The following is a 227,515-nucleotide window of genomic DNA, read 5'->3' on the forward strand; positions in this document are numbered from 1 at the left end:
ACCCGTCGTTCACAGCGTCCTCGCTGTGTTACTGCCTACCGCCACCGAAGTGAACCAGTAGGACTTTTCAAAGGAACCACCAACCTGCACCAAGTACAGGCCGGGGTATCAACATATCTGGCGTTGACTTTTGGCACGCTGTTGAGTTCTCAAGGAACGGACGCTTCCTTCGGTCCCGTATCACCGGGACCCTCCGGGCGCTTCCCTTCGTTCTTGCGTTTCCGACTCTATCAGACTCTTTACGTGTCTGATTCCCGGCCGAAGCGGGTTCTGCTTTTCACTTCCAGGTAATTCGCTTTCGCGCTTTTCCCTTTCGGCGAGTCCGACTCTATCAGGCCTTTTCCGTCTCCTTGACCACGTCCCTCGGGCATGCCGAAGAAAGGTGTCAGGGTTAGGATCTGGGTTTGAAAGTCGCCGCCGACCCCCGGCTCAAAGTCGCGTTGGGGTCAGGCAGGAGTACGACAGTACAGGTCGCCGGGGACCGAGGCAAATCGCTTGCGGTGTACCCCTAGGCCTGTCAACCGGGCGGTCTCGGGCGGAACTGGGACTTCATATGACTTACTCTGCTGAGCAGTACGCCGTCCCCACATCAGCCGCGGCGGCGACACCTGAATCTCCACCCCCTGGGAGGCTCCCCATGACCAACGTGACGTCCCCTCTTGCTGGACGCGCCATCGGACTCACCGCGGTTCCCGACCCGGTCTTCTCCGGCGCGATGGTCGGTCCCGGCACCGCCATCGACCCCGTACGTGAGCCCTCCGAGGCCGTATCCCCGGTAGACGGCATCGTCGTCTCCCTGCATCCCCACGCGTTCGTCGTCGTCGACGCCGACGGGCACGGGGTTCTGACGCACCTCGGTATCGACACCGTCCAGCTCAACGGCGAAGGCTTCGAGCTTCTCGTCAACAAGGGGGACACGGTGACCCGGGGCCAGAGCATCGTGCGTTGGGACCCGGCCGGCGTCGAGGCGGCCGGCAAGTCACCCATCTGCCCGATCGTGGCCCTGGAGGCCACCGCCGAGTCGCTCTCCGATGTCCGTGAGGACGGGGATGTGAAGGTCGGCGACACGCTGTTCGGCTGGCAGTAGCGCCTCGGGCGCAGTGACCGGCCAGTTGCACAACCACCGCGGTGACACGCTCACCGCACAACCGGAGACGGGTGAAATGGAGACAACGCTGCGAGGCGTCGGCGTGAGCCACGGTGTGGCCATCGGCGAGGTTCGGCACATGGGTACGGCGGTGCTGGAGCCGCCCGCCAAATCGATTCCCACCGAGGAGGCCGGGCGCGAACAGGGGCGTGCCCGGCAGGCGGTGGAGGCCGTGGCCGCCGATCTGATCGCGCGCGGCAATCTGGCGGGCGGCGAGGCACAGCATGTGCTCGAGGCGCAGGCCATGATGGCTCAGGACCCCGAGCTGATGTCCGATGTCGAGCGGCGGATCGCCGTGGGCAGCACCGCCGAGCGCGCGGTGTACGACGCGTTCGCCGCGTACCGGGCGCTCCTCGCCAACGCCGGTGAGTACCTCGCCGGGCGGGTCGCCGACCTCGACGACGTACGGAATCGGATCGTGGCGCGGCTGCTCGGGGTTCCGATGCCGGGGGTGCCGGACAGCGACGAGCCGTACGTGCTGATCGCGCGTGACCTGGCTCCGGCCGACACCGCGCTGCTCGACCCGACGCTGGTGCTCGGTTTCGTGACCGAGGAGGGCGGGCCGACCAGTCACAGCGCGATTCTGGCGCGGGCGCTCGGTGTTCCGGCCGTGGTGGCTCTGCCCGGCGCCGGTGAACTGGCCGAGGGCACGGTCGTGGCGGTGGACGGCAGCACCGGTGAGATCTTCGTCGACCCGAGTGAGGAGAAGCGGTCCGAGATGGAGGCCGCCGCTGCCGCTCGTAAGGCCGCGCTGTCCTCTGCGACCGGTCCCGGTGCCACGTCGGACGGGCACAAGGTGCCGTTGCTCGCCAATGTCGGCGGTCCGGGCGATGTGCCCGCGGCGGTCGAGGCGGGGGCCGAGGGGGTGGGGCTGTTCCGTACCGAGTTCCTCTTCCTGGACGACAGCAAGCAGGCTCCTTCCGAGGAGAAGCAGGTTGCTGCCTACCGTGCGGTGCTGGAGGCGTTCCCCGAGGGGCGTGTCGTCGTCCGCGTACTGGACGCCGGTGCCGACAAGCCGCTGGATTTCCTGACGCCGACCGACGAGCCGAACCCGGCCCTCGGTGTGCGGGGGCTGCGGAGCCTGCTGGACCACCCGGAGGTGCTGCGTACCCAGCTGACCGCGCTGGCGAAGGCGGCCGAGGGTCTGCCGGTGTACCTGGAGGTCATGGCGCCCATGGTGGCCGACCGCACCGACGCCAAGGCGTTCGCGGACGCGTGCCGTGAGGCGGGGCTGCAGGCGAAGTTCGGTGCGATGGTGGAGATTCCGTCCGCCGCTCTGCGGGCGCGGTCGATCCTCCAGGAGGTCGAGTTCCTGTCGCTGGGCACCAACGACCTGGCGCAGTACACCTTCGCCGCCGACCGTCAGGTGGGGGCCGTGTCACGACTCCAGGACCCGTGGCAGCCGGCGCTGCTGGATCTGGTGGCGCTGTCCGCCGAGGCCGCTCGTGCCGAGGGCAAGAGCTGTGGTGTCTGCGGGGAGGCCGCCGCGGATCCGCTGCTGGCCTGTGTGCTGACCGGTCTGGGGGTCACCTCGCTCTCGATGGGTGCCGCGTCCATTCCTTACGTGCGCGCCACGCTGGCCAAGTACACGCTGGCCCAGTGCGAGCGTGCGGCCAACGCCGCCCGTTCGGCCGACTCCGCCGACGAGGCGCGCAGCGCCGCTCAGGCTGTGCTGTCCGGCGAGTAGGCAGAGCGGGATCGCAGGTTCAGGAGGGGCTTCCCGCCGTGTGGCGGGGAGCCCCTCCTGCTGCGTGTGCGTCAGCGGTGCGGTTCTGCCGGGTCGGCTCCGATGTCGAATCCCGCGCAGTACTCCACGCCGGATTCCGGGGAGACGGGCTCTCCGGTCTCGGCGTCCGTGCAGTAGGCGTTGAAGACCTCGCCCGCGGTGAGCGGGGCAAGGGCGCCGTACGCCAGTCGCCAGCCGTGGACGCGGTCCGGGCTGTCGGGGGCGCTGGTCCGGAGCACGACTCCCCCGGGTGCCTCCAAGGCGACGGCCACGGCGAGCACGGTGGCGAACTCCGCGCCTTCCGAGGTGTCGAGGCGGGCCGGGCCGGTGGTGTCGCGGTGGGTGTGGAGCACCGCCAGGAGCTGGTCGTTCTCCGTCGGGGTGGAGCAGACCAGGTGGTGGGTGCCCGGTCCGGCCGTCTCCAGCAGACGGGTCAGGAGGTGGGAGGCCCGGTCGAAGGCGGCCCGTCCGATGTCCTGGCCGCAGTCCGCGCAGGCTCCGAGGTCGGCGAGGAGGAGAGTGGCGTACTCCCAGGTGGCCTGGCGGACCGCGCGGGCGACGAGGAGCGGGATGAGGTCGGTGAGGCGTTGGCCGGTGTAGGCGATGGTGGCTCCGGCGGCGGCGATCTCGGCGGTGAAGCGGCTGCGGCTGGCGCCGGTGTCCGCGTCGAGTCCGGACTCCGCGCAGAAATCGGCGTAGTCCTCCGGGTCGAAGAGGGCGACCGTGATGTGCATGCCTTGGGCGGCCAGGGACTTGAGCAGGCCTTCGACCTGGTGCAGGTAGCCGGCGTGGTCGTCGAACGGGAAGGTTCGGTAGCGCCGCATGGCCGCGAAGTCCTGCGTGTCGACCAGGAGGCCGACGGTGCTCGGGGCTTCGCGGCGCAGTGTTCGGCGGAGGGTGGTGTCCTGCTTGGTGCCGTGTTTGCTGCTGGGGTTGATGCGGTGTTTCGCGTTGTGTGCGGAGCTGTGCTTGGTGTTGTCCTGCTGCGCCATGTGTCCCCCTGTGCGCGGTGAATCATTGCTCACTCAGAGTAATCAGGGGGACTGACAATCGGTCAGCGGCAGCGGCTCGCGGCCAGTTCGGCGTAGAAGTGGAGCAGGTCGAGGTTGTCGACCGAGCCCGGGTTGACCGCCTTGGAGAGTTCGGTGCCCTGGAGCAGGCGCTTGACCGGGACCTCGATGCGCTTGCCGGTGAGGGTGTGCGGGATGGCGGGGACCGCGATGACCTCGTCCGGTACGTGGCGCGGGGAGAGGTTCTCGCGGATGGTCGCCTTGATGGCCGCGCGGAGGTCGTCGTCGAGGGTGGCGCCTTCGGCGAGGTGGACGAAGAGCGGCATCCAGTAGCCGCCGTCGGGCTCTTCGAGGCCGATGACGAGGGACTCGCGGATCTCGGGGAGCCGTTCGACGGCCTCGTAGATGTCGGCGGAGCCCATGCGGACGCCCTGGCGGTTCAGGGTGGAGTCGGAGCGGCCGTGGATGATCACCGAGCCGTGGTCGGTGATGGTGATCCAGTCGCCGTGGCGCCAGACGCCGGGGTACATGTCGAAGTAGCTGTCGTGGTAGCGGCTGCCGTCGGGGTCGTTCCAGAAGCGGATCGGCATGGACGGGAGGGGGTTGGTGACGACCAGTTCGCCGACCTCGTTGATGAGGGGCTTGCCCGACGGGTCCCAGGACTGGAGGTCGGTGCCGAGGCACGGGGCCTGGAGTTCGCCGATGTGGACCGGGAGCGTGGGGACGGCTCCGGCGAAGCAGGAACAGACGTCGGTGCCGCCGCTGACCGAGGCGATCCAGAGGTCCTCGGCCACCTCGTCGTGGAGCCAGCGGAAGCCGTCGGGCGGGAGGGGCGAGCCGGTGGTGGCGACGCACTGGATGCGGGAGAGGTCGAAGTCGCGGCCCGGGTGGATGCCGGCCTTGCGGCAGGCCATGACGTACGCGGCGGAGGTGCCGTAGAGGGTGGCGCCGGTCTGTTCGGCGATCCGCCACTGGGCGCTGACGTCGGGGTGGCCGGGGCTGCCGTCGTACAGGACGACGGTGGTGCCGGTGAGGAGGCCGGAGACGAGGAAGTTCCACATCATCCAGCCGGTGGAGGTGTACCAGAAGAAGCGGTCCTCGGGGCCGAGGTCGCAGTGCAGGCCGAGCTGCTTGAAGTGTTCGAGCAGGATGCCGCCCTGGGACTGGACGATGGCCTTGGGCAGGCCGGTGGTGCCGGAGGAGTAGAGGACCCAGAGCGGGTGGTCGAAGGGGACCTGTTCGAAGACCGGCTCGGTGTCGGCGGAGGTGAGGGCCGCCCAGGCGAGGGCGCCTTCGGGGGCGTCGGTGCCGAGCAGCGGGATGTGGACGACGGCGCGCAGGGTGGGCAGTTCGCGGCGGAGTTCGGCGACGGTCTCCGTACGGTCGTGCTCCTTGCCGCCGTAGCGGTAGCCGTCGACCGTGAAGAGGACGACGGGTTCGATCTGCTGGAACCGGTCGAGGACGCTGCGGGCGCCGAAGTCGGGTGCGCAGGAGGTCCAGACGCCGCCGACGGCCGCGGTGGCGAGGAAGGCGACGACGGCCTGCGGGATGTTGGGGAGGTAGCCGCTGACGCGGTCGCCGGGGGTGACGCCGAGGGCGCGGAGTTCGGCGGCGAGTGCGCCGACCTGGCGGCGGAGGTCGGACCAGCTGATGGGGACCTGGGTGTGGGTCTCGTCGACGTACAGGAGCGCGGGGCTGTCGGCGCGGGCCGGGTCCTCTGCGGTGCGCAGCGCGTGTTCGGCGTAGTTGAGGGTGGCGCCCGGGAACCAGGTGGCGCCGGGCATGGTGCGGTCGCCGATGACGCTCTCGTACGGGGTGGAGAAGCGGATGTCGAACCACTCGGCGACGGCCTGCCAGAAGGTGTCGAGCTCGTCGACGGACCAGCGGTGCAGGGCCTCGTACCCGCCGTCGGCCGGAGCTCCGAAGCGGCTCGCGGCCCAGCTCTGGAAGCGGGTCACGGCCGCGGCCTCGATGCGCTCGGGGCTGGGCTGCCAGAGGGGGGCGTCGGGCGTGGCTGCGGTCATGGGGCGGCTCCCTGGCTGGGCGGGTACGCGGGTGGCGTGTCGGCGCGCACGGGCTGGGGTGTGCGCGTGAGCGGCTGACACGGACGATGCCATGTGATCGTCTTCGGCACCAGGGTGGCCCCGCGTGATGCGGGCTGCGATTCCTCGCCGAGGACGGGTGAACGGCAGTTGAACGGGGGGTTCTGCGGTCCTGGCGGGTGGCAGGGTGTGCGCCATGGACGGTCGTGACCTGGTGCGTCGGGTGAGGTTGGTCGGTTCGGTACGGGGGCTGCGGACGGTGCGCGCGGCCTGGCGGCGCCGGTCGGCGGACGCGCGTGCGCTGCCTCCGCGCGGTGCGGAGCGGGCCCGGGTGCCCGGTGCTCTGGTGGGGGCGGAGCCGGAGCCCGGCGGGGGTGTGGTGCGGTTCGCCCGTTCGGAGCTGCGGGTCCGGGTGACGGTGGGCGGTGCGGTGTTCTGGGCGTGGGACGGGGCGGATCCGCTGCCGTCGTACGCCCTGGCGGGTGAGGTGCCGGGGCCGGATCCGCGGGCGGTGCTGGAGCCGGGCCAGGACGGTGGCTGGCAGGTGGTCTCGGAGCGGCTGACGGTGATCGTGTCGCGGACGGGGGCGGTGGAGCTGCGGACGCCGGGCGGGGTGCTGTTGCGGCGGGAGCTGCCGCCGCGCTGGTGGGAGCCGGTGGGCGGCGGTGCGGTCCGGTGGGTGCAGCGGTCGGAGGTGCCTGCGGACGCGCGGTTCTTCGGTCTCGGCGGGCGGGCGTCGGGGCCCCGGCTGCGGGACGGGACCTACGGGCTGTGGAACACCGATCCGGGCGGGCGGTTCGGTCCGGGGGACGATCCGCTGTATCTGACCATGCCGGTGCAGGTGGTGGTGTCGGACGCGGGCACGCATCTGGCGTTCCACGACAACACCTGGTCGGGCCGGGTGGTGGTGCGTGAGGGCGAGGAGGGCGCGGGCTCGGGGCATGACCGGCCGGGGACCTGTGAGGTGCGGATGGAGGGCGGTCCGCTGCGGTGCTGGGTGGTGACGGGGACGCCGGCCCGGGTGCTGCGGGGGTGGACGGCGTTGACGGGTGCGCCGGCGGTGCCGCCGTCGTGGGCGCTGGGGCCGCAGCACGCGCGGTGGGGGTTCGGCAGTGAGCGGGAGGTGCGGCGGGTGGTGGCCGGGTACCGGGAGCGCGGGCTTCCGCTCTCCGTGCTGCATCTGGACATCGACCACTACGACGCGCACCGGGTGTTCACGGTCGACCGGGAGCGGTTCCCCGCACTGCCCGAGCTGGCGGAGGAGCTGCGTGACCAGGGCGTACGGCTGGTGTCGATCGTGGATCCGGCGGTGAAGGCGGCCCCGGGTGACGCGGTGTTCGACGCGGGTGTGGCGCTCGGGGAGCGTGGGGCATACGTGCGGGACGCGCGGGGGCGGGTGGTGGTGGGTGAGGTGTGGCCCGGCGCCTGTGTCTATCCGGATTTCACTGATCCGGTTGTGCGGGAATGGTGGGGATCTCTGTATGAGGAGCGGCTTGCGCAGGGCTTCTCGGGGGTCTGGCACGACATGAACGAGCCGGTCTCGTTCACCGCGTTCGGCGACCCGTCGCTGCCGCGTTCGGCCCGGCACGTCCTGGAGGGTGCGGGCGGCGACCATCGCGAGGCGCACAACGTGTACGGGCTCGCGATGGCCCGTGCGGGGTACGAGGGGCTGCTCCGGCTGCGTCCCGAGGAGCGGCCGTTCCTGTTCTCGCGGTCGGGGTGGGCGGGGATGCAGAGGTACGGGGGCACCTGGTCCGGTGATGTGTCGACCGGGTGGCCGGGGCTGCGGGCCTCGCTCTCGCTGGTGCTGGGTCTCGGGCTGTGCGGGGTGCCGTACTCGGGGCCGGATGTGGGCGGATTCGACGGGTTCCCGTCGCCGGAGCTGTATCTGCGGTGGTTCCAGCTGGGCGCGTACCTGCCGCTGTTCCGGACCCATGCGGCGATCGACGCGGGGCGGCGGGAGCCGTGGGAGTTCGGGCCGGAGGTGCTGGAGCACGCGCGGGCGGCGCTGGTGGAGCGGGAGCGGCTGCACCCGTACTTCGTGACGCTCTCGCACGTGGCGCGGCTGTCGGGGGCGCCCTATGTGCGGCCGGTGTGGTGGGCGGCGCCGGGTGACCGGGCGTTGCGGGGGTGCGAGGACGCCTTTCTGCTGGGTGATGCGCTGCTGGTGGCGCCGGTGATGGAGGCCGGTGCGGACCGGCGGGTGGTGCGGCTGCCCCGGGGGCGCTGGTACGACACGGTGACCGGGCGGGCGTACGAGGGGCCGGGGCCGGTGGTGGTGGACGCGCCGCTCTCCCGCATTCCGGTGCTGGCGCGGGCGGGGGCCGTGATTCCGGTGCGGGATGCGGACGGGGAGCTGGAGCTGGAGGTGTGGGCGCCGGCTCCGGGGCGTACCGGAGGCGGTCTCGTGGTCCGGGACCCGGGTGACGGGTGGGCCGAGGCCGAGGTCGAGCGGTATGTGTCGCGGTGGGAGGGGGAGCGCGTGGTGGTGGAGCGGGACGGTGGGGCGGGAGGCTCGGTGGGGCTTCCGGTGCGGGTTCGGGGGGACTAGGGAGCGCCCGGCGAGGGGCGCGGGCTCAGCTGTAGCGGCCCGCGAACCAGGCGTTCGCCGCCTCCGTGTGCAGGGGGAACGTCAAGGGGCGGGGCGCGTACAGGATCTCGTAACCCGAGGTCTCGTCGGTGGGGACGGAGGGCGGCAGGCTGGTCAGGGGGCGTGGCGGGAGGAGGCCGAAGACCAGGAGGTGGCCGGCGGTGTCGCTGAGGACATCGGCCAGGCGGACGTCCTCTGCTGCGGCCTCGATCCCTGTCTCCTCGTGGAGTTCGCGCACGACCGCCTGGCGCCAGTCCTCGGCGTGGTCGACGAAGCCGCCGGGCAGCGCCGTGCCGCCCTTGCGCGGCTCGATGGTGCGGGTGATGACGACGAGTCCGGTGGCGCTGGGGCCGGTCACCGGGAGCAGGGCCACGGCGACCGGGAGCGGGTTGCGGTAGGCGGTGGCGCCGCAGCGCGGGCAGGTTCGGGGCCAGGTGCCGGGGGCGGTGAGGGCGGTGTACGGAGCTCCGCAGGTGGAGCAGTGGGAGTCCTTGACGTACGGGGTCGGCTGCCGGCCGGTCGTCGGGGCGGGGCTGCTGGTGGGCTCGGACACGGGCGGACTGTATCCGATCGTCCTTCCGCCGGGGGCGGGAAGCTGATAGACGATGTGGCCATGACAGGAATGCGTACCGCTCTCCGTGCCCTGGCCACCGCTGGAGCCGCTCTGCTGGCCGTCACGGCCGCCGCCCCGGCACAGGCCCGGTCCGGATCCGCTTCGACGCAGGCCCGTCCCGAACCCAGGGCGCCCGATGGGTTCGTGGCGTTGCGGTCGGTGGATCCGACGATCATTCAGGAGATGCGCTACACCACGGCCCACACCTTCCTCGGCGAGCGTGTCGACGGCTACCGGCAGCCCCTCTGCATCCTCACCCGGCCCGCCGCCCGCGCTCTGCATCAGGCGCAGAAGCGGCTGCTGCGGCAGGGCTATTCACTGAAGGTGTACGACTGTTACCGGCCGCAGCGGGCGGTCGACCATTTCGTGCGGTGGGCGAAGGATCTCGACGACCAGTCCATGAAGGCGGAGTTCTATCCGCTGGTCGACAAGTCCCGTCTCTTCGAGGACGGTTACATCGCGGAGAAGTCCGGGCACAGCAGGGGCAGCACGGTGGACCTGACCCTGGTCCGGCTGCCGGCTCTGCCGACCCGGCCGTACCGACCGGGCGAACGGCTGACGCCCTGCTTCGCACCGCAGGACGAGCGGTTCCCCGACAACTCGATCGACATGGGCACCGGTTATGACTGTTTCGACACTCTGTCGCACACCGATGATCCCCGGATCCAGGGGAAGCAACGGGCCAACCGGCATTTCCTGAAAGGGGCGTTGACCGAGGTGGGGTTCGTCAACCTGCCCGAGGAGTGGTGGCACTTCACCTACCAGCCCGAGCTGTTCCCGGACACCTACTTCGACTTTCCGGTGGACCGCGGGTCGGTGGGCAGGCGCTGAAAGGAACGGGCGACCGGGACCACCCCCGTGGGCTCCGGCCGCCCGTTCTTCCTTTCGGACGCGAAAGGGGCGTGTTCGGTTGCCGGTCGGGCCGCTACGGTGCCCCTATGTCACAGCAGACGTTCGATTCGTACGAGGAATTCTGGCCCTACTACGTCGCGATGCACTCCCGTGCCGCCACCCGCTGGGTCCATCTGACCGGCACGCTCACCGGTCTCGCGATCACGGCTTACGGGCTGGCGCGGGGGCGGAAGCGATACCTGGCGGCGCTGCCGCTGATCGGGTACGGCACCGCCTGGCCCGCGCACTTCCTGATCGAGAAGAACAACCCGGCGACGTTCGGGCATCCGGCGTGGTCGCTGCGCGGGGACGCGCAGATGATCGGGATGATGCTGGCCGGCCGGGACGCCGAGCTGGCCGAGACCGCGGCCAAGTGGCTGGCCGAGAACGGCTGAGCCGCGCGCGGAGTCACTCTCGTGGCCGCGTACGGAGCGGCCCCCGGGGCCGCTCCTCTCGCCGGGGGCGGTCGCCCGTGGCACACTTCTGACGTTCCGTCAGATCCAGTGCCGGGGAGGGGCTTTGCCGCGTACGCGCATACCCGTGGTGGCCGGTTGGTTCACCGAGGACACCGTTGAGGAGGAGTTCCGGCTGCTGGGCACCCGGTGCTCGGGCTGCCGGTCGGTCCACTTCCCCCGTGAGGACGGCCACTGCCGCAACCCGAGCTGCCCAGGCGGGGTGTTGGAGGAGGTGCCGCTGTCGAAGCGGGGCACGGTGTGGTCCTGCACCGACGGGCGCTACCGGCCCCCTCCGCCGTACGTCAGCGATCCCGCGGTGCCCTGGGTGCCGTACACGCTGGTCGCCGTGGAGCTGGCGGCCGAGCGCATGGTGGTGCTGGGACAGGCCGCGCCCGGAGTGGGCGTGGACGATCTGCCCGTCGGGTCGGCGGTGGAGGTGGTGCCGGGCGTCCTCGACGAGGATCCGGTGACCGGCACCGTACACACGACGTGGAACTGGCGGCCCGTGGCGGCAAAGGCTCTGTCGTGAGCGGCGATGTGGCCGTGCTCGGGGCCGGGATGCACCCGTGGGGCAAGTGGGGGCGCGGCTTCGTCACGTACGGGCGTGCCGCCGCGCGCGCCGCTCTCGACGACGCGGGCATCGGGTGGCCCGAGGTGGGGTCGGTGGTCGGCGCGCAGACGGTCCGGGGCGGGTACCCGGGGTATGTGGCCGGGGCGACGTTCGCGCGGGCGCTGGGGTGGCAGGGGGCGCGGGTGGCGTCCGTGTACGCCGCGTGTGCGTCCGGGGCGCAGGCGATCGACACCGCGCGGGCCCAGATCCTGGCCGGGATGGCGGACGTGGTCCTGGTGGTGGGGGCGGACGCGGCGCCCAAGGGGTTCTTCGCCCCGGCGGGCGGGGAGCGGCCGGACGATCCGGACTGGCTGCGCTTCCGGGTGCTCGGAGCGACGAACCCGGCGTACTTCGGACTCTACGCGAGGCGCCGGATGGCCCTGTACGGGGACACCTTGGAGGACTTCGCGCTGGTCAAGGTCAAGAACGCGGCGGCGGGGGCGGTGAACGAGTACGCCCGCTACCGAACTCCGGTGACAGCGGAGGAAGTTGCCGCCTCGGCCGTCGTCGCCGATCCGCTGCGGCTGCTGGACATCTGCGCCACCTCCGACGGGGCCGCCGCGCTGGTGCTGTGCAGCCTTGCGTTCGCGCGGCGGCGCGGAGTGGCCGATCCGGTGCGGATCCGGGCCGTCTCCACCGTGACGCCGACCTTCCCGCGGACCGTCCTCGACCTGCCGGACATCGGCACCGACTCGGCGGTCGCCGTGGAGCCGTCGCCGGAGAGCTTCCGGCGCTCGATCGCCCGGGCCGCGTACGAGGAGGCGGGGATCGGGCCGGAGGATCTGTCGCTGGCGGAGGTCTACGACCTTTCCACCGCACTGGAGTTGGAGTGGTACGAGGACATCGGGCTCTGCGGTCCGGGTGAGGGCGCGAAGCTCGTACGGGAGGGGGTCACCGCACCGGGCGGCCGGATCCCGGTCAACATGAGCGGTGGGCTGGCCTCGTTCGGCGAGGCGGTGCCGGCGCAGGCGATCGCCCAGGTGTGTGAGCTCAACCGGCAGTTGCGCGGCCGGGCCGGGCGGCGTCAGGTGCCCGGCGCAAGGGTGGGCATCACGGCGAACCAAGGGTTGTTCGGACACGGTTCGGCGGTGGTTGCCGTTCGGTGAGGCCGCTGCGAACACCTTTTGCCTGGACATGACTTGACGGCTCGTCATCGCCGCAGAACACTCACAGCCCGGTCCGCCGGACGGTGCGCGGCCCGCACCCCTGTCGGCGGGGGTGCGGGCCGTACGCGTACGGCCGTGGAACCGCAGGACCCGTCAGGTGGCGATGGGCGCGCGGTCCCGGGCCGCGCGCTCCAAGGCGTGCTCGACGACCGCGATGAGGACGTCACGTACCGAGGCACGGTCCCGAGCGTCGCACAGCAGCACCGGTACCTCGGGGTCGAGATCGAGAGCGGCCCGCACGGTCTCGGCGGGGAACTGCCCCGCCCCGTCGAAGCAGTTGACGGCCACGGTGAACGGGATCCGGCGGCGCTCGAAGTAGTCGACCGCGGCGAAGCAGTCCTCCAGACGGCGGGTGTCGGCGAGGACGACCGCGCCGAGAGCGCCTTGGGCCAGCTCGTCCCAGAGGAACCAGAAGCGGTCCTGGCCCGGCGTGCCGAAGAGGTAGAGGACCAGGTCCTCGCGGACCGTGATCCGGCCGAAGTCCATCGCGACCGTGGTGGTGGTCTTGGCCTCCACTCCCGCCAGGTCGTCCACCGGGCGTCCCGCCTCGCTCAGCCGCTCCTCCGTGCGCAGCGGTCTGATCTCGCTGACCGCGCCGACCGCGGTCGTCTTGCCGACGCCGAACCCTCCCGCCACCAGGATCTTGAGGGTGACGGGCTCGACGGGCCGCTGCTTGACGCGGCTAGAGCGCCCGAAGGCCATTGATTACCTCGCGAAGAATGTTCACGTCCGGCAGTTCGGCCGGCGGAACGGGTCGGGTGACGTGCACCAGTTCGTCCTCGACGAGATCGCCGACCAGGACCCGTACCACCCCTACCGGGAGGTCGAGTTCGGCGGCGAGCTCGGCGATCGACTGGGGCGCGTCGCTGCAGAGTTCGACGATCGTGACGTGTTCGGGCGCGAGCGTCTGGTCCCGGCCGGGGTCCTCTGCGGCCGGTTCGGGCACGACGAGGGCGATCAGGTCGAGCCGGTGCCGGGAGGCGCTGCTGGTGCGCCCCCGGGTCATGGCGTACGGCCGGACCACCGGCCCGGCCTCCGCGTCGTACCACCGCGAGGACTGAGGGTCGGTGGTGATCGCGTCCGGGGATCCGGGGCCGGTGGATCCGGGGCCCCGGGGATCCGAGCCGGTGGGCTCGGGGGCCGTGGGGCCGGGATCCGTGGAACCGGAATCCGTGGAGCCGGGGTTCGCGCCCCGGGGGGAGTCAGCGCTCATGCCCGGCCCTCACCCTCCGGCGGGCAGACCGGTCGTCCGTGGGGCGTTGGCCAGGTGGGCCCCCACGCGCTTGACCATCAGCGTCATCTCGTACGCCACCTGGCCCACGTCGGAGTCCGCTTCGGCCAGGACGGCGAGACAGCTGCCGTCGCCCGCCGCGGTCACGAAGAGGAACGCCTCGTCCAGCTCGACGACGGTCTGGCGCACCCGGCCCGCGTCGAAATGGTGTCCCACACCCTTGGCGAGGCTGTGGAACCCGGAGGCGACGGCGGCGAGATGCTCACTGTCCTCGCGGGTCAGATCGGCCGAGGCGCCGGTGGCCAGGCCGTCGCTGGAGAGCACCAGCGCCTTGCGGATGCTGGCGACGCGCTGGACGAGTTCGTCGAGCAGCCAGTTCAGTTCGCCCGAGCCTTGGCGTGCGGGGTTGGATGCTGCGGCGTTCGGTGCGGTCATCGACCGTCTCCTCCCGGAGTGGTTCCTGGTGCTGTTCCCTCGGAGCCGGCAGCGTCCTGTGCGTCCTCGGCGTTCTGCCGACGACCGCGCTGCCAGCCACGCTGGAGTGAAGCCATGCGGTTGCGTACCTCGTCCGCGTCACGGTCGTAGTCGTCGGCCGTGTCCACGGGCGCCCGGTGCGGAGTCCGGTCCGTGGACTCCGCACGGAGCTGGGGGGCGAGGCTGGCCTGGCGGACCCGCCGGGGCAGGCCGCCCACGGTGTCGGGGGCGGTGTCGCGGCCGGCCTCGGTGGAGCGGGGTGGTGCGGGGGTGGCGGGTGGTTCTGAGGTGTGCGGTGGTTCTGGTGTGGTGAGCGGTGCCGGTGTGCGCTGTGCGGCGCGGGCGGCCCACGAGGTGGTGTGCGCTACCGGGCCGGTCGGGGTGCGGGGTGCGGTCGTGGACGGCTCGGCGGAGGTGGCGGTGTCGGTGGCCTCCGCGGCCTGGTCGTCCACGCGGCGGCCGCGGTCGGTGACCAGGGTCGGCGGGGTGCGGCGCGGCAGCGGTACGGGGCCGGCGGGACGCATCGGGCGGACCTCGGCGGTGGGGCCTTCGCCGTGGTCGCGGGCCTGCTGGTGCTGGTCGCGGTCGGTGGCCCGGCGGGCGCCATCGGCGTCACCGCGGCGGAACCTGTCGGTGCCGGCGTCCTCGCGGCGCGAGGTCGGGCCGTCGTCGCGGCGCGGGTCCCGGCCGTCCTCGCGGCGCAGGTCGCGGGCGCGGAAGATGCCGCCGCGCTCGCTCTCGGTGTCCTCCAGGTCGGAGACGCCGTCCAGCACCGGCCCGAGAGCCGGATCGAGGGCAGGGTCCGAGGCGCGGTCCAGCGGGTCGCCGGCCAGGTCCAGGGGCCCGACCGGGCCTTCGAGTTCTACGGGGCCGTCGAGCACCGCCGGTCCGGTGAGGCCGGTCGGGACGGGCGAGAGGACGGCGGAGCGGCCGTTCGCCCTGCGGTCGCCGCCCGGTGCGGTGGAGGCGGCTGACGAGGCGTCGCCGTTGGTACGGCCGCTGCCGATCGCCCGCTCGGCCCGGCGGTCGAGGCGGAAGCCGGTGCCGTGGGTGTCGGGGGCCTCGGTGAGGAGGGCGGCCGGGATGAACACGACCGCGGTGGTGCCTCCGTACGGCGATTTCTGCAGGGAGACCCGGACGTTCTGGCGCTGGGCGAGGCGGCTGACCACGAAGAGGCCGAGGCGGTCGGTGTCGGAGAGCTCGAAGTCGGGGGTCTCGGCGAGCCGGAGGTTGGCGTCGAGGAGGACTTCGGGGGGCATGCCGAGGCCGCGGTCGTGGATTTCGAGGGTGAAGCCGTTGGAGACGCGCTCGCCGTGCACCTGGACCGCGGTGTGCGGCGGCGAGAAGACGGTGGCGTTCTCCAGGAGTTCGGCGATGAGGTGGGTGAGGTCGGCGACGGCGGGGCCGCCCACGCCGATCCGGGGCAGCCTCCGGACCTCGATGCGTTCGTAGTCCTCGACCTCGGCGACGGCGGCCCGCACCACGTCCATGAGCTGGATGGGCTTGCGCCACTGGCGTGAGGGAGCGGCGCCGGAGAGGATCACGAGCCCTTCGGCGTGACGGCGCATGCGGGTGGTGAGGTGGTCCAGGCGGAACAGGTCCGCCAGTTCGTCGCTGTTCTCCGTGCGGCGCTCCATGGTGTCCAGCAGGGTCAGCTGGCGGTGGAGGAGGACCTGGTTGCGGCGGGCGAGGTTGACGAAGACCTCGGAGACCCCGCGGCGCATGTCCGCCTGCTTGACCGCGGCCTCGACGGCGGCGCGCTGGAGGGTGTTGAGCGCCTGGCCGACCTGGCCGATCTCGTCGCGCTCGTAGGTGAGGTGCGGGGCCTCGGTCTCGACGTCGACCTGTTCGCCGGCGGCCAGTCGGCGCATGACGCTCGGCAGGCGTACGCCGGAGACCTCGTGGGCGTCCTTGCGGAGCCGGGAGAGGTCGCGGACGAGCTCGCGGCCGATCCGTACGGAGACGAAGATCGAGACGATCAGGGCCAGGAAGCCGAGGACTCCGGCGATTCCGGCCTGGGCGAGGACCCGGTATCCGGCCGGTTCCGCGCGGTCCTGGAAGCGGTCGCCCATCTCCGTGGAGTCGTCGGCCAGCCGCTCCAGGACGGGCGGCGCCGCCTGCTGCCACCGGTCGGTGTCGACAGCGCCCTGGCGCTTGGTGGGCCCGGCGGCGATCAGTGCGTCCTCGGCGGTGCGCAGCGGTTCGGCGTCCGGGCTGCTCCAGAACTGCTCGACGCGGCGGCGCTCGGCGGCGGGGAGGTTTTCGAGACTGACCTCGTAGAGCAGCTCGCGCTGGGCCACGAGGCCGGATATCTGTCGCAGTTCGGCGGTGGTGAAGCGGCCCGCGACGAGACTGGAGGCGACCAGCGCGTCCTCGCGCGACAGCATCTCGCGGGCCCGGGATATCCCGACCAGCGCCCGCATCTGCCTGTCCAGCGACCCGTTCTCCGTGGTGTGGAGGCCATTGAGGAAACGGTACGCCGGGTCGACGAGGCCGTTGTAGAAGTCCAGCGCCTTCGCCCGGCCGATGGTGCGCTTCTCGACCGATTCGCGCAGCGAGTCCAGGCCGTCGACGGCGCTGAGGATCGCGTCGAGCCGGGTGCGGGCCTCGGCGTCGAGCGCCTCGCGGACGTCGCTCTGCCGGGCGCTGTTCCTGACCTCGGCCACGACCCGGTCGGTGTCGGCGCGCTGGCTCAGCAGGAGCGGCAGGGCGTCGGAGGCGCGCGGGTCGGCCAGGAAGACCAGGGTCTGCCGTCGTTCGGCCTGCACGACCCGGACCGCTTCCTCCAGCGGCCCGGCGACCTTGTCGACGGAGGTGCTGACGCTCATCAGCTCGGTCGCCTGGCGGCCGGTGACGTAGGTCGCGAGGACCCAGAGGCCCGTGAGGGAGACGAGCGGCACCAGCAGCAACGCCACGATCTTCCTGCGGATGGACTTCCCGCGAAAGCGCATGGCCTCCCCCAGATCGGCCCCGCACCGCGGGGGTGGTCTTCTCCCGGTCGTCCCTCGACCCTGCACCGACTTTCGCCGTGCGTACACCGGCGCGCATCGGTCCGACGCGGGCGAGGTTCGTCCTGCGTCAATAAACGGCGCGAGCCTACTACTGACACAGAGACAACTCGAAGGCACGTCCGGATGATTTTCAGCCGTCCGATCAGGATTTGATCATGAGTTGTCCTGGTATTCCCGGAGATGAAATTCGCGAAAGCGACAGAGGATCCCCACCGATCCCCTGAGGACGGGCCCGGATCAGTTGGCTGGAATTATTCGTTCCGTAGCCTTCTGTGACCCTGCGGTGGCTTTCAGCGGGAATCTTCGGAGCGGGTGGTTCGTCCATACGTACGGGGTAGACGCAGGGCGGGAGCGCGCGCGGCGGTACGGAGCCCATCCGCCCGCGTAGAACCGGCGCGAGCCGGGCAGCCACCCTGAAGTCGGACAGTGGTGGGGAGTTGAAGGACCTTGAGCACGCAGGAGCGCGGACGCGCCGGAGCACCGATGACACCGGTCGGCACCGCGAGGACGGACGCCGCGGAAGGGCCGCGGATTCCGCGGCAGTTGACGGACGGCGGGGACGGGGCGCGGATTCCGCGGCAGTTGTGGGTGGAGGAGCCGGCCAGGAAGCGGCGGATGCCGGATGCGGTGAGGACGGCGGCGGTGCGCGCCGTCCTCATCATGGCGCTGACGATCATCCAGGCGGTGATCGCCTTCCTGTGCACGCTGGCCGGTTCCTGGCTGGCCTTCCCGATGGTGCTCAGCAGTGTGGCGAGCACGGTGGTCGCCACCTGGGCGGTGCTGGACGTCTGGGTCACCCGGCAGGTGTGGAACCAGCGGCACGGCGTGGTGTCGGAGCCGAGCAGCACCGCCCGGCAGATGCGCCGGGAGCGGCGGCGGGCCCAGCGGGCGGCGCGGGCGGCCGAGCGGGACGAGGCGGGCGGCAGGATATCCGGCCGCCGGAGCGCCGGCGACCTCTCCCGGGCGTGACACCGGCCCGCGGGACCGGTCTCTCACCGGGCCCGCGAGGGCCGGAGGTTATGCCTCCGGCCGGGCCTGAACCTGCGACTGCTCAGCCGGCTGCGGCTGCGGGGCCGACGGTGAGGTCTGCTGGGCGCTCCGCTTGAACATGCGGGTCGCCGTGATCTCGCCGTGGACCGTCTCGCCGTCCGGGTCCTGCTGCGGCAGTCCGGGGCGCAGGTGCTCCTCGACGCTGATGTATTTCAGCCCGGCCCTCAGGTCGGCGTCGTTGCGCAAGCGGATGACGAGCGGGAATTCGGCGAGCGCGGTCGTGTCGAAGAGGCCGGTCGTGTAGAGCAGCTGCACGCCGAGCGCATCGGAGACCGCGCGCTGGAGCTCCAGCAGATATGTGGCGTTGGCGCGGCCGATCGGGTTGTCCAGGAACAACGTGCCCGCGTGCCGGTGGCGGTCGCGGCCCCGGTCGTTGCTGCGCAGTGCCGCCATCGTGCAGTAGAGGGCGATGGCGGCGGTGAGGAGCTGGCCGCCGGAGAAGACGTCGCCCATCTGCCCGACGGGCACGCGTTCGGCGCGGAGCACGGCGTCCGGCTTGAGGATCTCCACCGCGATGCCCTTGGGCCGCAGCGCCGCCTCGACGCCGCGCAGCAGCAGGGACATGCCGTCCCGGCGCAGGTCGGAGTTCTTCTTGAGGGCGGCGTGCGTCGCCTCGTCGATGACCTCGCCGAGGCGCTCGGTGAGAGTGGCCTGATCAGGCTCCTCGAAGCGGATCCGGAGGAACTCCTGCCCCGACCACTCCCCCAGCCCTTCGGGGAGCTGGGAGAGCCGCTGGGCGGAGCGGAGCGTGGCGAGGGCGGACTCGACCAGGCCGCGCAGCCGGTCGACGATGGAGTCGCGGTTGCGCTCCAGCTGGACCAGCTCGTCGGTCAGGACGCGCAGCCGGGGCGCGAAGGCGTCGGCCCACTTCTGCGCGTGCTCCGGCAGCGCGGAGGCGGGCAGTTCGCGGATCTGCTGGCGGGCCGGGGTGCGGACCTGCTCGTAGCGGGTGGAGTTGGCGTGCCGTACGAGGATGTCGCTCGCTTCCCGTACGGCGCTCTCGGCGGCCGAGAGGTCGGTGGAGCAGCCGCGCAGGGAGCGGCGGGCCTCGGCGGCGGAGTGCCGGGCCTCCTCCAGCGTGCCGGGATACGGGTCGGGGCCTTCGGCGCCGTCCTCCGTACCGTGGTCGCGGAGCAGGTCGCGCAGGAGGGCCGCCGTCTCGTCGAAGCCGCCCGCCGAGTCCTCGGCGGTGCGGTGGGCGTGGAGCAGCTCGCTGTGGGCGGCGCGGGCGGTGTCCAGGGCGGCGGTGGCGGAGGCCAGTTCGCCGGTGGCCGTACGCAGAAGGGTCTGGGCCTGCTCGGCGTCGGCCGGGACCAGCTCGTCGGGCAGCTCGGTATGGTGCGGCCGCTCGTCGTCGGGGGCGAGCCGCTCGGCCTCGCCTCGGTACCGGCCGAGCTGCTCGCTGGCGGTGGAGGCCCGGGTCTCCAGGAGCTGTACGTGGGATTCGGCGCGGGCCGCCGCGGCCTGGCGGGAGGGGCCGTCGGCTCCGTCGGTGCCTTCGAGGAGCTGTGCGGCGCGGGTGCGGACCTTGTTGGTGAGGCGGTCCAGCTCGGCGAGGGCGGCGCTCTCGTCGCTCTCGGCGCGGGCCTGTTCGGCGCGCAGGTCGGCGCCGACGCCGACCTTCTCGTACAGCTGGGAGGCGGCCCGGTAGGCCTCGCGGAGGGTGGGCAGCGCGGTGCGGGGCTTGGTCGCGTCGGGCTCCGGGAGGTTCTCCGGGGCTCCGGCGATCTCGGCGCGCTCGGCCCGCAGGGCGCGGGCGGTGCGGTGGGCGTCGTCGCCGGCGCGCTGGGCGGCCCGGCGGTCCTCGTCGGCGGAGCGGGCCAGGTCCAGGCAGACGGCGGCGCGGGCCTCGGACTCGGCGGCTTCGTCGACCAGTTCACGGAGCCGGACCTGCCAGCGGGCCCGCTCCCGCAGCCGGTGGGCGAGTCCGGCCAGTGCGTCGGCGACCCGGCGGGCGCGCTGGGCGGCCTCCTGGCGCTCCTCGCGGACCCGGGCGGTGTCGGCGGCGGCCTCGTCGGCCTCGGCGCGGGCGGTGCGGGCCTCGGCGAGGACGGCTTCGGCGCTCTCGGCGGCCGTACGGGCGGTGGCGGCGGCCTCGGCCAGCTCGGCGAGCATGCCGGGCGGGCAGTCGGCGCGCCAGGAACCGATGCGCGAGGAGAGGGCCCGGTCGGCCGAGAGGCGGGCGGCGAGCGTGCGGATGTCCTCGTCACGGGCGGCCGCGCGGGAGCGCAGGGCGTGGCGCTCCTCGTCGGCGGCGTGCTCGTCGTGCATGGCCGGGTTCGGCGGGACGAGGAAGACGCCGTCGTGCTGCGCGTCGGAGCCGGTGCCGGGGTGCGGAACGGGCGCCAGGAGAGCGGCGGTGGTGCCGACGGCGACGGCGGAGCGGGGCAGCAGAGCGGCGGAGCCGAGGACTTCGCGGGCTCGGGTGTGGGCGTCGGGGTCGGTGATGACGACACCGTCGACCAGCTCCGGGCGGGCGGCGAGGACGGCGGCGTGGTCGGCCGGGTCGACGGCCTGGGCGAGGTAGCGCCAGCCGGGCAGGGCCGGGATGCCGTGCTCACCCAGGTACTCGACGGTGGCGAGGACGTCGGGACCCGGCGGCAGCAGCCCGCCTTCGCCGAGCGCGCCGAGGATGCGGGCGTCGTCGGCGGCGGCGGTGCGCAGGTCGAAGAGGCGGCGCTCGGCGGCGGTGACGGACTGGTCGAGGAGCTCGCGCAGTTCGTCGGCGCCGCGGTCGAACTCCTGGGCGGTGAGTGGCTGGTGGGCGGGGACGGGCTGGTCGGCCAGGGCGACCGCAGCGTCCGGGGCGGCGTCGGTGGGGCTCACGCCGGTGGCAGTGCCGTCGCTCGGAGCGCCGGTGTGTACGGCTTCGCGCTGCGCCCCGCCCGACGGCTCCTCGCCCGCTCCCCTGCGCGGGTGCGGGACGCCCGTGCTTGTGGGCAGGCCGAGCAGGTCCGCGAGGCGCGGGTCGGCGGCGATGGATTCGGCAGCCCTGAGCTCGTCCTCGTAACTCTGCTCCGCCGCCTTGGCTCCATCGGCGGCGCGGGCGGCGGTCAGCTCGGCGCGGCTCTCGGCGGCTGCCGCCTCGCGAGCCTGGTCGGCGGCGGTGCGGGCGGCTTCGCGGGCGGTGTCCCAGGCGGCGACGGCGGACTGTTCGGCGTCGCTGGCGGCCAGGGCGGCGCGGGCCGGGTCGGCGTCGGGCGCGGTGTTGTCGAGCCAGCCTGCCTGGACTGCTTCCGAGGTCTCCTGCTCGACCTCCGCGAGGCGCTGGCGCAGGTGGCCGGCCTCGCTGCGGGCGCGCTGGGCCTCGGTGGCGGCGACCGTGGCGTCGCGGTGGGCGCGCTCGCCGGTGGCCTGGAGGGTCTCGGAGCGCTCCTCCTGCTCGTTGGCGACGCGCTCGCCGTCCTCTGCGGCGGTGTGCAGCGCCCGTACGAGGTCGGCGGCGGCGGTGGCGCGGGCGGCGAGCGCCGGGGCCGCGTCGCGCTCGGCCTCGCGGATGGCGGCGGCGACCCTGGCGGAACGGTCGGCGGCGGCACGGTGGCGCAGGACGGCCTCGGCGGCCTGCCAGGCGGCGTGCAGCGTACGGGCCTCGGCCAGCTCCTTGCGTCCGGCGGCGGCGCTCTTCTCGGCGCCGGCCAGGGCCAGGGAGGCGTGGCGGTAGGCGAGTTCGGCGGCGATGAGGGAGCGGTGGCCCCGGGTGGACTCGGCCTCGGTGACGGTGTGCGCGGCGGCGGTGACCCGCTCGGCCAGCTCGGCGGTGCGGCCGCGCTCCTCTGCGGCGCGGGCGCTCAGACGGCGGGCGAGCGTACGGGTGCGGCGCTCGGCGGCGGCGTGGATGTCGCGGCTGCGGGCGCGGGTCTCGGTCGCTTCGACGATCCGGTTGAGCAGGTCGACGGAGCCCGCGGTGAAGTCGCGTTCGGCGGTCAGCTCGGCGCGGCGGCCGAGCTTGTTGCCGAAGCCGCTGACCAGGTCGGCGAGGCCGTCGGTGTCGCGGGTGTCGGTGACGGCGCGGAGCAGCAGGTCGGTGAAGTCGGAGTCCTTCTTGACCGCGAAGAGTCCGGCGGCCTCACCTTCGTCGGCGTTCATCTCGCGCTGGTAGCGGAAGAGTTCGGGGTCGAGTCCGAGGTCGCCGAGGTGCTCGTTCCAGCGGTCGTGGATCTCTTCCCAGTGCACATCGAGGTGCTGGTAGAACTTGCCGGCGTCCACCAGCGCGTCGCGGAACCCCTTCATGGTGCGGCGCCTGCCCCGCGCCCCGGAGACCCCTTCGGCGGGCCGTCCGACGGCGGTGGCCTCCGCGACGGGCAGGCTGTCCAGGCTGAGCCCGGGACCGGGCCGGAAGGAGTACCAGGCCTCCGCGAACTTCCTGGGGTCGTTGGAGACCTGCCGCCCCCGCCACTCGCTGACCTTGCCCACGACGACGCACTCACCGGTCAGGGTGTGCTGCCATTCCAGGGCCACATGGCCGCAGTCGTCGGCGAGCAGGAACTTGCGGAGCACGCCGGAGCTGGCGCCGCCGAGGGTGTTGCGGTGGCCGGGGAGCATCACCGAGAAGATCAGCTTCAGCAGGACGGACTTGCCGCCGCCGTTCTCCAGGAAGAGCACGCCCGCCGGAGCGGGCCGGCGCGGCGGGCCGACCGGCTCGTCCTCGAAGAACTCCGCCTGCGCCGGGGCCGGGTTGGGGACGGGTTCACCGACGCCGCGCAGGTCGAGGACGGTGTCGGCGTAGCGCGCACCGGCAGGCCCGATGGAGTAGAGGCGGACCCGGGACAACTCGTACATGGCGGCGGACTCTCGTCGTTCGGAGAAGCGGTGGCGGAGCTGGGCGGTGCGGGCGGGATCAGGAGGAGTGGAAGGGCAGGCCCGCGTCGGCCGCCAGCTCCAGGTCGTCGGGGTCGGACGGCGGCAGCAGGGTGGCGGAGCCGTCGGTGACGGGCACGACGCCGAGCTCCAGCAGCTCGGCCATGGCGGCGCTGCCCGCCATGTCGCGGACCTGGAGCTGGTAGCGGGCGGTGGTGCGGTAGGCGCCGCCCGCGTCGTCGCCGGTGCGCTGGAGGAAGCCGGAGTCGGTGAGGAAGGCGACGGCCTTGCCGATGATGCCGGTGGTGGATCCCGCGAGGCGACGGGCGTCCTTGGTGGCGCCGGTGGAGCTGCGGCGGGCGTAGACGCGCCAGCCGGATTCGAGGCCGGGGGTGTCGGTGGCGGGATCGGTGTTGTCGCCCTGCTCCTCGGCGCGCTTCTCAAGGCGCTTGCAGGCCTGGCGTACGAAGGCGTCGACGCCGTTGACCGTGATGCGGCCGATGTACGCGTCGTCGGCGAGGTCCTCCGGGCGCGGGAAGGCGAGGGCGGCCACGGCGAGGTGGGCGAGGCCGTGGAGGAAGCGGTCGGCGGCGTCGGAGGAGGCGCGGCGGGCGTAGTCGCCCATGCGGACGGCGAAGACGGAGTCCTCGCCTGCCGTGACGGCCATGCCTGCGCGCGGGGAGACCTCCAGGACGATGAGGCCGAGCCCGGTGGCGACGGCGTCGGCGAGCCGCGCGAAGGCGCCCTCCTCCCGGTACCGGCGGAGCAGGTCGGCGTATTCGGCGTCGCGGGCGGGCAGCAGCTTGGGCTGGAGCCCGAAGGAGACCAGGCGGGCGGCGTCGGCGGCGTCGGCCGGGGTGACGGGCCCCTGGCCGGTGCCGCTGGGCTCGGCGGTGTGCGGGTGAGCGGAGTCGCCCGCGTACGTCGTGGATGAGGCCGCGTACGTCGTCGAGGAGGCGGCGTACGCGGTGGGCTCGGTCCACGCGTCGGGGTGCTCGGCGTCGTGGTCGCTCACGGCTGGGACTCCTCGGTACGGAAAAGGTGGGGGCGCGCGTCGGTACGGGACAGGTGGGGGCGCACAGGACGTACGGGGCCGGTCATGAGGCCTCCTGGCGGTCCGCGGCCATTCCGGCGGCGTCCAGCAGGGCGGTGCCCACGATCAGGTCGGCGCCGCCGAACTCCGGGTCCTCCAGCTGCGTACCGTCGTCCACCGCGAAGAGCAGGCGCCGCTCGCCCTGGCGGTAGGCGGTGCCGACGGGCGGGCTGGCGGCGTGGACGGCGAGCAGCGCGACCAGGTACGGCAGGTCGGGGTCGCTGCGGCGGGCCTCGGCGAGCAGTCCGGAGAGTCTGCGGGGCGCGTCGTGCTCCAGGTCGAGCAGGGCCATGGCGCTGCTCAGCTGGGCGTCGCTGAACCGGCTGTCGTCGGGCGTCGCGATCAGGTCGGGCTCGGGCATCTCCATGCCGAGGTGCTCGCGCTCCAGCGGCGGGGTCAGGAGCATCTCGACCAGGTCGCCGACGCGGACGGAGGTGGGCGTGCGCAGCCCGGTGCCGTGCGCGAAGAAGGCGTCGGTGGCCCGCAGGGACTGCTCGACGGGGAGCGGGAGGAGCGGGGCGAGGAGCTGCCCGTACAGATCGAGGCCCGCGTGGGCGGCCGGGGTGGCGAACGCCTGCCGGTCCTGCTCGGCGCGGAAGAGCGGCCCGGCCTCCAGGAGGCGCGACTGCAGCTGGGTGTGGCGGCGGATGCAGTCCTTGACGATGTCGACCAGCTCGGCGGCCCGGCGCTTGTGCTCGGGGTCCTCGGCCTCGTCGCGCGCCTTGCGGATGTTGGTGAGGATCGCGTTCTCGTGGCGGTAGCGGTCGGCCACGTGGTCCAGGGCCTCGGCGATCATGTCCGGGACGGTGCTGAGCCAGTCGACCGCGCGGACGTTGCGCCGGGTCGCTTCCAGCGTGCGGCGCAGCGTCTCGGCGTACTGCACGGTGCGATAGCGGGCCTGTTCGGCGGCGAGCTGGGCGTCGGCGAGGCGGCCCCGGCTGATCAGGACCTCCAGCTTGACCTCCGCGGCGATCTGAGCGCTGGTGACATCGGTGTCCAGGGCGCCGACGAGGACGTTGACCGCCTCGTCGGTGGCGCGGAGGTAGACCGTGCCGCCGTAGCCCGGGACCTCCTCGATCAGCTTGAAGTCGTAGTCCCGGCGGACGTAGACGCCGTCGGGTCCGAAGGTGCCGTAGACCGCGCGGAAGCCCCGGTCGACGCTGCCGACGTTGATCAGGTTCTCCAGGACCCAGCGCGCGACCCGTTCGTGCTCGGCGACGGGGCGGTCCGGGGCCTGGGCGCCGACGCGCGGCAGCAGCCTGGCCACTATCTGGTCGTGGTCGGCACCGGTGTCGAAGTCCATGTTGAGCGTGACGTGGTCGATGGCCGCGAGGGCGACCTCCGCCATGGCGTACACCGTGTACTCACCGGCCAGATTCGCCTTGCGCACGTCGAGGTCGTGCAGTGGCGCCGTGCACGCGAGCGCGCGCAGCCGACGCGAGAGCCCCTCGTCGGCGGCAGGGCCCGGGGCAGGCCTCGGCCCCGCGCTGAGCTGCGGCGCAGCGTTTTCCGTGTCGGCAGGCGAAGTCACGAGGGACAGATTAGGTCCTCGCACTGACAACGGTCGAAACGGCGTTTATGCGACCGGCGGCAGGCGGCCGCGCCACGGCTCCCGGGCGGCCCCGCGCGCCCCCGGTCACGCCCCCGACGGCCCGTATCCCCCGCCGCCCGGCGTCCGCACCACCAGTACGTCACCGGCCTCCAGTTCGGCGGTGTCGCACCCCTCCAGCCGTTCCACGCCACCGCCCGCCCGCTCGATGTGCTGCTCCCCGAGCGCCCCGGGCTCCCCGCCCTCCGCCCCGTACGGCGGAATCCGGCGGTGCCCGGAGAGCAGCGCCACCGTGACCGGCTCCAGGAAGCGGATCCGGCGCTCCACGCCTCCGCCGCCGTGCCACCGCCCCTCGCCTCCGCTGCCTTCCCGCACCGCGAAGCTCTCCAGGAGTACGGGCAGCCGCCACTCCAGGATCTCGGGGTCGGTGAGCCGGGAGTTGGTCATATGGGTCTGCACGGCGTCGGTGCCGTCGAAGCCGTCGCCCGCCCCGGAGCCGCTGGCGACCGTCTCGTAGTACTGGACGCGGTCGTTGCCGAAGGTGAGGTTGTTCATGGTGCCGGATCCCTCCGCCTGGCCGCCGAGTGCTCCGTACAGGGCTCCGGTGACGGCCTGCGAGGTCTCCACATTGCCCGCGACGGTCGCCGCCGGGTAGGCCGGGTCGAGCATCGAACCAGCCGGAATCCGCACGTCCAGCGGCTTCAGACAGCCGCTGTTGAGCGGGACGTCCTCCCCCACGAGGGTACGGAAGACGTACAGGACGGCGGCCATCACCACCGAACGGGGTGCGTTGGTGTTGCCGGGCCGCTGCTCGGAGGTGCCGGTGAAGTCGATCACCGCGCTCCGGGTCTCCCGGTCGACGGTGAGCGCCACCTGGATCACGGCCCCGGCGTCGGTCTCGTAGCGGAAGCCGCCGTCCTGGAGCCCGGCCACGATCCGCCGTACGGACTCCTCCGCGTTGTCCTGGACGTGCCCCATATAGGCCGCCACGACATCCGTCCCGAACTGGGCCGTCATGCGGCGGAGTTCCGCGATGCCCTTCTCGTTGGCGGCGATCTGCGCACGGAGGTCGGCGAGGTTGGTGTCCGGGGAGCGGGAGGGGTACGGGGCGGAGGCGAGCAGGTCGCGGGTCTCGGCCTCGCGGAGGTGGCCGTCGCGGACCAGGAGCCAGTTGTCGAAGAGCACGCCCTCCTCCTGGATCGTCCGGCTGAAGGCGGGCATGGAGCCGGGTGTGGTGCCGCCGATCTCGGCGTGGTGGCCGCGCGAGGCGACCAGGAACCGCAGCTCGTCCTCGTCGAACACGGGGGTCACCACGGTGACGTCGGGCAGGTGCGTGCCGCCGTGGTACGGGTCGTTGATGGCGTACACGTCGCCGGGGCGCAGAGTGCCCTCGTTGCGCCGGAGCACCTCCTTGATGGACTCGCCCATGGAGCCCAGGTGCACCGGGATGTGCGGGGCGTTGGCGATCAGGTTGCCGTCGGCGTCGAAGAGGGCGCAGGAGAAGTCGAGGCGCTCCTTGATGTTGACGGAGTGGGCGGTGTTCTCCAGGCGGACGCCCATCTGCTCGGCGATCGACATGAAGAGGCTGTTGAAGACCTCCAGCATCACCGGGTCCACCCGGGTGCCGACGGCCGTCCTGCCCGGCCGGGGCCGGGCCCGGGTGAGCACCAGGTGGCCGGTGGTGCTGCCCGTCGCCTGCCAGCCGGGGTCGACGACGGTGGTGGCGTCGTCCTCCGCGACGACGGCGGGTCCGGTGACGGTGTCGGTGGGGCGGAGGTCCTCGCGGCGGTACAAGGGCGTCTGCTGTTCCCTGCCCTCGGCGTGCATCAGGACGGTGTCGCGCGGTTCGAGTGCGCCTTCTCGGGGTGCGGGGTCAGGAGTGCGGGAGCCTTCGCCCCCGGTCGTCCCCGTGGCCTCGACGGAGGCGGTCTCGACCACGATCGGCTTGTCCATGGTGAAGCCGAACCGGGTGCGGTGGGCGGCGGTGAACTCCTCGGCCATGGCCCCTGCCGTGTCCAGGGCCACGGCGAGCGCCGCGTCCGTCCCCGCGTACCGGAGCAGGATCCGGGCCCGCGTGCCGATGGCGGAATCGGGCACGCCGTCGGCGCGCAGATCGTCCCGCGTACGGTCGGCCAGTTCCGCGCAGAGCCGCTCGACCCGTTCCCGTACGGACTCGTCCAGCTCCGCCTCCACCGACCGCTCGCGCATGGCGGTCGCGTCGGCCAGGCCGATGCCGTAGGCGGAGAGCACTCCGGCGAGCGGTGGTACGAGGACGGTGTCGATGGACAGCGCGTCGGCGACGGCGCAGACGTGCTGGCCGCCCGCGCCGCCGAAGCCGGTGAGGGCGTAGCGGGTGATGTCGTGGCCGCGCTGCACGGAGATCTTCTTCACGGCGTTGGCCATGTTGAGGACGGCGATCTCCAGGAAGCCCGCCGCCACGTCGGCCTCGGCCGGCCGGTTTCCGGTGGCGCGGCCGATCTCGTCGGCGAGCTCCGCGAACCGTTCCCGTACGAGGCCCGCGTCGAGCGGCTGGTCGCCGTCGGGGCCGAAGACGGCGGGGAAGTGGGCGGGCTGGATGCGGCCGAGCATGACGTTGGCGTCGGTGACGGTGAGCGGGCCGCCCCGGCGGTAGCAGGCGGGTCCGGGTTCGGCGCCCGCCGAGTCGGGGCCGACCCGGTAGCGGCGGCCGTCGAAGTGGAGCAGGGAGCCGCCGCCGGCCGCCACCGTGTGGATGCTCATCATCGGAGCGCGCATCCGCACCCCGGCGACCTGGGTGCCCGGTTCCCGTTCGAACTCTCCGGCGTAGTGGGACACGTCGGTGGAGGTGCCGCCCATGTCGAAGCCGATGACCCGTTCGTGTCCGGCCTGCCACGACGTACGGACCATGCCGACGACGCCTCCGGCCGGGCCGGAGAGGACGGCGTCCTTGCCCCGGAACGCGGCGGCCTCGCGCAGCCCGCCGTTGGACTGCATGAACAGGAGCCGGATGCCTTCGAGGCGGGCGGCGACCTCGTCGACGTACCGGCGCAGTACCGGTGAGAGGTAGGCGTCGACGACGGTGGTGTCGCCGCGCGGGACGAGCCTGATCAACGGGCTGACCTCGTGGGAGGTGCTGACCTGGGTGAATCCGGCCTCGCGGGCCGCCTCGGCGACGGCCCGTTCGTGGTCGGGGTGGCGGTGGCCGTGCATCAGGACGACGGCGGCGCTGCGCAGCCCGCCGGCGTGGGCGGCGCGCAACTGCTCGCGTACGGCGTCGAGTTCCAGCGCTCGTACGGTGTGCCCTTCGGCGTCGATACGTTCGGGGACCTCGATCACGTGCTCGTGGACGGCCTTCGGGAGGACGATGTGGCGGTCGAAGAGGCGGGGGCGGTTCTGGTACGCGATCCGCAGCGCGTCCCGGAAGCCTTCGGTGATGAGGAGGACGGTCGGCTCGCCGCGCCGCTCGAGCAGGGCGTTGGTGGCCACGGTGGTGCCCATGCGGACGGCGGCGACCCGGTCGGCGGGCACGGGCTCACCGTCGCGGAGGCCGAGGAGCAGGCGGATTCCGGCCACGGCCGCGTCGTCGTAGCGTCCGGGGTCGTGCGAGAGGAGCTTGCGGGTCACCAGCCGGCCGTCGGGGCGGCGGCCCACCACGTCGGTGAAGGTGCCGCCCCGGTCGATCCAGAACTCCCAGCGTCCGGTCATGGCGCCATTCTGTTCCGGCGCGTGCCGACCCGCAGAGGCAGAAGACTTCACCGCAGGGACGGAAGGCCGCACCGCAGGGCCGGCAGAGCGCACCGGTGGGGCGGAAAGCTCGCGTTCAGTCCAGGAAGAGCGCCGCCAGCCGTGGCAGGTGGCGACGGGCGAGGTCGGCGTCCTCTGCGTCCCAGTGCTGGCCGGCCGGCTCCCCGGTCCGTATGCGACCCCGGTCGGCCGCCTCGACGGCAGCGTAGAAGCCGTCGGCCGCGCCTCCGGCCCGCTCGTACGCCGCCTTCACCGGCCCGGTCAGCGACTCGTAGCCGATCCAGCCGCTCTCCTCGCGGCTCATCCGGACCACGACGGGCAGCCCGGCCAGCGAGTCGGGGTCGGCCACCGCCCGGGTAAAGACCTCGCGCCCGAGCAGGACGAGCCCGTCGCGGAAGTCCATGAACCCGTCGTCACCGCAGCCGCCTTCGATGAGGTACGCCGCGTTCCACAAGGGCCACCGGTAGGCCGAGCCGGTCACCTCGTACGCCGTCACGGCGAAGTCGACGATCCGCGCGGGCTCCAGGGCCGCGAGCACGTCGGTCAACGCGCCGGGCAGCGGGTCGTCGGGCGGGTCCCGGTCGTCCGCCCGGTCCCCGGCCGCCTCACGTGCCCGTCCGACGAGCCCCCACCACGTGTCGATGTCCATGGTGAGAAGCGTAGGAGGAGGGTCTGACAACGCCCCCTCCTACGCCCGTCGCGCGGTCAGAGCGCCGGTGCGTCCGGGCCGATCCGGCTGCGGACCGCCGTCTGCACCTCGGCCTCCTCGGCCGGGTCGGCGGCGAGGCGGCGCAGCCGTTCGGCGACGCGGATGTCTCCGGTCTCGGCGTGCAGCGCGGCCACCTCGCGGGTGGTCTCCTCGCAGTCCCAGAGGCACTCCACCGCGAAGCCGGTGGCGAAGGTGGGGTCGGTGGCGGCGAGGGCCCGGGCGGCCCGGCCGCGCAGATGCGAGGAGGAGGTCTCGCGGTAGACGTGGCGCAGTACGGGTGCGGCGCAGGCGATGCCGAGGCGGCCGGCGCCGTCGACCAGAGTCCAGAGCCGTGGTGCGTCGGGGCCGTCGCCGCGTACGGCCTCCCGCAGCGCGCCGAGGACTTGGGGAGCGTCCTGGGCGGTACCGCGGCAGGCGAGGATCCCGGCGGCGGAGGCGCCGAGGGCGTCGGGGCGCCTGGCCCAGCGGCGGGCGCGTTCGACGGCGTCGTCGCCGGCCATCCGCTCGAAGGCGGCGACGGCGGCGTCGGCGACCGTGCGGGCGGGGCTGAGGGCGGCGGTCTCGATCAGGTCGAGGACGGCGGGGTCGGCCGCCTCGGCCAGGTAGTGCAGGGCGGCGCAGCGGGCGCCTTCGGAGCCGTCGCGGGCGGCTTCGAGGATCTGGGGATAGTCCTCGGGTCCGGCGACGGCGGAGAGGCAGCGGGCTGCGGGGACGTGCAGTTCGCTGCCGCGCTCCAGGGCCTGCTGGGCCCAGTCGAAGACGGCCTGGACGCTCCAGCCGGGGCGTGGGCCGCCGGGGCGCATCTGGCGCTGCCAGCGGTCGAACGAGCCTTGTTCGGTGGCGGCCCGCACCCGGGCGCCGACCGCTTCGCGCGGGTCGTCGGCCCAGAGCCGCCAGGGCCGCGGCTCGAAGGAGTCGCGTACGGCGGCGGCCAGCTCGGCGGTGCCTTCCTCGGTGGCCGGAAAGCGGCCCAGGACGGGCAGGGCGAGTGAACGCAGGCCCGCGTCGTCGTCGCGCAGGGCGAGCTCGTCCAGGGCCCAGGCCCAGTTGGCGCCGGTGGCCGCGTAGCGGCGGAGCAGCGCAAGGGCGTCGTCGCGTCCGTAGGAGGCGAGGTGGCCGAGGACGGAGAGCGCGAGTCCGGTACGGGAGTCGTCGGTGTCCGTGTGGTCGTCGGGGTTACCGAGGTGGCGCTCGATCTCTTCGATGCCGCCGTCGAGATCCAGGTACAGGCGGGCGTAGTAGAGGGAGCGGTTCTCCACCTGCCAGTCGTGACGGGGGTCGCTCACGACGCAGTGGTTGAGGGCCGCGAGGGCCTCGGGGCGCGGCGCGGCGAGCGCGTGGAGCGTGCCGTCGCCGCGGCCCCTCTGCAGCAGGCCGAGCAGGGTGCCGCTCGGCGCTATGAACGGATCGAACATGGGAGAAAGCCTCACATCAAGCTGTCGACACAACCGGGTTTGTGTGCAGTGCTCCGTACCCCATGGGCACGGCGGGATGTCCAGCGGACATCCCTACGCCGCGCAGCGACATGATCGGCCGATCGCCGTCCGGTGCTTGGTGTAGACCATCTTCCTCTGCCTCTCGTCGGTGGCCCGAAATGGACCCGCGACGTCATGATGACCCAGCCATTTCGCCACCGCGACCACATTTACGACGGACCGGTCAGCGGACCCATCGGCGGACACGTCCGCCGCCCCCTCAACGGTCACCGAAGCGTTCCAGCAGGTCGGCCTTGCCGAACATCTGCGCCGTGTCCCGCGCGGACGGTGTTCCGGCGGCGGGGTCGGCACCCGCGCCGAGCAGGGCGTCGATGACGGCGTCCTCACCCTTGAAAACGGCTCCGGCCAGTGGCGTCTGGCCGCGGTCGTTGGCCCGGTCCGGGTCGGCGCCGCGGGCGACGAGCGCGGTGACCGCCTCGGCGTGCCCGTGGTAGGCGGCGAGCATCAGCAGCGAATCGCCGCGGTCGTTGGTGAGGTTGGCGGGGACGCCGGCGTCGACGTACGCGGCGAGCGCCTCGGTCTCGCCGGTGCGGGCCAGGTCGAAGACCTTGGTCGCCAGCTCGACCACCTCGGGATCGGGAGTCTCGCTCATCGCGCGGGCCGCCTTCCTTGACCGCGCGGCGGCTCTCGCCGCCGCGGTTGACCGGGTGGTGTACGGCACGGGGCCGTACGAGTGAATCGACAGGGTACTGCTCGGGGACGGACATGACCGGGCCCGGATACGGCAAAAGATCAGCTCGGGCGACTCCTGCCCGGCACGGACTCCACATCGCCGCGCGCGGGCCACGGGTTCACCTCCGCCAGTCAAGTGAAAATGCGTTTTATTCACTCGATTGCACCTTTTATCGTATAGATACTTCGCGTGATCCTGGAAGGACTCATGGTGACTGTCCCCTCAACCAGGAGATCCGCTCATGATCCTTTCCATCTCGGGCGTGGTACTGCTCGCCATCGTCGTCTTCCTGTTCTTCAAGAAGGACGGGCTCAAGGCGTCCCACGCCATCGTCTGCGCGCTGTTCGGCTTCTACCTGGCCGGCACCGCGATCGCGCCGAGCATCACGGCAGGCGGGGCGAGCCTCGCCGGTCTGCTGGGCGGGATCAAGTTCTGACGCTCCGCAACCGCTCCCACCCCTTCAGGAGACAGCTGTGGCCCGGCGACCACTCCCCCGCATTCTGAGCAGCGGCAGCGCTTCGATCACTCGCAGCAGAGAGATCGCGCGCACGGCCGCCGACAGTGCCACCGATGTGCTCCATCCGCTGATCACGATCCTGCGTGGTCTGCGGCTGCTGGCCGTCTCCGGCCGGCAGAAGTGGGCCGCGACACCCAAGGAACGGCGTGGTCCCAAGCTGTTCCTGGCCGCGGCCTGCGTGCTCGCCGTGGCGCTCGTGCCGTACGGGCCGATCCTGGCCCTGATCACGGTGATGGGCGCCGCCGCGTGGAAGGGGCGGGAGCGGACCCCCGTGAAGACCGGCCCGGACGAGGCGGAGTCCACCCGTCTGCGCGCCCTCTACGAGGCGCTCGTGCCGTACTTCTCGGTGTCCGAGGACCCCGACCCGCTCTTCGCCCACGGCGGCGACTGGGAGAAGACGTTCACGGAGTACGCCTTCGACGGCGACGGGCGCCTCACGCGCCTCCAGGTCTCCTATCCGGCGTACTTCACCGACGGCGAGGCCGCCGCGCGCTCCCGGATCGAGCAGCTGCTGCACACCAAGTCGGGCCGCGGCCGCGAGTACCACTTCGCCTGGAACGAGGAGGCCAACCGCCTCGTCATGACCGTGCTCGACCCGCTGCCGACCTCGATCGCCGCCCAGCGCTTCGTCACCGCGCCCGGCGAGACGGTCCTCGGCTTCACCGACCCCGACGCCGTACGCCGTACGGTGCCGGTGCGCGACGGTGACACGACCGCGGATGCCTGGCCGGTCGTCTGGCGGACCGGCAACCGCTCCACCGAACCCCATCTGCTGGCAATCGGCCAGCCCGGCAGCGGCACCACCACCCTGGTCCGCTCCATCGCGCTCCAGGCCCTCCAGCAGGGCGACGTCCTCGTCGTCGACGGCAGCGGGACGGGTGAGTACGGCGCCCTCATCGGCCGCGCCGGCGTCCTCGCCGTGGAGTCCGGCCTGAGCGGGGCGCTGGCCACTCTGGAGTGGGCCGCGCACGAGACGGAGCGCCGGCTGATCTTCGCCAACCGGGCACGCCAAGGAGGCCACCCGGTCCCCGAGGACATCAAGCGGCCGCTCTGGATCCTGCTGGACCGTCCCGGCGTGCTCGGCCACCTCGCCGCCGCCGACGGCAGGCCCGACCCGCAGGAGCTGCTCCAGGTGCCGCTGCGGCACGGGCGCGCGGCCGGGGTCACCGTCGTCCTGGCCGACCAGTTCGACGCCGTGGAGATCCTCACCGAGACCGTACGGACCCACACCCGGGCCCGCGTCGTCCTCGGGCCCGCCTCCCGCGAGCAGATCGCCGCCGTGCTGGGCGCCGAGCCGAACACGACCCCGCCGCCGGAGGTTCCGGCCGGACGGGGTTACGCGCGCCTGGGCACCGGGCCGGTGCTGCGCCTCCAGGTCCCGGCGACGCCGGACCCGTACGACGACGCCACCAGCGAGGCCCACCGGCAGGCGGTGCTCGACGCGCTGCCGCAGCTGCCGGGCGCCGCTCCGCAGGAGCCGCGGCAGGAGCCGGCCGCCGTGTCCGAGGCACCGGTCGAGGACACCGCGGAGGTGCCGGTGGCCGTGGAGGCCGTACCGACCGGGCAGTTGGCCAAGGCGCAGGCGGCGATCGCCGAGGGGTGAGCGGCGGAGGGGCGCCCCTCAGGCCACGAAGCTCCGCGGCGCGTCCGCCCCGGCGCCCGCTCCGGAGCGCACCAGCTCCACGGCCGCCGCGAGCCGCACCGCCGCCTCCTCCGCGACCGGGCCGCCCACCGTGAACGGCAGCCGCACATAGCCCTCGAACGCCCCGTCCACCCCGAACCGGGGCCCCGAAGGCACGCGTACGCCGACGCGCTCACCCGCCACCGCCAGCCGCGAGCCGGAGAGGCCGCCCGTGCGCACCCAGAGGGTCAGCCCGCCGCGCGGCACCGCGAACTCCCAGTCCGGCAGCTCCCGGCGCACCGCCGCCACCAGCTGGTCGCGGTTCTCGCGCGCCTGGTCCCGCCGGATCTCCACCGCCTGCTCCCAGCCGCCCGTGCCCATCAGCCAGTTGACGGCGAGCTGTTCCAGGACCGGGGTGCCCATGTCGGCGTAGGCACGGGCCGAGACCAGCGAGCGGATGACGTCCGGGGCCGCCCGGACCCAGCCGATCCGCATCCCGGCCCAGAACGCCTTGCTGGCCGAGCCGACGGTCAGCACCGTGCTGCCGGCCGGGTCGAAGGCGCAGACCCGGCGGGGCATGGAGATGTCGGCGTCCAGCCGGAGTTCGGTCATCGTCTCGTCGACGACCAGGACCGTGCCGGCGGAGCGGGCCGCGTCGACGAGGTCCCGCCGCTGCTGCTCGTCGGCGAGCGCGCCGGTCGGGTTGTGGAAGTCGGCCACCACATAGGCGAGCCGGGGCGCCGAGTCCCGCAGCACCTGGCGCCACCGGTTCATGTCCCAGCCGCCGATGCCCTCCTCCATCGCGACCGGGACGAGCCGGGCGCCCGCCTCGCGCATCAGCTGGAGGATGTTGGCGTACGAAGGGGACTCGACCGCGATCCGTTCGCCGCGGCCCGCGAAGAGGTGGCAGATGGCGTCGATGGCGCCCATCGCACCGGTGGTGACCATGATCTGTTCGGGCATGGTCGGGATGGAGAGCGCGGTGTAGCGGTCGGCGATCATCTGCCGCAGGGCGGGGAGCCCGGCCGGGTAGTCGCCGTGAGTGTGGGCGTACGGAGGCAGCTCCTCCACCGCACCCTGGAAGGCCCGGGTCAGCCACGGCTCGGGGGCGGGCAGGGAGGCGCAGCCCAGGTCGATCATGGAGCCCAGCGACTCCGGAGGCAGCGGTTCCAGCCCCCGGGCCGGCAGCGGGTTCCCGGCCGGGACGGCGGTCCAGCTTCCGGCCCCGCGCCGCGACTCCAGGAACCCTTCCGCGCGCAGCGCCTCGTAGGCGGCGGCGACGGTGGTGCGGCTGACGGCGAGGGCGAGGGCCAGTTCGCGTTCTGCGGGCAGCCGGGCGGCGACCGGAACGCGGCCCTCCAGCACGAGGAGCCGCACGCCGTCGGCGAGCGCGCGGTAGGCGGGCGGCTTCCGTCCGGCGGAGCCGGTGGGCCGGGGCTGCTGGGCCTGGAGCTGCCGGGCGAGCTGGGCCGCCCCGACGGTCGAAGTCCACTGCGCCATGAAAATCAGTCCACCTTCCTCGGATTGGCCATGTCTGGTGACCGATCCCCTGCCACAGAGTGACACGCAGCAGTCCACTACCACCACACCAGGGGGCAACACGTGTCCAGCACCACCGCCCGTGGCACCACCCACCTCACCCGGCGACTGGTCCAGCTGTACGTGGGTCTGACGCTCTACGGGGCGAGTTCGGCGCTCCTGGTCCGCGCCGAACTCGGTCTGGAGCCGTGGGGCGTCCTGCACCAGGGCCTCACAGAGCTGACCGGCATCTCGATCGGCGTCGTCTCGATCATCGTCGGCGCGATCGTGCTGCTGCTCTGGATCCCGCTCCGGCAGCGTCCGGGGCTCGGCACGGTCTCCAACGTCTTCGTGGTGGGCCTGGCGATGGACGGCACGCTCGCCCTGGTCGGCGACCTCGACGGTATCTGGGCCAGGATCCCGGTGATGGTCCTGGCCATCACGCTGAACGGCGTGGCGACCGGGCTGTACATAGCGGCCCGCTTCGGCCCGGGTCCGCGGGACGGGCTGATGACCGGGCTGAACCGGGCCACGGGCCGCTCCATCCGGCTGGTCCGTACGGCGATCGAGGTGGCCGTCGTCGTCACCGGCTTCCTGCTCGGCGGCTCGCTCGGGGCCGGTACGGTCCTGTACGCGCTGGCGATCGGCCCGCTCGCCCAGCTCTTCCTGCGGCTCTTCGAACTCCCCGCACCCGCTACGCCGACGGTCACCGGCGCGCCTCCCGCCGGCCCCGGCCCCGTTGCCACCCCTCCATCCGGGCAGGCCATACTGCCGCAGTGAAACCGAGCCGCCATCCCTATCTTGATCACGCGACACCCCTTGCCTTCGCCCACCGCGGCGGGGCGGCGGACGGTGTGGAGAACACCGCGGCCGCCTTCCGCCGGGCGGCCGAAGCGGGCTACCGCTACTTCGAGACCGACGTCCACACCACGGCGGACGGCCGCCTCGTCGCCTTCCACGACGCCACGCTCGACCGGGTCACCGACGCGCGGGGCAGGATCTCCGCGCTGCCCTGGAGCGAGGTGCGCCGGGCCAGGGTCGGCGGCACCGAACCCCTTCCGCTCTTCGAGGAGCTGCTGGAGGAGTTCCCGCAGGCCCGCTGGAACGTGGACATCAAGGCGGAACCGGCCCTCGGGCCGCTCCTGGAGCTGATCCGCAGGACCGACGCCTGGGACCGGGTCTGCGTCGGCTCCTTCTCCGAGGCCCGGGTGGCCCGGGCGCACCGCCTGGCCGGCCCGCGCCTGGCCACCTCGTACGGCGTGCGCGGCGTCCTGGGACTGCGGCTGCGCTCGTACGGGATCCCGGCGCCGCTTCGCACCGGCGCGGTCTGCGCCCAGGTTCCCGAGCGGCAGGGCGGCATCCCGGTGGTGGACGCCCGTTTCGTCCGCACCGCGCACGCGCTGGGTCTCCAGGTGCACGTCTGGACGGTCAACGAGCCCGAGCGGATGGCGGCCCTCCTGGAGCTCGGGGTCGATGGCATCATGACCGATCACATCGAGACGCTGCGCACGGTGCTGAGCGAGCGGGGGGCCTGGTCCTGACGCCGGGCCCGTCCGCGTCCGTACGCGAGAACCGAGGGGGCGCGGGTTGAGCACCGGAACCGCAGGAACGACAGATCCGGCCGGAAAGCCGCCGGGCGACGGGTCGGCGGCCGCGCGCAGACGTGAGCAGCACGGCTGGTACTTCTACGACTTCGCCTGTTCCGTCTACTCCACCAGCGTGCTGACCGTCTTCCTCGGTCCGTACCTGACGTCGATCGCCAAGGCCGCCGCCGATCCCGACGGTTTCGTGCATCCACTGGGCATACCCGTGCGCGCGGGCTCGCTGTTCGCGTACTCCGTATCGGCCTCCATCGTCGTGGCCGTGATCCTGATGCCGATCGTGGGCGCGGCGGCGGACCGCACGGGACGTAAGAAGCCGCTGCTGGCGGCGGCGGCCTATACGGGGGCCGCGGCGACGGCGGGGATGTTCTTCCTGGACGGCCACCGCTATCTGCTGGGCGCGTTCCTGCTGATCGTGGCGAACGCGTCGATCTCCGTGTCGATGGTCCTGTACAACGCCTATCTGCCGCAGATCGCCACCTCCGAGGAGCGCGACGCGGTCTCCTCGCGCGGCTGGGCCTTCGGCTACACCTCGGGCGCGCTGGTGCTCGTCCTCAACCTGATCCTGTACACGGGCCACGAGTCCTTCGGCCTCGCGGAGTCCGACGCGGTACGGATCTGCCTCGCGTCGGCGGGTGTGTGGTGGGGCGCGTTCACCCTCGTACCGCTGCGGCGGCTGCGCGACCGGCGGGTGGCGCCGGACGGCGAGGGAGCGGTCGGATCGGGCTGGAAGCAGCTGATGGCGACCCTGAAGGACATGCGGCGCCATCCGCTGACGCTGTCGTTCCTGCTCGCCTACCTCGTCTACAACGACGGCATCCAGACAGTGATCTCCCAGGCCTCGCTGTACGGCTCCGAGGAGCTGGGCCTCGACCAGACGACCCTGATCGTCGCCGTGCTGCTGGTGCAGATCCTGGCGGTGGCCGGGGCGCTCGGGATGGGCCGGCTGGCCCGGGTGTACGGCGCCAAGCGCACGATCCTGGGCTCACTGGTCGTATGGACCGCGATCCTGATCGCCGCCTACCTGCTGCCCGCCGACGCGCCCGTCTTCTTCTTCGTTCTCGCGGCGGCCATCGGGCTGGTGCTGGGCGGCAGCCAGGCGCTGTCCCGTTCGCTCTTCTCCCACCTGGTGCCGCGCGGCAAGGAGGCGGAGTACTTCTCGGCGTACGAGATGAGCGACCGGGGTCTGAGCTGGCTGGGGCCCCTGGTGTTCGGTCTGGCCTACCAGCTGACCGGCAGCTACCGGGAGGCGATCATCTCGCTGATCGTGTTCTTCGCCCTGGGCGCGGTGCTGCTCGCGCGGGTGCCGGTACGGCGGGCGATCACGGCCGCGGGCAACCCCGTACCGGAACGGATTTAGACGTTGAAGTCAAAGGCCGGTAGTATACGTCTTTGGCCTGCCCGGAGGACCGTTACTGCGAGTAGAAACGGCCCAACCGTTGGGTGACAACGCCCATCAGAGGTGACAAACCGGGCAAGGGTGGGTACTCGACCCAAGACAAGCAGCGGCACGAACGGGCGACGCATGACCGGCGACGGGAATCTTTGCCAGCGACCGTACGTTGACCGGATGACGACGACAGCGACATTTTGTCCTGTGGGCGACAAGCCCGGGAGGCACGATTCATGAGTGAGCGAGCTCTTCGCGGCACGCGACTTGTGGTTACCAGCTACGAGACGGACCGCGGCATCGATCTGGCCCCGCGCCAGGCGGTGGAGTACGCATGCCAGAACGGACATCGGTTCGAGATGCCGTTCTCGGTGGAGGCGGAGATTCCGCCGGAGTGGGAGTGCAAGGCGTGCGGCGCCCAGGCACTCCTGGTGGACGGGGATGGCCCCGAGGAGAAGAAGGGCAAGCCTGCGCGTACGCACTGGGACATGCTCATGGAACGGCGCACGCGTGAGGAGCTCGAAGAGGTGCTGGCCGAGAGGCTGGCGGTTCTGCGCTCCGGAGCCATGAACATCGCCGTGCACCCGCGGGACAGCAGGAAGTCTGCCTGACCCCGTAGAGCACCGCCGCACTCCGCGTACCTATCGCACCGAGCGCGACAACAGCACAGCACAAGAGCCGCGGGGGGGGGGCCCCGACGGGGGGGGGGGGCCCCGCCGCGCGCCCAGTGCCGCCCCGGGGCGGCCGGCGGCCCCCCCCCCCCCCCCGGGGGGGGCCCCCCCCCCCGGGGGGCCCCCCCCCCCCCGCGGCTCTCGCCATGTCCGGCGCCGGCCCGGCCGGCGTCAGCCCGACCGGAGCCGGTCGACCGGCCTCAGGGGGTGAGCGGCGGACGCGGGCCGCGAGGGTCGTCGTCGGGGCCGGTGGGGCGGGAAGGGGGCTGTGTGCCGTCCTCGCGGATGACCTCACCCTGGACGACCTTTCCGTCCGGCCGGTGCATACGGGCCTGCTGGAAGGCGTCGGAGAGGCTGCCGGGGGACGCGGCCCGCATCCGGCGCTCCAGGGACCGCTCCGCCCGGCGGCTGATCAGGGTGCGGACCGGCGGCACCAGCAGGAGCAGACCGGCCGCGTCCGAGATGAGGCCCGGGATCAGGAGCAGCAGTCCGGCGAGCATCAGCAGCCCGTTGCCCCGGGAGGTCTTGCCGCCGGTGACCTGCGGGGCCTCGGTGGCGCCGGGCTGCCCCGGCGTCTGCTGGAGGGTCTCGGTGAGGTTCTTGAAGGCACGGCGTCCGGCGCGCTTGATCACCACGGTGCCGAGCACCGCTCCGGCGACCAGGAGCAGCAGGACGGTGAGACCGCCCGCGGCCGAGGCGACCACGGTCAGCAGCCAGATCTCCAGGACCAGCCAGGCGGCGAGGGCCAGGGGCACGAATCTACGGGCGCGTGAGCGCCGGGGACGGGTCGGGGGCGGAGTGCCGGTCGTCATGCCACCAGTGTGCCCGTACGGAGGTGGAAGCGGCGTAAGAGGGTGATCATGGACCGGCCGGTACGCGCCGGAGGGTCAGGGTTTCCTGCGGCCCAGGACCTTGTTGGCGCGGGAGGTGATGCCCCAGCCGGTGACCCGCCAGAGCGCTTCGACGAGGATGTCCCGGCTCATCTTGGAGTCGCCGACCTCGCGGTCCACGAAGGTGATGGGGACCTCGACGACGTGGTAGCCGGCCTCGACCGAGCGGCGGGCCAGATCGACCTGGAAGCAGTAGCCCTGGGAGGCGACCTCGTCGAGTCCGAGGCCCTGGAGGGTCTCGGTGCGGAAGGCGCGGTAGCCGCCGGTGACGTCGCGGACGGAGAGGCCGAGGGCGAGGCGGGAGTAGAGGCTGCCGCCACGGGAGATGACCTCGCGGCTCTTGGGCCAGTTGACGACCCGGCCGCCGGGCACCCAGCGGGAGCCGAGGACGAGGTCGGCGCCCTTGAGTGCGGTGAGCAGGCGGGGCAGCTCCTCGGGCTGGTGGGAGCCGTCGGCGTCCATCTCGACGAGGACGCCGTAACCGTGCTCGGTGCCCCAGGTGAAGCCCGCGAGGTAGGCGGCGCCGAGCCCTTCCTTGCCCTTGCGGTGCAGGACGTGGACCTGGTCGTCGGCGGCCGCGATCTCGTCGGCCGCCTTACCCGTGCCGTCGGGGCTGTTGTCGTCGGCCACCAGGATGTCCGCGTCCGGCACGGCGGTGCGCACCCGGTCGACGATCGGCCTGATGTTCTCGACCTCGTTGTAGGTCGGAATGATCACGAGGACCTTGCCGAGCGGGCCGAACTGCCTCTGACCGCCGTCGTTCACTACTGCCCCTTAAAGTCCGTACACAGAGGGACACCATATCCAGCACACCGCCGCCCGGGTCCTACGCGGTCGTACGGGCGCGTGGCACAGGCCGGGCAGATGGACGGAACTGCGGACAGAAGCACGGACGGAACCGCGGCCTCCGGCAGGACGGAGCTGCGGATCGGGGCCCGGCGCCCTTCGGGCCGACCTGGGACCCGCTGGCTGCGGGTCGACCGAAAGCCGTTGTCTACTGAACGTCCGGGCCCCACCCGGGTCGCACCCTCCGTCCGGCTGAAACCTTCCCTCGCCCCCGAGGCGCGGGCGCTGAACCTGGCTGTCAGTGGCGGTGCGCCGGTGCGGCACACCACCCCATGACCCAGCGGCGTTCGACGACTGCGTGGAGGTTTCACCGGTCGGACGTCCTGTGGTGGACCCGGCCGAACCTACCGGCCCGTGGGCGCGTTCTGTCAACACCCGTGCGACCTGCGGCTTTTGCCCAAATTGCCTGGTCAGTGCCCGAGATCCGCAGGTCGTGAACGCGTGCCCGAGCCATCGATCGGCGGTACGGAACCCGCCGACGTCACTCGTTCGGTCGCACGTGGACCGTCTGTCCGGAGACCACCGTCCGCAGGCAGACCGGAAGTTCGGCGCCGGGGGTCAGATCCGGCAGGCCGGGCGTGCCGGAGCGGGGGTCGGTGGACCAGCGGGCGACCCGGTCGTCGGGGGCCTGGACCAGGAGTTCGGCGGTCCGCCAGACGGCGTAGTCGGCCGGTGCGCCCGGGACAAGGAGCCCCGCGTCGTCCCGGCCGATGGCCCGCCAGCCGCCCCGGGTGTGGGCGGTGAAGCCGGCCCGGACGGAGATGCGGTGCTCGGGGGTGCGGTGGTGGGCGGCGGCCCGCACGGTGCCCCACGGATCGAGCGGCGTGACCGGGCTGTCGGAGCCGAAGGCGAGCGGGACTCCGGCCCGCAGGAGTGCGGCGTACGGGTTCAGGCCGGCGGCACGCTCCGCGCCGAGGCGCTGGGCGTACATGCCGTCCGGGCCGCCCCAGGCGGCGTCGAAGGCGGGCTGGACGGAGGCGGTGAGGCCGAGTTCGGCGAAGGCGGCGATCGTCTCCGGGGTGAGCATCTCGGCGTGCTCGACGCGGTGGCGGGCGGCGCGGATCCTGGCGAGGCCGAGCGTCTCGGCGGCGGCCCGCACGCCCTCCACGACGGCGCTGACGGCCGCGTCGCCGATGGCGTGGAAGCCCGCCTGGAGGCCCGCCTCGGTGCAGGCGGTGACATGGGCGGCGATCGCGGCGGCGTCCAGGTGGGCGGTGCCGGTCTGCGGGTCGTCGGCGTAGGGCTCGTGCAGGCAGGCGGTGTGCGAGCCGAGGGAGCCGTCGATGAAGAGGTCGCCGGCCGCGCCGATCGCGCCGAGCTCCCGGATGCGGCGGGCGCCCTTCTCGTCGGCGATCTCCTCGGCCCAGAGCCCGAAGACCCGGGGGCCCGGACGTTCGGCGGCGAGGGCCAGGAGCGAGGTGAAGTCCTCCTCGTCGGAGATCTCGGGCCCGCCGCACTCGTGGAGGGTGCCGATGCCGAGGGATGCGGCGTGGTCGAGCGCGGCGCGCTGGGCGGCGGTGCGCTGGGCCGTGGTGAGGGCGTTGTGCGCGGCGGCGCGTACGGCGTGGTGGGCGTCGCCGGTCAGCGGGGTGTCCGGGTGGTAGCCGGTCATCGCGGTGACGCCCGGGACGAGGTCCAGCAGGGCGGTGGTGACGACGGCGGAGTGCACGTCGATCCGCGGCAGGTAGAGGGCCCGGCCGCCGGCCGCCTCGTCGAGCTCGGCGCGCGAGGGGTGGCGCTGTTCGGGCCACCGCGCGGCGTCCCAGCCGTGGCCGAGCAGGACGTCGGTGGCGCCGCGCCGGTTCGCGAACGCGCGGACGAGGCCGAGGGCCTCGGGGAGGGTACGGGCGCCGGAGAGGTCCAGCCCGGTGAGGGCCAGGCCGGTGGCGGTGGTGTGCACATGGGCGTCGGTGAACGCCGGGGTGACCAGGGCGCCCTCCAGGTCGACGACTTCGTCGACGCCGCTCGCGAAGGCGTCGGCGGCCCCTTCGGATCCCACCCAGGCGACATGTCCGCGCTCCACGACCATCGCGGTGGCGAACGGGTCGGCCGGGCTGTGGACGTCTCCACCGCGCAGCAGCAGGGTGCGGTGGTCGGGGGCGCTCTGAGGGGCGGTGCTCTCGGTCATGGGACCAGTCTCGCGCCTGCCGCGGACCGTGGAGTCCGCACCCCCCTCAGACGCGCGGCGGCCGGGCCTCGTACGGGGTGGAGAGGACGACGGTCGTACGGGTCGAGACGCCGGCCAGCGTGCGGATCCGGGTCAGCAGGTGTTCCAGCTCCAGCGGGGTCGCCACGCGCACCTTGAGGATGTAGTTCTCGTCCCCGGCGACGCTGTGGCAGGCCTCCAGCTCCGGCACGCCCGCCAGCCGCTCGGCGATGTCGTCGGGCGCGCTGGGGTCGAACGGCTTCACCGAGATGAACGCGGTGAGGGGCAGCCCGACGGCCTCGGGGTCGACGACGGCGGCATAGCCGCGGATCACCCCGCGCTGCTCCAGCCTGCGGACGCGCTGATGAACGGCCGAGGTGGACAGGCCCGTGGCCTTGCCCAGGTCGGTGTAGCTCATCCGCCCGTCCTTGACGAGCAACTCCACGATCTGACGGTCCAGCTCCTCCATGCGGATCAACCTATGGCCCCGGACGCCTGTCGGCACAGTCGCACAAGGTCACGGAACGGCACCTGCGGGCGGCATGTGACGAACACCACAGACCTACGGGTCGGTAGCGGGTCCCCTCGCGGTTATCGGCCGCGAGCGGAGGGAAGTGCTTGCTGTGGTCGTGGCCGTGGCGCTGTGCCGGCCCACCCGAGGGGGGAAGATCCCATGCAGAGCATCAAGCTCACCGGACGTACCGAACCGGAGCCCGTCGATCCCGACGAGGACGACGGCGCCGATGTGGACGGCGCCGATGTGTACGACATGTTCGAGATGTTCCGGGTGGTCTGCCCGGACTGCGCCCAGCCGATCGCCCTGCTGGCCGACGAGGACGTCCTGCCGGAGCACGCCCGGTGCTCCACCCCGTGGAACCCGTTCGTCCTCACCGTCTGCTCCGGCACCGGCCGCGCGGCGGCGGAGGCCCGGCCCGCCGACGAGACGCTGGAGCCCCAGGAGCAGGAGGCGGCGCTGCTGCTGACGCTCCCCCAGGGCCTCGACTGGCGGATGCAGCCCTTCTCCCACGCGGGCGGGCCGGGCTCCCGGCCGCTGCGGATTCCCCGGATGCGGCGCGAGGCGGCCTGAGCCGCCGTCAGCGGCCGTAGGGGCACGTAGGGGCACGTTCCCGGGCGGGTGCTCGCGGGCACCCGCCGAACTGGCACTCGGTTCGGGTCGGCAGTGACCGGGCCGGTCCCGGCGCGTTGACCCCCGTATGACGACGCTGCATTCACCAGTCGGCTCGGGGCGCCGCCGGCTCGCTCCCCCGGCGCTCGAAGAATCGGTTCCGCAGCCGCGGCCGCTGCCCCGGTCGACGGGGAACTCGCCGATGGCCTCCCCCGTCGACCCGCCCATCTACAGCGCTCTGCTGCTCCACTGGCGCAGCAGCGGCCGGACCGTGCCCGGCCGCCGCGACCCGGAGTGGACCCGGGCCGCCGCGCTTCCGGCCTGGTCGGACCGGCCGCCGGGGAGTGTCTGAACCGTTCCGCCCGCGCGGGACGTTCGGACACCCCCTGCGGGTCAGCGGGTCTCCGGACCCGCCAGGTGGCGGGCGATGACCATGCGCTGGATCTGATTGGTGCCTTCCACGATCTGGAGCACCTTGGCCTCGCGCATGAGCCGCTCGACCGGGAAGTCCAGCGTGTAGCCGTAGCCGCCGAGCACCTGGACGGCGTCGGTGGTCACGCGCATGGCCGCGTCCGTGCAGAAGAGCTTCGCCATGGCGGCCTGGCGGGAGAAGGGCTCTCCCGCGTCGCGCAGCCGTGCCGCCTCCAGGTAGAGCGCCCGGCCTGCCTCGATCTGGGTGGCCATGTCGGCGAGCATGAAGCGCAGCCCCTGGAAGTCCGCGATGGGGCGGCCGAACTGGCGCCGGTCGGTGGCGTACCGCACGGCCTCGTCCAGAGCCGCCTGGGCGACCCCGACGGCGCAGGCGGCGATGCCGAGGCGACCGGAGTCGAGCGCGGAGAGCGCGATGGCGAAGCCCTGGCCCTCCTCACCGATGCGGCGGTCGTCACCGACCCGTACGCCGTCGAAGTTGAGCTGGGCCGTGGGCGAGCCCTTCATCCCCATCTTCTTCTCGGGGAGCGCGGCGTTCAGGCCTTCGGCGTCGCCGGGGACGAGGAAGGCCGTGATACCGCGGGGGCCCTCGACGCCGGTGCGGGCGAGCACGGTGTAGAAGTCGGCGACGCCGCCGTGGGTGATCCACGCCTTGGTGCCGGTGATGACCCAGTCGTCGCCGTCGCGTACGGCCTTGGTGCGCAGGGACGCGGCGTCGGAGCCGGAGGCGGGCTCGGAGAGGCAGTAGGCGCCCAACAGGCCGCCGGAGAGCATCGCCGGGAGGTGCGCGGCCTGCTGCTCCCCGGTGCCGTAACCGGCGAGCGCGTGGCAGGCCAGGGAGTGGACGCTGACGCCGAGGCCGACGGTGAGGCGGGCCGCGGCCAGCTCCTCCAGCACCTGGAGGTAGACCTCGTAGGGCTGGTCGCCGCCGCCGTGGGCGGAGCCGTAGGGAAGTCCGAGGAGCCCGGATTCGGAGAGGAGGGTGAAGACCTCGCGCGGAAAGTGGCCGGCTTCCTCCTCCTCGGCCGCCCGGGAGGCGATCTCCTTGGACACGATGTCGCGGACGAGCGCGACGAGCTGCCGGGACTCCTCGGTGGGCAGACGGCGTTCCACCGGCTGCGGGGCACGGTCGGACATGACGGCGCTCTCCTCCCTGTCGGGCGTTGCGACGGTCGCGCGCTCGGGGTGTGAGAGGCGCCGCCGGGTGATCTCCCGGAACGGAGCCGGGAAAAAGCAGACTGCCCAGCCGATCCTGCCCGCCCGGGTCTCGGGGGGTGCGGGTCAGCGGCTGTGGCGGGTTGAGTATGCCCGATCGGATGCCTTCCGTCACGGGTGAAGAGCTGGTCAAAGGGGCTGGAGAGCCTCGCGAAGATCCGTGAATTGGTCCGAACCATTGACCCAACTGGTCTAGTCCTTCTACGGTTCCCCCCACGAACGCCCTACCGTGTTCATGCCAAACCGGGCACGTACGGCCCGGAGTCCGGCCCGCACTCCCCACGAGTTCGACCCACACCCCCCACGCACCAGCCCTCCCCCACGAGGAGCCACGATGCTCACACCGCACCGTCCCCGCGCCCGGCTCCGGGCGCTCGCCGCGGCCGTCTGTACGGCGGCGCTCGGCGCCACCCTGCTCGGCGTCGCGGGCATGTCCCCGGCCGGCGCCGCCCCCGCCGCCCAGCCGGCCACCGCCCCCGCCGAGGCCGCCCCCACAGCGGCCGGCGACAAGGTGATCGGATACTTCACCAACTGGGGCACGTACGACCGGAACTACCACGTCAAGAACATCGTGACGTCGGGTTCCGCGGAGAAGCTCACCCACATCAACTACGCCTTCGGCAACGTGCAGAACGGCAAGTGCACCATCGGCGACTCCTACGCCGACTACGAGAAGGCCTACACCGCCGAGGAGTCCGTCGACGGGGTCGCCGACACCTGGGACCAGGAACTGCGCGGCAACTTCAACCAGTTGCGCAAGCTGAAGGAGCTCCACCCGGACATCAAGATCCTCTGGTCCTTCGGCGGCTGGAGCTGGTCCGGAGGGTTCGGAGAGGCCGCGCAGAACCCGGCCGCGTTCGCCAAGTCCTGCTACGACCTGGTGGAGGACCCGCGGTGGGCCGATGTCTTCGACGGCATCGACATCGACTGGGAGTACCCGAACGCCTGCGGTCTGACCTGCGACACGAGCGGCCGGGACGCCTACGGCGAGCTGCTGGGCGAGCTGCGCAAGTCCTTCGGGAGCGACAACCTGATCACTTCGGCGATCACCGCGGACGGCTCCGACGGCGGCAAGATCGACGCGGTGGACTACGCGGGCGCGGCGAAGCACCTCGACTGGTACCTGCCGATGACGTACGACTTCTTCGGCGCGTTCGCGGCGCAGGGCCCCACGGCCCCGCACTCCCCGCTGACCTCCTACCCGGGCATCCCGACGGAGGGCTTCAACTCCGACGCCGCGATCTCCAAGCTGAAGTCGCTCGGCATCCCGTCGGAGAAGCTGTTGCTCGGCATCGGCTTCTACGGCCGCGGCTGGACCGGCGTCACCCAGACCGAGCCGGGCGGCAGCGCGACCGGCGCGGCGAAGGGCACGTACGAGGACGGCATCGAGGACTACAAGGTCCTCAAGGGCAGCTGCCCCGTGTCGGGCACGGTGGCCGGTACGGCGTACGCGCACTGCGGGAACGACTGGTGGAGCTACGACACCCCGGAGACCATCGGCACCAAGATGGACTACAAGAACGAACAAGGCCTGGGAGGCACGTTCTTCTGGGAGCTGAGCGGTGACACCACGAACGGCGAGCTGATCAAGGCGATCGACTAGCCGGCCACGGACCTACGCGGACCGTGGGGGTGGGGTGCCGGCCGGGCATCCCACCCCTTTCGCGGCTCCGGGGCCGGGGCGGGTCACATCAGTCCGGCCTGGGTGACGAACATGGCGAGCACGACCACGAGTGCCCACCCCGCGAGGTGCTCCAGCAGCCCGGGGCCGTCGTCGTCCGGGCCGCCGGTGCGGGCGCGGCGGGCGTGGTGGGCGTTCTGTGCGGCGGTGGTCGCGGTCATGGCGTCTCGCTGTTCGTCGAACTCCGGCTGAGGCCCCCCGGCCCGACCACAGTGCCAGCCAGGAGCGCGGCGCGAAACGAGATCCGGGTCACCGCTGGGTCGGCCCGTGGCAGCTCGGTCCCCTGATACGGCAAGGGTTCCGGGGTCCGTGGCGCCGGGGCGGGAGGGGCTGCTGTGGGCGACGCCACAGGGCGGCAGAGAGAAACTTCGTACGGGCTTCCGTATGGGAAGTCGTACGGGAACTCGTACGGGAACTTTTTCGGCCATCTGGCCGACTACTGGCCCATGGGAAGAGACCGCGTGGCAAGAGACGGCGCCGGAGACCCCCGGGGCGGAGCATGCGCGGCGGCTGGCTACCTTGTGTCCATGCGTGCAGGGGGCGGCTGGCCGACGCGAGCGGCCAGGGGCCTGCTCTGCGGTTCGGCCTGCCTGTTTCTCGGTGCCGTGAGCCATGTCGCGGCGGGCGGGCGGCTGCCCGGCGCGGGCGTGCTCGCCCTGCTGTTCCTGGTCCTGAGTGCGCAAGGGGCGCTGCTCTTCGGCGGCCGGCGACGGCGCTTCGAGGTCGTGACGCTGGTGCTGGGCGGCACGCAGTTCGCGCTGCACGGTGCCTTCCACTTCCTGCCCGTGTCCGGCGGAGGCGCACGTTCCGCGCTGCCGGCCGGGCACGAGCACCGCATGACCGGGCCGGGCGGCGGCCACGGTGGCGAGCACGCCATGGACACCGGGATGACCCTGGCCCATGCGGCGGCCACCCTCGGAACGGCTCTCTGTGTGATCCACGGGGAGCGGGTGCTGCGGCGCCTCGCGGCCCTGTTTCTCCCCCGCGTCGCCCTCCAGGCCACTCCGTCGCTCCCCTGCCTCCCCCGCCTGCGCCCGGCTCCGCCGGTGGTCGCGCGGATCCGGTTCGGGGCGCTCCTCGCCCGGACCCGCCACCGGCGTGGGCCGCCGGTGGCGGTCGTGGCCTGACGGCCTCCGCACCCAGCCGCGCGCACCGGAGCTGATCCGGTGGAGTGCGGCCCCGCGTGCGGGGGCCGTCCGGCCGCGAACGCCACCGCTTCCCATCGCCCGGGCAGAACCCGGTCCCCACCGGCAGGTCCGCGGAGTCCTCCTCCGGCCTGCCCTCCGAGGAGCACCCATGTCTCGCAGAACCGAAGAAATACCGCAGAACGACCACAACCCCACCGGCGCCGCGACGAGCGAGCCGGACAGCGACAGACCGGACACCCTCACGAAACCGGCCGCCACCGACACGACGGACGGTCCCGGCACCCTCGCCGAACCCGCCGGCGGCCCCGGCCCGACCCGCTCCTGGGACGCCGTACGCCACCTCCTCGTCCGGCTGCACTTCTACGCCGGTGTCCTCGTCGCCCCCTTCCTGCTGGTGGCCGCCCTGACCGGGCTCGCCTACACGCTCACGCCCCAGCTCGACCAGCTCGTCTACGGTGACCAGTTGCGGGTCGAGCGGGTCGGGGACGCGCCCCGGCCGCTGGCCGAGCAGATCGCCGCCGCGCGGGCGGCCCACCCCGAAGGCACCACGGCGTCGGTGATCACCCCGTCGGGTCCCGAGGACACCACGCGGGTGGTGCTCGCGGTGCCGGAGCTGGGCGAGAACCAGCGCACGGTCTTCGTCGACCCGTACACCGCCGAGGTACGGGGTGAGCTGACGACCTGGTTCGGGTCGACGCCGCTCACCACCTGGCTCGACGACCTCCACCGCAACCTCCACCTCGGCGAGTTCGGCCGCCTGTACTCCGAGGTCGCCGCGAGCTGGCTCTGGGTGGCCGTCGCGGGCGGGCTCGTCCTGTGGATCGGGCGCAGCCGCGGCCGGCGTGCGAAGTCGGCGCGGGGCGTGCTGGTTCCGGAGCGCGGAGCGCGCGGGGTGCGCCGGACGCGCAGCTGGCACGCGGCCACCGGGGTGTGGCTGGCGCTGGGGCTGCTGTTCCTGAGCGCCACCGGTCTGACCTGGTCGAACTACGCCGGTGAGCGGTTCGGCCGGCTGCTGGACGCGGCCGGCGGCAACGCCCCGGCCCTCGACACCGCGCTCCCGGGCGCGGAGGCTCCCGCCGAGGACCACTCGGACCACGCCGGCCACGGCGGCTCCGGCGAAGCGACGGCCGACGCCGACCCGGCCGGCTTCGACACGGCCCTCGCGGCGGCCCGGAACGCGGGGCTCGGCGGCACGGTGGTGGTCACGCCCGCGGCGGACGCGGCCAGCGCGTGGACCGTGGCGCAGAACGACAACGTCTGGCCGGTGCACTACGACCGGGTCGCCGTGGACGTGGCCGGCGGCGAGGTCACCGCGCGCACCTACTGGGCCGACCACCCGGCCCTGTCCAAGCTCAGCAAGCTGGGCGTGCAGGGGCACATGGGCGTGCTGTTCGGGGTCGTCAACCAGATCATCCTGGCGGTGATCGCGCTGGGTCTGACGGCGGTGATCGTCTGGGGCTACCGCATGTGGTGGCAGCGGCGGCCCACCCGCGACGACCGCCGCGTGCCCGTCGGCCGGGCCCCGGAGCGCGGCGCCTGGCGGCGGCTGCCGCTGCCGGTCCTGATCCTGGGCGTCCCGGCGGTCATCGCCCTGGGCTGGGCGCTGCCGGTCCTCGGCGTGACGCTGGCCGCGTTCCTGGTGGTCGACGTGGTGGTGGGGGCGGTACAGCGACAGCGGCGTACCGCCTGAGCGTCCGGTAGGAGGCGCCCGGCCGGGACCACCCGGCCGGGCGCCTCGATCTGTTGACCTCGCCACTCGCAACGTCCGCCGAACACGTCCGGGCACGCCCCGGACGCGCTCACACCAGCCCGAGCGACCGCAGCACGCGGCGCTGCCCCGGCGTCGGCCCCGACGGCCAGTACACGTAACAGACCCCGCCTGTACCGCTGCGGACCTGGCCGTTCGCGTTGTAGCGCTTGGTGCGGAGCCAGATGTTCTCCCAGTCGCGCCGCGGGTAGACGCGGCGGACCGCCTCGTTGTCCGGTGAAGCGGGATCATTGGCGATCACGTCACCCTCACGGGTGAAGCCGACCACCGTCATCAGGTGGCCCGCCGTCCCGTAACCCGCTCCGGGCAGCTCCTCCTGGAGGAAGGACTGTGAGGTGATGACGGGGATTCCGGCGTGGACCAGCCGCTCCAGGTCGGTGAGCGAGCCGAGGCGGGTGACGACCGCGTTCAGGTCGCGGTAGGTGGCGGCGTAGGCGGCGTTGAAGGGCCAGTTGCCGCAGCCGCCGTACTGATAGTCGTACGTGTAGCGGGCGGCGTGGCAGACCTGCGGGTCGGGCAGGCCGGGCCTCACCCAGGCGAGGTCCTCGGCGGTGGGCTTGCGGCCCCAGTACTCGACGATCATCTGCGAGGAGGTCGGGCTGCACCACGCCTCGCCGCCGTTGTCGTACTCCGGGTACTGGCCGATGTGGACGTTCTGCGAGTAGCGCGGGACCCGCAGTTCGCGGGCGTGGGCCGGAGTGGTCGCCGGGACGGTGAAGCGGTCGGGGATGTCGGAGGCCATCGCGCCGACGCGCCAGACCGTGGGGGTCAGGCGGCTGCCCGGGGTGCGGTACAGGGTGAGGCGGAGGCGGTACGAGACGAAACGTACGCCGCTCGCCGCGTCGTCCACCGAGAGCGTGTCGGTCCAGACCGAGCTGTGCGGGTCGCCCTGGCCGTCCACCGAGGTGCGGCGGATGTCGCCGTCGCCGGAGGCCCAGCGTCCCATCACGAACCACGGGGTGGTGGTGGAGTCGGCGTAGGTGGCGCTCAGCTCGACGGCGATCCAGGTGCCCGCGGGCGTACGGGCGTTCCAGGAGGTGATCAGTTCGGTGGCGGGGACGGCGGTGCGGTGGAGCGGCGAGGTCCAGGTGGCGTACTCCCAGGCGGCCGTCCGGCCCGTGTGCGGGTCGGTGTAGTCGGTACGGCCCGTGGCGGTGGCGATGGTCAGGCCGGGGCGGACGCCGGCGAGGACGCGGGTGCCGTCGCCGGAGCCCCAGCGCCAGTCGGTGTACGTGTGCCAGAAACGGTTGTCCACGAGAGGTGCGGCTGCCTGGGGTGCGGAGGGTGTCGACGCGGAAGCGGCGGATGCGGGTCCGGTGGATGCGGCGGTGCCCGCTCCGGCCGCTGCTGCCGCGAGTGCGGCGGTCAGGACGGTCCTGCGTGAGGTCGGACTGGTCATGGGCGAAACCCCCGGGTCATGGGTGGGAGTGGGGCTGCGGATGCCGATCGGTGCGCCAACTATCCCGGCTCCGGACGTGGTCGGGCCAGCTTTTCGGCCTGCGCCGCGCCACCAATATGGGTCTGGACCACTGGCGTGACCTGCGGCGCGCCGGGCCCGTCGGCCTCCGGCCCGTACGCTGGACGCATGAACGACCTGGCCCGCCACGCCGATGACCTGCGCTCGCTGCCCGCCTCGTGCGGGCCGGTCCGGCTCGTCGCGGTGGACGGGCACGCGGGGTCCGGCAAGAGCACGTTCGCCGGGCGGCTGGCGGAGGCACTGAGGGGTGCGCCGGTGCTCCGTCTGGACGATCTCGCCACCCACGAGGAGCTGTTCGGCTGGGTCGGGCGGCTGCGGGACCAGGTGCTGCTGCCCCTCGCGCGCGGCGAGGCCGCCCGGTACGCGCCGTACGACTGGACCGATCGGCGCTTCGGCCCGGCGCGGATGCTGGAGCCGGCCCCGGTGGTCCTGGTCGAAGGTGTCGGCGCGGGCCGCCGGGAGGTGCGGCCGTGGCTGGCGGCGCTGTGCTGGATGGAGCTGGAGCGGGAGACCTCCTGGGCGCGCGGGAGGGCGCGGGACGGCGCGGGGCTCACGGAGTTCTGGAACGGGTGGACCGCCGCCGAGACGGCGCACTTCGCCGAGGACCCTTCACGTCCGTACGCCGATCTGCTGGTACGTCAGGTGCCGGAGGGATACACGTGCCAGGAGGGGCCCGACGCGACAGCGGGAGCGAACCGTTTCGTCACCGACGGTAAGCAGCGCACACCTCCGTACTGAGCAGTCGGAAATCAGCCGGGAAGTGCCCCAACTCGGCTTGACCGGGGGGCCTTACTGGTCTTACGTTCTCATTGTGCGGCTTTTCGGAGCCCCCACAGACGCGAAGCCCCCGGTTGTTCCCCCGTGATCGGGGGCTTCGTCCTGTGCCCGCCCCGCCGCCCGGCGACCACGCAGAGCGATCCGCTCACCCTCGGTCACCACCCGCCCGGTCCGTCGCTGACCGGCCCACTCCCCCTTGCGCAGGTACGATGCACCCCGGTGCGGTCAATTCCCTTCCTCCGCGCAGTGATTCGGCACGCTCAGGTGGGCATGCTGTGCGGGCGGGACATCCTGGGGGAACGGTTGGCGTGGGGGACCTGATGGACATCGGCACACCGGGCGCACACGCCCCCGCCGACCTCGCCTGGCTGCGCGGCATGGACGCCTACACGATGGGCGCCTATCCGCAGGCCGAGGAGGAGTTCAGAGCTGCGGTACGGATCGATCCCGGCATGGCGGACGGCTGGCTCGGCCTCCACGCGCTGCGCATCGACACCGCCACCGCGCTGTTACGCATGTACCGGCACCGCGACCGCTTCGGCGAACAGCGGGCCCGGCACCGGCGGCCGCTCAACTCCTGGTACTGGCTCGGCTGGTGGGTGCAGCCGCTGCTGGAGAGCCCGCGCGATCTGCTGCTCGCCCACGCCTCGCACTGGCTGGACGGACGCCATGTGCCGGAGCTGGACCGGGCGTTGGCGGGGCTGCCGCCGGTGGACACGGACCCGCAGGTGCGGTTCCTGCACGCCTGCCGCTCCTATCTGGTCAAGGACTGGGAGCAGCTGGTCCGTTACACCGAACAGCTCGTCGACGATCCGATGCTCGGCATCGAGGCGGGGCTCTTCGGCGGTATGGCCCGGGTCCGGCTGGAGATGTACGGGCAGGCCGAACCGCTGCTCTCCGCCGCCCTGATGCGCTGCCGCAGCGAACAGCCGCAGCGCAAGGAGCTGCGCTACTGGCTGGCGCGGGCCCACGAGGGGACCGGGCGCAGCGCGGCGGCGCTGCCGCTGTACCGGGCGGTGCACCGGGTCGACCCGGCGTTCATGGACACCTCGGCCCGCCTCGCGGCGATCTCGGAGGGCGACGGGTACGACGAGTCCGCCGACCTGGCCGCCGTGATGCTGACCGGCTTCGGAGCGGGAGGTGCGGGGGGCACGGGCGCGGAGGCGCTGGTGGACGGCGACGCGGCGCTGGGGACGGACCTGGTGGACGGCCGCGAGCCGTGGCCGATCAGTGACGCCGGGCTGCTCGGCGACGGTGACGGAGGCGGGGACGGCCCGGCGCCTTCTCCGACCGGCCCCGTCGAAGGCGCACGGCGGACGAAGACGCGGAAGCCGCCGCCCTTCCCCGCCGGGCCGAGCGATCCGGTGCTGCTGGCCCAGGCGCTGGCCCAGCTGGAGCGCATGGTCGGCCTGGAGCCGGTGAAGCGGCAGGTGAAGGCGCTCTCCGCGCAGCTCAACATGGCCCGGCTGCGGGCCGAGCAGGGGCTCCCGGTCCAGCCGCCGAAGCGCCACTTCGTCTTCTCCGGCCCTTCCGGCACCGGCAAGACCACGGTGGCCCGCATCCTCGGCCGGGTCTTCTACGCGCTGGGGCTGCTCGGCGGCGACCATCTGATCGAGGCCCAACGCGCCGACCTGGTAGGCGAGTTCCTGGGCCAGACGGCGGTGAAGGCCAACGAGCTGATCGACTCGGCGCTCGGCGGGGTGCTCTTCGTCGATGAGGCGTACAGCCTGGCCAACTCCGGTTACAGCAAGGGCGACGCGTACGGCGACGAGGCCCTCCAGGTCCTCCTGAAGCGGGCCGAGGACAACCGGGACCACCTCGTCGTCATCCTCGCGGGCTACCCGGAGGGCATGGACCGCCTCCTCGCCACCAACCCCGGCCTCTCCTCCCGGTTCACCAGCCGGGTCGACTTCCCCAGCTACCGGCCGCTCGAACTCACCGCGATCGGCAGCGTGCTGGCCGCCGAGAACGACGACGGGTGGGACGAGGAGGCGGTCGACGAGCTGCGCTCCATCAGCGGCCATGTGGTGGACCAGGGCTGGATCGACGAACTGGGCAACGGCCGCTTCCTGCGCACGCTGTACGAGAAGAGCTGCGCCTACCGCGATCTGCGGCTCTCCGGCTATCCGGGGACGCTGAGCCGGGAGGACCTGTCCACGCTCCGGCTGCCGGACCTGATGCAGGCCTACGGCGAGGTGCTGTCCGGCCGCGGACCGGTGGGCCGGGGCAAGCAGGAGCCGGGCGGGGTGTGAGGCCTCAGGGCCGGCTGGTACGGGGGCGGGCCGGCCCGAAGATCTCGGGCGGCCCGCCCCCGTATCCCTCAGGACACCAGCGCCCGGTCCTCCGTGCCCGCCGCGTCCACCGTGCGCAGCGGCACCGGGACCACCCGGTGGGCAGGGTCGCGGACCTCGCCCACCAGCGTCTCCAGGACGTCCTCCATCGCCACCAGGCCGAGGACGCGGCCCGAGCCGTCCGCGACCTGGGCCAGGTGCGTCGCGGCGCGGCGCATCACCGTCAGGGCGTCGTCGAGCGGGAGTTCGGCCCGTACGGTGGTCATCGGGCGCCAGAGCCGCCGCGGGACCGCACGGTCGGCGTCCTCCAGGTCCAGGACGTCCTTGACGTGCAGGTAGCCCATGAACGGGCCTTCCCCGCCCTCAGCGCAGACGGGGAAGCGGGAGAAGCCGGTCCGCACCGTCAGCTCCTCGATCCGGCGCGGCGTCACCGACGGGTCGACGGTCACCAGGCCGCCGCGCTCCAGCAGGACGTCGGTCACCGGCCGGCTGCCGAGGACCAGCGCGTCCTCCAGCCGCTCCTGCGCCTCCGGGCCCAGCAGCCCGGCCTGGCCGGAGTCCTCGACCAGGCGGTTGAGCTGCTCGCTGGTGAAGACGGCCTCCACCTCGTCCTTGGGTTCGACCCCGAAGCCGCGCAGCACCGCGCCGGCGCAGGCGCCCAGCGCGGTGGTGACCGGACGGCACAGCCGGGCGAAGGCGACCAGGCCGGGGCTGAGCCGGAGCGCGGTGCGCTCCGGGGCCGCCATCGCGAGGTTCTTCGGGACCATCTCGCCGATCACCAGGTGCAGGGCGACGACGAGCGCGAGTGCCAGCGCGAAGCCGAGCGGGTGGATGAGCCGTTCGGGCAGGTGGGCCGCGTGGAAGACCGGCTCCAGGAGGCGGGCCACGGTCGGCTCGGCCACGGCTCCGAGGGTGAGGGAGCAGACGGTGATGCCGCACTGGGCGGCGGCCATCATGCGCGGCAGGTTCTCCAGTCCGTGGAGGACTGTGCGGGCGCGGCTCGATCCCTGGGCGGCCAGCGGTTCGATCTGGCTGCGGCGGACGGAGACGAGGGCGAACTCGGCGCCGACGAAGAAGCCGTTCGCCAGCACGAGGAAGGCGGCGAAGAGGAGTTGGAGCAGGCTCATCGCACGGCCTCCAGCAGGGCGGGGGCGGCTGTGTCCGGCGCGCCGTGTGCCGATGCCTGCAGCCGGGCTCGTACGGGCTCCTGCGGCTGCGGGCCGGGGACCTGGCTGAAGCGGACCCGCTCCGCGCGGTTGTGGCCGACCCGGCGGACGGTGATCCGCCAGCCGGGAAGTGCGACCCGGTCGCCCGGCGCGGGGATGCGGCCCAGCAGGTCGGCGACGAGCCCGGCGACGGTCTCGTACGGCCCCTCCGGCGGCTCCAGACCGGCCCGGCGCAAGGTGTGGACCCGGCAGCTGCCTTCGGCGTCCCAGACCGGGTGACCGTCCTCGGCGGTGGCGGCGGTGAGTTCGGGGCGGTCGGAGTCCTCCGCGTCGTGCTCGTCGCGGACCTCGCCGACGAGCTCCTCGATGATGTCCTCCAGGGTGACGACCCCGGCAGTACCGCCGTACTCGTCGACCACGACGGCTATCGGCTGCTCGTGGCGCAGCCGCCGCAGCAGCCGCTCGACGGGCAGGGTGCCGGGCACCCGGAGCGGGGCGACCGCGATCCGGCCGGCCGGGGTGCGCAGGCGGTCGTGGGCGGGGACGGCGAGGGCGTCCTTGAGGTGGACCATGCCGATGACCTCGTCGATGCGGTCCCGGTAGACCGGGAAGCGGGAGAGGCCGGTGGCGCGGGTGAGGTTGAGGACGTCCGCGGCGGTGGCGGAGGAGTGCAGGGCGTTCACCCTCACGCGGGGGGTCATGACGTGCTGGGCGGTGAGCCCGGCGAGTGACAGGGTCCGTACGAAGAGGTCGGCGGTGTCCTGTTCCAGGGCGCCGGCCTCGGCGGAGTGTCGGGCCAGGGAGACCAGTTCGCCGGGGGTGCGGGCGGAGGCCAGCTCGTCGGTGGGCTCGACTCCGAAGAGCCTCACGAGCCGGTTGGCCAGCGTGTTCAGCGTGGTGATGACGGGCCGCAGCAGGGTGGCGAAGCGGGCCTGCGGTCCGGCGACGAAGCGGGCGACCTGGAGCGGCCGGGAGACCGCCCAGTTCTTCGGGACGAGTTCGCCGACGACCATCTGGACGGCGGAGGCGAGGAGCATCCCGATGACGATGCCGACGCCGGGGACCGCGCCGGCGGGCAGTCCGGTGGCGGTGAGGGGTCCGGCGAGCAGCTGGGCGAGGGCCGGTTCGGCGAGCATGCCGACGACCAGGGAGGTGATGGTGATGCCGAGCTGGGTGCCGGAGAGCTGGAAGGAGAGTTCGCGCAGGGCGTGGACGACGGTACGGGCCCGTCGGTCGCCTTCGGCTGCCGCCCGTTCGGCGTCGGGCCGGTCAACGGTGACGAGCCCGAACTCGGCCGCCACGAAGAATCCGTTGGCGAGGATGAGGAGGAAGGCCGCCGCGAGGAGCAGCAGAGGGGTGGTCATGAGGCCGCCGCCTCCGGTGAAGGGGCGGCGCAGGTACTACCGGACGATCCGTCCATTGCTGGAGGGAGTCACTCCTTGGGTCGCAGGAAGGCCCCGCGGGCCCCGGGCAGGGGGCCGTGGATCGGGCGGGGTGGGGCGGCACGGAGCGCCGCCGCCCACCACACAACAGGGCCCGGCGCGGCGCGGGGGCTCCGCCGGTCAGGGGGTGTCGTCGCCGGTGGTCGAGCGGGACTCGGCCAGCGCGCGCAAAGCGCGGGCGTCGCGGATGGCCTGCTGCTTGGCGATGCCGGGCTGGATGCCGAGGGCGGGCATGCTGGTGCCGTCGCTGAGGTCGAGGAAGACCCAGGGGTCGCCGGAGCGCAGGTTGACGCGGAGGATCTCCTCCCACGCCAGCCTGCGGGTCCGGGTGAGGTTGACGACGGTGACGCCGGTGTCGTCGGCGGTGACCCGGGGCCTGCTGAGCAGGGCCAGGACGCCGAAGAAGAGCGCGGCGACGAAGACGAAGGTGATCCGCTCCCCCGGGTTGAGCCGCTCCAGCATCAGGGCGATGACCGTGATGACGAGGAACATCGCCAGGCCCACGCTCAGCAGGACCACCCGGGTGCGGGTGGGCCGGAAGGTGACCGGGAGGGCGGGGGCTTCGGGCCGTGGCGCGGACATCGGGGTCTTCTCTCGCGAGGGTGTGCGGTGGCCGGAGGGCGCCCCGGGCGGGGCGCCCGGGGCGCTCAGAGGCGGCAGGCGTGGATGGCCGTGGTGAGGATGGCGCGGGCGCCGAGCTCGTACAGGTCGTCCATGATCCGCTGCGCCTCCTTGGCGGCGACCATGGAGCGGACGGCGACCCAGCCCTCGTGGTGCAGCGGCGAGATGGTCGGCGACTCCAGGCCCGGGGTGAGGGCGACGGCGCGCTCCAGGTGCTCGACGCGGCAGTCGTAGTCCATCATCACGTAGGACCGGGCGACCAGGACGCCCTGGAGGCGGCGGAGGAACTGCTGCACCTTGGGGTCGTCGGTCGGGGCGCCGTTGCGGCGGATGACGACGGCCTCGGAGGTCATGATCGGGTCGCCGATCACTTCGAGTCCGGCGTTGCGCATGCTGGTGCCGGTCTCGACGACGTCCGCGATGATCTGGGCGACGCCCAGCTCGATGGCGGTCTCGACCGCGCCGTCGAGGTGGACGATGGACGCCTTGACGCCGGACTCCTTGAGGTGGGCGTCGACGATGCCCTCGTACGAGGTGGCGATCGTCATGCCGTCGAAGTCCTGCGGGCCCGTGGCGGTGCCGGGCTTGGTGGCGTAGCGGAAGGTCGAGCGGGCGAAGCCGAGCTGGAGGATCTCCTCGGCGTCGGCGCCCGAGTCCAGGAGCAGGTCGCGGCCGGTGATGCCGATGTCGAGCTTGCCGGAGCTGACGTAGATCGCGATGTCGCGCGGGCGGAGGTAGAAGAACTCGACCTCGTTCACCGGGTCGACCAGGACCAGTTCCTTGGACTCCTTGCGCTGCTGGTAGCCCGCCTCATGGAGCATCGCCATCGCAGAGCCGGAGAGTGCACCCTTGTTGGGGACGGCGATGCGCAGCATGAGGTCAGGTTCCTTTGTGCGGAGGGAGAACGGGAGGGAAGTGCGGTGCTCGGGCCGGGCTCAGAGATGGGCGTAGACGTCGTCGAGCGAGATACCGCGGGCGACCATCATCACCTGGACGTGGTACAGCAGCTGGGAGATCTCCTCGGCAGCGGCTTCCTTGCCCTCGTACTCGGCGGCCATCCAGACCTCGGCGGCCTCCTCGACGACCTTCTTGCCGATGGCATGGACGCCCTTGTCCACCAGTTCGGCGGTGCGCGAGGTGGAGGGGTCGCCTTCGGCGGCCTTGAGCTGGAGCTCGGCGAAGAGCTCTTCGAAGGTTTTGTGTCCCATGATGGTCCTCAGAATACGGGGTCGCCGGGCCGCACTCAGCGCCAGGGTTCGCTGACGGTCCGCAGCGTGGCCGCGGTGGCCACGGCGGCGGTGACCGCTTCGTGCCCCTTGTCCTCGTTGGACCCTTCGATGCCCGCCCGGTCGAGCGCCTGCTCCTCGGTGTCGCACGTCAGTACGCCGAAGCCGACGGGGACACCGGTGTCGACGGTGACCTGGGTGAGGCCCATGGTGACGCCCTGGGACACGTACTCGAAGTGCGGGGTGCCGCCACGGATGATCACGCCGAGGGCCACGATCGCGTCGTAACCGCGGCCGGCGAGCACCTTGGCGACGACGGGCAGCTCGAACGAGCCGGGGACGCGGAGCAGCGTCGGCTCGTCGATGCCGAGCTCGTGCAGGGCGCGCAGGGCGCCGTCGACGAGGCCGTCCATGACCTTCTCGTGCCACTGGGCCGCGATGACGGCCACCCGGAGGTCGGCGCAGTTGCGTACGGACAGTTCGGGGGCACCCTTGCCGCTCATGGTTCTCCTGGAGTTCGTGACGAGGTGTTCGGTGGTTACTGGTTGGCGCAGGGCGACGCCGGGGCGCCGTCCAGCCAGGGCAGGTCGTGGCCCATGCGGTCGCGCTTGGTGCGCAGATACCGCAGATTGTGCTCGCCGGCCTGGACGGGCATGGGCTCCCGGCCGGTGACGGCGAGTCCGTGGCGCAGGACGGCGTCGGTCTTGTCCGGGTTGTTGGTCATCAGCCGGAGGCTGCGTACGCCGAGGTCCTTGAGGATCTGCGCGCCGGCCGCGTAGTCGCGGGCGTCGGCGGGCAGGCCGAGCTCCAGGTTGGCGTCGAGGGTGTCCACGCCGCGCTCCTGGAGTTCGTACGCGCGGAGCTTGGAGAGCAGGCCGATGCCGCGCCCCTCGTGGCCCCGGAGGTAGACGACGACGCCCCGGCCCTCCTCCGTGATGCGCTGCATGGAGGCGTGCAGCTGGGGGCCGCAGTCGCAGCGCTGGGACTGGAAGATGTCGCCGGTCAGGCACTCGGAGTGGATCCGGACGAGGATGTCCTCGCCGCCGCCTTCCGTGACATCGCCGTGGACGAGGGCGACGTGCTCGACGCCGTCGACGGTGGAGCGGTAGCCGTACGCGGTGAAGTCGCCGAACTGCGTCGGCAGCCGGGTCCGCGCCTCGCGGCGGACGGTCGGCTCGGCGCTGCGGCGATAGGCGATCAGGTCCTCGATGGAGATGATCGTGAGGCCGTGTTTGCGGGCGAAGGGAACCAGCTCGGGCAGGCGCAGCATGGTGCCGTCCTCCCCCGCGATCTCCACGATCGCCCCGGCCGGACGGAGTCCGGCGAGCCTGGCGAGGTCGACGGCGGCCTCGGTGTGGCCGTTGCGGACGAGGACGCCGCCGGAGCGGGCGCGCAGCGGGAAGATGTGGCCGGGCCGGACGAAGTCGCCGGGGCCTGCGGTGCCGCCCGCGAGCATCCGCAGCGTGGTGGCGCGGTCGGCGGCGGAGATGCCGGTGGTGACGCCGTGGGCGGCGGAGGCGTCGACGGAGACGGTGAAGGCGGTCTGCATCGACTCGGTGTTGTCGGCGACCATCTGCGGGAGTTCGAGCCGCTCCAGCTCGTCGCTCTCCATCGGTGCGCAGATCAGGCCCCGGCACTCGCTCATCATGAAGGCGACGATCTCCGGGGTCGCCATCTCGGCGGCGATGACGAGGTCGCCCTCGTTCTCGCGGTCCTCGTCGTCGACGACCACGACGGGCCGGCCGGCGGCGATGTCACGGATGGCCTGCTCGACGGGGTCCAGGGAGAGGTTCTCGCCGAGCAGGTCGTGGCCGGGGTGCAGCCAGGTGGGCTGAGCAGTCATGCCGTGGCTCCTTCCAGAGCGGGTGTCCGCGTACGCAGCCACCAGTCGCGCATGCCCCACAGGACGAGGGCGCCGTAGATGATGTAGACGAAGCCGGAGAAGGCGAAGCCGTTGGCGAAGTTCAGGGGGACGCCGACGAGGTCGACCAGGAGCCAGGCGAACCAGAACTCGACCATGCCCTTGGCCTGGGCGTACATCGCGACGATCGTGCCGACGAAGATGTACGCGTCCGGCCACGGGTCCCAGGAGAGCGACGGGAACAGGGTGAACAGGCCGCCGACGGCGAGGGTGCCGAGGGCCGCCCCGCCGATCAGCACCCCGCGCTCGCGCCAGGTGGCGAAGCGGACGGCGAGGGAGCCGTCCTGGGCCTGCCGCTTGCCGCGCTGCCAGGCCTGCCAGCCCCACAGGGCGACGGCGATGACGACGAGCTGCTTGCCCGCGCTGCCGGAGAGGTGGGCGGAGGCGAAGGCGGTGAAGAGGATGGCGCCGGCGAGCAGCTGGGCGGGCCAGGTCCAGATGGAGCGCCGCCAGCCGAGGGCCAGGGCGGTCAGGCCGATCAGGTTGCCGATCATGTCGGCCCACTTGATGTGCTGGCCGAAGAGGGTGAAGGCCTCGGAGTTGAGCCAGGAGACGGCGTTCATCGCGGGTCCTGCCCGGCGGCCTGGTCGCTTCCCGGCAGCGGGTCCTGCCCGGCGGCCAGGTCGCTCAGCGGGCCCCGCGCGGAGCCGGACCGGTCGCCGAGCAGCCGCTCGACGTACTTGGCGATCACGTCCACCTCCAGGTTGACCGGGTCGCCGGGCTGCTTGTGGCCGAGCGTGGTCAGGGCGAGGGTGGTGGGGATGAGGCTGATGGTGAAGAAGTCGGCCGCCGCCTCGACGACGGTGAGGCTGACGCCGTCGACCGTGATGGAGCCCTTCTCGACGACGTACCGGGTCAGCTCGGGCGGCAGGGAGACCTTGACGATCTCCCAGTGCTCGGAGGGAGTGCGCTCGACGATGGTGCCGGTGCCGTCCACGTGCCCCTGGACGATGTGCCCGCCGAGCCGGCCGCCGAGCGCCATCGGGCGCTCCAGGTTGACGCGGGAGCCGGTGGTGAGTGCGCCGAGGCTGGAGCGCTTGAGGGTCTCGGCCATCACGTCGGCGGTGAACTCGCCGTCGCCGGTCTCCACGACGGTGAGGCAGACGCCGTTCACCGCGATGGAGTCGCCGTGCTTGGCGCCGTCGGTGACGACGGGGCCGCGCAGCCGGAAGCGGGAGGCGTCGGCGAGGGGCTCGACGGCGGTGACCTCACCCAGTTCTTCGACAATTCCGGTGAACACTCAGTTTCCCTTCCGAGCAGGGGCGGGGGCGGCGGTGACGCGCAGATCGGGACCGATGCGGACCGTCTCGGTCACATCGAGGCGCAACGCGCGGGAGATGGTGGTGATTCCGGCGTCGCCGAGGGCCGCAGGGCCCGCGCCGAGGAGGACCGGGGCGAGATAGCCGACGACCTTGTCGACCTTTCCCGCGGCGACGAAGGCACCGGCGAGGGTGGGGCCGCCTTCGAGGAGTACGGAGCGGACGCCGCGGTCGTGGAGTGCGGCGAGGAGAACGTCGAGGTCCAGGCCGGGGCCGGTGGCGGCGCGGGGCAGCCGCAGGACGACGCCCTCGGGGAGGTGGTCGGCCGGGGCGTCGGCGGCGACGGCGACCAGGGTGGGCGCGGTGGAGTCCAGGACCCGGGCGCCGGGCTTCACGGCGGTCGCGTCGGTGTCGACGACGACGCGCAGGGGCTGGGTGGCGCCGCCGATGCCCCGGACGCCGAGCTGGGGGTCGTCGGCGCGGGCGGTGCCGGAGCCCACGATCACCGCATCGGCCTCGGCGCGGAGCCGGTGGACGTCGGCGCGGGCCTCGGGCGAGGTGATCCAGCGGCTGGTGGTGTCGGCGGCGGCGATGCGGCCGTCCAGGGTGGCGGCGTACTTCCACAGGACGTACGGGCGGCCCAGGCGCACCGAGGTGAGCCAGGCGGCGTTCCCGGCCTCCGCCTCGTCGGCGAGGAGGCCCTGCCCGACCTGGACGCCGGCCGCGCGCAGGGTGTCGGCACCCCCGGTGGCCTGCGGGTTCGGGTCGCCGACCGCGTACACGACCCGGCTGATCCCGGCGTCCAGCAGGGCCTGGGCGCAGGGGCCGGTGCGGCCGGTGTGGTTGCAGGGCTCGAGGGTGACGTAGGCGGTGCCGCCCCTGGCCCGCGCACCGGCCGCGCGCAGGGCGTGGATCTCGGCGTGCGGCCCTCCGGCGCGCTGGTGGAAGCCTTCACCGGCCATGGCTCCGGAGGCGTCGGTGATGACACATCCGACGACCGGATTGGGGCTGGTGGAGCCGAGACCGCGGGCGGCGAGCGCGACGGCTCGGCCCATGGCGGTGATGTCGGCTGCGGTGGCCACCGGGTCCTCCTGCCTCTTCGGGCACGGACTCCGGGGCCTGTCGACGACGACAGATAGAGCGGGCTCATCAGGGGAAACGCCGAAAAACCCGAGAAGGGACGCAAGGATCCGGACCATCCCGGCCATGCGTCCGCCTACGGCGGCGTACCCGATGACGAAACCGCCGCGCACTGCCTCCCATCCGGACTTTAACCGTCGGTCCAGGAATCCCACCTGGTCAACCGGCCGCTGGCTGCGGACGGGTCGCGGACTATAACCGCCGGTTCGGAATTGCACCGACCCCGGAGTGCGCTGCTACTGGTACGGAACCAGTCTGCCACGGACGCTCCTCGGCCATGCGGGTGAGCGCTGTGGGCTGGGTCACAGGACACCCGGCGCAAACCCACCCAGAGGAAATCCGACATCTCGGTGACAACGTAGTCATTCAGAAAGTTGAGCGCTAAAGGTCCAGACCTATTGACGCACTGGTCTAGTCCTCTTAATCTCTGCGTCACCTCCGAGGTTCGGTCCCACGGTGTGCGCACACCGGGACCCCGACACGACCCACCCCTTTAGCCAGTTGTGTTCTGCCGACCTCCCCAGGAGGAACGTCCACATGCTGTCCCCCACCCGAGCGAGAGCCACGCTGCTCGCCGCCGGCGCCGCTGTCGCCGGCCTGCTGATGACCTCCCTCGCCGCCACCCCGTCGGCCGCAGCCGTCGACCACGAGACCTGTCGTCCCGACGGGCTGTACAAGACCCCCGGCGCCGACACCCCGTACTGCACCGTCTACGACGGTGAAGGACGCGAGAAGATGGGCGCCGACCACAAGCGCCGCGTCATCGGCTACTTCACCAACTGGCGTACCGGCAAGGACGGCAAGGACGCCTACCTGGTCCCCAACATCCCCTGGGACAAGGTCACGCACCTCAACTACGCCTTCGCGCACGTCGACAGCGCCAACAAGCTCTCGGTCGGCCCCGACAGCGCCGACAACGCCTCCACCGGGATGACCTGGCCCGGTGTCGCAGGCGCCGAGATGGACCCGGCACTCCCCTACAAGGGCCACTTCAACCTGCTGACGAAGTACAAGAAGCTGCACCCGGACGTGAAGACCCTGGTGTCCGTCGGCGGCTGGGCCGAGACCGGCGGCTACTTCGGCCCGGACGGCAAGCGCGTCAACTCCGGCGGCTTCTACTCGATGGCGACCAACGCCGACGGCTCGGTCAACCAGACCGGCATCAACACCTTCGCCGACTCGGCCGTCGCCTTCATCAAGAAGTACAACTTCAACGGCGTCGACATCGACTACGAGTACGCGACGTCCATGAAGGACGCCGGCAACCCGATGGACCACGCGCTGGCCAACGGCCGCCGCGCGGGCCTGGTCAAGGGCTACGACGCCCTGATGAAGACCCTGCGCGAGAAGCTCGACCGCGCGGGCGCCGCCGACGGCAAGCACTACCTGCTCACCGTCGCCGCCCCGTCCTCCGGCTACCTGCTGCGGGGCATGGAGACGTACCAGATGCAGAAGTACCTGGACTACGTCAACATCATGTCCTACGACCTGCACGGCGCCTGGAACGAGTACGTCGGCCCGAACGCCCAGCTGTTCGACGACGGCAAGGACAACGAGCTGGCGCAGGCCGGTGTGTACACCACCTCGCAGTACGGCGGGGTCGGCTACCTCAACACCGACTGGGCCTACCACTACTTCCGCGGCTCGATGCCGGCCGGCCGGATCAACATCGGTCTGCCGTACTACACCCGCGGCTTCAAGAACGTCCAGGGCGGCACCGACGGCCTCTGGGGCAAGGCGGCCACCACCACCTGCCCGGCGGGCGCGGGTCTGACCAAGTGCGGTGACGGCGCGGTCGGCATCGACAACCTGTGGCACGACAAGGACGACAACGGCAAGGAATCGCCGGCCGGTTCCAACCCGATGTGGCACGCGAAGAACCTGGAGAAGGGCATCGCCGGCGACTACCTCGCCAGCTACGGCTTCCCCGCCAACACCCAGCTGACCGGCACCTACGTCCGCAAGTACGACTCCACGCTGGTCGCCCCGTGGCTGTGGAACGCCCAGAAGAAGGTCTTCCTCTCCACCGAGGACGAGCAGTCGGTGCAGCGCAAGGCCCAGTACGTGGTCGACAAGGGCATCGGCGGCACGATGATCTGGGAGCTGGCGGGCGACTACCGGTGGAACGCCGCGAAGGGCCAGTACGAGACCGGCAACACGCTGACCACCGCGATGTACGACGCCTTCAAGTCGGCGGCCCCGTACGGCGCGAAGCGCTCCACGGTCACCCTGCCGACCGACGCCGTCAACATCGACGTCTCCTTCAACCAGTTCGCGCTCGGTGACTCCAACTACCCGATCAGCCCCAAGCTGAAGATCACCAACCGCACCCAGGCCACGCTGCCCGGCGGCACGGAGTTCCAGTTCGACTACTCCACCTCCGCCCCGGCCAACGCCAAGGACCAGTCCGGCTTCGGTACGTCGATCATCCGCAGCGACCACACGGCCGCCAACAACATCGGCGGGCTCAAGGGCCCCTACAACCGGGTCTCCCTGAAGCTCCCGGCCTGGCAGACGGTGGCGCCCGGCGCCTCGGTGGAGCTGGACTTCGTCTACTACCTGCCGACCTCCACCCCGTCCAACTGGACCGTGACCTTCGGCGGCAAGTCCTACGCCCTCGCCGGTGACCTGGCCCGCGGCACCACGCTGGTCGAGCCCGGCACCGGCACCAACCCGACGCCGACCCCGACGCCGACCGGCCCCACGCCGACGCCGACCCCGACCCCGACGCAGCCGGGCGGCACCTGCACGGCCCCGGCGTGGAACGCGGCCACCGAGTACGGCGGCGGCTCCCTCGTCAGCCAGGACGGCCGCACGTGGAAGGCCTCGTGGTGGACGAAGGGCGAGAAGCCCGGCACCACCGGCGAGTGGGGCGTCTGGAAGGACCAGGGCGCCTGCTAGCTCCGGTACGGGGCTGAGCCCCCGGCCCCGGTGAACTCCCCGCACCACACGTGAAGCCCCGGCGTCCACCGCCGGGGCTTCACGCGCTTCCGCCGCTGTGCCGCGCCTCTGGCAGGCTGGCCGCATGACGACGATTCTGGTAACCGGCGCCACCGGAACGCTCGGCCGTCAGGTCGCGGACCGGCTGCGCACGGAAGGGGCCGATGTCCGCGGACTCAGCCGCCGCTCGCCCTCGTACGCCGTCGATCTGCGCGACGGCGAGGGGCTGGACGCGGCGGTGGACGGGGTGGACGCGATCGTGCACTGCGCGAGCTCCCCGCGCGGCGGCGACGACCGGGCCGCGGGCTTCCTGATCGAGGCGGCGAAGCGGGCCGGCGTCCCCCATCTGGTCTACATCTCGATCGTGGGCGTGGACCGGGTGCCGCTCGGCTACTACACGATCAAGCGCCGGGTCGAGCGGATGATCGAGGACTCCGGGATCGGGGCGACGATCCAGCGGACCACGCAGTTCCACGACCTGGTCCTGTCCGTCGTCTCCGGCGCGGCGAAGCTCCCCGTCGTCATGCCGGTGCCCGCCGGGGTGTCGGTCCAGCCCGTCGACAGCGGCGAGGTCGCGGACCGCTTGGCCGCACTCGCGCTCGGCGCTCCGGCAGGCCGGGTGCCGGATCTGGGCGGGCCCGAGGTCCGGGAGCTGACCGCCCTGGCCGCCGCCTACCTCCGTACGACGGGACGCAGGCGGCGGGTGGTGCCGGTGCGGCTGGCGGGGAAGGCGTACGCGGGATACCGGAGCGGCGGCCATCTGAGCCCGGAGCACGCGGTGGGGACGGTGACGTTCGAGGAGTTCCTGGCCCGGCGGTACCGGCGGGCGGGCTGAGCGCGGGAGGCTGAACGGGGTCAGCCGTACGGTTCCACAGCCGCACCTTCGACCGGCCGTACGGCGCTCAGCCCCCCGGCGCGAACAGCGCGTCCTGGGCCGCGTCCCGGGCCGTGAGCAGCGCCCCGCGCAACACCGCCCCGTCCCCCAGCGAACCGGCCCGGACCTCGGTGCGCAGGGGCGACATCAGGGCGAGCCGCTCCTCGACCCGGGCGGCGAGCGCGGGCCCGCCGGCCTCCCCGACCGCGCCCGCCAGGAGGACGCAGCCGGGGTCCAGGACCGAGGCGACGGCCGCGGCCCCGAGGGCGAGGCGGTCGGCCAGTTCGTCCAGGAACGGCTCCCCGCGCTCGCCCGCCTCCAGCGCCGTGCGTACGACGGCCACGGCGGCGGCCTCCGTAACCCCTTCGCCCGCGATGCCGTGCCGGGCGGCGAGTTCGCAGACGGCCGCCGAACCGGCCAGCGAGAAGAAGCCGCCTTCGCAGTCGACGGCCGAGGGCAGTCCGGCCGCGCCGGGCACCGGCAGGAAGCCGATCTCGCCCGCGCCGCCGGAGGCGCCCTGCCGCAGCTTGCCGTCCAGCATCACGGCGGCGCCGATGCCCTGGCCCAGCCAGATCAGGACGAAGGTCTCGCGGTCGAGAGCGGCACCGGCGCGGTGTTCGGCGACGGCGGCGAGGTTGGTCTCGTTCTCGACGAGGACGGCTGCCGGGAGCCGCTGCTGGAGGACCCGGACCAGGCCACGGTGCCAGGCGGGCAGCCCGGTGCTGTCGCGGAGTTCGCCGGTGGCCGGGTCGATCAGGCCCGGGGCTCCGATGCCGACGCTGTGCAGCGGTACGGACCCCGCCTCGCGGGCCGTGCGCTCCAGGAGGGCGACGGCCTGCTCGACGGCGGGCCCGGTGCCGGTGTCGTCGGCGATGGGCAGGGTGGCCTCGGCGAGGGTGGCCCCGAGCAGGTCGGCGACGACCACGGTGACGCTGCCGGTGCGGACGTCGAGGGCGGCGAGGTGGGCCCGGTCGGCGACGATCCCGTACAGCTTGGCGTTGGGGCCCCGGCGGACGGCGCCGGACTCGCCGACGACGTGGATCAGCCCTGCGTCCTGGAGCCGTTCCACCAGGTCGGCGACGGTGGGGCGGGAGAGTCCGGTCAGGGTCTTGAGCTGTGCGGCCGTCAACGGTCCGTCCTGCTGGAGCAGTTGCAGGGCGAGCCGGTCGTTGATGGCCCGAGCCGTGCTCGGTGATGCGGGCATACCGGGATCCTTCCAGACCACTGCGGAGCCTCCTTGCCGGGGCGGCGGGGAAGAGCTGCCGGAAAGAGCTATTTATCAGGCAGGGTTCCTGATAGTTTACGCGGCGCAGTCAGGATGTCCCGGACGCCGTCCGGATCTCTCAGGGGAGGGCACCGCCCGTATGACGAAGGAACCGACCGCCACCGCGGTCCACAGCTTGGAGCAGGTGAAGCGGGCGCGGATCGCCGTCGCCACCGTCTTCGCGGTGCACGGGGCGGTGACCGGCAGCTTCGCGACCCGGGTGCCCTGGATCCAGGACCACGCCGGGGTCAGCGCGGGCCAGCTCGGCCTGGCGCTGGCCTTCCCGGCGATCGGCGCCTCGATCGCGATGCCGCTGGCGGGCCGGATCAGCCACCGGTTCGGCGCGCGGACCGCCCTGCGGGGACTGCTCGCCCTGTGGACGATGGCCCTGGTCCTGCCCGCCCTGGCGCCGAACCTGCTGACGCTCTGCGCCGTCCTGTTCGTCTACGGGGCCACGGCCGGGATGTCCGACGTGGCGATGAACGCGCTGGGCGTGGAGGTGGAGAACCGGCTCGACAAGTCGATCATGTCGGGGCTGCACGGGATGTGGAGCGTCGGCGCGCTGATCGGTTCGGCGGCGGGCACGGTCGCCGCGCACATCGGCGCCGACGCCCGGCTGCACCACACGATCGCCGCGCTGGTGCTGACGGCGCTGGGGCTGCTCGCCTGCCGGAACGTGCTGGACCTGCGCAGCGAGCCGGACGAGGAGCCGCCGCCGCGCTTCACCCTGCCGCCGAAGTCGGCGCTGATCATCGGGGCCGTCGGGTTCTGCGCGGTCTTCGCGGAGGGCGCCAGCCTGGACTGGTCCGCGGTCTACCTGCGGGACGTCCTGGGCGGCTCGGACGGGGTCGCGGCCGCCTCCACCACGGCGTTCGCCCTGACGATGGCGGTGGCGCGGCTCGCCGGGGACCGGATCGTGGACCGGTTCGGCGCGGTGCGGACCGTACGCGTGGGCGGCGTGCTGGCCACCGCGGGCGGACTGCTCGTGGTGTTCTCGCCCTCCCCGGCGGCGGCGATGGGCGGCTTCGGGCTGCTGGGTCTCGGCGTGGCGGTCGTGGTGCCGCTGGCGTTCGCGGCGGCCGGGCGGAGCGGGCCGAACCCGAGCCAGGCCATCGCGGGCGTCGCCACCATCACGTACACCTCCAGCCTGATCGCCCCCTCCGCGATCGGCGCGCTGGCGGAGACGACCTCGCTGGTGGTGTCCTTCGGTGTGGTGACCGCGCTGGCGTTCGGGCTGGTGCTGGGCGCCGGGGTGCTGCGGGCGGGCGACCGGAAGGTCACCGGCTCCGGAGCCTCGCTGGGTGGCGCGGCGGCGAAGAGTCCGGCCGGGAGCTGAGGACGCCCCGACGGCGAGGATCCGTCGCCGGAAGCTGAGCACGCCCCGACGGCGAGGATCCGCGCCGCACCACTACCATGGCGCTGATCTTTTCCGCAGGTGAACACCGAAGTCCGGGCAGCAGGCCGGCCGGCACACCGAGCAGACCTTCAGGGAGCAACCATGAGCCTCGGCGTGCGCTGGACCTTGCACGGCGACGGGAAGACCCCCGCGCCCGGAGCGGTGGTCCGCCCCGACGAACGGCTCTCCTGGCCCCGTACGTTCGGTCTCGGCGCCCAGCATGTGGTGGCGATGTTCGGGGCGTCGTTCGTCGCCCCGGTCCTGATGGGGCTCGACCCGAACCTCGCGATCATGATGTCCGGCGTCGCGACCGCGATCTTCCTGCTGGCCACCAAGGGCCGGGTGCCGAGCTACCTCGGCTGCTCGCTCTCCTTCGTCGGCGTCGCGGCCACGATCCGGGCGAGCGGCGGTGACAGCGCCACCATCACGGGTGCGGTGCTGGTGGTCGCCGCCGTCCTGTTCCTGGTGGGCCTCGCGGTGCAGCGGTTCGGCGCGCGGATCATCCACACGGCGATGCCGCCGGTGGTGACCGGTGCGGTGGTGATGCTGATCGGCTTCAACCTGGCGCCGGTGACCGCGTCCACGTACTGGCCGCAGGACCAGTGGACGGCGCTGGCGGTGATGCTCGCCACCGGCCTCGCCGTGGTCTGCCTGCGCGGCTTCCTCTCCCGGATCGCGATCTTCCTCGGCCTGGTCTTCGGCTACCTGCTCTCCTGGGTCCTGGACCTGGTCTTCGGCAAGATCCACTCCCCGGCGGGCGGCGCGGAGGCCGTCGACCACTGGCGCCTGGACCTGTCGGGCGTGGGCGCGGCGGACTGGATCGGGCTGCCGTCCTTCCACGCCCCGGCCTTCGAGTGGTCCGCGATCCTGGTGGCCCTGCCCGTGGTGATCGCGCTGGTGGCGGAGAACGCGGGCCATGTGAAGGCCGTCGGCGAGATGACCGGCGACTCGCTGGACGACAAGCTCGGCACCGCCATCGCGGCGGACGGCGCGGCGTCGATGCTCTCCACCGCCGTGGGCGGCCCGCCCAACACCACGTACTCCGAGAACATCGGCGTGATGGCCGCGACCCGGGTCTACTCCACGGCCGCCTACTGGGCTGCGGCCTGCTTCGCGCTGCTCTTCGGCCTCTGCCCCAAGTTCGGCGCGGTCGTCGCGGCGATCCCGGGCGGGGTGCTCGGCGGGATCACCGTGATCCTGTACGGGATGATCGGCCTGCTCGGCGCGCAGATCTGGCTCAACGGCCGGGTGGACCTGCGCAATCCGCTCAACCTGGTCCCGGCCGCCGCGGGCATCATCATCGGCGTCGGCGGGGTCAGCCTGAAGATCACCGACAACTTCGAACTGGGCGGCATCGCGCTCGGCACCCTCGTCGTGATCACCGGCTACCACGTCCTGCGTGCCTTCGCCCCGGCCCATCTGAAGACCGGGGAACCGCTGCTGGACGCGGGGACGTCGGCGTACGACGAGGGGTCGGGGAACGGCTCGGGAGACGGCGAGCCGGGGCCCCGGAAAGCCTGAAACCCAGCCCGTGGCGCTGTCACGGCCGCCGTTCCCGGCGAGATCGCTCACCGTGGGAACCGGCAACGTCCACCTGACGCCCACCGACGACGTCGGGCTCGGTCCGGCCCCTGGCCGGCAGCAGGTACTCCGCCCAGCGGCGGAACATCTCCGGTCCGAGGTGGGGATGCCGAGCGGTTCGGCGACCACCACCACCGGAAGAGTGATGCGGTGTCGCACGCGTAGGCCCGGTTGCCCTCGAACCCCTTTCCCGGCACCGCCGTTCGTCCGTTCCGATGAACCTTCGGCCGGTCGGTGCCGTGCCGGGCCCGGGGCTGCCACGCTCCGCACATGGCGCAGATCGAACAGTTCGCGGAACCGGCAGTGCTCGCCCGCCCTCATCGGTGGCCGCCCGGAGACGGGATCGGGGTCTTCCACGACGTACGGCTGGCGGTGGCGCCGGAGGCCGTACCCGCCGGCACCCTCGAAGCGCGTCTCGCCGAGCGCTACCTTTCGGCCCTCGGCGTGGCCGACGCGGGTGGGCGGGCGCCGGAGTGCAGGCGGCCGCTGGTCCAGTACCGGTGCCACACCGGCGTACGCCCGGTGCAGTTCGCACTGGCCGGGCTCCATGCGCACGTCGCGCACGATCTGGTCCTGGCCGTGGAGGACACCTGCCGTGCGCGCGACTGCGAACCCGCCGCGCTGGAAGGGGAGTTCGAGCGGGTGGGTGATCTCCTCGGGTTGCTGGAGGAGCGGATCCACGACGAGCTGATGCCGGGGCCCGATCTGCTCCGGATCGCGGATCCGCTGACCCACCTGGTGAGTACGTGGAGCCTGGAGCGGGCCCGTGAGGCTGCCTGGTCGGCGGCCCTGGTGCTCTGGCAACTGCGCGAACTGCCCGCACTGGCAGAGGAGTTCACACAGCGGAACGACGCGGGCGCCGGGCTCGTGGTGCGCTTCCTGCTCACCCCGTGCCGCTGACGCCCGCGTACGTACGACAGCCTCCGGATCAGTCCTCCGGAAGCTCCACCGGTGCGATCTCGTCGTAGACGTCGCCGGGGCCCGGGTTGGTCGGGTCGGTCGCCCCGCCGAACTGGTGCATCACGCCCCACACCGCGTTCAGAGCGGTCTGCACGGCGCCCTCGGCCCAGCCGGCCGTCCAGGAGATGTCGTCGCCCGCGAGGAAGAGGCCGCGCTTGTCGGCGGGCAGCTTGTCCTGCATGAAGTGGGTGAACAGCCGCCGCTGGTAACGGTAGTGGCCGGGCAGGTTCGCCTTGAACGCGCCCATGAAGTACGGCTCGTTCTCCCAGGAGACGGTGACCGGGTTGCCGATGATGTGGCTGCGGATGTCGACGTTCGGGTAGATCTCGCCGAGCGACTTCAGCATCACCTCCATGCGCTCCTTCGGCGAGAGCGGCAGCCACTTCAGGCTGTCGTCGCACCACGTGTAGGAGAGGCAGATGACGGCGGGCTTGTCCGGGCCGTCGTCCAGGAGGTACGTCCCCCGGGTCATCCGGTCGGTGAGCGTCATCGACATGGTGTCGCGGCCGGTGAGCTCGTCCTTGTCCAGCCAGAACGGCCGGTCCACCGGGACGAACAGCTTGGACGACTCCATGTAGTGGGTGCGCTCCATCGCCGTCCAGTGGTCGATCGGGAAGAGCGCGTCATCGCAGTCGATCTTGGAGAGCAGCAGCCAGGACTGGCCGGTGAAGACGGCGGCCCGGAAGGTGCGGATGTCGCCGGTGGCGTCGGTGACCGTGATGCGGTTGCCCGCCGTACGGGTCAGCCGGGTGACCGCGCCGCGCGGTTCGCCGCCGTGCAGGGAGGCCAGCGAGGTGCCGAGCGGCCAGTGGACGATCTTCTGCGGCTCGCGGTCCCAAAGGCGCAGCGGGAGCTGTTGGCTGCCGCCGACGATGCCCCGGTGGTGGTCGTCGGCCTCGGTGTAGACGACGCGCAGGATCTCCAGGATGGAGTTGGGGAAGTCGGTGTCCCAGCCGCCGGTGCCGAAGCCGACCTGGCCGAAGATCTCGCGGTGGCGGAAGGACTTGAAGGCCTCGGATTCGCAGAGGAAGCCGTAGAAGGTCTGGTTGTCGAGCCGCTCGACGAGCTGCGACCAGATCTCCCGGATGCGCGGGACGTCGCGCTCGCGCAGCGCCCGGTTCATGTCGGAGAAGTCGGCGCCCTCCTCGAGGCAGGCGTTCCAGGCGCTCGCCACGTCGCGGTAGACCTGCGGCAGGTCGTCGATGGTCTCGGCGTAGTGGGACTCGCCCTTGAGGTCCACGACGGTGGAGGGCGTGGCCGGGGAGAGCGGGTTGGGGAACGCGCGGGTCTCCAGGCCGACCAGGTCGATGTAGTGCTGGAGCGCCGTGGAGGACGGCGGGAAGCGCATCGCGCCCATCTCGGCGGTGAGCGAGGGGTCGCAGCCGTCGAAGCCGACGGTGCGCAGGCGGCCGCCGATCCGGTCGGCCTCGTAGACGACGGGCTTGAGGCCCATCTTCATCAGCTCGTAGGCGGCGATGATGCCGGACAGCCCGCCGCCGATGACGGCGACCTCCTGGCCGTGCTCGGTCGCCGGTATCTGGCCGAGGCCGGCCGGGTGGGCGAGGAAGTCGTCGTACGCGTACGGGAAGTCCGGCCCGAACATGGTGATCGGCGGGGCGGCGGCGTCGGTGTGCTGGACGGCGTTGGGCACCGTGGACGTCATGGGGTACGGACTCCTTGCGCGGTACGGAAGTTCGGGGAGGAGGCGGGCTCAGGCTAGGGAGCCGTAGAGGCCGGGGCGGCGGTCGCGCAGATACGGGTTGGCGGTGCGCGAGGCGGCCAGGAACTCCGGGTCCACCTCGCCGATCACCAGTTCCTCGCCGCGGCCGGCGCGGGTGCGCACGGTGCCGTCGGGGCCGGCCAGGCAGCTCAGCCCGACGAACTCGAACTCGCCTTCCGGGCCGGTGCGGTTGACGTACGCCACGTACATCTGGCTCTCGAAGGCCCGTACGGGGATGACGGACTCGGCGACGAACTGGAACGGGTGCATCTGCGCGGTCGGCACCAGCAGCAGGTCGGTGCCGGCCAGGGCGTGCGCCCGGACGTTCTCCGGGAACTCGACGTCGTAGCAGATCAGCAGGCCGATCCGGAGGCCGTCCAGGTCGGCCTGGACCACGGTCCGCTCGCCGGGGGTGAACCACTCCTGCTCGAAGCAGCCGAAGAGGTGGGTCTTACGGTAGTTGGCCAGCGACGCGCCGTCGGGGCCGATGAGCTGGGACGCGTTGAAGATGCGGTCGCCGTCGCGCTCCGGGTAGCCGTAGAGGACGGCGAGGCCGTGGCGTACGGCGATCTCGGCGACGGCCCGGGCGCCGGGGCCGTCGGCGGGCTCGGCCAGCTCGGGGACGGCGTCGCCGATGGCGTACCCGGTCAGGAACAGCTCGGGGGCGACCAGCAGCCGGGCCCCCGCTCCGGCGGCACGCGCGGCGGCCTCGTCCAGCGCCTTCAGGTTCTCGGCGACGGCACCGGGCCGGCCGGAGCTCTGGAGCAGGGCGGTACGCAACGGCGGCATGGCTGACCTCGGGCGGTGCGGGCGGGGTGGGGAGACGTATCGAAGGTACGTGGCCCCGATCGGCCCGGACAAGGCGCGAGTGTTGCGCATGGACCGTCGATTCGTTGCGCGGGGAAGACCCCTGGCGGCGAAACGTTGCGTACGGCATCACCGCAGGTCAGCGGGGTGATGTGCGCCACCTGTTTCCGGCCGGGGCAGGCCTCGAAAGGCCTCAGGCCGACGGGGCCTCCGCCGAGTACCGGCGCAGCAGCGGTGAGAGCACCAGGACCGACTTCGTACGTTCCACGTACGGCTCCCCCGCGATCCGCTCCAGCACCTGCTCGAAGTGGCGCATGTCGGCGGCGAAGACCTGGACCACGGCGTCGGCCTCGCCGGTCACCGTGGAGGCCGAGGCGATCTCCGGATAGCGGGCGAGGCCCTGCTTGATGGCGTCCGGAGAGGTGTTGCGGCTGCAGTAGATCTCGATGAACCCCTCGGTCTCCCAGCCGAGCGCGGCCGGGTCGACGCGCACGGTGAAGCCGGTGATCGCGCCCTCGGCGCGGAGCCGGTCGACGCGGCGTTTCACGGCGGGGGCGGAGAGGCCGACGATCGCGCCGATGTCGGCGTAGGAGCGCCGGGCGTCTTCGGCGAGGGCGTGGACGATGCGTTCGTCGAGGTCGTTCAGGCGCACGTCGGGCGGTTCACTTCTCTGCGGTGGGTCTGGCCGGCGGGAGGCGGCGGGTGCCGCCTCCCGCAGTAGACCATGAGCCGCCGTCGCGGGCGTGCCCGGCGCAGGATCGGTGGGTGGCCCGGGGATCAGAACGGGAACTGCGAGCGGCCGTGCTGGACCGAGATCCACTTCTGGGTGGTGAAGGCCTCCACCATCGACTCGCCGTTCAGCCGGCCGAGGCCCGAGCCCTTCTCGCCGCCGAAGGGGACGATCGGCTCGTCGTGGACGGTGCCGTCGTTGATGTGGATCATGCCGGTGTGGATGCGCTGCCCGACCCGAACGCCACGCTCGATGTTGCCGGTGTGAACGGCGCCGCTGAGGCCGTACGGAGTGTCGTTGGCGATGCGGACGGCCTCGTCCTCGCCGTCGAACGGGACGATCAGGGCGACCGGGCCGAAGATCTCCTGCTGGAGGACGGGCGAGTCGGCGGGCAGGCCGGTGAGGACGGAGGGGCTGACCAGGTTGCCGTCGGCGCGGCCGTGGAGCAGCGCGGTGGCGCCGGACTCGACGGTCTCGTCGACGAGCCGGGAGATGGACTCGGCCTGCGACGAGTTGATCAGCGGGCCGATCTGGGTGGCCGGGTCCGCGGGGTCGCCGACGGTGAGCGAGGCGACCTTGGCGACGAACTTCTCGGTGAACTCCGCCTCGACCGCCCGGTCGACCAGGATGCGGTTGGCCGCCATGCAGACCTGGCCCTGGTGGACGTACCGGCTGAAGACCGCCGCGTCGACCGCGTACTCCACATCGGCGTCGTCCAGCACGATCAGGGCGCTGTTGCCGCCGAGTTCGAGGACGGCGCGCTTGAGGTTGGCGGCGCAGACGGTGGCCACGTGCCGGCCGACCTTGTCGGAGCCGGTGAAGGAGATGACCTGCGGTACGGGGTGCTCCAGCAGGGTGTCGCCGATCTCGGCGATGTCGGTGACGACGACGTTGAGCAGGCCGGCGGGCAGCCCGGCGTCCTCGAAGACCTTGGCCAGCAGGGTGCCGCCGCAGATCGGGGTGTTCTGGTGCGGCTTGAGGACGACCGCGTTGCCGAGGGCGAGGGCGGGGGCGACGGACTTGAGGGAGAGCAGGAAGGGGAAGTTGAAGGGGCTGATGACCCCGACGACCCCGACGGGCACCCGGTAGACGCGGTTCTCCTTGCCGTCGGTCGGCGAGGGGAGGATCTGGCCGGCCGGGCGCAGGGCGAGCTGGATGGCCTCGCGCAGGAACTCCTTGGCCAATTGCAGCTCGAAGCCGGCCTTCAGACGGGTGCCGCCGAGCTCGGCGACGATCGCCTCGGCGATCTCCGGCTCGCGCTCCTCGACGATCCGCAGCGCCTTCTCCAGGACCGTGCGGCGGGCGTACGGGTTGGTGTCGGCCCACGCCTGCTGGGCGCGCTCGGCGGCGCGGTAGGCCTGGTCGACCTCGTCGGCGGTGGCGACGGGGATCGAGGCGAGCTTCTCACCGTTGAAGGGGTTGAAGTCGATGATGTCCCAGGACCCCTTCCCCGGCCTCCACTCGCCGTCGATGTACTGATGGGCCAGGTCAGTGAAGAAGGACATGAGATCCCTTACCGCAGAGAGGGAGGCAGCTGATTGCGCTTCATATTACTTATGTTTCAACAGAGTTGAAGCGGTATCCGGGCCACCTCGGAAGCCCTTATACGACACCGCCCCTCCCGGCAGGAATCACCGGAAGGGGCAGGGACGTCACGGAATTCGCGGGATCAACTCCAGCTGGCGTGGAGCGGCTTGCCCTCGGCGTATCCGGCGGCACTCTGGACGCCGACGACCGCCTTCTCGGCGAACTCCTCCAGGGAGGCGGCGCCCGCGTAGGTGCAGGAAGAGCGGACGCCCGCGATGATCGAGTCGATCAGGTCCTCGACGCCCGGGCGGGTCGGGTCCAGGAACATCCGCGAGGTGGAGATGCCCTCCTCGAAGAGCGCCTTGCGGGCCCGGTCGTACGCGGACTCGTCCGAGGTGCGGTTCTTGACCGCGCGCGCGGAGGCCATCCCGAAGGACTCCTTGTAGTACCGGCCGTCGGCGGACTGCTGGAGGTCGCCGGGCGACTCGTACGTCCCCGCGAACCAGGAGCCGATCATGACGTTGGACGCGCCGGCGGCGAGCGCCATGGCGACGTCGCGCGGGTGGCGGACGCCTCCGTCGGCCCAGACGTGCTTGCCGTGCTTCTTCGCCTCGGCGGCGCACTCCAGGACGGCGGAGAACTGCGGCCGGCCGACGCCGGTCATCATCCGGGTGGTGCACATGGCGCCGGGGCCGACGCCGACCTTGATGATGTCGGCGCCCGCCTCGATCAGGTCGCGCACGCCCTCGGCGGCGACGATGTTGCCCGCGACGATCGGGACCTGCGGGTCCAGGGCGCGTACGGCCTTCACCGCGGCGATCATGGATTCCTGGTGGCCGTGGGCGGTGTCCACGACGAGCGTGTCGACGCCCGCGTCGAGGAGCTGCTTGGCCTTGCCCGCCACATCGCCGTTGATGCCGACGGCGGCCGCGATGCGCAGCCGCCCCTGGTCGTCGGTGGCGGGGGTGTAGAGGGTGGCGCGCAGGGCGGCCTTGCGGGTGAGGATGCCGACGAGCCGGCCGTCCTGGTCCACGGCGGGCGCGAGCTTGCGGTTGGCGCCGTCGAGCTTGTTGAAGGCGTCGCGCGGGTCGATGTCCGCGTCCAGGACCACCAGGTCCTTGGACATGACCTCGGAGAGCTGGGTGAAGCGGTCGACGCCGGTCAGGTCGTGGTCGGTGACGACACCGACCGGGCGGCGGTCCTCGTCGACGACGACGCCCGCGCCGTGCGCCCGCTTGGGCAGCAGGGAGAGCGCGTCGGCGACGGTCTGGCCGGGGGCCAGCTCGATCGGGGTGTCCAGGACGAGGTGGCGCGTCTTGACCCAGGTGATGACGTCGGTGACGACCTCGATCGGGATGTCCTGGGGGATGACGACGAGACCGCCGCGGCGGGCGATGGTTTCGGCCATCCGGCGGCCCGCGATGGCGGTCATGTTGGCGACCACGAGCGGGATCGTCGTCCCTGTGCCGTCGGGCGAGGAGAGGTCCACGGCCTGGCGGGATCCGACGGCGGAGCGGCCCGGGACCATGAAGACGTCGTCGTACGTGAGGTCGTACGGAACCACGGAGGAGTCTGTGTAGCGACCGGTGCCCGGCTCAAGAAAGCGCATAACACTCATTTTTTCATACGAAACGGTGCAGGTCGTTTCCACGAAGACACAGCAAAAGACCCCCGCGTTCGTCTGTTCCTCCAAAAGACGCTTGGAGGCCTCCGGGGAGGTGGTCGGGGGGTCCCGGGCAAGTGGAACCTGCCTTACCCACGGACTCTACCCGAACAGGATTCGATTCATTCGTGATCACCATCTCTGGACCCGGTGACAAGGGGTCAGGTAGCTTCAAAGCCGCAGGTCTCGGGGGTGTCCGAGGTGCCGCTCGGGCACATCGACGGCCTCGGCACACCGTTTGACCGGAGAGGATCCAGATCCGCCTGTGGACAGCGAACTGCCGGACATCTACTGCCCGTTCCCCCAGCGGACCAACCCGCACGTCGGGCACACACGCGGTCACCTGGCCAGCTGGATCAGACAGACGGGTCTGGTGCACCGCGAGTCCGCGATGAACCGCTTCGAACAAGCCGATTTCGGCGCGTTCGTCGGCATGGTCTACCCGACGGCAGGTCCGGAACACCTCGATCTGGTGGCCGACTGGTTCGTGTGGCTCTTCCTCGTCGACGACCAGCTCGACGACGGCCACCTCGGCCGCTCCCCCGAGCTGGTGCGCGCCGTGGTGGAGCGGATGCGCGCCGTCGTGGACGGCACCGCCCCGGCGCCGCTGCCGGGCGAGGAGCTGCCGGCCGCCGTGACAGCGCTGATGGACCTGTGGGAACGTACGACGCCGAGCGCGGCGCCCCACTGGCGGACCCGGTTCGCCTGGCATCTGATCACCTACCTCAGGACGGCCACCACCTGGGAGGCGGGAAACCGCGCCGACGACGTGGTGCCGTCCGAGGAGACGTACATCGCCAAGCGGCGGCACACCGGGGCCATCCACGTCTGCATGGACCTCATAGAGATCGTCACCGGCATCGAGGCGCCGGAGTCGCTCCACAACGACCCCCGGTTCATCACCGCGCTGGAGGCCTCCTGCAACCATGTGTGCTGGGCCAACGACGTCTACTCCTTCGAGAAGGAGCAGGTGCTCGGCGAGATCCACAACCTGGTCCACCTGGTCCGCCACCACCGCGGTCTCGGCGAGCAGCAGGCGCTGGACCATGTCGCGGAGCGGCTGGCGCTGGAGACGGAGCGGTTCCTCACCGCCGAGGACGAGCTGCTGGAGCTGTATCCGGAGCTGACCGGCCTGCTGGTGCCGTACCTCGAAGGGATGCGCAGCTGGATGCGCGGCAACCTGGACTGGTCGCGCCAGACGCCGCGCTACAACCCGGCCGATGTGGGGCAGTACGAGGAGCCGCAGGAGTATCTGGAGGAGACCGTGCTGGGCATAGCGCCGGACCACGCGGAGGCGGCGGCGCCGTGTGCGGCGGAGGTTCCGCGCCAGGGCTGAGGCGTTGAGCGGGTGAAAGCCGAGGCGTTACGTGAGGAGGCCGGGCACCCCCGACGCGGGGTGCCCGGCCTCCTCACGACAACGCTCTTCATTCCCCGTCCGGGTCCGCCCGCTCCAGCGCAGGGCGGACTCCGGCCGCCGACTCCGTGAGCAGGTAGTCGGCCGCGGCGGTGTCCGTCACCAGGCTGGTGACCAGCCCGGACCGCAGTACGGCCCCGATCGCGGCCGCCTTGCGCAGACCGCCCGCGATCGCCACGACCTCGGGGATCCGGCGCAGCCGGTCCGCCTCCACGGTGATACAGCGCTCGCCGAGATCGCGGCCGACTCTGCGGCCGTCGGAGTCGAAGAGGTGGGCGGACATCTCGGCGGCGACGCCGAGCGAGGCGTAGTGGGCGCGCTCCTCGTCGGAGAGCATGTCGTGGACCGTGGAGATGCCCGGCTCCCAGGAGCCGATGGAGACCGCGGCGACCGTCACCTTGTCGAAGTACTCGAAGGCGCGGGCGATGCCGGTCTGCTCGCGCAGCGCTGCGGCCGTGGCCGGGTCGGGCAGCAGCATCGGGGCGTAGATGGGGTGGGCCTCGCCGCCGGACACCTGGGCGGCGCGGCGGACCGCCTCGACGGAGCCGCGCTCGGCGGTGCCCGCGTCGTAGACGCCGGTCAGCTGGACGACCGTGCAGGGCGGGAGCCGGTCGAGCGCCGCCGCCATGTGGATGGTGGAGCGGCCCCAGGCCAGGCCGAGCACATCGCCCTCGGCCACCAGCTCACCGAGGAGGTCGGCCGCCACCTCGCCCAGGTTCTCCGGGTCGGGGGCGTCGTCCTGTTCGTCGGCCGGGGACTCGACGACGACCGCGTGGCGCAGCCCGTAGCGGGCCCGGAGCGCGTCGGAGCGTTCGGCGTCCAGCTCGGCCGGTACCCGGATCTCGATCCGTACGAGATCACGCTCCAGGGCCGTCTCCAGGACCCGGGCCACCTTGAAGCGGCTGACGCCGAACTCCTCGGCGATCTGGATCTTGGACTTGCCCTCCAGGTAGAAACGACGGGCCATGGCCGCCGCCTGCACCAGCTCCGCGGGTCCCATCCGCATGGCTGACCGACCCGCCGAGATGCCAGACACCGCGATCTCCTCACTGCTGTTCACACACCCGATACGCCGTCATCCTGTCAGATCCGGCGATCCTTGATCGGCCCCGTCGGGCCGCGTTCATCTGCCCTTTGTCTCAGTGGCCGCATGCCCAGGGCGCGGCGGCCGTGACCGCCTCCGCCTGCGCCCGCAGACCCCGCACCGCAGCCGCCGGGTCCTTCGCCCCGTACACCGCCGAACCCGCGACGAACACATCCGCGCCCGCCTCGGCGCACCGCTCGATCGTGGCGGCGGAGACCCCGCCGTCGACCTGGAGCCAGAGGTCGAGGCCGTGCTTGCCGATCAGCTCCCGGGTGCGGCGGATCTTCGGCAGCATGATGTCCAGGAAGGCCTGGCCGCCGAAGCCCGGCTCGACCGTCATGATCAGCAGCATGTCGAGCTCGGGGAGCAGGTCCTCGTACGGCTCGATCGGCGTCGCGGGCTTGAGCGCCATCGACGCCCGCGCCCCCTTCGCCCGGATCTCCCGCGCCAGGCGCACCGGCGCCGCCGCCGCCTCCACGTGGAAGGTGACCGAGCCGGCGCCCGCCTCCGCGTACTGCGGAGCCCAGCGGTCCGGGTCCTCGATCATGAGGTGGCAGTCCAGCGGGGTGTCCGTGGCCTTCCCGAGCGCCTCGACGATCGGCACGCCGAGCGTCAGATTGGGCACGAAGTGGTTGTCCATCACGTCGGCATGGAGCCAGTCCGCGCCTTCGACGGCCTTCGCCTCATCGGCGAGACGCGCGAAATCGGCGGACAGGATGCTGGGGTTGATCTGCGCCATGACCCAAGCCTGCCACGTTCCGCGCCGGTTCCCCGCCTCGGCGGTCGCCGAAGCCTCACCGGGCCATCACAGTTCGCACATTCTGCGCATTTTGCCTGCGCTTTACTGTTCCTTTGCCATACGGGAGGGCCCGCTGACGGGCGATATTCAGCCGGTCCTGCGCAGCAGAGCGAGATACATGGCGTCCGTGCCGTGCAGATGCGGCCAGAGCTGGACGTCGGGCCCGTCGCCGAGCGCGGGCACGCCCGGCATCAGCAGACGGGCGTCGACCCACTCGGCCTTCACCGGCTCGCCGCCGCGCCCCTTCAGCACGTCCTCGACGACGACCCGGGTCTCGGCGAGATGCGGCGAGCAGGTAGCGTAGCCGACGACGCCTCCGACCCGTACGGCCTTCAACGCCTCGCGCAGCAGCCCGCGTTGGAGCGGCGCGAAGCTCTCCAGGTCCTCGGCGCGGCGCCGCCAGCGGGCCTCGGGACGGCGGCGCAGCGCGCCCAGGCCGGAGCACGGCACGTCCATCAGGATGCGGTCGAAGGTGCCGGGCAGCCACGGCGGGCGGGTGCCGTCGGTGGTGATCACCTGGTACGGACCCGGGTTGCCGGCGAGCGCCCGCTCGACCAGCCGGGCGCGGTGCGGCTGCTTCTCGGCGGCGAGCAGGGTCGCGCCCCGGTCGGCGGCGAGCGCGGCCAGCAGAGCGGCCTTCCCGCCGGGGCCGGCGCAGCCGTCCAGCCAGCGGGTGTCGCGGCCCTCCACGGGGGCGGCGGCGAGCGCGGCGGCCACCAGCTGGCTGCCCTCGTCCTGGACGCCCGCCCGGCCCTCCTGGACCGCCGTGAGCGCACCGGGCTCGCCGCCCTCGGCCATCCGTACGGCGTACGGGGACCAGCGGCCCGGCAGCGCGTTCTCCTCGCCGAGCGCCTTGACCAGCTCGTCGGTGGTGGAGCGGCCGGGACGGGCCACCAGGGTCACCTCGGGCCGCTCGTTGTCGGCCTCCAGCAGGTCCTCGATCCCGGCACGGCCGCCGCCGAGCGCGTCCCAGAGCGCCGAGACGACCCAGCGCGGGTGCGAGTGGACGACGGCGAGGTGGTCCTCCGCGTCCTCGTCGTACGAGGGCGCGACCTTCTCCACCCAGCCGTCCAGGTCGTGCGCGGTCACCTTGCGCAGCACCGCGTTGACGAACTTCGCCCGCCCCTCGCCCAGCACCACCCGGGCCAGCTCCACACTGGCGGAGACGGCCGCGTGGGTGGGGATGCGGGTGCCGAGCAGCTGGTGGACGCCCATGTTCAGGACGTCCAGGACCGGCGGGTCGACCTCGCGCAGCGGCCGGTCGATGCAGGCCGCCACGATCGCGTCGTACGTGCCCTGGCGGCGCAGCGTCCCGTAGACCAGCTCGGTCGCCAGCGCCGCGTCCCGGGCGTCGAAGTCGCCCTTGGCGCGGGCCTTCTTCAGCAGCGGGGGCAGCACGAGGTTGGCGTACGCGTCCCGCTCGTCGACGGCCCGCAGCGCCTCGAAGGCGAGGAAGCGGACGGGGTCCTTCTGCGGGCGGCGGTGGGGCTTGGCGGGACGGCGACGCGGCTGGTCGTTCACGTGAAAGGTGCTCCGCTGAGGGTGAGGGGGCCGAACCCTCCCAGCGTACGTCGCCGTTCCCGGCCCCTCGTACGGGAGGTTCTCCGGGCGAAAGGCGCTACAGCCCCAGCAGCTCGCCGTGGGCGATGCGGACACCGCGCGCCCAGTCGGCGGCCTTCATCGGCTTCTTGCCCTGCGGCTGGACCCAGAGCAGCTCGACGGCGTGCGAGCCGGTGCCCACGTACACGTTGTTCTTCGCCGCCGCCAGCTCGCCGGGCGCCAGGTCGGTGCGGTCCAGGACGGGCGTGGCCTGGATGAGCTTGAGCCGCTCGCCACGGAACAGGGTCCAGGCGCCGGGCGCGGGGGTGCAGCCGCGAACCACGCGGTCGACGCGCAGGGCGGGGGCCGACCAGTCGATCCGGGCATCCTCCACGGTGATCTTCGGGGCCAGGGTGACGCCTTCGGGAGGCTGCGGCACGGCGTGCAGGGTGCCGTCCTCGATACCGTCCATGGTGGCCGCCAGCAGTCCGGCACCGGCGAAGGCGAGCCGGGTGAGGAGGTCGCCGCTGGTGTCGGTGGGCCGGATCTCCTCGGTGAGGACCCCGTAGACCGGGCCGGAGTCGAGCCCCTCCTCGATCAGGAAGGTGGAGGCGCCGGTCACCTCGTCCCCGGCCATCAGGGAGTGCTGCACGGGCGCGGCGCCGCGCCAGGCGGGCAGCAGCGAGAAGTGCAGGTTGACCCAGCCCCGGGCGGGCACGTCCAGGGCCACCTTGGGCAGCAGGGCCCCGTAGGCGACGACCGGGCAGCAGTCCGGAGCGATCTCCCGCAGCCGGGCCAGGAACTCCTCGTCCCGGGGCTTCGCCGGCTTGAGCACCTCGATCCCGGCCTCCACCGCCCGTTCGGCCACCGGGCTGGCCACCAGCCGGCGGCCGCGCCCGGCGGGGGCGTCGGGCCGGGTCACAACGGCGGCCACCTCGTGGCGGTCGGAGGCGATCAGGGCGTCCAGGGCGGGGACGGCGACCTCGGGGGTTCCGGCGAAGACGAGCTTCATGGGTGGCTGACTGCCTCTCGGGCCAAGACGTACGGTGACGAGCAGCACACCAGTCTAGAGTCTCGGGGCGGACAGGGCCCGGCCGCTCCCTCGCGCGAGGCGGCGGCCCCTCGCGCGGGGGGGCGGCGAACAGGGGGCGCACGCGCGCCGCGCACGCCCTGTGCATATGCACATACGCCCCGATAGCGTGACCACATACCCGGCTCGGGCGTTGGTCAAAGGAGATTGACCGAAGCGGGCCGCCCCGATGCGGCCCGATCCCTTTCAACGCCGGTTCGAGAGGCTTCTTCATGGCCGACCACGCAACCCACGACGCCCAAGCGCGGGCCAGCCTGCACCTCCTGGTGCGGGACATCGAGCGGGTCCGGCGGCAGGTGGACGCGCTGCGCACACTCACCGCCCAGCTGGGCAACGTCTACCGCCCGCGCCGCTCCGGCCCCTCCGCGGGCTTCGTCGTCTACGGCAGGGCCCCGGCCCCCACCGTCCGCCTCGCCCAGGAACTGCGGGACAGCGTCGAGACCCTGGTCACCGCGGCGGTGGACTTCGACCGCTCGCTCGGCTTCTCCTGGGACGCGGTGGGCTCGGCGCTGGGGGTCACCAAGCAGGCGGTACACCGCCGTTACGGTACGCGCCGGGCCACGGCCCAGTCCCCGACGGCCGAGACGGGCACCGACACCACGACGACGGCCCGCCCGGTCTCGGTAGGTCCCGGCCTGCCGGGACCGTCCTCCGGCGGCGCCATCTCCCAGGGGCCCTCGGTGCCCGCGGCCCGCTCGATGCCGCCGCAGCCCTCGGCGGGCCAGCAGCCGGTCCGTGAGGAGCTGCGCCCCGGAGCCTTCCCGGGCCCGCGCAACGGCTGACCACGGGGCCGTACGTACGTCACCGGAGCGGCGGTCTCCCCGGCCCGCCGCCCCTCTCCCGCGCGACGCACTCACCCGATGTCCGGCGGATCGATCCTGATCCGCACCTGCTCTCCCCCTCCCCCGCCCTTGGCGGTACGGGCCGCCTGTGCCGTCTTCAGCGCGCCCGCGAGCGCCGCCCCGCGTCCCGGCACCACGCGGACCAGAACGCGCTCCCAGCTCTCGCCCGGCGGCGCGTCCGACGGTCTGCGCGGGCGGCCCGGTTCGGCCGGCGGGACCGGCACCGGGCCCAGGATCTCGGCCTCCGGCGGCAGGTCGGCAGCGGCGAGGAAGGACGCCAGGGCCTCCGCGGGGCCGGTCACCGAGGCCATCCGGGAGACCGGCGGGAAGCGCAGCTCGGCCCGGTCAGCCAGCTCACGGCGGGCGAAGCCGGCCGGGTCCCAGCGGACCAGCGCCTGCACCGGGCGCAGCGTCGGCTCGGCGACGATCACCACCGTGCCGCCCTCGTCCTGCCCGCGCACCAGCGCGCCCGCCGCCGTCCACCGGCGCAGCGCCTCCTCCCCCGCCCGCAGGTCGGGCCTGCCGAGCATGGCCCAGCCGTCCAGGAGCAGCGCCGCCGCGTATCCGCCCTCGGCGACCGGCTCCGCGCCGGGCGTGGAGACCACCAGCGCGGGGGCGGCCGGGACCGCGTCGAGGATGTGGTCGCGCCCCGACGTACGGACGGGCACGGCCGGGAAGGCGCGGCCCAGCTCCTCCGCGGTGCGGCGGGCGCCGACGATCTGGGCGCGCAGCCGGTTGGAGCCGCACTCCGCGCAGTGCCAGGCACGCTCGGCCTGCCCGCACCAGGCGCAGTTCAGGTCCTGCTGGTCGGGCGCCTCCAGGGGCCCGGCGCAGTGGCGGCAGCGGGCGGGCGTGCGGCAGCGCTCGCAGGCGAGGCGGGGCGCGTAACCCCGGCGGGGCACCTGGACCAGGACCGGACCGGTGCGCAGGCCGTCGCGCACGGTCTGCCAGGCGAGGCTCGGCAGCCGGGCGGAGCGGGCGGCGCCGTCCCGGGCCAGCTCGCCGTCCCCGACCGTACGGATGAGGGGCGCGGCCCTCCGCAGCTGCTCCCGGTCCGCGATCAGGGGCAGCGCCCAGCCGCTCTCCACGAGCTGGGCGGCCTCGACCGTGCAGCTGGTACCGCCGAGCAGGAAGGCGCACCGGCCCTGGGCGGCCCGTAGCTCCAGGACCTCGCGGACGTGCGGGAAAGGTGCGTTGGTGTCGCTGTAGCTGGAGTCCCCGTCGTCCCAGACGGCGACGAGGCCGAGGTCCCGGACCGGGGCGAACATGGCGGCGCGGGTCCCGACGACCGCCCGCACCGAGCCCCGCCGCACCGCGAGCCACTGGCGGTAGCGCTTCTCGGGGCCGGAGTCGGCGGTGAGCAGCGCGTGGCGGCCCACGCCGAGAACCTCGGTCAGGGCGGCGTCCACGCGCCCCGCGACCCGGCCGTCCGGGACCACGACGAGCGCGCCGCGCCCGGAGGAGAGCGCGGCCGCGACGGCCCGGGCGATCTCGGCGGGCCAGTGCGGTCCCGGCAGGGCCGTCCAGACGGCTCGGGGCGCGCCGCCCTCGGCCAGGGCGCGGAGGAAGGCGGGGCCCTGGCCGTACCGCTCCCAGGTGCCCGGTTCCGGGGCCGGGGGCGGCGGCAGGGGCTCCGGGGACGGCTTGGACTCGGCGCGGCCGTTGCGCGGTGGCACGGCGAGCTGGAGGACGTCGGCGAGGCTGCCCGCGTACCGGTCGGCCACCGCCCGCGAGAGCGCCAGCAGCTCGGGCCCGAGGACCGGCTCCGGGGAGACGACATAGGCGAGGGCGGCCAGCGTGCCCTGGTAGTCGGACTCGGCGCGGCGCTCGACGATGAACCCGTCGATCAGGCCGCCGCCCTCGCGCCGCCCGCCCTGCACGTTGTGGCGCCCGGCGCCGAACCGCACCCGTACGCGCACGCCGGGCTGGGCGTCGGCGTCCAACTCCTCGGGGACCGCGTAGTCGAAGAACTGGTCGAGGTGGAGCACGCCCTTGTTGACCAGCACCCGGGCCACGGGCAGCTCCTTGGCGAGCGGGGCGCCGCGCCAGGTGCGCGGCTTGGCGCGCGGCACCTTCGCCCGGCGCACGGTCTCCCGGATCAGCGCGAGCTGCTCCGGCGCCCCGGCCCCGGGCTCGGCCGCCCCGGCTCCCGGTTCGGCGGACTGCTCGTTCTCGCTGCTCACAGCCAAATTCCTACCAGACGGCACTGACAGCGGCGGCCCGCGCAGAGACACAGAGCACGAGAACGGCAGAGCAGCGGGGCCCGGCCACCACGTTCGGTGTCCGGGCCCCGCTGTCGTGCACTGTTCTGCTAGAGGCCGGCGGCCGCGCGCAGCGCGTCCACGCGGTCGGTGCGCTCCCAGGTGAAGTCCGGGAGCTCGCGGCCGAAGTGCCCGTACGCGGCGGTCTGGGCGTAGATCGGGCGGAGCAGGTCGAGGTCACGGATGATCGCGGCCGGGCGGAGGTCGAAGACTTCACCGATCGCGTGCTCGATCTTCTCCGTGTCGACGGCGGCGGTGCCGAAGGTCTCGACGAAGAGGCCGACCGGCTCGGCCTTGCCGATCGCGTAGGCGACCTGGACCTCGCAGCGGGTGGCGAGCCCGGCGGCCACCACGTTCTTCGCCACCCAGCGCATCGCGTACGCCGCCGAGCGGTCGACCTTGGACGGGTCCTTGCCGGAGAAGGCGCCGCCACCGTGGCGGGCCATGCCGCCGTAGGTGTCGATGATGATCTTGCGGCCGGTGAGGCCGGCGTCGCCCATCGGGCCGCCGATCTCGAAGCGGCCGGTCGGGTTCACCAGGAGGCGGTAGCCCTCGGTGTCCAGCTTGATGCCGTCCTCGACGAGCTGCGCGAGCACGTGCTCGACGACGAACTCGCGGATGTCGGGCGCGAGCAGCGAGTCCAGGTCGATGTCGCTGGCGTGCTGCGAGGAGACGACCACGGTGTCCAGGCGGACCGCCTTGTCGCCGTCGTACTCGATGGTGACCTGGGTCTTGCCGTCGGGGCGGAGGTAGGGGATGGTCCCGTTCTTCCGCACCTCGGACAGGCGCCGCGAGAGGCGGTGCGCGATGTGGATCGGGAGCGGCATGAGCTCGGGGGTCTCGTCGCAGGCGTACCCGAACATCAGGCCCTGGTCGCCGGCGCCCTGCTTGTCGAGCTCGTCCTCGTCACCCTCGACCCGCTTCTCGTACGCGGTGTCGACGCCCTGCGCGATGTCCGGCGACTGCGCGCCGATGGAGACCGAGACGCCGCAGGAGGCACCGTCGAAGCCCTTTTTGGAGGAGTCGTAGCCGATCTCCAGCACCTTGTTGCGCACAAGGTTGGGGATGTCGGCGTAGGCCTTGGTCGTGACCTCGCCCGCGACATGCACCAGACCGGTGGTGATCAAGGTCTCGACGGCGACGCGCGAAGCGGGGTCGTCGCGCAGGAGCGCGTCGAGGATCGTGTCGCTGATCTGGTCAGCGATCTTGTCGGGGTGACCCTCGGTGACAGATTCCGAGGTGAAGAGACGGCGGGACACATCGCTCCCTGGGGTTGCAGCGGCTGCTGGCTGATCATGGGTGGCACGGCCGAGAGCTGCGCTCGGTACGTACCGTCGACCAGTTTATCGGTCACGCCCGGCGGACGGGGCATGCGTCTCGCCCTTTGGAGCGCGACAGCCCGTGACACGGCGGACACCTGAAGGATAATCCACCCTTCCGGGCGGTGGTTACATCCCGTTATGAACCACTCTGGCTCGGCCGGAGGGTTGATTGTCACATCTGCTGGAACCTTCCCGAAACCAGATCCCAGACCGTGTCGGCGAGCGCTTCCTTGGGTCCGTGCGGCACCGGGGTCTCCGTTCCGTCGGCGGCGAGGACGACCGCCTCGTTCTCCTCTGAGCCGAAGGTCTTGCGCTCCCCCACCTCGTTGACCACGAGCAGATCGCACCCCTTGCGGCGGAGCTTGGCCCGGCCGTTGACGAGGACGTCGTCGGTCTCGGCGGCGAAACCCACCACGAGCTGACCGGGCCGGGCCCGGTCGGCGGCGATCTCGGCGAGGATGTCGGGGTTGCGGACGAGCGGGACGACGGGCGCCTCCTCGCCGTCCTTCTTCTTGATCTTGCCGGTGGCGTAGGCGGCGGGACGGAAGTCGGCCACGGCCGCCGCCATCACCACGACGTCCGCGTCGGCGGCCGCCTCCAGGACCGCCTCCCGCAGCTGGACCGCCGTGCCGACCCGTACGACATCGGCCCCGGCCGGGTCGGGCAGGCCGGTGTCGGCCTCGATCAGGGTGACGCGGGCACCCCGGGCCACGGCGGTGCGCGCCAGCGCGTAGCCCTGCTTGCCGGAGGACCGGTTGCCGAGGTAGCGCACCGGGTCCAGGGGCTCGCGGGTGCCGCCGGCGCTGATCACCACATGGCGGCCCGCGAGATCGGGTTCGGTGACCCCGCGCGCCAGCACCCGGCGGCAGACCTCGAAGATCTCGCCCGGGTCCGGCAGCCGGCCCTTGCCGGTGTCGACGCCGGTGAGCCGCCCCACGGCGGGCTCGATGACGACGGCGCCCCGGCGGCGCAAGGCGGCGACGTTCTCCTGGGTGGCCGGGTGCTCCCACATCTCGGTGTGCATCGCCGGGGCGAAGACCACCGGACAGCGGGCGGTCAGGAGCGTGTTGGTGAGCAGGTCGTCGGCGAGCCCGTGGGCGGCCTTGGCCAGCATGTCGGCGGTGGCCGGGGCGACGACGACGAGGTCGGCGCCCTGTCCGATCCGTACGTGGGGCACCTCGTGGACGTCGTCCCAGACCTGGTCGGAGACAGGGTGGCCGGAGAGCGCGGACCAGGTGGCGGCGCCGACGAAGTGCAGCGACGAGGCGGTCGGGACGACCCGTACATCGTGCCCGGACTCGGTCAGCCGGCGCAGCAGCTCGCACGCCTTGTAGGCGGCGATGCCCCCGCTGACCCCCAGGACGACCTTCGGCTTGTCCACTGCGTCTCCCCGCACTCGGCAACGTAGGTAGGTAAGTAAGCAACTAAGTGGCGTGGTTCCCATGCTGCCTCACCGCACCGGGCGTGTTCACCCGGCCCCGGACACACCTCAGGCCCGGCGGACGGGCCGCCGGGCCTGAGGTGGGAAGGAAGCTTACTGAGCGGGGCCCTCGATGGGCTCGGAGGTCAGCAGGCCCGCGTTGATCTCGCGGAGCGCGATCGACAGCGGCTTCTCGTGCACGTGGGTGTCGACGAGCGGACCGACGTACTCAAGGAGACCTTCGCCGAGCTGCGAGTAGTACGCGTTGATCTGACGCGCGCGCTTGGCGGCGTAGATCACCAGGCTGTACTTCGAGTCGGTGGCCTCGAGGAGCTCATCAATCGGCGGGTTGATGATGCCCTCGGGCGTGGTGATGGAAGAGGACACTCTCTGCCTTCCGAAGGGGGTGTAGATCAGAGATCCGGGAGATCTGGACGATCACGGGGATCTAGGCCTGAAGCATCAAGGCTAGCAGCTCGCGCGCGACATCCTCGACGGAGGTGTTGACGAGCGTCGTATCGAACTCGGCCTCGGCGGCCAGCTCGACCTTCGCGGCGGCGAGCCTGCGCTCGATCACCTCGGGCGCCTCGGTGCCCCGGCCGGTGAGCCGGCGCACCAGCTCCTCCCAGCTCGGCGGAGCCAGGAAGACCAGGCGCGCGTCGTCCATCGACTGGCGGACCAGCCGCGCCCCCTGGAGGTCGATCTCCAGCAGCACCGGCTCACCCGCCTCCAGGCGGTCGAGCACGGCACGGCGCGGTGTGCCGTAGCGGTTGCCCGCGAACTCGGCCCACTCCAGCAGCTCACCGTTGGCGACGAGCTTGTCGAACTCCTCGTCGTTCACGAAGAAGTAGTGGACACCGTTGCGCTCCCCGGGGCGCGGCTTGCGGGTCGTCGCCGACACGGAGAGCCAGACCTCGGGGTGCACGGAGCGCATATGAGCGACGACCGTGCTCTTGCCGACCCCGGAGGGGCCGGAGAGCACGGTCAGCCGCGGACGTACGTCCGGGGGTACGGGGGACGTCCCCCGGGATGTTGCAGCCATGGAGCGATTATCCAGGTTCCCAGGAGTGCCTGAGAACGCCGGACGGATCGGCGGCCGGGAGGTCAGGCGGGGCTGCCGCCGAACTCCCGCTCCAGGGATGCGATCTGGTTGGAGCCGAGACCCCGGACCCGGCGGCTTTCGGAGATGCCGAGACGCTCCATGATCTGCTTGGCGCGGACCTTGCCGACGCCCGGCAGGGACTCCAGGAGGGCGGAGACCTTCATCTTCCCGATGACGTCGTTCTCCTGGCCCTGCTTGATGACCTCGTGGAGGGAGGCGCCGGAGTGCTTGAGTCGATTCTTGACCTCGGCCCGCTCCCGGCGAGCCGCGGCGGCCTTTTCGAGCGCGGCTGCGCGCTGTTCAGGGGTAAGGGGCGGAAGAGCCACGCCTACGTCACCTCGGATGTCGATCTGTCGGATACGGACCGGTGGGGAAGCTGGACGCCCTCCACCAGGTGAGCGACGAACACGGTGTGCTCGGCTGCTCTCGACGGAGACTAGCGGCCAAGGCCGCTGTAGTCAGCGAGAACAGACGAAAAGTCCTGGTCAGCCTTGGCCGACCAGGACATTTAACGCATAACCACCGGGTTTCCGGTCAGTAACTCGTCAGCGGCCCGCAAACGTGCCAGGGTCAACTGCCGGAGACGGCAGCGCGGACCTCGTCCGCGAACCGCTCGGCCGCTTCGCGCAGCCCTGACGCGTCCGGACCGTGGCGCAGCACGCCCCGGCTCACGCTCGGCACGACGTTGCCGACCGCGTCGCCGAACACCGCCGGGAGATCCGCCGGGGTCGCGCCCTGGGCGCCGATGCCGGGCGCGAGGAGCGGTCCGTTGATCGCCAGGTTCACGCCCGCGTCGCCGAGCGTCGCCCCGACCACCGCACCGACCGAGCCGAGCGGGGCCGCGCCCGCGTTCTCCGCCGCCATGTGGTCGAGCATCAGCTGCGCCAGCGAGCGGCCGTCGGCGGCGGTGGCGCGCTGGACCTCCGCACCCTCCGGGTTGGAGGTGAGGGCCAGGACGAAGACGCCCGCGCCGGAGACGGCGGCCGCGTCGAGGGCCGGGCGCAGCGAGCCGAACCCGAGGTACGGCGAGAGCGTGACCGCGTCGGAGAAGAGCGGGGAGTCCTGGTCCAGGTAGGTCGCCGCGTAGGCGCCCATGGTGGAGCCGATGTCACCGCGCTTGGCGTCCATGAGGACGAGCGCTCCGGCGGACCGTGCCTCGGCGACGGCCTTCTCCAGTACGGCGATGCCGCGCGAGCCGAACCGCTCGAAGAACGCCGACTGCGGCTTGAGGACGGCGACCCGGTCGGCCAGGGCCTCCACGGTGGTCCGGGTGAAGCGCTCGAGGCCCGCGATGTCGTCGTCGAGCCCCCATGAGGTGAGCAGGGAGGCGTGCGGATCGATGCCGACGCAGAGCGGCCCGCGGGTGTCCATGGCGTGGCGCAGGCGCGCGCCGAAGGGTTCGGGGGTCACAGGGCGGCCTTCTTCCGGGTCTCCGCGCCGACGGCCTCGGCGAGGGTGGCGTACGGGGATGCGGCGAGGCGGGCGGCGAGGCCCTTGTGGATCGCGCGGGCGTAGAAGGGGCCCTCGTAGACGAAGGCGCTGTAGCCCTGTACGAGGGTGGCCCCGGCCAGGATCCGCTGCCAGGCGTCCTCGGCGCTCTCCACGCCCCCGACGCCCACCAGGGTGATCCGGGTCCCGACGCGGGCGTACAGGCGGCTCAGGACGGCCAGGGAGCGCTCCTTGAGGGGTGCGCCGGAGAGTCCGCCGGTCTCGGCCACCAGTTCGGGGACGGACGTCAGGCCGAGCCCTTCGCGGGCGATGGTGGTGTTGGTGGCGATGATCCCGTCGAGACCCAGCTCCACGGCGAGGTCGGCGACCGCGTCCACGTCCTCGTCCGCGAGGTCCGGGGCGATCTTGACGAGCAGCGGGACGCGGCGGTCGGTGACGGTACGGTCGGCGGCCTCGCGGACGGCGGTGAGCAGCGGCCGCAGCGACTCGGTGGCCTGGAGGTTGCGCAGGCCCGGGGTGTTGGGCGAGGAGACGTTGACGACGAGGTAGTCCGCGTGGGCGGCGAGGGCCTCGGTGGACTTCACGTAGTCGGCGGCGGCCTCGGCCTCCGGCACGACCTTGGTCTTGCCGATGTTGACGCCGACGGTGGTGCGGAAGACCGGGTTACGGGAGGCGAGACGGGCGGCGACGGCGGCGGAGCCCTCGTTGTTGAAGCCCATGCGGTTGATCAGCGCGCGGTCCGCGACGAGGCGGAAGAGCCGCCGCTTGGGGTTGCCGGGCTGCGGTTCACCGGTGACGGTGCCGATCTCGATGTGGTCGAAGCCGAGCATCGCCATGCCGTCGATCGCGACCGCGTTCTTGTCGAAGCCGGCGGCCAGCCCGAAAGGACCGTGCATACGGAGGCCGAGCGCCTCGGTGCGCAGCTCCTTGTGGCGGGGTGCGAGAGCGGCGGCGAGGAAGGTGCGTAGGACGGGGATGCGGGCGGCGAGGCGGATCCAGCGGAAGGCGGCGTAGTGGGCCTGTTCTGGGTCCATCCGCTTGAAGACCAGCCGGAAGAAGAACTTGTACATGGAGTGATGTCCTAGGTGCTCGGTGTGCTCGACGGGGCTCGCGAAGAGGGGGACACCGTTTCCGGTGTCCCCCTTCCTCTCAGGCGGCTAGTCGCGCGCCGCGGTCAAGTGCTCGGCGTGTTCCTGGAGGGAGCGGACGCCGACGTCGCCGCCGTTGAGGGCGTCGATGCCCTGAACCGCTGCGGCCAGTGCCTGGACGGTGGTCAGGCAGGGCACGGAGCGGGCCACGGCAGCCGTACGGATCTCGTAGCCGTCGAGGCGGCCGCCGGTGCCGTAGGGCGTGTTGACGATGAGGTCGACCTCGCCGTCGTGGATGTGCTGGACGATCGTCTTCTCACCGCCTGGGCCGGTGCCTTCGGACTGCTTGCGCACGATCGTGGCGTTGATGCCGTTGCGCTTGAGGACCTCGGCCGTGCCGGAGGTGGCCATCAGCTCGAAGCCGTGCGCGACGAGCTCACGGGCCGGGAAGATCATCGAGCGCTTGTCCCGGTTGGCGACCGAGATGAACGCCCGCCCGGACGTCGGCAGCGGCCCGTACGCCCCGGCCTGCGACTTGGCGTACGCCGTACCGAAGACCGAGTCGATGCCCATGACCTCGCCGGTGGAGCGCATCTCCGGCCCCAGGACCGTGTCGACACCGCGCCCGTGGATGTCGCGGAACCGCGACCACGGCATGACGGCCTCCTTGACGGAGATCGGCGCGTCCAGCGGCAGCGTGCCGCCGTCACCGGTCTTCGGCAGGAGGCCCTCGGTGCGCAGCTCGGCGATGGTCGCGCCGAGCGAGATGCGGGCGGCGGCCTTGGCGAGCGGGACGGCGGTGGCCTTGGAGGTGAAGGGAACCGTGCGGGATGCGCGGGGATTGGCTTCCAGCACGTAGAGGATGTCCCCGGACAGCGCGAACTGGATGTTGATCAGCCCGCGCACGCCGACACCCTTGGCGATGGCCTCGGTCGAGGCGCGCAGCCGCTTGATGTCGAACCCGCCCAGCGTGATCGGCGGCAGCGCACAGGCGGAGTCACCGGAGTGGATACCGGCCTCCTCGATGTGCTCCATGACGCCGCCGAGGTACAGCTCGGTGCCGTCGTACAGCGCGTCGACGTCGATCTCGATCGCGTCGTCCAGGAACCGGTCCACCAGGACCGGCCGGGTCGGGCTGATCTCGGTGGACTCCGCGATGTACGACTCCAGGCGCGCCTCGTCGTACACGATCTCCATGCCGCGTCCGCCGAGCACGTAGGACGGCCGTACGAGGACGGGGTAGCCGATCTCGTCGGCGATGGCCTTGGCGCCGGCGAAGGTGGTGGCGGTGCCGTGCTTGGGGGCCGGGAGCCCGGCTTCGGCGAGGACCTGGCCGAAGGCGCCGCGGTCCTCGGCGGCGTGGATCGCCTCCGGAGACGTGCCGACGACGGGGACGCCGTTGTCCTTCAGCGCCTGCGAGAGGCCCAGCGGGGTCTGGCCGCCGAGCTGCACGATGACGCCGGCGATCGGACCGGCCAGCGACTCGGCGTGGACGATCTCCAGGACGTCCTCCAGCGTGAGCGGCTCGAAGTAGAGCCGGTCGGAGGTGTCGTAGTCCGTGGAGACGGTCTCCGGGTTGCAGTTGACCATCACGGTCTCGTACCCGGCGTCGCTCAGCGCGAAGGAGGCGTGGACGCAGGAGTAGTCGAACTCGATGCCCTGGCCGATGCGGTTCGGCCCGGAGCCGAGGATGATCACGGCGGGCTTCGTCCGCTGGGCGACCTCGGACTCCTCGTCGTAGGAGGAGTAGAAGTACGGCGTCTTCGCCGCGAACTCGGCCGCGCACGTGTCAACCGTCTTGTACACCGGGCGGATGCCGAGCGCGTGGCGGACCTCGCGGACGACGTCCTCGCGCAGGCTGCGGATCTCGCCGATCTGCACGTCGGAGAAGCCGTGCCGCTTGGCCTCCGCGAGCAGCTCAGGACCGAGCTTGTCGGCGGCGGCCAGCTCGTCGGCGATCTCCTTGATCAGGAAGAGCTGGTCGACGAACCACGGGTCGATCTTCGTCGCGTCGAAGACCTCCTCCTGGGTGGCTCCGGCGCGGATGGCCTGCATGACGGTGTTGATGCGGCCGTCGGTCGGGCGGACCGCTTCCGCGAGGAGCTCGGCCTTGTCGCCGACCGGGCCGGTGAAGGCGAACTGCGAGCCCTTCTTCTCCAGCGAGCGCAGCGCCTTCTGGAGGGCCTCGGTGAAGTTCCGGCCGATCGCCATGGCCTCGCCCACCGACTTCATGGTGGTGGTGAGGGTCGAGTCGGCGGAAGGGAACTTCTCGAAGGCGAACCGCGGTGCCTTGACGACGACGTAGTCGAGCGTCGGCTCGAAGGAGGCCGGCGTCTTCTCGGTGATGTCGTTCGGGATCTCGTCCAGCGTGTAGCCGACGGCCAGCTTCGCGGCGATCTTGGCGATCGGGAAGCCGGTCGCCTTCGACGCCAGCGCCGAGGAGCGGGAGACGCGCGGGTTCATCTCAATGACGATGACCCGGCCGTCGGCGGGGTCGATCGCGAACTGGATGTTGCAGCCGCCGGTGTCGACGCCGACCTCGCGGATGATCGCGATGCCGACATCGCGCAGCCGCTGGTACTCGCGGTCGGTGAGCGTCATCGCCGGGGCGACGGTGATGGAGTCGCCGGTGTGGACGCCCATCGGGTCGAAGTTCTCGATGGAGCAGACGACCACGACGTTGTCGTTCCGGTCGCGCATCAGCTCCAGCTCGTACTCCTTCCAGCCGAGGATGGACTCCTCCAGAAGCACCTCGGTGGTCGGCGAGAGCGTGAGGCCCTGGCCGGCGATGCGGCGCAGCTCCTCCTCGTCGTGGGCGAAGCCGGAGCCGGCGCCGCCCATGGTGAAGGACGGGCGCACGACGACCGGGTAGCCGCCGAGGGTGTCGACGCCGGCGATGACGTCGTCCATGGAGTGGCAGATCACGGACCGGGCGGACTCGCCGTAGCCGATCTTCGCCTTCACGGCCTCGACGACGCCCTTGAAGAGGTCGCGGTCCTCTCCCTTGTTGATCGCCTCGACGTTGGCGCCGATGAGCTCGACGCCGTACTTCTCCAGCACGCCCTGCTCGTGCATGGAGATCGCCGTGTTCAGCGCGGTCTGGCCGCCGAGGGTCGGCAGGAGCGCGTCGGGGCGCTCCTTCGCGATGATCTTCTCGACGAACTCCGGAGTGATCGGCTCGACGTAGGTGGCGTCGGCGATCTCCGGGTCGGTCATGATCGTGGCGGGGTTGGAGTTGACCAGGATGACCCGCAGGCCTTCGGCCTTGAGGACGCGGCAGGCCTGGGTGCCGGAGTAGTCGAACTCGGCGGCCTGGCCGATGACGATCGGACCCGAGCCGATGACCAGGACGGACTGGATATCGGAGCGCTTAGGCACGCTGGCCCTCCATCAGAGAGACGAAACGGTCGAACAGGTAGGCGGCGTCGTGCGGGCCGGCCGCCGCCTCGGGGTGGTACTGGACGCTGAAGGCGGGCCGGTCCAGGAGCTGGAGGCCCTCGACCACCTGGTCGTTCAGGCAGACGTGGCTGACCTCGGCGCGGCCGAACTCCGTGTCGGAGACCTTGTCCAGCGGGGCGTCGACGGCGAAGCCGTGGTTGTGCGCGGTGACCTCGACCTTGCCGGTGGTGCGGTCCTGCACCGGCTGGTTGATGCCCCGGTGGCCGTACTTCAGCTTGTACGTGCCGAAGCCCAGTGCCCGGCCGAGGATCTGGTTGCCGAAGCAGATGCCGAACAGCGGAGTCGACCGCTCCAGGACGCCCCGCATCAGCGCCACCGGGTGGTCGGCGGTGGACGGGTCGCCGGGGCCGTTGGAGAAGAAGACGCCGTCGGGCTCGACCGCGTACACCTCCTCCAGCGTCGCGGTGGCGGGCAGCACGTGCACCTCGATGCCGCGCTCGGCCATCCGGTGCGGTGTCATGCCCTTGATGCCCAGGTCCACCGCGGCGACCGTGAACTTCTTCGTGCCGATCGCGGGGACGACGTACGCCTCCTTGGTGGCGACCTCGGCCGACAGGTCCGCGCCCGTCATCTCCGGCGCCTGGCGCACCTTCGCCAGCAGCGTGCCCTCGTCGGCGATCGCGTTGCCGGAGAAGATTCCGACCCGCATCGCACCGCGCTCGCGCAGGTGGCGGGTGAGGGCGCGGGTGTCGACGCCGCTGATGCCGACGACGCCCTGCGCCGCCAGCTCCTCGTCCAGCGAGCGCTGCGAGCGCCAGTTGGACGCCTTGCGGGCGGGGTCGCGGACGACGTAACCGGAGACCCAGATACGGCCCGACTCCGGGTCCTCGTCGTTGACGCCCGTGTTTCCGACGTGCGGGGCCGTCATGACGACGACCTGGCGGTGGTACGAGGGGTCGGTCAGCGTCTCCTGGTAGCCGGTCATGCCGGTGGAGAACACCGCTTCGCCGAAGGTCTCCCCCACGGCCCCGTAGGCACGGCCGCGGAAGGCGCGGCCGTCCTCCAGGACGAGTACGGCGGGGGTCAGGGCCCCCCGGGTGGAGATCGTCATCGTGCGGTGCCTTCCGTAGTGGTGCTGGTGAGTTCCGTGGCGGCCGGTGCGCCGGCCAGCCGGTTGACGGCGTCGACCCACGCCTGGTGCTCGGCCGCGCGGTCGGAGCGGAAGCCGGAGTCGATCAGGGTCTCGCCGTGCGCCCAGGTGATGATCAGCAGGCCGCCCTCGGGGAGGACCTTGCCGGCGAGCGCCTTGTCGAGACGGGCCTCGCGCAGGGCCTTCGCCGGGATGAAGAAGTCGCTCGCGCCGGGGCGTACGACGTCCAGACCGCGGGCGGTCAGCGTCAGCTCGGTGCGGCTGCGGGTGCCGAGGCCGTGCGCGACGATCCGGTCGAGCCACTGCCCGGCGGTGGTGGAGGCGTGGTAGCGCCCCTCCAGCGTCAGCAGCGCCTCGTCGTCGGCGAAGCCCTCGGGCGTGGCCGCCAGCTCGGGCAGGTCGGACTGGAGCCGTCCGCGCCATTTCCATCCCTCGCGCATCAGCCAGTAGACGAGGGCGATGAAGACCAGCAGGCCGATCACCCAGGCGATGCGGGCGGACCAGTCCGTCACTTCCGCCGACTTCTGCTCGGCGGCCAGGAGGTACAGGGGGGTAAGAGTTGTCACGCGAGCTTCCCGTCGACGACCGTGGCACGGCCCCGCAGGAAGGTATGGGTGACGCGGCCCGGCAGCTCACGCCCCTCGTACGGGGTGTTCCGGCTGCGGGACGCGAAGCCCGCGGGGTCCACGGCTCCACGGTATGCCGGATCGACCAGCGTGAGGTTGGCGGGCTCACCCGCCGAGACGGGACGGCCGTGTCCTTCGAGACGGCCGATGGCCGCGGGACGGAACGACATGCGGTCCGCGACGCCCGCCCAGTCGATCAGGCCGGTGTCCACCATCGTCTGCTGGACGACGGAGAGCGCGGTCTCCAGGCCCACCATGCCCATGGCCGCCGCCGCCCACTCGCAGTCCTTGTCCTCGTGCGGGTGCGGGGCGTGGTCGGTGGCGACGCAGTCGATCGTGCCGTCGGCGAGGGCCTCGCGCAGGGCCAGGACGTCGGCCTCGGTGCGCAGCGGCGGGTTCACCTTGTAGACCGGGTTGTAGGAGCGGACCAGCTCGTCGGTGAGGAGGAGGTGGTGCGGGGTGACCTCCGCCGTGACGTTCCAGCCCTTGGACTTGGCCCAGCGGACGATCTCCACGGAGCCGGCGGTGGAGAGGTGGCAGATGTGCACGCGGGAGCCGACGTGGGCGGCGAGGAGGACGTCGCGGGCGATGATCGACTCCTCGGCGACGGCGGGCCAGCCGCCGAGGCCGAGTTCGGCGGAGACGACGCCTTCGTTCATCTGGGCGCCCTCGGTCAGGCGGGGCTCCTGGGCGTGCTGGGCGACGACGCCGTCGAAGGCCTTCACGTACTCCAGGGCGCGGCGCATGATCACCGCGTCGTCGACGCACTTGCCGTCGTCGGAGAAGACCACCACTCCGGCGGCCGAGTCGTGCATCGCGCCGAGCTCGGCGAGCTTCTTGCCCTCCAGGCCGACGGTGACGGCGCCGACGGGCTGGACGTCGCAGTAGCCGGACTCCTTGCCGAGGCGCCAGACCTGCTCGACGACGCCGGCGGTGTCGGCGACGGGGAAGGTATTGGCCATGGCGTGGACGGCGGTGAAGCCGCCCGCCGCCGCTGCCCGGGTGCCGGTGAGGACGGTCTCGGAGTCCTCGCGGCCGGGCTCGCGCAGGTGGGTGTGGAGGTCGACGAGGCCGGGCAGCAGGATCTGGCCGGCCGCCTCGACGACGGTGGCGCCGTCGGGGGCGTCGATGGCGGTGGCCACCTCGGCGACGGTCTCGCCGTCGATCAGCACGTCCTGCGGCTCGCCGCCGAGGATCCGCGCGCCGCGGATAAGGATCTTGCTCATGGTTACTTGGTCTCCTCGGTACGGGCGGGGCTCTCGGGGCGGGCAGCGCCCTCGGGACGGGCAGGAGCCGACAGGGCGGTGTCGGAGCCGCCGAGCAGCAGGTAGAGGACGGCCATCCGGACGGAGACGCCGTTGGCGACCTGCTCGACGGCCGTGCAGCGGTCGGAGTCGGCGACCTCGGCGGTGATCTCCATGCCGCGGACCATCGGGCCGGGGTGCATGACGATGGCGTGCTCGGGCATCTTCGCCATGCGCAGGCCGTCCAGGCCGTAGCGGCGGGAGTACTCGCGCTCGGTCGGGAAGTAGGCGGCGTTCATCCGTTCGCGCTGCACACGCAGCATCATCACCGCGTCGGACTTCGCCAGCACGTCGTCCAGGCTGTAGCTGACCTCGCAGGGCCACTGCTCGACGCCGACCGGCACCAGCGTGGGCGGGGCCACCAGGGTGACGTGCGCGCCGAGCGTGGTGAGCAGGTGGACGTTGGAGCGGGCGACGCGGCTGTGCAGGATGTCGCCGACGATGGTGATCCGGCGGCCGTCCAGGTCGCGGCCGAGGCCGGTGTCGGCGCCGACGAGGCGGCGCCGCATGGTGAGGGCGTCCAGCAGGGCCTGGGTGGGGTGCTCGTGGGTGCCGTCGCCGGCGTTGACCACGGCTCCGTCGATCCAGCCGGAGGTGGCGAGCCGGTAGGGCGCGCCGGAGGAGCCGTGCCGGATGACGACGGCGTCGGCGCCCATCGCCTCCAGGGTCAGTGCGGTGTCCTTCAGGGACTCGCCCTTGGAGACCGAGGAGCCCTTGGCGGAGAAGTTGATGACGTCGGCGGAGAGCCGCTTGGCGGCGGCCTCGAAGGAGATACGGGTCCGGGTCGAGTCCTCGAAGAAGAGGTTGACGACGGTACGGCCGCGCAAGGTCGGGAGCTTCTTGATCGGCCGGTCCGCGACCCGGGCCATCTCCTCGGCGGTGTCGAGGATCAGGACGGCGTCGTCGCGGGTGAGGTCGGCGGCCGAGATGAGGTGGCGCTTCATCTGGGGTTCTCCGGTGGCTGGAGGAGGGTGTGCGGGCATGCGGGCGCGCAGGAGCACCTCGTACGTCCCCCGGAAGGGCGTACGGGAGGGCTCGGGCCTACTGCGCGTCCGCGGGCTCGGTCCGCTGGACGCCGAGCAGGACGGCGTCGCGGCCGTCCTCCTCGGCGAGCTGGACCTTGACCGTCTCCCGCAGCGACGTGGGGAGGTTCTTGCCGACGTAGTCGGCGCGGATCGGGAGTTCGCGGTGGCCGCGGTCGACGAGGACCGCGAGCTGCACGGCCCGCGGGCGGCCGATGTCGCCGAGCGCGTCGAGCGCGGCGCGGATCGTGCGGCCGGAGAAGAGCACGTCGTCGACGAGGACGACCAGCTTCCCCTCGATGCCCTCGCCAGGGATGTCCGTACGGGCCAGGGCACGCGCCGGGCGCAGCCTCAGGTCGTCGCGGTACATGGTGATGTCGAGGGAGCCGACAGGCATTTTCCGGCCGGTGATCTCTTCGAGTTTGTCGGCCAGCCGGCGGGCGAGGAAGACGCCCCGCGTCGGGATGCCGAGCAGCACCACGTCGTCGGCGCCCTTGGCGCGTTCGACGATCTCGTGGGCGATTCGGGTCAGAACACGGGCGATGTCGGGGGCCTCGAGAACGGGGCGCGCCGCGTTGCCTGTGCCGTCGTGCTGTGCGTCCATAAGAAACGGACCTCCTTCTCCGCCTCACGGGACGGACCTTAAAGGACGTCGAAATTACGTCACTCACGTTACCAGGGCTTGCATGAGGCCCTGGCCCCGCCCCCTGGAGGTGCCGGTCCGGACCATTCGGCTTGACGCATCCAAGTAACGCTGCGTAACCTCACAGTGAGTTACCAGCCACGCGGCGGAGCCGCACACTGTTCCAGCGTCCGGGGAGCCATATGTCCAGCGAATACGCAAAACAGCTCGGGGCCAAACTCCGTGCCATCCGCACCCAGCAGGGCCTCTCCCTCCACGGCGTGGAGGAGAAGTCACAGGGCCGCTGGAAGGCCGTCGTGGTCGGTTCGTACGAGCGCGGTGACCGTGCCGTGACCGTGCAGCGCCTCGCCGAGCTGGCCGATTTCTACGGGGTCCCGGTGCAGGAGCTGCTGCCCGGTACGACTCCGGGCGGGGCCGCAGAGCCGCCGCCCAAGCTCGTCCTGGACCTGGAGCGCCTCGCCCACGTCCCGCCGGAGAAGGCCGGTCCGCTGCAGCGCTACGCGGCGACCATCCAGAGCCAGCGCGGTGACTACAACGGCAAGGTGCTCTCGATCCGCCAGGACGACCTGCGCACCCTCGCCGTCATCTACGACCAGTCGCCTTCCGTCCTGACGGAGCAGCTCATCAGCTGGGGCGTGCTGGACGCGGACGCGCGCCGCGCGGTCTCCCACGACGAGAGCTGAGGCCTGCCGGGATCCGGGCCCACCGCCGCGGACCCCACAGCAGAAACGTGCCGCCGGGCCGGCGGGAACCTTCGGGTTCCCGCCGGCCCGGCGGTTTTTCGTCCGCGGCCGGTGGCACGGATGCCGAAGGGCCCACGGTCGGCTGACCGTGGGCCCTTCGTGGCGTACGCGGCGGAGCGGCCCCGCACCGGGCCCTACTGCTCCCGGCGGAGATTCGGCTTGAGGTCCTTGAAGCGGGCCAGCAGGCCGTTCACGAACGCCGGGGAGTCGTCGGTGGAGAACTCCTTGGCGAGCTGGACCGCCTCGTCGATCACCACGGCGTCCGGGGTCTCGTCCATCCAGATCAGCTCGTACGCGCCGAGCCGGATGATGTTGCGGTCGACGACCGGCATGCGGTCGATCTCCCAGTCCACGGCATAGGTGACGATGAGGTCGTCGATCCGGTCCGCGTACTCGGCGTACCCCTCGACCAGCTCCATCGTGAACTCGCCGACCGGCGGCTGACGGTCGTCGGTCCGCGAGTGCCGGACCCAGTCCGCGAGCACGCTCTGCACGGACTCGCCGCGCTGGTCGGCCTCGAAGAGGATCTGGAAGGCGCGCTTGCGTGCCTTGTTCCGGGCAGCCACGGTTAGCTGTTCACCCGGCCGAGGTAGTCGCCCGAGCGGGTGTCGACCTTGATCTTCTCGCCGGTGGAGATGAAGAGCGGCACGCCGATCTCGTAACCGGTCTCCAGGGTGGCGGGCTTCGTGCCACCGGTGGAGCGGTCGCCCTGGACGCCCGGGTCCGTGTGCTGGATGGTCAGCTCGACGGCGGCGGGCAGCTCGACGTAGAGCACCTCGCCCTCGTGCTGGGCGACCGAGGCGGTGAAGCCCTCGATCAGGAAGTTGGCGGCGTTGCCGACGGCCTTGCGGTCGACCATGAGCTGGTCGTACGTGTCCATGTCCATGAAGACGAAGTACTCGCCGTCCATGTACGAGAACTGCATGTCGCGGCGGTCGATGGTGGCCGTGTCGACCTTCACGCCGGCGTTGAACGTCTTGTCGACGACCTTGCCGGAGAGCACGTTCTTGAGCTTGGTGCGCACGAAGGCGGGGCCCTTGCCGGGCTTGACGTGCTGGAACTCGACGACGGACCAGAGCTGGCCTCCGTCGAGCTTGAGCACCAGGCCGTTCTTGAGGTCGTTCGTGGAAGCCACGGTTGCGGAATCTCCTGGACTGAAGCTGGTGGAACGACCGGGGTTGCGCGCTAGAGCGCGAGCAGTTCCTTGGTCGTCATGGTGAGTAGCTCGGGTCCGCCGTCCGCCTCGGGGCGCACGACGAGCGTGTCATCGATCCGGACACCGCCCCGGCCCGGGAGGTGGACCCCCGGTCCGACGGTGACCGGCACACAAGCGTCCAGTTTACCCATGGCCGTCGGTGCCAATTGCGGGTCCTCCTCGATTTCGAGCCCCACACCGTGCCCGGTCCACGGCTGGAGGCCCTCACCGTGCCCCGCCGTCTCCAGGAGGTGCCGGGCCGCACGGTCCACGTCCCGGTAGGCGGCGCCCGGCGCCAACGCCTCCCTGCCGCCTCGCTGAGCGGCGAAAACGAGGTCGTACAGCTCGATCTGCCACTGGGCCGGGGCGGTACCGATGACGAAGGTCCGGCCGATCTCGCAGCGGTAGCCGTGGTAGCTCGCACCGAGGCGTACGGAGAGGAAATCGCCCTCCTCCACCCGGCGGTCGGAAGGCCGGTGGCGGCTCTGGCCGGAGTTGGGGCCGGTGGCGACGGAGGTGGCGAAGGCGGGGCCGTCCGCGCCGTGGTCGACCAGGCGGCGCTCCAGCTCCAGCGCGAGGTGGCGCTCGGTGCGGCCGACGAGGATCGATTCGAGGAGTTCGCCGAGGGCCTGGTCGGTGATCTCCGAGGCGATGCGCAGACAGCCGATCTCCTCCTCGTCCTTGACGATCCGCTGCTGTTCGACGGTGAAGCCCAGATCGGCCAGCTTCAGGCCCGGAGCGGCCTTCGCCATGGCGCGGTGGCGGGACACGGTCAGATCGTGCTCCTCCACGGCGAGCGAGTCCGCGCCCGAGGCGGCGGCCAGCCCCGCGGCCTCCACCACCGGGTCTCCGTCCGGTACGGGCAGGACGTCGACCCGGAGCGCCTCGTCGGGACGTCCGTGGCCGGGCTCGCCGCTCGGGGCGCGCGGGCAGAGCAGAACGTCCTCGCCGGGGCCGAGCAGCAGCACGGCGCCGGGCGGCGCTCCGCCCGCGAGGTAGCGGACGTTGGCGGGGCGGGAGACCAGGGCCGCCGCGGACCCCGCGGCGGCGCAGCGGTCGCGGAGCAGCCCGCGTCGGACGGCGTGCACCTCAGACATGCTCCGAGCGTACGAACGAATCCCGCTCGCCGCCCGGCCAGCGCATCCGACCGGGGCCGCTCACCAGCCGCTCACCAGGTGGGCGGGGAGGCGATGGAGCGGGCGAGGACGTCGTCCAGGACCCGGGCGGTGGTCTCCACGTCGTACGTCGAGTTGTCGATGATCGGGAGGCCGGAGCCGTACCAGCCGGCCATCCGGCCGTGGATGCGGGCGACCTCCTCGTCGGAGAGCCTGCGGTTGCCGCTGCGGGCGGCGTTGCGCTCCAGGACGATCTCCAGTCCCGGCAGCAGTACGACGGGCAGCAGGCCGGGGCCCACGTGGCGTTTCCAGCCGCCGAGGCCGACGACCGGGCGGTCGGGGAAGACGGCGTCGTCGAGGATGCAGGAGATGCCGTTGGCGAGGAAGTTGCGGGCGGCGAAGCCGCAGGTGCGGCGGGCGAGGCGGTACTGGGCCTCGGAGTGGTCGTTCCAGCCGGCCTGCGGGTCGGCGAAACCGGAGCAGACCCACTCGCGGACGTCATCCAGGGAGACATGGGCGGTGGGCACCCGGCGGCGGGCCGCCCAGAGCCGCGCCGCGGTGGTCTTGCCGGCGCCGGCCGGGCCGATCAGCAGCACGGCGAGCGTGGCGCCGCCTGTGCCGGGCTCGGCGGGGGGTGCGGGCAGCGCCACGGGGCCGCCCGGGGGAAGCGGGACGTGTCCGGTGGGCTGGCCGCCGGAGGGCGGCGGCGTGGGGCCGGTGCCGCTCCAGCCGTACTGCGGGGCCTGGGGCCGCGGGGCCTGGCCGTGCGTCTGGGGTTGCGGAGGGCGGCCGGGGGCGGGCGGCGGGGCATGGCCGGGTGCCGGAGTCTGGCCAGGGGCCTGGGGCGGCGGAGGCATCGGGGGCGGGCCCACGGGTCCGGGGTGGCCGGGGTGCTGGGCCTGGTGCGACCAGCCCGCCGGCCCGTTGCCGGGTCCTTCGGGCGGCGGCAGCGGGGCCCCCACTGGGTGCTGCATCCGGTGGCCACTCCGTCTCGTAACTGCGGCTGACGCTGATGGGACGGCTACCGTACCCTCCCGGGCCGTCTCAGGGTGAACGGCCCGGGAGGACGCGGAGTGCCCGTGGGCACCGGAGACTGTCAGTCCGTCAGTTCGTCGGCCAGGGCCCGCAGCGCGAGCCGGTAGGAGCCGATACCGAACCCGGCGACGGTGCCGGTGGCCACCGGCGCGACCACCGAGGTGTGGCGGAACTCCTCGCGGGCGTACGGGTTGGAGATGTGCACCTCGATCAGCGGCGCGGTGCGCTGGGCCGCCGCGTCCCGCATCCCGTACGAGTAGTGCGTGAAGGCGCCCGGGTTGAGGACGACCGGAATCGAACCGTCCGCCGCCTCGTGGAGCCAGCGGATCAGTTCGCCCTCGTCGTTGGTCTCGCGTACGCCGACGTCGAAGCCGAGCTCCTTGCCGAGCGCGGTGCAGGTCTCGACGAGTCCGGCGTAGGAGGTGGCGCCGTAGACGTCGGGTTCGCGGGAGCCGAGCCGGCCGAGGTTGGGGCCGTTGAGGACGAGGACTCTGCGGGTCACGCGGAGACCTCCCCGTAGGCGGCTAGCAGCACGGCCGGGTCGGGGCCCTCCAGGACGGTGGGCTTGCCGAGGGCGTCCAGGACGATGAAGCGCAGCAGGTCGCCGCGGGACTTCTTGTCGACCTTCATGTTCTCCAGCAGCTTGGGCCACTGGTCGCCCCGGTAGGTGAGCGGCAGGCCCACCGACTCCAGGACGGTGCGGTGCCGGTCGGCGGTGGCGTCGTCGAGGCGCCCGGCGAGCCGGCCCAGCTCGGCGGCGAAGACCATGCCGATGGAGACGGCCGCGCCGTGGCGCCACTTGTACCGCTCGTTCTTCTCGATGGCGTGGCCGAGCGTGTGGCCGTAATTGAGGATCTCGCGGAGGCCGGACTCCTTGAGGTCGCTGGAGACGACCTCGGCCTTGACCCGGATGGAGCGCTCGATCAGCTCGGCGGTGTGCGGTCCGGCGGGCGTACGGGCGGCCTCCGGGTCGGCCTCGATCAGGTCGAGGATGACCGGGTCGGCGATGAAGCCGGCCTTGATGATCTCGGCCATGCCGGAGACGTAGTCGTTGACCGGCAGCGATTCCAGGGCCGCGAGGTCGCAGAGGACCCCGGCGGGCGGGTGGAAGGCGCCGACGAGGTTCTTGCCCTCGGCGGTGTTGATGCCGGTCTTGCCGCCGACGGCCGCGTCGACCATGCCGAGGACGGTGGTGGGGACCGCGATCCAGCGCACCCCGCGCAGCCAGCTGGCCGCGACGAACCCGGCGACGTCCGTGGTGGCGCCGCCGCCGATGCCGACGATGACGTCGGTGCGGGTGAAGCCGGTCTGGCCGAGCGCCTTCCAGCAGTAGGCGGCGACCTCGACGGTCTTGGCCTCCTCCGCGTTCGGCAGCTGGATCGCGATGGCCTCGTACCCCTGGTCCGCGAGGTCCTGGCGGACCGCCTCACCGGTCTCGGCGAGCGCCTCGGGGTGCAGGACGGCGACCCGCTTCGCGCGGTCGCCGATGAGCTGGGGCAGCTCGCCGAGGAGCTGATGGCCGACGAGGACCTCGTACGGGTCGGAGCCCGCCGAGCCTGCGACCTGGATGCGGGTGGGGCCCTGCTGCGTCATGCCGGTGTTCTCCACGCCGGGGGCGGCTTGGCCCTCCGGCAGTTCCAGTGCGTCGATGATCGCCTGGGCGACCTCTTCCGGGGTGTTCTCGTCGGTGGCGACGACCGTACGGGCCACCTCTTCGTACAGGTGGCGGCGCGCGTCCATCAGCTCGCGCCACTGCCGGCGCGGGTTGACCGCGAGCAGCGGGCGGGCGGTGTTGAGGCCGACGCGGCGGACGGCCTCGTCCACGTCCATGGAGAGGTAGACGACCGGGCGGCCCACCAGCAGCTCCCTGGTCGCCTCGTCCAGGACGGCTCCGCCGCCGAGGGAGAGGACGCCCGCGTGTCCGGCGACGGCCGCTTCGACGGCCTGGCGCTCCAGGGCGCGGAAGTGGTCCTCGCCCTCGTCGTAGAAGATCTCCGCGATCGGCTTGCCCGCCTCGGCGACGACGTCCGCGTCGGTGTCCCGGTAGGTGGTGCCGAGCCGGGCGGCGAGCAGTTCGCCGACGGTGGACTTGCCGACGCCCATGGGGCCGACGAGGACGACCAGGGGGCCGCTCATCGGATCTGGAGGTGGTCGAGGTACGACTGGACGTTGCGGTGGGTCTCGGCCACGCTGTCGCCGCCGAACTTCTCCGCGACCGCGTCGGCCAGGACCAGGGCGACCATCGCCTCCGCGACGATGCCCGCGGCCGGGACGGCGCAGACGTCGGAGCGCTGGTGGTGGGCCTTGGCGGCTTCGCCGGTGACGACGTCCACGGTGGCCAGGGCGCGCGGCACGGTCGCGATGGGCTTCATCGCGGCGCGGACCCGCAGCAGCTCGCCGGTGGTCAGCCCGCCCTCGGTGCCGCCGGAGCGGCCGGAGGTGCGGCGGATGCCCTCGTCGGTGGCGACGATCTCGTCGTGCGCCTTCGAGCCGGGGACCCGGGCCAGCTCGAAGCCGTCGCCGACCTCGACGCCCTTGATGGCCTGGATGCCCATGAGCGCGGCGGCGAGCCGGGCGTCCAGGCGCCGGTCCCAGTGCACGTGCGAGCCGAGCCCGACGGGCACGCCGTACGCCAGCACCTCGACGACCCCGCCGAGGGTGTCGCCGTCCTTGTGGGCCTGGTCGATCTCGGCCACCATCGCCTTGGACGCGTCGGCGTCCAGGCAGCGGACCGGGTCGGCGTCCAGCTTCTCCACGTCGGCGGGGAGCGGGTAGACGCCGTACGGCGCCTTCGCGGCGGCCAGCTCCACGACATGGCTGACGATCTCGATGCCCGCGGTCTCCTTGAGGTAGGAGCGGGCGACGGCCCCGAGGGCGACGCGTGCGGCGGTCTCCCGGGCGCTGGCGCGCTCCAGGACCGGCCGGGCCTCGTCGAAGCCGTACTTCTGCATCCCCGCCAGATCGGCGTGGCCCGGGCGCGGACGGGTCAGCGGGGCGTTACGGGCCGACTCGGCCAGCACGGCGGGGTCGACCGGGTCCGCCGACATGACCTGCTCCCACTTGGGCCACTCGGTGTTGCCGACCATGACGGCGACCGGCGAGCCCATCGTGAGCCCGTGGCGTACGCCGCCGAGGAAGGTGACCTCGTCCTGCTCGAACTTCATCCGGGCACCGCGCCCGTACCCCAGGCGCCGCCGGGCGAGCGCCTCGGCGACCATCTCCGTCGTGACCGGGACACCGGCGGGAAGACCCTCCAGCGTCGCCACCAGTGCGGGGCCGTGCGACTCGCCCGCGGTCAGCCAGCGCAACCTGCTCAAAGGTGCTCCTCATGCTCGCGCCTGAAAATCCGACGGCGCGACCAGGTGCGCGGCCCCGGCCCGCCGTCGTCGATCCTCCCACGACTGTGGGCGGTGTCCGGCCGCCGGTCCAGCAACCGGACGCCACTTCATCAGGTCGAACGTGTCAGCGGGCCGCGAGCGCCGCTTCCCCGGCCCGCCGCATGGCCGCCAGCGGCGCGGGGCGCCTCCCGGTCATCTGCTCCACCTGAAGGGCAGCCTGGTGCACGAGGAGGTCGAGCCCGCCGACGACAGCACCACCGCGCGCGGACCAGGCCGAGGCCAGCGCCGTCGGCCACGGCTCGTACAGCACGTCGAAGAGGATGCCCGGGTTCTGCGGTACGTCGGCGGCCACGGCGTCCGTCGTGCCCGCCGGAGTCGTGGCGATGACCAGCGGCGCGTCGAGCGCCCGCGGCCCCTCCGCCCAGTCGGCCACCCGGACGTCCACGCCGAGGCGCCGGCCCCAGCCGCGCATCTCGTCGCCGCGTTCCCGGCTGCGTACGTAGGCGGTGACCGGTCCCGCGCAGATCACCGCGAGCGCGGCGAGGGCGGAGGAGGCGGTGGCGCCGGCGCCGAGGACGGCTGCCGACTCGACCTTCTCGACCCCGCGCTCCCGCAGGGCGGCGATCATTCCGGGGATGTCCGTGTTGTCGCCGACCCGTCGGCCGTCCTCGGTGAACACGACCGTGTTGACGGCCTCCACCGAGGCGGCGGTCGGGCTGATCTCGTCCAGCAGCGGGATGACCGCCCGTTTGAGCGGCATGGTCAGCGACAGCCCCGCCCAGAAGGAGTCCAGCCCCTCGATGAACCCGGGCAGCGCCGCCTCGTCGACCTCGAACCGGTCGTAGGACCGGTCGACGAGGCCGAGCTCGGCATAGGCGGCGCGGTGCAGCGCCGGGGAGAGCGAGTGGGCGATGGGCGAGCCGAGGACGGCGGCCCGGTGCGTGTCAGCCGAGGGCATCGAACTTCCTCTTGAGCTTGAGGTGCTCGTCGTACGTCTTGGCGAACTCGGTCTTGTGCATGCCGTCGGTCGCCACGAAGTACAACCAGCCGTCCGCGGTGGGGTTCAGGGCCGCGCCCAGCGCATCGGCGCCGGGGTTGCTGATGGGCCCGGGAGTGAGCCCCTTCTGCGTGTACGTGTTGTACGGGTCCTTGTTGCTGAGGATCTCGGACTCGCTGATCTTGATGTTGCTCTGCTTCTTGAGGTAGTTGAACGCCGAGTCGAACTGAAGCAGTTGGTTCGTCTCGGTATTGGTGGGCTTGAGGCGGTTGTAGACGACCTCGGCCATCTTCCGGAAGTCGTCGTGGGTCTTGCCCTCCACCTGCACCAGGCTCGCCACCGTGACCACCTGCCACGGCCCGTCGAGCTGGTGCTTCCTGGCGACGGCCTCCAGGTCGAGCTTCTTGTACTCCTTGTCGGCCCGCGCGACCATCCGCTTCAACGTGTCCTCGGGCTTCGACCCCTTGGCGACCGGGTAGGCCGCCGGATACAGGAAGCCCTCCAGCGGATCCTTCACGTCCGGGTTGTCGTCGGCCCAGTCGGGCAGCCCCAGCGACTCCGCCTTGGTCCTGGCGATCTTCGCCGTGGTGCCCTCTGCCAGCTTGAGCCGCTCGTCGATCTTCGCGTAGACCGCGGCATTGCGGGTGCCCTCGGGGATCACGAGCGCGTTCTGGCTCTTCGGGTCGAGCATCAGCGTGATCGCGCTGGCCGCCGACATCTCCTTGTTCAGGAGGTACACACCGGCCTGGAGCGACTTGCCTTTGGGGTTGTCGTTCTGTGCCGCGACGAAGGCGTCGGACGACTTGATGACGCCCTTCTTGCGCAGGATGTTCGCGATGTCGTAGCCGTAGGAGCCCTCGGGGATCTCGACCTCGACCTGCTCGCCGGTGCCCGAACCCGCGTAGTCGGCCGGGGCACCGAACTGCTTCTTCCAGTACGTGTACCCCACGTACGACGCTCCCCCGAGGCCGCCGACCAGGACGACGGCGACGACCAGGCAGGCGCAGCCGTTGCGGCTTTTCTTCTTCTTGCCCTTGCCGCCCCGGCGCTCGCCGTCGCCGCGGTCACGGCGTGCGGAGCGCGAGGAGTCGTCGTCCGGGTCGTCGTCGCCGTCGCGGGGCTCCCGGGGGGCCGGGTCGTCGGCGCCGGTGAAGAAAGGATGTGTCTCTTCCTGCGGCTGGTCCGGGTCCCAGCCCGCCGACGGCCCCTGCTGCTGCTCGGGCTGAGGAGGCTGCTGCGGCTCGGCTTCACGACGGCCCGGCGGCTGCGGCGGAGGGTAGGCCTCCGGCGTGCCGTAGTAGTCGTGCGATTCGCCGTAGCCGGGTTGCTGCTGCGCGTAGTACGGGTCCTGGGGATCGGTCCCGTACGGCATGGCGGGCTGCTGACCGGAGTCCCAGCCACCGTCGTACTGCGGCTGGGCGGGAGGCTGCTGACCGTACGGGTCCTGATGCTGCGCACCGTACTGCTGGTGCTGGTACTGCTGCGCGTACTGCTGGCTCTGGTCGTACTGCTGGTGCGGGTACTGCTGGTGGTTCTGGTGCTGGTGGTTCTGGTCCTGCTGGGCGTACGGGTCCTGCGGATAGGGCTGCTGCTGGTCGCCGTACTGGCCCTGGCCGTGGGCGGCCTGACGGCCTCCCCATCCCTGGTCCCCGTACAAGGGGTCCTCGGGATGCCACGGTTCGGAGCCGGGGCCCCGGCCATACTCAGTCATCGATCCCCTAGAGCCGCGAGACGCCGTTCCGTCTCTTCGCTTCGCTGTGCGGTGTTTGTTCGAACCACCGACGCATCGCGCGGAACGTTACCGTATCGCGATCAGACAACCACTTCGACGCCCTCTCCCGGGGGATTGCCTGACGCCCGTTCGGACTCCAGAGCGTTCTGAAGGATCACCACAGCGGCAGCCTGGTCGATGACAGACCGGCCCTTCTTGGACTTCACGCCCGAGGCGCGCAGCCCCTGAGTGGCCGTCACTGTGGTCATCCTCTCGTCCACCAACCGCACCGGAACGGGGGCGATCGAACGGGCGACCACCTGGGCGAAGGCGCGGACCTTGGCTGCCGCGGGGCCCTCGCCGCCGCCGAGGGAGCGGGGCAGGCCGAGGATGACCTCGATCGGCTCGTACTCCTCGACGATGGCCACCAGCCGCCGGTGGGCGGCCGGGACATCGCGTCCCGGCACGGTCTCCACCGGCGTGGCCAGGATCCCGTCGGGGTCGCACGAGGCGACCCCGATCCGGGCGTCCCCGACGTCGACGGCGAGCCGGCGTCCGCGGCGCATCCGCGTCATCCCGTCGGTCACGCGGTCTCGGTGACGAGGCGTTCGACAGCGGCGACGGCGTCGCCGATGGCGGCCGGGTTCGTGCCGCCGCCCTGGGCGACGTCCGGCTTGCCGCCGCCACCGCCGCCGAGCGTCTTGGCGGCCGTACGGACGAGGTCACCGGCCTTGAGGCCGCGTTCGCGGGCGGCCTCGTTGGTGGCGATGACGGTGAGCGGGCGGCCGTTGGCCGTGGTGAACAGGGCCACGACGGCCGGGCGGCCGCCCTGGATGCGGCCGCGCACGTCCAAAACCAGCTTGCGCAGGTCGTCGGCGGAGGTGCCGTCGGGCACCTGGCCGGTGACCAGGGCCACGCCGCGTACGTCCTTGGCGGAGTCGACCAGTCCGGCGGCGGCCGCGAGGACCTTCTCCGCGCGGAACTTCTCGATCTCCTTCTCGGCATCCTTCAGCTTGCCGAGCATGCCCGCGATCTTCTCCGGGAGCTCCTCCGGACGGCCCTTGACCAGTTCCTGGAGCTGGGCGACGACCGTGTGCTCCCGGGCGAGGAAGTTGTACGCGTCCACGCCGACGAGTGCCTCGATACGGCGCACGCCGGAGCCGATGGACGACTCGCCGAGCAGCTTGACCAGGCCGAGCTGGGCGGTGTTGTGGACGTGGGTGCCGCCGCACAGCTCCTTGGAGAAGTCGCCGATGGTGACGACCCGGACCCGCTCGCCGTACTTCTCGCCGAACTCGGCGATGGCGCCCTGCTTCTTGGCCTCGTCGATCGACATGACCTCGGCCTGGACGTCGAGTTCGCGCGAGAGGACCTCGTTGATCTTCTGCTCGACGTCGGTGAGGACCGTGCCGGGAACGGCGGCGGGCGAACCGAAGTCGAAGCGGAAGCGGCCCGGGGAGTTCTCGGAGCCGGCCTGGGCGGCCGTCGGGCCGAGCGCGTCGCGCAGCGCCTGGTGGGTGAGGTGCGTGGCGCTGTGGGCGCGGGCGATGGCCCGGCGGCGGGTGGAGTCGATGGAGGCGAAGACCGGGGCCCCCACCGTCACCTCGCCGACCTGGACGACACCCTTGTGGACGTGGACGCCGGGAACCGGCTTCTGGACGTCGCGGATCTCGATGACGGCACCGGTGTCGAGCCGGATCCGGCCGGTGTCGGCGAGCTGGCCGCCGCCCTCGGCGTAGAAGGGGGTGCGGTCGAGGACGACCTCGACCTCGTCGCCCTCGGTGGCGGCGGGCGAGGGCACCCCGTCGACCAGCAGGCCGACGATGGTGGACTCGCCGGCGGTGGCGGTGTAGCCGGTGAACTCCGTGGCGCCGGAGGTGTCGGCCACCTCGCGGTAGGCGGAGAGGTCGGCGTGACCGGTCTTCTTGGCGCGGGCGTCGGCCTTGGCCTTGTCGCGCTGCTCCTGCATGAGGCGGCGGAAGCCGTCCTCGTCCACCGAGAGGCCCTGCTCGGCGGCCATCTCCAGGGTCAGGTCGATCGGGAAGCCCCAGGTGTCGTGGAGCAGGAACGCCTTGTCACCGGCGATGACCTGGCCGCCGGCGGCCTTGGTCTCGGTGACGGCGGTCTCCAGGATGTTGGTGCCGCCCTTGAGGGCCTTGAGGAAGGCGGCCTCCTCGGCCAGCGCGACCGTCTCGATGCGCTTGCGGTCGGTGACCAGCTCCGGGTACTGCAGTCCCATCGTGTCGATCACGACGTCGACCAGGTCCTTGACGACCGAGCCGGTGGCACCCATCAGCCGCATGTTGCGGATGGCGCGGCGCATGATGCGGCGCAGCACATAGCCGCGGCCCTCGTTGCCGGGGGTGACGCCGTCGCCGATGAGCATCACCGACGTACGGATGTGGTCGGCGACGACGCGGAGCGAGACGTCCGTGCCGTTCTCCGCGCCGTACCGGACGCCGGTCAGCTCGGTGGCCTTGTCCATGACGACGCGCAGGGTGTCGGTCTCGTACATGTTCTGTACGCCCTGGAGGATCATCGCGAGGCGTTCCAGGCCGAGACCGGTGTCGATGTTCTGCGACGGCAGGTCCCCGAGGATCGGGAAGTCCTCCTTGCCGTCACCGGCACCGCGCTCGTACTGCATGAAGACCAGGTTCCAGATCTCCACGTAGCGCTCGTCGTTGACGGCGGGGCCGCCCTCGACGCCGAACTCGGGGCCGCGGTCGTAGTTGATCTCCGAGCACGGGCCGCAGGGTCCGGGGACGCCCATGGACCAGAAGTTGTCCTTCTTGCCCAGGCGCTGGATGCGCTCGGCGGGGACGCCGATCTTGTCGCGCCAGATCTGCTCGGCCTCGTCGTCGTCGAGATAGACGGTGATCCAGAGCTTCTCGGGCTCCAGGCCGAAGCCGCCGTCCTCGACGGAGTTGGTCAGTGCCTCCCAGGCGAGCTGGATGGCGCCTTCCTTGAAGTAGTCGCCGAAGGAGAAGTTCCCGCACATCTGGAAGAAGGTGCCGTGGCGGGTGGTCTTGCCGACCTCTTCGATGTCCGGCGTACGCACGCACTTCTGCACGCTGGTGACGCGGGGGGCGGGCGGCTTGACCTCACCGAGGAAGTACGGCTTGAAGGGGACCATGCCCGCGGGGACCAGCAGCAGAGTCGGGTCGTCCGCGATGAGCGACGCCGAAGGCACGACGGTGTGACCGCGCTCCTCGAAGAAGCTCAGCCAGCGGCGGCGGATTTCAGCCGACTCCATTAGTGGTCCTCATTCCGGTTGTTCGAGTTGTAGGGGAGCTTGCGGTACGTGTTCGGGTGGGCGGGCTCGGCCGCCTCGACGGCGTGGTGCCGCTGTACGGGGAGGTCGGGGTCGACCGGTGCCTCCAGGCCCAGCGCGCCGCCCAGTTCGGCTTCGCGCCGGACCATGTTGTCGCGGACGTCGAGGGCGAAGTCCTTGAGCTTGTGGCCGGTCTCGATCGCCTTGTCGGCGGCCTGCGCGGCGAGGCTCTCGGGCGTCAGCTGCTTGATCTTGCGGTTGACCTTGGTGGTGGCCCACACACCGGCGGCTGCGCCGGCGGTGAACCAGAACGTGCGGCGGAACATCGCTGGATCAGTCCTTCTGTCCGCGGGGGTTTCGGCGTTCGCGCTTGCGTCCGCGCGCCGAGGGGACGGTCCGGCCGACGATCACCGTGCGGCGGACGGAGGAGCGGCCACGCGCCGGTTCCGGTTCGGGCTCGGGGGCGGTGCGGCGGCCCAGCGCCTGCCGGACGCCGTAGCCGAAGGCGGCCACCTTGACGAGCGGTCCGCCGAAGGTGGAGGCGACGGTGGTGGAGAGCGCGGAGGCGTTGGAGGTGACCTCCTGGACGTCGCTCGCGATGGCGTCGACCTTGTCCAGCTGGGTCTGCGCGGACCGGACCGTCGCCGAGGCGTCGGCCAGCAGCGGAACGGCCTGTTCGGTCACGTCCGCCACCAGCTTGGTGGTCGCCCTCAGCGTCTGGGCGAGCCTCACCAGCACCACGGCGAGGAACGAGACCAGGATCGCCCAGAAGACGGCCACGAGGATCCCGGCCACCTCTCCACCGGACACAGTGCACCGCTTCCTGCTCGTCGCTTGTCTGCTTGTCGCTCGGCCCCCTGCGGGGGCTCGTCTCCGCCGGTGCGGCCGGCTCCCGCCCGCACGCCCGATCGTCGTCCCACGAGCCTATCGCGCCGCGCATCTCCTCCCCTACCGCATTCCCGGCGGGCCCCGGCGCATTCTCCGCGGGCGGGACCGGAGTTCGACGGCGCGATTGTACGGAGAGCATGCGGGCCAGTACCCTGCGTGTTTCATGCGACGCCTGCAGCACCCTGCCATGAACCCGGATGATCCGGACTCCCCTTCCTCGGCCCCCATCGGCAATGTCCCGGCGGAGCTGAACCGGTTCGTGGGCCGCGCGGCGGAACTGGCGGCGCTGGGCGGGCTGCTGGAGGAGTCCCGCCTGGTCACTGTCGCCGGAGTGGCGGGCGTGGGCAAGAGCCGGTGTGTCAGCAGGGTCGCCGCGCTGCTGGAGAAACGGTACTGCGACGGCGTCTGGCTCGCCGAGCTGTCCCCCGTCCACGACCCCGGCCTGCTGGAACACGCCGTGGCCGATGCGCTGGGGCTGACCGACCACACCGGCCGCGCTCCGCGCACGGTCCTCGTCGAACACCTCCGGGAGCGGCAGGTGCTGCTGGTGCTGGACGGCTTCGAGCACCTGGTGGACGCCTGCGCCGGTCTCGTACGGGAGTTGCTGCGCCGGGCGCCGGGGCTCCGGGTGCTCGCGGCCGGGCGCCGGCCGCTCCTGGTGGACGGCGAAGTGACGTTCACCCTCGCGCCCATGTGCGAAGAGGACGCGCTGGAGCTCTTCTCGGAGCGGGCCCGCTCGGTGCGGCCGGAGTGGGAGCCGACGGGTGCGGAGCGGGCTGCCGTGCTGGAGCTCTGCCACCGCCTCGACGGGATTCCGCTGGCGCTGGAGCTGGCCGCCGGGCGGCTGCGCGCGCTCTCGGTCGACCAGGTGCTGCTGCGCCTGGACGACCGGTTCCGGCTGCTGACCGGCGGCAGCCGCGGCGCTCCGCTCCGCCACCGGGCGCTGCGTACGGCGATCGGCTGGAGCCATGAGCTGTGCACGCCCGAGCAGCGGCTGCTGTGGGCGCGGCTCTCGGTCTTCGCCGGGCAGTTCGACCTGGAGGCCGCCGAGTACATCTGCGGCGGCGCCGGCCTGCCGGCCGACTCGGTGCTCGATGTGCTGGAGGAGCTGCTGGCCCAGTCGGTGGTGGAGCGTGAGGACGGTGCGGCCGGCACGCGCTACCGGCTGCTGGAGTCGGTCCGTGAGTACGGTGCCGAGTGGCTGGCGGCGACCGGCGACACCCGGCGGATGCGGCGGCGCCACCGGGACTGGTTCCTGGGTCTCGCGACCTGGTGCGAGCTGGACTGGTTCTCGCCCCGCCAGGCGGAGGTGGCGGCCCGGATCGGCAGCGAGCTGCCGAACCTCAGGCGGGCGATGGAGTGCTCCATGGAGAGCCCCGAGGAGGTCCATCTGGCACACCATCTGGCGGGTTCGCTCTGGTTCTACTGGGCCGGGTGCGGGCGGCTGTCGGAGGGGCGGTACTGGCTGGAGCACGTATTGGAGGAGCCGACCCCGTACGACGCCTCGCGGCTCAAGGTGCTGTGGGTGCTCGGGTATGTGGCGGTGCTCCAGGGCGACGCGGTGGGTGCGGTCTCGGCGCTCCAGGAGTGCCGGGAGGAGGCCGAGCGGTCCGGGGACGCCACGGCGATGGCGTACGCGGTGCACCGCACCGGCTGTCTGGCGATCGTCACGGACGATCCGGCGCGCGCCGAGGAGCTGTTGCGGGACGCGCTCGGCCGCTACCGGGAGATCGGCGAGCTGAACAGCAATGTGGTGATGGCGCAGGTGGAGCTGGCCATGGCGGTGGCGTTCCAGGGGGATCTGGACGCGGCGGCGGACATCTGCGAGGAGGTCCGGGAGGTCTGCGAGGACCACGGGGAGCGGTGGGCGCAGGCGTACGCGCTCTATGTGCTGGCGTACGCGGCGCTGCGGCGGGGCAGGCCGGAGCGGGCGCGGCGGATGCTCGGGGAGTGCCTGACGATCGGCCGGGCCTTCGACGACCTGCTGGCCACCGCGCTCTCGCTGGAGCTGCTGGCGCTGGTGACGGCGGTGGAAGGAGATGCCGGGGAGGCCGCGGTGCTGCAGGGGGCGGCGGAGCGGATCTGGCCGTCGGTGGGGCCGCCGCTGTTCGGCTCGGTGCACTTCGGGCGGCCGCGCGTGGAGTGCGAGGAGCAGGTGCGGCGGGAGCTGGGGGACGCGGCGTACGAGACGGGACTGCGGGCCGGGCGGCGGCTGGACCGGGCCGCCGTGGTGGAGCGGGCGCTGAGGGGAGGGGGTGGCCGGGAGCGCCGCGACACACCCGGGGCGGACGGTGGTCCCGCTGCCGGGGGAACGCGAAGGCCCGCCGCCTCCCGGATGACCGGGAGGGGCGGGCCGGAGCGCTGGTGAGAGCGGCTACGCCTGGATCAGCGGGCGTAGTACTCGACGACGAGCTGCTCGTCGCAGATCACCGGGATCTCCTTGCGGTTCGGGTCCCGGTCCAGGCGGAAGGCCAGGGCCTTCAGGTTCACCTGGAGGTAGCGCGGGGTCTCACCGTCGGTGTCGTAACCGCCCTCGCGGGCCACCTGGAAGGGGACCTTGGTGCGGCTGCGCTCGCGGACCTGGACGACGTCGTCGGGGCGCACGCGGAAGGACGGCTTGTCGACCTTGCCACCGTTGACCTCGATGTGGCCGTGGACGACCATCTGACGGGCCTGGTAGATGGTGCGGGCGATGCCCGAACGCAGGACCAGGGCGTCGAGACGGCGCTCGAGCTCGACGACCAGCGCCTCGCCCGTCTTGCCTTCGGCCTTCTTGGCGCGGTCGTAGGCGCGCGCCATCTGGCGCTCGCTGATGTCGTACTGCGCACGCAGGCGCTGCTTCTCCAGCAGACGGACCTTGTAGTCCGAGTTCTGCTTGCGGCCACGGCCGTGCTCGCCCGGCGGGTACGGACGCGCTTCGAAGTACTTGACAGCCTTGGGCGTCAGAGCGATGCCGAGGGCACGCGACTTCTTGACCTTGGGACGCGACTGGTTAGGCACGTTCTCCAGACCTCCGTTGTAGGTTAGGTTAGGCTTACCTTACTCAAGGAGATCGCATGTCTCGCCCTGGGAACACCACTCACGTCACGGACAGCACAGACAGCGGCAGCACCTCTTCAGAGGGTGCTGCTACGACGGAAGGCCGATCTGATCGTGGTCAGCCGCGTCCCAGCGGGCTTGATACCACTCGGATGCCGTCAGCAGCCGAGCGCACACGAACTCTCGTACAGAGTACCTGCTCCGCACTGCTGGTCGTACCGGGGCTCGATCTGGCCCGCGCCGAACCGCTGATCCCGGACAGCAGGAGCGTCGGTCCCGAGGGCGACCTGTTCCTCGAATTCCCCGCGGACTCCCCGGCGGTCCGGGCCGCGACGCACGCGCAGGGCGACGAGCTGACAGCCGTGCTGGAGATCACGGACGTCGCTCCGGTCTCCGTACCGCACCGCATCCGCGGCCGCGCCTGGGTCTCCGGCTGGCTCACCTCCGTTCCCGGTATCGCGGAGCCCGGCCGGATGATGCTGCGCCTGGAGTTCGGCGAGGCGTACGTGGACGACCTCTGGGGCGCCGAGGACATCGAGGCGGAGGACTTCCGGGACGCCGCACCCGATCCGCTCGCCGGCCACGAGGCGGAGCTGCTCCAGCACCTGCACTCCGCCCACGACGACCAGATGCGCACGCTGTGCGGGCTGCTCGGCGAGCGCACCGCGCGGGTCTGCTCCTCGCACCGGCCCACCGCCGTGCCGGTGGCGCTGGACCGCTTCGGACTGCGGGTGCGCTTCGTGGCGGACAAGGGGTCGTGCTTCGACGCCCGCTTCGAGTTCCCGGAGCCGGTACGGGACGTCACCGAGCTGCGGCGGGCGATGCACACACTCTTCGAGGCGGCCGCGTCCTGACCGCGCCCCGGGGGGTCCGGGACGCGGCCGCTGCGCCGGTACGCGTACGTCAGGACGGGTCCGCGCCTTGGGGAGTACGGCCCAGGCGCTCGCGGACCCGCTCGACCACGTCCGCGTACCTCGCCTCGGCGCCGTGCCGGGTCGGGGTGTAGTACTGCCGGTCGCGGACCGCGTCCGGGGCGTACTGCTGGGCGGCGATGCCGCCCTGGACGTCGTGCGGATAGACATAGCCCTGGGCGTGGCCGAGCTTGGCGGCGCCCTTGTAGTGGCCGTCGCGCAGATGCGCCGGGACCGGGCCGGCCAGCCCTTTGCGTACGTCCTCCTGCGCGGCGAAGATCGCGAGCGTCGCCGCGTTGGACTTGGGCGCGAGCGCCAGGGCGATCGTGGCGTGGCTGAGAGTGAGCGCGGCCTCCGGGAAACCGATCATCGCGACGGCCTGTGCGGCCGCCACGGCCGTCGGCAGCGCGGTGGGGTCGGCGAGGCCGATGTCCTCGCTGGCGGAGATCATCAGCCGCCTGGCGATGAACCGGGGGTCCTCCCCCGCCTCGATCATCCGGGCCAGGTAGTGCAGGGCGGCGTCCACGTCGGAGCCGCGGATGGACTTGATGAGCGCGCTGGCCACGTCGTAGTGCTGGTCGCCGTCGCGGTCGTACTTCACGGCGGCCCGGTCGACGGTCGCCTCGACCGTCTCCAGCGTGATCTCCGCCTCGTGCGTGGCGAGCGCCGCACCGGCGGCCGCCTCCAGGGCGGTGAGCGCCCGGCGCGCGTCGCCGCCCGCGATCCGCAGGAGATGTGCCTCCGCGTCCGCGGGCAGCGTGACCGCTCCGCCGAGCCCGCGCTCGTCGGTCAGCGCCCGGCGCAGCAGATCACGCAGGTCGTCGTCGGTGAGCGGCTCCAGGGTGAGGAGCAGGGAGCGCGAGAGCAGCGGCGAGATGATCGAGAAGTACGGATTCTCCGTGGTGGCGGCGATCAGCGTCACCCAGCGGTTCTCCACGGCGGGGAGCAGGGAGTCCTGCTGGGCCTTGGAGAAGCGGTGGATCTCGTCCAGGAAGAGGACGGTCTCCTTGCCGAAGCCACCGGTGGCGCGGCGCGCGCTCTCGATGACGGCCCGGACCTCCTTGACGCCCGCGGTGATCGCGGACAGCTCCACGAAGCGCTTGTTGGTGGCCTTGCTGACCACGTACGCCAGGGTCGTCTTCCCGGTGCCGGGCGGACCCCACAGGATCACCGACGAGGCCCCGGCCGGACCGCCGCTCCCCTCGACGAGCCGGCGCAGCGGCGACCCCGGCTTGAGCAGATGCTGCTGGCCGACGACCTCGTCCAGGACGCGCGGACGCATCCGGACAGCGAGGGGGCTGCTGGACGGGTCCTTCTCCTGGCGGTCTTCGGCGGCTGCGGTAAAGAGGTCGGGCTCCACGCCATGAAGCCTATGCGACCCCACTGACAGTGCCCCGTGCGGCCGCCTCCGGATGTGCGGAGGTGATCAGCTGGTCCAGAAGTCCCACCAGCGCGTCAGGATCAGCATCCCGATGATCCCGATCCAGAGCACCGGCGGCACCCAGTGGAACTCGGTCAGCCCGTTCCGCAGCCAGGCGGGCGCGGGGAGGATGCGGTGCTTGACGTTGTGCGTGGTCACGTAGCAGAACATGATGATCGTCGCGACCCAGGCCAGGCAGCACCACAGGCAGAGCGAGTTGATGTTGTACAGCGACTGGTACTGGAGCCAGGTGCAGAAGCCGACGCCGAACAGGGTGCCCGCGTTGAGGCCGAGCCAGAACCAGCTGCGGAAGCGGGCGCCGGCGAGCAGGCCCATGCCGATGGCGATGACCATGCCGTACGTGACCAGGCCGAGCATCGGGTTGGGGAACCCGAACGCCGCGGCCTGCTCGCTCTTCATGATGTTGCCGCACGCGACGACCGGGTTGAGGCTGCAGCCGGGGGTGAAGGAGGGGTCCTCCAACAGCTTGAACTTGTCGATGGTGATGACCCAGGAGGCCAGCAGACCGGCCGCGCCGGTGATCACCAGAAGCAGGGCAAGACCCCGTCCGGCCCCGAAGGTGCGCTTACCGCCGTCCTCGTCCAGGTGGGACGGGGAGTGGTGGTCTACCGCTGCAGTCGTCATATCGCCGTTCCATCACTGAGTGGTCAGCCGGGCACGGTCATTGTGCCGCACCCCTGGACGGGTCAGCCGTTCGGTGGACATAAAGGTGTACGGGAGGCGGGCGGGAAAACGCGGCCACCACTGGATGCTCGGGCCCAAGACCAAACATGCGGTGGATGTGCGTGAGGATGAACCGGCCTCCGTGTGGTTGACGGTGGGGGAATCGGCCACGCGCGAGGCGCGCCCCTTCCCGCTCCAGCCGTTCTGGCACCGGGCCGGGCGCCGGAGGAGGGCTGCTGTGTCCGCCGAGCTTTTGGGCGAAGGGCCCACCGGTGCCTCCGGAGCGCGGGAACCCGATGAGTGGGCCGGCCCGTTGCGCCCCTGGACGGCGACTTCGGCGCGGCCTGGGCGGCCGCGGTCGTCCTGGTGGTCGGCGTCAACGACCGGACGGCTCCGGTGACGGGGGCGATACGGCAGGGGGTGCTCTGAAAAGGGCGGGGCGCGGACGGAAGACCTCCGTCCGCGCCCCGTACGTCCGACCGGCTCAGCCCAGCCGCTTCGTCAGCTCCGCGACGACCTCGGCCAGCGGCACCGCGCTCTGCTCGCCGGACTCCATGTCCTTCAGCTGGACGGCTCCCTCGGCCAGGTCGCGTTCACCGGCCACCAGGGTGTAGCGGGCGCCCGAGCGGTTGGCGCTCTTCATCGCGCCCTTCAGGCCGCGGCCGCCGAAGGCGAAGTCGGCGGCGATGCCCGCGCGGCGCAGTTCGGTGACGACGGAGAAGAGGGCCCGGCGGGCCTCCTCGCCGAGCGGGACCGCGTAGACGCTGGTGGTGACCGGGAGGTCCAGCTCTACGCCCTCGGCCTCCAGCGCGAGGACCGTGCGGTCCACGCCGAGGGCCCAGCCGACCGACGGCAGCGCGGGGCCGCCGATCATCTCGGAGAGGCCGTCGTAGCGGCCGCCGCCGCCCACCGCGGACTGGGAGCCCAGGCCGTCGTGGACGAACTCGAAGGTGGTGCGGGTGTAGTAGTCGAGGCCGCGGACGAGCTTCTCGTCGTCCTCGTACGCGACTCCGGCCGCCGTCAGCAGCGCGCGGACCTCCTCGTGGTACGCCTTGCAGGCGTCGCAGAGGTGGTCGCGGAGCTTGGGAGCGTCGGTGAGCTGCTTCTGTACGTCGGGCCGCTTGTCGTCCAGGACACGCAGCGGGTTGATCTCGATGCGGCGGCGGGTCTCCTCGTCGAGGTCGAGGTCGCGCAGGAAGGTCTGGAGCGCCTCGCGGTAGACGGGGCGGCACTCCTTGTCGCCGAGCGAGTTGAGCAGGATGCGGAACTGGCGCAGGCCGAGCGAGCGGTACGCCTGGTCGGCCAGGATGATCAGCTCGGCGTCCAGGACCGGGTCCTCGGTGCCGATGGCCTCGGCGCCGACCTGCGAGAAGTGGCGGTAGCGGCCCTTCTGCGGACGCTCGTAGCGGTAGTACGAGCCGGAGTACCAGAGCTTGACCGGGAGGTTGCCGGCCTTGTGGAGGTTGGCCTCCAGGGCGGCGCGCAGGACGGACGCGGTGCCTTCGGGGCGCAGCGCCAGTTCGGCGCCGCCCTTGGTGGTGAGGGTGTACATCTCCTTGGTGACGATGTCGGTGGACTCACCGACACCGCGTGCGAAGAGCTCGACGTCCTCGAAGCCGGGTGTCTCGATGTAGCCGTAGCCGGAGTCGCGCAGGGGCGCGGCGATGGCCTCGCGCACCGCCAGGAACTTCGCGGAGTCCGGCGGGGTCAGGTCGTACGTGCCCTTGGGGGCCTGGAAGGTGCTCACGTAAGTTGCGTCTCTCGTCTTCTACAGTCCTCGGCGCGGCGGCGCGTCCAGACCGTTCAGGAACGGGTTGGTGGCGCGCTCGCGGCCGATGGTCGTCTGGGGGCCGTGGCCGGACAGCACCACGGTCGAGTCGTCGAGCGGCAGGCACACGCGGGCCAGCGACGTCAACAGCTCGGCGTGGTCGCCGCCGGGCAGGTCGGTACGTCCGACGGAGCCGGCGAAGAGCAGGTCGCCCGAGAAGAGGACCGGCGGGATGTCCGCGGCCTCGGGCATCCCGAACGTCACCGACCCCTTGGTATGGCCGGGCGCGTGCGAGACGCCGAACTCCAGCCCCGCCAGGGTCAGCTTCGAGCCGTCGGTCAGCTCCTTGACGTCGTCCGGCTCCCCCACGGTCAGCTCGCCCATGAGCGGCATCCCGATGGAGCGGCCGAGCGCCTTCTCCGGGTCGCTCATCATGTAGCGGTCCTCGGGGTGGATCCAGGCGGGGACGTCATGGGCGCCGCAGACGGGGACGACCGAGGCGACATGGTCGATGTGGCCGTGGGTGAGCACGACGGCGACGGGCTTGAGCCGATGCTTCTTCAGCGCTTCCTCGACGCCTTGGGCGGCCTGGTGGCCCGGGTCGATGATCACGCACTCCTCACCGGCGGCGGGGGCGACCAGATAGCAATTGGTCCCCCAGGCCCCGGCGGGGAACCCGGCAATGAGCACGATCGTCCTTAATGTTCGTCCGGAGGATGCGGTGGCGGCATGGGTCGCGGCAGTTCAGAGCCTACCGGCGCTCCTCATGACACAGGTAACCCATATACGGTACGGGCAGCCCAGCCCCGATTCCCACGACGTACCCCCGACGTCACGACGCAACAAGGAGCCAACCGGTGTCCAGCAGCGAACAGCGGCGGCGGCAGCTCGCCCGGGAGAAGTTCGAGCGCCAGCAGAAGCGCCGGGAGGAAGCCCGTCGCCGGACGAGGCGCATCACCGCGATCGTCGCGGCGTCGGTGGCTGTGGTCGCCGTCGTCGGTGTGAGCGCGTTCGTCGTGGCGGGCAAGGACGACGGCAAGGACGACAAGAAGACGGACGCGGCCGCGAGCCAGAGCCCGGAGCCGACGCCCTCGGAGAGCGAGAGCAAGGCTCCCGAGCCGCCGATGGAGATCGACAAGAAGGCGACGTACACGATGTCGCTGGGGACGAGCCAGGGCGACATAGCGTTCGCCATCGACGCGGCGAAGACCCCGCGCACGGCGAACTCCTTCAAGGCGCTCGCCGACAAGGGCTACTTCGACGGGACCAAGTGCCACCGCCTCACCACCCAGGGCATCTTCGTCCTGCAGTGCGGTGACCCCAAGGGCGACGGCACCGGCGGCCCCGGCTACAACATCCCGGACGAGAACCTGACGGCGCTCGGCGAGGCCGGCGCCGACGGCACGGTGACGTTCCCGGCGGGCACGGTGGCGATGGCCAACACGGGCCAGCCGGGCTCCGGCGGCAGCCAGTTCTTCCTGGTCTACAAGGACACCAAGCTGCCTCCGACCTACACCCCGTTCGGCAAGCTCGACAAGGCCTCCCTGAAGGCCGTGGAGAAGGTCGGCGCCGCGGGTGTCGAGGGCGGTGCGGGCGACGGTGCTCCGAAGAAGGCCGTGGAGATCGAGAAGGCGACGGTGGAGAAGAACTGATCCGGCCGCACGGCCCAGGGGTGGCTCGCGCACCCGGGGCCGCCGGGCGGGAGCGGATAATTTCGGCCGCGCGGAGTGCGGACAGCCGGGTGGCCGGTCGCCTAGATTGGCGTTGTGCAGGGCGGGCGAGGCCCGCCCGAGGAAACTGTGGACGATGCCCGGGGGGCGAACCCCCTCGCAGGCATCAGGTGGAGGAGGCGCTGTGAGCAGCGACCCGTGGGGCCGCGTCGACGAGACGGGCACCGTGTACGTGCGTACAGCCGACGGCGAGCAGGTCGTCGGATCGTGGCAGGCCGGTTCGCCTGAGGAGGCTCTGGCCTATTTCGAGCGCAAGTACGACGGCATTGTGGTCGAGATCGGCCTCCTCGAACGGCGGGTGAAGACCACCGATCTGTCGGCGAAGGACGCGACGACCGCGATCGACCACCTGCGGCAGCAGGTGGACGAACACCACGCGGTGGGCGACCTGGACGCGCTGCGCAAGCGGCTGGACGCGCTCGCGGCGACGGTCGAGGCACGGCGCGAGGAGCGCAAGGTCCTCAAGGCCAAGCAGACCGACGAGGCCAAGCACGCCAAGGAGGCGCTGGTCGCCGAGGCGGAGGAGCTGGCGCAGAGCGAGCAGTGGCGCTCCGCCGGTGAGCGGCTGCGGGCACTGGTGGACACCTGGAAGGGTCTCCCCCGCCTGGACCGCAAGTCGGACGACGAGCTGTGGCACCGCTTCTCGCATGCCCGCTCGGCGTTCTCCAAGCGGCGCAAGGCCCACTTCGCCGCGCTGGACGCCCAGCGCGAGGAGGCCCGCAAGGCCAAGGAGAAGCTGGTCACCGAGGCGGAGTCGCTCTCCGGTTCGACGGACTGGGTCGGCACGGCCGCGCGCTACCGCGACCTGATGACCGAGTGGAAGGCGGCGGGCCGCGCCCAGCGCGAGGCCGAGGACGACCTGTGGAACCGTTTCCGCGGTGCCCAGGACGTCTTCTTCGCCGCCCGCGGCGAGGTGTTCGCCGAGCGCGACGCCGAGCAGGGCGAGAACCTCAAGCTCAAGGAGGAGCTCGCCGCCGAGGCCGAGAAGCTGGTGCCGGTGAAGGACCTGAAGGCGGCACGCGCCGCCTTCCGGGGTATCAACGAGCGCTGGGAGGCCATCGGCCACGTACCGCGTGACGCACGGCCCAAGGTCGAGGGCCGGATGCAGGCGGTGGAGCGGGCGCTCCAGGAGTCCGAGGAGTCCGAGTGGCGCCGGACGAACCCGGAGGCGCGGGCCCGCGCCGCGGGTCTGACCGGTCAGCTCCAGGCGGCCGTGGACAAGCTGCGCGGCCAGATCGACGCCGCGCGCGCCCAGGGCAACAACGCCCGCGCGGACAAGCTGGCCAAGGAGCTGGAGGGCCGGCAGGCGCTGCTGGACCAGGCGCTGAAGGGCCTGGAGGAGTTCGGCGGCTGAGGCCCCGTGGAGAAGCCCCGGTACGGGACGCGTACCGGGGCTTCTCCGTTGCCGCTGTTACGGCCTGCGCGCCGACGTGACCCGGTAGACGTCGTAGACGCCCTCCACGCCGCGTACCGCCTTCAGGACGTGGCCCAGGTGCTTCGGGTCGCCCATCTCGAAGGTGAAGCGTGAGGTGGCCACCCGGTCGCGGGAGGTCTGGACGGCCGCCGACAGGATGTTGACGTGCTGGTCGGAGAGGATCCGCGTGACGTCGGAGAGGAGCCGGGAGCGGTCCAGCGCCTCGACCTGGATGGCGACCAGGAAGACCGAGGACTGGGTGGGGGCCCACTCGACGTCGAGGATCCGCTCCGGCTGCTGCGAGAGCGACTCCACGTTGACGCAGTCGGCGCGGTGCACGGAGACGCCACTGCCCCGGGTGACGAAGCCGATGATCGGGTCGCCGGGGACCGGCGTACAGCAGCGGGCGAGCTTGACCCAGACGTCCTCGACGCCCTTGACGACGACGCCGGGGTCGGCGTTGGCGCGGCGTTTGCTGCGGCCGCCGTGCGAGGGCGGGGTGGCTTCGGCCAGGTCCTCGTTGGCCTCGTCGTGGCCACCGAGCGCCTGCACCAGCTTCTGGACGACGCCGGCCGCCGCGACATGGCCCTCGCCGATCGCCGCGTACAGCGAGGAGATGTCCGGATAGCGCATCTCGTGGGCGAGGGTGACCAGCGAGTCGCCGGTCAGGATGCGCTGGATCGGCAGGTTCTGCTTGCGCATGGCCCGCGCGATGGCGTCCTTGCCCTGCTCGATGGCCTCGTCGCGGCGCTCCTTGGAGAACCAGGCGCGGATCTTGTTGCGGGCGCGCGGCGACTTGACGAAGCCGAGCCAGTCCCGAGAGGGTCCGGCGCCGGCCGCCTTGGAGGTGAAGACCTCGACCAGGTCGCCGTTGTCGAGCGTCGATTCGAGCGGGACGAGCCGCCCGTTGACGCGTGCCCCTATGGTCCGGTGGCCGACCTCGGTGTGGACGGCGTACGCGAAGTCGACGGGGGTGGCGCCGGCGGGCAGCGCTATCACGTCGCCCTTCGGCGTGAAGACGAAGACCTCGTTGCGCGAGAGGTCGAAGCGCAGGGACTCCAGGAACTCGCTGGGGTCCTCGGTCTCCTTCTGCCAGTCCAGGAGCTGGCGCAGCCACGCCATGTCGTTGACGGTGTCCTGGCCGCGTCCGGTGTTCTTGGGGACGTCGGTACGGACCTTGGAGGCGCCGGCGACGGCTTCCTGCTTGTACTTCCAGTGCGCGGCGATGCCGTACTCGGCGCGGCGGTGCATGTCGAACGTGCGGATCTGGAGCTCGACGGGCTTGCCGCTGGGGCCGATCACCGTGGTGTGCAGCGACTGGTACATGTTGAACTTGGGCATCGCGATGTAGTCCTTGAACCGCCCCGGCACCGGGTTCCACCGGGCATGGACGGTGCCGAGCGCCGCGTAGCAGTCGCGGACCGTGTCGACGAGGACGCGGATGCCCACCAGGTCGTAGATCTCGGCGAAGTCGCGGCCTCGCACGATCATCTTCTGGTAGACGCTGTAGTAGTGCTTGGGTCGGCCGGTGACGGTGGCCTTGATGCGGGCGGCGCGCAGGTCGGCCTGGACCTCGTCGGTCACTATGGCCAGATACTCGTCGCGCTTGGGGGCCCGCTCGGCGACGAGGCGGACGATCTCGTCGTACATCTTCGGGTAGAGGATCGCGAAGGCGAGGTCCTCCAGCTCCCACTTGATGGTGTTCATGCCCAGCCGGTGCGCCAGCGGGGCGTAGATCTCCAGCGTCTCGCGGGCCTTCTTCTCCTGCTTCTCGCGCTTGAGGTAGCGCATGGTACGCATGTTGTGCAGGCGGTCGGCGAGCTTGATGACCAGGACCCGGGGGTCCTTGGCCATGGCGACGACCATCTTGCGTACGGTCTCGGCCTGCGCGGCCTCGCCGAACTTGACCTTGTCCAGCTTGGTGACGCCGTCGACGAGGAGCGCGACCTGGTCGCCGAACTCGCGCTTGAGGGTGTCCAGGCCGTACTCGGTGTCCTCGACGGTGTCGTGGAGCAGCCCGGCCATCAGCGTGGCCGGATCCATACCCAGCTCGGCGAGGATCGTGGTGACGGCGAGCGGGTGCGTGATGTACGGGTCGCCGCTCTTGCGCTTCTGGCCGCGGTGCCAGCGCTCGGCCACCTGGTAGGCGCGCTCGATCTGGCGGAGGGTGGCCGTCTCGATCTTGGGGTCGTTGCCGCGGACCGTACGGAGGAGGGGCTCCAGGACCGGGTTGTACGGGCTGGAACGCTGTACGCCCAGTCGGGCGAGGCGGGCGCGCACGCGGTTGGAGGAGCCGCCGGAGCGGGGAGCGGATCCGGCCGGGACGGCGGGCTTCACGGGCGGCGGAGGCGTGGGGGCCGGGGGCTTCGGCTGCGGTGTGGCGGCCGGTCCGGCGGGGGCCTGTGCCTTGGTCCCGGGGGCTTTCGCGCTCGGCGGCGGGCTCGCCGGAGTGGCCGGATTCTTCGGCTGAGGCGGCTGGGAGGGCTGCGTGGCGGCCGGGGGGCGCTCGGAGGCTGGATCGGGCTCCGGGGGCGCGGGCTTCGGCGCGTTCGAGGGCGCGGCCTTCCCGGGCGTGGCGGGGGACGCCACGGGCTTGTCGGGCTGCGGGGCGGCGGCTGACTGGGCCTCGTCTGGCAAGAGCGCTCCTCGTGCGGATCCGGGGTACCCGGAGAGCCCATGGTAACGATCCCCCGGCGCGACCTCGCCCGGGGACGGTGAGAGCTTGACAACGAAGGGCGGGCACCCGGATGTTCCCGGGTGCCCGCCCTTTTCGTACGGAGGTTCTCAGACCGTGATCAGCGCTTCCAGCGGAGCACCGCGCAGCCCCGGCTCCAGCCGGGCCCGGCCCGCGAGGAAGCCGAGCTCCATGAGGACCGAGACGCCCGCGACCTGGGCGCCGGCCCGCCGGATGAGCTCCAGCGAGGCCTCGGCGGTGCCGCCGGTGGCCAGGACGTCGTCGATGACCATGATCCGGTCCTCGGCGACGAGGTCCTCGGCGTGGATCTCGATCTCCGCGCTGCCGTACTCCAGCTCGTAGGCCTGCGCGAGCGTGGCTCCGGGCAGCTTCCCGGCCTTGCGGACGGGTACGAAGCCGATGCCCGCCCGGACCGCGACGGGCGCGGCCAGGATGAAGCCGCGGGCCTCCAGGCCGACGATCTTCGTGGCGCCGTGCCGTACGCACAGCTCCGCGAGGGCGTCGGTGAGCGCCGTGAAGGCCACCGGGTCCGCCAGCAGCGGCGTGATGTCCTTGAACACCACGCCCGGCTTCGGATAGTCCGCGACATCGCGGATCCGGCTGAGCAGCAGCTCCCTGGTCGACTCGGCGGTGCTGGTCATCAGCGCTTCCCCGGCGTGCGGCCGTGCGAACGCGGGCGGCCGATGGCCGTGCCCGCGGTCGCGGCGTCCTCACGCGGCTCCTCGGGGCCGTTGTCCTCCGGGGACTCGCCCCGGGCGGCCGCGGCCGCGCGCTTGGCGAGGACCCGCTTCTTCAGGGCCTTCATCTGCGGCTCGCGCTCCTTGAGGTCGGCGACGAGCGGCGTGGCGATGAAGATCGAGGAGTACGCACCGGCGGCGAGGCCGACGAAGAGCGACAGCGAGATGTCGTTCAGCATGCCGGCGCCGAGGACACCGCCACCGATGAACAGCAGGCCGGCCACCGGCAGCAGCGCCACCACGGTGGTGTTGATCGAGCGGACCAGCGTGCTGTTGATCGACCGGTTGGCGATCTCGCTGTACGTGAAGCGGGTCTGCTTGGTGATGTCCTTCTGGCCTTCCTTGAGGCTGTCGAAGACCACCACCGTGTCGTACAGGGAGTAACCGAGAATGGTCAGCAGACCGATCACCGTACCCGGCGTGACCTCGAAGCCGACCAGCGCGTAGACACCGACCGTGATGGTGATGTCGTGGATCAGCGCGATGAGGGCGGCGACGGCCATCCGCCACTCGAAGGCGATGGCCAGATAGACCACCACCAGGATCATGAAGACCCCGAGACCCGTCCAGGCCTTGTTGGCGATCTGCTCACCCCAGCTGGGGCCGACCAGGTCCGCGTTGATCTCCTCGGCCGGGATACCGAGCTCGTCGGAGAGGGTCTCCTTGATCTCGTTGGCCTTGGCCGTGTCGACCTCGGTGATCTGGATACGGAGACCGCCGTTGCCGAGCTCCTGGACGATGGCCATGTGGCCCGAGGCCTCGGTCGCCACGTCCGTCGCCCGGGCCGTGGAGATCTTGGCCTTGGTGTCGGTCGTGAAGACCGCGCCGCCCTTGAACTCGATGCCCATGTTCAGGCCGCCGACCGCCACGGCGACGATGGCCGTGATGGTGATCAGTATCGAGACGCCGTACCAGATCTTGCGGTTGCGGATGAAGTCGTAACCGACCTCGCCTCGGTAGAGCCGGGCGCCGAGATTGCCGAGTCGCGACATCTCACGCCTCCTTCGGTTCGGTGGAAGCGCTGACACGGCGCGAGCGGCGCAGCGGCGGCTGGGCGCCGAGCCGCTTCGGGTCCAGACCGGACCAGGAACCGCCCTGGGAGAAGAACTTCGTCCGGCCCATCAGCGTCATCAGGGGCTTGGTGAAGAAGAACACCACGACCACGTCGAGCAGCGTGGTCAGGCCGAGCGTGAACGCGAAGCCCTGGACCTTGCCGACGGTGACGAGGAAGAGCACCGCGGCCGCCAGGAACGACACGAAGTCGGAGACCAGGATGGTGCGCCGGGCCCGGGGCCAGGCGCGCTCGATGGCCGGGCGCAGGGTGCGGCCCTCGCGGATCTCGTCTCTCACGCGTTCGAAGTACACGATGAAGGAGTCCGCGGTGATACCGATGGCGACGATGGCGCCGCAGACCGCCGGGAGGTTCAGCGCGAAGCCGATGGCCGGACCCAGCAAGGACATGATCGTGTACGTCAGGACGCCGGAGACCAGCAGGCTGAGCAGGGCGATGAACGCCAGCCCGCGGTAGTAGGCGACCAGGTAGATCACGACCAGCGCCAGACCGATGGCACCGGCGATCAGGCCGCCCTTGAGCTGCTCGCTGCCGAGGGCGGCGGTCACGGTGGTGACGCTGACCTCCTCGAAGGTCAGCGGGAGCGCGCCGTAGGACAGGATGTTGCCGAGGTCCTCGGCGGACTGCTGGGTGAAGCTGCCGGAGATCTGGGCGTTCTTGCTGAGCGCCGTGCGCACCGAGGGCGCGGAGACGACCTCGCCGTCGAGGACGATGGCGAACTGGTTCATCGGCGGCTGCTGCTGCGAGAGCCGGCTGGTGATCGTCTGGAACTTCTTGGCGCCGGCGGAGCTGAACTCCATCGACACGATCCACTCACCGGTCTGCTGGTCGATGGCGCCCTGGGCGTCGTCGACGTCGCCGCCGGAGACCTCGGCCGGGCCGAGGATGTACTTCTCGTAGCTGCCGGGGACGTTCGAGCCGCAGGCGACGATGGAGTCGGTGGGCAGGGCGTCCTTGCCCGCCGTCGCGCGCTGCCCGGGGTCGGCGCAGTTGAGCTTGGCGAACTCCTCCTGGAGCTTGGCCGTCGCCGGGTCCGCGGAGGGCGAGGCCTCGGGAGAGTCGGACGGCTTGGGCTCGCCGGAGTCCGTGGGCGTCGGGGTAGGGGCCTTCTTCAGGCCCTCGCTGACCGCACGGCCCTGGGTGGTGGCGCTCGGGGAGGGAGTGGCCTCCTCGCCGGTGGCCTCCTCGCCCTGGTCCTTGTCGTCCGGCGTGGCGGACGCGCCGGGCTTCGGCGTGGCGCTGCCCGAAGGGGTCGGGGAGCCGGAGGGCGCGGGCTGCTCGGGGCCGCTCGCCGCCACCGTCAGAACGGGCCGGAAGTAGAGCTGGGCGGTCGTACCGACCTGCTCCCGGGCCTGCTCGGAGTTGGTCCCCTTGGGGATGTTGACGATGATGTTGTCGCTGCCCTGGGTCTGGACCTCGGCCTCGGAGACGCCCAGACCGTTGACGCGCCGCTCGATGATCCCGACCGCGGTGTCCATGTTGGTCGGATTGATCGCGTTCGGCTTGCCGGGCTGGTTCTTCGCCTTGAGCGTGATCGACGTACCGCCGGCGAGGTCGATGCCCAGCCGCGGCGCGGTGTGCCCGGACAGGAACATCCCGCCGGTGAGCGCGACCATGGCGATGAGGATCAGAGCCAGGGCACGCCCCGGCCTCCCCTGACCGCCGGACGGCCCTCGGCCCTTCTTGGGTGCTGCCACCTTCTCGTTTCTCCCTGTCCAACCGCCCCGCGCGGGGACCGCGCCCGAGCGGCCACTATGTGTTGGGGGCCCCCCCCCCCGCAGCCCCCCGCCCCGGGCCGGGGCCCGCCGCGCGCGGGGGGGCGCGCCACGCCCCCGGGACCGTGAGACTTACTTGGTGCCGGTCTCGCCGTCGGCCTTGCCCTCGCCCTTGGCGTCCTTGACGTCCTTGGCCGCGGCGTCCTCGGTCCCGGCGTCGTCGGCCGACTCGTCCTTGCCGAGGTCGATCTTGGCGACCTCGGCCTTGTCCGTGTCGGACTCACCGGTCAGCGAGGAGGCGTCGTCGGGAACGACCGTGCCGTCCGTGTCCAGCTCCTCGTCGTCACCGTGCACGATGCGGTTGTACTCCGCGTCGTCCAGGACGGCACCGATCGCGTTCTTCGCGTAGATGGCGTGGACACCGGGGGCGACCTCGAGGAGCACGGTGTCGTCGTGGACTTCCTTGACGGTCGCGTACATGCCCCCGATCGTCCGGACGCCGGTGCCGGGCTGCATGTCGTTGCGCATCTGCGCGGCCGCCGCCTGCTTCTTCTTGGCGGAGCGGGTCATCAGGAACATGGCCCCGATGAGCACGATGAAGGGGAGGAGAGTAATGAGATCCACGGGACGGGGATTCCTTCGCACGACCGCGCTGGAATGCGGCCTGTATTTACGGGGGTGGGTACACCGACCTGTAAGGGCGGCATCGGCGGAGTCTAGATGAGTCCGCATCGATGGAACAACGCCCAGCATCGCACCCTGGTTCCGCTGTGGGTCAACCTGTGACGTATCACGCCCCGAACAGACCCTGTTGTCCCTTTGCTCCGTGGGACGGCGGAACCAGCCCCAGGTGGGCCCAGGCGGCCGGGGTGGCCACCCGGCCGCGCGGCGTCCTGGCCAGCAGCCCTTCCCGTACGAGGAAGGGCTCTGCGACCTCCTCGACGGTCTCGCGCTCCTCCCCCACGGCGACCGCGAGGGTGGACAGGCCGACCGGTCCGCCGCCGAAGAGCTTCAGCAGGGCGCCGAGGACCGCGCGGTCGAGCCGGTCGAGTCCGCGGGCGTCGACCTCGTACACCTTGAGGGCCGCGGCGGCGATCTCCCGGTCGATCGTGCCCTCGGCCTTGACCTGGGCGTAGTCGCGGACGCGGCGCAGCAGGCGGTTGGCGATGCGGGGCGTGCCGCGGGAGCGGCCGGCGATCTCGGCGGCGCCGTCCACGTCGATCCCGACGTCCAGGAGGCGGGCGGAGCGGTGGATGACGCGCTCCAGCTCGGTGGGGGCGTAGAACTCCATGTGGCCGGTGAAGCCGAAGCGGTCGCGCAGCGGCGGCGGCAGGAGTCCGGCCCGGGTGGTGGCGCCGACCAGGGTGAAGGGCGGCAGTTCGAGCGGGATCGCGGTGGCGCCGGGGCCCTTGCCGACGATGACGTCGACGCGGAAGTCCTCCATCGCCATGTAGAGCATCTCCTCGGCGGGCCGGGACATGCGGTGGATCTCGTCGAGGAAGAGGACCTCGCCCTCCTGGAGCGAGGAGAGGATCGCCGCGAGGTCGCCGGCGTGCTGGATGGCGGGGCCCGAGGTGATCCGGATCGGGGCGTTCATCTCCGCCGCGATGATCATCGAGAGCGTGGTCTTGCCGAGGCCCGGGGCGCCGGAGAGCAGTACGTGGTCGGCGGTGGCGCCGCGGGCGCGGGCCGCCTTGAGGACCAGGTCGAGCTGTTCGCGGACCTTCTCCTGGCCGACGAACTCCTCCAGGTCCTTGGGGCGCAGCGCCGCCTCGACCGCGGTGTCCTCGCCGTCGGCGTCCGCGTCGACCAGCCGGTCGTCGAAGACGGGCCCGGTGGGCTCGTCGGTCTCAAGTCCGGTCTCGTCCCAGTTCATTCAGGGGCCTCTTCGGTGGTTCGGTGCCGGTCAGCGTGCGCGGTTGAGAGTCTGCAGGGCGGCCCGCAGCAGCTGCGGCACCGGGGGTGCGGTGCCCTCGGCGACTGCTGCCTCGGCCTGCGGGGCGACGGCGCTGACGGCCTCCTCGGCCTCGCGGCTCGCGTAGCCGAGGCCGATGAGTGCGGCCTGGAGCTGGTCGCGCCAGCCGGAGGCGTGGGGCGTGCCGACGCCCTGCTGGCCGATGTGCGCGCCGACCGGTGCGCCGAGCCGGTCCTTGAGCTCCAGCAGCAGCTTCTGCGCGCCCTTCTTCCCGATGCCGGAGACGGCGGTGAGCGCCTTCTCGTCGCCGGTGGAGACGGCGAGGCGCAGCGCGTCGGGGCTGTGGGTGGCGAGCATGGCCTGGGCGAGGCGGGGGCCGACGCCGCTGGCGGTCTGGAGCAGCTCGAAGACCTGGCGCTCGTCGTCGTCGGCGAAGCCGTACAGCGTGAGGGAGTCCTCGCGGACGACGAGCGAGGTGGCGAGCCTGGCCTCCTGGCCGATGCGCAGGCCGGCCAGGGTCTGCGGGGTGCACTGGAGGGCCATGCCGATGCCGCCGACCTCGATGACGGCCGTGGTCGGGGCGAGCGCGGCCACCGGGCCGGAGACGAAGGCGATCATGCGGTGGGGCCTTTCAGCGTGCGGGGGGTGCGGGACCCGCCAGAGGTACGGGGCGTGGCGGACGCGCCGGGCGCGGGGGCGGTGCCGGACGCGCGGGGCGTTTCGGCCGTACCCGCCGTGCGGGGGGTGCGGGATGCTCCGGGTGTACGGGAGATGCCGGGTGTACGGGAGATGCCGGGCGTGGCCTGCGTACGGGAGGCGCTCGGCGTGCGGTGGGCCGCGACCGCCTGTTGCAGGCGGTTCTGTGCGGGTGCCCGCCAGATGTGGCAGATCGCGAGCGCCAGGGCGTCCGCGGCGTCGGCGGGCCTGGGAGGTGCGTCCAGCCTCAGCAGCCGGGTCACCATGGCTCCGACCTGCGCCTTCTCCGCGCGGCCCGATCCGGTGACGGCGGCCTTGACCTCGCTGGGCGTGTGCAGGGCGACCGGGATGCCGCGGCGGGCGGCGCAGAGCATGGCCACCGCGCTCGCCTGGGCCGTGCCCATCACCGTACGGACGTTGTGCTGCGCGAAGACCCGCTCCACCGCCACGTAACCCGGGGAGTGCTCGTCGAGCCAGGCTTCTATGCCGCGCTCGATGGCGACGAGCCGGTCGCCGAGCTCCGCGTCGGCCGGGGTGCGCACGACGCCGACGCCGAGCATGGTCAGCGGGCGGCCCGCGACCCCTTCGACCACGCCGACACCGCACCGGGTCAGCCCGGGGTCGACACCCAGAACCCGCATGGAGCCCCCTTGTCCTCTGCGCTCACCACGCCCACTCGTTCATCTGTTCCCGCAGGCTATCGGCTCGCACCGACAATCCGTCGGAACCGGACCGCCGCGACCGACAAGACGACGGGCCGACGGGGTGTGTCCCCGTCGGCCCGTCGTACCGTGCTGTGCCGGCCGCGCCTCAGGCGTCGACCTTCTCCATGACCTCGTCGGACACGTCGAAGTTGGCGAAGACGTTCTGCACGTCGTCGCTGTCCTCCAGCGCGTCGATGAGCTTGAAGATCTTGCGCGCGCCCTCTTCGTCCAGCTCGACCTGCATGGTCGGCAGGAAGTTGGCCTCGGCGGAGTCGTAGTCGATGCCCGCCTCCTGGAGCGCGGTGCGGACCGCGACCATGTCGGTGGCCTCGCTGATCACCTCGAAGGTCTCACCGAGGTCGTTGACCTCCTCGGCGCCCGCGTCGAGCACCGCGCCGAGGACGTCGTCCTCGCCCAGCTCGCCCTTGGGGACGATCACGACGCCCTTGCGGTTGAAGAGGTACGAGACGGAGCCCGGGTCGGCCATCGAGCCGCCGTTCCGGGTCATCGCGACACGTACGTCGGACGCGGCACGGTTGCGGTTGTCGGTGAGGCACTCGATGAGCACCGCGACACCGTTGGGGCCGTAACCCTCGTACATGATCGTCTCGTAGTCGGCGCCGCCCGCTTCGAGACCGCCGCCGCGCTTGACCGCGGAGTCGATGTTCTTGTTCGGGACGGAGCTCTTCTTCGCCTTCTGGATGGCGTCGACGAGGGTCGGGTTGCCATCGGGGTCCACGCCGCCGGAGCGCGCCGCGACCTCGATGTTCTTGATCAGCTTCGCGAAGAGCTTGCCGCGCTTGGCGTCAATCACGGCCTTCTTGTGCTTCGTCGTAGCCCATTTAGAGTGGCCGGACATCTGCCTTCTCCTTCGCGTCACCAAAATCGAGTCGAACCCGAGAGATCCTACCGGGGTCCGCTCACTTCACCGCGCGCACCATGTCCACGAACAGAGCGTGCATGCGGTGGTCGCCGGTCAGTTCGGGATGGAACGACGTGGCGAGGACGTTTCGCTGCCGTACGGCCACGATGTGGCCGCCGTGCTCGGCGATGACCTCGGCCCCGGCCCCGACGGACTCCACCCAGGGCGCGCGGATGAAGACGCCTTCCACCGGGCCGCCGTCGATCCCGTCGACCTCGACCGCGGCCTCGAAGGACTCGTTCTGCCGGCCGAAGGCGTTGCGGCGCACGATCATGTCGATGCCGCCGACGGTCTCCTGGCCCGAGCGGGGGTCCAGGATCTTCTCCGCCAGCAGGATCATCCCGGCGCAGGTGCCGTAGACCGGCATCCCGGCGCGGACCCGCTCGCGGAGCGGCTCCATCATGCCGAAGAGGACCGCCAGCTTGGACATGGTGGTCGACTCGCCGCCGGGGATGACCAGGCCGTCGACCTCGGCGAGCTCCTCGGGGCGCCGGACCGGCCTGGCCAGGGCGTCCGCCGAGGCCAGGGCGATCAGGTGCTCCCGTACGTCGCCCTGGAGTGCGAGGACGCCGATCACAGGGGTGTCGCTCATCAGTGGTTACCAGCCGCGGTTGGCGTAGCGCTCGGACTCGGGCAGGGTGTCGCAGTTGATGCCGACCATGGCCTCGCCCAGGTTGCGGGAGGCGTCCGCGATGACCTTCGGGTCGTCGTAGAAGGTGGTGGCCTTCACGATGGCGGCGGCGCGCTTGGCCGGGTCGCCGGACTTGAAGATGCCGGAGCCGACGAAGACGCCCTCGGCACCGAGCTGGCGCATCAGCGCGGCGTCGGCCGGGGTGGCCACACCACCGGCGGAGAACAGCACGACCGGCAGCTTGCCGAGCTCTGCGACCTCCTTGACCAGCTCGTAGGGGGCGCGGAGGTCCTTGGCGGCGGCGTACAGCTCGTTGTTGTCGAAGCCGCGCAGACGGGCGATCTCGTTCTTGATCTGGCGCAGGTGGCGGACGGCCTCGACGACGTTGCCGGTGCCGGCCTCGCCCTTCGAGCGGATCATGGCCGCGCCCTCGGCGATGCGGCGCAGGGCCTCGCCCAGGTTGGTGGCGCCGCAGACGAACGGGGTGGTGAAGGCGAACTTGTCGCTGTGGTTGACCTCGTCGGCCGGGGTCAGGACCTCGGACTCGTCGATGTAGTCGACGCCGAGGGACTGCAGGACCTGGGCCTCGACGAAGTGGCCGATGCGGGACTTGGCCATGACCGGGATGGAGACGGCCCCGATGATCTCCTCGATCATGTTGGGGTCGGACATCCGGGCCACGCCGCCGTCCTTGCGGATGTCGGCCGGGACCCGCTCCAGGGCCATGACGGCCACGGCGCCCGCGTCCTCGGCGATCTTCGCCTGCTCGGCGTCGACGACGTCCATGATCACGCCGCCCTTGAGCTGCTCGGCCATACCGCGCTTGACGCGGGCGGTGCCGGTGGCCGGGGACTCGGCGGACTGCGGGGTGCTGGGAAGCGTGGACACGGGACCTCACTCGGTGAAAGACGCTGAATTACTGCATCGCCGAGCAAACGCTGTGGGAGCAGTCCACAGCAAGGGCCAATAGGGAGGGCGTGGATCGTTTTGGGCTCAGGGACAGGCGATGTCCGGCCCTGATCCGCCGGACATTCCCCAGGTTCATGATCCGCCGGACATCCCCCAGGTTCATGATCGGCCGGACATCCCCTAGGTTCCAGGGCGGTCCGCGAGCGCGACGGGAGGCGCGTCGTCCATCTCGAAGGCGAGCGGGAACGGTGCGTGTCCGGCCAGCCGGAACAGCCGTACGGTACGGTGCCGGCGCAGCGCCCGGGCCGCGCGCACGGAGTCGTTGTGGAAACGCCGGGCCATCGGTACGCGGCGTACGGCGGCGGCCAGTTCGGTGGCCGCGTCCTCGCCGCCGGGGATCTCCTTCACCGCCTCCACCTGGGCCGGTTCGCCGAAGACGGCGCGCAGGGCGGCGCTCAGCTCGCTCTCGGCGACCTCGCGGTGGTCCTCCTCGGCCTGGCGGGCGGCGTGGGCGGCCTCGTACAGGACGATGGAGGCGGCCGGGTCCAGGACGCCGGAGGTGGCCAGCTCCTGGGTGACCGAGGCGCGGCGCAGGAGTTGGGCGTCGAGTGCGGCGCGGGCGGCGTCGATCCGGGAGTGCAGGCGGTCCAGGCGGCCGGCGGTCCAGCTGAGGTAGACGCCGATCGCGATGAGCGCGACGACGATCCAGACGATGAGGGTTACGGTCACGGGCCCACACGCTACCGTCGCCGGGGCCCCTGACGTCCATCAGGAGGCCCGGCCCTCAGTCCCGCGCCAGCCCGAACCGGGCCCGCAGCCCCGACCGCTCGTCCTCCGCGACCGACGCGGCCCCGTCCGTCACCGTCTCGTACACCGCGAGGATGTCGGCCCCCACGGTCCCCCAGTCGAACCGCCGTACGTGCGCCTCGCCGCGCTCCCGCAGTCCGGCCCTGCGCTCCGGGTCGCCCAGCAGCCGGATCGCGGCGGCGGCCAGCGCGTCGGCGTCCTCGTTGGCGAAGAGGTCGCCCGCCTCGCCCTGGTCCAGCACCTGCGCGAAGGCGTCCAGGTCGCTCGCGAGGACCGGCGCACCCGCCGACAGCGCCTCCACCAGGATGATGCCGAAGCTCTCGCCGCCGGTGTTCGGGGCCACGTACACATCGACGCTGCGCAGCAGCCGGGCCTTGTCCTCGTCGCTGACCATGCCGAGGAACTCCACGCGCTCGCGCAGCTCCTTCGGCAGCGATGCCACCGCCTCCTCCTCGTCCCCGCGCCCCGCGACCAGCAGCCGGGCCTCGGGGTGGGCGGCGAGGATGGCGGGCAGCGCCTTCATCAGGACGGGCAGCCCCTTGCGGGGTTCGTCGATGCGGCCGATGAAGCCGAGGGTCCGGCCCTGCCACTCGGCCTTCGGCTCGGCCTTGGCGAAGAACCCGACGTCGACGCCGTTCGGGATGACCACGGCGTCCCCGCCCAGGTGCTCCACCAGGGTGCGCCGCGCGTACTCGCTCACCGCGATCCGCGCGCTGATCTTCTCCAGGGCGGGCTGGAGGATCGGATACGCGGCGATCATCGCCCGGGAGCGCGGGTTGGAGGTGTGGAAGGTCGCCACGATCGGGCCCTGCGCCGACCAGCAGGCGAGCAGGCCGAGCGAGGGGGAGGTCGGCTCGTGGATGTGGATCACGTCGAAGGTGCCGTCGTGGAGCCAGCGGCGGACCCGGGCGGCCGAGAGGAAGCCGAAGTTCAGCCGGGCGACGGAGCCGTTGTACGGGACGGGGACGGCCCGGCCCGCCGAGACGACGTAAGGGGGCAGCGGGGTCTCGTCGTCGGCCGGGGCCAGGACGGAGACGGTGTGGCCGAGGCCGATGAGGTGCTCGGCCAGGTCCCGGATGTGGAACTGGACGCCGCCGGGGACGTCCCAGGAGTACGGGCAGACGATGCCGATCTTCACGTGCGCTCTCCCGGGAGTCCGGTCTTCGTGTGCTCTCCGCGGACTCCGGTGGTCAGGTGCTCTCCCCGGAGTCCGGCCTTCACATGCGCTCCCCGGGCTTCGGTCGTCACGTGCCCTCTCCCCGGGGTTCCAGGTCGTCCAGCCAGAGCCGCTGGAGCATGTGCCAGTCCTCCGGGTGTTCGGCGATGCCGCCGGCGAAGGCGTCGGCCAGCCCCTGTGTCATGGCGGCGGTCTTCTCCGCTCGGGTGCCTTCCCCCGGCGCCTCGATCGCCGGGTGGACGCGCGCTCTCATCACCGGCGTGCCGTCGTACCAGAGGGTCACCGGCATCAGCAGCGCGCCCGTCTGCTGGGCGAGCAGCGCCGGTCCGGCCGGCATCCGGGCGGTGGCGCCGAAGAACGACACCTCGACGCCGGAGGCGGAGAGGTCCCGGTCGGCGACCAGGCAGACCAGACCGCCCGCGCGCAGCCGCCGGGCCAGCGTGCCGAAGGCCGCGCCGCCGCTGTGCGGCAGGACCTCCATGCCGAGGCCCTCGCGGTAGGCGACGAACCGGTCGTAGAGCGATTCGGGCTTCAGCCGTTCGGCGACGGTGGTGAAGGGGACCTTCAGGTCGGTGGTGACCCAGGCGCCGGCGAGGTCCCAGTTGCCGAGGTGGGGCAGGGCGATGATCACGCCGTTCCCGGCGTCCAGGCCCTCGGTCAGGTGGTGGGCGTCCTTGACGTCGATGCTCGCCTTGATGCGCTCCGGGGTCCAGGTCGGCAGCCGGAACGACTCCATCCAGTACCGCATGTACGAGCGCATCCCGGCCTTGGACAGCTCGGCCAGCCGCTCCGGGCCCGCGTCCGGGACGACCCGCGCCAGGTTCGACTCCAGGCGCAGCACACTCTTGCCGCGCCGCTTCCAGACCCGGTCCGCGATCGTACGGAAGAGGGCCTCTGCGGCGGGCTCCGGCAGCTTCTTCACCGCGCCCCAGCCGAGCCCGTACAGACCGTCGGTGATCCGGCCCTTGAGCGCGCTCACCGGTCGGCCGGCCCGCCGGCGGCGGAGGCGGCATCGGCCTCGGCGGATTCACGGCGTACGGTCACCACGCGCTGGATCAGCGTCACCAGGGAGCCCACGGCGACGACCCACAGCGCGATCGGGAGCAGGATGTCGATGTACGGGACGCCGAAGGCGTGCAGTCCGGCGAGACCGGCGGCGACCAGCGAGATGACCAGGCGTTCGGCGCGCTCCACCAGGCCGTTCACCGCGACCGGCAGGCCGATCGACTCGCCGCGCGCCTTGGTGTACGAGACCACCTGACCGCTGGCCAGGCAGAAGATCGCGACGGCGCAGAGGATGTTGTCGTCACCGCTGCCCGCGTACCAGAGGGCGAAGCCGGCGAAGATCGCGCCGTCCGCGACCCGGTCCAGCGTCGAGTCCAGGAACGCGCCCCACCGGCTGGAGATCCCGGCCTGCCGGGCCATGTTGCCGTCGACCAGGTCGGAGAAGACGAACAGTGTGATGACGATGGTGCCCCAGAAGAACTCCCCCATCGGGAAAAAGACCAGCGCACCTGCCATCACTCCGGCCGTGCCGATGAGAGTGACCGCGTCGGGGCTGACCCCGAGGCGGAGCAGGAGGGCGGCGAACGGGGTGAGGACACGCGTGAAAAATGCACGCGCGTACTTGTTCAGCATGGCTTTCCCGAGGGTTCGGCTGGCCGAGCGGCCCCATCGGCCACCGGCTGGCCCATCGTAGTCACGACCGGTGCCCTCCACCGGACGGGCACCCTTCGGCAGTGGTGTCGCCGGAAGCCCGGCGGCCGCGCCCGACGTATGGACGCCTCGGCGCCCGGGTGCCAAGCTCGAAGGACCGAGGCCGCCTCGGCGGCTCCCCGTATCCGCCGTCCAGCGCGGTCGGCTGCTCCCCCTCCCGTACCGCGTGACCCACCGGGAGGCACACCATGGGCGAGAAGACGCACGCACACACCGGGGCCGCCACAGGAGTACCGACGGCCGGCCACCCCTCCGCCGTACGGAACGTGGTGCTGGTCGGCCACAGCGGTTCGGGCAAGACCACCTTGGTCGAGGCCCTGGCCCTGACGGCGGGGGCGCTCAACCGGGCGGGCCGGGTCGAGGACGGGGCGACCGTCTCCGACCACGACGAGATCGAGCGGCGCCGGCACCGCTCCGTCCACCTCTCGGCGGTCCCGGTGGCCTGGGACGGCTGCAAGGTCAATCTGCTGGACACGCCTGGTTACGCCGACTTCGTCGGGGAGCTGCGGGCCGGTCTGCGGGCGGCGGACGCGGCCCTCTTCGTCGTCTCGGCGGCCCAGGAGGCCGAGTCCGTGGCCGCGACCACCCGGGCGGTGTGGGAGGAGTGCGCGCTCGTCGGGATGCCGAGGGCGATCGTCGTCACCCATCTCGACACCGCGCGCACCTCCTTCGCCGAGATGACCCGGATCTGCGCGGAGACGTTCGGCGGCGACGACCCCGATGCCGTACTCCCGCTCTATCTGCCGGTCCTCGGCCCGGAGGCCGCCGACGGGCACGCGCCGCTCACCGGGCTGACCGGGCTGCTCACCCAGCGGATCCTGGACTACTCCTCGGGGGAGCGGGCCGAGCTGCCGCCCGCGCCGGACCAGGAGGAGGCGCTCGGAGAGGTCCGCGACCGGCTGATCGAAGGGATCATCGCCGAGAGCGAGGACGAGTCGCTGATGGACCGCTACCTCGACGGTGGAGGCGACAGCATCGACATATCGACACTGATCGCGGACCTGGAGCGGGCCGTCGCCCGGGGCACCTTCTTTCCGGTGCTGGCCGCCGCTCCGGCCGCCGAGGGCGCCCGGCAGGGCATCGGCACGGTGGAGCTGCTGGAGCTGGTCACGCGTGGCTTCCCGACCCCGCTGGAGCGCACCCCGCCCACCGTCACCACCCCCTCGGGCGAGCCCAGGACCGCCCCGGCCTGCGATCCGGAGGGCCCGCTGCTCGCGGAGGTCGTCAAGACGTCGTCCGACCCGTACGCGGGCCGGATCTCGCTGGTGCGGGTCTTCTCCGGCACGCTGCGGCCGGACGACACCGTGCACCTGTGCGGCCACGGACTGGACGCGGCGGGGCGGGAGCCGCACCCCTGTCACGAGGCGGAGGTCCGGGTGACCGCGCTGACCTCGCCGTTCGGCCGGCACCAGCATCCGGTGGACCGGTGCGTCGCGGGCGATCTGGTCTGCGTGGCCCGGCTGGGCGAGGCGGAGACCGGGGACACGCTCTCCGCCTCCGGCGCCCCGGTACTCATCGAGCCCTGGTCGACGCCGGACCCGCTGCTCCCGACGGCCGTGCGGGCGCGCGGGAAGGCGGACGAGGACAAGCTCTCGCACGCGCTGGCCCGGCTGGTCGCGGAGGATCCGACCCTGCGCCTGGAGCAGAACCCGGACACCCACCAGGTCGTCCTGTGGTGCCTGGGCGAGGCCCACCAGGAGGTCGCGCTGGAGCGGCTGCGCAGCCGGTACGGCGTCCAGGTCGACGCCGAACCGCACCGGGTCGCGCTGCGCGAGACGTGTCGCGGGCGGGGCGCCGGGCGCGGACGGCATGTCAAACAGTCCGGCGGGCACGGGCAGTTCGCGATCTGCGCGATCGAGGTGGAGCCGCTGCCCGCGGGCAGCGGCATCGAGTTCGTGGACAAGGTGGTCGGCGGTTCGGTGCCGCGCCAGTTCATCCCGTCGGTGGAGAAGGGCGTACGGGCCCAGGCCGCCCGCGGCCTGTCCGCAGGGCATCCGCTCGTCGACGTACGGGTCACGCTGCTCGACGGCAAGGCGCACTCGGTGGACTCCTCCGACGCCGCCTTCCAGACCGCCGGTGCGCTCGCTCTGCGCGAGGCGGCGGCGGACGCCCGCATCCAGCTCCTGGAGCCGGTCTGCGAGCTCGCCGTGCTGGTCCCGGACGACTACGTGGGCCCGGTGATGAGCGACCTGTCCGGGCGGCGCGGGCGGGTGGTGGGCACCGAGCAGAGTCCGGGCGGACGCACCCTCGTACGGGCGGAGGTGCCGGAGACGGAGATCGGCCGGTACGCGCTCGACCTGCGCTCCCTGACGCATGGCACCGGCCGGTTCGACCGTGCGCACGCCCGGTTCGAGGCGATGCCGCAGCAGATCGCGGAGAAGGTCCGCGCGGAACTGTCGGACTCCTCCTAGGAACGGATCACCCGGCGCGTGACCGGCGCACTGTCGCAAACACCGCCCGCTTCCTGGTGGGTGACGGACGGTGCGGCGGTCCGGACGATACGCTGTGGGCGCAGCTCAGAAGGTATGCCGCGTACGGTAGTTGGGCACACCCAGGAGCAGACCGTGCGGCGAGTGGGGGCGACAGACAGTGGCCAGCGACGTATTCGACTTCTCACCCGGGGCGCAGATCCCGATCCAGGGGTCCGGCGGCCAGTCGGTGGCGACCAATGCCCTGGCCTCGGCGGCGTACCGGGACAGCCCGGTGGACGTGATCCTCGACGCCAACAGCGACTGGCACAAGTCGACGGTGAAGCCGGGCGCCTCCAAGCTCTTCAAGTCCGACTACTTCAAGCCGAATCTCGGTGAGGCGTTCTCGCGTGCCGTCCAGGAGCGCATGCTCGGCGGCTCCCGCAAGGCGCTCATCCAGTCCTTCGGCACCGATCCGCAGACGGTGGTGGAGCACTGCCTGTCGGCGACCAACCTCCGTAAGGCGCGCGACACCCGGCTCACGATGATCACGGCGGTGTTCGGCTTCCTCTTCCTGCCGGGGATGATCGCCTGGGTGATCGCCTTCCGGATCAAGGACGTGCTGGCCAGGTCCAAGGACCCCGCGTTCCGGGCGGTCGGCACGGTGCTGCTGGCCGCGTTCGGGATCGGCGCGCTGATCCTGCTGTGGAAGCTGCCGACGGACCGCTTCTGGCCGCTCTACGTGCGAGGAGCGCTCGTCGCGCCGCTGATCGGCTGGTTCCTCGCCAAGCGGGTCGCGGAGACCTCGGCCCGCGATCTGCGGGCGCGCTGGGACGGGCTGCTGTCCGGCACCGGGGTGATCGCGAAGATCCCGGAGGCGGTGCCGAAGAACCCCAACGAGACCGCGCGTGAGGAACTGCGCCAGGGCCTGGAGAAGCTCTCCGCCGAGCAGCAGTCCAACGCGGTCTTCTACGCCGGTCCCAAGGGCATCCTCGGCATGGGCACCCGGTGGGGCAGCTGGCAGCTGGCCGAGGAGCTGACGCCGAAGGACCCGACGAAGGAGATCCACCAGTTCCGCAGCTGGGACCTGATCCGGATCATCCACGACCAGCTGAAGATGCTGGAGCGTGGCCCGCTGAACACCGGCGGCTTCCCCAAGCCGTCCGTGAAGCACTGGATCGTCTCCCCCATCGGCGAGAACGCCGACTCCGTCTCCCGCCCGGACGGCGAGGACGTGGCGACCTTCCAGGTGAAGCCGCACGAGATACAGCGGATCTGCAACCACCAGCAGTTCGGCAGCGGTGACCGGCACTACCTGGGCGTGCAGTTCACGCTCTGGGACGGCCAGTTGGTGATCACGATGATGATCACGGTGACCGTGCTCCACGAGACGCTGCGCATCGAGGTCACCGGCCACGCGCTGGGCCCGGTGCACGGGCTGTTCTTCGCCAAGCCCGCGGCCCGGACGAAGACGGTCAACAAGACCGTGAGGTTCTGGGAGACCCGGGACATCCAGCTGCCGGTGGTGGAGGCGCGGGAGGTCGTCCGGCTCGCGCTGCGGGCGCCCTTGACCTGGTATCCGCCGGTGCTGGACTACCTGGGCGGGAAGATAGTGCTGCCGGAGCCCTTCGGACTGCGGCACGCCTGGGCGGCCAAGCCCTGGAACCACCGCTTCATGGCGGACGACGCGATGCGGGCGGCGACGCCGGTGCTGCGCGTGGTCCACTCGGCGGCGATGCGGGTCCTCGCGGAGAACGGCGTGGACACCGAGCGCTTCGACAACCGCTCGTCGATACTGAGCGGCCTCGTCCAGGACCCGTCCCCGCGCAAGGCCGACGTGTACGACGCGTAGGCCGGCGTTCGTACGGGGGAGGGGCGCCCGAGAAGATCTGGGCGCCCCTCCTCCGTAGCGGCCCGGATCCTCAGCCCGCCGGCCAGGCACCCGCCAGCATCGCCCGGGTGTCGCCCAGCAGCTGCGGCAGCACCTTGGTGTGGCCTATGACCGGCATGAAATTGGTGTCCCCGCCCCAGCGCGGCACCAGGTGCTGGTGCAGATGGGCGGCGATCCCGGCCCCGGCGACCGAGCCCTGGTTCATCCCGATGTTGAAGCCGTGCGCCCCGGAGGCGGTGCGCAGGGCCGCCATGGCCCGCTTGGTGAAGTCCGCCAGCTCGGCCGTCTCCGGGCCGTCCAGCTCGGTGTAGTCGGCGACGTGCCGGTAGGGGACGACCATGAGGTGGCCGCCGTTGTACGGGTAGAGGTTCAGCACCGCGTAGACGTGCTCACCGCGCGCCACCACGAGGCCGTCCTCGTCGGATTTCGCCGGAATCGAACAGAACGGGCAGCCGTCCTCGGCGCCCGGGCCACTCGGCTTGTCCTGACCCTGGATGTACGCCATCCGATGGGGCGTCCACAGACGCTGAAACGCGTCCGGCGTCCCCACGCCGATCTGCTGCTCCGGCTCACTCGTCATGCCGATCAGCATATTGCGTCACTCCGGCGGAGCGTGTCGCCGGGGCCGCACCGCTTCGCCGCCCGCGATGCTGAGGCGATGAGCGACCGCCCCGCCCACGAGCCACCCGCCCGGCTGACCCACTGGGAGCAGCGCACCGAGGTTCCGCTCTTCCTCGCGGGGCTGCTCTTCCTCACCGGGTACGCGGTCCGGGTGCTGACCCCGCACGAGGCCGAGCCCTGGAACGACCTGGCGCTTACCCTCGTCTGGTCGACCTGGCTGGTCTTCCTCGCGGACTACGTCACGCGGCTGCGGCTCAGCGGCCTGGGCTCGCGCTTCCTGCGCGTGCGCTGGCTCGACACGGTGGTCCTGCTGCTGCCGCTGCTGCGCCCGCTGCGGATGGTGAAGGTCTACCAGGCGGTGCAGCGGCGCCACGACCGGCCGAGACTGGGTCTGTACGCGCGCGTGATGGCGTACGCGGGCATGACCGCCGTCCTGCTCGGCTTCGCCGCCTCGCTCGCGGTCTACCACCTGGAACACAAGGCTCCTGACGCCTCCATCCGCACGTTCGGGGACGCGGTGTGGTGGGCGTGCGCGACGCTCACCACGGTCGGCTACGGGGACGCCACACCGGTCACGTTCTGGGGGCGGGTGGTGGCTACGGGGCTGATGGCGTGCGGTCTCGCGCTGCTGGGGGCGGTGACGGGGTCGTTCTCGTCGTGGCTGATCCAGGTGTTCACGCGGGAGGACGAGAAACGGCCCCCGGAGCGCGGGTAGCGCTCCAAGGGCCGTTCCCGTCGTACGGATCAGACCTGTACGCGGTCCTCGACGGCCTTCGCGATCTTGGCGAGGGCCTCGTCGACCGGGATGCCGTTCTCCTGCGAACCGTCGCGGTAGCGGAAGGAGACGGCTCCGTTGGCCATGTCCTCGTCACCAGCGATGATCATGAAGGGCACCTTGGCCTTCTGCTGGTTGCGGATCTTCTTCTGCATCCGGTCGGAGGAGGCGTCCACGTCCACCCGCAGCCCCTGCTTGCGCGCCTTGGCGGCGAACTCCTGGAGGTAGGGGATGTGGGCGTCGCCGATCGGGATGCCGACGGCCTGGACCGGGGCGAGCCAGACCGGGAAGGCGCCCGCGTAGTGCTCCAGGAGTACGGCGAAGAAGCGCTCGATGGAGCCGAACAGGGCACGGTGGATCATGACCGGGCGCTGCTTGGAGCCGTCGGGGCCGGTGTACTCCAGGTCGAAGCGCTCCGGCAGGTTGAAGTCGAGCTGCACGGTCGACATCTGCCAGGTGCGGCCGATGGCGTCCTTGCACTGCACGGAGATCTTCGGACCGTAGAACGCGGCGCCGCCCGGGTCCGGGACCAGGGGCAGCCCCTGCTTCTCGGCGACCTGGCGGAGCGTCTCGGTGGCCTCTTCCCAGGTGTCGTCCGAACCGACGTACTTCTCCGGGTCCTTGGTGGAGAGCTCCAGGTAGAAGTCGGTGAGCCCGTAGTCACGGAGCAGGTTCAGCACGAAGGTGAGCGTGCGGTCGAGCTCCTCCGCCATCTGCTCCTTGGTGCAGTAGATGTGCGCGTCGTCCTGCGTGAAGCCGCGCGAACGGGTCAGACCGTGCACGACGCCCGACTTCTCGTACCGGTACACCGTGCCGAACTCGAAGAGGCGCAGCGGCAGTTCGCGGTAGGAGCGGCCGCGCGCGTCGAAGATCAGGTTGTGCATCGGGCAGTTCATCGGTTTGAGGTAGTAGTCCACCCCGTCGTCGAGCTGCATGGGCGGGTACATGCCGTCGGCGTACCAGTCCAGGTGGCCGGACTTCTCGAAGAGCTTGCCCTTGGTGGCGTGCGGGCTGTAGACGAACTCGTAGCCCTCCTCCTCGTGGCGGCGGCGCGAGTAGTCCTCCATGGCCCGGCGGATGACGCCGCCCTTGGGGTGGAAGACCGCGAGGCCGGGGCCGATCTCGTCGGGGAAGGAGAAGAGGTCCAGCTCGTTGCCGAGCTTGCGGTGGTCGCGCTTGGCGGCCTCCTCCAGGAACTCCAGGTGCGCCTTCAGCTCGTCCTTGGTCGGCCAGGCGGTGCCGTAGATGCGCTGGAGCATCGGGTTCTTCTCGCTGCCGCGCCAGTACGCCGCGGCGTTGCGCATCAGCTTGAACGCCGGGATGAACCGGGTGGTCGGCAGGTGCGGACCACGGCAGAGGTCCTTCCAGCACAGGTCGCCGGTCTTGGGGTCGAGGTTGTCGTAGATGGTCAGCTCGCCGCCGCCCACCTCGACGTCCGCGCCGTCGTCCGAGGAGGCGGAGCCCTTGATGCCGATGAGCTCCAGCTTGTACGGCTCTTCCGCCAGCTCCTCGCGGGCGGCCTCGTCGGAGACCACGCGGCGGGAGAACCTCTGGCCCCGCTTCTGGATCTCCTGCATCTTCTTCTCGATGGCCTTGAGGTCCTCGGGCGTGAACGGCTTCTCGACGTCGAAGTCGTAGTAGAAGCCGTCCTTGACCGGCGGGCCGATGCCGAGCTTGGCCTCGGGGAAGAGCTCCTGCACGGCCTGGGCCATGACGTGCGCGGTGGAGTGGCGCAGGATGTCGAGGCCGTCCTCGGAGGAGATCTCCACCGGCTCGACGGACTCGCCGTCCTTCAGCTCGTACGAGAAGTCCTTCAGCTCGCCGCCGATGCGCGCGGCGACGACGGTGCGCTGACCGGGGAAGAGCTCGCCGGCGGTCGTGCCCGTCGTCACCACGTGCTCTTCCCGCTCGGAATCGCGTTGGATGATCACACGGACGTCTGACACCGGTCTCTCCTGACTGAGGGGGATGCCTGCCTTCGTATGGCTAAGCAATACGAATCGTACCGAGCCCTCAGCCCCCGATGCGAACGCCTAACCGCAGGCCCTACGGCTCCTCCCCCGCGCACGCCTCCTCGAAGAAGTCCACGTTCTCCTGGAGGGACTTCATCAGCCGGTCCCGCTCCGCCTCTTCGACCTGCACGGGCGCGACCTGCGAGGCCCCGGTCAGCCGCCGGAAACCGCCCCGCCGCTCCAGCCGCCCCTCCACCCGCAGCGGCAGCCCCACGAGGTGGGCGTGGCCCGCGATCCGGTACGCCTCCTCGTCCAGCTCCACCCGTACGTGCGCGACCTCCGCCCCCGCCAGCACCCGCAGCCGTACGATCCCGGCGCCGCGCGGCCCCGAGCGGCGCAGCCGGACCACCGCGCCGGTGATCCGGACCGGGACTGCGGGCTCCTCGCGCAGGTAGCGGGCCCCGGCCGAGCGCAGGGCGGGCAGGTCGCCCGGCGAGAACTCGACGGGCTGGGGCCGGACCGGGCAGCCGTCCGGGGTTCCGGCAGCGGGCGCCCACCGCAGGTCGATCCCGGCCCCCTCGCTGCCGCGCACCAGGGTCACCAGCGCCTCGGTCAGCTCCCGGCTGACGCCCGCCGCCACCGCGCTGTCGAAGGCCTCCATGCCGCCGGTGGCCCGCTGGTAGTCCACGGCCTCGCGGGTGGCGTGCAGGGCGTGGCAGAGCTGTACGGCGACGGCACGCCCGGAGGCGACGGGCACGAACGCGGTGAGCCGGCGGCCGCCCGGCGCGGGCCCGATCAGCGTCCCGTCCAGTGCCGCCCGGGCCTTCCTCCGGTGCCGGGCCCCGTGGTAGCCGGCCCGGCCGCGCGCCGCCAGAGCCCCGGCCAGCAGGATCTGCCGGGCCGCCGACCTCAGCTCCTCCGCCTCCGCCCACCCCGAGGCGCCCGCCGCCCCGGCCGCCGATTCGGGGACCTCGCGCCACCAGCGGACCTCGTCGCTGGGGACGGCGAGGGAGACCAGGATGTCCCGGGCGGACGGGGCGGCGCTGCGGGAGAGCGCGGTGAGCGCCTCGGCCAGCAGGTCGTCGGTGTCGGGGAAGGCGGCGTTCTCGGGCACCAGCAGGCTGGCGCCGGCACCCGGTCCGGGCGGGGACCAGCGGCTGTAGCGCCCGGCCGCTCCCCCGTGCCGCCGCCAGCCGTAGCGGCGCAGGAGCACGGTGAGCACCGCCGGGTCGGGCAGCGGCGCGCCGTCGCCGCCCGGGCCGGCGTACTCCCTGCTCACGGCAGGATGCGAGCGGGCGCCGAACAGCTCCGCCGGGCCCGTGGGTTCGTCCATCGACCGGTGCATCAGGGTCTCCCTCCGGCCCCGACCCGGGCCATGATGTCGCAGAGTGCGCGGTCGTCGAAGATCCGTGCGGTCGGGATGGGCACGGTGGTCCGGTAACGGCCCGTCACCGCGTGGCCGGCCAGGTTGGTCCAGTAGCAGCAGTGCCGCAGATCGAGGCTGCCGGGCCCGGCGCGCAGCCACTCGTCCCGGCTGCGCGGCACGATCATCACCACCAGGATCTTGTGCACCGAGACCGGGGTGCGGGCCAGCTTGACGAGATGGGCGTTGTCGAGCGTGAAGGAGAACGCCCCGCCCGCCGGGTGCGGCGGTATCTGGTACGTGCACTTGAGCTGCACCTTGATGGTCACTTCGTCGTCGACGGTGTGGGCGGTGGCACCGTGGCTGACGTGCCAGTCGATGCCGTTGTCGGGGAAGGGCTGGGACAGCGAACACTCCGCCGCCGCCGCGACCGCGTGGAGGTAGCCCACCTGGAGGGTCTCCATGCAGGCGGTGGTGGCGAGGGAGCCGCGCAGCGTGGCGGTCGGCTGGTCCACCGGCCCGAACCCTTCGGCGCGGGCGGGCCCTCCTGGATCGGGCTGCGCGAACGCCATGGCCCCGTAAGCCTTTCGGACATGCCGTCAGAAGTGACGTCGGATGAGGTCGTGGAGCAACTTCCTTGGCTCCCACCTGTGTTGTCACCGCAGGAGAACGCCCGCAAACGGCGTATCAGGCAAACAGCACGGGTATCACCGATATCGGGCAGAGGAATCACTCCATCTGCCGGGCAGGTGCGAGGAGTTCGGGGATGATGCACTGGTTCGAGGGGCCGCTGGCCGCTTTTGACACGGAGACGACAGGCGTGGACGTCGAGCGGGACCGGATCGTTTCGGCCGCTCTCGTCGCGCAGGACACGACGGGCGGACGCGTTCGCACCACCCGCTGGCTGGTCAATCCGGGGATCCCGGTGCCCGCCGGGGCCACCGAGATCCACGGGCTGACCGACGATCACCTGCAGCGCAACGGACGCTGGCCGGCGCCGGTGATGGACGAGATCGCCCGTTCGCTGGCCGAGAGTTGCGCGACGGGCCGCCCGCTGGTCGTGATGAACGCACCGTTCGACCTGACGCTGCTGGACCGCGAGCTGAAGCGGCACCGGGCCTCGTCGCTGGCCGGGTACATGGCGGACGTGCCGCTGCGCGTGGTGGACCCCCGGGTGCTGGACAGACACCTGGACCGCTACCGCAAGGGCCGCCGTACGCTCACCGACCTCTGCGAGCTGTACGAGGTGCCGCTCGACGGCGCCCACGACGCGGCGGCGGACGCCTCGGCCTCACTGGAGCTCGTACGCGCGATATGCCGGCGCTTCTCCTCCCGGCTGGAGCGGCTCTCACCGGCCGAACTCCACACCCTCCAGGCCACCTGGCACGCGGCGCAGGCGCGCGGCCTGGAGGCGTGGTTCGCGAGGAGCGGCACACCGGAGGCGGTGGATCCGGCGTGGCCGCTGCGCCCGGAGCTGCCCGCGGCGGCCTGAACGAGCGGCCCGGACAAGCAGAAGCCGGTCCGCCGTGATGCTTGGCGGACCGGCTCTCCCGGTGGGCGATACTGGGTTCGAACCAGTGACCTCTTCGGTGTGAACGAAGCGCTCTCCCACTGAGCTAATCGCCCGGGAACGGGTTGAACCATACAGGGCTCGGCGGTCTTCGTTCAAACCGCTTCCGCGCACGTCTCCACCGGCGCGCGCCCCGCGTCTCCACGGCCGCTCACTCAGGCGCGGAAACGCGGAAACTGAGTATGCGAGCGCATGTGCGAGGCGGAGGGCCCGAGTCACACTCCCGTACATGGAACATGTGCCGCCGCCCGCCGAGGAACTGGCGCTCCTCGACCGAGAACTGGCTCAGCTGGACGCCCGCCGGGCCCAGCTGCTGACCCGCCGCGCCTGGCTGGTCAGCGCGTTGCAGCCGCAGGCGCCGAACGGACCGCGCTGGAGCACCCCGCCCGTCGGCCACGGCTGGGCCCCGGGCCAGGCGTGGGGGTCCGTGGAGCGGACCGCGAAGCCGTCCACTCCGCGCAGCGCGCAGAACGTGCTGCTGACGCTCGGCGGGCTGCTGCTGACGGTCGCGGCCGTCGCGTTCACCCTCGTCAGCTGGGGCTCGATGGGCATCGGCGGCCGGTCGGCCGTCCTGGCCCTGGTCACCGTGGCCGCGCTCGCCGCTCCGGCCGTCCTGCTGCGCCGGAAGCTGGCGGCCACGGCGGAGGCGCTGGCGGCGCTGGCCCTGGTCCTCACGCTGCTGGACGTCTACGCGGTCCACGCGGTGGCGGCGCCGGACGCCGACGGGCTCACCTTCACCGCCGTGGCCTCGACGGTGCTCGCCGCGCTCTGGGCCGCCTACGGCCTGGCCTTGGGCAAGCTGCACCTGCCGCTGCCCGCCGCCGTGTTCTTCGTCCAGTGGCCGCTGCTGCTCGGCGCCTGGGCGGCCGGTGCTCCGGCGATCGTGGTCGGCTGGGCGCTGCTGGTGACGGCCGTGATCGACGGGTCGATCGCCCTGTGGGGCAAGCGTCTGGGCGCACGGGTCACGGCGGGCCTCGGTCTGGCGGTGACGGGGTCCGCCGCGCTGCTGACGGGGCTCGGCGAGTCGCTGACGGCCGACGGCCCGCTCGGTGCGGTGCTGCCGGGCGCTCTGCTGCTGACGGCGGCGGTGGCGGCCCTGGCCGGAGCCTGGCGGGCCCCGAACGGCTATGCGCGGATCGGCGGCGCGGTGGCCGGCCTGGCGGCGGTGGCCGCGGTCGGCGGGGTGCTGCGGGCGGCGGTGCCGGGCAGCTGGCACGTTCCGGCGTATCTGCTCTGCGGGCTGGCCCTGCTGTTCGTCGTACGGGCCGGGCTGCCGCGGAGCGCGGGGCGCGGGGTGCTGGCGGCGGCGGGCGCGGTGGTGGCCGGTGCGCTGGTGTGGGCGCTGCCTCCGGTCGCGGCGGTGCTGCTGGGCCCGGTCCAGCTGGTCGCCGAGGTGTGGGCGGGTGCGCCGGACGGCTTCCGAAGCGCGCTCGGGGAGTCGATGGGGTGGCCGGAGCTGGTCACGGCTCCGGTGGTGCTCGCGGTGATGACGGGGCTGCTCGGCGCGGCGTACCGGTGGTGGCCGTCGCTGGTGCGGGCCGCCGCTCCGCTGGCGACGCCGGGTGCGCCGGTGCGCGGTGCGGCGGGCGCGGGGGCGCTGGCCCTCGGCTGGGGGACGCCGCTGCTGGCGGCGGCGGTGCTGGGGGTGCCGTACGCGGTCGCGGTGGCTCTGGAGACGGTGCTGGTGGCGGGGTTGCTGGTGGTGGCGGTGCGGGGTGCGGAAGCCTCCTCCGCCGGTCCGACCGGAGCCGTGGGCGGTGGCCGGACCGCCGTGGCGGTGACCGCGCTCGTGGGCGCGGTCGGCGGGTCGGTGAGCGTGGGGCTGCTGGCGCTGGCGTCGGAGGCCGCGACGTACGCGGTGTTCGGGGCGCTGGTGGTGCTCTTCGCCGGGGCGGCGGTGCGGACGCGTGCGGTGGTGGAGCAGGCGGTGCTCGCGGTGGCCGCGGTGGTGTGGGGCACGGCACTGACCGGGTGCGTGGCCGGGTCCCTGGGGCTCGCTCCGTACGAGGCCGCGCCGCTGCTGCTCGTGGTGCCCGCGGTGACGGTGCTGCTGGGGGCGCGGCTGCGGCTGCACCCGGTGGCGTTGCCGGTGGAGCTGGCCGGGGCGCTGGGTGCGCTGGTGGCCGTCGGGCTCGCGGTGCCGGAGGCGCCGTTCCTGGCCCTGGTGCTCGCGCTGTGCGGGGTGCTGGCGGCGGGGGCGGCGGTGCGCCCGGAGCGGCGGCCGGTGGCGGGGTACCTGGCGGCGGTGCTGTTCGTGGCGGCGGCCTGGGTCCGGCTGGCCGCATCGGAGGTGTCGGCCCCGGAGGCGTACACCCTGCCGGTGACGGTGCCCGCCCTGGTGGTCGGCGTACTGCGGCGGCGCAAGGATCCCGAGGCGTCCTCCTGGACGGCGTACGGGCCGGGGCTCGCGGCGACGCTGCTGCCGAGCCTGGCCGTGGCCTGGACCGACCCCGACTGGCTGCGGCCGCTGCTGCTGGGGCTGGCGGCTCTGGTGATCACGCTGCTGGGGGCGAAGTACCGGCTCCAGGCGCTGCTGCTGCTCGGCGGGTCGGTGCTGGCCCTGGTCACGCTGCACGAGCTGGCCCCGTACGTCGTCCAGGTGGCGGGCGCGCTGCCGCGCTGGCTGCCGCCGGCGCTGGCCGGGCTGCTGCTGCTGGCGGTGGGAGCCACGTACGAGCAGCGGCTGCGGGACGCGCGCAAGCTGAGGGACGTGGTCGGCCGGATGCGGTGAACGGCACCCGGTCCGGGGCCCTGCGGGTTCCGGACCGGGGGAAACGCGGAGGCCCCGAGACATGGAACATGTCTCGGGGCCTCCGACCGGGTGGGCGATACTGGGTTCGAACCAGTGACCTCTTCGGTGTGAACGAAGCGCTCTCCCACTGAGCTAATCGCCCGGGCGCACCGCAAACATTACCCCATGTCAGCGGTGCTTCCGGACCGTCCCCGGCACCGGGCCGCCGACGGTCCGCGGCCCTACTCGCCGACCGTCCACGGCAGGGCGAGGCCGAACTTCCAGACGTAGATCCCGATCAGCACCGCCATGATCACCAGCCCCACCGTGGTGAGGATGATGTTGCGCCGCCGGACCTTGGGATCCAGCGCCCGCTGCGCGGCCTCGGTCACCTTGCGCTTGGTCCAGCGCAGCACCAGCTGGGCCCAGACGAACTCGGTCGCCCAGATCGCCATACCGCCGAAGATCACCAGCCAGCCGGGGCCCGGCAGCACCAGCATCAGCACACCGGCCACCACGACCCCGAGGCCGACGACGAAGACGCCGACCTGCCAGCTCAGGTGCAGCGGCTTCGACGCCTTGATGAAGCCCGGCGCCCGCGATCCCAGCTCGCGTTCCGCCTTTTCCACTCTGGCCGTGCCCCCCGGAGCGGACCCCGGGGACGCCTTCTCGGCAACCTCGATCCGCTCGTCACTCTCCGCATTCATGGAGCTCAACCTACCCGACCCGTCGTCGTCACTTGAATGGGCGCATGACTCAAAGTTACACACCGCTGGGCGAGGGACCCGAAGCATCACAAATGGGTCAGAGGGGTTTACAACGCCACCGTAGGTGGCATGTCGATTTCGCCGACGTGCGAATCCCCGAGCGCACACTGAGCGAAAGGCCCTGGCGCTTATGAACACCACGGTCAGCTGCGAGCTGCACCTGCGCCTCGTTGTGTCGAGCGAGTCCTCACTGCCTGTTCCCGCGGGCCTGCGGTATGACACGGCCGATCCCTATGCCGTGCACGCCACCTTCCACACCGGAGCGGAGGAGACGGTCGAGTGGGTTTTCGCCCGTGACCTCCTCGCCGAGGGGCTGCACCGGCCCACCGGCACCGGAGACGTCCGCGTCTGGCCATCTCGTAGTCACGGTCAAGGCGTCGTATGCATCGCCCTGAGCTCTCCAGAGGGAGAAGCCCTGCTCGAGGCTCCGGCGCGAGCCCTGGAGTCGTTCCTGAAAAGGACCGACGCCGCGGTTCCGCCCGGCACCGAGCATCGGCACTTCGATCTCGACACGGAGCTCTCCCACATCCTGGCCGAGAGCTGAGCCAGGCCGAGAACTGCCGGCGCCGTCCGACTCGGGGAGACGGCGTCGCGCGGACAACCACATAAGGCAGACACCGGCGCCGGCGCCGCGGAACCCACCGCGGCGACGGCGCCCGTGCGTGCGCCAGGGCCCGGGAGCGGAGCGGTGGACCTTTTCCCTGCTTCCGCTCCCCCGCGGGCCCGCACCGGGCCCTGGGGCGGCCGGGTGAGCCAGTAGAGTCAGCCGCCATCGGCAGGCGCCCGCCCGCCGGAGGCCTGGGAGCGAAGCGTGCTGATCCCTCACGACACCCGGATCGCCCTCGACACGGTGGTCGATCTGGTGAACACCGCACCGGAGAGCGAGCCACCCGAAGACGGCTCCGGCCCGACGGACGGACTCGTGGACGGCCTGGAGGACGGGATCGCCGACGTCGCGGCGCTGTACGCCTTCGCCGAGCGCCACCACATCAGCGGCGTCGGCACCCTCGGCGAGAAGGACCTCGGCGCCGTACGGGACGTCCGGGACCGCTTCGCCGAGGTGTTCGCCGCACCCGACGCCCGTACCGCGGTCGACCTCGTCAACCGGCTCGTGGCCGCGGCCGGGACCACGCCCCAGCTCACCGACCACGACGGCTACGACTGGCACGTGCACTACTTCGCGCCGGACGCCTCGCTCGCCGACCACCTCGCCGCCGACTGCGGCATGGCCCTGGCCTTCATCCTCGTGGCCGGCGAACAGGAACGGCTGCGGCGCTGCGAGGCGCCCGACTGCGGGCGGGCCTTCGTCGACCTCTCGCGCAACCGCTCCCGGCGCTACTGCTCCAGCCGCACCTGCGGCAACCGGCTGCACGTCGCCGCGTACCGGGCCCGGCGCCGGGAGGCCGGGTCGTGAGGCGAGGCCGTCGGGACGGGTCATAACAGGAACAGGTCATGCAGCGCCGCCATCAGCAGCAGGCTCCCGATGACCGTCAGGAAGATCATCAGGGGTGGCTGGGAAAGCGCGAAGAGGCAGCCACGGGGCTCTTCGGCGGGGGGTGCGGGGGCCTCGCCCCGGGATGTGTCCACCATCTCGGGGCGATCATGACTCACCTGCAGGCCGGTTGGCGATCAACCTTCGCCATTGCACCGGGAGTTCACCATCCCGTGGTCCTCAGAATTCGCTCCGGCGTCCGAGATGCCGTCAGGCATTCGGCAGACCCGGCGAAATTCGGGCGCTTCAGATGCCGTGCTTCTTCAGGATCGCCTCGATGTCGCTGAAGTCGTCGCCGGGCGCCGCGGCCTCCTGCTTCCTCTTCGGCTTCGCCGGCGCCGCTGCCGCCGGACGGGCCTGGCTGCCGGCGCCGAGCGAGGGCGCGGAGGCTCCCGGGGCGACGGCCTCGTTGCGCTCGGCGGCGCGTGCGGCCTTGCGCTCGGCGCGGGTGGTGCCGCTGCGGCGCTCGACGGCCCGGGTGGTCATGAAGAGCACCCAGGCGAGGCCCAGCACGCCGAAGCCGATCCAGACGCTCGGCTTGAACGCGATGCCCGAGACCCACTCGACGACGCCGGTCAGGACGAGGCCGATGGGCACGAGGGAGTAGGCGGCGATCCTGGTCGCGGTGAGGAACCGCTTGCGGTAGGCGGTGACCGCGGCGATGCCCAGGCCCGCCGCCGACGCCGCGGAACAGATGGTCTCGGCAAGCATCGGGGCCTCCTGGCGCAGGGGAAACGTCCCCTCCATCCTGCACCGACGACCGGTGCGGAGGCCACGGCGCCGGTCCACTTCAGGGACATTTCAGGGCCCGGCTCCTCCGCAGGTGCCGGTCACCGCCGACGGTCGCAGGCGCGGATTGGGTGCTGTCCGCATGGCCTGAAAGACTGGCCCCATGAGCGATTCCACCCCTGCGGCACCGGTCGTCCTCGACGTCTGGTGCGATCTCGAATGCCCCGACTGCCACCGGGCCCTCAGCGATGTGCGCGCCGTGCGCGCCCGGTACGGCGACCGCGTCGAGATCCGGCTGCGCCACTTCCCGCTGGAGAAGCACAAGCACGCGTACGCCGCCGCGCAGGCCGCAGAGGAGGCCGCCGTCCAGGGCCAGGACTGGCCGTACATCGAGGCGCTGCTGTCCAGGACCGAGGAGCTCGGGAAGGCCGGTGAACCGGTGCTGCTCGACGTGGCCCGCGAACTGGGCCTGGACGCCGAGGAGTTCGACACCGCGCTCATCGACGGCCGCCATCTGCTGATCGTCGACGCCGACCAGGCGGAGGGCAAGGCGATCGGCGTCACCGGTACGCCCACCTATGTCATCGGCGACGAGCGGCTGGACGGCGGCAAGAGCCAGGAAGGACTGCGCGAGCGGATCGAGGAGATCATCGACCGGCTGCTGGCCGCACAGGGCTGACACGGGGGCCGGACGGCGGAGACCGCTTACAGCGCCTTGGCCAGGTTGTACCGCGTCGTCGCGTAGCCGAGCGACTCGTACAGCCGCAGCGCCGGAGTGTTGGCGGCGAAGACGTGCAGGCCGAGGCGGTCGTGGCCCCAGGAGCGGGTCTCGTCCTCGGCGAGGAGCATCAGGGCCCGCCCGAAGCCGCGGCCCCGGTGCTCCTCGCGCACCTCCACGTCGAAGACGAATCCGGCGGTCCGGCCGGGCTCCAGCTCCCGCAGGGCCAGCCAGACGTGGCCGACCACCTCGCCGCCGTGGATCAGCGCCCGGAACCGTACGTTCTCGGTCGCCAGACCGTCCGGCAGGTTCCCGGCATGGTCGGCCTCGGACTTGAGCCGGGCGTGCTCGGGCGGTACGCCCCTGTCGATCCACTCCTGGGCGTACGACCGCACCGCCGCGCCCAGCCACTCCGCGTACTCCTGCTCGCTCATCGGCCGCGCGGTGAGGCCTTCGGGGAGGGGGACGGGGTCGGGCCCGAGGGTCTTGACCATGTTGCGGCTGCGTTCGGTGTAGCCGAGTGCGGCCGCGAGGCGCCGGGCGGGATCGTTGTCCGCCGGGACCTCGGTCCGGACGTGCGTGCAGCCCCACCCCCGCAGCACCTCCTCGGCCGCGAGCGCGGCGATCGTGCCCCGGCCGCGCCTGCGCCGCGCCTCGTCGACGGCGAGGGAGCGCACGACTCCGGCGGAGGCGCCGAACGCGTCGTCGGTGCTGATCGACACGGCGCCGACGGGCCGGCCGTTGTCGCACACGTCGTAACTGCGCGCCCGCGCGCCGTCGGCGCCTTGCTGAAGCGGCCCGGACGGCCGGAGTGTCGTGGTCATCAAGGGTTTGTATCCCCTGGACGACCGCACGTCACGCGCTTTTCCGGCCCGTCGCGGTTTGGTGTACGGGAGCCTTACGGGTCCAGGTCGCTCCCGGCCCGCTCGTCGAAGATCCGCATGGCCTTCGCCGTCACCGGCCCGGGCTCCGGTGCCAGCCGTCGGTCGTCCACCCGGTGCACGGCCTGGATGTCGCGGAGCGTGGAGGTCAGGAAGATCTCGTCGGCCTCGGCGAGCACCTCCATCGGCAGATCGCTCTCCTCGGCCCCGGTCCACTCCACGGCCAGCGCACGGGTGATCCCCGCGAGGCACCCGGAGGCGACCGGCGGGGTGTGGATCCGGCCGTCCAGCACGACGAACACGTTGGACCCGGTGCCCTCGCAGAGCCGGCCGGCCGTGTTCGGGAAGAGCGCCTCGGACGCGCCCCGCTCACGGGCCCGGGCGAGGGCGACGACGTTCTCGGCGTACGAGGTGGTCTTGAGGCCGGTCAGCGCGCCACGTTCGTTACGGGTCCAGGGGACCGTGATCACCGCGGTGGTGTCCGGGCGGCGGCTCACCGCGTCGAGCGCGACGACCAGGCTGGGTCCGGCGGTGCCGCGGTCGGAGCCGAGCGGGGAGAGGCCGCCGGTGTAGGTGATCCGCAGCCGGCCCAGGGCGGCCGGGTTGGCGTCGACGACCGCCGTCGCGGCGCGGCGGACCTCGTCCAGGTCCGGGTCGGGCAGGCCGAGGCCGCGCGCGGAGCGGGTGAGGCGGTCGAGGTGGCGGGTGAGGGCGAAGGGCAGGCCCTCGCTGGTGCGGACCGTCTCGAAGATGCCGTCGCCCACGGTCAGCCCGTGGTCGAGCACCGACAGCCGGGCATCGTCGGCGTCCCGCAGTCCGCCGTTGACCCAAATCCTCATGACGCGGTCCTTCCTGTCTGCCCGAACCCTGTCTGCTCGAACGTGCCCGACGCTACAGCCAGCAGTCGCGACGCCTTCAGTTCGGTCTCGTCCCACTCGCGCTCCGGGTCGGAGCCCCAGGTGATGCCGGCGCCGGTGCCGAACCGCAGAAGGGGCGCGGGGCCGGTCCGGTCGATCCAGAACGTCCGTATGCCCACCGCCAGCGAGGCCGTACGCCGGTCGGCGTCGATCCAGCCGACCGCGCCGCAGTACGGCCCGCGCGGCGACCGCTCCAGCTCCTCGATGATCCGCAGCGCGCTGGACTTCGGCGCCCCGGTGACGGAGCCGGGCGGAAAGGCGGCCGTGAGCAGCTCCGGCCACCCCGCGCCTTCGGCCAGCTCACCCCGCACGGTGGAGACGAGGTGGACCAGGCCCGGGTGCTTCTCCACCACACAGAGGTCGGGGACGGTGACGCTGCCGGTCGCGCAGACCCGGCCGAGGTCGTTGCGGACCAGGTCCACGATCATGACGTTCTCCGCGTGGTCCTTCTCCAGCAGATCGTCCTCGGTGCGCCCGGTGCCCTTGATCGGCCCGGATTCGACGGTCCGCCCGTTCCGCCGCAGAAACAGCTCGGGCGACGCGGTGGCGACCTCCACGCCGTGCTCCGGCAGACGGATCGTTCCTGCGTACGGCGCCGGGTTGCCGCGCGCGAGCAGGGCGGTCAGGGCGTCCACGTCGGCCCGGCCGGGCTCGGCCTCGGGCAGCGGCGCGGAGAGGACCCGGCAGAGGTTGGCCTGGTAGACCTCGCCCGCCGCGATGTATTCACGGATCCGCCGCACGCCCGCCGTATAGGCGTCACGGTCCAGCGAGGTCGCCCACTCCCCGGCACCGGGTCCGCGCCAGGCTCCGGGCACGGGAGCGGGCACCTCCTCCTTGCGTGCGGAGGAGAAGCGGGCGCAGACCGTACGGCCCTCGAAATCGGCACATACCGCCCAGAACCCGGACGAGTCGAGAGCGGCGGGATCGTGGGTCACATCCTGGAGACCGGAGGCGACGAGGCCGCCGAAGCGGGCCATGGGAGCGAGGGGGAACACCCTGCTGAGTCTAGAACCGCCCACGATGACCTGCGCCGGGGCGGCGGTACGGCAGCGCTACGGCGACCATCTGCGCAAACGCGTTTTTGTACTGGCCCGGGAATCCGCTAGAGTTCAACACGTCGCCGGGACGCGCAAGCGGACCGGGAAAGACAAGCGGACGTAGCTCAGTTGGTAGAGCGCAACCTTGCCAAGGTTGAGGTCGCCAGTTCGAACCTGGTCGTCCGCTCGCAGAAGGTGGGGATTCTTCCCGAACCCCCGCCCCTGGTGGAGTGGCCGAGAGGCGAGGCAACGGCCTGCAAAGCCGTCTACACGGGTTCAAATCCCGTCTCCACCTCCAAGGACGATTAGCTCAGCGGGAGAGCGCTTCCCTGACACGGAAGAGGTCACTGGTTCAATCCCAGTATCGTCCACTGATCCGCAAGGATCGTCGGTCCGTAAGGATCACCCGCGCGATTAGCTCAGCGGGAGAGCGCTTCCCTGACACGGAAGAGGTCACTGGTTCAATCCCAGTATCGCGCACGCAGTACATGGCAGTACACGCATGGTCATCCCGCGCGATTAGCTCAGCGGGAGAGCGCTTCCCTGACACGGAAGAGGTCACTGGTTCAATCCCAGTATCGCGCACCACCGAGAAGCCCCGGTCGTTTCGACGACCGGGGCTTCTTTCGTCGTGCCTTCGTGATGGTCAGGACGAGAAGAGCATCCGGCCGAAGCCCTTCTGGCGGCGGTGACCGTAGTGCCCGCCGTGCTGCTGGCCGTAGTGCGGAGCGCCCCAGGCGGGAGCGTGGGCCGGAGGGGCCGCCTGCGGGTAGGCCTGGGGGGCGGGCGGCGGAGGCGGGGCCTGCTGGGCCCACTGCGACTCCAGACGGGTCAGCGACTCCAGCTCCCCGTAGTCCAGGAATATCCCCCGGCAACCGCTGCACTGCTCGATCTGGACACCGTTGCGGTTGTACGTCTGCATCTGCGCGTGGCACTTGGGACACTGCATCATCGGCTCGGCTCCTCGCCCTCGTCGTGCCGCCGCCGGAAAGCCCGTCCGGCCGCGGTCCGTTCAGCCTACGACGCGGACCCGTCCGCCAACTCGGGCGGGAACGTAGCGATTCGGGCACAGGAATCGATCATCAGCTGTTCCATCTCGTCCGGCTCCCGGCCCTCCGCCGCGCACTTGGCGAGGGCGACGGCCGCCGTCTGGACCGTCAGCGCGCGTGCGGGGACGTCCAGTTGCGGCCAAGGGTCCCCGCCGGCGGGCACGGCGGGTCCCCCGGCGGACCGGTAGGCGTCGAGGAACAGCTCCCAGTCCTCCGGGGCCAGCACCCCGGCCGCGTACCAGGCGGCGGGCCGGGCGAGGTCCCAGGCCGGGTCGCCCGGTCCCGCGTCGTCCACATCGATGAGCAACCAGGGCCCCTCCGGGACGGGATGGCGGACGAGCTGCCCCAGGTGCAGGTCCCCGTGGCAGAGGAAGCCCGACCGCGCGGCCGGCGGCGCGGCCTCACCCCGCGCCCAGGCCGGCAGGGCGTGCCAGGCGGCCTGTACGGGGAGGACCGCACCGGTGCCGGGGAGTGCGGCCGCCATCCGGGCGACCGCGCGGGCCGCCTTGACCGGGCCGCGCATCGGCGGAGCAGGGAGGGGAAGCGGAGAAACGGTTCGGTGGAGGCGGGCGAGCAGGACGGCGGCCGCGGCCCAGGGAGCCGCGTCGGGGTCCCTGGGGTCGACGGGGGCTCCGTACGGCCAGAAGGTGACGGGACGGGTGACGGGTCCCGCCGTATCGACCGGGCCCGGGGTGGTGAGCGGCGGGAGGAGGATGCCGGCCAGCTGCGGCGCCGAGGCGAGGGCGAGGCGGGCCGCCAGGGCCTCCCGGTCGGTGTCGGCGGCGTGGGCCTTGGCCACGACCGGGCCGCTGCGGACCACGGTGCCGTCCGGCCGGTCGGCCAGAAGCTGCGGCGGCGCGCAGGCGCAGGGGGCGCCGGGCGGGTGGCGGAGACGGTGGGCGAGGGCGCCCAGCTCACGGATGACGGGCTCGCGGGTGATGGTCCCGGCGGCGGCCGGGTCCGGGATGGCCCGCCGGGGAACGGCGGGCGGGGCACATCCTGGTTCGGCGACCGCTGGATCAGGAAGGGTCGGCTCACGGTCGGCTGAGGTCGAGGTGGTACGCAACGGCTCCCCCGGCGGCGGTCGGTCCCGGCCCTGCACCGGTCCCCGCGAGCGTACGCCGCAGGCGGGGCGGAGGGCGGTAGAGCCGGCCGGACGGGGCACGGACTCAGGCGGCGCCCGGTTCGTACCGGCGCGTCCCCGGCCTGGGCGAACAGCCGCGGAGAGGCCGATCGCCCACCCGGAAGCACGTCATGGAAACAGGCCCCGGAAGCACGTCGGGGAAACGCGGCCCCCGAAAACCGCCCCATACAGCGCGATGCCCGGTCAGCTCCCCAGCTGACCGGACAAACGCTGCCGTCCGCCGCACCCCCGTCCCCACGGGGCTGTTGGCCTTGATGCCTGGGTCCGGACCGCTCTTCCGGACCCCGGGCGCCGCTCAGCGCCCCAGCATCACCGCCACGGACGACGCCTGTGTGACCACCGCGTCCCAGCCGCCGAAGGCGACTGCGAGCAGGGCCGCCAGGGGCAGGACCATGGCCGTCGCCACCAAGGGGTGACGGGTGCCGGACGGGCGGGCGCCGAACGAGGCGTAGGCCTTGCGTCCCTGCGTGCGGATCATGGTCCGCGTTGCCGTGTCCGCCATGGTTCCTCTCCTGACCTGTATGGGGGGCGGCGGGCGTGTGACCTCGGGGGACGAGTGCTGCGCCCGCCGCTTGACCTCAACATTAGGTAACCGGCGAGCACGGGGCGTCATGCCCGCGTACCGAATCCCGGGCCTCCCGGAGGATGAGCCGTCGGCGGTCGGCGTACTCCCCTGGGTGGAGACGGTCCACTCGGCCTTGGGGTCATCCCGGAGGGGTCGCAGGGGGCCACGACCCCCGGGAAGGGCTGCGAAGGGTGACTTCACTCACTCCCTCCACCCTCCGTAGGAGGGTGGGCTGCGCTGCGCGGCGGCCTATAAGGAGCGTCACCGAGTACGTCCGGGTGGTATTCGCACCGCCCCGGACCGGCCCCTCCCGGCCACCGTGGCTCGAACCAACACCCCTTGTTCGAAGGTCCTTTACCGTGCTCTGCGGGCCGACGGCCCCGGAACCGGCGCTCCCTGACCGCTCTTCATTTCTCCCGTCGGGCACGGACAATGGAATCCCCGGTGAGGGCGCGGCCTCTGAGCGCACCGGGCGCGGGGTACGTAAGCTGTGCCTCGTCAGGCGGACCAGGCAGCGGGGATGGGCAGACGATGGCGATGATGCGGCTCCGGCGCGAGGACCCGCGTCTCGTCGGCTCGTTCCGGCTGCACCGACGGCTCGGCGCCGGCGGTATGGGCGTGGTCTACCTCGGCTCCGACCGACGGGGTCAGCGGGTGGCGCTGAAGGTGATCCGGCCCGACCTGGCGGAGGACCAGGAGTTCCGTTCGCGGTTCGCCCGCGAGGTGTCCGCCGCGCGGCGGATCCGGGGCGGCTGTACGGCCAGGCTCGTCGCCGCCGACCTGGAGGCGGACCGCCCGTGGTTCGCGACGCAGTACGTCCCAGGCCCGTCCCTGCACGACAAGGTCGCCGAGGAGGGCCCCTTGGCCGCGGCCGAGGTCGCCTCGATCGGCGCGGCGCTCTCCGAGGGCCTGGTCGCGGTGCACGAGGCCGGTGTGGTCCACCGGGACCTGAAGCCGTCGAACATCCTCCTCTCCCCCAAGGGCCCGCGCATCATCGACTTCGGCATCGCCTGGGCGACGGGGGCCAGCACGCTGACCCATGTCGGTACGGCCGTGGGGTCGCCGGGCTTCCTCGCGCCCGAGCAGGTCCGGGGCGCTGCGGTGACCCCGGCGACGGACGTCTTCTCGCTCGGCGCGACCCTGGCGTACGCCGCGATGGCCGACTCCCCCTTCGGGCACGGCAGTTCCGAGGTGATGCTCTACCGCGTGGTGCACGAGGAGGCACAGCTCCACGGGGTGCACGACGCGCTGGCGCCGCTGATCCGCGCCTGCCTGGCGAAGGACCCGGAGGAGCGGCCGAGCACGCTCCAACTCTCCATGCGGCTCAAGGAGATCGCGGCGCGCGAGGCACAGGGCCTGCACGAGAGCCGGCCGCCTGCCCAGCGTTCGGCCCCGGACACGGACCGGCCCACCGGCCGGCTCGACGGCCCGTACACCGAGCAGCACACCCGCCGCGCGGAAGGCCCCTCCTCGGCGTCCCGCCCGCAGCAGGGGCGGCGTCCGGCGCGTTCGGGGGGCGGGGGCGGGAACGCGCCGCGTACCGGTGGGTCCCGGCCGCAGCAGCGGGCGCCGCGCTCCACCACAGGGTCCGGGAAGCGGCCGGGCGCGACGAACGGCAGGCCGGGGACGCGTCCCGGAGCCCGTGCGACCTCGGCGGGACGGCGTCCGGCCAACCCCAAGCTGTTGCGCCAGCGGCTGGTGGTGTTCGTGGTGGTGACGTTGCTGGTGGCGCTGGGGATCGCGGCGGCGCAAGGGTGCCAGGGACCGGCGCGCGGGCTGGGCGGGAGCGAGCGGCCGAGCCAGGTCTCTCAGGCGCAGGAGCAGGAGCAGGAGCAGTTGCAGGCTCAGGAGCGGGTGCGGGCCGAGCAGCCGCGTTGAGTACGCCGACGGCGGCCCGGTCTCAGCTCTCCGGGCGGCCCGTCGCCACCGCGTAGAAGGCGACCGCGGCCGCGGCGCCGACGTTCAGCGAGTCGACCCCGTGCGCCATCGGGATGCGGACCCACTCGTCGGCGGCCATCAGCGCCTTCGTGGAGAGCCCCTCCCCTTCCGCACCGAGCATCAGCGCGACCCGCTCCAGCCGGTGCGGGGCCGCCTCGTCGATGCTGGTGGCCTTGGCGTCGGGCGTGAGGGCGAGGAGCCGGAAGCCCGCTTCCCGTACGGTCTCCAGCGTCTTGGGCCAGGCCTCCAGCCGGGCGTACGGGACGGAGAAGACCGCGCCCATGGAGACCTTGACCGAGCGCCGGTAGAGCGGGTCGGCGCAGTCCGGAGAGAGCAGGACGGCGTCCATGCCGAGGGCGGCGGCGCTGCGGAAGATCGCGCCGATGTTGGTGTGGTCGTTGACCGACTCCATGACCACCACGCGGCGGGCGGTGGTGAGCAGTTCGTCGGAGGTGGGCAGCGGCTTGCGCTGCATGGAGGCGAGCGCTCCGCGGTGGACGTGGTAGCCGGTGACGCGTTCGGCGAGCTCGGGGGCGACGGCGTACACCGGGGCCGGGACCTCGTCGATGACGTCGCGCATGACATCGACCCACTTGGCGGAGAGCAGCATCGAGCGCATCTCGTAGCCGGCGTGCCGGGCACGGCGGATGACCTTCTCGCCCTCCGCGATGAAGAGGCCTTCGGCGGGCTCGCGCCGTCGCCGCAGCTCGACGTCGGTCAGTCCGATGTAGTCGCCGAGGCGCGGGTCGTCGGGGTCGTCGAGAGTGATGAGATCTGCCACAGGGTGATACTGCCTTGTCCGGTCTGCGGTGCCAACGCCTGGGATGGGATGCGTAACCGCGGGTTACTCGGCGGGATGCGGATTCATTCGGCCGACGAGGCGTCGTCCGGCTGCGGCGCGGAGTCCGGGCCGACGGCGACGACGTCGCCGACGACGATCACGGCCGGCGGGCGCACGTCCTCGGCGGCCGCGCGCTCGCCGACGTCCGCGAGGGTCGCGTCGACCCGGCGCTGGGCGGCGGTGGTGCCCTCCTGGACGAGGGCGACCGGGGTGGCCGAGTCCTTGCCGTGGGCGATCAGGGCGGCGGCGATGGCGCCGATCTTGTCCACGGCCATGAGGAGGACCAGGGTGCCTCGCAGCCGGGCGATCGCCTCCCAGTCGACCAAGGAGCGCGGGTCCTCGGGCGCGACATGGCCGCTGACCACGGTGAACTCATGGGCGACGCCGCGGTGGGTGACCGGGATGCCGGCCGCTCCGGGGACGGAGATGGTGCTGGAGATGCCGGGGACGACCGTGCACGGGATGCCCTCGGCGGCGAGCGCCTGGGCCTCCTCCATGCCCCGGCCGAAGACGAAGGGGTCGCCGCCCTTGAGCCGGACCACGGCCTTGCCCGCCTTGGCGTGCTCGATCAGCGCCTGGTTGATCGCCTCCTGGGCCATGAACCGGCCGTACGGGATCTTCGCGGCGTCGATCACCTCGACGTGCGGCGGCAGCTCGTCGAGCAGGTCGCGGGGGCCGAGGCGGTCGGCGATGACCACGTCCGCCTCGGCGAGCAGGCGGCGGCCGCGCACCGTGATCAGGTCCGGGTCGCCGGGGCCGCCGCCGACCAGAGCGACGCCGGGGGTGTGGTTGCGGTGGTGCGGGGCGGCGATGGTGCCGTCGCGCAGGGCATCGACGATGGCGTCGCGCAGGGCGGCGGAGTGACGGGGATCGCGACCGCGGGGCGTGGTGTTGAGGACGGCTACGGTGATGTTGTCGATGCGGCCGGTGGCCGGGGTCCACGCGGTGGCGGCCTCGGCGTCGTCGGCCCGGACGCACCAGGTGCGGGTGCGCTCGGCCTCGGCGGAGGCGGCGTCGTTGGCGGTGGTGTCGGAGGAGGCGACCAGGGCGTACCAGGTGTCGGCGAGGTCGCCGTCCTGGTAGCGGCGGCGCTCCCAGCGGATCTCGCCGGCGTCGGCCATGGCCTCGACGGAGGCGGTCGCGGACGGGGAGATCAGGGTGATGACGGCACCGGTGGCGATGAGCTGCGGCAGCCTGCGCTGGGCGACTTGGCCGCCGCCGATGACGATGGTGCGGCGGCCGTGGAGGCGCAGGCCGACGGGGTACGCGGGGTGATCGTTCTGACCTGCGCGGTCGGCGTGGTCTGCGTGCTCGGCCATGGCGGTGCGGGCTCCTCGTGCGGGGTGCTGCGTAGGGGCCGCTGCGGCGGTGGAGCGGCTGTGACGTGCGGAAGTGGGGGGTGCTGGGTGAGGAACACGATACGGGGTGGTGGGGCGCCTGCGGCGGGCCGTCCCCTCCCCGCCCCTTCCCGGAACCGAGGCTGTGCCCCGGGCACCCTTCGTCCTCAGGCGCCGGACGGGCTGGGTTTCGGGGCTCCGCTCCGGGCCCCGCTCCTCACCCGCCGGAGCGGCTGAAATGCGGGTGCCCGGAGGGGCTGGGAGGGCGAGCCCCGGAGGGGCCAGGTACTACTTCTCCGTCACTCCTGCCGCGTCGAACGTCGCCACCTCGTGCATCGCCCGTGCCGCGCTCTGCACGATCGGGAGCGCCAGCAGCGCGCCCGTGCCTTCGCCGAGGCGGAGGTCCAGGTCGACCAGCGGGCGCAGGCCCAGTTTGTTCAGGGCTGCCACATGGCCCGGTTCCGCGCTGCGGTGGCCGGCGATGCAGGCCGCGAGGGCCTCGGGGGCGATGGCCCGGGCGACCAGGGCCGCTGCGCCCGCGCTCACGCCGTCCAGGATCACCGGCGTACGCAGAGAGGCTCCGCCGAGGAGGAAGCCGGCCATCGCGGCGTGCTCCAGGCCGCCGACCGCAGCGAGCACGCCGATCGGGTCCGACGCGTCCGGCTGGTGGAGGTCGAGGGCCCGGCGTACGACGTCGACCTTGCGGGCGTGCATCTCGTCGTTGATGCCGGTCCCCCGGCCGGTCACCTCGGAGGCGTCGATCCCGGTGTACACGCAGATCAACGCGGCCGACGCCGTGGTGTTGGCGATGCCCATCTCACCGGTGAGCAGCGCCTTGTTGCCCGCCGCCACCAGGTCGCGGGCCGTCTCGATGCCCACCTCGATCGCGGCGAGGACCTCGTCCCTGGTGAGGGCCGGGCCCGTGGTGAAGTCCGACGTGCCCTTCCGTACCTTGCGCGGCAGCAGGCCCGGGGTCGCGGGCAGGTCCGTGGCGACGCCGACGTCGACGACGCAGACCTCCGCGCCGACCTGTGCGGCGAACGCGTTGCAGACGGCTCCGCCGCCGAGGAAGTTCGCCACCATCTGGGCGGTGACCTCCTGCGGCCACGCCGTGACGCCCTGCGCGTGCACCCCGTGGTCACCGGCGAAGATCGCGACGGCCGCGGGCTCCGGGATCGGCGGCGGGCACATCCGGGAGAGGCCGGACAGCTGCGCCGAGATGATCTCCAGCATGCCGAGCGCACCGGCCGGCTTCGTCATCCGCTTCTGCCGCTCCCATGCCTCGCCGAGCGCCTTCGCGTCCAGCGGGCGGATGGCGGCGATGGTCTCCTGGAGCAGGTCGTGCGGCTCCTCGCCCGGCAGCGCGCGCCGGCCGTACGTCTCCTCGTGGACGACCCACGACAGCGGACGGCGCTTGGACCAGCCCGCCTGGAGCAGCTCGGGCTCCTCCGGGAACTCGTCGACGTAACCGACACAGAGGTACGCCACGACTTCGAGGTGCTCCGGCAGGCCGAGCGCGCGGACCATCTCGCGCTCGTCGAAGAAGCTGACCCAGCCGACGCCGAGGCCTTCGGCTCGGGCCGCCAGCCACAGGTTCTCCACGGCGAGGGCCGAGGAGTACGGGGCCATCTGCGGCTGCGTGTGGCGGCCGAGCGTGTGCCGGCCGCCACGGGTCGGGTCGGCGGTGACGACGATGTTCACGGGGGTGTCGAGGATCGCCTCGATCTTCAGTTCCTTGAACTGCTTGGCCCGGCCCTTGGGGAGCGACCGGGCGTACGCCTCACGCTGGCGCTGGGCCAGTTCGTGCATGGAACGGCGCGTCTCGGCGGACCGGATCACCACGAAGTCCCACGGCTGCGAGTGGCCGACGCTCGGCGCGGTGTGCGCGGCTTCCAGCACCCGGAGCAGGACCTCGTGCGGGATCGGGTCGCTGCGGAAGCCGTTGCGGATGTCCCGGCGCTCGCGCATGACCCGGAGCACCGCCTCACGCTCGGCGTCGTCGTAGCCGGGCGCGGGCGGGGTGACGGGCTCTTCGGGGGCCGCCTCCGCCGCAGGCTGCTCGACCGCCGGCTCGTCCAGCTCCGGCGTCTCGATGACCTCGGGGCCGGTGCCGTCCTCGGCGTCGGACACGGGCTCGGTGACCGGGGCCTGCTGTACGGGCTCCGCCGCCGTGACGGGTTCGGGCGCCCGCTGCGGCGCTGCGGGCTCGGCCTCGATGGCCTCGACGGTCACGGCGGTGGGCTCGGGGGCCTCCGCAGCCGCCACGGCCTCCACGTTTCCGTCGGCCACCGGGAGTTCGGGGGCGGGTGCGTCGGCCAGGACGGGCTGTGGTGCGGGCTCGACCGGTACGTCGGCGGGGGCGGCCGACGGGGCCTCGACCGGGGCCTCCGCCGGGGCCGCGGCGGGCAGCTCCGTCGGAGCCTCTGCCTCTGCTTCCGCTTCCGCCGGAGCCTCCGGCTGCTCGGCGGCCACCGGCTCGGGAACGACCGTTTCTGCCAGGGCCACCTGCTCCACCGGCTCGGGCTGTACGACGACCGGCTCGGGCTCGACCACGGTCTCGGACTGGACCGGCTGGTCCACCGGGGCCGGAGCGGCCCCCTCGGGCTCCACCGCCACCTCCGGCTGGACCGGCTCGGCGGGAACGACTGCCTCCGGCTGGACCGGCTCAGCAGGGGCCTCAGGCTCCACGTGCTCCGGCACGACCTCCTCAACCGGGGCCACCGCCTCCGGTGCGACCGGCGGCTCTGCCTCGGCCGGCGCGACCGGCACTGCCACCGCGACCGGCTCCACAACAGGCTGCTCGGCCTCGGCCACCGTCTCCACGACCGGCTCGGCCTCGGGCGCCGCCTCAGGCGCCACGGTCAGCTCAGGCTCGACCACCGCCGCAGCCTCTGGCTCAGGCTGAGCCTCAGGCTCGACCACCGTCTCAGCGTCAGGCTGAACCTCAGGCTCGACAGCAGCCTGCGGCGGCGGTCCCCACGGGGACGCGCCCTGCGGCGGGATCTCGCCCAACTGCGGGCCCGGCAGCACCGGAACCTCCCCGGCCGGGGCCTCGAAGTACTCGGGGCCGGTCGCCGGCGGGCTCGTGTGGCGGGCCGGGGGTGCGGTCCGCACCGCTCCGGCGGGGCCTCGGTCGGCCAGCGAGCGGACCACGCCGCCCCCTTGCGTACCGCCGCCGTACGACGGAGCCTCGGCCGCGACCGGGCCCCGGTGCAAGGGGCGGCGGGCCGGAGCGGGCGCCTGGACCGCCGCCGTGGTCTGCACGGGCACGGGGGTCTCGACAGGGGCGGGGGCCGGAGACGGGATCCGTACGCCGTTGAGGTCGACCGAGCCGGTGTCGCGGCCGCCCGACTCGTGGGTGCCGTGCATCGCCTCGGCGGGAACCTGGGCCTCCTGGCCCTGCGCGGGGACCTGAGGTTGCTGCTGTGCCTGGTACGGCTGTACCGCCTGCTCCGGAGCCGTCACAGGAGCAGCGACAGAAGCCGGTGCGGCGGCAGCCTGCGGGACCGCCTGGGCCGGGGCCGTCTGCGGGTCGCTCCACGCGCCCTGGGAGGTCGGCATCAGCAGGAGGTCGTCGTCGTCGGGTGCGTGCTCGGAGGGGTCGAGGAAGGTGTACGCGTCCGGGGCGGGGATGCCCGGCTGCTCCACCATGCCTGCGTTCTCCGGCAGTCCCTCGCCCGGGATCCGGCCGGTGTCAGTCATGCGTACCCCTCGCCCATCGTCAGTGCTCCTTCGGCCCTTCGCCCGGGACGCCCAGACCACGGCACGCCGGTGCTCGTCATCAAGAACGAGCGGGCTCGCCGCGCGGCACGAGACGCCCGCGGACCTCTTCTTATTCTCGCGGCCGTTCGTCGCCGCGGCAGGTGGTTCCGCCACGGCTCGCTGTGGACTGCGCCACGTCGCGCGTCCCCCGGTTGGTGCCGTACCACAGAGCGGACCAAAACAGTCCACTTTTCCGGACATTGACGAACGAAGCGACGAACGTCCGGGCGCGGTACAACAATCGGCCAGCCTACCTCCCGTACCGGGCGGAAAGGTCAGGGGGCGACGTCCGAACGCCGTGCGGAGAGAACGAACACGACGGACCGTTCGCGCTCGGTCCACACCTCGGTGTCCAGGTCGACGGACTGGAGCAGCGAGCACTCCACGGTGTAGCCGGTGCCGGTGAGCGCCGCCCCGAGGGCCTCGGCCTCGTCGCGGGTGGAGGCGTGCGTGACGATGCGTTCCGGGCGCCGGTCCATGACGGCCCGGACCACCGGGGCGCCGCCGCCGCCGACCCGTACGACATCGGGTTCTGGCAGCCGTTCCAGGACGTGCGGGGCCCGGCCGCAGACGATCTGGAGGGTGACGCCGAAGGCGCGGGCTGCCGCGTCCGTACGGGAGCAGGCGCCCGGGTCGGCGTCGACCGCCAGCACGGCCGCGCCGAAGCGGGCCGCCTCCACGGCCAGGGCTCCGCTGCCGCAGCCGATGTCCCAGACCAGGTCGCCGGTGCGAGGGCCGAGGAGGGCGAGCTGGGCGGCGCGCAGGTTCGGCGACTCGCCTTCGCCGGACTCCTGCATGCGGTCCGCTCCGGCCTCCCGGTAGGCGCCGGCGGGCAGGGCCCAGCCCCGGATGCCCTGCGGATAGGCGGGCTCGCGGCCGGCGAACCAGGCGCCGGCGGCGGTCGTCTCGGAGCTGCCGCCGATGACGATGACCACGTTGGGGTCGCGCCAGGTGTGGTCGGCGGCCTTGTCGGAGGTGAGGACGGTGACGCGTTCGCGGTCGGTGCCGAGCTCCTCGCAGATGACGAAGGTGCGGTGGACGCCTTCGAGGAGGAGGGCCAGTTCGGCGGGGCCCGCGCCCGGTGAGGTGAGGACGGCGACCTTGTGGTGGGCCCGGCAGACGTTGACGGCGCGGCGCAGGGTGCGCGGGTGGGCGACGACGGTCTGGGCGTCGTCCCAGGGCATTCCGGCGCGGGCGAAGGCGGTGGCGACCGCGGAGACGGCCGGCACGACTTCGACTTCGAGGCCGTGTTCAGGGGCGCGGAGGGTGCGGACGACGCCGAAGAAGCCGGGGTCGCCGTCGGCGAGGACGACGGCGCTGCCGCGGTGGCCGGCGATGCGGCGGGCGGCCAGGTCGACGCTGCCGAGGCGGATGCGCTCGGCGCCCTTCGGCACCTCGGGCAGGGCTAGGTGGTGGGCGGCGCCCGCGACGAGCGTGGCGGCCGAGAGCGCGGCCGTGGCCGCTTCGGGCAGTGGCGAGCCGTCCCAGCCGATCACCGTGACCCGGTCGGCCATCTTCGTCTGTCTCCTGGGGTGTCGGAGGGAGCGAGGGAACGCCCGTGCGCAGGCGGGCAGGGGTGAGAGTACCTGGTCCGGACGAGGGCCCGGCCGGTGGCCTCGGGGAGCCCGTACCGACGGCCCGTCGCGCTCACTTCCAGTCGTTGTACGTGCCGTAGCCGCCGGCGTCGGCCAGCTGCTCGGCGACGCCTTCGAGGTCCTCGGGAAGGAGGCCCCAGACGATCAGGTCGGTGCGGATGTCGGTCCAGCCGCCGTCGGTGCCGTTCTCGGTCCGGGTGCGGGCGATGCGGGCGTTGCGCAGGACGCCTTCGCTGATGCAGCCGAGCTTCTGCGCGACCTGCTGGGCGGCGGTGTTGTCGGCGGGGGTGCGCAGTTCGATGCGTTCGAAGCCCTGGTCGCGGAAGAGCCATTCGGCCACCGCCAGCACCGATTCGGTGGCGTACCCCTCACCGCGCGCCCAGGGGGCGGTGATGTAGCGGACCTCGGTGGCCAGGGTGCGCCAGTCGGTGTTGAGGAGCTGGACGCTGCCGACGAGCCTCTGGGTGAGGAACTCGGTGACGGCGAGGGCGATGCCGTGGCCCGAGGTGCGTTCCCCGGGGGCGATTCTGCGGACCCAGCGTTCGGCGTCGACCTGGGTGTAGGGGTGCGGTCCGTCGGTCCAGGCGGTGACCGCCTCGTCGTTCATCATCTCGATGTACGCGGGGATGTCGGCCATCTCGAAGGGGCGCATCACCAACCTGTCCGTGCTGATGGAGACGGACGGAAAGGTGGTAGTCATGCGCAGCTCCATGCAGAAGACCGGGTAATAGCGAAGACCGGGTAAAGGCACAGCATGCAGCATCGCGTCCGCGGTGTGCATGGGCGGGTCCGCACGCCGGAGCCCCGCGCCTTCGCGGGGAAGGGGCGGGGCTCCGGCGGGCAAGTGCCTGACGGAGATCAGGACTTGGCGGGGGTCAGGACGCGGCCGGGGCGCCGAAGGAGGCGATGATCGAGCCCTGGTAGGTGTCCTCGATGAACTTCTTCACCTCGTCGGAGTTGAGGAGCTTGGCGAGCTTCTCGACCCGCGGGTCCTTCTCGTTGCCCTCCTTGACCGCCAGGAAGTTGGCGTACGGGTTGCCCTCGGCCTTCTCCAGGGCCAGGGAGTCCTTGGCCGGGGAGAGCTTGGCCTCGATGGCGTAGTTGCCGTTGATGACGGCGGCGTCCACGTCGTTCAGGGCGCGGGGCACGGTGGCGGCCTCCAGCTCCTTGAACTCCAGGCCCTTCTTGTCGGTGATGTCGCTCAGCTTGGCGGAGGTGCCGACGCCGTCCTTGAGCGTGATCAGGCCGTTCTCGGCGAGCAGCTGGAGGGCGCGGCCGCCGTTGGTGGTGTCGTTGGGGACGGCTATGGTCTGGCCGGCCTTGATGTCCTTGATGTCCTTGATCTTCTTGGAGTAGAGGCCCAGGGGCTCAAGGTGCACGTTGACGACCGGGACGATGGTGGTCTTGTTCTTCGCGTTGAAGTCGTCCAGGTACGGCTTGTGCTGGAAGAAGTTGGCGTCGACCTGGCCGTTCTGGGTGGCGGTGTTCGGCAGGACGTAGTCCGTGAACTCCTTGACCTCCAGCTTGAGGCCCTCCTTCTCCGCCAGGTTCTTCTTGACGAAGTTCAGGATGTCGGCGTGCGGCGTCGGGGACGCGGCGACGACCAGTGCCTTGGAGGTGTCGGCGTTGGCGCCGGTCTCGCCCTTGGCGGCCGGGTCGGAGTCCGTACCGCAGGCGCTGAGGCCCAGGGCGAGGGCGGCGGCGGAAGCGAGGGCTGCGGTGATCTTGATGTTCTTGCGCACGAAAAGTGCCTCTTTCTCGGTGGTGGTGCGCCCGGACAAGGAGTTCGGGCTTGATGGGGAGGGAAAGTTCGACAGGGCCCTAGGAGGCGGTGCGGCCTCGGCGGACCAGCAGGCGCACGATGAGGTCGCCGATCAGCTGGATCACGCTGACGATCACGATGAGGAGCGCGACGGTGATCAGCATGAACTGGTTGTCGAAGCGCTGGAATCCGTAGGTCACGGCCTTGGAGCCGAGCCCTTCGCCGCCGACCGCACCGGCCATCGCGGAGTAGCCGATGAGCACGATGAGGGTGGTGGTGACACCCGAGACGAGCGAGGGCAGTGCCTGCGGCAGGAGCACCTTGCGGACGATGGTGGGGATGGAGCCGCCCATCGACTGGACCGCTTCGACGAGCCCGTGGTCGACCTCGCGGATCGCCGTCTCGACGAGCCGGGCGAAGAACGGGATGGCGCCGACGGCGAGCGGGACGATCATCGCGGTGGGGCCGATGAAGGTGCCGACGACCCAGGTGGTGAACGGGATCAGGGCGATCAGCAGGATGATGAACGGCAGCGAGCGGCCGATGTTCACGATCACGCCGGTGACCTTGTTCACCGCGGTGTTCTGGAGCAGTCCGCCCTTGTCGGTGAGGACCAGCAGGACGCCGAGCGGCAGTCCGCCGACGACGGTGACCAGCGCGGACCAGAGCACCATGTAGAGGGTGTCGAAGGTGCCCTGGGTCAGCAGGGGCTGCATTTCGGACCAGGTCACTTGCCGGCCTCCTTGGTGATCGCGGCGGGTGCCTGCTCGGGGACGGTCGCGGCGGCACGGGCCCGGGGGCCGTTCTCGTCCTCGACGACCTCGGCCTGGAGGCCCTGCTCGCGCAGGAAGCCGATCGGGACGACGTTCTCCTCGAACCGGCCGGGCAGCTCGATGCGCATCCGGCCGATCTGCCTGCCGCCGACGGTGTCCATCGCGGCGCCGAGGATCGAGATGTCGATGTTGTACGTACGCGAGAGCTGCGAGATCACCGGGCGGCTCGCGGCCTCCCCGTGGAAGGTGACGTCCACGACCGTACGGTCCGGTCCGGAGGCGCTCCCGCCGACCGGGAACAGCTCGCTCGCCAGCTCGGAGCCGGGGGTGGCGAGCAGTCCGCCGACGGTGCCGGACTCCACGATCCGGCCCCGCTGCATGAGGGCGGCGGAGTCGCAGATCGTCTTGACGACGTCCATCTCGTGGGTGATCAGCAGGATGGTGAGACCGAGCTGCTGGTTGAGGTCGCGCAGCAGCTGGAGGATGGAGCGGGTGGTCTCCGGGTCGAGCGCGGAGGTCGCCTCGTCCGAGAGCAGCACCTTCGGGTCGCCGGCCAGGGCGCGGGCGATGCCGACGCGCTGCTTCTGACCGCCGGAGAGCTGCTTGGGGTACGACTTCCCTTTGTCGGCGAGGCCGACCAGGCCGAGGAGCTCCTTGGCCTTGCGGGTGCGCTCCTGGCCGGCGACTCCGAGGATCTCCAGCGGGAGCTCCACGTTGTCCAGGACGGTCCGTGAGTCCAGCAGGTTGAAGTGCTGGAAGACCATGCCGATCTTGGTGCGGGCCGCGCGCAGCTCCGCGCTCGCCCGCCGGCCGCGCCCGGCGAGGGCCGTGAGGTCCTGTCCGGCCACGGTCACGGTGCCGGAGGTGGGGCGCTCCAGCAGGTTGACGCAGCGGATGAGGGAGGACTTGCCGGCGCCGCTCTGTCCGATGACGCCGTATATCTCGCCTTCGCGGACGTGGAGGTCGACTCCGTCGATCGCGGTGACCTCACGGTCGCGCGACTGGTAGACCTTCGTGAGGCCCGTCGTGGTGATCACAGGGGTTTCCGTCACTGTCGAGTGCGCGGCGCGGGTGTCCGCCGGGCACGGGGCAAACGTCTGAAGAGACTGATGCGGGCTGGTCGTCCGGTTTACGTCTCAGCACGGCTGTGTACGGCGGTCGGCCGGGGTGACAGCGCGTGCTCGGGCGGCTCGTTCCACAGGGGGCGAACGGCGAAAGGCTCGGGTCTCGCTTCGGGGCGCGAGGCTCAGGCGGGGGCCCTCAGAAGGCGCGCATTCGACACATACAACGAGCACCGGGCGTACTGATCGCCTCGGTCGCAAGGGTGCGGCTGCTCGTCGTGGTCATGGGCCAAGTAAAACAGACGTACGCCTCGGCACGAACCCCGCTGTCCGCATTCCGGACAGCCGTGGATGGTCGGCGGCGGCGGGTCGGGCCGACTCGGCGACGTACGACCGCAAGGCTCTGACCTGCGCTTACATGGATTCCTCGAGAGGTCGGGCGGCTCCGACGGCGGCCGCCCGTGTGGCCGGTCCGGATGGGCGTTGTGGTCAAGGCCACGATCTGCGGCGCCGCGCCGGACGCGGGCCGGGGCCGCACGCGGGCGGGCGGTGCGGCCGTAATACCCTCGCTACATGCTTGACGCCCTGACGGTCGCGGTCGCCGTGACCGCGCTCCTCCTCGCCGCCTGGTGCGGACACGCCGCCTACAAGGACCAGCCGACGAAGGACTGGCACTTCATCGGGATGGCCGTCGTGACCGTCCTGGCCTTCGCCCAGCTGGTGGTGGGCATCGTGCAGTTGGCGCGCGGGGAGCGGCCGGAGCAGGGGATGGCGGTGTTCCTCGCGTATCTGATCGGCTCGTTCGCGGCCGTGCCGGCGGCCGGCGTCCTTTCGCTCTCGGAGCGGACCCGCTGGGGATCGGTGACGGTGGCGGCGGGCGCGGTGGTGCTGGCGGTCCTCGAAGTACGGCTCTACGACATCTGGGGTGGCTGACATGAAGGACACCGGTGAGGTATCCGGCGTGAGTGGCACCGACCGCCCCGAGGTGGACGCGGCAGCTCGCTCCGAGGCCGACGCGGCGGCGAAGCCGTCCTTCCAACTGGGCACCGGTCCGGGCCGGGTGCTCGTCTGGTTCTACGGGGTGTTCACCGTGGCGGCGGCCTCGCGCTCGATCGTCGAGGTGATCCGGGGCTTCGACCGGGCGCCGCTCCCCTATTCGCTCTCGGCCGTCGCCGCCGTCGTCTACGGGTTCATCACGTACTCGCTGGTGCGTGGCGGCGAGAAGGCCCGCCGGGCGGCACTGGCTTGCTGCGCCGCCGAGCTGCTGGGCGTCCTGGTCGTCGGTGCCTGGACGCTGGCCGAGCCGTCCGCCTTCCCGGATTCGACCGTCTGGTCGGACTTCGGCATGGGATACCTGTTCATCCCGGTGATCCTGCCGGTCACCGGGATGATCTGGCTGCGGCGCGCCCGGAAGGCCTGACGCGCCTAAACCGGGTCAGGACCTGACGTGCCGGGCCTCCTGAAGTCGTTCAGGCGCTGGCCACGAACTCCTGGGCCGCCGCTTCCTTCTCCAGCAGGATGAGCCGGACGCCGTCCGTCCCGGTGACGTCGCCGACCTGGGCGTAGCCGGCCCGCCGGTAGAGCCGCAGGTTGCTCTCGCTGCGGTGGCCGGTGTGGAGCCGGAAGCGGGTGGCGGCGCGGTCGGCGGCGAGGGCCGCCTCCACCGCGTTCAGCAGCCGGGTGCCGAGCCCGTGCCCCTGGAGCCTGGGGTGCACGCAGAGCCGGCCGATCTGTCCCGTACCGTCCGGGTCGGTGAATCCGTGGACGGAGCCCACGACTTCGTCGCCGAGGCGGGCCACGAAGACCAGGTCGTCGGCGACTTCGCCGCGTACCGCGTCCAGCGTCTGGACCAGCGGGTCGATCCGGTAGTTGTCGTACAGCTCCGCCTCGCGCTGGAAGCAGAGGTACTGGAGCCGGAAGATCTGTTCCGCGTCCTGCGCCGTCGCCGCCGAGATGATCACGCTCATGCCCATGTGTGCACGCCTCCCGCTCACCTGTCCGCCCGGTTGCCTACCGCACCCTTCCCCGAAGTTCAGGGACGGCAACCTCCGCCGCCAGCATTCTGCGCAGACATCCAAGGCAACGGGAACGGATCGGGCCCAAGCTCCCCTGTGACATACCCAACTCCCCTGCGATTTCCCGGTACGTCGGGTCGGTGGGCGCCAGCATCGCGTCCAGCAGCCGGGCGCAGCGCTCGGGCAGCCGGGCCACCGCCGCGCGGAGCGCCCGGCGTTCGGCGGCTCCGAGCGCGGCCCGTTCCGGGGAGCCGGTGTGCGGAGCGGCGGGTTCCGTTCCGGCGTACGGGCGTTCCCGCCGGGCCGCGCGGCGGCCTTTCCGGGCCTCCGCGCGGACGGTGTCACGGACCCAGCGGGCCGGGTCACCGGGCGGTCCGGCGGCCACAGGGCGCTCCAGGAGCCGCAGCCATACGGTCTGTTCGAGGTCGGCGGGGTCGAGGCCGGCGGCGGGCGCCTCCGCTCCCGCCTCGGCCCGCACCAGCGGTTCTAAGCGGACGACGAGAGCGGTGGCGGCGGCCCGGCCGGGTTCATGATCGAGAAGCGTCATGCCCCGGCAAACGTGGTGGCGGCCCGCCCGGTTGCCCGGCGCGGACCGCACCACCCGACCGGGGCACGGAGGCCCGGCGGCTGACGCGCGCGCGAGCCTCGCCGGGAAGGGCTCAGCCTCCCGGAAGAAGGCTCAGCGCCCCTTGACGTCCGCCGCCGCCAGCAGCGCGGTGTCCGGGTGGTCGGAGAAGATGCCGTCGATGCCGGTGGCGAAGTACGCGGCGGCGGCGCCGAACACGTCGCCGTAGGCGTTGGGGTCGGTTCCGCGCCGGAAGTCGGCGGGGAGGAAGCTGTTCTCGTTGCGCAGTGTGTACGGGTGCAGGAGCAGGCCGCGCGCGTGGGCGTCCTTCACCAGCGTGGTCGGCGCGGTGAGCCGGCCGGCGGCGTCCTTGGGGATGACCAGGTCGAGGGTGGGGCCGATGCCCTGGGCGTAGGAGGCGATCCACTTCAGCCCGGCGGGGGTCACGAGGTCGGCCACCGTGCGCGGGTCGCCGGACTCGACGAAGTCCCAGGGCCGGGTCGTCGGTCCGGAGAGCAGGACGATGCGCGGGGTGTCGACCAGCCGGGCGAGGCGCTGGACGGAGCTCGGCTCGAAGGACTGGAGGATGAGCGGGGCGTTCCTGCGGTCGCGGCCGTAGCGGCGCAGCAGCCGGGCGAGCGGCTCCTCCAGGCCGAGGCCCAGGCTCCGGAAGTACGTGGGGTGCTTGGTCTCCACGTACAGCCAGACGGGCTTTCCGCGCTTGCGGCCCTCCCGGTCGGCCCAGCGCAGGACCTCCTCGAAGGTCGGGATGGTCCAGCGGCCGTCGTAGAGGGTGTTGTCGGGGCGGTTGCCGGGGATGCGCTCCTTCGCCCGCAGGGTCTTGAGCTCGGCGAGGGTGAAGTCCTCGGTGAACCAGCCGGTGTAGCTGACGCCGTCGATCTTCTTGGTGGCCTTGCGGCCGGCGAACTCGGGGTGGTCGGCGACGTCCGTGGTGGCGGTGATGTCGCTCTCGTGGCGGCAGACGAGGTGACCGTCCTTGGTCGGCACGAGGTCCTGCTCCACGATGTGCGCGCCGAGGTCCAGCGCCAGCTGGTAGGAGCCGAGGGTGTGCTCGGGGCGGTAGCCGCTGGCCCCGCGGTGGCCGATCACCGTCGGTACGGGCAGGTCCCGCAGCGAACCGTGGCCGCCTCCGTGGCCCCCGCGTCCGCGCTCGGCGGCCTGGGCCTGTGCGGTGCCGGCGAGACCGAGGGCCGCCGTTCCGAGTACGGCGGCGCCCAGCAGGGTCCGCCGGCCGGGAGTGCCGGTCGCACGCTCCGTCATGAATGCTCCTCGCTCGGTTCTGTCCTGGCCCGGTCGGGCGCGGCCCGATCGTAGGCGGACGGGCAGGTCAGCGGGGCGGATCCGAGGCGAACATGGCGGAAACACACGTCAACACGACGTATCCACTCCGTGAACCCGATGTGCGATCAGGGCATACCCGCGAGTATCGTCCTCACCTGCACAGTCCAACACCTCGCACCACCGGACACCACCCCGCACCACACGCCGTACCGCCTCGCACCACCTCACTCGCCCCGGCCGGCCCGGCCACGACACCGGAGGAACCGTTGTCCCGTCAAACGGTCATCAAGGCAGTGCTCGGACCGATTCTGCGCCTGATGTTCCGCCCACAGGTGGAGGGCGCGGAGAACATTCCCGGGACCGGGCCGGTGATCCTCGCGGGCAACCACCTCACCTTCATCGACTCGATGATCATGCCGGTCTGCTGCGACCGGCCGGTGTTCTACATCGGCAAGGACGAGTACGTGACCGGCAAGGGGCTCAAGGGCCGGCTGATGGCCTGGTTCTTCACCGGCTGCGGCATGATCCCGGTGGACCGGGACGGCGGCCGGGGTGGCGTCGCGGCGCTGATGACGGGCCGCCGGGTGCTGGAGGAGGGCCAGGCGTTCGCGATCTACCCGGAGGGCACCCGCTCCCCCGACGGCCGGCTCTACCGGGGCCGTACGGGGATCGCGCGGCTGACGCTGATGACGGGCGCCCCCGTGGTCCCGTTCGCCATGATCGGCACCGACAAGCTCCAGCCGGGCGGCGCCGGACTGCCCCGGCCGGGCAAGGTCACGGTGCGGTTCGGCGAGCCGATGGAGTTCTCCCGGTACGAGGGTATGGACCGTGACCGCTATGTGCTGCGGGCGGTGACCGACTCGGTGATGTCCGAGGTGATGCGGCTCTCCGGCCAGGAGTACGTGGACATGTACGCGACGAAGGCCAAGGCCGCCTGATCGCGTGGAGCCTGGTACGTGGAAGGGCCCGCATCCCGTGAGACCGGGGTGCGGGCCCTTCCACGTGAGGGCGTACTACGGGTGCTCGATGCCGTCCTCCAGCTTCTGGCCCCGCAGCAGGAACCAGGCGGCGACGGCCGCCGCCAGGAGCACCACCGACCCGACGCCCGCGGCGGACCGCATGCCCTCGACGAACGCCTCCTGGGCCGCCGAGATCAGCGGGCCCGCCTGGGCGGCGGGCAGGGCGGTGGCCGCTTCGACGGCGCCGCCGAGCGACTCGTGGGCCGCCGCTTCGACGTCGGCGGGGATGCCGGCCGGGGTCGGGAAGCCGCGGTAGACGCCGGTGACGATGGAGCCGAGCAGGGCGATACCGAGGGCGGCGCCGAGCTCGTACGCCGTCTCGGAGACGGCGGAGGCGGAACCGGCCTGCTCCTGCGGGACGCTGGAGAGGATGACGTCGGCGGTGACGGTGAAGGAGAACCCGGCGCCGACGCCGACGACCAGCAGCATGGAGCCGAGGAGCGGGTAGCCGGTGTGCTGGTCGAGCAGCGTCACCGTACCCAGTGCGAGACCGACGGCGCCGAGCCCGCCCGCCACGACCGAGCGCACCGAGAACCGGCGGGCGGCGAATCCGGCCAGCAGACCGGCGGTCACCGCGCCGATGGCGGCGGGCAGTTCGGCCAGGCCCGCCTCCAGCGGGCCCCGTCCCTGGACCAGTTGGAGGAACTGGGAGAGGAAGAAGACCAGGCCCGACAGGCCGAGGATGGTCAGCAGGTCGGCGAGGACCGCGCCGGAGAAGCCCCGGTGCTGGAAGAGCCGCATGTCCAGCAGCGGCGCGGGCAGGCGGAGTTGCCTGCGGACGAACCAGGTGAGCGCGCCGGCACCGAGCACGGCCGCCGCGGCCGGACCCCAGCTCAGCCCGTGCGAGGCCGTCTCCTTGATGGCGTACACGATGCCGATCATGCCGACCAGCGAGAGCCCGACGCTGGGCATGTCCCACGGGCCGGGTGCCGGGTTCTTCGACTCCGGGATCAGCTTGACGCCGACGACGACGAGCACGGCCATCACGGGCAGGTTGATCAGGAAGACCGAGCCCCACCAGAAGTGTTCGAGCAGGAACCCGCCGACGACCGGCCCGACCGCCGCGCCCGCCGAGGCGGCCGCGCCCCAGATCCCGATGGCGAGGCTGCGCTCGCGCGGGTCGTGGAAGAGGTTGCGGATCAGCGCGAGAGTGGACGGCATGAGGGTGGCGCCCGCGACACCGAGCAGCGCCCGGGCCACGATCATCATCTCGGGCGTCGTCGCGTACGCGTTGAGGACGGAGACCGCGCCGAACGCCACGGCGCCGATCAGCAGCAGCTTCTTCCGGCCGATGCGGTCGCCGAGCGAGCCCATCGAGACGAGCAGGCCGGCGATGACGAAGGAGTAGACGTCACCGATCCAGAGCAGCTGGTTGCCGGTGGGGGCGAGGTCCTCGCTGAGGAACGGGGTGGCGAGGCCGAGGACGGTGGCGTCGACGGCCACCAGCAGCACGGCGAGGACGAGCACGGCGAGCGCGATCCACCGCCCGGGGCGGCGCTCGTGGTCCGTGGTCTTCGGGTGCTGGTCGATGCTGGTCACTGCTCCACGCTCCGGCGGGCTCCGCCGAGCAGCAGCTCGACGATCATGTACTGGAAGTCCTGTGTGGCGACCCGTCCCACCTGGACGGCCCAGGCGCCGGTGCCGACGAGCCCGTAGAGGGCCTCGGTCAGCCAGGCGGGGGTGAGGTCGATACGGAATTCGCCGCGTTCCTGGCCGCGGCGGAAGAAGGCGGCGACCCGGGCGTCGGCCCGGTTCCAGCCCTCGTGGACCTGGTCGCCCTCGAAGAGCTGGTTCTCCGTGACGAGGAACGAGAGCAGGCCCGCGCTGGGCTCGACGGCCGCGATGAGACGGCGCAGCGCCTCCTCCGAGGTGCCTTCGTCGAGCCGGGCGGCGTCCAGGGCCGCCTCGAACGCCTGGATGCCGAGATCCTCCAGCGCCTTCACCAGCGCGTCGCGTCCGGCGAAGTGGCGGTGGAGGGTGGCGCGGCCGATTCCGGCTGCTTTGGCGACCTCGTCCATGGTGGCGGTCGATTTGTGGGTCAGCAGAGCGGCGGCGCTGCGCAGCACCTGCTCACGGTCGAGAGTCATGAGACGACGATAACCCACATGAGACATGACTGTCTCATCGGTAGGGATGCGACCGCTCAGGGAGGGGGTGCGGTGCGCCGCGAGGAGCCCGATGCCCCACGAGCGGCGGGGATGAGGCGGGAGAAGAAGGTGGGAGGCGATCAGGAGGTGAACCCACTCCTTACCACTCTTAACTTATAGCGGATGGGGGGTCTTGCCGCAAGGCCCCCCATATGCCGCAGAATCGACGGCCGAAGCCGGGATCAGGAGCGCCGGGCTTCGGGAATTCGACGTCGACGAGGGCGGAACAGTGATGATCGACGTGATCGTGGTCGGCGGTGGACCGACCGGCCTCATGCTCGCCTGCGAGCTGCGGCTGGCCGGGGTGCGGACCGTGGTGCTGGAGAAGCTAGCCGAGCCGACCCGGGAGAGCCGGGGGCGCGGCCTGCATGTGCGGAGCGTCGAGGTGATGGACCAGCGCGGGCTGCTGGACCGGTTCCTCGCAGAGAGCGAGAAGTTCCAGGTCGGTGGGTTCTTCGGCGGCATCCAGAAGCCGTGGCCGGACCGGCTGGACACGGCCCACCCGTACGGACTCTCCACGCTCCAGCCGGTCACGGAGCGGCTGCTCCGCGAGCGGGCCATCGAGCTGGGCGCGGAGATCCGGCGTGGCTGCGAGGTGGTCGCGGTCAGCCAGGACGGTGACGGGGTGACCGTCGGGACGGCGGACGGGACGCGGCTGCGCTCGCGCTATCTCGTCGGGTGCGACGGCGGCCGCAGTGTGGTGCGCAAGGAGGTGGGCATCGCCTTTCCCGGTGAGCCCGCCACGGTCGAGACGCTGCTCGGCGACATGGAGATGACCGAGGAGCCGGAGGTGGTCGCCGCCGTGGTGGCGGAGGTCCGCAGGACCCAGTTGCGGTTCGGCACCATCCCCAACGGCGACGGGACGCACCGCGTCATCGTGCCCGCCGAGCGCGTGTCCGAGGAGCGGGCGGGCGCGCCGAGCCTGGAGGAGTTCACCAAGCGGCTGCGGGCGGTCGCCGGGACCGACTTCGGCGTGCACTCGCCGCGCTGGCTCTCCCGGTTCGGCGACGCCACCCGGCAGGCCGAGCGGTACCGGGTGGGCCGGGTGCTGCTGGCCGGCGACGCGGCGCACATCCACCCGCCGACCGGCGGACAGGGGCTCAACCTCGGGGTGCAGGACGCGTTCAACCTCGGCTGGAAGCTGGCCGCCGAGGTCAACGGCTGGGCACCGCAAGGCCTGTTGGACAGCTACCACGCCGAACGCCACCCGGTCGGCGCCCGCGTGCTGGACAACACCCGAGCGCAGATCACGCTGCTGGGGTCGGACCCGGGAGCGACCGCGCTGCGCCAACTGTTCGCCCGGCTGATGGACTTCGAGGAGGTGAACGCGTACGTGACCGGGATGGTCACCGCCGTCGACATCCGCTACGACCTCGGCGAGGGCCACGACCTGCTGGGCAGGCGGCTGCCTGACGTACGGCTGGCGCGCGGCCGCCGCGTCTACGAGCTGATGCGCGAGGGCCGCGGCCTGCTGCTGGACCGGACGGGCGGGCTGTCGGTGGCGGGCTGGGAGGACCGGGTGGATCACGTGGCCGACGCGGCCGGAGAACTGGACGCGCCATCCGTCCTGCTGCGGCCGGACGGGCATGTGGCCTGGGTGGGAGAGGGCGCGGACCACGAGGGGCTGGTGGCCGGGCTGACGCGGTGGTTCGGCGCACCGGCACCGACCGGCTGACCGGTCCCGTACGCCCGGCAGACCCCCGCATCCGGCAGAACGGAACGCACCACCATGACCACCACCGCCTTCCACCTCCCCGACCGCCTCTCCCCCAAGGCCGACCCGGCCCTCATCGCCTCCGACGAGCGGCACTTCGCCGCCGTCGCCCGGACCCTCGACGCGTCGATCGCCGAGCTGACCGGCCGGCTCGACGCCGAGCGCCGGGCACCCGGCGGCACCGGCCGGCAGGCGATGGACCGGGACGCGGAGATCCACCGGCTCACCGCCCGCCTGGGCACCCTGCGCCGCTTCGGGCTCGACCTCTGCCTCGGGCGCATGGTCGCGGAGGACGGTTCCGAGCCCGTGTACGTCGGCCGGCTCGGCCTCACCGACAGCGAGGGCCGCCGGCTGCTGGTCGACTGGCGCTCCCCCGCCGCCGAGCCCTTCTTCGGCGCCACCCACGCCAACCCGATGGGTCTGGCGAGCCGCCGCCGGTACCGCTGGACCGGCGGCCGGATCAGCGACTACTGGGACGAGGTGTTCGCGCCGGACGCCTTCGCCGGTCATGCCGCGCTCGACGACCAGTCCGCGTTCATCGCGAGCCTCGGCACCAACCGGTCGGAGCGGATGCGGGATGTGCTCGGCACCATCCAGGCCGACCAGGACGCCGTCATCCGGGCGAGTTCGCGGGGCGCGCTGGTGGTGGACGGCGGGCCGGGTACGGGGAAGACGGTCGTCGCCCTGCACCGCTCCGCGTACCTCCTGTACTCCGACCCGCGGCTGGCTCACCGCCGGGGCGGGGTCCTGTTCGTCGGCCCGTCGCGGCCCTACCTCGGGTACGTCGCCGATGTGCTCCCGAGCCTCGGTGAGGAGGGCGTACAGACCTGCACCCTGCGGGACCTGGTGGAGGAAGGGGCCACGGCCGCCGCCGAGACAGACCCGGAGGTGGCGCGGCTGAAGGCGTCGGCGGCGCTGGTGCGGGCGGTCGAGACGGCCGTACGGTTCTACGAGGTGCCGCCCACCGAGCCGCTGACGGTCACGACCCCCTGGGCCGACCTCCGGCTGACCGCCGCCGACTGGGCCGTGGCGTTCGAGGCGGCCGGGCCCGGCGCCGTACACAACGAGGCGCGCGACCAGGTCCACCAGGAGCTGCTCACGCTCCTGGTGGAGAAGTACGACGGTGAGGAGGTCGCGCCGGAGCTGGTCCGGAAGGCGCTGGGCCAGGACCGGGAGCTGGCCGCCGCGTTCGACCGGGCGTGGCCGCTGCTGGATCCGGCCGAGCTGGTCGGTGATCTCTGGTCGGTCCCCGCCTATCTGCGCCTGGCCGCCCCGTGGCTCACCCGGGACGAGGTGCGGCTGTTGCAGCGTGCGGACGCGCGGGCCTGGACGGTCTCCGATCTGCCGGTCCTGGACGCGGCGCGGCAGCGGGTCGGGGATCCGGAGGAGTGGCGGCGCAGGCAGCGGGCGCGGGCGGCCGTGGCCGCCGAACGCGCGGGCATGGCCCAGGTCATCGACGCGCTCCTCGCGGACGAGACCCTGGCCGACGCCGATGCGGACAGCGAAGGGGCGCTGGTCATGCTGCACGGCCAGGACATGAAGGACACCCTGGTCGACCCGGACGGATCATCCGGCACCGAACCGGACCGGCTGGCGGGCCCGTTCGCGCACATCGTCGTGGACGAGGCGCAGGAGCTGACCGACGCCGAGTGGCAGATGCTGCTGGTGCGGTGCCCGTCCCGCAGCTTCACCGTCGTCGGCGACCGCGCCCAGGCCCGGCACGGCTTCACGGAGTCATGGCGGGAGCGGCTGGAGCGGGTCGGGCTCGACCGGGTGTCCTCGGCCTCGCTGACCGTCAACTACCGGACACCCGAGGAGGTCATGGCGGAGGCCGAGCCGGTGATCCGGGCCGTGCTGCCGGACGCCAATGTGCCGGTCTCCATCCGCTCCGGCGGCCTGCCGGTCGTATACGGCCCGGTGGCGGATCTCGACGCGGTCCTGGACACCTGGCTCGCCGCGCACGCGGACGGGATCGCATGTGTCATCGGTGATCCGGCGTTCCGGGCGAGGCCGCGCGTACGGTCGCTGACGCCGGAGCTGTCGAAGGGCCTCGAATTCGATCTGGTGGTGCTCGTGGCCCCGGAGGCGTTCGGTGAGGGCGTGGCGGGCGCGGTCGACCGCTATGTGGCGATGACCCGGGCCACTCAGGAGCTCGTCGTCCTGACCGGCTGACGAGCTCCTTGAGGCTCAGCGGCCCTCGGCTCAGTGCCAGGGCAGGGCCGCGCGGTGGCGCCAGTACGACTCCGGCTCCTCCACCAGCGCGTCCAGCCGGGCCCGCTGCTCCTCGTCCAGGCCGACGACGGGAGCGTGCAGGTTTCCGGCGAGCTGGGTGGCGGTGGCGGCGCCGGAGAGGACGACCCCGGCCCACGGCTGGTGCAGGACGAGCGCCAGCGCCACCGCGTCGCCGCCCACCCCCGCGTCGGCGGCGATCTCGCGGAAGACGGCGGGCGCCTCGTCCCCGGCCAGCCGCCCGTTGGCCATGCCCTCCTTGACGATCACGGTGAGTCCGGCGTCATGGGCTTCGGCGAGAGCGGGGGCGGCCGAGGTCTCCAGGGCGTTGTAGGTGGCCTGGACCGTACGGAAGAGCGGGTTGCCGTCAACGGTGAGCGCGAGCGCGGCGCGGATGGCGTCGGCCTGGTTGGGGCCGCTGGTGGAGAAGCCGACGGCGACCCCGTCGGCGGCGAGTGCGGCCAGGCGCTCGTGGAGCTCCTTGTCGGCGAGGGCCGGGCTGTCCGGGGTGAGCGAGTGGATCTGGTAGAGGTCGAGCCGGTCGCCGAGGAGTTCGCGGGTCTCGGCGCGCTGGCGCTCGAAGGTGGCGAGGCCGTGGTCCTTGACCTCGTGGACCTCGGCCTCGGTGTTCCAGTCGGCGGTGTAGGTGTAGCCCCACTTGGAGCCGACGACCAGGTCGGTGAAGGAGGGCCGGGCGTCCAGCCACTCACCGAGGAACTCCTCGGCGCGGCCGTAGGAGCGGGCCGCGTCGACGTACCGGACGCCCTGCGCGTACGCCGCGTCCAGCAGCTCGTGCGTACGGGCGCGCAGGCCCTCCACGTCCCGGCCGTCGGGGAAGTCCTGGTCCCGGTGGAGGTTGATGTATCCGGGCCTCCCCACGGCTGCGAGGCCCAGTCCGATGTGGGCGGTCGGGGTCGTCGCGGTGGCCAGGGCGGTGAAGGGCATCGCGGGCTCCTCGGGGTCGGTTGCGGTACTCCTACCCCGGTCAACGTAGCCCGCTGCGCCTTTCGTACACCTGCGACGACACCGTACGTACGCGAAGGCGTACGGCTACCGGCGGGCGGCCGCCCAGGCGTTCTGCGCCTCCAGGTCCTTCTTCACCTCGGCGAGCTGGACGGCGACGGCGGAAGGTGCCGTTCCGCCCCGGCCGTTGCGGGAGGCGAGGGCGCCGCGCACGTTGAGGACCGTGCGGACCTCCGGGGTGAGGTGCTCGGAGATCGCGGCGAACTGCTGGTCGGTCAGCTCGTCCAGCTCGATACCGTGCTGCTCGCACTCCTTGACGCAGGCACCGGCGACCTCGTGCGCGACCCGGAACGGCACGCCCTGCCGCACCAGCCACTCCGCGATGTCGGTGGCGAGCGAGAAACCGGCCGGGGCCAGCTCCTCCATGCGCTCGCGGTTGACGGTGAGCGTCGCCATCATGCCGGTGAAGGCGGGGAGCAGGACTTCGAGCTGGTCGCAGGAGTCGAAGACGGGCTCCTTGTCCTCCTGGAGATCGCGGTTGTACGCGAGCGGCAGCGCCTTCAGCGTGGCGAGGAGGCCGGTCAGGTTGCCGATGAGGCGGCCGGACTTGCCCCGGGCCAGCTCCGCGATGTCCGGGTTCTTCTTCTGCGGCATGATCGAGGAGCCGGTGGAGAAGGCGTCGTGGAGCGTGACGAAGGAGAACTCCTTCGTGTTCCAGATGATGACCTCCTCGGCGATCCGGGAGAGGTTGACGCCGATCATCGCGGTGATGAAGGCGAACTCGGCGACGAAGTCCCGCGAGGCGGTACCGTCGATGGAGTTGCCGACCGAACCGTGCTCGAAACCGAGGTCGGCGGCGACCGCCTCCGGGTCGAGCCCGAGCGAGGAGCCGGCGAGCGCGCCGGAGCCGTACGGCGAGACGGCCGTGCGCTCGTCCCACTGGCGCAGCCGCTCGGCGTCCCGGGACAGGGACTGGACGTGGGCGAGCACGTGGTGGGCGAAGAGCACCGGCTGGGCGTGCTGGAGGTGGGTGCGGCCGGGCATCGCCACGTCCGGGTGGGCCTCGGCGAGGCCGACCAGCGCGCCCTGGAGCTCCGCGACGAGGCCGCCGATGATCCGGGCGTGGTCGCGCAGGTACATCCGGAAGAGCGTGGCGATCTGGTCGTTCCGCGACCGGCCGGCCCGCAGCTTGCCGCCGAGGTCGGGGCCGAGGCGCTCCAGCAGTCCGCGCTCCAGGGCGGTGTGGACGTCCTCGTCGGCGATGGTGCCGGTGAAGGAGCCGTCCGCGACATCGGCTTCGAGCCGGTCCAGGCCCTCCCGCATCCGGGTCAGCTCGTCCTCGGTGAGCAGGCCCGCCTTGTTGAGGACGCGGGCGTGGGCGCGGGAGCCGGCGATGTCGTACGGCGCGAGCCGCCAGTCGAAGTGGACGGAGGCCGACAGCTTGGCCAGCGCCTCGGCCGGTCCGTCGGCGAAACGCGCGCCCCAGAGCCGGACGTCACCGTTGTTGCTGCTCACTGCGTGCTCCTCAGAAAAAGCGAAGGCCAAGTCGGGGGCCCGGGTGCGGATATGCGGCCGCCTCCCTGCCGCGTGCGGACGGGGAGGCGGCTGTACAACGAGAGGGGTCAGGCGAGGTCGCGCTTGGCCGCGATCTTGGACGAGAGGCCGAAGAGCTCGATGAAGCCCTGCGCCTTGGACTGGTCGAAGGTGTCGCCCGAGTCGTAGGTGGCGAGGTTGAAGTCGTACAGCGACTCGTCGGACTTCCGGCCGGTGACGACGGCGCGGCCCGCGTGCAGGGTCATCCGGATGTCGCCGGTGACGTGCTGGTTGGCCTCGTTGATGAAGCCGTCCAGGGCCCGCTTCAGCGGGGAGAACCACAGGCCGTCGTAGACCATCTCGCCCCAGCGCTGCTCGACCTGCCGCTTGTAGCGGGCCAGCTCGCGCTCGACGGTGACGTTCTCCAGCTCCTGGTGGGCGGTGATCAGCGCGATCGCGCCGGGCGCTTCGTACACCTCACGGGACTTGATGCCCACGAGCCGGTCCTCGACCATGTCGATCCGGCCGATGCCCTGGGCGCCGGCCCGCTCGTTGAGCTGCTGGATCGCCTGGAGGACGGTGACGGGCCGGCCGTCGATGGCGACGGGCACGCCCTCCTTGAAGGAGATGACGACCTCGTCGGCCTCGCGCGGGGTGGCGGGGTTGGAGGTGTACTCGTAGATGTCCTCGATCGGCGCGTTCCAGATGTCCTCCAGGAAGCCCGTCTCGACGGCCCGTCCGAAGACGTTCTGGTCGATGGAGTACGGGGACTTCTTGGTGGTCGCGATCGGGAGGTTCTTCTCCTCGCAGAAGGCGATCGCCTTGTCCCGGGTCATGGCGTAGTCGCGGACCGGGGCGATGCACTTCAGGTCGGGGCCGAGCGCGGAGATGCCGGCCTCGAAGCGGACCTGGTCGTTGCCCTTGCCGGTGCAGCCGTGGGCGACGATCCCGGCGTCGTGCTTTTTGGCGGCGGCGACGAGGTGCTTGACGATGGTCGGCCGCGAGAGGGCCGAGACCAGCGGGTAGCGGTCCATGTAGAGGGCGTTGGCCTTGATCGCCGGGAGGCAGTACTCCTCGGCGAACTCGTCCTTGGCGTCCGCGACCTCGGCTTCGACGGCACCGCAGGCGAGCGCGCGCTTGCGGATGACGTCCAGGTCCTCGCCGCCCTGGCCGACGTCCACGGCAACGGCGATGACCTCGGCGCCCGTCTCCTCGGCGATCCAGCCGATGGCGACGGAGGTGTCCAGGCCGCCCGAGTAGGCGAGTACGACGCGCTCGGTCACGGGTTTCTCCTTACGGTGCAATCACTGATGGGTATAACTATGCAGTGGTCCGTATGTTTTGTCAAAGTGGCAGGTCAGGTCCGGTGAGGACAGTCATACGGGCCGGATACCGCTGGCCGGTCGAGCTCACTTGACGGCGATGCTCCACGCACCGTCGCCGGGCGCGGCGGCACCGAGGGCGCTCCACCCGGTGCCGTCGAGCTCGAGGGCGTCGAGGAGGTAGGCCGAGACCGCGTCGGCGACGAGGGCGACGCGGGCGGGGTCCTCGTCGGTGGTCTCTGCGACCATCTCGCCGGCGATGCCGCCCAGAGTGTGCTCGCCCTCGGCGATGGTGAGCAGGCTCTTCGGGGACGGGCTGAGGTGGTAGGCGTCGGTGAACCACTCCGGGCCCCGGGTGGAGAGCTGCGACCGGTCCTCGCCGCCCGCGACGACCAGGGCGGGGGTGGTCATGGTGGAGTAGTCCGGCCTCATGAACGGAAGGTGCTCGGCGGCGAACGGGGTGAGCGTTTCGCCGGTTCCGGTCACGGCGATCAGCGCGCCGGCCGAGACGCCGGGGTGGGAGAAGTCCTCTCCGGGCACGCCGTCGGCGTCGAGCACCCGCGCGCCGAGGATCGCGCCGGCACTCTGGGCGCCCCAGGAGTGGCCGACGACGGCGATGCGCTGACGGTCGACCCGGGTCGCCAGGTCGCCGGCCTGGAGAAGGATGTCGCCGAGGCCGTCGAGGACCGCGTGGAGGTCGGCGATCCGGACGCGCCAGATGGTGGCGAAGCGCGGGTCGTCCCACCCGATGCCGTTGCGGCGGGAGTCCAGGTGGGTGGGCTGCACCACGATGAATCCGGCGGCCGCCCACCGGTCGACGAGGGGCTCGTATCCGTCCAGGGACCAGGCGTTGCCGTGGGAGAACACGATGACGGGCAGGTCGTGGCCCGACAGCGGGGCGGTGACCTTGACCTGCAGATCGACACTGCGGCCGGGTGCCGCGACGGCGATGGGCTTGACCGCGACGATCTGTCGGCCGAGAGGACTGGAAGACATGGGGGACCTGCGCTTTCTCCATGGAGCCGCTCTGCCATACTTTGGCGGAGCGTCGTTCCGCCAATTTAGCGGAACATTGTTCCGCGAGCAATGGAGGTCCCGTGACGGAGCCGGTCGGAGTACGCCGGGCACAGGCGCAGCGCACCCGCAGCGGTGTGCTGGCGGCCGCGTCGGCGGTCTTCGTGGACCAGGGTGTCCAAGCCCCCATCCGCGACATCGCCGAGCGCGCCGGCGTGGGCGTGGGCACGATCTACCGGAACTTCCCGACCCGGGCGGACCTCGTCACCGCCGTCTACCGCCACCAGATCGACGCCTGCACCGCACTCGCTCCCCGCCTCCTGGAGGAATCGGCCTCCCCGTTCACCGCGCTGACCCGCTGGGTGGACGCGTTCGTGGAGTTCCTGGTGACCAAGCACGGTCTCGGTGCCGCTCTCGGGTCCGGTGATCCGGGGCTGGAGAACCTCCACGCCCTCATGCTCGACACCCTGGTCCCGGCCTGCGCGACGTTGCTCGACGCCTGCGCCGCCGCCGACGAGGTCGCCCCCGGCATCACCGCCTACACGCTCATGCGCGCCATCGGGAACCTCTGCATCACCGGCCCCGACTACGACCGGGCCGACGCCGGGCGGATGGTCGAGGCCCTCCTCGCCGGGTGCCGTCGCCCCGCTTAGCGGCAGAGACCGGGTCCGGCCCCGCGCCTGCCTCGGGCCATCGGGCGAGCCCCCGAGGGGGGCAACCCGGCATCTCCAGTGGCTTCCGGGGGCTTTCGGGAGCTCTTCAGGGGTGGGCCGCTGGGCCGTACGGAGCAGGTCCGGTGGGGCGTCGCGTCCGGGCGCCATACGGTCCGGAGCATGCGCCGACGACCTCTGCCGACCTTCGCCGTACTCCTCACGCTGGCCCTGGGCTCCCTCGGGGCCGCTCCCGAGAAGAGCCCGCCTCCCCTCCCGTACCGGCTGGCGGACACCGGCGGCGGCTCGCAGCTCATCACCGCCGAGGCTCCGGACACCGGCTCCACGACGGGCACGGTGACCTGGTGGGAGCGGCGTGGAGGCCGGTGGGTGGCGGCGGGCTCGGCGGCCGCGCGGTTCGGGGTCAACGGGCTGGCCGAGGGCGGCAGCCGCGAGCAGGGCACCAGCACCACGCCGACCGGGCTGTACGACCTGCCCTACGCCTTCGGCATCCAGGACGCCCCGGCGGGGACGCGGTATCCCTACCGCAAGGTGACCGAGGACTCCTGGTGGTGCCAGGACAACGCCTCGCGCGCGTACAACCGCTGGGTGGAACCGCGTCCCGCCGACTGCCGGGCGGACGAGGCCGAGCACCTCGTCACGTACGGGACGCAGTACGCCCACGCGCTGGTGATCGGCTTCAACTACGACCGCCCGGTACGCAACCGGGGCGCCGGGATCTTCCTGCATGTGAACGGGCGCGGCGCGACGGCGGGTTGTGTGTCCGTGCCCGCCGACGCCATGGCGGAGATCCTGGCCTGGGCGAAGCCGGAGCGGCGGCCGCACATCGCGGTCGGGACCTCCTTGGGCCCGACCGCGATCACGCGGTACTGAACGGAACGGCTCAGCGGTCGTTCTGAGCGAGTCTCAGCAGGTGTTCGGCGAGGGCCTGGCCGCCGCCCGCGTCGCGGCTGATGAGCATCAGGGTGTCGTCGCCCGCGATGGTGCCGAGGATGTCGTGCAGTTCGGCCTGGTCGATGGCCGAGGCGAGGAACTGCGCGGCGCCCGGCGGCGTACGCAGCACCACCAGGTTGGCCGAGGCCTCTGCCGAGATCAGCAGTTCGGCCGAGAGCCTGCGCATCCGCTCCTCCTTGGCCGAGCCGCCCAGCGGCGCCTGCGGGGTGCGGAAACCGCCCTCGCTCGGCACCGCGTAGATCAGCTCGCCGCCGGTGTTGCGGATCTTGACCGCGCCCAGCTCGTCGAGGTCGCGGGAGAGCGTCGCCTGGGTGACGCTCAGCCCGTCGTCGGCGAGGAGCTTGGCCAGCTGGCTCTGCGAGCGGACCGGCTGCCGGTTCAGGATGTCCACGATCCGGCGGTGGCGGGCGGTGCGGGTCTGCGGCACGGACGGTCCGCCGTGCTCGGTCTCCTGCGCCTCGGTCATCGTCGTCGCCTCATTCTCCGGAGGCTCATGCTCCGGATCGTCCGTCCCCGTGTGCCGCGTCGAGAGCGCTCGGCAGGATCTCCAGGAACGTGTCCACCTCCGCGTCACCGATGATCAGCGGCGGCATGAGCCGTACGACATCGGGGGCGGGCGCGTTCACCAGGAGGCCGGCTCCCTGGGCCGCCTGCTGCACCTGCGGTGCGAGGGGTCCGGTGAGCACGATACCCAGCAGCAGGCCGCTGCCGCGGACATGGGAGACCAGCGGATGTCCGAGCGCCTCCACGCCGTCGCGGATCTTCTCGCCGAGCCGCTTGACCTCGTCGAGCGCGCCGTCGGCCGCGAGGGTGTCGATGACGGCGAGTCCGGCGGCGCAGGCGACCGGGTTGCCGCCGAACGTGGTGCCGTGGTGCCCCGGCTTCAGCAGGTCGGCCGCCGGGCCGAACGCGACCGTCGCACCGATCGGCAGACCGCCGCCGAGTCCCTTGGCGAGCGTGACGAGGTCCGGCTCGACGCCTTGGTGGGCCTGGTGCTCGAACCACTGGCCGCAGCGGCCGATACCGGTCTGCACCTCGTCCAGGACGAGCAGCGTGCCGGTGGCGCGGGTGATCTCCCGGGCCGCCTCCAGGTAACCCCTGGGCGGGACGACGACACCGTTCTCACCCTGGATCGGCTCGATGATGACCAGGGCGGTGTCGGTGGTCACCGCTGCGCGCAGGGCGTCCACGTCTCCGTACGGCACATGCGTGACGTCACCGGGCAGCGGGACGAACGGCTCCTGCTTGCCGGGCTGGCCGGTCAGCGCGAGCGCGCCCATCGTCCGGCCGTGGAAGCCGCCGTCGGTGGCGACCATGTGCGTGCGTCCGGTGAGCCGGCCGATCTTGAACGCGGCTTCGTTGGCCTCGGCGCCGGAGTTGGCGAAGAAGACCCGGCCCGGGCGGCCGAAGAGCTGGAGCAGCCGCTCGGCGAGCGCGACCGGCGGCTCCGCGATGAACAGGTTCGATACGTGGCCGAGCGAGGCGACCTGGGTGGAGACGGCCTCCACGACGGCCGGGTGCGCGTGGCCGAGGGCGTTGACCGCGATGCCGCCGACGAAGTCGAGGTAGCGGGTGCCGTCCCCATCCCAGACGTGGGCGCCCTCCCCGCGGACGAGCGACAGGCGGGGCGTGCCGTAGTTGTCCATCAGCGCGCCCTGCCACCGCGAGGTGAGTCCGCTGCTGCCGGTGCCGGTCATGATTCCCCCAGTTCAGGCCCTGTGTGTACGTCGATGGGGGCGTCCGGCACGACCATCGTGCCGATGCCCTCGTCGGTGAAGATCTCCAGCAGGATCGAGTGCTGGACCCGGCCGTCGATGACGCGGGCGGTCTCGACGCCGTTGCGGACGGCGTGCAGGCAGCCCTGCATCTTGGGGACCATGCCGCTGGACAGCTCGGGCAGCAGCTTCTCCAGCTGACTCGCGGTCAGGCGGCTGATCACGTCGTCGCTGTTGGGCCAGTCCTCGTACAGCCCCTCCACGTCGGTGAGGACCATCAGCGTCTCGGCGTTCAGGGCGGCGGCGAGCGCGGCGGCCGCGGTGTCGGCGTTGACGTTGTAGACGTGGTGGTCGTCGGCGGAGCGGGCGATGGAGGAGACGACCGGGATGCGGCCGTCGTCGAGCAGCGCCTGGATGGCCCCGGTGTCGATGGCGGTGATCTCGCCGACCCGGCCGATGTCGACGGACTCGCCGTCGATGGTGGGCCGGTGCTGGGTGGCGGTGATGGTGTGGGCGTCCTCGCCGGTCATGCCGACGGCGAGCGGGCCGTGCTGGTTGAGGAGGCCGACCAGCTCGCGCTGGACCTGTCCGGCGAGGACCATCCGTACGACGTCCATCGCCTCGGGTGTGGTGACCCGCAGCCCGGCCTTGAACTCGCTGACCAGGCCCTGTTTGTCGAGCTGGGCGCTGATCTGCGGGCCGCCGCCGTGCACGACGACGGGCTTGAGCCCGGCGTGCCGCAGGAAGACGACGTCCTGGGCGAAGGCGGCCTTCAGCTCCTCGTCGATCATGGCGTTGCCGCCGAACTTGATGACGACGGTCTTGCCGTGGTGCCGGGTCAGCCAGGGCAGCGCCTCGATGAGGATCTGCGCCTTCGGGAGTGCGGTGTGCTTCCGCGCCGTCGTCATGAGCTGTACGCGCTGTTCTCGTGGACGTAGTCCGCGGTGAGGTCGTTGGCCCAGATGACGGCGGACTCGGTGCCGGCGGCGAGGTCGGCGGTGATCTTGACCTCCCGGTAGCGCATGTCGACCAGGTCGCGGTCCTCCCCCACTCCCCCGTTCTTGCAGACCCAGACGTCGTTGATGGCGACGTTGAGCTGGTCCGGCTCGAAGGCCGCCCGTGTGGTGCCGATGGCGGAGAGGACCCGGCCCCAGTTGGGGTCCTCGCCGTGGATGGCGCACTTGAGGAGGTTGTTCCGGGCGATGGACCGGCCGACCTCGACGGCGTCGTCCTCGGTGGCCGCGTTGATCACCTCGATCCGGATGTCCTTGGAGGCGCCTTCGGCGTCGCCGATGAGCTGCCGGGCGAGGTCGTCGCAGACGGCCCGTACGGCCTCGGCGAACGCGGCCTGGTCCGGGGTGATGCCGCTGGCGCCGGAGGCGAGGAGGAGCACGGTGTCGTTGGTGGACATGCAGCCGTCGGAGTCGACCCGGTCGAAGGTGGTCCGGGTCGCGTCGCGGAGGGCGGCGTCCAGTGCGGGGGCTTCCACGTCCGCGTCGGTGGTGAGGACGACGAGCATGGTGGCGAGGCCCGGGGCCAGCATGCCGGCGCCCTTGGCCATGCCGCCGACGGTCCAGCCCTCGCCGCCCGCGACGGCCGTCTTGTGCACGGTGTCGGTGGTCTTGATGGCGATGGCGGCCTTCTCACCGCCGTGCTCGCTGAGCGCGGCGGCGGCCTGCTCGATGCCGGGGAGGAGCTTGTCCATGGGGAGCAGGAGCCCGATGAGGCCGGTGGAGGCGACGGCGACCTCGCCGGCACTGTGGCCCTCCAGCACCTCGGCGACCTTCTCGGCGGTGGCGTGGGTGTCCTGGAACCCCTTGGGTCCCGTACAGGCGTTGGCGCCGCCGGAGTTGAGGACGACGGCGGTGACGACGCCGCCCTTGAGTACCTGCTCCGACCAGAGGACCGGGGCGGCCTTGACGCGGTTGGAGGTGAAGACGCCCGCGGCGGCGCGACGGGGCCCGTGGTTGACCACGAGGGCCAGGTCCGGGTTACCGCTCTCCTTGATTCCGGCGGCGATGCCCGCCGCCGAGAACCCTTGTGCTGCCGTGACGCTCACGGTGCAACTCCGATCGTCGTGAGACCTGTGTCCTCGGGGAGCCCGAGGGCGATGTTCATGCTCTGCAGGGCGCCGCCCGCGGTGCCCTTGGCGAGGTTGTCGATGGCGGTGACGACGACGATCCGCCCGGCGGCCTCGTCGTACGCGACCTGGACCTGTACGGCGTTGGAGCCGTACACCGCGGCGGTGGCGGGCCACCGGCCCTCGGGCAGGAGGTCGACGAACGGCTCGTCCGCGAACGCCTTCCCGTACACGGCGCGCAGGCCCTCGGCGCTCACGCCGGGCGTCGCCTTCGCGCTGCACGTGGCGAGGATGCCGCGCGGCATGGGCGCCAGGGTGGGCGTGAAGGAGACCGTGACCGGGTGCCCGGCGGCGGCGCTGAGGTTCTGGATCATCTCGGGCGTGTGGCGGTGCCCGCCGCCGACGCCGTACGGGGTCATGTTGCCCATCACCTCGGAGCCGAGCAGATGCGGCTTGGCCGCCTTGCCCGCACCGGAGGTCCCGGACGCGGCGACGATGACGGCCTCCGGCTCGGCGATACCGGCCTCGTACGCCGGGAAGAGCGCGAGCGACACGGCGGTCGGGTAGCACCCCGGCACCGCGATCCGCTTCGACCCGGCGAGCGCGGCCCGCCCACCCGGCAGCTCGGGCAGCCCGTAGGGCCAGGTCCCGGCGTGCGGCGACCCGTAGAACTTCTCCCAGTCCCCCGCGTCCTTCAGCCGGAAGTCGGCCCCCATGTCGACCACGAGCACCTCGTCCCCGAGCTGCTCGGCCACGGCGGCGGACTGCCCGTGCGGCAACGCCAGGAAGACGACGTCGTGCCCGGCGAGCACCTCGGCGGTGGTCGGCTCCAGCACCCGGTCGGCCAGCGGCCGCAGATGCGGCTGGAGCGAGCCGAGGGCCTGCCCGGCGTTGGAGTGTCCGGTGAGCGCACCGATCTCGACGCCGGGGTGCGCCAGCAGAAGGCGGAGCAGCTCACCGCCGGCGTATCCGCTCGCCCCTGCCACCGCTGCGCGTACCACCATCGGAACCCTCCTCGTTGATGGCATGACTATACGCAGGGCTGCACTTTTATGCAATCGGCTGGATCGGTGCCCGGCCGGCGGACACGAGCACCCGGCGCACGCGACCGAGCCGGCGCCCGCGCCCCGCGTACCCTTTCCCCGTGCCCGCCCCGTCCCCGCACCGCGTCGCCGTCCTCGTGCTGGAGGGGGCGAAGCCGCTCGACGTCGGGATTCCCGCGCAGGTGTTCACGAGCCGCGCGAGCATGCCGTACGAGGTACGGGTCTGCGGTGCGGCTCCCGGCCTCGTGACCGGCGGCGACGGGCTGTCGTACTCCGTCGCCCATGGGCTCGGCGCGCTGGAGTGGGCCGACATCGTCTTCGTCCCCGGCTACCGGTTCCCGGACCGGGACGATCCACCGCGGGCCGTCGTCGACGCGCTGGTCGGCGCGCACGGCCGGGGCGCGCGGCTCGCCGCCATCTCGACCGGGGCCTTCGCGCTCGCCGCGACCGGTCTGCTCGACGGCAAGCGGGCCACGACGCACTGGCACTACACGCGGGCCCTCGCGGTGAGGCATCCGCGCGTCCGGGTCGACGAGAACGTCCTCTTCGTCGACGAGGGCAGCGTGCTCACCTCGGCCGGTGCCGCCTCGGGCATCGACCTGTGCCTGCACATCCTGCGCGGCGATCTCGGGGTGGCCGCGTCCAACCACGCCGCGCGGCGGCTGGTGGCGGCCCCTTACCGCAGCGGCGGGCAGGCGCAGTACGTGCCGCGCAGCGTGCCCGAGCCGCTCGGAGAGCGGTTCGCCGCCACCCGGGAGTGGGCGCTGCACCGGCTCGCCGAGCCCCTCACCCTCGACGTACTCGCCCGGCACGCGGCGGTGTCGCCGCGCACCTTCTCGCGGCGCTTCGCCGAGGACACGGGGTACACGCCGATGCAGTGGGTCATGCGCGCCCGTATCGACATGGCCCGCGAGCTGCTGGAGCGCTCGCAGCGCAGCATCGAGCAGATCGCCGCCGATGCCGGCCTCGGTACGGGGACCAATCTGCGGCTCCACTTCCAGCGCATCCTCGGCACCACACCGAGCGAGTACCGGCGCACCTTCTCCAGGGACGAATAGCCTGGCGCGATCCTTTCGGACCGTGGCGATCACGCCGCTGTCAGCGGCGGCCGGGGCGGGCGAACCTGGAGGCGAACCCGCAGGGACCGGAAGGGACACCACCACTCATGACGCGCATCGCCATCAACGGATTCGGCCGCATCGGACGCAACGTCCTGCGCGCGCTGCTCGAACGCGACAGCGGCCTGGAAGTCGTCGCCGTCAACGACCTCACGGAGCCCGCCGCCCTCGCGCGGCTGCTCTCCTACGACTCGACGGCCGGCCGGCTCGGGCGCCCGGTGACCGTCGACGGGGACACCCTCGTCGTCGACGGCCGCCGCATCACCGTGCTCGCCGAACGCGAACCGGCGCGGCTGCCGTGGGCCGGGCTCGGCGTCGACATCGTGCTGGAGGCGACCGGCCGCTTCACCTCGGCCGAGGCCGCCCGCGCGCACCTCGACGCGGGCGGGAAGAAGGTACTCGTCAGCGCGCCGGCGGACGGCGCCGATGTCACCCTCGCGTTCGGCGTCAACACCGACGCGTACGATCCTGCGGCGCACACGATCGTCTCGAACGCCTCGTGCACGACCAACGCGCTCGCGCCGCTGGCCAAGGTGCTGGACGATCTCGCCGGTATCGAGCACGGCTTCATGACGACGGTGCACGCCTACACGCAGGAGCAGAACCTGCAGGACGGCCCGCACCGCGACGCCCGCCGCGCCCGCGCCGCCGCCGTCAACATCGTGCCGACCACGACGGGCGCCGCCAAGGCGATCGGCCTCGTGCTGCCGGCCCTCGACGGCAAGCTGTCCGGCGACTCGATCCGCGTACCGGTTCCGGTGGGATCGATCGTCGAACTCAACACGACCGTCGCCCGCGACGTGACGCGCGAGGACGTGCTGGCGGCGTACCGGGCCGCGGCGCAGGGGCCGCTCGCGGGCGTCCTGGAGTACTCGGAAGACGCGCTCGTGTCGTCCGACATCACGGGCAATCCCGCCTCGGCGATCTTCGACTCGGCCCTCACCCGCGTCGACGGCCGCCATGTCAAGGTGGTCGCCTGGTACGACAACGAGTGGGGCTTCTCGAACCGTGTGATCGACACGCTCGAACTCCTCGCCGCCGGCTGACGGGAGCCTTCCCCACCGTGTCTGCGGGCTGATTCCGGCGCTTCGCCCGATCGGAAGATCTGAAGGTAGGTTGATCACCGGTCGCCGGAGCCTCTGGGAGGACTGCTGTGACGGAGATCGAGGTCCCGGGACCTGAGCCCGACTGGCAGCCGGCCACCCAACTGCCCTACGACACCGACAAGAACCCCGCCCATCAGTTCAGCGTCCGGGAGCGCTCCGTCCCGCTGTTCCAGATGATCGGGGTGCTGGCGCTGCCGGTGCAGCCCGTGGCCCAGCGGCTGCGGCTGATCGTGGAGCGGTCGTGGGACGGGGTGGACGCCGTCACGTTCCGCGGAGACGCGCACAAGGACGCGGAGCGGCGGACCCGCGCGGCGCGGGATGACAGCCCTCCGGACGAAGCCGCCGACACTCATGGACATCAAGCCCGGGCTGCCCAGGACGGATGACTTCCAGCACCGGCCGCGGTGGCGGCCGCTCGTGGTCGAGACCGCCCGCCGCGTACTCGACCACACCGGCGGCACCCTGGTGGTGCCCATCACGGTCCTGGTCAGGGCCTACCGGCGTGAGATCAGCGCGGGCCTCGCCCAACACGGCGCCCCGATAAGGCACTTCGTGCTCCATGCCGACCGGGACACGCTCCGCACCCGGATCGAGGGGGATGCCGGAAGACGGCCCAGGTTCCATGGGCGAGGAAGAGACCGAGGAGTGCGGTGGGTGGGGGCGGCGCACGGGTTCGCGTACGAGGGCGGGGGGGGCCGGGTGTACCGGAGCACGCATCGGTGGGCAAAGGGCTCGACGTAACGGGGTACGCGCAGCGGGGCGCCGGATGTACCCGGGCACGCATCGGCGCGCGGAAGGCCTCGACGTAACGGGGTAGGTGCAGCGGGGTGAGGGGCGGCGCCCCGGTCTACCGGCCGCGCGGCTTTCCTCGTTTGCCGGGCGCCTTGCCCGTGGGCTTGCCGCCCTTGGGCGCGCCTGCGCGGCGGCCCGTGCCCGACTGCTTGCCGCCGGGCGCGGGCTTGCGGCCGGAGCCGGTGCCCGTCGCCGCCCGCTTGGCCTTGGCCTTCTCCTTCGCCGACGGCTGCGGCGGGGTGGCCGCGCGGCCGCGGGTGCTGTTGACCGTGCGGCCCCGGACGATGCCGATGAACTCCTCGACCAGGTCGGGCGTGGGCTCCTCCTGCGGCCACGACAGGGCCACGCGGGACTCGGGAGCCTCCAGGACCGGGCGGTAGGTGAGGTCCTTGCGGTGGTGCAGGCGGGCCAGGGACTGCGGGACGAGGAGGACGCCCACGCCCGCCGCCACCAGCTCGACGGCGTCGGCCGTGGAGGCGGGGCGTTCGAGCGCGGGGCGGCCCGGGAGGGTCCCCCAGTCCAGGACGTCGTCGAGCGGGTGCAGGACGATCTCGTCCGCCAGGTCGGGGAGCGTGACCTCCTCCGCGGCCGTGGCGGCGTGGTCCTTGGGGATCACCACGACCGTCGTCTCGGTGTACAGGGGGATCGCGCTGAGGACGTCCCGGTCGACCGGAAGCCGTACGAGCCCCGCCTCCGCACCGCCGTCCGCCAGCAGCCGGCCGGCCTCGGCCGGAGGGACCTGGACGAGCTCCAGAGGGGTGTCGGGCAGCCGCTCGTGCCAGACCCTCACCCACTTGGTCGGCGTCACACCGGGGACGTACGCGAGCCTGAAGGATGAGGGGGTGTCCGAGCCTGTCACGGGTCCAGGCTACCGGCCGCCCCGCCGCCGGCCGGTCACCGGCCACCGCTCACCCCGGCGTCCACCTGCACCGGGCACCGGCCACCGGTCCGTGGTCGGCCACCGGTCCGTGGTCGGAGGTATGTCCCATCGTCGATACCCTGGACCCATGACGTCGCACAAGACCGCCCAGACCATGAAGCCCGCCACCGCGGCGAAGAAGCTGGGTGTGTACCTCCAGGCCACCCCCGCCGAGTTCCAGGAGGGTGCCGTCTCGCGCACCGAGCTCAACGCCCTCCAGACCGACCCGCCCGCGTGGCTGGTCGAGCTGCGCCGCACCGGACCGCACCCCCGGCCCGTGGTCGCCGCGAAGCTCGGCATCTCCATCGCCGGCCTCGCCCGTGGCGGGATCACCGATCCCCTCACCACCGAGCAGGTCGACGCCCTCAAGGACGAGATGCCGGAGTGGCTCCAGAAGGAGCGGGCCACCCAGGCGGAGGTCCGCAAGGAGACCGCCCGCATCAAGGAGCGCAACGCGGAGCGCGCCGCCCGGTCGAACTGACCGGGGCCCGCGGAAGAGACCAGGAAGCCCGGCCGACGCGGTGCGTCGGCCGGGCTTCCTGCGTTCCGCCGGGCCCTGAGGCGCCGCGTCGGTCAGAGAACGCCGGACTCGGCGATGGTGACCTTGGCGCGGGTGCGGCCGCTGGAGGAGCCGAGCGCCTCGATCTTGCGGACGAGCTTCATGCTGTCGTCGTCGGCGACCTCGCCGAAGACCACGTGCTTGCCGTCCAGCCACGGGGTGAGCACCGTGGTGATGAAGAACTGCGAGCCGTTGGTGTTCGGGCCGGCGTTGGCCATCGAGAGCAGGCCGACGCGGTCGTGCTTGAGGTTGAAGTTCTCGTCGGCGAACTTCTCGCCGTAGATGCTCTTGCCGCCGGTGCCGTCACCGCGGGTGAAGTCCCCGCCCTGGAGCATGAAGTCCGTGATGACGCGGTGGAAGGACGAGCCGGCGTAGCCGAAGCCCTTCTCGCCGGTGGCGAGCGCGCGGAAGTTCTCCGCCGTCTTGGGGACGACGTCGTCGAACAGGTTGAACGTGATCCGCCCTGCGGGCGCGTCGTCGATGGTGATGTCGAAGTAGACCTTGGTTGTCATGGTGACATCCTCACATTCCTGGCAACCGCAGGTGAAACCCGGGTTGGGTCGGCGGTGTGGAATGTCCGGTTCCGATCATCCCCGGGCGGCGTCCCCAAGGGCCGCGTACACCGCGTCCACCAGCGCCGTCTTCCGCGGGTCGTCGGCCACGCCTGAGCCCATCCGGTTCATCACGTACCCGAGGGCGATTTTGGCTTCCGGGTCGGCCAGGCCGCAGGAACCGCCCGCGCCGTCGTGGCCCATGGCCCGCGGATCGGGGCCGTACGAGCCGTTGCGGCCGCTCAGCCAGAGGCCGAGCGCGATCTCCGTCTCGTGGGCGAAGGCGTCGCCGAGGACCAGGTCGCGGCAGGCGCCCTGGCTCTCGCGGACCCGCTCGACGGCCCGCTCGGAGAGGATCCGGTGGCCGCCGAGGCTGCCGCGTCCGGCGAGGATCCCGTAGAGCGCGGCGACCGCGCGGGCGGTGCCGTGGCCGTTGGCGGCGGGAATCTCGGCGGCGCGCCACCCGGGCGTGTTGGCGGCGGCGCGGCCGGTGGGCGGGTTGAGCAGGGAGGCGACGGCGACCGGTGTCATCCGGGCCAGGAGCGCGGCCTGGGCGTCGCGGTCGGCGCGTTCCTGGACGAGTTCGGCGAGCCGGTGGGTCTCCTTCTCCGGGAGGCCGAAGGTGAAGTCGATGCCGAGCGGCCCGGTGACCTCCCGCCGCAGGAACTCCCCCGGCAGCACGCCGCTGACCCGGCGGACCACCTCGCCGACGAGGAATCCGTACGAGATCGCGTGGTAGCCGGACCGGCTTCCCGGCTCCCACATGGGCGCGGTGGCGGCGAGCCTCGCGCAGGTCAGCTCCCAGTCGTACAGCTCGTCCAGGGTGTGCGGGGTGCCGACTCCGGCGACTCCGGAGCGGTGCGAGAGGAGGTGGCGTACGAGGACGCTCTCCTTGCCGTTCGCCGCGAACTCCGGCCAGTACGCGGCGACCGGGGCGTCCAGGTCGAGCAGGCCCCGGTCGGCCAGGATGTGGGCGCAGAGCGCGGTCGGGCCCTTGCCCGTGGACCAGACGTTGACCAGGGTGTCCCGCTCCCACGGGCGGGTGCGGGCCTCGTCGGCCCAGCCGCCCCAGAGGTCCACCACGGGGACGCCGTCGGCCAGGACGGTGAGCGCCGCGCCCAGTTCGCCGCGGGCGGTGAAGTTCTCCTCGAAGGCGGCCCGGACCCCGGCGAACCGGTCCTCGCAGTGGCCGTGGATCTGCGGCACGTCTCCTCCGGTACGTCACGGGACAGATGCCCCTGCAACGTACCGACCGGTCGGACCGGTGGGAAGGGAGCGTGCTGCCCGGAATCGGCGTCAGCGGACGCCGGACTCCAGGCTCAGGCTCCAGCGGCCGGGCGAGCCCGCGAGCGTGATCGTGGAGAGCGGGCGGACGTCCACGTTCCAGTACGCGGTGGGCGGCACGTTCAGCGCGTAGACGAGGGCCGCGCGGATCACGGCGGGTTCGGCGACCGCGACGATGAACCCGTCGCACACCGGGCGGGTGTCCAGCCAGCCGCCGATCCGTCCGATGAAGGCCAGGAGCGACTCGCCGCCGTGCGGGGAGCTGCCCGGGTCGGCGAACCAGACATCGACGGCTACCGGTTCCCTGGCCGCGACCTCGGCCAGGGTCATCCCACGCCAGCGGCCCATGTCGCAGTCGCGCAGGGCGGGCTGGGCCATCGGTGCGTAACCGAGCGCGTCGCCGGTGGCGCGGCTGCGCGGGGTGGGCGAGCAGTAGCGCAGTTCCGCCGCGCCGAGCGGGACGAGGGTGTGGGCGACGAGCTGCACCTCGTGCCAGCCGGCCTGGTCGAGCGGCCGGTCGTCGTCGAACCGCTCGGCCAGGCGGGGCGAGGTACGCGCCGCCGCGACCAGGGTGACCCGCTGTGCCATGGCCGGATGCGTCATGGCCGGATCGTGGTGCCGAACGGTTGAACGGTCAAGAGGGCCCCCGGGTGGTACCGACCCCGCCGGTCAGTTTCCGGCCAAGGCCGACAGGCCCGGACTCTCGTAGGCGGTACGCAACCGGCGTACGCCCTCCGCGATCTCGGCCGCGCCGGAGACCGCCGCGAAACTCAGCCGTACGTGGCCCGCCGGAGGTTCGGCGCAGAAGTACGGGGTGCCCGGGGCGATGGCGACAGAGGCGCGCAGCGCGGCGGAGGCGATGGCCGTCTCGTCGGGTCCCGTGCCCGCACCGGTCGCCGGGATCCGGAGCCAGAGACTGCCGCCGCCCGCCGGTACGTGCGGCAGGGCGAAGGCGGGCAGTTCGGAGCGGAGTGCGGCGGCCATCACCGTACGGCGGCTCCGCAGCTCGGCCGCCACCGCGGCGAGGTGGCGGCCCCACGACGGGGCGCCGACGAGTTCGAGCGCGGCCTCCTGGAGCGGCCTCGGTACGAAGAAGCTGTCGACGACCTGGATGGCGCGCAGGCGCTCCAGCACCGGCCCCCGGGCGGCCAGCGCGCCCACGCGGAGGCTGGGCGAGGTGACCTTGGTGAGCGAGCAGACGTGGACGACCACGCCGTCGGGGTCGTCGGCGGCCAGGGGCACCGGCAGCGGTCCGGCGTCGTCGTGGACGAGCCGCCGGGCGAAGTCGTCCTCGACGACGAACGCCCCGGCCGCGCGGGCGATGGCCAGGATCTCGGGGCGGCGGGCGGGCGCGAGGGTGGCTCCGGTCGGGTTCTGGAAGAGCGGCTGGGTGACGAAGACCCGGGCTCCGGTGGCGCGGAAGGCGTCGGCGAGCAGCTCGGGCCGGACCCCGTCCGCGTCCATCGGGACCGGGACCGGGCGCAGTCCCGTGGCGCGGGCGACCGCGAGCATGCCGGGGTAGGTGGGCGACTCCACCAGGACCGGGGCGCCGGGCGGGGCGAGGGCGCGCAGGGCGGTGGCCAGGGCGCTCTGGCCGCCCGCGGTGATCAGGACGTCGGCGCCGGAGACGGCCGGGCCGATCTCACGGGCGAACCAGGACCGCAGTTCGGGCAGCCCGTCCGTGGGCGGCCGGCCCCAGGCGCCCGGGCGGCGGCCGGCCCGGGCGAGGGCGGCGGCCAGGGCCCGCTCGGGCTGGAGGCCGGCGTGGAGGTAGCCGCCGTTGAACTCGATGGTGCCGGGCGGTGGTGCGGCGAGGGTGGCCAGGACTCCGGAGGCATCGACCGTACGCGGCACGACCTCGGGTCCGCCGTCGCCGCTCAGCGACACCTCCTGCCAGGACGTGTCACCGGGGGCGGGCACCTCGGCACGCGGCTCGGCCCGGAAGGCGCCGGAGCCGGGGCGGGTGGTGACGAGCCCTTCGGCGGCGAGCTGCGCGATGGCGCGGGAGACGGTGACCGGGCTGACCCGGAAGCGCTCGACCAGCGCACGGCTGGACGGCAGCTTTCCACCAGGTGAGTAGCGGTTGAGTTCTCCACGGAGGGAAGTGACCAGCTCGGCCACGCTGCTACGCTCTTGCATGAGAGCACAGGATAGCGCTACCCACGCTGGAACGATAGCGATCGCCACCGGTACGGAGACCTCCGCGACGCACGGACCGGGTGCGTCGCAGCACACCGCCCGGACCTCCGGCACGGAAGCACCGCCGCACACCGCGCAGGCCGCCCCCGCCCGCCGTGGCACGCTCCTCGCCGCGCTCGGCGTCGTGGCGTTCTCGCTCACCTTCCCCTCCACCGCCTGGGGCCTGGAGAGCTTCGGCCCCTGGTCCCTCGTCGCCCTGCGCTCCACGCTCGCCGCGCTCATCGCCGGCTGCTTCCTGCTGGCGGTCCGGGCGCCGGTGCCCGCGCGCCGCCATTGGGCCGGGCTCGCGGTGGTGGCGGGCGGTGTGGTGGTCGGGTTCCCGCTGCTGACGACCCTCGCCCTCCAGACCTCCACCACCTCGCACGCGGCCGTGGTCGTGGGGCTGCTGCCGCTGACGACCGCGGTGCTCGGGTCGCTGCGTACCGGGGAACGTCCTTCCCGTACGTTCTGGGTCGCCGCCCTCGCCGGGGCCGCCGTCGTCATCGGCTTCACCGTGCAGCAGAGCGGTGGCGCCCTGACCTCGGGCGATCTGTATCTGTTCGGCGCGCTGCTGGTGTGCGCGGCCGGGTACACCGAAGGCGGCAGGCTCGCCCGGGTGATGCCGGGCTGGCAGGTGATCGGCTGGGCGCTGATCCTCTGCCTGCCGTTCGCGGTGGCGGGCAGCGCGGTGGCACTGCCGCTGGAGCCGGTCCACCTCACCGCGCACGGCGCCCTCGGCCTGGTCTGGGTGGCCGCGGGATCAACGTTCTTCGGGCTGTACGTCTGGTACAAGGGCATGGCGGAGATCGGTGTCCCCCGGGCCAGCCAGCTCCAGCTCGCACAGCCGCTCCTCACGCTGGCGTGGTCCGTCCTGCTGCTCGGCGAGAAGGTCTCCGCGGCGGCTCCCCTCGCGGCGGTGGCGGTGCTCGTCTGCATCGCGGCCACCCAGCGGACGGGCCGGGGCAAGGTTCCCCGGCCCCTTCCAGCAGACGAAACCAGGCCGGTACGGTCATAGACTTGGCGGTACGGACCGCCGCCCTGTGAGACGGACCGCCGCCCTGTGAGACGGACCGCCACCCCGTGAGGAGGTCACCCCCATGGAGGCATACGCGGGCGACCGGCTGCTGATGCACGGCAGGACCGTGGGACAGCACGACCGGGTCGCCGAGATCATCGAAGTCCTCGGGGACGGGGGCGCTCCCCCGTACCGGCTCCGCTTCCCCGACGGCCGCGAACACCTGATGTCACCCGGCCCCGACAGCGTCGTCCAGCACATCGAGGCGCCCCGGGACCGGCCCCAGCGGTAAGCGGAACCGGGGCCGGGGTCCGAGCGGGCCCCGGCCCCTCACACGCGCGGCTCAGCGCGGCGCACGCACCCGGTCCTGGTAGTGGTCGGCCACCACCCGTGCCATCGCGCCGATCCGGTCCGTCGCCACGTGCTTGGCGGAGAAGAAGATGTGCCCGCCCACCTCCTCGTGGTCCCGGGCGAGGGTGAGGTGGCGGGAGAGTTCCGCCGGGTCCTGCCAGGCTGCGGGCTGGGCCGGGTCGCCGGCCTTGTACAGCGCCTCCCCCACGTACAGGCCCACGCCCGTGCCCCGTACAGTCGCGTCCCACCAGGCCAGCACCTTGGCGTAGTCGGCGGCCGTCTGGCCGAGGTGCCAGTAGATCTGCGGGCAGATGTAGTCGATCCAGCCCTCCTTGACCCACTTACGGGTGTCGGCGTGCAGGTCGTCGTACGTCTCCACGCCCGCCCGGGTGTCGGAGCCGGCCGGGTCGGTCGCCTTGTTCCGCCAGACGGCGAAGGGGCTGATGCCGAAGCGGACGCCCTGCCGGACCTCCCGGATCCGCTCGCCCATCTCGCGCACCAGCCGGTCCACGTTGTCGCGGCGCCAGGCGGCCTTGTCCGGAAAACCGGCCCCGTACCGCTCGTACGCGGCATCGTCCTTGAACGCCTCCCCCGCCACCGGATACGGGTAGAAGTAGTCGTCCCAGTGCACCGCGTCGATCTCGTAGCGGCGGACGGCGTCCAGCATGGCGTCCTGGACGAACCGGCGGACCTCCGGCAGGCCGGGGTTGTAGTAGAGCTTCCCGCCGTACGGCAGGACCCACTCCGGGTGCCGCCGGGCCGGGTGGGAGGCGGCGAGCCGGGTGGGGTCGGTGTGGTTGGCCACCCGGTACGGGTTGAACCAGGCGTGCAGCTCCAGGCCCCGGTCGTGCGCCTCGCGGACTGCGGTGGCCAGCGGGTCCCAGCCCGGGTCCTTGCCCTGCACGCCGGTGAGGCAGTCGGCCCACGGTTCGTACGGGGAGGGCCACAGGGCGTCCGCGGTGGGACGGACCTGGAGCACCACCGCGTTGAGCCGGTGCTCGACCGCCCGGTCCAGGTGGGCGATCAGCTCGGCCTGCTGGGCCGCCGCCGTCAGGCCGGGCTTGGAGGGCCAGTCCAGGTTGGCGACCGTGGCGATCCAGACGCCGCGCAGCTCACCCGGCGCGAGCCGGTCCTCGCCGCCGCCTCCTCCCCGTACCGCCCGCTCCGTCCGCGCGGCCACCGCGTCCCCACCTGTCGTCATCGCCGCCACCAGTCCCGCCGCACCCGCCACGAGCGCTCTCCGGGTCATTCCTGTCCGTCGCATGCGCCACACTCGTCCCTTCACGTCGAACACCACCTCTATTGCTGTACGTAACAGGATCATGCCCGTCCGTAGCCGGATGACCCGCAGGTCACCGGGGTCGGCTCGCGGAGTAACGTCGTGGGGTCGAGGCGGGCACCGGAATCACACGGGAACCTGCACTGCGGAGAACATCGAAAGGCACGAGGTGACGGACTCTATGGCCGACATTGCACGCGTCGGGGTGGTCGGCTGTGGCCAGATGGGCGCAGGGATCGCGGAGGTGTGCGCGCGCAGCGGCCTCGAAGTGAAGGTCGCCGAGACCACCGGCGAGGCGCTGGAGATCGGCCGCACCCGGCTGCACAACTCCCTCTCGAAGGCCGCCGAACGCGGCAAGATCACCGAGCAGGAGCGGGACGAGACCCTGGGCCGCCTCAGCTTCACCACGGACCTCGGGGAGTTCGCCGACCGCGACCTCGTCATCGAGGCCGTCGTGGAGAACGAGCAGGTCAAGACGGAGATCTTCCAGGTCCTGGACCAGGTGGTGGTCCGGCAGGACGCGATCCTCGCCTCCAACACCTCCTCCATCCCGCTGGTGAAGCTGGCCGTCGCGACCTCGCGTCCGGACCAGGTCATCGGCATCCACTTCTTCAACCCGGCCCCCGTCCAGAAGCTGGTCGAGCTGATCCCGGCGCTGACCACGTCGGACGAGACGATCAAGCGCGCCGAGGCCGTCGTGCAGGACGTGCTCGGCAAGCACCCGATCCGCGCGCAGGACCGGTCCGGCTTCGTCGTCAACGCGCTGCTGATCCCGTATCTGCTCTCGGCGATCCGGATGTTCGAGTCGGGCATCGCGAGCCGCGAGGACATCGACAACGGCATGGAGATGGGCTGCGCCCACCCGATGGGCCCGCTGAAGCTCGCGGACCTGATCGGCCTGGACACCGTGGCCTCGGTCGCCGACTCGATGTACGCCGAGTACAAGGAGCCGCTGTACGCCGCTCCCCCGCTGCTCCAGCGGATGGTCGACGCGGGGCGGCTGGGGCGCAAGACGGGGTCGGGGTTCTACGCCTACTGACCGCGACCCGGTCAGGGGCGCGCTCTGGTCCGGTCACGCCCCTCCGTCCGCCCGGACACCGCCGGTACCCGCTCGGGGCCCGGCGCGTCCGGCCGCAGTGTCCACGCGTCCTCACCAGATCGCACAACGGCCCCGACTCCCTGAGGAGTCGGGGCCGTTGTGTCACGGGCGTTCGAGACTACTGCCCGCTCATCCGCCCGTCAGCGCCATCCAGAGAGCGCCACCACCGGCAAGGAGAACTCCGCTCAGGACCGACAGGTCGGCGAGGCGGCACCTGGTCCAGCCCACTGCAGCTCCGGCACTCGAACCATCAGGTTCCGAGCCGGTGCGAAGCCACCGGTTGATCGTCTCCGCCGCCGCACCGCTGGTCCCACGGAAGTGGTCGATGAAGGATCCGCCGTAGGCGAAGACCGGGACCGTACGCCCTCCTGACAGGGTGACTTCCAGGCCGCCGTCCTCGCCGGGCGCGGCAGATTCGATCACCGATTTCGGAAGGGTGTGGGTCCGCAGCGGATTGATGACCGTGAGCGCGCCCTTCCGCAGGACGACTTTGCAGTTCACGATGCGTCCGATCAGACCCGCGATCACCAGGTAGACCGGGATCCCCTGCCAGCCGGTGCGGAAACCGCTCACGGAGGTGACCTTCACCACCGCCAACAGCATTCCGGCGCCGAGGCCCACGACCGCTATTCCGAAAATGACCGACCAGGAGCGCCGCCTCAGCACGGCAGTACGGTCGTTCATCGACATCCCACTTTCCACGATCCGCGTCACTCAGCACCACCCCGGGCCATTCCCGGGGCTGGCCGCACCAACTCCGCAGAAAGTGAGCGAATTACCCAGGTTGAGTGCCACATTGGCCTGCGTGGCACCCATATCGACCGTCTTACGGTAACCGTAGATGGTGACGCCCGGCGCCTGGAAGACCGACTTCACGCGTGTGCGGTGCATCATGGCCGACTTGGTCCAGCTTCCGGAAAGGCCCCGGCCCACCGCTCCGCCGGCAACGGTCCACAGCGCGCTCTTCCCCGCCTGCGACCAGTTCCAGCTTCCGGTGGTGACGCCGTCACCGACCAGTGTGGCTCCTACGACGACCAGCCCCGCGCCGACACACAGCCCGGCGGACGCGACCAGGCAGGCGGCGAACCCGGCCGCCGGAAGAACCCGGTTCTTCCACCCTTCCCAGGTGCCGAAGGTCTCCTTCGTTCCGTCCCAGAATTTCTGCCATCCGGAACGCTGGTCCTGGTTCTGGCTGTTGACCCACTCCTGATGCGCCGCGTCGATGGCCTTCACATACTGCTTGTACGCCGCTTCGGACTGCTTGCGGAGTACATCGGCCCAGGTCAGTTCCTTCTTGGTGTAACGGGTACTGATGCCCTGGCCCTTGGTGTACGTGTACTTACGGCCGGTGACCTGCTGCGCGTAGTAGTTCTTGGAGACCTTGCCGCCCTTGGCGCGGGTGATGCTTTCGTAGTTCTTGCCGAAGCTGACCTTCTTGACGTCCCCGGTGCCGCCCTTTCCGTAGGTGCACTTGTACTGGCCGCTGACGCACTCCTCGTAGGCCTCGCCCGTGGGGTCGGAGAACGTGGCCGGGTTGTTGTTCCCGTACGTGTACGGATTGTGCTGGGTGGGGTCCTCCGTGATCAGGAGAGGGTCGACGCTGATGAAGCGGCCCAGTTTCGTGTCGTATTCGCGGGCGCTGAGGTGGGTGAGGCCGGTGTCCCCGGTGTCGTCCGTTCCCCCGACGAAGCCCTTGGTGCCGGGCCATGACGAGACTTCCTGACCGCGTGCGTTGCCGAAGAGGTCGGTGCGGCGCTGCTGGATCGCCATCGTGCCGGCCTGGACGGCCAGAACGCCGGTGCCGTGGTGGTCGGCGACCGTGAAGTCGAAGGTGCCGTCGTCGCGCCGGATGGCCTGGTGGCCGCCGCCGACGTCGATGTAGCGGGTGGCCTTCGCGGCCGAGGCGCCCTTGGCCAGGGTGACTTCGGTGTGCCCGAGATAGAGCGTGGTGGTGTCGGCCGTGCGGCCGATCAGGCGGTTGCCGTCGGCGTCGTAGACGTACTCGGTGCTCTCGGCGCCCTCGGTGACCTTGGCCAGACGGCCTTCGGCGTCCCAGGTCAGCGCCTGCCCGGGACGTGCCGTGGTGTTGCCGGCGTCGTCGTAGGCGTACTCCTCGGTGCTGGTGCCGCTCGCGTTCCTCGTCTGCACGGAGCTCAGCGTGTGGGGCTGCTCGGCGCCGGGCGCCGGGTAGGTGTAGGTGCGCTGGATGTTCTTGGCGGTGTCACCGGCCGGGTCGTGCCGGGTCTCGGTGGCACGGTTGCCGATCTTGTCGTAGGTGTAGGAGTTCCGGTACGGGGCCGGGCCACCGACCGCCGAAGCGGTGGGGGCCGCGGCGCAGGTGGTGGTGTTCTGGGCCCAGGCCTCCTTCACCTGGCGCAGATGGTCGTAGGTGAAGCACTGGTTGTCGGTACCGGTACGCGAGACGTCCGAGACGGACAGGACGTTGCCCGCTTCGTCGTACGTGTAGGTGGCGTGGCGGTCCACACCCGCCTGCTCCTCACGGTCGACCCGGGAGGTGGCGAGGCGCTGGGTGCCCCACTCGTAGGTGTTGGTGCTCCAGGTCTTCTTCCCGCCGCTGGACAGGCCGAGTTGGTACTGGAGGGGCTTTCCGGTGTTGCTGTACTTGACCGATGCGGACATGCCCTGACCGGAGACCCCGGTCTGACGCAGGGTGTCGGGCTCGTAGGTGTGGACGACCGCGCCTCCGGGCAGCGCGCCCGCCGCGGAGTAGCTGTACCCGCTGACCAGCCCGGAGGTGCCGTAGTTGACTCCGCTCTGGTACGTACCGGCCAGGGCGCCCTCGGAGTCGGGAATCCGCACCTCGGTCCGGATCGGCCGGTACTGGCGGTCGTACTGGGTGACCTTCGACGTGTAGGCGTTCCCCGCCTGGTAGCGGGTGGATTCGGCCAGCTGCCCCTTGGCGCCGGTGACCGTGTCGTAGGTCCAGCCGGCCCGCAGGGCCCCGGTCGGGGAGCCCTCCCGCAGCTCGGTCTGGCGGCCGAGGTTGTCGTAGGTGGTGAACAGCCGGCTTCCGCGCGCGTCCTCGGTCGAGGTCACCCGGCCACGGTCGTCGTACGTCGTGGTGGTGATGCCCTTGTCCGGGTCGTCGGAGCGGGTCTGACGGCCCCTCTGGTCGTAGCCGAAGCCCCAGGAGTTACCGGCCGGATCGGTGAGCCCGGTGAGCTGACCTCGGGGAGCGTAGGTGTACTTCGTGGTGTCGTAGGCGGCGTCGATGGTGCGGGAGTGGTGCCGGCGCAGTTCGGTCGTCCGGCCCAGGGCGTCGTGCAGCGTGGTGCTGGCGGTGCCGCCCGCGGGCGGGATCACCGTGGTCCGGTCGCCGCCGTGGATCGTTCTGGTGACGCCGAGAACGGAACCGCCGTCGCCGTTGCCCGCGATCTGCCGTGTCTCGACCGCCCTTCCCAGGCCGTCGAAGGCGGTCCGGGTCTGGGTCTCCACCGCCAGGGCGTCGTCCGGCTTGAAGATCTCCGTGGTGGGGGCTCCGGTGGCGTAGTACGGGGCGAACGTCTTGCTCACCAGGCCGCGTTCGTCGTAGAAGACGTCCGCGAGGATACGCCCGCCGTCGGGGCCCGGTGCCTGGGACTGGCGTTCCCTCAGGAAGCCGTCGTAGAGCTGGTGCGAGCTGATCTGCCCGCCGTTGTTGTTGAGCAGCTTCGTGGTCACCGCGACCGGCTTGCCCTCGGCCACCCGGTAGGCGAACTCGTAGTTGGGAGTGAGGGTGTTACGGCGGTCGGCGAGCCACAGCTTGGCGGAACGGCCCAGGGCGTCGTAGGTGAACTCGGTCGTGTTGTCGTTCGTGTCGGTCTGCGTCAGCGGCTTGCCGCGCAGCGGATCGAGCTTGGTGGTCACGGTCAGCGCGGAGCCGGCGTTCCCGCTCTTGGCGGGCGGGGTGGTGACCGTGGTCTGCGTCGGCACACCGGTCGCGGGGGTGTAGGTGGTCGTGGTGGTGAGACCGTCGGTGCGCGCCGAACGCACCGGGGCGGCGGTGCCGTCGACCGTGACGTCGGCGGTCAGGTCCGTGGAGGTCAGGGTGCGGCCGTAGCCGTCGAAAGTGCTGCCCGACTCCAGGTACGTCGCCTTGGTGCCGTCGTGGGCCTTCAGGCTCGCCACCGCGGTGGCGTCGCCCTTGGTCGGTGCGGCTCCGTAGGCTCCGCCGTCGTAGGCGGTCCGGACGTCGGAGATGACGTCCTTGGCGCGGTCGGTGTCGGCACCGCAGGCCTTGGCGACGGTCTCCTCCCGGGCTACCAGGTCCAGGATGTTCCTGGCGGTGTCGGTGGCGTAGGTCGTCCGGGTGCACTGGTCGTCGGCGGGGGTTGAAGTGTCGCCCTGGTCGTGGACCTGGGTCACCCGTCCGGCGACCGTGTCATAGGTCGTCGCGGTCGCGGTGGTGCGCCACTTGGCACCGGCGCCGGCGTCCAGCGACGTCCAGGCCTTCGAGGACGCGATGCCGGTGAAGTTCGCGGTGACGGTGCCCCAGGTGCGGGTCTTCTTCGCGGTCTCGTGGTGCCAGGGGCGGCTGACCGTCTTCTCCAGCACCTTGCCGCCGGGGGCATCGAAGCCGACGGTCCGGTACTCCATGCCGGCTGCCGACTCGTGGTCGGTGATCGCCTCGCCCTCACCCTCGCCAAGGGCGACGGTGACCGTCTTGGTGCCGCCCGACTTGTCCTTGCGGTCTCCGTGCATACCGCGCAGGAAGTAGGAGTCGGCCTGCGACTTCATGACTCCGCCCTGACCACCGGTCCTGACTCTGACGTGCCCGTAACCCCGCCAGTCGGACCAGGTCCTGCTCTTGTCCTTGGCGAAACCGTCGGCGTCGTCGTAGTGCCAGGCCGCACCGCCGAGGTACTCGTACTGCGTCACCTGGTCGGGGGAGCCGCCCGTGCGGTCGGTCTCCGTGAGGGACTCCACGACGTACTTGTTGAACCAGTGCAGTTCCGGGGCGGTGTCGCTGTCACCGCCGAGGTACACCGGGAAGCAGCGGGTGGTGTTGGTGTGCTCCGCCGGCGGGCTGCTCTCCTTGCAGACCGGGGCCGAGTAGTTGACGTCGACCTGGCCGCCGTACTCGTCCGCCACCGTGGACAGGCGGGCCTTGATGAACGGCGCGTACCCGTCTCCGGTGCGGTCCATCCGGTTGGCGAGCTGGGTGTAGGCGAACGTGGTCTTCGGCAGGGTGATCGGCGTCGCGGCGGAGTGTCCGGTGTGCTGCACCGAGTCGAGCAGCAGCTGGTAGTCGGTGTCCGCCATGCCCCAGCGGTGGCTGAGCTTCCAGGAGTCGACCTTGCCGTAGGAGCCGTCGGGCTTGAGCACCTGGGTGGTCACATCCGTCAGGCGCTTGCGGGTCCAGAACGTCGCCGAGAGACGTCCGTTGTCGCAGTCCTTGCCCGCCTTGCAGTTCATGTCCCACGGGGTGTCGTACCAGTAGGACGACTTGTCGTCGATGGTGTCCGCGGCACAGGTGACCCCCGTCTCGGGGATGCAGCGCTCACCGCTGCCGAAGACGACCTGCGCGGGCGCCTTGTCGAACATCGCCGAGGACTTCAGGCCGTAGTCGATGCGCCCCAGGTGGCCGCCACGGGTGTACCGGGTGGCATCGGACGCCTTCAGGTTGCGGCCGTAGTAGTTCTCCTCCTTGGTGTAGTGGTAGGCGGACGCGTTGCCGTGCGGGTCGACGATGTAGTCGAGGTTCCACCGCCAGGCCTGCTGACACCAGGATTCGGCGAAGGTGGCCTTGTAGCACGGCTCACCGGAGTTGTTGCCGAAGACCGGAACGGTCCAGGTGGAGCCGGTCTCCTCCTTCCCCGTCGCCCAGCCCGGCAGCCGGTTGTAGCCGAAGTAGGCCTGTGCGCCGTCCGGGGTGGTGACCCGCCAGTACTCGTTGTCGTTGTCGCCGTTGGCGCGCGCGGAGTCCTTCAGACGCTCGATCCTGGTGCCGTCGTCCTTCTTCAGCTTCCATGTGTCGCCGCCGGCCGGGACGAGCTCGCCGCCCTTGCCGTTGAACGAGATGAACGCGTTGTCGTAGGACCAGCACTGGTCACCGGGCTTGTTGCCCTCGGCGTTCTTCACCCCGTCGTCGGCACACGGCTTGTACTTGCGCTCGATGTAGCCGGGCCACAGGCTGAAGCCGTCCCCGACCCAGGAGCCCTGGTTGTTGGTTCCTCCGGTACGGCCGTCGATCGACCCGGACGAGTAGGACAGCCCCACACTCGGCTCCAGGCCGCCGGGGACCTGGGGGACGGGCATGTCGTAGGACCAGGAGAAGTCACCGGTGTTCAGGCTGGTGTCCCAGGACGCCGACGAGGCCAGATCCGTGGCCTTGTAGTCGCCCTTCTCCCCCTCGGCTCCGGCGACCACGGCGAGAACGGTGGACCGGCCGGCGCGCAGACCGACGGACTTCGCGCTCAGCTTCTGCCCTTCGGTGTCGTTGACGGTCTCCAGCGGTGTGCCGTTGCGGCAGGCGCTCTTCTCGGGAGTGGTCAGCGCGCAGTCGGGCAGCTCGACCAGCCTCAGGCGGGAGGCGTAGCCGCCGCCGAAGGCGTCGGCGAACCGGGCGTACTCCACCGTGAGCGCGGCCTTGCCGGCCTTGTCCTGGCCGGTGGCCGACCTGCTCTCCGGCGCGGCTCCTTCGGACGGGGTGAGGGAGAGGAGGACTCCACGCACTCCGGCGCGCTCCGTCGTTCTCCGGTCCAGCACCCGGGCCTCGACCTCGCCGCGCACCGACTCCCCGGCTTCGGCGACCGGGCCCAGGGTGAGGGGAAGGCCCTTCGCCTTCACACTCCCCGACGCCGCCCGCGCCGACTGCTCAGGCAGGCGGATCACGGCTGTTCCGGCCTCGGGCAGGGTGGCCCTCGGTGTCCGGTCCGGGGTCCGGGGGCCCTTGGAGAGACCACGCGGAGCGACCTTCTCCCCGTCCTTGCCTCGCACCGGCTTGTCGGTGTTCGGGACGCTGGGGCGTTCATTACCCTGCGCCAAGGCCTCCGGCGGGGTCGCGAACTGCACGAGTCCGCCGACCATCACCGCCGACAGGGCCACCGCGGTCCTGCGGTACACGGCCGCGGCATGGCGCGGCCGGAAATTCTGTCTCATTCGTGGTGTCCATCGCTGTCACGCCGCGCCCGCACACAGCGGGGCACGGCTCCCGAACGGAGAGGTTGAGCATGGGGCCGGTCGTGTCCCCCCGGCTCAGCGGGACACGACCGGCGAAGAAGCGTCAGTCGACGGGTACTTCGGTGGGCACGTCGAACCACGCGCTCGCCAGGTACTCGACCTGGGTGTCGTTCAAGGCGCCCTGGAAGGCCCAGACGTCGTCCACCGCACCGGGAAAGTAGCCGCCCCAGCTGCCGTCCTGCTTGGCACGGCCGATCTGGAGGGACTTGCCCGCCTTGAAGGTCAGCGTGTCCTCGGCCCAGGAGATGAGGTCCTCGCACCCGGTCTCGTCGGCGTCACCGTCACCGTTCGCGTCGCTGCAGGCGACCTCCTGCAGGGAGCCGTTGACGTACAGGCGGGCCTGCTTGGCGAAGCCGTCGTAGACCAGGGCCAGGTGGTTCCACTCCATGACGTCGTAGAACTCCCCGTTGGCCACCTTCTCCACCGACGGAGAGACCGTGTCCGCGCTGGGCAGATCCACCTGCCAGCGCCCCGGCCCGGCAGGATCCTTGGCGTCCGGGACGAACTTGAGGGCGAACGCGCTCTGGGTGGTGCCCTCGGCGCTGACGACGGCTACCTCGTCCTCGGGAGCGGCGGCCGCCTGCGCCCAGCCGGTGACCGTGAAGCTGGTGCCGGTGTCGACGGGCACCGTCGGTGTCGAGGCGTAGCCGCTCACACCGTCCAGTTCCAGTCCAGCCTCCATGAAGCCCCAGCCGATCTTCGCGCCTGCGCCGAGCGTCATGGCGCCGGCGGTTCCCGCGTCGTCGGGAGAGGTGGCCGGGGTGGTGGTGCCGGCTTCGTCGAGCTTCCAGCGGGCCTTGACCAGGGGGCGCTGGCGGAACATCTGCAGCACCTCCTCGTCGGACACGGGCCGGTCGAAGAGGCGTACCTCGTCGATGGCGCCGGGGAAGAAGTTGCCGACGGCACCACTGTGGTTGCTGGCGCCGATGTACATGGACTGGTTCGCGTAGAAGGCGCCGGAGAGCTTGGTGGCGCCGGCCTTGGCTCCGTTCACGTACAGGGTGAGAGTCTCGGCGACGGTGTCGTGGACCCCCACGAGGTGTACCCACTCCCCGACCCGGGCGGTGACACCGTCGGCCTGCATGGCTCGGATGATCTTGGCGTCGGTGCTGTCGCTCGCGTACTGGTTGAACGCCCACCGGTCATAGGTGGAGGAGTAGTAGAGCTCGAACCCGGGACGCTGCTCGCCCGCCTGGGCGGTGATGATCCCCGCGCTGGTGGGCTTCCTGTCGAGCTTCGCCCAGGCGGAGACGGTGAAGCTGCGGCTGGTGTTCACGTGCGGGCCGCTCGCCTGCCCGATGCGGGCGTAGCCGTTGGTCCCGTTGAACTTGGTGGCCTTGCCCTTCACCCCGGTCTGCCCCGGGGTTACTCCGCCGTGGTAGGTGGCGGGCAGCACTCCGCCCTGGCCGGCGATCTCGGTGGCTTCGGCGGGCTCGTCGAGCGGGAAGACGCCGATCGCCGGGCGTCCGGGGTCTCCGACGCTCTGGTGGACCTTGAGCTTGTCGACCTCGCTCCGGGTCAGCGGCTTGTCGAAGAGCTGTACCTCGTCGATGGCGCCGGGGAAGAGGTAGCTCGGGGTCCCGGAGATGTTCCGGCCGCCGATCTGGAGCCCCCGCCGCGCCTCCCACGGGGTGGCGTACGGTACCGACCCGACGAGCAGGCCGTCCACGTAGAGCTCCAGCAGATCCGCGGCGGAGTTGTACGAGCCGGCCAGATGCGTCCATGCCCCGACGTTCACCTTGGTGGTGTCGCCCTGGGCGACGCGTACCAGGCCGCCGTTGATGTCGTCGGACTTGTACTGGCTGAACGACCAGCCGTACGTGGCCGAGTAGTACAGCTCCAGCCCCGGGGCGTTGTTGCCGGGGATCACCACCACGTCCGCGGCCGACGACGTCTTGCGGTCGAGCTTCACCCAGGCGGAGACGGCGAACCCCCGACTCGTGTCGACCGGCGACAGGTCGGTCGAGGCATAGCCGTCGGTGCCGTTGAAGTGCACCGCGGTGCCCTTGACCCCCGCGGCGCCCGGTACGGCCCCGCCGTTGAGCTTCAGCGTACGCGGCGGTGTGGAGCCCTGGCCCGCCGTGGCGCCGGCCGGTTCGTCCAGCTGCCAGGTCGCCCGGTCCGGCTGACCTGCCTTGACCCGGAACTGGTAGGTGCGGACCTCGCTGCCGTTGCCCGCGGTGTCGAACGCCTGGGCCGTGATGAAGTTGACGCCGGGTTCTGCGGGCAGGATCCGGGCGATCTTCGCGGCACCGCCGGTCGTGGTGAGGGTGTTCTTGGAGGTGGGGTCGCCGTTGACGCCGTACCAGTACTTGGTGACGTCGCTGTCGGCCGCCTTCACGCTGAAGTTGCCGTACTTGCCCACGCCGTCCCACCAGGGGTCGTCCGGATTCTCCGGGTTGGAGGCGGGGTACTCACCCGAGGTGATGGCCGGTGCCTTGGGCACGGTGGCGTCGTAGACGAAGTAGCAGGCGGTCGGGTCGCCCGCGGTCGACCACGGTGAGTACTGGGCACCGTCCCAGGCCCGCACGTACCAGTGCGCGGTCCGGTTCTGCGGCACCGAGGGGAGGCTGATGGAGAAGTTGGACCCCGACTTCTTCGCCGAGGTGCGGGCCGGCTTCCAGCGGACGATCAGGCCCTTTCCGTCGCCCGCGTCCCACTTCGCCTGGAACTCCAGGGCAACGTTGTCGCCGTCCGGGTCGGTGATCTTGTTGGCGTAGATCTTGCCGAGGGTGCGGACCCTGGCCGCGCTGCCCGGCTGCTTGCAGGTGCCGCCGTACTCCATCGACAACTGCGACATCTTCACCTGCGCCGGCGGACGGTTGTACTTCACCCGCAGATAGGCCTTGTCCGAGAAGCGCTTCCACCCCAGCCGGTCGGTCTCGCTGGACGCCTGGAGGCCGAAGGTCATCGTGGACCACTTGCCGTTCGCCGCCTGCTGGACAGCCGACCGCACATCGAACTCGGCGTCCTTGGACGCGCATCCGGTGTACCCGTACGCGAACGACTCCGTCTTGAGGTGGTCGATCCAGAACCCTGAGGCGTTCTGCGAATTCCAGGTCGTCGAGGACGAGATGTCCTTCGTACGCCACAGCTGGACGCCCCGCGCGGTGCACGACGCGGAGTGCACGTTCCGCACCACGAACTCCGCCGACAGGATCGACTTGCCCGCGAACTTCGAGGTGGGGATGCGGTAGAAGAGCCGCTTGGTGTCGTGCGGCGCGCAGTAGTCCCAACCGCAGTAGCCCACCCCGGCGTTGTTCTCGCCGTTGAACTTCCACTGGGGCGAGGACGCCCAGTACTTGGACGCCATCGTCCAGGCGGACGCACGCGGCGAGTACCACTGCGGATCGATGAAGACGGGATAGTGGGTGTCCTCACCCACCAGCACGTCCTGATCCGGTGTCAGGACCAGTTCGTCGCCACCGGTGGGAAGGGTCACGTCGACGGGGGCGAGCTTTCCGGACTCGCCGGCCCCCGGCTCCCCGTCCCGCCCGCCGTCGGCGGCCTTCGCGGATCGCGCGGCCGGGGTTCCCTCACCGGGGCTGGAGTCCCACATCATCGGCTTCGGCGCCTCGAACACCGCGCTCCCGGCGCCCTTGTCCACCGCTTCGAGGCCTCCCTCGGACGCCTCCCGGACCTCGACGCCCTCGGTACCGAGCTTCAGCCGCAGCTCCTTCAGCGCGGAACTCCGTGCCGCCTCGGCGCTCTTGACCACCAGGAGCTGGGTGAAGCCGTCCTCCTGCGCACCCATCCGCAGGTCCACGTCGGGAAGGACGTTCCGGTAGGTCGCCGTGCTGCCGTCCAGCTCGGGAGCGGGCAGCGCTTCCGGCCAGGTCAGAGCGAGCTCCCGGCCGGCCTTCTCCATACGGACCAGCGGGGCGTCACCGCCCCCGGAGAACGCCAGCCCGACCGTCGTCGCCTTCGGCGCCACCAGACCACCCGGAACGGTGGCCAGGTCGGTGTCGACCGCCTGCCACTGCCCGTCGACACGTGTCCACACCGGACGCAGGTACTCCCGCGCCTCCAAGTCCCCCGACGGCGTGGCGAACACCTCTCGGGACTCACCTCTCATCGAGGGGATCTCGACACTCTCACCGGACTTTCTGGCCGCCGCGAAGGCCTCGGCCTCCGAGCGGACTCCCGGCTCCGGCGCGGGCGCCGCCTCTCCCACGCGGTCGGCAGGGCCACGTGCGGGCGCCGCCGAAGCCACCCCCGGCAACAGCCCAACGGCCAGAGCCGCACTCACCACAACGGCCAGACCGCCCATGGTGCCGCGCGTATCCCATCGGGATCGCATCTCCATCCCCCGTTCGCAAAGTGAAGATAAATCAAAGAAGACGGGAGGACGTTAGTCACCGACGACTCACCAAGCAATCAACACGAAGGAGACAAAGACGCAGGCAGCGGGAAATCTGGGAGTGACGTCAGTCACGGTTGCGCACAACAAGATCACGAAACGCTCACATCTGCCGCCTGGCCGACTTCCCGAAAACCACCTTTCATTTCTCGGGAAGGCGCCTCAAAACACACTATGACAGTTTATTGAACCGATTAGACTTCAGAATAGGACGCATCGACCGTGCGCCAACGGCCCGGTCAGGCGCGGGATGCGGCGAACCCGGATGGCGCCCCAAACGCCGAACTGCCCTGCCGACAGAGCTCCCAGGACGATTCCCGCCGGCACGATTCCCCATGAACCGGGCAGGTCGATCAAGGCCGCGCCGGCAAGTCGGCACTTGCACCGGAAAAGGAGGCCGAACTCTCCAGGCCCCAGGCAAAGCGGCGCCGAACAGAGTTTTCCCCGAATTCCGCATAGGGAGCGTGAAGACAACCGAAACGAGGAGTGCAAGGCCCTCACCCTGAAAGGGAATTCCTCAGGTGTCGGACAAAGATGCTCATCTCATGATCTCTCCCGGCGCATTTCAGTTCGGCGACCATCGCCGACAGAGCCCGGCCGACGAGCGCTCGCGACCGGGCACGTATGCCTGCCCTCCCCCGTCACCTCGTGGGCCGGCCCCGGACGATCCCGGGGCCGGCTCCTCGTGCGTACGGGGCGAGGGCCGCGCCTCCCTCTCACGCGGGGGCGGGGCCCCGTCCTCCTTCGCGGACCGGAGCGGGCCCGTGAGCGCCGCTCAGCCCAGCCGCAGGTGGTGCAGCATCAGCAGCCCCGCCGCCATGTTCGCCGCGGGCACCTCGCCGTGGGCGATCATGTCCGGGACGAGCTTCAGCGGTATCCACTCACGGCGTGAGGACTCGAAGGCGTCCTGCGGCGGGCCCGTGTACCGCGCCTCCTCCGCCCAGTAGAGGTGGTGGCGGGCGTCGGTGAGGCCGTTGGCCGGCTCCACCGTGAGCAGCGGGCGCAGCGGGCCGGGGCGCCAGCCGGTCTCCTCCTCCATCTCGCGGGCCGCCGCCGCCGCGATGTCCTCGCCGTCCTCGACGACCCCGGCGGCCAGCTCCCACCCCCAGCTGTCGGTAATGAACCGGTGGCGCCAGAGCAACAGCACCTCGTCCGACGCGTTGACGACGGTGGCCGCCGCGACCGGCCGCAGCCGGATGACGTAGTGGTCGAGATGGCTGCCGTCGGGCAGCTCCACATCCGCCAGGTTCACTCGGAACCAACGGTTCTGATACACACTCTGTTCGCTTAAGTTCGTCCACTGCACGGTTCTGCCGCCTTTCGACATGTTGGGGGCAACATGCCAGCAGGGTCGGCCGTGAAGCGGAATGAACGGCGGGTGCGCGGCGGAGCTCACAGAGGCACGCGCAGCGCCCCGCCGATCAGGTCGGCCGTCTGTACGGCGTCGGCGCAGCCGCTCTCCGCCAGTTCCCGTCGCACCTGGCGCAGCCGGTCGCGCAGCCGCTGGGACTCCATGCCCCGGGCCCGCTCGGCCATCTCGGCCGCGGTGGTGGCCGCCCGGTCCGGCTCGCCCTGGAGCAGCTCGATATGGCTGAGCATCGCGAGGCGGTGCACGCGCCCCCGGTCGTGCGCCGGGGCGCGCACGGCGGAGGCCGCGTGCTCCCGTGCCGCCGGCAGGTCACCGAGGCTGAGCAGCGCCTCCGCCACCTGGACGTCGACCAGGCCCGGCTGGACGTACCCGGTCTCGTCCGGCTCCCGCCCGGTGTGGATCCGGCCCGCCTGGGCCTCGGCACGGGCGATGCAGGCGCGGGCGCTCGCCGCGTCGCCGAGCTGGGCGTACGCC

191 protein-coding genes, 7 tRNA genes, 2 pseudogenes and 1 riboswitch (1 of these 201 cut by a window edge) are annotated in these 227,515 nt (G+C 71.9%); of the genes and pseudogenes, 63 read left to right on the plus strand and 137 right to left on the minus strand.

Annotated elements, in window-relative coordinates:
- The first annotated feature begins 637 nt into the window (after positions 1–637).
- Positions 638–1,087, plus strand: a complete 450-nt coding sequence (locus tag ACIRR8_RS22510; RefSeq protein ID WP_018512548.1) for a PTS glucose transporter subunit IIA — start codon at positions 638–640, stop codon at positions 1,085–1,087.
- A gap of 76 nt (positions 1,088–1,163) precedes the next feature.
- Positions 1,164–2,834, plus strand: a complete 1,671-nt coding sequence (ptsP, locus tag ACIRR8_RS22515; RefSeq protein ID WP_404067624.1) for a phosphoenolpyruvate--protein phosphotransferase — start codon at positions 1,164–1,166, stop codon at positions 2,832–2,834.
- Between the two features lie 71 nt (positions 2,835–2,905).
- Here ptsP and ACIRR8_RS22520 read toward each other — a convergent pair whose 3' ends face one another.
- Both ACIRR8_RS22520 and ACIRR8_RS22525 read right to left on the minus strand, forming a co-directional pair.
- Positions 2,906–3,865: a hypothetical protein gene (locus ACIRR8_RS22520; protein ID WP_404067627.1), complete on the minus strand. Its 960-nt coding sequence runs from the start codon at positions 3,863–3,865 to the stop codon at positions 2,906–2,908.
- A 62-nt stretch (positions 3,866–3,927) separates the two neighbouring features.
- Positions 3,928–5,907 (minus strand): acetoacetate--CoA ligase, encoded by a 1,980-nt coding sequence (locus ACIRR8_RS22525; RefSeq protein ID WP_404067630.1) that lies wholly within the window; start codon positions 5,905–5,907, stop codon positions 3,928–3,930.
- A 214-nt stretch (positions 5,908–6,121) separates the two neighbouring features.
- On the opposite strand from ACIRR8_RS22525, the gene ACIRR8_RS22530 reads away from it, so the two are divergent.
- On the plus strand, positions 6,122–8,476 hold the full coding sequence (locus ACIRR8_RS22530; RefSeq protein WP_404067633.1) for a glycoside hydrolase family 31 protein: 2,355 nt from the start codon (positions 6,122–6,124) through the stop codon (positions 8,474–8,476).
- Positions 8,477–8,501: 25 nt separating this feature from the next.
- Here the strand turns inward: ACIRR8_RS22530 and ACIRR8_RS22535 are convergent, their stop codons facing one another.
- Positions 8,502–9,068, minus strand: coding sequence for an NUDIX domain-containing protein (locus ACIRR8_RS22535; RefSeq protein ID WP_404067635.1), 567 nt, complete (start codon positions 9,066–9,068; stop codon positions 8,502–8,504).
- Between the two features lie 60 nt (positions 9,069–9,128).
- On the opposite strand from ACIRR8_RS22535, the gene ACIRR8_RS22540 reads away from it, so the two are divergent.
- The 4 genes from ACIRR8_RS22540 (at position 9,129) to ACIRR8_RS22555 (ending at position 12,190) form a co-directional block, all read left to right on the plus strand.
- Entirely contained in the window at positions 9,129–9,959 is an 831-nt protein-coding gene (locus tag ACIRR8_RS22540; protein WP_404067638.1) for a M15 family metallopeptidase, read from the plus strand.
- A gap of 107 nt (positions 9,960–10,066) precedes the next feature.
- The gene (locus ACIRR8_RS22545; protein ID WP_018512541.1) at positions 10,067–10,414 is read left to right on the plus strand and encodes a DUF962 domain-containing protein; all 348 of its coding nucleotides are present in this window, start codon (positions 10,067–10,069) and stop codon (positions 10,412–10,414) included.
- A 124-nt stretch (positions 10,415–10,538) separates the two neighbouring features.
- Positions 10,539–11,003: a Zn-ribbon domain-containing OB-fold protein gene (locus tag ACIRR8_RS22550; protein WP_404067640.1), complete on the plus strand. Its 465-nt coding sequence runs from the start codon at positions 10,539–10,541 to the stop codon at positions 11,001–11,003.
- Positions 11,000–12,190, plus strand: coding sequence for a lipid-transfer protein (locus ACIRR8_RS22555; protein WP_404067643.1), 1,191 nt, complete (start codon positions 11,000–11,002; stop codon positions 12,188–12,190). The genes ACIRR8_RS22550 and ACIRR8_RS22555 overlap by 4 nt, the downstream gene beginning before the upstream one ends.
- 153 nt (positions 12,191–12,343) lie before the next feature.
- Here the strand turns inward: ACIRR8_RS22555 and ACIRR8_RS22560 are convergent, their stop codons facing one another.
- The 4 genes from ACIRR8_RS22560 to ACIRR8_RS22575 are packed head-to-tail and all read right to left on the minus strand — an operon-like array spanning position 12,344 to position 16,906.
- Entirely contained in the window at positions 12,344–12,952 is a 609-nt protein-coding gene (locus ACIRR8_RS22560) for a GTP-binding protein (RefSeq protein ID WP_404067646.1), read from the minus strand.
- Positions 12,933–13,463, minus strand: a complete 531-nt coding sequence (locus ACIRR8_RS22565) for a DUF742 domain-containing protein (protein ID WP_404067649.1) — start codon at positions 13,461–13,463, stop codon at positions 12,933–12,935. The genes ACIRR8_RS22560 and ACIRR8_RS22565 overlap by 20 nt, the downstream gene beginning before the upstream one ends.
- Positions 13,464–13,472: 9 nt before the next feature.
- Entirely contained in the window at positions 13,473–13,916 is a 444-nt protein-coding gene (locus tag ACIRR8_RS22570) for a roadblock/LC7 domain-containing protein (protein WP_404067652.1), read from the minus strand.
- Positions 13,913–16,906 (minus strand): nitrate- and nitrite sensing domain-containing protein, encoded by a 2,994-nt coding sequence (locus ACIRR8_RS22575; protein WP_404067655.1) that lies wholly within the window; start codon positions 16,904–16,906, stop codon positions 13,913–13,915. The genes ACIRR8_RS22570 and ACIRR8_RS22575 overlap by 4 nt, the downstream gene beginning before the upstream one ends.
- A 507-nt stretch (positions 16,907–17,413) precedes the next feature.
- Between ACIRR8_RS22575 and ACIRR8_RS22580 the strand changes: the two genes are divergently transcribed.
- On the plus strand, positions 17,414–17,935 hold the full coding sequence (locus tag ACIRR8_RS22580; protein ID WP_404067657.1) for a hypothetical protein: 522 nt from the start codon (positions 17,414–17,416) through the stop codon (positions 17,933–17,935).
- A gap of 48 nt (positions 17,936–17,983) precedes the next feature.
- On the opposite strand, the gene ACIRR8_RS22585 is transcribed toward ACIRR8_RS22580, so the two are convergent.
- From ACIRR8_RS22585 to ACIRR8_RS22615, 7 genes are all read right to left on the minus strand, one after another.
- Positions 17,984–22,795 (minus strand): hypothetical protein, encoded by a 4,812-nt coding sequence (locus ACIRR8_RS22585; RefSeq protein WP_404067660.1) that lies wholly within the window; start codon positions 22,793–22,795, stop codon positions 17,984–17,986.
- Positions 22,796–22,853: 58 nt separating this feature from the next.
- Complete coding sequence (locus ACIRR8_RS22590) at positions 22,854–23,828, minus strand: hypothetical protein (protein ID WP_404067662.1); 975 nt, start codon at positions 23,826–23,828, stop codon at positions 22,854–22,856.
- Positions 23,829–23,910: 82 nt separating this feature from the next.
- Positions 23,911–25,437, minus strand: a complete 1,527-nt coding sequence (locus ACIRR8_RS22595; protein ID WP_404067665.1) for a hypothetical protein — start codon at positions 25,435–25,437, stop codon at positions 23,911–23,913.
- Between the two features lie 105 nt (positions 25,438–25,542).
- Positions 25,543–29,139, minus strand: a complete 3,597-nt coding sequence (locus ACIRR8_RS22600) for a hydantoinase B/oxoprolinase family protein (RefSeq protein ID WP_404067668.1) — start codon at positions 29,137–29,139, stop codon at positions 25,543–25,545.
- Positions 29,140–29,254: 115 nt separating this feature from the next.
- Positions 29,255–29,827 carry a DUF4240 domain-containing protein gene (locus tag ACIRR8_RS22605; RefSeq protein WP_404067671.1) on the minus strand — a complete coding sequence of 191 codons (573 nt, stop codon included), beginning with the start codon at positions 29,825–29,827 and terminating at the stop codon, positions 29,255–29,257.
- A 56-nt stretch (positions 29,828–29,883) separates the two neighbouring features.
- A complete protein-coding gene (locus ACIRR8_RS22610) occupies positions 29,884–31,302 on the minus strand; it encodes a HEAT repeat domain-containing protein (protein ID WP_404067674.1) in 1,419 nt (472 codons plus the stop codon).
- Positions 31,303–31,582: 280 nt separating this feature from the next.
- Positions 31,583–31,975, minus strand: a complete 393-nt coding sequence (locus ACIRR8_RS22615) for an ankyrin repeat domain-containing protein (protein WP_404067677.1) — start codon at positions 31,973–31,975, stop codon at positions 31,583–31,585.
- Between the two features lie 322 nt (positions 31,976–32,297).
- On the opposite strand from ACIRR8_RS22615, the gene ACIRR8_RS22620 reads away from it, so the two are divergent.
- Entirely contained in the window at positions 32,298–32,492 is a 195-nt protein-coding gene (locus tag ACIRR8_RS22620) for a hypothetical protein (protein ID WP_003970432.1), read from the plus strand.
- A gap of 37 nt (positions 32,493–32,529) precedes the next feature.
- Positions 32,530–34,176, plus strand: a complete 1,647-nt coding sequence (locus tag ACIRR8_RS22625) for a hypothetical protein (RefSeq protein ID WP_404067680.1) — start codon at positions 32,530–32,532, stop codon at positions 34,174–34,176.
- An 18-nt stretch (positions 34,177–34,194) separates the two neighbouring features.
- Here ACIRR8_RS22625 and ACIRR8_RS22630 read toward each other — a convergent pair whose 3' ends face one another.
- The gene (locus ACIRR8_RS22630) at positions 34,195–35,694 is read right to left on the minus strand and encodes a PLP-dependent aminotransferase family protein (RefSeq protein ID WP_404067682.1); all 1,500 of its coding nucleotides are present in this window, start codon (positions 35,692–35,694) and stop codon (positions 34,195–34,197) included.
- A 102-nt stretch (positions 35,695–35,796) separates the two neighbouring features.
- On the opposite strand from ACIRR8_RS22630, the gene ACIRR8_RS22635 reads away from it, so the two are divergent.
- The 4 genes from ACIRR8_RS22635 (at position 35,797) to ACIRR8_RS22650 (ending at position 39,314) form a co-directional block, all read left to right on the plus strand.
- Entirely contained in the window at positions 35,797–36,492 is a 696-nt protein-coding gene (locus ACIRR8_RS22635) for a YitT family protein (RefSeq protein WP_404067685.1), read from the plus strand.
- A complete protein-coding gene (locus ACIRR8_RS22640; protein ID WP_404067688.1) occupies positions 36,489–37,253 on the plus strand; it encodes a glycerophosphodiester phosphodiesterase in 765 nt (254 codons plus the stop codon). The genes ACIRR8_RS22635 and ACIRR8_RS22640 overlap by 4 nt, the downstream gene beginning before the upstream one ends.
- Before the next feature lie 46 nt (positions 37,254–37,299).
- Positions 37,300–38,673, plus strand: a complete 1,374-nt coding sequence (locus tag ACIRR8_RS22645; RefSeq protein WP_404067691.1) for an MFS transporter — start codon at positions 37,300–37,302, stop codon at positions 38,671–38,673.
- A 266-nt stretch (positions 38,674–38,939) separates the two neighbouring features.
- A complete protein-coding gene (locus ACIRR8_RS22650; RefSeq protein ID WP_003959706.1) occupies positions 38,940–39,314 on the plus strand; it encodes an RNA polymerase-binding protein RbpA in 375 nt (124 codons plus the stop codon).
- A gap of 260 nt (positions 39,315–39,574) precedes the next feature.
- On the opposite strand, the gene fxsA is transcribed toward ACIRR8_RS22650, so the two are convergent.
- From fxsA to ACIRR8_RS22670, 4 genes are all read right to left on the minus strand, one after another.
- On the minus strand, positions 39,575–40,186 hold the full coding sequence (gene fxsA, locus ACIRR8_RS22655; RefSeq protein WP_404067693.1) for an FxsA family membrane protein: 612 nt from the start codon (positions 40,184–40,186) through the stop codon (positions 39,575–39,577).
- A 75-nt stretch (positions 40,187–40,261) separates the two neighbouring features.
- The gene (locus ACIRR8_RS22660; protein WP_404067696.1) at positions 40,262–41,029 is read right to left on the minus strand and encodes a polyprenol monophosphomannose synthase; all 768 of its coding nucleotides are present in this window, start codon (positions 41,027–41,029) and stop codon (positions 40,262–40,264) included.
- A gap of 562 nt (positions 41,030–41,591) precedes the next feature.
- Positions 41,592–43,238 (minus strand): amidohydrolase, encoded by a 1,647-nt coding sequence (locus tag ACIRR8_RS22665; RefSeq protein ID WP_404067698.1) that lies wholly within the window; start codon positions 43,236–43,238, stop codon positions 41,592–41,594.
- Positions 43,239–43,284: 46 nt separating this feature from the next.
- Entirely contained in the window at positions 43,285–43,725 is a 441-nt protein-coding gene (locus ACIRR8_RS22670) for an Lrp/AsnC family transcriptional regulator (RefSeq protein ID WP_015607305.1), read from the minus strand.
- A 204-nt stretch (positions 43,726–43,929) separates the two neighbouring features.
- Here ACIRR8_RS22670 and ACIRR8_RS22675 point away from each other — a divergent pair, with 204 nt between their 5' ends.
- A complete protein-coding gene (locus ACIRR8_RS22675; protein ID WP_404067702.1) occupies positions 43,930–44,343 on the plus strand; it encodes a hypothetical protein in 414 nt (137 codons plus the stop codon).
- A 241-nt stretch (positions 44,344–44,584) separates the two neighbouring features.
- Complete coding sequence (locus tag ACIRR8_RS22680; protein ID WP_404067705.1) at positions 44,585–44,734, plus strand: hypothetical protein; 150 nt, start codon at positions 44,585–44,587, stop codon at positions 44,732–44,734.
- Positions 44,735–44,775: 41 nt separating this feature from the next.
- Here ACIRR8_RS22680 and ACIRR8_RS22685 read toward each other — a convergent pair whose 3' ends face one another.
- Complete coding sequence (locus ACIRR8_RS22685) at positions 44,776–45,948, minus strand: acyl-CoA dehydrogenase family protein (protein ID WP_404067707.1); 1,173 nt, start codon at positions 45,946–45,948, stop codon at positions 44,776–44,778.
- A 412-nt stretch (positions 45,949–46,360) separates the two neighbouring features.
- On the opposite strand from ACIRR8_RS22685, the gene ACIRR8_RS22690 reads away from it, so the two are divergent.
- A complete protein-coding gene (locus tag ACIRR8_RS22690) occupies positions 46,361–47,629 on the plus strand; it encodes a glycoside hydrolase family 18 protein (RefSeq protein WP_404067710.1) in 1,269 nt (422 codons plus the stop codon).
- An 83-nt stretch (positions 47,630–47,712) separates the two neighbouring features.
- Here ACIRR8_RS22690 and ACIRR8_RS22695 read toward each other — a convergent pair whose 3' ends face one another.
- Positions 47,713–47,868 (minus strand): SCO1431 family membrane protein, encoded by a 156-nt coding sequence (locus tag ACIRR8_RS22695; protein WP_106973160.1) that lies wholly within the window; start codon positions 47,866–47,868, stop codon positions 47,713–47,715.
- Between the two features lie 366 nt (positions 47,869–48,234).
- On the opposite strand from ACIRR8_RS22695, the gene ACIRR8_RS22700 reads away from it, so the two are divergent.
- Entirely contained in the window at positions 48,235–48,834 is a 600-nt protein-coding gene (locus tag ACIRR8_RS22700; RefSeq protein ID WP_404067712.1) for a hypothetical protein, read from the plus strand.
- Positions 48,835–49,003: 169 nt separating this feature from the next.
- Positions 49,004–50,545 carry a PepSY-associated TM helix domain-containing protein gene (locus tag ACIRR8_RS22705; protein WP_404067715.1) on the plus strand — a complete coding sequence of 514 codons (1,542 nt, stop codon included), beginning with the start codon at positions 49,004–49,006 and terminating at the stop codon, positions 50,543–50,545.
- Positions 50,546–50,654: 109 nt separating this feature from the next.
- Here the strand turns inward: ACIRR8_RS22705 and ACIRR8_RS22710 are convergent, their stop codons facing one another.
- Positions 50,655–52,022 (minus strand): peptidase C39 family protein, encoded by a 1,368-nt coding sequence (locus ACIRR8_RS22710; protein WP_404067717.1) that lies wholly within the window; start codon positions 52,020–52,022, stop codon positions 50,655–50,657.
- A gap of 186 nt (positions 52,023–52,208) precedes the next feature.
- Between ACIRR8_RS22710 and ACIRR8_RS22715 the strand changes: the two genes are divergently transcribed.
- Both ACIRR8_RS22715 and ACIRR8_RS22720 read left to right on the plus strand, forming a co-directional pair.
- Positions 52,209–52,838 carry a uridine kinase gene (locus ACIRR8_RS22715; protein WP_404067720.1) on the plus strand — a complete coding sequence of 210 codons (630 nt, stop codon included), beginning with the start codon at positions 52,209–52,211 and terminating at the stop codon, positions 52,836–52,838.
- 359 nt (positions 52,839–53,197) lie between these two features.
- The gene (locus ACIRR8_RS22720) at positions 53,198–55,129 is read left to right on the plus strand and encodes an AAA family ATPase (protein ID WP_404068555.1); all 1,932 of its coding nucleotides are present in this window, start codon (positions 53,198–53,200) and stop codon (positions 55,127–55,129) included.
- A 68-nt stretch (positions 55,130–55,197) separates the two neighbouring features.
- Here the strand turns inward: ACIRR8_RS22720 and ACIRR8_RS22725 are convergent, their stop codons facing one another.
- From ACIRR8_RS22725 to ribD, 10 genes are all read right to left on the minus strand, one after another.
- Positions 55,198–56,295 carry a hemolysin family protein gene (locus tag ACIRR8_RS22725; RefSeq protein ID WP_404067723.1) on the minus strand — a complete coding sequence of 366 codons (1,098 nt, stop codon included), beginning with the start codon at positions 56,293–56,295 and terminating at the stop codon, positions 55,198–55,200.
- Positions 56,292–57,698 carry a hemolysin family protein gene (locus ACIRR8_RS22730; protein WP_404067727.1) on the minus strand — a complete coding sequence of 469 codons (1,407 nt, stop codon included), beginning with the start codon at positions 57,696–57,698 and terminating at the stop codon, positions 56,292–56,294. The genes ACIRR8_RS22725 and ACIRR8_RS22730 overlap by 4 nt, the downstream gene beginning before the upstream one ends.
- A 198-nt stretch (positions 57,699–57,896) precedes the next feature.
- On the minus strand, positions 57,897–58,358 hold the full coding sequence (locus ACIRR8_RS22735; RefSeq protein WP_404067730.1) for a PH domain-containing protein: 462 nt from the start codon (positions 58,356–58,358) through the stop codon (positions 57,897–57,899).
- A 65-nt stretch (positions 58,359–58,423) separates the two neighbouring features.
- Positions 58,424–59,272: an ATP phosphoribosyltransferase gene (gene hisG, locus ACIRR8_RS22740; protein WP_404067733.1), complete on the minus strand. Its 849-nt coding sequence runs from the start codon at positions 59,270–59,272 to the stop codon at positions 58,424–58,426.
- A gap of 60 nt (positions 59,273–59,332) precedes the next feature.
- Entirely contained in the window at positions 59,333–59,605 is a 273-nt protein-coding gene (locus ACIRR8_RS22745) for a phosphoribosyl-ATP diphosphatase (RefSeq protein WP_161268897.1), read from the minus strand.
- Positions 59,606–59,640: 35 nt separating this feature from the next.
- The gene (gene ribH / locus ACIRR8_RS22750; RefSeq protein ID WP_015607322.1) at positions 59,641–60,126 is read right to left on the minus strand and encodes a 6,7-dimethyl-8-ribityllumazine synthase; all 486 of its coding nucleotides are present in this window, start codon (positions 60,124–60,126) and stop codon (positions 59,641–59,643) included.
- Between the two features lie 35 nt (positions 60,127–60,161).
- The gene (locus ACIRR8_RS22755; protein ID WP_404067737.1) at positions 60,162–61,466 is read right to left on the minus strand and encodes a bifunctional 3,4-dihydroxy-2-butanone-4-phosphate synthase/GTP cyclohydrolase II; all 1,305 of its coding nucleotides are present in this window, start codon (positions 61,464–61,466) and stop codon (positions 60,162–60,164) included.
- Entirely contained in the window at positions 61,463–62,107 is a 645-nt protein-coding gene (locus tag ACIRR8_RS22760; protein ID WP_404067740.1) for a nicotinamide riboside transporter PnuC, read from the minus strand. Before ACIRR8_RS22760 ends, ACIRR8_RS22755 begins: the two co-directional genes overlap by 4 nt.
- Positions 62,104–62,784, minus strand: coding sequence for a riboflavin synthase (locus ACIRR8_RS22765; RefSeq protein WP_404067742.1), 681 nt, complete (start codon positions 62,782–62,784; stop codon positions 62,104–62,106). The genes ACIRR8_RS22760 and ACIRR8_RS22765 overlap by 4 nt, the downstream gene beginning before the upstream one ends.
- Complete coding sequence (gene ribD, locus ACIRR8_RS22770; protein ID WP_404067744.1) at positions 62,785–63,885, minus strand: bifunctional diaminohydroxyphosphoribosylaminopyrimidine deaminase/5-amino-6-(5-phosphoribosylamino)uracil reductase RibD; 1,101 nt, start codon at positions 63,883–63,885, stop codon at positions 62,785–62,787.
- Positions 63,886–64,048: 163 nt separating this feature from the next.
- Positions 64,049–64,179, minus strand: a riboswitch (FMN riboswitch).
- A gap of 301 nt (positions 64,180–64,480) precedes the next feature.
- On the opposite strand from ribD, the gene ACIRR8_RS22775 reads away from it, so the two are divergent.
- Together ACIRR8_RS22775 and ACIRR8_RS22780 are read left to right on the plus strand one after the other, a co-directional pair.
- Positions 64,481–66,844 (plus strand): chitinase C-terminal domain-containing protein, encoded by a 2,364-nt coding sequence (locus ACIRR8_RS22775; protein WP_404067746.1) that lies wholly within the window; start codon positions 64,481–64,483, stop codon positions 66,842–66,844.
- Positions 66,845–66,968: 124 nt separating this feature from the next.
- Positions 66,969–67,718, plus strand: a complete 750-nt coding sequence (locus tag ACIRR8_RS22780) for an SDR family oxidoreductase (protein ID WP_404067749.1) — start codon at positions 66,969–66,971, stop codon at positions 67,716–67,718.
- Between the two features lie 67 nt (positions 67,719–67,785).
- Here ACIRR8_RS22780 and ACIRR8_RS22785 read toward each other — a convergent pair whose 3' ends face one another.
- On the minus strand, positions 67,786–68,961 hold the full coding sequence (locus ACIRR8_RS22785) for an ROK family transcriptional regulator (protein WP_404067752.1): 1,176 nt from the start codon (positions 68,959–68,961) through the stop codon (positions 67,786–67,788).
- Positions 68,962–69,121: 160 nt separating this feature from the next.
- Here ACIRR8_RS22785 and ACIRR8_RS22790 point away from each other — a divergent pair, with 160 nt between their 5' ends.
- From ACIRR8_RS22790 to ACIRR8_RS22800, 3 genes are all read left to right on the plus strand, one after another.
- Positions 69,122–70,357, plus strand: coding sequence for an MFS transporter (locus ACIRR8_RS22790; RefSeq protein WP_404067755.1), 1,236 nt, complete (start codon positions 69,122–69,124; stop codon positions 70,355–70,357).
- 162 nt (positions 70,358–70,519) lie between these two features.
- Positions 70,520–71,938, plus strand: coding sequence for a uracil-xanthine permease family protein (locus ACIRR8_RS22795; RefSeq protein WP_404067757.1), 1,419 nt, complete (start codon positions 70,520–70,522; stop codon positions 71,936–71,938).
- Positions 71,939–72,268: 330 nt separating this feature from the next.
- Positions 72,269–72,898 (plus strand): DUF5995 family protein, encoded by a 630-nt coding sequence (locus ACIRR8_RS22800; protein ID WP_404067759.1) that lies wholly within the window; start codon positions 72,269–72,271, stop codon positions 72,896–72,898.
- A 28-nt stretch (positions 72,899–72,926) separates the two neighbouring features.
- Here ACIRR8_RS22800 and ACIRR8_RS22805 read toward each other — a convergent pair whose 3' ends face one another.
- From ACIRR8_RS22805 to ACIRR8_RS22825, 5 genes are all read right to left on the minus strand, one after another.
- On the minus strand, positions 72,927–74,621 hold the full coding sequence (locus ACIRR8_RS22805) for a flavin monoamine oxidase family protein (RefSeq protein ID WP_404067761.1): 1,695 nt from the start codon (positions 74,619–74,621) through the stop codon (positions 72,927–72,929).
- A gap of 48 nt (positions 74,622–74,669) precedes the next feature.
- Positions 74,670–75,467, minus strand: coding sequence for a carbon-nitrogen hydrolase family protein (locus ACIRR8_RS22810; RefSeq protein WP_404067763.1), 798 nt, complete (start codon positions 75,465–75,467; stop codon positions 74,670–74,672).
- A gap of 211 nt (positions 75,468–75,678) precedes the next feature.
- A complete protein-coding gene (locus ACIRR8_RS22815; protein ID WP_093563148.1) occupies positions 75,679–76,137 on the minus strand; it encodes an Lrp/AsnC family transcriptional regulator in 459 nt (152 codons plus the stop codon).
- Between the two features lie 125 nt (positions 76,138–76,262).
- The gene (locus ACIRR8_RS22820) at positions 76,263–77,720 is read right to left on the minus strand and encodes an aldehyde dehydrogenase family protein (RefSeq protein ID WP_404067767.1); all 1,458 of its coding nucleotides are present in this window, start codon (positions 77,718–77,720) and stop codon (positions 76,263–76,265) included.
- Positions 77,721–77,884: 164 nt separating this feature from the next.
- Positions 77,885–79,351, minus strand: coding sequence for a GuaB1 family IMP dehydrogenase-related protein (locus ACIRR8_RS22825; RefSeq protein ID WP_404067770.1), 1,467 nt, complete (start codon positions 79,349–79,351; stop codon positions 77,885–77,887).
- 319 nt (positions 79,352–79,670) lie between these two features.
- On the opposite strand from ACIRR8_RS22825, the gene ACIRR8_RS22830 reads away from it, so the two are divergent.
- Positions 79,671–80,741: a terpene cyclase gene (locus tag ACIRR8_RS22830; protein ID WP_404067773.1), complete on the plus strand. Its 1,071-nt coding sequence runs from the start codon at positions 79,671–79,673 to the stop codon at positions 80,739–80,741.
- A gap of 88 nt (positions 80,742–80,829) precedes the next feature.
- On the opposite strand, the gene ACIRR8_RS22835 is transcribed toward ACIRR8_RS22830, so the two are convergent.
- The 4 genes from ACIRR8_RS22835 to fmt form a co-directional block, all read right to left on the minus strand.
- On the minus strand, positions 80,830–81,825 hold the full coding sequence (locus ACIRR8_RS22835) for a sugar-binding transcriptional regulator (RefSeq protein WP_404067777.1): 996 nt from the start codon (positions 81,823–81,825) through the stop codon (positions 80,830–80,832).
- 133 nt (positions 81,826–81,958) lie between these two features.
- Positions 81,959–82,642, minus strand: a complete 684-nt coding sequence (gene rpe / locus ACIRR8_RS22840) for a ribulose-phosphate 3-epimerase (protein WP_404067780.1) — start codon at positions 82,640–82,642, stop codon at positions 81,959–81,961.
- A 147-nt stretch (positions 82,643–82,789) separates the two neighbouring features.
- The gene (locus ACIRR8_RS22845) at positions 82,790–84,223 is read right to left on the minus strand and encodes an RsmB/NOP family class I SAM-dependent RNA methyltransferase (RefSeq protein WP_404067782.1); all 1,434 of its coding nucleotides are present in this window, start codon (positions 84,221–84,223) and stop codon (positions 82,790–82,792) included.
- 97 nt (positions 84,224–84,320) lie between these two features.
- Positions 84,321–85,253, minus strand: coding sequence for a methionyl-tRNA formyltransferase (fmt, locus tag ACIRR8_RS22850; RefSeq protein WP_404067784.1), 933 nt, complete (start codon positions 85,251–85,253; stop codon positions 84,321–84,323).
- A gap of 290 nt (positions 85,254–85,543) precedes the next feature.
- Between fmt and ACIRR8_RS22855 the strand changes: the two genes are divergently transcribed.
- Positions 85,544–86,113: a hypothetical protein gene (locus ACIRR8_RS22855; protein ID WP_404067787.1), complete on the plus strand. Its 570-nt coding sequence runs from the start codon at positions 85,544–85,546 to the stop codon at positions 86,111–86,113.
- Between the two features lie 71 nt (positions 86,114–86,184).
- Here the strand turns inward: ACIRR8_RS22855 and ACIRR8_RS22860 are convergent, their stop codons facing one another.
- The 14 genes from ACIRR8_RS22860 to pyrR all read right to left on the minus strand — a co-directional run bounded on the left by ACIRR8_RS22860 (position 86,185) and on the right by pyrR (position 102,920).
- Positions 86,185–88,356 (minus strand): primosomal protein N', encoded by a 2,172-nt coding sequence (locus ACIRR8_RS22860; protein WP_404067790.1) that lies wholly within the window; start codon positions 88,354–88,356, stop codon positions 86,185–86,187.
- Between the two features lie 128 nt (positions 88,357–88,484).
- Positions 88,485–89,693 carry a methionine adenosyltransferase gene (gene metK / locus ACIRR8_RS22865; RefSeq protein WP_404067793.1) on the minus strand — a complete coding sequence of 403 codons (1,209 nt, stop codon included), beginning with the start codon at positions 89,691–89,693 and terminating at the stop codon, positions 88,485–88,487.
- A 235-nt stretch (positions 89,694–89,928) separates the two neighbouring features.
- Entirely contained in the window at positions 89,929–91,137 is a 1,209-nt protein-coding gene (gene coaBC, locus ACIRR8_RS22870; RefSeq protein ID WP_404067796.1) for a bifunctional phosphopantothenoylcysteine decarboxylase/phosphopantothenate--cysteine ligase CoaBC, read from the minus strand.
- A 153-nt stretch (positions 91,138–91,290) separates the two neighbouring features.
- Positions 91,291–91,563, minus strand: a complete 273-nt coding sequence (gene rpoZ, locus ACIRR8_RS22875) for a DNA-directed RNA polymerase subunit omega (RefSeq protein WP_015607348.1) — start codon at positions 91,561–91,563, stop codon at positions 91,291–91,293.
- Between the two features lie 61 nt (positions 91,564–91,624).
- Positions 91,625–92,218, minus strand: a complete 594-nt coding sequence (gene gmk, locus ACIRR8_RS22880) for a guanylate kinase (RefSeq protein WP_404067798.1) — start codon at positions 92,216–92,218, stop codon at positions 91,625–91,627.
- A 62-nt stretch (positions 92,219–92,280) separates the two neighbouring features.
- Positions 92,281–92,604: an integration host factor gene (locus ACIRR8_RS22885; protein WP_003970367.1), complete on the minus strand. Its 324-nt coding sequence runs from the start codon at positions 92,602–92,604 to the stop codon at positions 92,281–92,283.
- A gap of 244 nt (positions 92,605–92,848) precedes the next feature.
- On the minus strand, positions 92,849–93,688 hold the full coding sequence (gene pyrF, locus ACIRR8_RS22890) for an orotidine-5'-phosphate decarboxylase (RefSeq protein ID WP_404067802.1): 840 nt from the start codon (positions 93,686–93,688) through the stop codon (positions 92,849–92,851).
- Positions 93,685–94,797 (minus strand): quinone-dependent dihydroorotate dehydrogenase, encoded by a 1,113-nt coding sequence (locus ACIRR8_RS22895; protein WP_404067805.1) that lies wholly within the window; start codon positions 94,795–94,797, stop codon positions 93,685–93,687. The genes pyrF and ACIRR8_RS22895 overlap by 4 nt, the downstream gene beginning before the upstream one ends.
- A gap of 87 nt (positions 94,798–94,884) precedes the next feature.
- Complete coding sequence (carB, locus tag ACIRR8_RS22900) at positions 94,885–98,193, minus strand: carbamoyl-phosphate synthase large subunit (RefSeq protein WP_404067808.1); 3,309 nt, start codon at positions 98,191–98,193, stop codon at positions 94,885–94,887.
- The gene (carA, locus tag ACIRR8_RS22905) at positions 98,186–99,325 is read right to left on the minus strand and encodes a glutamine-hydrolyzing carbamoyl-phosphate synthase small subunit (protein WP_404067811.1); all 1,140 of its coding nucleotides are present in this window, start codon (positions 99,323–99,325) and stop codon (positions 98,186–98,188) included. Before carA ends, carB begins: the two co-directional genes overlap by 8 nt.
- Complete coding sequence (locus tag ACIRR8_RS22910) at positions 99,322–99,930, minus strand: hypothetical protein (protein WP_404067814.1); 609 nt, start codon at positions 99,928–99,930, stop codon at positions 99,322–99,324. Before ACIRR8_RS22910 ends, carA begins: the two co-directional genes overlap by 4 nt.
- A complete protein-coding gene (locus ACIRR8_RS22915) occupies positions 99,927–101,216 on the minus strand; it encodes a dihydroorotase (protein WP_404067816.1) in 1,290 nt (429 codons plus the stop codon). The genes ACIRR8_RS22910 and ACIRR8_RS22915 overlap by 4 nt, the downstream gene beginning before the upstream one ends.
- Positions 101,217–101,218: 2 nt before the next feature.
- Positions 101,219–102,238 (minus strand): aspartate carbamoyltransferase catalytic subunit, encoded by a 1,020-nt coding sequence (locus tag ACIRR8_RS22920; protein WP_404067819.1) that lies wholly within the window; start codon positions 102,236–102,238, stop codon positions 101,219–101,221.
- Positions 102,239–102,335: 97 nt separating this feature from the next.
- Positions 102,336–102,920 (minus strand): bifunctional pyr operon transcriptional regulator/uracil phosphoribosyltransferase PyrR, encoded by a 585-nt coding sequence (gene pyrR / locus ACIRR8_RS22925; RefSeq protein ID WP_404067821.1) that lies wholly within the window; start codon positions 102,918–102,920, stop codon positions 102,336–102,338.
- 221 nt (positions 102,921–103,141) lie between these two features.
- Here pyrR and bldD point away from each other — a divergent pair, with 221 nt between their 5' ends.
- Complete coding sequence (gene bldD / locus ACIRR8_RS22930) at positions 103,142–103,642, plus strand: transcriptional regulator BldD (protein ID WP_006123181.1); 501 nt, start codon at positions 103,142–103,144, stop codon at positions 103,640–103,642.
- Positions 103,643–103,836: 194 nt separating this feature from the next.
- Here the strand turns inward: bldD and nusB are convergent, their stop codons facing one another.
- The 13 genes from nusB to ACIRR8_RS22995 all read right to left on the minus strand — a co-directional run bounded on the left by nusB (position 103,837) and on the right by ACIRR8_RS22995 (position 117,159).
- On the minus strand, positions 103,837–104,268 hold the full coding sequence (gene nusB / locus ACIRR8_RS22935; protein WP_404067824.1) for a transcription antitermination factor NusB: 432 nt from the start codon (positions 104,266–104,268) through the stop codon (positions 103,837–103,839).
- Between the two features lie 2 nt (positions 104,269–104,270).
- Positions 104,271–104,837: an elongation factor P gene (efp, locus tag ACIRR8_RS22940; RefSeq protein WP_352241559.1), complete on the minus strand. Its 567-nt coding sequence runs from the start codon at positions 104,835–104,837 to the stop codon at positions 104,271–104,273.
- A 50-nt stretch (positions 104,838–104,887) separates the two neighbouring features.
- The gene (locus ACIRR8_RS22945) at positions 104,888–105,994 is read right to left on the minus strand and encodes a M24 family metallopeptidase (RefSeq protein WP_404067827.1); all 1,107 of its coding nucleotides are present in this window, start codon (positions 105,992–105,994) and stop codon (positions 104,888–104,890) included.
- Positions 105,995–106,065: 71 nt separating this feature from the next.
- A complete protein-coding gene (locus ACIRR8_RS22950) occupies positions 106,066–106,986 on the minus strand; it encodes a Pro-rich N-terminal domain-containing protein (RefSeq protein ID WP_404067830.1) in 921 nt (306 codons plus the stop codon).
- A gap of 122 nt (positions 106,987–107,108) precedes the next feature.
- Positions 107,109–107,549 (minus strand): type II 3-dehydroquinate dehydratase, encoded by a 441-nt coding sequence (aroQ, locus tag ACIRR8_RS22955; RefSeq protein ID WP_404067833.1) that lies wholly within the window; start codon positions 107,547–107,549, stop codon positions 107,109–107,111.
- On the minus strand, positions 107,546–109,183 hold the full coding sequence (gene aroB, locus ACIRR8_RS22960; RefSeq protein ID WP_404067837.1) for a 3-dehydroquinate synthase: 1,638 nt from the start codon (positions 109,181–109,183) through the stop codon (positions 107,546–107,548). Before aroB ends, aroQ begins: the two co-directional genes overlap by 4 nt.
- Positions 109,180–110,364, minus strand: a complete 1,185-nt coding sequence (gene aroC / locus ACIRR8_RS22965; RefSeq protein WP_404067841.1) for a chorismate synthase — start codon at positions 110,362–110,364, stop codon at positions 109,180–109,182. The genes aroB and aroC overlap by 4 nt, the downstream gene beginning before the upstream one ends.
- A 145-nt stretch (positions 110,365–110,509) precedes the next feature.
- Positions 110,510–111,343 carry a shikimate dehydrogenase gene (locus ACIRR8_RS22970; RefSeq protein WP_404067844.1) on the minus strand — a complete coding sequence of 278 codons (834 nt, stop codon included), beginning with the start codon at positions 111,341–111,343 and terminating at the stop codon, positions 110,510–110,512.
- Positions 111,330–113,093, minus strand: a complete 1,764-nt coding sequence (gene mltG / locus ACIRR8_RS22975) for an endolytic transglycosylase MltG (protein WP_404067847.1) — start codon at positions 113,091–113,093, stop codon at positions 111,330–111,332. The genes ACIRR8_RS22970 and mltG overlap by 14 nt, the downstream gene beginning before the upstream one ends.
- 101 nt (positions 113,094–113,194) lie before the next feature.
- Entirely contained in the window at positions 113,195–113,668 is a 474-nt protein-coding gene (ruvX, locus tag ACIRR8_RS22980) for a Holliday junction resolvase RuvX (RefSeq protein ID WP_404068558.1), read from the minus strand.
- Between the two features lie 8 nt (positions 113,669–113,676).
- Entirely contained in the window at positions 113,677–116,346 is a 2,670-nt protein-coding gene (gene alaS / locus ACIRR8_RS22985) for an alanine--tRNA ligase (protein ID WP_404067850.1), read from the minus strand.
- Positions 116,346–116,690: a DUF6167 family protein gene (locus ACIRR8_RS22990; RefSeq protein ID WP_404067853.1), complete on the minus strand. Its 345-nt coding sequence runs from the start codon at positions 116,688–116,690 to the stop codon at positions 116,346–116,348. Before ACIRR8_RS22990 ends, alaS begins: the two co-directional genes overlap by 1 nt.
- Before the next feature lie 7 nt (positions 116,691–116,697).
- Positions 116,698–117,159, minus strand: coding sequence for a DUF948 domain-containing protein (locus ACIRR8_RS22995; protein ID WP_084744911.1), 462 nt, complete (start codon positions 117,157–117,159; stop codon positions 116,698–116,700).
- A gap of 256 nt (positions 117,160–117,415) precedes the next feature.
- Here ACIRR8_RS22995 and ACIRR8_RS23000 point away from each other — a divergent pair, with 256 nt between their 5' ends.
- Entirely contained in the window at positions 117,416–119,620 is a 2,205-nt protein-coding gene (locus tag ACIRR8_RS23000) for an ATP-binding protein (RefSeq protein ID WP_404067855.1), read from the plus strand.
- Between the two features lie 17 nt (positions 119,621–119,637).
- On the opposite strand, the gene rpsD is transcribed toward ACIRR8_RS23000, so the two are convergent.
- Positions 119,638–120,252, minus strand: a complete 615-nt coding sequence (rpsD, locus tag ACIRR8_RS23005) for a 30S ribosomal protein S4 (protein ID WP_015607373.1) — start codon at positions 120,250–120,252, stop codon at positions 119,638–119,640.
- Positions 120,253–120,443: 191 nt separating this feature from the next.
- Here rpsD and ACIRR8_RS23010 point away from each other — a divergent pair, with 191 nt between their 5' ends.
- Entirely contained in the window at positions 120,444–121,145 is a 702-nt protein-coding gene (locus ACIRR8_RS23010) for a DUF2470 domain-containing protein (protein ID WP_404067858.1), read from the plus strand.
- Between the two features lie 49 nt (positions 121,146–121,194).
- On the opposite strand, the gene ACIRR8_RS23015 is transcribed toward ACIRR8_RS23010, so the two are convergent.
- Positions 121,195–122,562, minus strand: a complete 1,368-nt coding sequence (locus tag ACIRR8_RS23015) for a replication-associated recombination protein A (RefSeq protein WP_404067861.1) — start codon at positions 122,560–122,562, stop codon at positions 121,195–121,197.
- Positions 122,563–122,628: 66 nt separating this feature from the next.
- Complete coding sequence (locus tag ACIRR8_RS23020; RefSeq protein ID WP_404067864.1) at positions 122,629–123,267, minus strand: vitamin K epoxide reductase family protein; 639 nt, start codon at positions 123,265–123,267, stop codon at positions 122,629–122,631.
- Between the two features lie 339 nt (positions 123,268–123,606).
- Between ACIRR8_RS23020 and ACIRR8_RS23025 the strand changes: the two genes are divergently transcribed.
- Positions 123,607–123,735, plus strand: a complete 129-nt coding sequence (locus ACIRR8_RS23025; RefSeq protein ID WP_404067867.1) for a hypothetical protein — start codon at positions 123,607–123,609, stop codon at positions 123,733–123,735.
- Between the two features lie 55 nt (positions 123,736–123,790).
- Here the strand turns inward: ACIRR8_RS23025 and hisS are convergent, their stop codons facing one another.
- Both hisS and ACIRR8_RS23035 read right to left on the minus strand, forming a co-directional pair.
- Positions 123,791–125,053: a histidine--tRNA ligase gene (gene hisS, locus ACIRR8_RS23030; RefSeq protein ID WP_404067869.1), complete on the minus strand. Its 1,263-nt coding sequence runs from the start codon at positions 125,051–125,053 to the stop codon at positions 123,791–123,793.
- Between the two features lie 21 nt (positions 125,054–125,074).
- Positions 125,075–125,764, minus strand: coding sequence for an MBL fold metallo-hydrolase (locus ACIRR8_RS23035; protein ID WP_404067872.1), 690 nt, complete (start codon positions 125,762–125,764; stop codon positions 125,075–125,077).
- A gap of 167 nt (positions 125,765–125,931) precedes the next feature.
- Between ACIRR8_RS23035 and ACIRR8_RS23040 the strand changes: the two genes are divergently transcribed.
- Positions 125,932–126,726: a peptidylprolyl isomerase gene (locus ACIRR8_RS23040; protein ID WP_404067875.1), complete on the plus strand. Its 795-nt coding sequence runs from the start codon at positions 125,932–125,934 to the stop codon at positions 126,724–126,726.
- Positions 126,727–126,928: 202 nt separating this feature from the next.
- Positions 126,929–128,158 (plus strand): DUF349 domain-containing protein, encoded by a 1,230-nt coding sequence (locus ACIRR8_RS23045; protein ID WP_404067878.1) that lies wholly within the window; start codon positions 126,929–126,931, stop codon positions 128,156–128,158.
- Between the two features lie 57 nt (positions 128,159–128,215).
- Here ACIRR8_RS23045 and ACIRR8_RS23050 read toward each other — a convergent pair whose 3' ends face one another.
- The 15 genes and pseudogenes from ACIRR8_RS23050 to pgsA form a co-directional block, all read right to left on the minus strand.
- Positions 128,216–130,855 (minus strand): RelA/SpoT family protein, encoded by a 2,640-nt coding sequence (locus ACIRR8_RS23050; RefSeq protein WP_404067880.1) that lies wholly within the window; start codon positions 130,853–130,855, stop codon positions 128,216–128,218.
- A gap of 147 nt (positions 130,856–131,002) precedes the next feature.
- Positions 131,003–131,554, minus strand: a complete 552-nt coding sequence (locus ACIRR8_RS23055; protein WP_404067883.1) for an adenine phosphoribosyltransferase — start codon at positions 131,552–131,554, stop codon at positions 131,003–131,005.
- Positions 131,554–132,642 (minus strand): protein translocase subunit SecF, encoded by a 1,089-nt coding sequence (gene secF / locus ACIRR8_RS23060; protein ID WP_404067886.1) that lies wholly within the window; start codon positions 132,640–132,642, stop codon positions 131,554–131,556. Before secF ends, ACIRR8_RS23055 begins: the two co-directional genes overlap by 1 nt.
- A 1-nt stretch (position 132,643) precedes the next feature.
- Positions 132,644–134,419: a protein translocase subunit SecD gene (secD, locus tag ACIRR8_RS23065; RefSeq protein ID WP_404067889.1), complete on the minus strand. Its 1,776-nt coding sequence runs from the start codon at positions 134,417–134,419 to the stop codon at positions 132,644–132,646.
- Between the two features lie 150 nt (positions 134,420–134,569).
- A complete protein-coding gene (gene yajC / locus ACIRR8_RS23070; protein ID WP_404067892.1) occupies positions 134,570–135,061 on the minus strand; it encodes a preprotein translocase subunit YajC in 492 nt (163 codons plus the stop codon).
- 166 nt (positions 135,062–135,227) lie between these two features.
- Positions 135,228–136,313, minus strand: a complete 1,086-nt coding sequence (ruvB, locus tag ACIRR8_RS23075; protein ID WP_404067895.1) for a Holliday junction branch migration DNA helicase RuvB — start codon at positions 136,311–136,313, stop codon at positions 135,228–135,230.
- A 30-nt stretch (positions 136,314–136,343) separates the two neighbouring features.
- Complete coding sequence (gene ruvA, locus ACIRR8_RS23080) at positions 136,344–136,970, minus strand: Holliday junction branch migration protein RuvA (RefSeq protein ID WP_404067898.1); 627 nt, start codon at positions 136,968–136,970, stop codon at positions 136,344–136,346.
- A 116-nt stretch (positions 136,971–137,086) separates the two neighbouring features.
- Positions 137,087–137,689 (minus strand): annotated as a pseudogene (gene ruvC / locus ACIRR8_RS23085) (crossover junction endodeoxyribonuclease RuvC); the annotation flags it as partial.
- Positions 137,690–137,858: 169 nt separating this feature from the next.
- The gene (locus ACIRR8_RS23090; RefSeq protein ID WP_109976984.1) at positions 137,859–138,611 is read right to left on the minus strand and encodes a YebC/PmpR family DNA-binding transcriptional regulator; all 753 of its coding nucleotides are present in this window, start codon (positions 138,609–138,611) and stop codon (positions 137,859–137,861) included.
- 61 nt (positions 138,612–138,672) lie between these two features.
- Positions 138,673–139,266, minus strand: coding sequence for a pyridoxal 5'-phosphate synthase glutaminase subunit PdxT (pdxT, locus tag ACIRR8_RS23095; protein WP_404067900.1), 594 nt, complete (start codon positions 139,264–139,266; stop codon positions 138,673–138,675).
- Positions 139,267–139,272: 6 nt separating this feature from the next.
- Entirely contained in the window at positions 139,273–140,193 is a 921-nt protein-coding gene (gene pdxS, locus ACIRR8_RS23100) for a pyridoxal 5'-phosphate synthase lyase subunit PdxS (protein ID WP_003970325.1), read from the minus strand.
- A 201-nt stretch (positions 140,194–140,394) separates the two neighbouring features.
- Positions 140,395–140,943 (minus strand): hypothetical protein, encoded by a 549-nt coding sequence (locus ACIRR8_RS23105; protein ID WP_404067903.1) that lies wholly within the window; start codon positions 140,941–140,943, stop codon positions 140,395–140,397.
- 55 nt (positions 140,944–140,998) lie between these two features.
- On the minus strand, positions 140,999–142,159 hold the full coding sequence (locus ACIRR8_RS23110) for a glycosyltransferase family 4 protein (RefSeq protein WP_404067905.1): 1,161 nt from the start codon (positions 142,157–142,159) through the stop codon (positions 140,999–141,001).
- A gap of 106 nt (positions 142,160–142,265) precedes the next feature.
- On the minus strand, positions 142,266–143,177 hold the full coding sequence (locus tag ACIRR8_RS23115; protein ID WP_404067908.1) for a phosphatidylinositol mannoside acyltransferase: 912 nt from the start codon (positions 143,175–143,177) through the stop codon (positions 142,266–142,268).
- Positions 143,174–143,836 (minus strand): phosphatidylinositol phosphate synthase, encoded by a 663-nt coding sequence (pgsA, locus tag ACIRR8_RS23120; protein ID WP_404067910.1) that lies wholly within the window; start codon positions 143,834–143,836, stop codon positions 143,174–143,176. Before pgsA ends, ACIRR8_RS23115 begins: the two co-directional genes overlap by 4 nt.
- 266 nt (positions 143,837–144,102) lie before the next feature.
- Here pgsA and ACIRR8_RS23125 point away from each other — a divergent pair, with 266 nt between their 5' ends.
- Entirely contained in the window at positions 144,103–146,325 is a 2,223-nt protein-coding gene (locus ACIRR8_RS23125; RefSeq protein WP_404067913.1) for an elongation factor G-like protein EF-G2, read from the plus strand.
- 178 nt (positions 146,326–146,503) lie between these two features.
- Positions 146,504–148,174, plus strand: coding sequence for a hypothetical protein (locus ACIRR8_RS23130; protein ID WP_404067916.1), 1,671 nt, complete (start codon positions 146,504–146,506; stop codon positions 148,172–148,174).
- Between the two features lie 70 nt (positions 148,175–148,244).
- Here the strand turns inward: ACIRR8_RS23130 and ACIRR8_RS23135 are convergent, their stop codons facing one another.
- On the minus strand, positions 148,245–148,805 hold the full coding sequence (locus ACIRR8_RS23135; RefSeq protein ID WP_404067919.1) for an HIT family protein: 561 nt from the start codon (positions 148,803–148,805) through the stop codon (positions 148,245–148,247).
- Between the two features lie 66 nt (positions 148,806–148,871).
- Between ACIRR8_RS23135 and ACIRR8_RS23140 the strand changes: the two genes are divergently transcribed.
- Entirely contained in the window at positions 148,872–149,549 is a 678-nt protein-coding gene (locus ACIRR8_RS23140; RefSeq protein WP_404067922.1) for a potassium channel family protein, read from the plus strand.
- 29 nt (positions 149,550–149,578) lie between these two features.
- On the opposite strand, the gene thrS is transcribed toward ACIRR8_RS23140, so the two are convergent.
- The 3 genes from thrS to ACIRR8_RS23155 form a co-directional block, all read right to left on the minus strand.
- Positions 149,579–151,555, minus strand: coding sequence for a threonine--tRNA ligase (gene thrS / locus ACIRR8_RS23145; protein ID WP_404067924.1), 1,977 nt, complete (start codon positions 151,553–151,555; stop codon positions 149,579–149,581).
- Positions 151,556–151,655: 100 nt separating this feature from the next.
- A complete protein-coding gene (locus ACIRR8_RS23150) occupies positions 151,656–152,906 on the minus strand; it encodes a hypothetical protein (RefSeq protein WP_404067927.1) in 1,251 nt (416 codons plus the stop codon).
- Entirely contained in the window at positions 152,906–153,496 is a 591-nt protein-coding gene (locus ACIRR8_RS23155) for a DUF4365 domain-containing protein (RefSeq protein ID WP_404067930.1), read from the minus strand. Before ACIRR8_RS23155 ends, ACIRR8_RS23150 begins: the two co-directional genes overlap by 1 nt.
- Positions 153,497–153,690: 194 nt before the next feature.
- On the opposite strand from ACIRR8_RS23155, the gene ACIRR8_RS23160 reads away from it, so the two are divergent.
- A complete protein-coding gene (locus tag ACIRR8_RS23160) occupies positions 153,691–154,416 on the plus strand; it encodes a 3'-5' exonuclease (protein ID WP_404067932.1) in 726 nt (241 codons plus the stop codon).
- A gap of 62 nt (positions 154,417–154,478) precedes the next feature.
- Here ACIRR8_RS23160 and ACIRR8_RS23165 read toward each other — a convergent pair.
- Positions 154,479–154,550, minus strand: a tRNA-Val gene (locus tag ACIRR8_RS23165).
- 173 nt (positions 154,551–154,723) lie between these two features.
- On the opposite strand from ACIRR8_RS23165, the gene ACIRR8_RS23170 reads away from it, so the two are divergent.
- Positions 154,724–157,225, plus strand: a complete 2,502-nt coding sequence (locus tag ACIRR8_RS23170; RefSeq protein ID WP_404067935.1) for an SCO7613 C-terminal domain-containing membrane protein — start codon at positions 154,724–154,726, stop codon at positions 157,223–157,225.
- Between the two features lie 91 nt (positions 157,226–157,316).
- On the opposite strand, the gene ACIRR8_RS23175 is transcribed toward ACIRR8_RS23170, so the two are convergent.
- Both ACIRR8_RS23175 and ACIRR8_RS23180 read right to left on the minus strand, forming a co-directional pair.
- Positions 157,317–157,388, minus strand: a tRNA-Val gene (locus ACIRR8_RS23175).
- A gap of 79 nt (positions 157,389–157,467) precedes the next feature.
- A complete protein-coding gene (locus ACIRR8_RS23180) occupies positions 157,468–157,932 on the minus strand; it encodes a TIGR02611 family protein (RefSeq protein WP_404067938.1) in 465 nt (154 codons plus the stop codon).
- 190 nt (positions 157,933–158,122) lie between these two features.
- Between ACIRR8_RS23180 and ACIRR8_RS23185 the strand changes: the two genes are divergently transcribed.
- Both ACIRR8_RS23185 and ACIRR8_RS23190 read left to right on the plus strand, forming a co-directional pair.
- Positions 158,123–158,536 carry an SsgA family sporulation/cell division regulator gene (locus ACIRR8_RS23185; protein ID WP_003959770.1) on the plus strand — a complete coding sequence of 138 codons (414 nt, stop codon included), beginning with the start codon at positions 158,123–158,125 and terminating at the stop codon, positions 158,534–158,536.
- 267 nt (positions 158,537–158,803) lie between these two features.
- The gene (locus ACIRR8_RS23190; RefSeq protein ID WP_404067941.1) at positions 158,804–159,406 is read left to right on the plus strand and encodes a CGNR zinc finger domain-containing protein; all 603 of its coding nucleotides are present in this window, start codon (positions 158,804–158,806) and stop codon (positions 159,404–159,406) included.
- Positions 159,407–159,426: 20 nt separating this feature from the next.
- Here the strand turns inward: ACIRR8_RS23190 and ACIRR8_RS23195 are convergent, their stop codons facing one another.
- Both ACIRR8_RS23195 and ACIRR8_RS23200 read right to left on the minus strand, forming a co-directional pair.
- A complete protein-coding gene (locus ACIRR8_RS23195; protein ID WP_164711272.1) occupies positions 159,427–159,582 on the minus strand; it encodes a hypothetical protein in 156 nt (51 codons plus the stop codon).
- Positions 159,583–159,730: 148 nt separating this feature from the next.
- Complete coding sequence (locus tag ACIRR8_RS23200; protein ID WP_404067944.1) at positions 159,731–160,195, minus strand: hypothetical protein; 465 nt, start codon at positions 160,193–160,195, stop codon at positions 159,731–159,733.
- 181 nt (positions 160,196–160,376) lie between these two features.
- Between ACIRR8_RS23200 and ACIRR8_RS23205 the strand changes: the two genes are divergently transcribed.
- Positions 160,377–160,892 (plus strand): DsbA family protein, encoded by a 516-nt coding sequence (locus ACIRR8_RS23205; protein WP_404067947.1) that lies wholly within the window; start codon positions 160,377–160,379, stop codon positions 160,890–160,892.
- 26 nt (positions 160,893–160,918) lie between these two features.
- Here ACIRR8_RS23205 and ACIRR8_RS23210 read toward each other — a convergent pair whose 3' ends face one another.
- The 3 genes from ACIRR8_RS23210 to ACIRR8_RS23220 all read right to left on the minus strand — a co-directional run bounded on the left by ACIRR8_RS23210 (position 160,919) and on the right by ACIRR8_RS23220 (position 163,706).
- Positions 160,919–161,755, minus strand: coding sequence for a GNAT family N-acetyltransferase (locus ACIRR8_RS23210; protein ID WP_404067950.1), 837 nt, complete (start codon positions 161,753–161,755; stop codon positions 160,919–160,921).
- Positions 161,756–161,829: 74 nt separating this feature from the next.
- Positions 161,830–162,651 carry an aminotransferase class IV gene (locus ACIRR8_RS23215; protein ID WP_404067953.1) on the minus strand — a complete coding sequence of 274 codons (822 nt, stop codon included), beginning with the start codon at positions 162,649–162,651 and terminating at the stop codon, positions 161,830–161,832.
- Positions 162,648–163,706: a chorismate-binding protein gene (locus tag ACIRR8_RS23220; RefSeq protein WP_404068561.1), complete on the minus strand. Its 1,059-nt coding sequence runs from the start codon at positions 163,704–163,706 to the stop codon at positions 162,648–162,650. Before ACIRR8_RS23220 ends, ACIRR8_RS23215 begins: the two co-directional genes overlap by 4 nt.
- A 174-nt stretch (positions 163,707–163,880) precedes the next feature.
- Between ACIRR8_RS23220 and ACIRR8_RS23225 the strand changes: the two genes are divergently transcribed.
- The 5 genes from ACIRR8_RS23225 to ACIRR8_RS23245 all read left to right on the plus strand — a co-directional run bounded on the left by ACIRR8_RS23225 (position 163,881) and on the right by ACIRR8_RS23245 (position 164,354).
- Positions 163,881–163,953, plus strand: a tRNA-Gly gene (locus ACIRR8_RS23225).
- A 37-nt stretch (positions 163,954–163,990) separates the two neighbouring features.
- Positions 163,991–164,064: transfer RNA gene (locus tag ACIRR8_RS23230), tRNA-Cys, on the plus strand.
- A 1-nt stretch (position 164,065) separates the two neighbouring features.
- Positions 164,066–164,137, plus strand: a tRNA-Val gene (locus ACIRR8_RS23235).
- 37 nt (positions 164,138–164,174) lie between these two features.
- Positions 164,175–164,246, plus strand: a tRNA-Val gene (locus ACIRR8_RS23240).
- A 33-nt stretch (positions 164,247–164,279) separates the two neighbouring features.
- A tRNA-Val gene (locus ACIRR8_RS23245) sits at positions 164,280–164,354 on the plus strand.
- A gap of 58 nt (positions 164,355–164,412) precedes the next feature.
- Here the strand turns inward: ACIRR8_RS23245 and ACIRR8_RS23250 are convergent.
- From ACIRR8_RS23250 to ACIRR8_RS23260, 3 genes are all read right to left on the minus strand, one after another.
- Positions 164,413–164,718 (minus strand): zf-TFIIB domain-containing protein, encoded by a 306-nt coding sequence (locus ACIRR8_RS23250; RefSeq protein ID WP_404067956.1) that lies wholly within the window; start codon positions 164,716–164,718, stop codon positions 164,413–164,415.
- Between the two features lie 65 nt (positions 164,719–164,783).
- Positions 164,784–165,755: a phosphotransferase family protein gene (locus ACIRR8_RS23255; protein ID WP_404068564.1), complete on the minus strand. Its 972-nt coding sequence runs from the start codon at positions 165,753–165,755 to the stop codon at positions 164,784–164,786.
- Positions 165,756–166,254: 499 nt separating this feature from the next.
- Positions 166,255–166,461 (minus strand): hypothetical protein, encoded by a 207-nt coding sequence (locus tag ACIRR8_RS23260; protein WP_326706790.1) that lies wholly within the window; start codon positions 166,459–166,461, stop codon positions 166,255–166,257.
- 594 nt (positions 166,462–167,055) lie between these two features.
- On the opposite strand from ACIRR8_RS23260, the gene ACIRR8_RS23265 reads away from it, so the two are divergent.
- Positions 167,056–168,402, plus strand: a complete 1,347-nt coding sequence (locus ACIRR8_RS23265) for a protein kinase (protein ID WP_404067959.1) — start codon at positions 167,056–167,058, stop codon at positions 168,400–168,402.
- A 22-nt stretch (positions 168,403–168,424) separates the two neighbouring features.
- Here the strand turns inward: ACIRR8_RS23265 and ACIRR8_RS23270 are convergent, their stop codons facing one another.
- The 8 genes from ACIRR8_RS23270 to ACIRR8_RS23305 form a co-directional block, all read right to left on the minus strand.
- Positions 168,425–169,243 (minus strand): TrmH family RNA methyltransferase, encoded by an 819-nt coding sequence (locus ACIRR8_RS23270; RefSeq protein WP_404067962.1) that lies wholly within the window; start codon positions 169,241–169,243, stop codon positions 168,425–168,427.
- Positions 169,244–169,326: 83 nt separating this feature from the next.
- Positions 169,327–170,622, minus strand: coding sequence for a uroporphyrinogen-III C-methyltransferase (gene cobA / locus ACIRR8_RS23275; protein ID WP_404067965.1), 1,296 nt, complete (start codon positions 170,620–170,622; stop codon positions 169,327–169,329).
- Between the two features lie 306 nt (positions 170,623–170,928).
- On the minus strand, positions 170,929–174,342 hold the full coding sequence (gene cobT, locus ACIRR8_RS23280; RefSeq protein WP_404067968.1) for a nicotinate-nucleotide--dimethylbenzimidazole phosphoribosyltransferase: 3,414 nt from the start codon (positions 174,340–174,342) through the stop codon (positions 170,929–170,931).
- Positions 174,343–174,677: 335 nt separating this feature from the next.
- On the minus strand, positions 174,678–175,916 hold the full coding sequence (gene cbiE / locus ACIRR8_RS23285; RefSeq protein WP_404067971.1) for a precorrin-6y C5,15-methyltransferase (decarboxylating) subunit CbiE: 1,239 nt from the start codon (positions 175,914–175,916) through the stop codon (positions 174,678–174,680).
- Between the two features lie 133 nt (positions 175,917–176,049).
- A complete protein-coding gene (locus ACIRR8_RS23290) occupies positions 176,050–176,697 on the minus strand; it encodes a GNAT family N-acetyltransferase (protein WP_404067973.1) in 648 nt (215 codons plus the stop codon).
- 175 nt (positions 176,698–176,872) lie between these two features.
- Positions 176,873–177,739 carry a MetQ/NlpA family ABC transporter substrate-binding protein gene (locus ACIRR8_RS23295; protein ID WP_404067975.1) on the minus strand — a complete coding sequence of 289 codons (867 nt, stop codon included), beginning with the start codon at positions 177,737–177,739 and terminating at the stop codon, positions 176,873–176,875.
- A gap of 79 nt (positions 177,740–177,818) precedes the next feature.
- A complete protein-coding gene (locus ACIRR8_RS23300; RefSeq protein ID WP_404067978.1) occupies positions 177,819–178,490 on the minus strand; it encodes a methionine ABC transporter permease in 672 nt (223 codons plus the stop codon).
- Positions 178,487–179,569: a methionine ABC transporter ATP-binding protein gene (locus ACIRR8_RS23305; protein WP_404067981.1), complete on the minus strand. Its 1,083-nt coding sequence runs from the start codon at positions 179,567–179,569 to the stop codon at positions 178,487–178,489. The genes ACIRR8_RS23300 and ACIRR8_RS23305 overlap by 4 nt, the downstream gene beginning before the upstream one ends.
- Positions 179,570–180,166: 597 nt before the next feature.
- Here ACIRR8_RS23305 and ACIRR8_RS23310 point away from each other — a divergent pair.
- Both ACIRR8_RS23310 and ACIRR8_RS23315 read left to right on the plus strand, forming a co-directional pair.
- Positions 180,167–180,526, plus strand: coding sequence for a hypothetical protein (locus ACIRR8_RS23310; protein ID WP_404067983.1), 360 nt, complete (start codon positions 180,167–180,169; stop codon positions 180,524–180,526).
- 28 nt (positions 180,527–180,554) lie between these two features.
- Positions 180,555–181,013 carry a hypothetical protein gene (locus ACIRR8_RS23315; RefSeq protein WP_404067986.1) on the plus strand — a complete coding sequence of 153 codons (459 nt, stop codon included), beginning with the start codon at positions 180,555–180,557 and terminating at the stop codon, positions 181,011–181,013.
- A 49-nt stretch (positions 181,014–181,062) separates the two neighbouring features.
- On the opposite strand, the gene ACIRR8_RS23320 is transcribed toward ACIRR8_RS23315, so the two are convergent.
- The 3 genes from ACIRR8_RS23320 to ACIRR8_RS23330 form a co-directional block, all read right to left on the minus strand.
- Positions 181,063–181,566 carry a GNAT family N-acetyltransferase gene (locus tag ACIRR8_RS23320; protein WP_356756398.1) on the minus strand — a complete coding sequence of 168 codons (504 nt, stop codon included), beginning with the start codon at positions 181,564–181,566 and terminating at the stop codon, positions 181,063–181,065.
- A 37-nt stretch (positions 181,567–181,603) separates the two neighbouring features.
- Entirely contained in the window at positions 181,604–182,155 is a 552-nt protein-coding gene (locus tag ACIRR8_RS23325; RefSeq protein ID WP_404067989.1) for a sigma-70 family RNA polymerase sigma factor, read from the minus strand.
- A gap of 132 nt (positions 182,156–182,287) precedes the next feature.
- The gene (locus tag ACIRR8_RS23330) at positions 182,288–183,454 is read right to left on the minus strand and encodes a glycerophosphodiester phosphodiesterase (protein WP_404067992.1); all 1,167 of its coding nucleotides are present in this window, start codon (positions 183,452–183,454) and stop codon (positions 182,288–182,290) included.
- A gap of 287 nt (positions 183,455–183,741) precedes the next feature.
- Between ACIRR8_RS23330 and ACIRR8_RS23335 the strand changes: the two genes are divergently transcribed.
- On the plus strand, positions 183,742–184,413 hold the full coding sequence (locus ACIRR8_RS23335) for a lysophospholipid acyltransferase family protein (protein WP_404067995.1): 672 nt from the start codon (positions 183,742–183,744) through the stop codon (positions 184,411–184,413).
- 75 nt (positions 184,414–184,488) lie between these two features.
- Here ACIRR8_RS23335 and ACIRR8_RS23340 read toward each other — a convergent pair whose 3' ends face one another.
- Both ACIRR8_RS23340 and ACIRR8_RS23345 read right to left on the minus strand, forming a co-directional pair.
- Positions 184,489–186,033, minus strand: a complete 1,545-nt coding sequence (locus ACIRR8_RS23340; protein ID WP_404067998.1) for an MFS transporter — start codon at positions 186,031–186,033, stop codon at positions 184,489–184,491.
- On the minus strand, positions 186,030–186,581 hold the full coding sequence (locus ACIRR8_RS23345; protein WP_404068000.1) for a TetR/AcrR family transcriptional regulator: 552 nt from the start codon (positions 186,579–186,581) through the stop codon (positions 186,030–186,032). Before ACIRR8_RS23345 ends, ACIRR8_RS23340 begins: the two co-directional genes overlap by 4 nt.
- A 292-nt stretch (positions 186,582–186,873) precedes the next feature.
- On the opposite strand from ACIRR8_RS23345, the gene rox reads away from it, so the two are divergent.
- Together rox and helR are read left to right on the plus strand one after the other, a co-directional pair.
- Positions 186,874–188,316 (plus strand): rifampin monooxygenase, encoded by a 1,443-nt coding sequence (gene rox, locus ACIRR8_RS23350; protein ID WP_404068003.1) that lies wholly within the window; start codon positions 186,874–186,876, stop codon positions 188,314–188,316.
- A gap of 54 nt (positions 188,317–188,370) precedes the next feature.
- The gene (gene helR, locus ACIRR8_RS23355) at positions 188,371–190,527 is read left to right on the plus strand and encodes an RNA polymerase recycling motor ATPase HelR (RefSeq protein WP_404068006.1); all 2,157 of its coding nucleotides are present in this window, start codon (positions 188,371–188,373) and stop codon (positions 190,525–190,527) included.
- Between the two features lie 30 nt (positions 190,528–190,557).
- Here helR and ACIRR8_RS23360 read toward each other — a convergent pair whose 3' ends face one another.
- The 4 genes from ACIRR8_RS23360 to ACIRR8_RS23375 all read right to left on the minus strand — a co-directional run bounded on the left by ACIRR8_RS23360 (position 190,558) and on the right by ACIRR8_RS23375 (position 195,398).
- On the minus strand, positions 190,558–191,529 hold the full coding sequence (locus tag ACIRR8_RS23360; RefSeq protein ID WP_404068008.1) for an aldo/keto reductase: 972 nt from the start codon (positions 191,527–191,529) through the stop codon (positions 190,558–190,560).
- Positions 191,530–191,634: 105 nt separating this feature from the next.
- A complete protein-coding gene (gene argH / locus ACIRR8_RS23365; protein WP_404068010.1) occupies positions 191,635–193,062 on the minus strand; it encodes an argininosuccinate lyase in 1,428 nt (475 codons plus the stop codon).
- A gap of 107 nt (positions 193,063–193,169) precedes the next feature.
- The gene (locus tag ACIRR8_RS23370) at positions 193,170–194,363 is read right to left on the minus strand and encodes an argininosuccinate synthase (RefSeq protein WP_201105399.1); all 1,194 of its coding nucleotides are present in this window, start codon (positions 194,361–194,363) and stop codon (positions 193,170–193,172) included.
- Between the two features lie 126 nt (positions 194,364–194,489).
- Positions 194,490–195,398 carry an alpha/beta hydrolase family protein gene (locus ACIRR8_RS23375; protein WP_404068013.1) on the minus strand — a complete coding sequence of 303 codons (909 nt, stop codon included), beginning with the start codon at positions 195,396–195,398 and terminating at the stop codon, positions 194,490–194,492.
- A 101-nt stretch (positions 195,399–195,499) separates the two neighbouring features.
- Between ACIRR8_RS23375 and ACIRR8_RS23380 the strand changes: the two genes are divergently transcribed.
- Positions 195,500–196,069, plus strand: coding sequence for a TetR/AcrR family transcriptional regulator (locus tag ACIRR8_RS23380; RefSeq protein ID WP_404068015.1), 570 nt, complete (start codon positions 195,500–195,502; stop codon positions 196,067–196,069).
- 180 nt (positions 196,070–196,249) lie between these two features.
- Positions 196,250–196,960 carry a L,D-transpeptidase gene (locus ACIRR8_RS23385; RefSeq protein ID WP_404068018.1) on the plus strand — a complete coding sequence of 237 codons (711 nt, stop codon included), beginning with the start codon at positions 196,250–196,252 and terminating at the stop codon, positions 196,958–196,960.
- Between the two features lie 10 nt (positions 196,961–196,970).
- Here ACIRR8_RS23385 and ACIRR8_RS23390 read toward each other — a convergent pair whose 3' ends face one another.
- The 5 genes from ACIRR8_RS23390 to argC are packed head-to-tail and all read right to left on the minus strand — an operon-like array spanning position 196,971 to position 201,840.
- Positions 196,971–197,507, minus strand: coding sequence for an arginine repressor (locus ACIRR8_RS23390; RefSeq protein ID WP_404068021.1), 537 nt, complete (start codon positions 197,505–197,507; stop codon positions 196,971–196,973).
- A gap of 25 nt (positions 197,508–197,532) precedes the next feature.
- The gene (locus tag ACIRR8_RS23395; RefSeq protein ID WP_404068023.1) at positions 197,533–198,738 is read right to left on the minus strand and encodes an acetylornithine transaminase; all 1,206 of its coding nucleotides are present in this window, start codon (positions 198,736–198,738) and stop codon (positions 197,533–197,535) included.
- Entirely contained in the window at positions 198,735–199,664 is a 930-nt protein-coding gene (gene argB / locus ACIRR8_RS23400) for an acetylglutamate kinase (RefSeq protein ID WP_326706770.1), read from the minus strand. The genes ACIRR8_RS23395 and argB overlap by 4 nt, the downstream gene beginning before the upstream one ends.
- Entirely contained in the window at positions 199,661–200,815 is a 1,155-nt protein-coding gene (argJ, locus tag ACIRR8_RS23405) for a bifunctional glutamate N-acetyltransferase/amino-acid acetyltransferase ArgJ (protein WP_404068026.1), read from the minus strand. The genes argB and argJ overlap by 4 nt, the downstream gene beginning before the upstream one ends.
- On the minus strand, positions 200,812–201,840 hold the full coding sequence (gene argC / locus ACIRR8_RS23410; protein ID WP_404068028.1) for an N-acetyl-gamma-glutamyl-phosphate reductase: 1,029 nt from the start codon (positions 201,838–201,840) through the stop codon (positions 200,812–200,814). Before argC ends, argJ begins: the two co-directional genes overlap by 4 nt.
- Positions 201,841–201,980: 140 nt before the next feature.
- On the opposite strand from argC, the gene ACIRR8_RS23415 reads away from it, so the two are divergent.
- The 4 genes and pseudogenes from ACIRR8_RS23415 to ACIRR8_RS23430 all read left to right on the plus strand — a co-directional run.
- A complete protein-coding gene (locus ACIRR8_RS23415) occupies positions 201,981–202,937 on the plus strand; it encodes a GlxA family transcriptional regulator (protein ID WP_404068030.1) in 957 nt (318 codons plus the stop codon).
- Positions 202,938–203,044: 107 nt separating this feature from the next.
- Positions 203,045–204,043, plus strand: coding sequence for a type I glyceraldehyde-3-phosphate dehydrogenase (gene gap, locus ACIRR8_RS23420; protein WP_404068033.1), 999 nt, complete (start codon positions 203,045–203,047; stop codon positions 204,041–204,043).
- A 107-nt stretch (positions 204,044–204,150) separates the two neighbouring features.
- A complete protein-coding gene (locus ACIRR8_RS23425; RefSeq protein ID WP_404068035.1) occupies positions 204,151–204,489 on the plus strand; it encodes a hypothetical protein in 339 nt (112 codons plus the stop codon).
- Positions 204,449–204,703: pseudogene (locus ACIRR8_RS23430) on the plus strand (ATP-binding protein); the annotation flags it as partial. The gene ACIRR8_RS23425 and the pseudogene ACIRR8_RS23430, both read left to right, overlap by 41 nt.
- Positions 204,704–204,950: 247 nt before the next feature.
- Here ACIRR8_RS23430 and ACIRR8_RS23435 read toward each other — a convergent pair.
- The gene (locus ACIRR8_RS23435) at positions 204,951–205,754 is read right to left on the minus strand and encodes a LysR family substrate-binding domain-containing protein (RefSeq protein ID WP_404068037.1); all 804 of its coding nucleotides are present in this window, start codon (positions 205,752–205,754) and stop codon (positions 204,951–204,953) included.
- Between the two features lie 148 nt (positions 205,755–205,902).
- Here ACIRR8_RS23435 and ACIRR8_RS23440 point away from each other — a divergent pair, with 148 nt between their 5' ends.
- Positions 205,903–206,295, plus strand: a complete 393-nt coding sequence (locus ACIRR8_RS23440; protein ID WP_404068039.1) for a DUF5997 family protein — start codon at positions 205,903–205,905, stop codon at positions 206,293–206,295.
- 92 nt (positions 206,296–206,387) lie between these two features.
- Here ACIRR8_RS23440 and ACIRR8_RS23445 read toward each other — a convergent pair whose 3' ends face one another.
- The 4 genes from ACIRR8_RS23445 to ACIRR8_RS23460 all read right to left on the minus strand — a co-directional run bounded on the left by ACIRR8_RS23445 (position 206,388) and on the right by ACIRR8_RS23460 (position 210,347).
- The gene (locus ACIRR8_RS23445) at positions 206,388–206,885 is read right to left on the minus strand and encodes a peptidylprolyl isomerase (protein ID WP_404068042.1); all 498 of its coding nucleotides are present in this window, start codon (positions 206,883–206,885) and stop codon (positions 206,388–206,390) included.
- Between the two features lie 75 nt (positions 206,886–206,960).
- Entirely contained in the window at positions 206,961–208,130 is a 1,170-nt protein-coding gene (locus ACIRR8_RS23450) for a serine hydrolase domain-containing protein (RefSeq protein ID WP_404068045.1), read from the minus strand.
- A gap of 90 nt (positions 208,131–208,220) precedes the next feature.
- Complete coding sequence (locus ACIRR8_RS23455; protein WP_404068567.1) at positions 208,221–208,796, minus strand: histidine phosphatase family protein; 576 nt, start codon at positions 208,794–208,796, stop codon at positions 208,221–208,223.
- 81 nt (positions 208,797–208,877) lie between these two features.
- On the minus strand, positions 208,878–210,347 hold the full coding sequence (locus tag ACIRR8_RS23460; protein WP_404068049.1) for a PLP-dependent aminotransferase family protein: 1,470 nt from the start codon (positions 210,345–210,347) through the stop codon (positions 208,878–208,880).
- Between ACIRR8_RS23460 and ACIRR8_RS23465 the strand changes: the two genes are divergently transcribed.
- Positions 210,346–211,401, plus strand: a complete 1,056-nt coding sequence (locus ACIRR8_RS23465) for a DMT family transporter (RefSeq protein WP_404068051.1) — start codon at positions 210,346–210,348, stop codon at positions 211,399–211,401. The genes ACIRR8_RS23460 and ACIRR8_RS23465 overlap by 2 nt on opposite strands.
- Before the next feature lie 82 nt (positions 211,402–211,483).
- The gene (locus ACIRR8_RS23470) at positions 211,484–211,693 is read left to right on the plus strand and encodes a DUF1918 domain-containing protein (RefSeq protein WP_404068053.1); all 210 of its coding nucleotides are present in this window, start codon (positions 211,484–211,486) and stop codon (positions 211,691–211,693) included.
- A 51-nt stretch (positions 211,694–211,744) separates the two neighbouring features.
- Here the strand turns inward: ACIRR8_RS23470 and ACIRR8_RS23475 are convergent, their stop codons facing one another.
- Complete coding sequence (locus tag ACIRR8_RS23475) at positions 211,745–213,016, minus strand: glycoside hydrolase family 10 protein (RefSeq protein WP_404068056.1); 1,272 nt, start codon at positions 213,014–213,016, stop codon at positions 211,745–211,747.
- Between the two features lie 196 nt (positions 213,017–213,212).
- On the opposite strand from ACIRR8_RS23475, the gene ACIRR8_RS23480 reads away from it, so the two are divergent.
- On the plus strand, positions 213,213–214,070 hold the full coding sequence (locus ACIRR8_RS23480; protein ID WP_404068058.1) for a 3-hydroxybutyryl-CoA dehydrogenase: 858 nt from the start codon (positions 213,213–213,215) through the stop codon (positions 214,068–214,070).
- 189 nt (positions 214,071–214,259) lie between these two features.
- Here ACIRR8_RS23480 and ACIRR8_RS23485 read toward each other — a convergent pair whose 3' ends face one another.
- The 5 genes from ACIRR8_RS23485 to ACIRR8_RS23505 form a co-directional block, all read right to left on the minus strand.
- Positions 214,260–214,814: a hypothetical protein gene (locus ACIRR8_RS23485; protein ID WP_404068061.1), complete on the minus strand. Its 555-nt coding sequence runs from the start codon at positions 214,812–214,814 to the stop codon at positions 214,260–214,262.
- Between the two features lie 30 nt (positions 214,815–214,844).
- Positions 214,845–221,231 (minus strand): RHS repeat-associated core domain-containing protein, encoded by a 6,387-nt coding sequence (locus ACIRR8_RS23490; protein WP_404068064.1) that lies wholly within the window; start codon positions 221,229–221,231, stop codon positions 214,845–214,847.
- A 124-nt stretch (positions 221,232–221,355) separates the two neighbouring features.
- Positions 221,356–225,387 (minus strand): LamG-like jellyroll fold domain-containing protein, encoded by a 4,032-nt coding sequence (locus ACIRR8_RS23495; protein ID WP_404068066.1) that lies wholly within the window; start codon positions 225,385–225,387, stop codon positions 221,356–221,358.
- Between the two features lie 1,060 nt (positions 225,388–226,447).
- Positions 226,448–226,978, minus strand: a complete 531-nt coding sequence (locus ACIRR8_RS23500) for an NUDIX domain-containing protein (RefSeq protein ID WP_404068069.1) — start codon at positions 226,976–226,978, stop codon at positions 226,448–226,450.
- Between the two features lie 86 nt (positions 226,979–227,064).
- Positions 227,065–227,515: the 3' portion of a transcriptional regulator gene (locus tag ACIRR8_RS23505; RefSeq protein ID WP_404068071.1), read on the minus strand. Its footprint extends 902 nt past the window's final position; 451 of the gene's 1,353 nt are visible here — the last part of the coding sequence; its start codon lies beyond the right edge, outside the window; its stop codon occupies positions 227,065–227,067.

The organism is Streptomyces sp. NPDC101178, from assembly GCF_044767965.1.
Classification (GTDB): Bacteria; Actinomycetota; Actinomycetes; order Streptomycetales; family Streptomycetaceae; genus Streptomyces.

Excerpts from the sequence above, each read along its gene's own strand:
- ACIRR8_RS22510 (WP_018512548.1), top strand. The coding sequence starts at position 638 with ATGACCAACGTGACGTCCCCTCTTGCTGGACGCGCCATCGGACTCACC.
- ptsP (WP_404067624.1), top strand. The coding sequence starts at position 1,164 with ATGGAGACAACGCTGCGAGGCGTCGGCGTGAGCCACGGTGTGGCCATC.
- ACIRR8_RS22520 (WP_404067627.1), bottom strand. The coding sequence starts at position 3,865 with ATGGCGCAGCAGGACAACACCAAGCACAGCTCCGCACACAACGCGAAA.
- ACIRR8_RS22525 (WP_404067630.1), bottom strand. The coding sequence starts at position 5,907 with ATGACCGCAGCCACGCCCGACGCCCCCCTCTGGCAGCCCAGCCCCGAG.
- ACIRR8_RS22530 (WP_404067633.1), top strand. The coding sequence starts at position 6,122 with ATGGACGGTCGTGACCTGGTGCGTCGGGTGAGGTTGGTCGGTTCGGTA.
- ACIRR8_RS22540 (WP_404067638.1), top strand. The coding sequence starts at position 9,129 with ATGACAGGAATGCGTACCGCTCTCCGTGCCCTGGCCACCGCTGGAGCC.
- ACIRR8_RS22545 (WP_018512541.1), top strand. The coding sequence starts at position 10,067 with ATGTCACAGCAGACGTTCGATTCGTACGAGGAATTCTGGCCCTACTAC.
- ACIRR8_RS22560 (WP_404067646.1), bottom strand. The coding sequence starts at position 12,952 with ATGGCCTTCGGGCGCTCTAGCCGCGTCAAGCAGCGGCCCGTCGAGCCC.
- ACIRR8_RS22565 (WP_404067649.1), bottom strand. The coding sequence starts at position 13,463 with ATGAGCGCTGACTCCCCCCGGGGCGCGAACCCCGGCTCCACGGATTCC.
- ACIRR8_RS22570 (WP_404067652.1), bottom strand. The coding sequence starts at position 13,916 with ATGACCGCACCGAACGCCGCAGCATCCAACCCCGCACGCCAAGGCTCG.
- ACIRR8_RS22575 (WP_404067655.1), bottom strand. The coding sequence starts at position 16,906 with ATGCGCTTTCGCGGGAAGTCCATCCGCAGGAAGATCGTGGCGTTGCTG.
- ACIRR8_RS22585 (WP_404067660.1), bottom strand. The coding sequence starts at position 22,795 with ATGTACGAGTTGTCCCGGGTCCGCCTCTACTCCATCGGGCCTGCCGGT.
- ACIRR8_RS22600 (WP_404067668.1), bottom strand. The coding sequence starts at position 29,139 with ATGACCGGACGCTGGGAGTTCTGGATCGACCGGGGCGGCACCTTCACC.
- ACIRR8_RS22605 (WP_404067671.1), bottom strand. The coding sequence starts at position 29,827 with ATGGACATCGACACGTGGTGGGGGCTCGTCGGACGGGCACGTGAGGCG.
- ACIRR8_RS22610 (WP_404067674.1), bottom strand. The coding sequence starts at position 31,302 with ATGTTCGATCCGTTCATAGCGCCGAGCGGCACCCTGCTCGGCCTGCTG.
- ACIRR8_RS22615 (WP_404067677.1), bottom strand. The coding sequence starts at position 31,975 with ATGAGCGAGACTCCCGATCCCGAGGTGGTCGAGCTGGCGACCAAGGTC.
- ACIRR8_RS22620 (WP_003970432.1), top strand. The coding sequence starts at position 32,298 with ATGATCCTTTCCATCTCGGGCGTGGTACTGCTCGCCATCGTCGTCTTC.
- ACIRR8_RS22630 (WP_404067682.1), bottom strand. The coding sequence starts at position 35,694 with ATGGCGCAGTGGACTTCGACCGTCGGGGCGGCCCAGCTCGCCCGGCAG.
- ACIRR8_RS22650 (WP_003959706.1), top strand. The coding sequence starts at position 38,940 with ATGAGTGAGCGAGCTCTTCGCGGCACGCGACTTGTGGTTACCAGCTAC.
- fxsA (WP_404067693.1), bottom strand. The coding sequence starts at position 40,186 with ATGACGACCGGCACTCCGCCCCCGACCCGTCCCCGGCGCTCACGCGCC.
- ACIRR8_RS22665 (WP_404067698.1), bottom strand. The coding sequence starts at position 43,238 with ATGACCGAGAGCACCGCCCCTCAGAGCGCCCCCGACCACCGCACCCTG.
- ACIRR8_RS22670 (WP_015607305.1), bottom strand. The coding sequence starts at position 43,725 with ATGGAGGAGCTGGACCGTCAGATCGTGGAGTTGCTCGTCAAGGACGGG.
- ACIRR8_RS22675 (WP_404067702.1), top strand. The coding sequence starts at position 43,930 with ATGCAGAGCATCAAGCTCACCGGACGTACCGAACCGGAGCCCGTCGAT.
- ACIRR8_RS22680 (WP_404067705.1), top strand. The coding sequence starts at position 44,585 with ATGGCCTCCCCCGTCGACCCGCCCATCTACAGCGCTCTGCTGCTCCAC.
- ACIRR8_RS22685 (WP_404067707.1), bottom strand. The coding sequence starts at position 45,948 with ATGTCCGACCGTGCCCCGCAGCCGGTGGAACGCCGTCTGCCCACCGAG.
- ACIRR8_RS22690 (WP_404067710.1), top strand. The coding sequence starts at position 46,361 with ATGCTCACACCGCACCGTCCCCGCGCCCGGCTCCGGGCGCTCGCCGCG.
- ACIRR8_RS22695 (WP_106973160.1), bottom strand. The coding sequence starts at position 47,868 with ATGACCGCGACCACCGCCGCACAGAACGCCCACCACGCCCGCCGCGCC.
- ACIRR8_RS22700 (WP_404067712.1), top strand. The coding sequence starts at position 48,235 with ATGCGTGCAGGGGGCGGCTGGCCGACGCGAGCGGCCAGGGGCCTGCTC.
- ACIRR8_RS22705 (WP_404067715.1), top strand. The coding sequence starts at position 49,004 with ATGTCTCGCAGAACCGAAGAAATACCGCAGAACGACCACAACCCCACC.
- ACIRR8_RS22710 (WP_404067717.1), bottom strand. The coding sequence starts at position 52,022 with ATGACCAGTCCGACCTCACGCAGGACCGTCCTGACCGCCGCACTCGCG.
- ACIRR8_RS22715 (WP_404067720.1), top strand. The coding sequence starts at position 52,209 with ATGAACGACCTGGCCCGCCACGCCGATGACCTGCGCTCGCTGCCCGCC.
- ACIRR8_RS22720 (WP_404068555.1), top strand. The coding sequence starts at position 53,198 with ATGGACATCGGCACACCGGGCGCACACGCCCCCGCCGACCTCGCCTGG.
- ACIRR8_RS22725 (WP_404067723.1), bottom strand. The coding sequence starts at position 56,295 with ATGAGCCTGCTCCAACTCCTCTTCGCCGCCTTCCTCGTGCTGGCGAAC.
- ACIRR8_RS22730 (WP_404067727.1), bottom strand. The coding sequence starts at position 57,698 with ATGACCACCCCTCTGCTGCTCCTCGCGGCGGCCTTCCTCCTCATCCTC.
- ACIRR8_RS22735 (WP_404067730.1), bottom strand. The coding sequence starts at position 58,358 with ATGTCCGCGCCACGGCCCGAAGCCCCCGCCCTCCCGGTCACCTTCCGG.
- hisG (WP_404067733.1), bottom strand. The coding sequence starts at position 59,272 with ATGCTGCGCATCGCCGTCCCCAACAAGGGTGCACTCTCCGGCTCTGCG.
- ACIRR8_RS22745 (WP_161268897.1), bottom strand. The coding sequence starts at position 59,605 with ATGGGACACAAAACCTTCGAAGAGCTCTTCGCCGAGCTCCAGCTCAAG.
- ribH (WP_015607322.1), bottom strand. The coding sequence starts at position 60,126 with ATGAGCGGCAAGGGTGCCCCCGAACTGTCCGTACGCAACTGCGCCGAC.
- ACIRR8_RS22755 (WP_404067737.1), bottom strand. The coding sequence starts at position 61,466 with ATGACTGCTCAGCCCACCTGGCTGCACCCCGGCCACGACCTGCTCGGC.
- ACIRR8_RS22760 (WP_404067740.1), bottom strand. The coding sequence starts at position 62,107 with ATGAACGCCGTCTCCTGGCTCAACTCCGAGGCCTTCACCCTCTTCGGC.
- ACIRR8_RS22775 (WP_404067746.1), top strand. The coding sequence starts at position 64,481 with ATGCTGTCCCCCACCCGAGCGAGAGCCACGCTGCTCGCCGCCGGCGCC.
- ACIRR8_RS22780 (WP_404067749.1), top strand. The coding sequence starts at position 66,969 with ATGACGACGATTCTGGTAACCGGCGCCACCGGAACGCTCGGCCGTCAG.
- ACIRR8_RS22785 (WP_404067752.1), bottom strand. The coding sequence starts at position 68,961 with ATGCCCGCATCACCGAGCACGGCTCGGGCCATCAACGACCGGCTCGCC.
- ACIRR8_RS22790 (WP_404067755.1), top strand. The coding sequence starts at position 69,122 with ATGACGAAGGAACCGACCGCCACCGCGGTCCACAGCTTGGAGCAGGTG.
- ACIRR8_RS22795 (WP_404067757.1), top strand. The coding sequence starts at position 70,520 with ATGAGCCTCGGCGTGCGCTGGACCTTGCACGGCGACGGGAAGACCCCC.
- ACIRR8_RS22800 (WP_404067759.1), top strand. The coding sequence starts at position 72,269 with ATGGCGCAGATCGAACAGTTCGCGGAACCGGCAGTGCTCGCCCGCCCT.
- ACIRR8_RS22805 (WP_404067761.1), bottom strand. The coding sequence starts at position 74,621 with ATGACGTCCACGGTGCCCAACGCCGTCCAGCACACCGACGCCGCCGCC.
- ACIRR8_RS22810 (WP_404067763.1), bottom strand. The coding sequence starts at position 75,467 with ATGCCGCCGTTGCGTACCGCCCTGCTCCAGAGCTCCGGCCGGCCCGGT.
- ACIRR8_RS22820 (WP_404067767.1), bottom strand. The coding sequence starts at position 77,720 with ATGTCCTTCTTCACTGACCTGGCCCATCAGTACATCGACGGCGAGTGG.
- ACIRR8_RS22825 (WP_404067770.1), bottom strand. The coding sequence starts at position 79,351 with ATGCGCTTTCTTGAGCCGGGCACCGGTCGCTACACAGACTCCTCCGTG.
- ACIRR8_RS22835 (WP_404067777.1), bottom strand. The coding sequence starts at position 81,825 with ATGCGGATGGGACCCGCGGAGCTGGTGCAGGCGGCGGCCATGGCCCGT.
- rpe (WP_404067780.1), bottom strand. The coding sequence starts at position 82,642 with ATGGCGCAGATCAACCCCAGCATCCTGTCCGCCGATTTCGCGCGTCTC.
- fmt (WP_404067784.1), bottom strand. The coding sequence starts at position 85,253 with ATGAAGCTCGTCTTCGCCGGAACCCCCGAGGTCGCCGTCCCCGCCCTG.
- ACIRR8_RS22855 (WP_404067787.1), top strand. The coding sequence starts at position 85,544 with ATGGCCGACCACGCAACCCACGACGCCCAAGCGCGGGCCAGCCTGCAC.
- gmk (WP_404067798.1), bottom strand. The coding sequence starts at position 92,218 with ATGGCTGCAACATCCCGGGGGACGTCCCCCGTACCCCCGGACGTACGT.
- ACIRR8_RS22895 (WP_404067805.1), bottom strand. The coding sequence starts at position 94,797 with ATGTACAAGTTCTTCTTCCGGCTGGTCTTCAAGCGGATGGACCCAGAA.
- carA (WP_404067811.1), bottom strand. The coding sequence starts at position 99,325 with ATGACGATCTCCACCCGGGGGGCCCTGACCCCCGCCGTACTCGTCCTG.
- ACIRR8_RS22915 (WP_404067816.1), bottom strand. The coding sequence starts at position 101,216 with ATGAGCAAGATCCTTATCCGCGGCGCGCGGATCCTCGGCGGCGAGCCG.
- ACIRR8_RS22920 (WP_404067819.1), bottom strand. The coding sequence starts at position 102,238 with ATGAAGCGCCACCTCATCTCGGCCGCCGACCTCACCCGCGACGACGCC.
- pyrR (WP_404067821.1), bottom strand. The coding sequence starts at position 102,920 with ATGGACGCACAGCACGACGGCACAGGCAACGCGGCGCGCCCCGTTCTC.
- bldD (WP_006123181.1), top strand. The coding sequence starts at position 103,142 with ATGTCCAGCGAATACGCAAAACAGCTCGGGGCCAAACTCCGTGCCATC.
- ACIRR8_RS22945 (WP_404067827.1), bottom strand. The coding sequence starts at position 105,994 with ATGTCTGAGGTGCACGCCGTCCGACGCGGGCTGCTCCGCGACCGCTGC.
- ACIRR8_RS22950 (WP_404067830.1), bottom strand. The coding sequence starts at position 106,986 with ATGCAGCACCCAGTGGGGGCCCCGCTGCCGCCGCCCGAAGGACCCGGC.
- aroB (WP_404067837.1), bottom strand. The coding sequence starts at position 109,183 with ATGAGCGGCCCCCTGGTCGTCCTCGTCGGCCCCATGGGCGTCGGCAAG.
- ACIRR8_RS22970 (WP_404067844.1), bottom strand. The coding sequence starts at position 111,343 with ATGCCCTCGGCTGACACGCACCGGGCCGCCGTCCTCGGCTCGCCCATC.
- mltG (WP_404067847.1), bottom strand. The coding sequence starts at position 113,093 with ATGACTGAGTATGGCCGGGGCCCCGGCTCCGAACCGTGGCATCCCGAG.
- ruvX (WP_404068558.1), bottom strand. The coding sequence starts at position 113,668 with ATGACGCGGATGCGCCGCGGACGCCGGCTCGCCGTCGACGTCGGGGAC.
- alaS (WP_404067850.1), bottom strand. The coding sequence starts at position 116,346 with ATGGAGTCGGCTGAAATCCGCCGCCGCTGGCTGAGCTTCTTCGAGGAG.
- ACIRR8_RS22990 (WP_404067853.1), bottom strand. The coding sequence starts at position 116,690 with ATGTTCCGCCGCACGTTCTGGTTCACCGCCGGCGCAGCCGCCGGTGTG.
- ACIRR8_RS23000 (WP_404067855.1), top strand. The coding sequence starts at position 117,416 with ATGCGACGCCTGCAGCACCCTGCCATGAACCCGGATGATCCGGACTCC.
- ACIRR8_RS23010 (WP_404067858.1), top strand. The coding sequence starts at position 120,444 with ATGCCGTCAGCAGCCGAGCGCACACGAACTCTCGTACAGAGTACCTGC.
- ACIRR8_RS23020 (WP_404067864.1), bottom strand. The coding sequence starts at position 123,267 with ATGACGACTGCAGCGGTAGACCACCACTCCCCGTCCCACCTGGACGAG.
- ACIRR8_RS23055 (WP_404067883.1), bottom strand. The coding sequence starts at position 131,554 with ATGACCAGCACCGCCGAGTCGACCAGGGAGCTGCTGCTCAGCCGGATC.
- secF (WP_404067886.1), bottom strand. The coding sequence starts at position 132,642 with ATGTCGCGACTCGGCAATCTCGGCGCCCGGCTCTACCGAGGCGAGGTC.
- ruvB (WP_404067895.1), bottom strand. The coding sequence starts at position 136,313 with ATGAACTGGGACGAGACCGGACTTGAGACCGACGAGCCCACCGGGCCC.
- ruvA (WP_404067898.1), bottom strand. The coding sequence starts at position 136,970 with ATGATCGCCTTCGTCTCCGGCCCGGTGGCCGCGCTCGCCCCGACCACG.
- ACIRR8_RS23090 (WP_109976984.1), bottom strand. The coding sequence starts at position 138,611 with ATGTCCGGCCACTCTAAATGGGCTACGACGAAGCACAAGAAGGCCGTG.
- pdxT (WP_404067900.1), bottom strand. The coding sequence starts at position 139,266 with ATGAGCGACACCCCTGTGATCGGCGTCCTCGCACTCCAGGGCGACGTA.
- pgsA (WP_404067910.1), bottom strand. The coding sequence starts at position 143,836 with ATGCTGAACAAGTACGCGCGTGCATTTTTCACGCGTGTCCTCACCCCG.
- ACIRR8_RS23125 (WP_404067913.1), top strand. The coding sequence starts at position 144,103 with ATGGGCGAGAAGACGCACGCACACACCGGGGCCGCCACAGGAGTACCG.
- ACIRR8_RS23135 (WP_404067919.1), bottom strand. The coding sequence starts at position 148,805 with ATGCTGATCGGCATGACGAGTGAGCCGGAGCAGCAGATCGGCGTGGGG.
- ACIRR8_RS23140 (WP_404067922.1), top strand. The coding sequence starts at position 148,872 with ATGAGCGACCGCCCCGCCCACGAGCCACCCGCCCGGCTGACCCACTGG.
- ACIRR8_RS23150 (WP_404067927.1), bottom strand. The coding sequence starts at position 152,906 with ATGCACCGGTCGATGGACGAACCCACGGGCCCGGCGGAGCTGTTCGGC.
- ACIRR8_RS23155 (WP_404067930.1), bottom strand. The coding sequence starts at position 153,496 with ATGGCGTTCGCGCAGCCCGATCCAGGAGGGCCCGCCCGCGCCGAAGGG.
- ACIRR8_RS23160 (WP_404067932.1), top strand. The coding sequence starts at position 153,691 with ATGATGCACTGGTTCGAGGGGCCGCTGGCCGCTTTTGACACGGAGACG.
- ACIRR8_RS23170 (WP_404067935.1), top strand. The coding sequence starts at position 154,724 with ATGGAACATGTGCCGCCGCCCGCCGAGGAACTGGCGCTCCTCGACCGA.
- ACIRR8_RS23180 (WP_404067938.1), bottom strand. The coding sequence starts at position 157,932 with ATGAATGCGGAGAGTGACGAGCGGATCGAGGTTGCCGAGAAGGCGTCC.
- ACIRR8_RS23185 (WP_003959770.1), top strand. The coding sequence starts at position 158,123 with ATGAACACCACGGTCAGCTGCGAGCTGCACCTGCGCCTCGTTGTGTCG.
- ACIRR8_RS23195 (WP_164711272.1), bottom strand. The coding sequence starts at position 159,582 with ATGGTGGACACATCCCGGGGCGAGGCCCCCGCACCCCCCGCCGAAGAG.
- ACIRR8_RS23200 (WP_404067944.1), bottom strand. The coding sequence starts at position 160,195 with ATGCTTGCCGAGACCATCTGTTCCGCGGCGTCGGCGGCGGGCCTGGGC.
- ACIRR8_RS23205 (WP_404067947.1), top strand. The coding sequence starts at position 160,377 with ATGAGCGATTCCACCCCTGCGGCACCGGTCGTCCTCGACGTCTGGTGC.
- ACIRR8_RS23210 (WP_404067950.1), bottom strand. The coding sequence starts at position 161,755 with ATGACCACGACACTCCGGCCGTCCGGGCCGCTTCAGCAAGGCGCCGAC.
- ACIRR8_RS23215 (WP_404067953.1), bottom strand. The coding sequence starts at position 162,651 with ATGAGGATTTGGGTCAACGGCGGACTGCGGGACGCCGACGATGCCCGG.
- ACIRR8_RS23220 (WP_404068561.1), bottom strand. The coding sequence starts at position 163,706 with ATGGCCCGCTTCGGCGGCCTCGTCGCCTCCGGTCTCCAGGATGTGACC.
- ACIRR8_RS23250 (WP_404067956.1), bottom strand. The coding sequence starts at position 164,718 with ATGATGCAGTGTCCCAAGTGCCACGCGCAGATGCAGACGTACAACCGC.
- ACIRR8_RS23260 (WP_326706790.1), bottom strand. The coding sequence starts at position 166,461 with ATGGCGGACACGGCAACGCGGACCATGATCCGCACGCAGGGACGCAAG.
- ACIRR8_RS23265 (WP_404067959.1), top strand. The coding sequence starts at position 167,056 with ATGGCGATGATGCGGCTCCGGCGCGAGGACCCGCGTCTCGTCGGCTCG.
- cobA (WP_404067965.1), bottom strand. The coding sequence starts at position 170,622 with ATGGCCGAGCACGCAGACCACGCCGACCGCGCAGGTCAGAACGATCAC.
- cobT (WP_404067968.1), bottom strand. The coding sequence starts at position 174,342 with ATGACTGACACCGGCCGGATCCCGGGCGAGGGACTGCCGGAGAACGCA.
- cbiE (WP_404067971.1), bottom strand. The coding sequence starts at position 175,916 with ATGGCCGACCGGGTCACGGTGATCGGCTGGGACGGCTCGCCACTGCCC.
- ACIRR8_RS23290 (WP_404067973.1), bottom strand. The coding sequence starts at position 176,697 with ATGACTACCACCTTTCCGTCCGTCTCCATCAGCACGGACAGGTTGGTG.
- ACIRR8_RS23310 (WP_404067983.1), top strand. The coding sequence starts at position 180,167 with ATGCTTGACGCCCTGACGGTCGCGGTCGCCGTGACCGCGCTCCTCCTC.
- ACIRR8_RS23320 (WP_356756398.1), bottom strand. The coding sequence starts at position 181,566 with ATGGGCATGAGCGTGATCATCTCGGCGGCGACGGCGCAGGACGCGGAA.
- ACIRR8_RS23325 (WP_404067989.1), bottom strand. The coding sequence starts at position 182,155 with ATGACGCTTCTCGATCATGAACCCGGCCGGGCCGCCGCCACCGCTCTC.
- ACIRR8_RS23330 (WP_404067992.1), bottom strand. The coding sequence starts at position 183,454 with ATGACGGAGCGTGCGACCGGCACTCCCGGCCGGCGGACCCTGCTGGGC.
- ACIRR8_RS23345 (WP_404068000.1), bottom strand. The coding sequence starts at position 186,581 with ATGACTCTCGACCGTGAGCAGGTGCTGCGCAGCGCCGCCGCTCTGCTG.
- rox (WP_404068003.1), top strand. The coding sequence starts at position 186,874 with ATGATCGACGTGATCGTGGTCGGCGGTGGACCGACCGGCCTCATGCTC.
- helR (WP_404068006.1), top strand. The coding sequence starts at position 188,371 with ATGACCACCACCGCCTTCCACCTCCCCGACCGCCTCTCCCCCAAGGCC.
- ACIRR8_RS23360 (WP_404068008.1), bottom strand. The coding sequence starts at position 191,529 with ATGCCCTTCACCGCCCTGGCCACCGCGACGACCCCGACCGCCCACATC.
- ACIRR8_RS23375 (WP_404068013.1), bottom strand. The coding sequence starts at position 195,398 with ATGTCTTCCAGTCCTCTCGGCCGACAGATCGTCGCGGTCAAGCCCATC.
- ACIRR8_RS23385 (WP_404068018.1), top strand. The coding sequence starts at position 196,250 with ATGCGCCGACGACCTCTGCCGACCTTCGCCGTACTCCTCACGCTGGCC.
- ACIRR8_RS23390 (WP_404068021.1), bottom strand. The coding sequence starts at position 197,507 with ATGACCGAGGCGCAGGAGACCGAGCACGGCGGACCGTCCGTGCCGCAG.
- ACIRR8_RS23395 (WP_404068023.1), bottom strand. The coding sequence starts at position 198,738 with ATGACCGGCACCGGCAGCAGCGGACTCACCTCGCGGTGGCAGGGCGCG.
- argB (WP_326706770.1), bottom strand. The coding sequence starts at position 199,664 with ATGACGACGGCGCGGAAGCACACCGCACTCCCGAAGGCGCAGATCCTC.
- argC (WP_404068028.1), bottom strand. The coding sequence starts at position 201,840 with ATGGTGGTACGCGCAGCGGTGGCAGGGGCGAGCGGATACGCCGGCGGT.
- gap (WP_404068033.1), top strand. The coding sequence starts at position 203,045 with ATGACGCGCATCGCCATCAACGGATTCGGCCGCATCGGACGCAACGTC.
- ACIRR8_RS23440 (WP_404068039.1), top strand. The coding sequence starts at position 205,903 with ATGACGTCGCACAAGACCGCCCAGACCATGAAGCCCGCCACCGCGGCG.
- ACIRR8_RS23445 (WP_404068042.1), bottom strand. The coding sequence starts at position 206,885 with ATGACAACCAAGGTCTACTTCGACATCACCATCGACGACGCGCCCGCA.
- ACIRR8_RS23455 (WP_404068567.1), bottom strand. The coding sequence starts at position 208,796 with ATGGCACAGCGGGTCACCCTGGTCGCGGCGGCGCGTACCTCGCCCCGC.
- ACIRR8_RS23465 (WP_404068051.1), top strand. The coding sequence starts at position 210,346 with ATGAGAGCACAGGATAGCGCTACCCACGCTGGAACGATAGCGATCGCC.
- ACIRR8_RS23460 (WP_404068049.1), bottom strand. The coding sequence starts at position 210,347 with ATGCAAGAGCGTAGCAGCGTGGCCGAGCTGGTCACTTCCCTCCGTGGA.
- ACIRR8_RS23470 (WP_404068053.1), top strand. The coding sequence starts at position 211,484 with ATGGAGGCATACGCGGGCGACCGGCTGCTGATGCACGGCAGGACCGTG.
- ACIRR8_RS23475 (WP_404068056.1), bottom strand. The coding sequence starts at position 213,016 with ATGCGACGGACAGGAATGACCCGGAGAGCGCTCGTGGCGGGTGCGGCG.
- ACIRR8_RS23480 (WP_404068058.1), top strand. The coding sequence starts at position 213,213 with ATGGCCGACATTGCACGCGTCGGGGTGGTCGGCTGTGGCCAGATGGGC.
- ACIRR8_RS23485 (WP_404068061.1), bottom strand. The coding sequence starts at position 214,814 with ATGAACGACCGTACTGCCGTGCTGAGGCGGCGCTCCTGGTCGGTCATT.
- ACIRR8_RS23490 (WP_404068064.1), bottom strand. The coding sequence starts at position 221,231 with ATGAGACAGAATTTCCGGCCGCGCCATGCCGCGGCCGTGTACCGCAGG.
- ACIRR8_RS23495 (WP_404068066.1), bottom strand. The coding sequence starts at position 225,387 with ATGAGAGGTGAGTCCCGAGAGGTGTTCGCCACGCCGTCGGGGGACTTG.